General features: G+C 64.1%; 202 protein-coding genes, 1 tRNA gene, 2 pseudogenes and 1 riboswitch (1 of these 206 cut by a window edge). Of the genes and pseudogenes, 85 read left to right on the plus strand and 120 right to left on the minus strand.

Translation table 11 applies throughout. The features are described 5' to 3' along the window. Positions 1–116: pseudogene (locus VSR82_RS12030) on the plus strand (urease accessory protein UreG); the annotation flags it as partial. Between the two features lie 55 nt (positions 117–171). Here the strand turns inward: VSR82_RS12030 and waaA are convergent. From waaA to VSR82_RS12050, 4 genes are all read right to left on the minus strand, one after another. Beyond that, the gene (gene waaA / locus VSR82_RS12035; protein ID WP_429460689.1) at positions 172–1,485 is read right to left on the minus strand and encodes a lipid IV(A) 3-deoxy-D-manno-octulosonic acid transferase; all 1,314 of its coding nucleotides are present in this window, start codon (positions 1,483–1,485) and stop codon (positions 172–174) included. Between the two features lie 97 nt (positions 1,486–1,582). Continuing rightward, positions 1,583–2,467, minus strand: a complete 885-nt coding sequence (kdoO, locus tag VSR82_RS12040; RefSeq protein ID WP_410849647.1) for a Kdo hydroxylase KdoO — start codon at positions 2,465–2,467, stop codon at positions 1,583–1,585. Positions 2,468–2,546: 79 nt separating this feature from the next. Beyond that, the gene (gene waaC / locus VSR82_RS12045) at positions 2,547–3,488 is read right to left on the minus strand and encodes a lipopolysaccharide heptosyltransferase I (RefSeq protein WP_410849741.1); all 942 of its coding nucleotides are present in this window, start codon (positions 3,486–3,488) and stop codon (positions 2,547–2,549) included. 235 nt (positions 3,489–3,723) lie between these two features. Further along, a complete protein-coding gene (locus VSR82_RS12050) occupies positions 3,724–5,118 on the minus strand; it encodes a phosphomannomutase/phosphoglucomutase (protein WP_410849646.1) in 1,395 nt (464 codons plus the stop codon). A gap of 328 nt (positions 5,119–5,446) precedes the next feature. Between VSR82_RS12050 and VSR82_RS12055 the strand changes: the two genes are divergently transcribed. The 4 genes from VSR82_RS12055 (at position 5,447) to galE (ending at position 9,840) form a co-directional block, all read left to right on the plus strand. Next, positions 5,447–6,709, plus strand: a complete 1,263-nt coding sequence (locus tag VSR82_RS12055; protein WP_429460692.1) for an oligosaccharide flippase family protein — start codon at positions 5,447–5,449, stop codon at positions 6,707–6,709. Beyond that, complete coding sequence (locus VSR82_RS12060) at positions 6,706–7,536, plus strand: glycosyltransferase (protein WP_429460694.1); 831 nt, start codon at positions 6,706–6,708, stop codon at positions 7,534–7,536. Before VSR82_RS12055 ends, VSR82_RS12060 begins: the two co-directional genes overlap by 4 nt. A gap of 119 nt (positions 7,537–7,655) precedes the next feature. Next, positions 7,656–8,804, plus strand: coding sequence for a glycosyltransferase family 4 protein (locus VSR82_RS12065; RefSeq protein WP_410849643.1), 1,149 nt, complete (start codon positions 7,656–7,658; stop codon positions 8,802–8,804). 13 nt (positions 8,805–8,817) lie between these two features. Next, positions 8,818–9,840, plus strand: coding sequence for a UDP-glucose 4-epimerase GalE (gene galE / locus VSR82_RS12070; RefSeq protein WP_368585897.1), 1,023 nt, complete (start codon positions 8,818–8,820; stop codon positions 9,838–9,840). A gap of 12 nt (positions 9,841–9,852) precedes the next feature. Here the strand turns inward: galE and VSR82_RS12075 are convergent, their stop codons facing one another. Then, positions 9,853–10,812, minus strand: coding sequence for a hypothetical protein (locus tag VSR82_RS12075; protein WP_429460697.1), 960 nt, complete (start codon positions 10,810–10,812; stop codon positions 9,853–9,855). A 305-nt stretch (positions 10,813–11,117) separates the two neighbouring features. Further along, positions 11,118–12,683: a methyl-accepting chemotaxis protein gene (locus VSR82_RS12080; protein WP_498857712.1), complete on the minus strand. Its 1,566-nt coding sequence runs from the start codon at positions 12,681–12,683 to the stop codon at positions 11,118–11,120. Positions 12,684–12,932: 249 nt separating this feature from the next. Between VSR82_RS12080 and VSR82_RS12085 the strand changes: the two genes are divergently transcribed. Further along, positions 12,933–14,033, plus strand: a complete 1,101-nt coding sequence (locus tag VSR82_RS12085) for an MraY family glycosyltransferase (protein ID WP_429460701.1) — start codon at positions 12,933–12,935, stop codon at positions 14,031–14,033. Positions 14,034–14,249: 216 nt separating this feature from the next. Here VSR82_RS12085 and VSR82_RS12090 read toward each other — a convergent pair whose 3' ends face one another. The 6 genes from VSR82_RS12090 to VSR82_RS12115 all read right to left on the minus strand — a co-directional run bounded on the left by VSR82_RS12090 (position 14,250) and on the right by VSR82_RS12115 (position 19,184). After that, a complete protein-coding gene (locus VSR82_RS12090; protein WP_368585893.1) occupies positions 14,250–14,504 on the minus strand; it encodes a hypothetical protein in 255 nt (84 codons plus the stop codon). Continuing rightward, complete coding sequence (locus tag VSR82_RS12095) at positions 14,485–14,979, minus strand: DUF2778 domain-containing protein (RefSeq protein WP_368585892.1); 495 nt, start codon at positions 14,977–14,979, stop codon at positions 14,485–14,487. Before VSR82_RS12095 ends, VSR82_RS12090 begins: the two co-directional genes overlap by 20 nt. Positions 14,980–15,042: 63 nt before the next feature. Continuing rightward, complete coding sequence (locus tag VSR82_RS12100; protein ID WP_429460704.1) at positions 15,043–15,300, minus strand: hypothetical protein; 258 nt, start codon at positions 15,298–15,300, stop codon at positions 15,043–15,045. Next, positions 15,281–15,799 carry a DUF2778 domain-containing protein gene (locus tag VSR82_RS12105; RefSeq protein ID WP_429460706.1) on the minus strand — a complete coding sequence of 173 codons (519 nt, stop codon included), beginning with the start codon at positions 15,797–15,799 and terminating at the stop codon, positions 15,281–15,283. The genes VSR82_RS12100 and VSR82_RS12105 overlap by 20 nt, the downstream gene beginning before the upstream one ends. A gap of 470 nt (positions 15,800–16,269) precedes the next feature. Continuing rightward, the gene (locus VSR82_RS12110) at positions 16,270–18,150 is read right to left on the minus strand and encodes a polysaccharide biosynthesis protein (protein WP_176109369.1); all 1,881 of its coding nucleotides are present in this window, start codon (positions 18,148–18,150) and stop codon (positions 16,270–16,272) included. Positions 18,151–18,161: 11 nt separating this feature from the next. Further along, the gene (locus VSR82_RS12115) at positions 18,162–19,184 is read right to left on the minus strand and encodes an MraY family glycosyltransferase (RefSeq protein ID WP_368585889.1); all 1,023 of its coding nucleotides are present in this window, start codon (positions 19,182–19,184) and stop codon (positions 18,162–18,164) included. A 256-nt stretch (positions 19,185–19,440) separates the two neighbouring features. Between VSR82_RS12115 and VSR82_RS12120 the strand changes: the two genes are divergently transcribed. Beyond that, positions 19,441–20,556: a glycosyltransferase family 4 protein gene (locus VSR82_RS12120; protein WP_368585888.1), complete on the plus strand. Its 1,116-nt coding sequence runs from the start codon at positions 19,441–19,443 to the stop codon at positions 20,554–20,556. A 207-nt stretch (positions 20,557–20,763) separates the two neighbouring features. On the opposite strand, the gene VSR82_RS12125 is transcribed toward VSR82_RS12120, so the two are convergent. The 3 genes from VSR82_RS12125 to VSR82_RS12135 all read right to left on the minus strand — a co-directional run bounded on the left by VSR82_RS12125 (position 20,764) and on the right by VSR82_RS12135 (position 24,923). Next, complete coding sequence (locus VSR82_RS12125) at positions 20,764–22,134, minus strand: class I SAM-dependent methyltransferase (RefSeq protein ID WP_429460708.1); 1,371 nt, start codon at positions 22,132–22,134, stop codon at positions 20,764–20,766. A 131-nt stretch (positions 22,135–22,265) separates the two neighbouring features. Further along, positions 22,266–23,261: an FkbM family methyltransferase gene (locus VSR82_RS12130; protein ID WP_368585886.1), complete on the minus strand. Its 996-nt coding sequence runs from the start codon at positions 23,259–23,261 to the stop codon at positions 22,266–22,268. 285 nt (positions 23,262–23,546) lie between these two features. Next, entirely contained in the window at positions 23,547–24,923 is a 1,377-nt protein-coding gene (locus tag VSR82_RS12135) for a class I SAM-dependent methyltransferase (RefSeq protein WP_498857713.1), read from the minus strand. A gap of 322 nt (positions 24,924–25,245) precedes the next feature. On the opposite strand from VSR82_RS12135, the gene VSR82_RS12140 reads away from it, so the two are divergent. Beyond that, the gene (locus VSR82_RS12140) at positions 25,246–26,706 is read left to right on the plus strand and encodes a hypothetical protein (RefSeq protein WP_429460712.1); all 1,461 of its coding nucleotides are present in this window, start codon (positions 25,246–25,248) and stop codon (positions 26,704–26,706) included. An 88-nt stretch (positions 26,707–26,794) separates the two neighbouring features. On the opposite strand, the gene VSR82_RS12145 is transcribed toward VSR82_RS12140, so the two are convergent. The 28 genes from VSR82_RS12145 to VSR82_RS12280 form a co-directional block, all read right to left on the minus strand. Further along, positions 26,795–27,754, minus strand: coding sequence for a UDP-glucose 4-epimerase family protein (locus VSR82_RS12145; RefSeq protein ID WP_152850826.1), 960 nt, complete (start codon positions 27,752–27,754; stop codon positions 26,795–26,797). A 169-nt stretch (positions 27,755–27,923) separates the two neighbouring features. Then, on the minus strand, positions 27,924–29,063 hold the full coding sequence (locus VSR82_RS12150; RefSeq protein WP_410851340.1) for a glycosyltransferase: 1,140 nt from the start codon (positions 29,061–29,063) through the stop codon (positions 27,924–27,926). Between the two features lie 210 nt (positions 29,064–29,273). Beyond that, on the minus strand, positions 29,274–33,068 hold the full coding sequence (locus tag VSR82_RS12155) for a glycosyltransferase (protein ID WP_498857714.1): 3,795 nt from the start codon (positions 33,066–33,068) through the stop codon (positions 29,274–29,276). Between the two features lie 26 nt (positions 33,069–33,094). Next, a complete protein-coding gene (locus tag VSR82_RS12160; RefSeq protein ID WP_498857715.1) occupies positions 33,095–34,036 on the minus strand; it encodes a glycosyltransferase in 942 nt (313 codons plus the stop codon). Positions 34,037–34,121: 85 nt separating this feature from the next. Next, positions 34,122–34,874 (minus strand): SDR family NAD(P)-dependent oxidoreductase, encoded by a 753-nt coding sequence (locus VSR82_RS12165; RefSeq protein WP_368585879.1) that lies wholly within the window; start codon positions 34,872–34,874, stop codon positions 34,122–34,124. Continuing rightward, complete coding sequence (locus VSR82_RS12170) at positions 34,871–36,079, minus strand: glycosyltransferase family 4 protein (protein WP_429460721.1); 1,209 nt, start codon at positions 36,077–36,079, stop codon at positions 34,871–34,873. The genes VSR82_RS12165 and VSR82_RS12170 overlap by 4 nt, the downstream gene beginning before the upstream one ends. A gap of 139 nt (positions 36,080–36,218) precedes the next feature. Then, positions 36,219–37,373: a 2-deoxy-scyllo-inosose synthase gene (locus VSR82_RS12175; RefSeq protein WP_368585877.1), complete on the minus strand. Its 1,155-nt coding sequence runs from the start codon at positions 37,371–37,373 to the stop codon at positions 36,219–36,221. 47 nt (positions 37,374–37,420) lie between these two features. Next, positions 37,421–38,392: a glycosyltransferase gene (locus tag VSR82_RS12180; RefSeq protein WP_152850832.1), complete on the minus strand. Its 972-nt coding sequence runs from the start codon at positions 38,390–38,392 to the stop codon at positions 37,421–37,423. Beyond that, positions 38,389–39,645: a glycosyltransferase gene (locus VSR82_RS12185; RefSeq protein ID WP_368585876.1), complete on the minus strand. Its 1,257-nt coding sequence runs from the start codon at positions 39,643–39,645 to the stop codon at positions 38,389–38,391. The genes VSR82_RS12180 and VSR82_RS12185 overlap by 4 nt, the downstream gene beginning before the upstream one ends. Further along, positions 39,638–40,759, minus strand: a complete 1,122-nt coding sequence (gene wecB, locus VSR82_RS12190) for a non-hydrolyzing UDP-N-acetylglucosamine 2-epimerase (RefSeq protein ID WP_368585875.1) — start codon at positions 40,757–40,759, stop codon at positions 39,638–39,640. The genes VSR82_RS12185 and wecB overlap by 8 nt, the downstream gene beginning before the upstream one ends. Then, entirely contained in the window at positions 40,756–42,330 is a 1,575-nt protein-coding gene (locus VSR82_RS12195) for a polysaccharide deacetylase family protein (protein WP_498857716.1), read from the minus strand. Before VSR82_RS12195 ends, wecB begins: the two co-directional genes overlap by 4 nt. Beyond that, complete coding sequence (locus VSR82_RS12200; protein WP_368585873.1) at positions 42,327–43,721, minus strand: phenylacetate--CoA ligase family protein; 1,395 nt, start codon at positions 43,719–43,721, stop codon at positions 42,327–42,329. The genes VSR82_RS12195 and VSR82_RS12200 overlap by 4 nt, the downstream gene beginning before the upstream one ends. Positions 43,722–43,822: 101 nt before the next feature. Further along, positions 43,823–44,590 carry an ABC transporter ATP-binding protein gene (locus VSR82_RS12205; protein WP_321576738.1) on the minus strand — a complete coding sequence of 256 codons (768 nt, stop codon included), beginning with the start codon at positions 44,588–44,590 and terminating at the stop codon, positions 43,823–43,825. 1 nt (position 44,591) lies between these two features. Continuing rightward, entirely contained in the window at positions 44,592–45,413 is an 822-nt protein-coding gene (locus VSR82_RS12210; protein WP_152850837.1) for an ABC transporter permease, read from the minus strand. 1 nt (position 45,414) lies between these two features. Next, positions 45,415–46,830: a mannose-1-phosphate guanylyltransferase/mannose-6-phosphate isomerase gene (locus tag VSR82_RS12215; protein WP_321576734.1), complete on the minus strand. Its 1,416-nt coding sequence runs from the start codon at positions 46,828–46,830 to the stop codon at positions 45,415–45,417. 13 nt (positions 46,831–46,843) lie between these two features. Continuing rightward, the gene (locus VSR82_RS12220; protein ID WP_429460728.1) at positions 46,844–47,305 is read right to left on the minus strand and encodes a hypothetical protein; all 462 of its coding nucleotides are present in this window, start codon (positions 47,303–47,305) and stop codon (positions 46,844–46,846) included. Positions 47,306–47,420: 115 nt separating this feature from the next. Beyond that, on the minus strand, positions 47,421–48,320 hold the full coding sequence (locus tag VSR82_RS12225; RefSeq protein WP_368585871.1) for a GDP-mannose 4,6-dehydratase: 900 nt from the start codon (positions 48,318–48,320) through the stop codon (positions 47,421–47,423). 1 nt (position 48,321) lies between these two features. After that, positions 48,322–49,356: a GDP-mannose 4,6-dehydratase gene (gmd, locus tag VSR82_RS12230; protein ID WP_152850929.1), complete on the minus strand. Its 1,035-nt coding sequence runs from the start codon at positions 49,354–49,356 to the stop codon at positions 48,322–48,324. Positions 49,357–49,592: 236 nt separating this feature from the next. Continuing rightward, a complete protein-coding gene (locus VSR82_RS12235; protein ID WP_429460730.1) occupies positions 49,593–51,263 on the minus strand; it encodes a DUF6311 domain-containing protein in 1,671 nt (556 codons plus the stop codon). A gap of 57 nt (positions 51,264–51,320) precedes the next feature. Next, on the minus strand, positions 51,321–51,740 hold the full coding sequence (locus VSR82_RS12240; RefSeq protein WP_368585869.1) for a GtrA family protein: 420 nt from the start codon (positions 51,738–51,740) through the stop codon (positions 51,321–51,323). A 79-nt stretch (positions 51,741–51,819) separates the two neighbouring features. Then, complete coding sequence (locus tag VSR82_RS12245) at positions 51,820–52,560, minus strand: SDR family oxidoreductase (RefSeq protein WP_152850842.1); 741 nt, start codon at positions 52,558–52,560, stop codon at positions 51,820–51,822. After that, positions 52,557–53,885 (minus strand): FAD-binding oxidoreductase, encoded by a 1,329-nt coding sequence (locus tag VSR82_RS12250; protein ID WP_498857717.1) that lies wholly within the window; start codon positions 53,883–53,885, stop codon positions 52,557–52,559. Before VSR82_RS12250 ends, VSR82_RS12245 begins: the two co-directional genes overlap by 4 nt. Positions 53,886–53,888: 3 nt before the next feature. Then, positions 53,889–55,313, minus strand: coding sequence for a UbiA family prenyltransferase (locus tag VSR82_RS12255; protein WP_152850844.1), 1,425 nt, complete (start codon positions 55,311–55,313; stop codon positions 53,889–53,891). Between the two features lie 162 nt (positions 55,314–55,475). Continuing rightward, entirely contained in the window at positions 55,476–56,387 is a 912-nt protein-coding gene (gene rfbD, locus VSR82_RS12260; RefSeq protein ID WP_498857718.1) for a dTDP-4-dehydrorhamnose reductase, read from the minus strand. Between the two features lie 9 nt (positions 56,388–56,396). Next, positions 56,397–56,948 carry a dTDP-4-dehydrorhamnose 3,5-epimerase gene (rfbC, locus tag VSR82_RS12265; protein ID WP_429460733.1) on the minus strand — a complete coding sequence of 184 codons (552 nt, stop codon included), beginning with the start codon at positions 56,946–56,948 and terminating at the stop codon, positions 56,397–56,399. Further along, positions 56,933–57,826 (minus strand): glucose-1-phosphate thymidylyltransferase RfbA, encoded by an 894-nt coding sequence (rfbA, locus tag VSR82_RS12270; protein ID WP_152850847.1) that lies wholly within the window; start codon positions 57,824–57,826, stop codon positions 56,933–56,935. The genes rfbC and rfbA overlap by 16 nt, the downstream gene beginning before the upstream one ends. Positions 57,827–57,836: 10 nt before the next feature. After that, positions 57,837–58,898 (minus strand): dTDP-glucose 4,6-dehydratase, encoded by a 1,062-nt coding sequence (gene rfbB / locus VSR82_RS12275; protein WP_368585864.1) that lies wholly within the window; start codon positions 58,896–58,898, stop codon positions 57,837–57,839. 357 nt (positions 58,899–59,255) lie between these two features. Further along, positions 59,256–59,387 (minus strand): NAD-dependent epimerase/dehydratase family protein, encoded by a 132-nt coding sequence (locus tag VSR82_RS12280; RefSeq protein WP_429460736.1) that lies wholly within the window; start codon positions 59,385–59,387, stop codon positions 59,256–59,258. Between the two features lie 198 nt (positions 59,388–59,585). On the opposite strand from VSR82_RS12280, the gene VSR82_RS12285 reads away from it, so the two are divergent. After that, entirely contained in the window at positions 59,586–60,458 is an 873-nt protein-coding gene (locus VSR82_RS12285; protein ID WP_429460738.1) for a symmetrical bis(5'-nucleosyl)-tetraphosphatase, read from the plus strand. Positions 60,459–60,494: 36 nt separating this feature from the next. On the opposite strand, the gene VSR82_RS12290 is transcribed toward VSR82_RS12285, so the two are convergent. The 8 genes from VSR82_RS12290 to VSR82_RS12325 all read right to left on the minus strand — a co-directional run bounded on the left by VSR82_RS12290 (position 60,495) and on the right by VSR82_RS12325 (position 67,572). Continuing rightward, positions 60,495–61,352, minus strand: a complete 858-nt coding sequence (locus tag VSR82_RS12290) for a lysophospholipid acyltransferase family protein (protein WP_429460740.1) — start codon at positions 61,350–61,352, stop codon at positions 60,495–60,497. A 39-nt stretch (positions 61,353–61,391) separates the two neighbouring features. Next, a complete protein-coding gene (locus VSR82_RS12295) occupies positions 61,392–62,672 on the minus strand; it encodes a dihydroorotase (protein WP_429460742.1) in 1,281 nt (426 codons plus the stop codon). A 73-nt stretch (positions 62,673–62,745) separates the two neighbouring features. Further along, the gene (locus tag VSR82_RS12300; RefSeq protein ID WP_008920711.1) at positions 62,746–63,771 is read right to left on the minus strand and encodes an aspartate carbamoyltransferase catalytic subunit; all 1,026 of its coding nucleotides are present in this window, start codon (positions 63,769–63,771) and stop codon (positions 62,746–62,748) included. Positions 63,772–63,834: 63 nt separating this feature from the next. Continuing rightward, positions 63,835–64,374 carry a bifunctional pyr operon transcriptional regulator/uracil phosphoribosyltransferase PyrR gene (pyrR, locus tag VSR82_RS12305; RefSeq protein WP_429460744.1) on the minus strand — a complete coding sequence of 180 codons (540 nt, stop codon included), beginning with the start codon at positions 64,372–64,374 and terminating at the stop codon, positions 63,835–63,837. Then, complete coding sequence (ruvX, locus tag VSR82_RS12310) at positions 64,361–64,801, minus strand: Holliday junction resolvase RuvX (protein WP_368585858.1); 441 nt, start codon at positions 64,799–64,801, stop codon at positions 64,361–64,363. Before ruvX ends, pyrR begins: the two co-directional genes overlap by 14 nt. A 10-nt stretch (positions 64,802–64,811) precedes the next feature. Next, a complete protein-coding gene (locus VSR82_RS12315; RefSeq protein WP_013088593.1) occupies positions 64,812–65,390 on the minus strand; it encodes a YqgE/AlgH family protein in 579 nt (192 codons plus the stop codon). 308 nt (positions 65,391–65,698) lie between these two features. Continuing rightward, positions 65,699–67,105 carry a FimL-related protein gene (locus VSR82_RS12320; protein ID WP_429460747.1) on the minus strand — a complete coding sequence of 469 codons (1,407 nt, stop codon included), beginning with the start codon at positions 67,103–67,105 and terminating at the stop codon, positions 65,699–65,701. Positions 67,106–67,401: 296 nt separating this feature from the next. Beyond that, a complete protein-coding gene (locus VSR82_RS12325; RefSeq protein WP_006047743.1) occupies positions 67,402–67,572 on the minus strand; it encodes a rubredoxin in 171 nt (56 codons plus the stop codon). Positions 67,573–67,870: 298 nt separating this feature from the next. Between VSR82_RS12325 and VSR82_RS12330 the strand changes: the two genes are divergently transcribed. Both VSR82_RS12330 and cysC read left to right on the plus strand, forming a co-directional pair. Continuing rightward, the gene (locus VSR82_RS12330) at positions 67,871–68,734 is read left to right on the plus strand and encodes a hydroxymethylpyrimidine/phosphomethylpyrimidine kinase (RefSeq protein ID WP_368585856.1); all 864 of its coding nucleotides are present in this window, start codon (positions 67,871–67,873) and stop codon (positions 68,732–68,734) included. A 114-nt stretch (positions 68,735–68,848) separates the two neighbouring features. Further along, a complete protein-coding gene (gene cysC / locus VSR82_RS12335; protein ID WP_429460749.1) occupies positions 68,849–69,487 on the plus strand; it encodes an adenylyl-sulfate kinase in 639 nt (212 codons plus the stop codon). A gap of 203 nt (positions 69,488–69,690) precedes the next feature. Here cysC and groL read toward each other — a convergent pair whose 3' ends face one another. From groL to VSR82_RS12350, 3 genes are all read right to left on the minus strand, one after another. Beyond that, a complete protein-coding gene (groL, locus tag VSR82_RS12340) occupies positions 69,691–71,331 on the minus strand; it encodes a chaperonin GroEL (protein ID WP_013088588.1) in 1,641 nt (546 codons plus the stop codon). Between the two features lie 53 nt (positions 71,332–71,384). Further along, on the minus strand, positions 71,385–71,675 hold the full coding sequence (gene groES, locus VSR82_RS12345; RefSeq protein ID WP_008923887.1) for a co-chaperone GroES: 291 nt from the start codon (positions 71,673–71,675) through the stop codon (positions 71,385–71,387). Between the two features lie 416 nt (positions 71,676–72,091). Next, a complete protein-coding gene (locus VSR82_RS12350) occupies positions 72,092–72,481 on the minus strand; it encodes a hypothetical protein (RefSeq protein ID WP_429460752.1) in 390 nt (129 codons plus the stop codon). A gap of 319 nt (positions 72,482–72,800) precedes the next feature. Here VSR82_RS12350 and VSR82_RS12355 point away from each other — a divergent pair, with 319 nt between their 5' ends. After that, positions 72,801–73,418, plus strand: coding sequence for a hypothetical protein (locus VSR82_RS12355; protein WP_429460754.1), 618 nt, complete (start codon positions 72,801–72,803; stop codon positions 73,416–73,418). Between the two features lie 346 nt (positions 73,419–73,764). Here the strand turns inward: VSR82_RS12355 and VSR82_RS12360 are convergent, their stop codons facing one another. Next, positions 73,765–74,940 carry a hypothetical protein gene (locus tag VSR82_RS12360; RefSeq protein WP_498857719.1) on the minus strand — a complete coding sequence of 392 codons (1,176 nt, stop codon included), beginning with the start codon at positions 74,938–74,940 and terminating at the stop codon, positions 73,765–73,767. Between the two features lies 1 nt (position 74,941). On the opposite strand from VSR82_RS12360, the gene VSR82_RS12365 reads away from it, so the two are divergent. Then, positions 74,942–75,346, plus strand: coding sequence for a hypothetical protein (locus tag VSR82_RS12365; protein WP_498857720.1), 405 nt, complete (start codon positions 74,942–74,944; stop codon positions 75,344–75,346). A gap of 102 nt (positions 75,347–75,448) precedes the next feature. Here VSR82_RS12365 and VSR82_RS12370 read toward each other — a convergent pair whose 3' ends face one another. The 5 genes from VSR82_RS12370 to VSR82_RS12390 form a co-directional block, all read right to left on the minus strand. Then, the gene (locus tag VSR82_RS12370) at positions 75,449–77,692 is read right to left on the minus strand and encodes a polysaccharide biosynthesis tyrosine autokinase (RefSeq protein ID WP_429460758.1); all 2,244 of its coding nucleotides are present in this window, start codon (positions 77,690–77,692) and stop codon (positions 75,449–75,451) included. A gap of 50 nt (positions 77,693–77,742) precedes the next feature. Continuing rightward, complete coding sequence (locus tag VSR82_RS12375; protein ID WP_368587666.1) at positions 77,743–78,885, minus strand: polysaccharide biosynthesis/export family protein; 1,143 nt, start codon at positions 78,883–78,885, stop codon at positions 77,743–77,745. A gap of 39 nt (positions 78,886–78,924) precedes the next feature. Further along, on the minus strand, positions 78,925–80,310 hold the full coding sequence (locus tag VSR82_RS12380; protein ID WP_429460761.1) for an undecaprenyl-phosphate glucose phosphotransferase: 1,386 nt from the start codon (positions 80,308–80,310) through the stop codon (positions 78,925–78,927). A 53-nt stretch (positions 80,311–80,363) separates the two neighbouring features. Continuing rightward, complete coding sequence (locus tag VSR82_RS12385) at positions 80,364–81,965, minus strand: sugar phosphate nucleotidyltransferase (protein ID WP_410851317.1); 1,602 nt, start codon at positions 81,963–81,965, stop codon at positions 80,364–80,366. Between the two features lie 90 nt (positions 81,966–82,055). Continuing rightward, the gene (locus tag VSR82_RS12390) at positions 82,056–83,051 is read right to left on the minus strand and encodes a helix-turn-helix domain-containing protein (protein WP_429460763.1); all 996 of its coding nucleotides are present in this window, start codon (positions 83,049–83,051) and stop codon (positions 82,056–82,058) included. An 879-nt stretch (positions 83,052–83,930) separates the two neighbouring features. Here VSR82_RS12390 and VSR82_RS12395 point away from each other — a divergent pair. Then, positions 83,931–84,080, plus strand: a complete 150-nt coding sequence (locus VSR82_RS12395; protein WP_176109418.1) for a hypothetical protein — start codon at positions 83,931–83,933, stop codon at positions 84,078–84,080. 17 nt (positions 84,081–84,097) lie between these two features. On the opposite strand, the gene VSR82_RS12400 is transcribed toward VSR82_RS12395, so the two are convergent. The 6 genes from VSR82_RS12400 to VSR82_RS12425 all read right to left on the minus strand — a co-directional run bounded on the left by VSR82_RS12400 (position 84,098) and on the right by VSR82_RS12425 (position 90,532). Continuing rightward, entirely contained in the window at positions 84,098–85,603 is a 1,506-nt protein-coding gene (locus VSR82_RS12400) for an MFS transporter (protein ID WP_429460765.1), read from the minus strand. A 32-nt stretch (positions 85,604–85,635) separates the two neighbouring features. Continuing rightward, positions 85,636–86,441, minus strand: a protein-coding gene (locus VSR82_RS12405; RefSeq protein ID WP_498857721.1) for an IS5 family transposase whose coding sequence is annotated in 2 segments (ribosomal slippage) — positions 85,636–86,111 and positions 86,111–86,441 — 807 coding nt in all. Because the reading frame shifts where the segments join, the coding sequence is not laid out codon by codon here. Between the two features lie 102 nt (positions 86,442–86,543). After that, positions 86,544–87,791 carry a CaiB/BaiF CoA transferase family protein gene (locus tag VSR82_RS12410; RefSeq protein ID WP_498857722.1) on the minus strand — a complete coding sequence of 416 codons (1,248 nt, stop codon included), beginning with the start codon at positions 87,789–87,791 and terminating at the stop codon, positions 86,544–86,546. After that, complete coding sequence (locus VSR82_RS12415) at positions 87,788–88,804, minus strand: hydroxymethylglutaryl-CoA lyase (RefSeq protein ID WP_498857723.1); 1,017 nt, start codon at positions 88,802–88,804, stop codon at positions 87,788–87,790. The genes VSR82_RS12410 and VSR82_RS12415 overlap by 4 nt, the downstream gene beginning before the upstream one ends. 276 nt (positions 88,805–89,080) lie before the next feature. Further along, positions 89,081–89,974, minus strand: coding sequence for a LysR family transcriptional regulator (locus VSR82_RS12420; protein ID WP_410851313.1), 894 nt, complete (start codon positions 89,972–89,974; stop codon positions 89,081–89,083). Positions 89,975–90,169: 195 nt separating this feature from the next. Then, positions 90,170–90,532 carry a lysozyme inhibitor LprI family protein gene (locus tag VSR82_RS12425; protein WP_498857724.1) on the minus strand — a complete coding sequence of 121 codons (363 nt, stop codon included), beginning with the start codon at positions 90,530–90,532 and terminating at the stop codon, positions 90,170–90,172. 452 nt (positions 90,533–90,984) lie between these two features. On the opposite strand from VSR82_RS12425, the gene VSR82_RS12430 reads away from it, so the two are divergent. Next, on the plus strand, positions 90,985–91,632 hold the full coding sequence (locus VSR82_RS12430) for a LysE family translocator (protein WP_410851311.1): 648 nt from the start codon (positions 90,985–90,987) through the stop codon (positions 91,630–91,632). 253 nt (positions 91,633–91,885) lie between these two features. Continuing rightward, positions 91,886–92,674: a sulfite exporter TauE/SafE family protein gene (locus tag VSR82_RS12435; protein ID WP_368624144.1), complete on the plus strand. Its 789-nt coding sequence runs from the start codon at positions 91,886–91,888 to the stop codon at positions 92,672–92,674. A gap of 45 nt (positions 92,675–92,719) precedes the next feature. Here the strand turns inward: VSR82_RS12435 and VSR82_RS12440 are convergent, their stop codons facing one another. Together VSR82_RS12440 and VSR82_RS12445 are read right to left on the minus strand one after the other, a co-directional pair. After that, entirely contained in the window at positions 92,720–92,968 is a 249-nt protein-coding gene (locus VSR82_RS12440; protein ID WP_176109425.1) for a hypothetical protein, read from the minus strand. A 265-nt stretch (positions 92,969–93,233) separates the two neighbouring features. Continuing rightward, entirely contained in the window at positions 93,234–93,572 is a 339-nt protein-coding gene (locus tag VSR82_RS12445) for a BON domain-containing protein (protein ID WP_176109426.1), read from the minus strand. A 548-nt stretch (positions 93,573–94,120) separates the two neighbouring features. Between VSR82_RS12445 and VSR82_RS12450 the strand changes: the two genes are divergently transcribed. From VSR82_RS12450 to VSR82_RS12460, 3 genes are all read left to right on the plus strand, one after another. Beyond that, positions 94,121–95,524 carry a TAXI family TRAP transporter solute-binding subunit gene (locus tag VSR82_RS12450; protein ID WP_429460776.1) on the plus strand — a complete coding sequence of 468 codons (1,404 nt, stop codon included), beginning with the start codon at positions 94,121–94,123 and terminating at the stop codon, positions 95,522–95,524. Positions 95,525–95,683: 159 nt separating this feature from the next. Further along, complete coding sequence (locus VSR82_RS12455; RefSeq protein ID WP_176379091.1) at positions 95,684–96,343, plus strand: 2-hydroxychromene-2-carboxylate isomerase; 660 nt, start codon at positions 95,684–95,686, stop codon at positions 96,341–96,343. Positions 96,344–96,548: 205 nt separating this feature from the next. After that, on the plus strand, positions 96,549–97,532 hold the full coding sequence (locus VSR82_RS12460; protein WP_429460778.1) for a LysR substrate-binding domain-containing protein: 984 nt from the start codon (positions 96,549–96,551) through the stop codon (positions 97,530–97,532). A gap of 67 nt (positions 97,533–97,599) precedes the next feature. On the opposite strand, the gene xdhC is transcribed toward VSR82_RS12460, so the two are convergent. Genes xdhC through xdhA form a run of 3 tightly spaced genes read right to left on the minus strand, consistent with a single transcriptional unit; the run spans position 97,600 to position 102,162 of the window. After that, entirely contained in the window at positions 97,600–98,211 is a 612-nt protein-coding gene (xdhC, locus tag VSR82_RS12465; RefSeq protein ID WP_368585376.1) for a xanthine dehydrogenase accessory protein XdhC, read from the minus strand. A gap of 29 nt (positions 98,212–98,240) precedes the next feature. After that, a complete protein-coding gene (gene xdhB, locus VSR82_RS12470; protein WP_429460781.1) occupies positions 98,241–100,610 on the minus strand; it encodes a xanthine dehydrogenase molybdopterin binding subunit in 2,370 nt (789 codons plus the stop codon). A 34-nt stretch (positions 100,611–100,644) separates the two neighbouring features. Then, entirely contained in the window at positions 100,645–102,162 is a 1,518-nt protein-coding gene (gene xdhA, locus VSR82_RS12475; protein WP_429460783.1) for a xanthine dehydrogenase small subunit, read from the minus strand. Between the two features lie 357 nt (positions 102,163–102,519). Here xdhA and VSR82_RS12480 point away from each other — a divergent pair, with 357 nt between their 5' ends. Next, positions 102,520–103,731 (plus strand): MFS transporter, encoded by a 1,212-nt coding sequence (locus tag VSR82_RS12480; RefSeq protein WP_498857725.1) that lies wholly within the window; start codon positions 102,520–102,522, stop codon positions 103,729–103,731. Between the two features lie 19 nt (positions 103,732–103,750). Here VSR82_RS12480 and VSR82_RS12485 read toward each other — a convergent pair whose 3' ends face one another. The 6 genes from VSR82_RS12485 to VSR82_RS12510 all read right to left on the minus strand — a co-directional run bounded on the left by VSR82_RS12485 (position 103,751) and on the right by VSR82_RS12510 (position 112,607). Continuing rightward, a complete protein-coding gene (locus VSR82_RS12485; RefSeq protein WP_410851305.1) occupies positions 103,751–105,040 on the minus strand; it encodes an oligosaccharide flippase family protein in 1,290 nt (429 codons plus the stop codon). Positions 105,041–105,064: 24 nt separating this feature from the next. Beyond that, positions 105,065–106,801: a hypothetical protein gene (locus tag VSR82_RS12490; RefSeq protein ID WP_429460785.1), complete on the minus strand. Its 1,737-nt coding sequence runs from the start codon at positions 106,799–106,801 to the stop codon at positions 105,065–105,067. Positions 106,802–106,858: 57 nt separating this feature from the next. Then, entirely contained in the window at positions 106,859–107,776 is a 918-nt protein-coding gene (locus VSR82_RS12495; RefSeq protein ID WP_429460787.1) for a glycosyltransferase family 2 protein, read from the minus strand. Positions 107,777–107,933: 157 nt separating this feature from the next. Next, positions 107,934–109,139, minus strand: a complete 1,206-nt coding sequence (locus VSR82_RS12500; protein ID WP_429460789.1) for a hypothetical protein — start codon at positions 109,137–109,139, stop codon at positions 107,934–107,936. A 4-nt stretch (positions 109,140–109,143) separates the two neighbouring features. Beyond that, the gene (locus VSR82_RS12505; RefSeq protein WP_429460791.1) at positions 109,144–110,244 is read right to left on the minus strand and encodes a glycosyltransferase; all 1,101 of its coding nucleotides are present in this window, start codon (positions 110,242–110,244) and stop codon (positions 109,144–109,146) included. A gap of 143 nt (positions 110,245–110,387) precedes the next feature. Beyond that, positions 110,388–112,607 carry a GNVR domain-containing protein gene (locus VSR82_RS12510; protein ID WP_368585385.1) on the minus strand — a complete coding sequence of 740 codons (2,220 nt, stop codon included), beginning with the start codon at positions 112,605–112,607 and terminating at the stop codon, positions 110,388–110,390. A 218-nt stretch (positions 112,608–112,825) separates the two neighbouring features. Between VSR82_RS12510 and VSR82_RS12515 the strand changes: the two genes are divergently transcribed. Then, positions 112,826–113,209, plus strand: a complete 384-nt coding sequence (locus VSR82_RS12515; protein ID WP_368585386.1) for a hypothetical protein — start codon at positions 112,826–112,828, stop codon at positions 113,207–113,209. Between the two features lie 450 nt (positions 113,210–113,659). Here VSR82_RS12515 and VSR82_RS12520 read toward each other — a convergent pair whose 3' ends face one another. The 5 genes from VSR82_RS12520 to VSR82_RS12540 form a co-directional block, all read right to left on the minus strand. Beyond that, positions 113,660–114,904: a glycosyltransferase gene (locus VSR82_RS12520; protein ID WP_498857726.1), complete on the minus strand. Its 1,245-nt coding sequence runs from the start codon at positions 114,902–114,904 to the stop codon at positions 113,660–113,662. A 93-nt stretch (positions 114,905–114,997) separates the two neighbouring features. Then, positions 114,998–115,882, minus strand: a complete 885-nt coding sequence (locus VSR82_RS12525) for a polysaccharide deacetylase family protein (RefSeq protein WP_429460797.1) — start codon at positions 115,880–115,882, stop codon at positions 114,998–115,000. Positions 115,883–115,943: 61 nt separating this feature from the next. Continuing rightward, on the minus strand, positions 115,944–117,197 hold the full coding sequence (locus VSR82_RS12530) for an FAD-dependent oxidoreductase (RefSeq protein WP_410851297.1): 1,254 nt from the start codon (positions 117,195–117,197) through the stop codon (positions 115,944–115,946). A 39-nt stretch (positions 117,198–117,236) separates the two neighbouring features. Beyond that, positions 117,237–118,226 carry a carboxylate--amine ligase gene (locus VSR82_RS12535; protein ID WP_368585390.1) on the minus strand — a complete coding sequence of 330 codons (990 nt, stop codon included), beginning with the start codon at positions 118,224–118,226 and terminating at the stop codon, positions 117,237–117,239. Positions 118,227–118,944: 718 nt separating this feature from the next. Further along, entirely contained in the window at positions 118,945–120,168 is a 1,224-nt protein-coding gene (locus VSR82_RS12540; RefSeq protein WP_368585391.1) for a pyridoxal-phosphate-dependent aminotransferase family protein, read from the minus strand. A gap of 335 nt (positions 120,169–120,503) precedes the next feature. Between VSR82_RS12540 and VSR82_RS12545 the strand changes: the two genes are divergently transcribed. After that, a complete protein-coding gene (locus VSR82_RS12545) occupies positions 120,504–121,499 on the plus strand; it encodes a 2-hydroxyacid dehydrogenase (RefSeq protein WP_368585392.1) in 996 nt (331 codons plus the stop codon). Positions 121,500–121,543: 44 nt separating this feature from the next. Here the strand turns inward: VSR82_RS12545 and VSR82_RS12550 are convergent, their stop codons facing one another. Beyond that, positions 121,544–122,122, minus strand: a complete 579-nt coding sequence (locus VSR82_RS12550) for a plasmid fertility inhibition factor family protein (RefSeq protein WP_429460801.1) — start codon at positions 122,120–122,122, stop codon at positions 121,544–121,546. A gap of 143 nt (positions 122,123–122,265) precedes the next feature. Here VSR82_RS12550 and VSR82_RS12555 point away from each other — a divergent pair, with 143 nt between their 5' ends. From VSR82_RS12555 to VSR82_RS12575, 5 genes are all read left to right on the plus strand, one after another. Continuing rightward, positions 122,266–123,099, plus strand: a complete 834-nt coding sequence (locus VSR82_RS12555) for a crotonase/enoyl-CoA hydratase family protein (RefSeq protein ID WP_429460803.1) — start codon at positions 122,266–122,268, stop codon at positions 123,097–123,099. Between the two features lie 35 nt (positions 123,100–123,134). Next, entirely contained in the window at positions 123,135–123,527 is a 393-nt protein-coding gene (locus tag VSR82_RS12560; RefSeq protein ID WP_429460805.1) for an SRPBCC family protein, read from the plus strand. A 170-nt stretch (positions 123,528–123,697) separates the two neighbouring features. Further along, the gene (locus VSR82_RS12565; RefSeq protein WP_368585396.1) at positions 123,698–124,855 is read left to right on the plus strand and encodes an MFS transporter; all 1,158 of its coding nucleotides are present in this window, start codon (positions 123,698–123,700) and stop codon (positions 124,853–124,855) included. 537 nt (positions 124,856–125,392) lie between these two features. After that, positions 125,393–125,578, plus strand: coding sequence for a hypothetical protein (locus tag VSR82_RS12570; protein ID WP_410848082.1), 186 nt, complete (start codon positions 125,393–125,395; stop codon positions 125,576–125,578). Between the two features lie 125 nt (positions 125,579–125,703). Then, entirely contained in the window at positions 125,704–127,491 is a 1,788-nt protein-coding gene (locus tag VSR82_RS12575) for an outer membrane protein assembly factor BamB family protein (RefSeq protein WP_498857727.1), read from the plus strand. 107 nt (positions 127,492–127,598) lie between these two features. Here the strand turns inward: VSR82_RS12575 and fahA are convergent, their stop codons facing one another. Together fahA and hmgA are read right to left on the minus strand one after the other, a co-directional pair. Then, complete coding sequence (gene fahA, locus VSR82_RS12580) at positions 127,599–128,897, minus strand: fumarylacetoacetase (RefSeq protein ID WP_498857728.1); 1,299 nt, start codon at positions 128,895–128,897, stop codon at positions 127,599–127,601. Then, a complete protein-coding gene (gene hmgA, locus VSR82_RS12585) occupies positions 128,894–130,240 on the minus strand; it encodes a homogentisate 1,2-dioxygenase (RefSeq protein ID WP_429460812.1) in 1,347 nt (448 codons plus the stop codon). Before hmgA ends, fahA begins: the two co-directional genes overlap by 4 nt. A 337-nt stretch (positions 130,241–130,577) precedes the next feature. Here hmgA and VSR82_RS12590 point away from each other — a divergent pair, with 337 nt between their 5' ends. Next, the gene (locus VSR82_RS12590; protein WP_368585401.1) at positions 130,578–131,411 is read left to right on the plus strand and encodes a diguanylate phosphodiesterase; all 834 of its coding nucleotides are present in this window, start codon (positions 130,578–130,580) and stop codon (positions 131,409–131,411) included. A 41-nt stretch (positions 131,412–131,452) separates the two neighbouring features. Here the strand turns inward: VSR82_RS12590 and VSR82_RS12595 are convergent, their stop codons facing one another. Continuing rightward, a complete protein-coding gene (locus VSR82_RS12595) occupies positions 131,453–132,238 on the minus strand; it encodes an IclR family transcriptional regulator (RefSeq protein WP_368585402.1) in 786 nt (261 codons plus the stop codon). 94 nt (positions 132,239–132,332) lie between these two features. Here VSR82_RS12595 and VSR82_RS12600 point away from each other — a divergent pair, with 94 nt between their 5' ends. Next, the gene (locus VSR82_RS12600) at positions 132,333–133,523 is read left to right on the plus strand and encodes an acyl-CoA dehydrogenase (protein ID WP_368585403.1); all 1,191 of its coding nucleotides are present in this window, start codon (positions 132,333–132,335) and stop codon (positions 133,521–133,523) included. 74 nt (positions 133,524–133,597) lie between these two features. Here the strand turns inward: VSR82_RS12600 and VSR82_RS12605 are convergent, their stop codons facing one another. Next, on the minus strand, positions 133,598–134,236 hold the full coding sequence (locus VSR82_RS12605; protein ID WP_368585404.1) for a peroxiredoxin: 639 nt from the start codon (positions 134,234–134,236) through the stop codon (positions 133,598–133,600). 340 nt (positions 134,237–134,576) lie between these two features. Here VSR82_RS12605 and VSR82_RS12610 point away from each other — a divergent pair, with 340 nt between their 5' ends. The 3 genes from VSR82_RS12610 to VSR82_RS12620 all read left to right on the plus strand — a co-directional run bounded on the left by VSR82_RS12610 (position 134,577) and on the right by VSR82_RS12620 (position 135,975). Then, a complete protein-coding gene (locus VSR82_RS12610) occupies positions 134,577–134,879 on the plus strand; it encodes an ElaB/YgaM/YqjD family protein (protein ID WP_026227987.1) in 303 nt (100 codons plus the stop codon). Positions 134,880–135,012: 133 nt separating this feature from the next. Then, positions 135,013–135,402, plus strand: a complete 390-nt coding sequence (locus tag VSR82_RS12615) for a phage holin family protein (protein ID WP_368585405.1) — start codon at positions 135,013–135,015, stop codon at positions 135,400–135,402. Between the two features lie 57 nt (positions 135,403–135,459). Further along, positions 135,460–135,975, plus strand: a complete 516-nt coding sequence (locus VSR82_RS12620; protein ID WP_429460817.1) for a DUF3318 domain-containing protein — start codon at positions 135,460–135,462, stop codon at positions 135,973–135,975. Between the two features lie 85 nt (positions 135,976–136,060). Here the strand turns inward: VSR82_RS12620 and VSR82_RS12625 are convergent, their stop codons facing one another. From VSR82_RS12625 to glyA, 7 genes are all read right to left on the minus strand, one after another. Continuing rightward, positions 136,061–136,492, minus strand: a complete 432-nt coding sequence (locus VSR82_RS12625; RefSeq protein ID WP_429460819.1) for a type IV pilin protein — start codon at positions 136,490–136,492, stop codon at positions 136,061–136,063. Positions 136,493–136,514: 22 nt separating this feature from the next. Continuing rightward, positions 136,515–136,985 (minus strand): pilus assembly PilX family protein, encoded by a 471-nt coding sequence (locus VSR82_RS12630; protein ID WP_410842336.1) that lies wholly within the window; start codon positions 136,983–136,985, stop codon positions 136,515–136,517. 128 nt (positions 136,986–137,113) lie between these two features. Further along, complete coding sequence (locus tag VSR82_RS12635; protein ID WP_498857729.1) at positions 137,114–137,920, minus strand: PilW family protein; 807 nt, start codon at positions 137,918–137,920, stop codon at positions 137,114–137,116. After that, entirely contained in the window at positions 137,917–138,366 is a 450-nt protein-coding gene (locus tag VSR82_RS12640; RefSeq protein WP_368585410.1) for a type IV pilus modification PilV family protein, read from the minus strand. The genes VSR82_RS12635 and VSR82_RS12640 overlap by 4 nt, the downstream gene beginning before the upstream one ends. Next, a complete protein-coding gene (locus VSR82_RS12645; RefSeq protein WP_429460823.1) occupies positions 138,363–138,929 on the minus strand; it encodes a GspH/FimT family pseudopilin in 567 nt (188 codons plus the stop codon). The genes VSR82_RS12640 and VSR82_RS12645 overlap by 4 nt, the downstream gene beginning before the upstream one ends. A gap of 213 nt (positions 138,930–139,142) precedes the next feature. Next, positions 139,143–139,625, minus strand: a complete 483-nt coding sequence (gene nrdR / locus VSR82_RS12650) for a transcriptional regulator NrdR (RefSeq protein WP_008919734.1) — start codon at positions 139,623–139,625, stop codon at positions 139,143–139,145. 6 nt (positions 139,626–139,631) lie between these two features. Further along, complete coding sequence (gene glyA, locus VSR82_RS12655; RefSeq protein ID WP_368585413.1) at positions 139,632–140,879, minus strand: serine hydroxymethyltransferase; 1,248 nt, start codon at positions 140,877–140,879, stop codon at positions 139,632–139,634. 178 nt (positions 140,880–141,057) lie between these two features. Then, positions 141,058–141,184, minus strand: a riboswitch (ZMP/ZTP riboswitch). A gap of 247 nt (positions 141,185–141,431) precedes the next feature. Between glyA and ydfG the strand changes: the two genes are divergently transcribed. The 9 genes from ydfG (at position 141,432) to VSR82_RS12700 (ending at position 148,179) form a co-directional block, all read left to right on the plus strand. Next, on the plus strand, positions 141,432–142,178 hold the full coding sequence (gene ydfG / locus VSR82_RS12660; RefSeq protein ID WP_429460826.1) for a bifunctional NADP-dependent 3-hydroxy acid dehydrogenase/3-hydroxypropionate dehydrogenase YdfG: 747 nt from the start codon (positions 141,432–141,434) through the stop codon (positions 142,176–142,178). Between the two features lie 200 nt (positions 142,179–142,378). Then, positions 142,379–142,843, plus strand: a complete 465-nt coding sequence (gene ybgC, locus VSR82_RS12665; protein ID WP_410848097.1) for a tol-pal system-associated acyl-CoA thioesterase — start codon at positions 142,379–142,381, stop codon at positions 142,841–142,843. 187 nt (positions 142,844–143,030) lie between these two features. Beyond that, a complete protein-coding gene (gene tolQ, locus VSR82_RS12670) occupies positions 143,031–143,708 on the plus strand; it encodes a protein TolQ (protein ID WP_498857730.1) in 678 nt (225 codons plus the stop codon). A 10-nt stretch (positions 143,709–143,718) separates the two neighbouring features. After that, positions 143,719–144,165, plus strand: coding sequence for a protein TolR (gene tolR, locus VSR82_RS12675; protein ID WP_429460828.1), 447 nt, complete (start codon positions 143,719–143,721; stop codon positions 144,163–144,165). Beyond that, complete coding sequence (gene tolA / locus VSR82_RS12680; RefSeq protein WP_498857731.1) at positions 144,162–145,178, plus strand: cell envelope integrity protein TolA; 1,017 nt, start codon at positions 144,162–144,164, stop codon at positions 145,176–145,178. The genes tolR and tolA overlap by 4 nt, the downstream gene beginning before the upstream one ends. A 138-nt stretch (positions 145,179–145,316) precedes the next feature. After that, the gene (gene tolB, locus VSR82_RS12685) at positions 145,317–146,609 is read left to right on the plus strand and encodes a Tol-Pal system beta propeller repeat protein TolB (RefSeq protein WP_410848098.1); all 1,293 of its coding nucleotides are present in this window, start codon (positions 145,317–145,319) and stop codon (positions 146,607–146,609) included. 32 nt (positions 146,610–146,641) lie between these two features. Continuing rightward, entirely contained in the window at positions 146,642–147,148 is a 507-nt protein-coding gene (gene pal / locus VSR82_RS12690) for a peptidoglycan-associated lipoprotein Pal (protein ID WP_368585417.1), read from the plus strand. A 20-nt stretch (positions 147,149–147,168) separates the two neighbouring features. Then, positions 147,169–147,918 carry a tol-pal system protein YbgF gene (gene ybgF, locus VSR82_RS12695; protein ID WP_368585418.1) on the plus strand — a complete coding sequence of 250 codons (750 nt, stop codon included), beginning with the start codon at positions 147,169–147,171 and terminating at the stop codon, positions 147,916–147,918. 185 nt (positions 147,919–148,103) lie between these two features. After that, positions 148,104–148,179: transfer RNA gene (locus tag VSR82_RS12700), tRNA-Lys, on the plus strand. A gap of 181 nt (positions 148,180–148,360) precedes the next feature. Here the strand turns inward: VSR82_RS12700 and VSR82_RS12705 are convergent. Continuing rightward, the gene (locus tag VSR82_RS12705) at positions 148,361–148,684 is read right to left on the minus strand and encodes a hypothetical protein (protein ID WP_429460833.1); all 324 of its coding nucleotides are present in this window, start codon (positions 148,682–148,684) and stop codon (positions 148,361–148,363) included. 439 nt (positions 148,685–149,123) lie between these two features. On the opposite strand from VSR82_RS12705, the gene VSR82_RS12710 reads away from it, so the two are divergent. Together VSR82_RS12710 and VSR82_RS12715 are read left to right on the plus strand one after the other, a co-directional pair. Beyond that, positions 149,124–149,498, plus strand: coding sequence for a hypothetical protein (locus tag VSR82_RS12710; RefSeq protein ID WP_429460835.1), 375 nt, complete (start codon positions 149,124–149,126; stop codon positions 149,496–149,498). A gap of 191 nt (positions 149,499–149,689) precedes the next feature. Next, entirely contained in the window at positions 149,690–150,508 is an 819-nt protein-coding gene (locus VSR82_RS12715) for a mechanosensitive ion channel family protein (RefSeq protein WP_018431865.1), read from the plus strand. A 122-nt stretch (positions 150,509–150,630) separates the two neighbouring features. On the opposite strand, the gene VSR82_RS12720 is transcribed toward VSR82_RS12715, so the two are convergent. After that, entirely contained in the window at positions 150,631–151,302 is a 672-nt protein-coding gene (locus tag VSR82_RS12720; RefSeq protein ID WP_176109485.1) for a VTT domain-containing protein, read from the minus strand. 194 nt (positions 151,303–151,496) lie between these two features. Here VSR82_RS12720 and mutL point away from each other — a divergent pair, with 194 nt between their 5' ends. Together mutL and miaA are read left to right on the plus strand one after the other, a co-directional pair. Beyond that, on the plus strand, positions 151,497–153,593 hold the full coding sequence (gene mutL, locus VSR82_RS12725) for a DNA mismatch repair endonuclease MutL (protein WP_429460838.1): 2,097 nt from the start codon (positions 151,497–151,499) through the stop codon (positions 153,591–153,593). A 46-nt stretch (positions 153,594–153,639) separates the two neighbouring features. Further along, on the plus strand, positions 153,640–154,620 hold the full coding sequence (gene miaA, locus VSR82_RS12730; RefSeq protein ID WP_429460842.1) for a tRNA (adenosine(37)-N6)-dimethylallyltransferase MiaA: 981 nt from the start codon (positions 153,640–153,642) through the stop codon (positions 154,618–154,620). 104 nt (positions 154,621–154,724) lie between these two features. Here the strand turns inward: miaA and purM are convergent, their stop codons facing one another. Further along, the gene (purM, locus tag VSR82_RS12735) at positions 154,725–155,780 is read right to left on the minus strand and encodes a phosphoribosylformylglycinamidine cyclo-ligase (protein WP_410848104.1); all 1,056 of its coding nucleotides are present in this window, start codon (positions 155,778–155,780) and stop codon (positions 154,725–154,727) included. Between the two features lie 277 nt (positions 155,781–156,057). Between purM and hda the strand changes: the two genes are divergently transcribed. From hda to panB, 6 genes are read left to right on the plus strand one after another with little or no spacing between them, the layout of a single operon-like run. After that, complete coding sequence (gene hda / locus VSR82_RS12740) at positions 156,058–156,810, plus strand: DnaA regulatory inactivator Hda (protein WP_368585424.1); 753 nt, start codon at positions 156,058–156,060, stop codon at positions 156,808–156,810. Then, positions 156,803–157,489, plus strand: coding sequence for a histidinol-phosphatase (locus VSR82_RS12745; protein ID WP_429460845.1), 687 nt, complete (start codon positions 156,803–156,805; stop codon positions 157,487–157,489). Before hda ends, VSR82_RS12745 begins: the two co-directional genes overlap by 8 nt. Next, positions 157,486–159,096 carry a polynucleotide adenylyltransferase PcnB gene (gene pcnB, locus VSR82_RS12750; protein ID WP_498857732.1) on the plus strand — a complete coding sequence of 537 codons (1,611 nt, stop codon included), beginning with the start codon at positions 157,486–157,488 and terminating at the stop codon, positions 159,094–159,096. Before VSR82_RS12745 ends, pcnB begins: the two co-directional genes overlap by 4 nt. A gap of 51 nt (positions 159,097–159,147) precedes the next feature. Next, on the plus strand, positions 159,148–159,690 hold the full coding sequence (folK, locus tag VSR82_RS12755) for a 2-amino-4-hydroxy-6-hydroxymethyldihydropteridine diphosphokinase (RefSeq protein WP_410848106.1): 543 nt from the start codon (positions 159,148–159,150) through the stop codon (positions 159,688–159,690). Continuing rightward, the gene (locus VSR82_RS12760; RefSeq protein ID WP_410848107.1) at positions 159,687–160,367 is read left to right on the plus strand and encodes a deoxynucleoside kinase; all 681 of its coding nucleotides are present in this window, start codon (positions 159,687–159,689) and stop codon (positions 160,365–160,367) included. Before folK ends, VSR82_RS12760 begins: the two co-directional genes overlap by 4 nt. Positions 160,368–160,404: 37 nt before the next feature. Continuing rightward, on the plus strand, positions 160,405–161,220 hold the full coding sequence (gene panB / locus VSR82_RS12765; RefSeq protein ID WP_368585428.1) for a 3-methyl-2-oxobutanoate hydroxymethyltransferase: 816 nt from the start codon (positions 160,405–160,407) through the stop codon (positions 161,218–161,220). A gap of 48 nt (positions 161,221–161,268) precedes the next feature. On the opposite strand, the gene pabB is transcribed toward panB, so the two are convergent. From pabB to hrcA, 7 genes are all read right to left on the minus strand, one after another. Beyond that, positions 161,269–163,155 carry an aminodeoxychorismate synthase component I gene (pabB, locus tag VSR82_RS12770; protein WP_429460850.1) on the minus strand — a complete coding sequence of 629 codons (1,887 nt, stop codon included), beginning with the start codon at positions 163,153–163,155 and terminating at the stop codon, positions 161,269–161,271. A gap of 18 nt (positions 163,156–163,173) precedes the next feature. Further along, positions 163,174–164,313: a molecular chaperone DnaJ gene (gene dnaJ, locus VSR82_RS12775; RefSeq protein WP_018431876.1), complete on the minus strand. Its 1,140-nt coding sequence runs from the start codon at positions 164,311–164,313 to the stop codon at positions 163,174–163,176. 268 nt (positions 164,314–164,581) lie between these two features. Continuing rightward, positions 164,582–166,537, minus strand: a complete 1,956-nt coding sequence (gene dnaK / locus VSR82_RS12780) for a molecular chaperone DnaK (protein ID WP_176109496.1) — start codon at positions 166,535–166,537, stop codon at positions 164,582–164,584. A gap of 330 nt (positions 166,538–166,867) precedes the next feature. Next, positions 166,868–167,455, minus strand: a complete 588-nt coding sequence (gene grpE / locus VSR82_RS12785) for a nucleotide exchange factor GrpE (RefSeq protein ID WP_368585430.1) — start codon at positions 167,453–167,455, stop codon at positions 166,868–166,870. A gap of 495 nt (positions 167,456–167,950) precedes the next feature. Next, positions 167,951–168,358, minus strand: a complete 408-nt coding sequence (locus VSR82_RS12790) for an RNA-binding S4 domain-containing protein (protein WP_368585449.1) — start codon at positions 168,356–168,358, stop codon at positions 167,951–167,953. 8 nt (positions 168,359–168,366) lie between these two features. Beyond that, the gene (gene hemH, locus VSR82_RS12795; protein WP_410848264.1) at positions 168,367–169,437 is read right to left on the minus strand and encodes a ferrochelatase; all 1,071 of its coding nucleotides are present in this window, start codon (positions 169,435–169,437) and stop codon (positions 168,367–168,369) included. 178 nt (positions 169,438–169,615) lie between these two features. Next, on the minus strand, positions 169,616–170,635 hold the full coding sequence (gene hrcA, locus VSR82_RS12800) for a heat-inducible transcriptional repressor HrcA (protein WP_026227992.1): 1,020 nt from the start codon (positions 170,633–170,635) through the stop codon (positions 169,616–169,618). 210 nt (positions 170,636–170,845) lie between these two features. Here hrcA and VSR82_RS12805 point away from each other — a divergent pair, with 210 nt between their 5' ends. Both VSR82_RS12805 and recN read left to right on the plus strand, forming a co-directional pair. Continuing rightward, complete coding sequence (locus VSR82_RS12805; RefSeq protein WP_368585431.1) at positions 170,846–171,760, plus strand: NAD kinase; 915 nt, start codon at positions 170,846–170,848, stop codon at positions 171,758–171,760. A gap of 55 nt (positions 171,761–171,815) precedes the next feature. Then, on the plus strand, positions 171,816–173,483 hold the full coding sequence (recN, locus tag VSR82_RS12810; protein WP_429460853.1) for a DNA repair protein RecN: 1,668 nt from the start codon (positions 171,816–171,818) through the stop codon (positions 173,481–173,483). Between the two features lie 112 nt (positions 173,484–173,595). Here the strand turns inward: recN and glnE are convergent, their stop codons facing one another. Continuing rightward, entirely contained in the window at positions 173,596–176,394 is a 2,799-nt protein-coding gene (gene glnE / locus VSR82_RS12815) for a bifunctional [glutamate--ammonia ligase]-adenylyl-L-tyrosine phosphorylase/[glutamate--ammonia-ligase] adenylyltransferase (protein ID WP_429460855.1), read from the minus strand. Positions 176,395–176,656: 262 nt separating this feature from the next. On the opposite strand from glnE, the gene VSR82_RS12820 reads away from it, so the two are divergent. The 6 genes and pseudogenes from VSR82_RS12820 (at position 176,657) to VSR82_RS12845 (ending at position 185,804) form a co-directional block, all read left to right on the plus strand. Then, complete coding sequence (locus VSR82_RS12820; protein ID WP_429460857.1) at positions 176,657–180,910, plus strand: YhdP family phospholipid transporter; 4,254 nt, start codon at positions 176,657–176,659, stop codon at positions 180,908–180,910. Between the two features lie 150 nt (positions 180,911–181,060). Next, positions 181,061–181,924, plus strand: coding sequence for a carbon-nitrogen hydrolase family protein (locus VSR82_RS12825; protein ID WP_429460859.1), 864 nt, complete (start codon positions 181,061–181,063; stop codon positions 181,922–181,924). 87 nt (positions 181,925–182,011) lie between these two features. Continuing rightward, on the plus strand, positions 182,012–183,478 hold the full coding sequence (gene tldD, locus VSR82_RS12830) for a metalloprotease TldD (protein ID WP_184225997.1): 1,467 nt from the start codon (positions 182,012–182,014) through the stop codon (positions 183,476–183,478). Positions 183,479–183,818: 340 nt separating this feature from the next. After that, the gene (aroG, locus tag VSR82_RS12835) at positions 183,819–184,892 is read left to right on the plus strand and encodes a 3-deoxy-7-phosphoheptulonate synthase AroG (RefSeq protein ID WP_368585436.1); all 1,074 of its coding nucleotides are present in this window, start codon (positions 183,819–183,821) and stop codon (positions 184,890–184,892) included. A 240-nt stretch (positions 184,893–185,132) separates the two neighbouring features. Then, positions 185,133–185,475: pseudogene (locus VSR82_RS12840) on the plus strand (type II toxin-antitoxin system RelE/ParE family toxin). Then, complete coding sequence (locus tag VSR82_RS12845) at positions 185,472–185,804, plus strand: helix-turn-helix domain-containing protein (protein WP_008923434.1); 333 nt, start codon at positions 185,472–185,474, stop codon at positions 185,802–185,804. The pseudogene VSR82_RS12840 and the gene VSR82_RS12845 overlap by 4 nt, the downstream one beginning before the upstream one ends. Positions 185,805–185,858: 54 nt before the next feature. Here VSR82_RS12845 and VSR82_RS12850 read toward each other — a convergent pair whose 3' ends face one another. Further along, on the minus strand, positions 185,859–186,413 hold the full coding sequence (locus VSR82_RS12850; RefSeq protein WP_368585438.1) for a cob(I)yrinic acid a,c-diamide adenosyltransferase: 555 nt from the start codon (positions 186,411–186,413) through the stop codon (positions 185,859–185,861). 222 nt (positions 186,414–186,635) lie between these two features. Between VSR82_RS12850 and VSR82_RS12855 the strand changes: the two genes are divergently transcribed. From VSR82_RS12855 to proC, 6 genes are all read left to right on the plus strand, one after another. Further along, the gene (locus VSR82_RS12855) at positions 186,636–188,054 is read left to right on the plus strand and encodes an FAD-linked oxidase C-terminal domain-containing protein (RefSeq protein ID WP_410848116.1); all 1,419 of its coding nucleotides are present in this window, start codon (positions 186,636–186,638) and stop codon (positions 188,052–188,054) included. A 129-nt stretch (positions 188,055–188,183) separates the two neighbouring features. Next, positions 188,184–189,677 (plus strand): FAD-linked oxidase C-terminal domain-containing protein, encoded by a 1,494-nt coding sequence (locus VSR82_RS12860; RefSeq protein ID WP_368594687.1) that lies wholly within the window; start codon positions 188,184–188,186, stop codon positions 189,675–189,677. 182 nt (positions 189,678–189,859) lie between these two features. Continuing rightward, positions 189,860–190,948 (plus strand): glycolate oxidase subunit GlcE, encoded by a 1,089-nt coding sequence (gene glcE / locus VSR82_RS12865; protein ID WP_410848118.1) that lies wholly within the window; start codon positions 189,860–189,862, stop codon positions 190,946–190,948. 8 nt (positions 190,949–190,956) lie between these two features. Continuing rightward, positions 190,957–192,183, plus strand: coding sequence for a glycolate oxidase subunit GlcF (gene glcF, locus VSR82_RS12870; protein WP_498857733.1), 1,227 nt, complete (start codon positions 190,957–190,959; stop codon positions 192,181–192,183). A 36-nt stretch (positions 192,184–192,219) separates the two neighbouring features. Then, positions 192,220–192,942, plus strand: coding sequence for a YggS family pyridoxal phosphate-dependent enzyme (locus VSR82_RS12875; protein WP_429460865.1), 723 nt, complete (start codon positions 192,220–192,222; stop codon positions 192,940–192,942). Between the two features lie 76 nt (positions 192,943–193,018). Then, positions 193,019–193,834 carry a pyrroline-5-carboxylate reductase gene (proC, locus tag VSR82_RS12880; protein ID WP_429460867.1) on the plus strand — a complete coding sequence of 272 codons (816 nt, stop codon included), beginning with the start codon at positions 193,019–193,021 and terminating at the stop codon, positions 193,832–193,834. 131 nt (positions 193,835–193,965) lie between these two features. On the opposite strand, the gene ubiA is transcribed toward proC, so the two are convergent. The 6 genes from ubiA to recG form a co-directional block, all read right to left on the minus strand. After that, the gene (ubiA, locus tag VSR82_RS12885; protein ID WP_176109515.1) at positions 193,966–194,829 is read right to left on the minus strand and encodes a 4-hydroxybenzoate octaprenyltransferase; all 864 of its coding nucleotides are present in this window, start codon (positions 194,827–194,829) and stop codon (positions 193,966–193,968) included. A 234-nt stretch (positions 194,830–195,063) separates the two neighbouring features. Further along, positions 195,064–195,561: a Dps family protein gene (locus VSR82_RS12890; RefSeq protein WP_018431894.1), complete on the minus strand. Its 498-nt coding sequence runs from the start codon at positions 195,559–195,561 to the stop codon at positions 195,064–195,066. Positions 195,562–195,716: 155 nt separating this feature from the next. Further along, positions 195,717–195,881 (minus strand): hypothetical protein, encoded by a 165-nt coding sequence (locus tag VSR82_RS12895; RefSeq protein ID WP_410848122.1) that lies wholly within the window; start codon positions 195,879–195,881, stop codon positions 195,717–195,719. 95 nt (positions 195,882–195,976) lie between these two features. Then, positions 195,977–197,431 (minus strand): catalase, encoded by a 1,455-nt coding sequence (locus VSR82_RS12900; protein WP_429460870.1) that lies wholly within the window; start codon positions 197,429–197,431, stop codon positions 195,977–195,979. Positions 197,432–197,805: 374 nt separating this feature from the next. Beyond that, positions 197,806–198,765, minus strand: a complete 960-nt coding sequence (locus tag VSR82_RS12905; protein WP_013088477.1) for a LysR substrate-binding domain-containing protein — start codon at positions 198,763–198,765, stop codon at positions 197,806–197,808. 104 nt (positions 198,766–198,869) lie between these two features. Beyond that, complete coding sequence (gene recG / locus VSR82_RS12910; RefSeq protein ID WP_429460872.1) at positions 198,870–201,167, minus strand: ATP-dependent DNA helicase RecG; 2,298 nt, start codon at positions 201,165–201,167, stop codon at positions 198,870–198,872. Between the two features lie 190 nt (positions 201,168–201,357). Between recG and queA the strand changes: the two genes are divergently transcribed. The 5 genes from queA to secF all read left to right on the plus strand — a co-directional run bounded on the left by queA (position 201,358) and on the right by secF (position 207,437). Then, entirely contained in the window at positions 201,358–202,416 is a 1,059-nt protein-coding gene (queA, locus tag VSR82_RS12915) for a tRNA preQ1(34) S-adenosylmethionine ribosyltransferase-isomerase QueA (RefSeq protein WP_429460874.1), read from the plus strand. Between the two features lie 114 nt (positions 202,417–202,530). After that, positions 202,531–203,721 carry a tRNA guanosine(34) transglycosylase Tgt gene (gene tgt / locus VSR82_RS12920; protein ID WP_368587619.1) on the plus strand — a complete coding sequence of 397 codons (1,191 nt, stop codon included), beginning with the start codon at positions 202,531–202,533 and terminating at the stop codon, positions 203,719–203,721. A gap of 210 nt (positions 203,722–203,931) precedes the next feature. Further along, entirely contained in the window at positions 203,932–204,261 is a 330-nt protein-coding gene (yajC, locus tag VSR82_RS12925; protein ID WP_176109522.1) for a preprotein translocase subunit YajC, read from the plus strand. Positions 204,262–204,377: 116 nt separating this feature from the next. After that, complete coding sequence (secD, locus tag VSR82_RS12930) at positions 204,378–206,468, plus strand: protein translocase subunit SecD (protein ID WP_429460876.1); 2,091 nt, start codon at positions 204,378–204,380, stop codon at positions 206,466–206,468. An 18-nt stretch (positions 206,469–206,486) separates the two neighbouring features. Continuing rightward, positions 206,487–207,437: a protein translocase subunit SecF gene (gene secF, locus VSR82_RS12935; protein ID WP_368587617.1), complete on the plus strand. Its 951-nt coding sequence runs from the start codon at positions 206,487–206,489 to the stop codon at positions 207,435–207,437. Between the two features lie 99 nt (positions 207,438–207,536). Here the strand turns inward: secF and VSR82_RS12940 are convergent, their stop codons facing one another. From VSR82_RS12940 to VSR82_RS12955, 4 genes are all read right to left on the minus strand, one after another. After that, on the minus strand, positions 207,537–208,814 hold the full coding sequence (locus VSR82_RS12940) for an MFS transporter (RefSeq protein ID WP_429460879.1): 1,278 nt from the start codon (positions 208,812–208,814) through the stop codon (positions 207,537–207,539). Between the two features lie 277 nt (positions 208,815–209,091). Further along, positions 209,092–209,661 carry a YceI family protein gene (locus tag VSR82_RS12945; RefSeq protein WP_368587615.1) on the minus strand — a complete coding sequence of 190 codons (570 nt, stop codon included), beginning with the start codon at positions 209,659–209,661 and terminating at the stop codon, positions 209,092–209,094. A gap of 111 nt (positions 209,662–209,772) precedes the next feature. Continuing rightward, positions 209,773–210,336 (minus strand): YceI family protein, encoded by a 564-nt coding sequence (locus tag VSR82_RS12950; protein WP_429460881.1) that lies wholly within the window; start codon positions 210,334–210,336, stop codon positions 209,773–209,775. A gap of 8 nt (positions 210,337–210,344) precedes the next feature. Continuing rightward, positions 210,345–210,905: a cytochrome b gene (locus VSR82_RS12955; protein WP_368587613.1), complete on the minus strand. Its 561-nt coding sequence runs from the start codon at positions 210,903–210,905 to the stop codon at positions 210,345–210,347. Between the two features lie 365 nt (positions 210,906–211,270). On the opposite strand from VSR82_RS12955, the gene VSR82_RS12960 reads away from it, so the two are divergent. The 7 genes from VSR82_RS12960 (at position 211,271) to VSR82_RS12990 (ending at position 217,973) form a co-directional block, all read left to right on the plus strand. After that, positions 211,271–212,053 carry a paraquat-inducible protein A gene (locus tag VSR82_RS12960; RefSeq protein WP_368587612.1) on the plus strand — a complete coding sequence of 261 codons (783 nt, stop codon included), beginning with the start codon at positions 211,271–211,273 and terminating at the stop codon, positions 212,051–212,053. 7 nt (positions 212,054–212,060) lie between these two features. Then, the gene (locus tag VSR82_RS12965; protein ID WP_368594701.1) at positions 212,061–212,711 is read left to right on the plus strand and encodes a paraquat-inducible protein A; all 651 of its coding nucleotides are present in this window, start codon (positions 212,061–212,063) and stop codon (positions 212,709–212,711) included. After that, the gene (locus VSR82_RS12970) at positions 212,704–214,365 is read left to right on the plus strand and encodes a PqiB family protein (protein ID WP_429460884.1); all 1,662 of its coding nucleotides are present in this window, start codon (positions 212,704–212,706) and stop codon (positions 214,363–214,365) included. The genes VSR82_RS12965 and VSR82_RS12970 overlap by 8 nt, the downstream gene beginning before the upstream one ends. Further along, on the plus strand, positions 214,362–215,111 hold the full coding sequence (locus VSR82_RS12975) for a PqiC family protein (RefSeq protein WP_368587609.1): 750 nt from the start codon (positions 214,362–214,364) through the stop codon (positions 215,109–215,111). The genes VSR82_RS12970 and VSR82_RS12975 overlap by 4 nt, the downstream gene beginning before the upstream one ends. A gap of 188 nt (positions 215,112–215,299) precedes the next feature. Further along, positions 215,300–216,586, plus strand: a complete 1,287-nt coding sequence (locus tag VSR82_RS12980) for a THUMP domain-containing class I SAM-dependent RNA methyltransferase (protein WP_429460886.1) — start codon at positions 215,300–215,302, stop codon at positions 216,584–216,586. 221 nt (positions 216,587–216,807) lie between these two features. Beyond that, positions 216,808–217,191 (plus strand): VOC family protein, encoded by a 384-nt coding sequence (locus VSR82_RS12985; protein ID WP_368587607.1) that lies wholly within the window; start codon positions 216,808–216,810, stop codon positions 217,189–217,191. Positions 217,192–217,229: 38 nt separating this feature from the next. Then, positions 217,230–217,973, plus strand: coding sequence for a helix-turn-helix transcriptional regulator (locus tag VSR82_RS12990; protein ID WP_429460889.1), 744 nt, complete (start codon positions 217,230–217,232; stop codon positions 217,971–217,973). Positions 217,974–218,025: 52 nt separating this feature from the next. Here VSR82_RS12990 and VSR82_RS12995 read toward each other — a convergent pair whose 3' ends face one another. The 3 genes from VSR82_RS12995 to VSR82_RS13005 are packed head-to-tail and all read right to left on the minus strand — an operon-like array spanning position 218,026 to position 220,958. Then, the gene (locus VSR82_RS12995; protein ID WP_429460891.1) at positions 218,026–219,477 is read right to left on the minus strand and encodes an NAD(P)(+) transhydrogenase (Re/Si-specific) subunit beta; all 1,452 of its coding nucleotides are present in this window, start codon (positions 219,475–219,477) and stop codon (positions 218,026–218,028) included. Beyond that, complete coding sequence (locus tag VSR82_RS13000; protein ID WP_176379007.1) at positions 219,478–219,804, minus strand: NAD(P) transhydrogenase subunit alpha part 2; 327 nt, start codon at positions 219,802–219,804, stop codon at positions 219,478–219,480. An 11-nt stretch (positions 219,805–219,815) separates the two neighbouring features. After that, positions 219,816–220,958 carry a Re/Si-specific NAD(P)(+) transhydrogenase subunit alpha gene (locus VSR82_RS13005; protein ID WP_429460893.1) on the minus strand — a complete coding sequence of 381 codons (1,143 nt, stop codon included), beginning with the start codon at positions 220,956–220,958 and terminating at the stop codon, positions 219,816–219,818. Positions 220,959–221,240: 282 nt separating this feature from the next. Between VSR82_RS13005 and VSR82_RS13010 the strand changes: the two genes are divergently transcribed. The 8 genes from VSR82_RS13010 to VSR82_RS13045 all read left to right on the plus strand — a co-directional run bounded on the left by VSR82_RS13010 (position 221,241) and on the right by VSR82_RS13045 (position 230,527). Then, positions 221,241–221,720, plus strand: coding sequence for an NUDIX hydrolase (locus tag VSR82_RS13010; RefSeq protein ID WP_368584510.1), 480 nt, complete (start codon positions 221,241–221,243; stop codon positions 221,718–221,720). Positions 221,721–221,780: 60 nt separating this feature from the next. Beyond that, positions 221,781–223,043 carry a tRNA 2-thiouridine(34) synthase MnmA gene (gene mnmA / locus VSR82_RS13015; RefSeq protein ID WP_429460896.1) on the plus strand — a complete coding sequence of 421 codons (1,263 nt, stop codon included), beginning with the start codon at positions 221,781–221,783 and terminating at the stop codon, positions 223,041–223,043. A gap of 263 nt (positions 223,044–223,306) precedes the next feature. Then, positions 223,307–224,917, plus strand: coding sequence for an FMN-binding glutamate synthase family protein (locus tag VSR82_RS13020; protein ID WP_368584508.1), 1,611 nt, complete (start codon positions 223,307–223,309; stop codon positions 224,915–224,917). Positions 224,918–225,099: 182 nt separating this feature from the next. Then, entirely contained in the window at positions 225,100–226,107 is a 1,008-nt protein-coding gene (gene glyQ, locus VSR82_RS13025; protein ID WP_013088411.1) for a glycine--tRNA ligase subunit alpha, read from the plus strand. 15 nt (positions 226,108–226,122) lie between these two features. After that, entirely contained in the window at positions 226,123–228,222 is a 2,100-nt protein-coding gene (gene glyS / locus VSR82_RS13030) for a glycine--tRNA ligase subunit beta (RefSeq protein WP_429460898.1), read from the plus strand. Positions 228,223–228,232: 10 nt separating this feature from the next. Beyond that, entirely contained in the window at positions 228,233–228,787 is a 555-nt protein-coding gene (gmhB, locus tag VSR82_RS13035) for a D-glycero-beta-D-manno-heptose 1,7-bisphosphate 7-phosphatase (RefSeq protein WP_368584506.1), read from the plus strand. A gap of 39 nt (positions 228,788–228,826) precedes the next feature. After that, on the plus strand, positions 228,827–229,585 hold the full coding sequence (locus VSR82_RS13040) for a lysophospholipid acyltransferase family protein (protein WP_368584505.1): 759 nt from the start codon (positions 228,827–228,829) through the stop codon (positions 229,583–229,585). Between the two features lie 48 nt (positions 229,586–229,633). Beyond that, entirely contained in the window at positions 229,634–230,527 is an 894-nt protein-coding gene (locus VSR82_RS13045; protein ID WP_429460901.1) for a M48 family metallopeptidase, read from the plus strand. A 9-nt stretch (positions 230,528–230,536) separates the two neighbouring features. Here the strand turns inward: VSR82_RS13045 and VSR82_RS13050 are convergent, their stop codons facing one another. Then, on the minus strand, positions 230,537–230,686 hold the end of the coding sequence (locus tag VSR82_RS13050) for an IclR family transcriptional regulator (RefSeq protein WP_410848138.1). The gene runs 600 nt beyond the window's last position; only the last 150 of its 750 coding nucleotides appear in the window; the start codon falls outside the window, past its right edge; its stop codon occupies positions 230,537–230,539.

The following is a 230,686-nucleotide window of genomic DNA, read 5'->3' on the forward strand; positions in this document are numbered from 1 at the left end:
CGGATGCGAAGAAGATGCGCGGCGAGCGGCCCTTCGTGATGTGCAATCTGAAGGCGCTCGAAGGGCTCGACGAGGTGGTGAAGTTTATTGAAAAGAAGGGGTTGTTGAAGGTGTGAGGGGAGGATTTGGGAATGCGCGTGGTGTCGTCTTTACACGCCACGCTGCTAATCCCTACTCCGGCAACAACGCCGCCAACACATCCACCGTCCTCGCCGTCGCCCCGCGATGCCTCGCCGCGAACGCGGCAGCCGCACCGCCCATCGCGAGCCGCCGCGACTTGTCGCCGAATAGCTCGCGCAGCGCGCGCGCCAGATCGGCGGGGTCCTGCACCTGCACGGCGGCACCGGCCGCGACCGCATCGGCGGTGGCCTGCGTGAAGTTGAAAACGTGCGGTCCGATCAGCACCGGTACGCCGACCGCGCACGCTTCGATCAGGTTCTGTCCGCCGAGCGGCAACAGACTGCCGCCGATAAACGCAAGATCCGACGCCGCGTAGTAAGCGCCCAATTCGCCCATCGAATCGCCGAGCAGCACGTTCACGTCGCGAGGCAGCGGCGGCACGCCATCGTCGACAGTACGCGCCGCCGACGCGACCTTCGCATCGGGTGCCCAGTTCGATCGGCGTTCGAGCCGCAACCCCGCCTTCTCGACGAGCGCCGCGACTTCATTGAAGCGTTGCGGGTGACGCGGCACCAGAATCAGCAGCGCATCGTCGACGCCGAGCGCCGCGAACGCGTCGAGCACCATCGCTTCTTCGCCCTCGCGCGTGCTCGCCGCGACCCACACGGGCCGCGTGCCGATCGCCGCGCGCCACGCGTGGCCGCGCGCCGCGAGTTCGGGCGGCGTGTTCATGTCGAACTTCAGATTGCCGAGCACCGCGACGTTGCGCGCGCCGAGCGAGGTCAGCCGCTCGGCATCGGACGGGCTCTGCGCGAGCACGCGCGCGAAGCCGCCGAACACGTCCTTGGTCGCGCCGCCGAACTTTGCCGCGCGCTTGAACGAACGCGCCGACATCCGCGCATTGGTCAGCACGAGCGGCACGTCGGCGCGCCGGCATTCGTCGATCAAGGTCGGCCATACCTCGGTTTCCATCACGAGACCGAGCGACGGCCGCCACGCGCGCAAAAAGCGCCGTACCGCATGCGGCATGTCATAAGGTAGATAACTGCGCAACACGCGGTCGCCGAAAATCTCGGTGCCGGTCGCGCGGCCGCTCGGCGTCATGTGCGTGAGCAGAATGCGAGCGTCGGGGCGCGCCTTCATCAGCGCATCGATCAGCGGCTGCGCGGCGCGCGTCTCGCCGACCGACACCGCATGCACCCAGATCAACGGCGCGTTGTCTTCAGGCAAGCGTCCACGCGAATAACCGAAGCGCTCGCCGATATGCTCGCGATATCCGCGCTCCTTGCGCGAACGGATCAACAGACGCAGCACGGCAAGCGGCGCGATCAGCCACCAGAGCGCGCGATAGATCGCTCTTAGCATCGGCGCTCCGCGTGGTTCGTCTTCGTCGCAAAGTCCACGACGCTGATACGCGCGATGCGGACCGGCACCTGCCCGGCCCTCGAAACGACCGCCGCGCTCAAACCAGCGCCCTGCCCTTCAGGCGCTCGAGAATGCCTAGCGGCGCGCATTCCGGCTGCGCCATCGCCTTCACCGGCAGGAAGAAAGTCTGCTCCAGCATGAACTGGCCGGACATCACCGCATGCGAGGTCTGATCGGAGAAGCACACCCACACGCTGCCCGGCGGGAACGGCATGGTCTGCTGCGGGCTCGTCTTCTGATAGTCGAGGTCGGCCTTCATGCCGTCGTGCAGATTGAGCATCAGATGGTCGTACTCGCTGCGCGGTGACTTCGTCACATGCAGCAGGTTCAGCAGCCACGCGGAGCCCGGCATCTGCGGCTTGATGCGCGGCAGGAAGCGCTGCGCCATGTCCTCGAACGGCTCGCCGACGCGCCACACCCGCGGCACGCCGTGCGGATTCACATTGGTGAACACGCGCAGGATGCGTTCGCCGTAATTCGGCCGCGACGGAAACGCGTCGACGTGCAGACGGCTATCGTCTTTGCGCCACGAGGTTTCGCGTGTCTCGACCTGATGCAGCCGCAGGCTCGTCGGCGCGACGCGCAGCTTGCCGTTGTACTCGGGAAAGAGCCCGTCGACGAGCGTGCGCGCATTCGCCTGATAACGCGCGATCAACGCGCGCACCGCCGATTGCGTGACCGCATCGCCGGCCACGCCATGCAACGCGCCGCCGTTCGGTTCGAGGCTGATGTTCTTGCGGCTCGGATCGGCGATCGCGGGATCGAGCAACGCCTGCTCGCCGCCGTCGATCGCGAAGCGCAGGTTCGGGAAGTACAGCACCTTACCGCGCTCGACGCCGGCGAGCAGCGTTTCGCGCGGCACGGACAGGTTGCAGCCGTGCCAGTCGGCGTTCGCTACTTCGATGATCTGGGTTTCGTTCATGGTCGCCCTTTGGAACGGAGGTGCGCAAGGCGAAGCGCACCGACAGGTTGCAGCAGGTGCTGATGACTGCCGGCCCGGGTTACAGCAAACCAAATGCGGCCAGCGCCGACTTGACCTGCTGCAGCGTGGGCGGCTGCCCGGCCGCGCCGAGATTGACGACGTTCGGCGACCAGTAGCCGCCGGTGCGCCACGCGGTCGAGAAATTGTACAACTCGACCGTAGGCCGCTTCAGCGCCGCCGCGATGTGGACCAGACCTGTGTCGACCCCGACCGTCGCGGCCGCGCCATCGATCAGCCCCACCACCGCCGGCAGCGACAGCTTCGGCGGCACGATCGCGGCCGCGCCGAACTCCTTCGCGAGCCGCTCGCTGGTCGCGCGCTCGGCGTCGCTGCCCCACGGCAGCACGATCGACGCGCCGCGCCGCACCAGCGTTTGCCCGAGTTCGATCCACGCGGCGTCGGGCCACTGCTTGTCGGCGCGCGAAGTCGCGTGCACGAACACCACGTACGGCACCGGCAGATTCAGATTGGCTTGCGACAGCGCGAGCGCGGCGCGGCCCGTATCGAGACCGAAGTCGATGTCGTCGGTGGGTTGCGGCGGCGGATCGTTCAGCGCCGCGGCCACCAGTTGCCGCGTGCGTTCGACCACGTGCGTGCGTGGCGCGATCGGCACGCGCCGTCCGTAGAAGAAGCGCACCGGCCATTCGTAGCCGGCGCCGTCGGTGCGGTTGCCGAGCCCGACGAGCGGTCCGCGCGCCATGCTCGCGACCCACGCGGTCTTGATCAGCCCCTGACAGTCGATCACCAGATCGTAGTGCTCGGCGGCGAGCGCGCGCCGAAACGCACCGATCTCGCGCCAATTGTCGACGGACAGGATGCGCTTGCGCCAGCGCCGCAGCGACACCGGAATCGCGCGCCGCACGCCGCTCACGAGCTCCACGAGCCCGAGGAAGCTTTCCTCGACGAGCCAGTCGATCTGCGCGTCGGGATGGCGGCGCCGGATATCGGCGATCACGGGCATGTTGTGAACGACGTCGCCCAGCGACGACACCCTCACGATCAGAATCTTTTGCGCGCTCAAGAGTGGGAAAACCGGCTATCCGGCTCGAAGATGCGTTGAAAGGACCGCAATTCTAGCGCGTCGGATATCAAAGACATGAAAAACGCGGCGCGGTAAGGCAACCCGCGCCGCGTTGGGTAGCGGCGACGCTTCGACCCGTGTTGACGAAGTTCGAAGCGCGCCGCCGCATCAGCCGTCAGAACGGCAGTTTCGCATCGGCCTTCTCCGCGAGAATCACGCGGCGGAAGTCGTCCTGGATGCGCTTGAGCGCCGTGTCGTTGTCGGCTTCGAAACGCATCACGACGACCGGCGTCGTGTTCGACGAACGCGCGAGGCCGAAGCCGTCCGGATACTCGACGCGCAGACCGTCGATCTTCACGACGTTGTCCGCGCCGGTGAACTTCGCGTTCTGCTGCAAGCGCGCGATCAGCTCGAAGTTCTCGCCTTCCTCGAGCTTCAGTTGCAGCTCGGGCGTGGAGTGCGAGTTCGGCAGCGAGTTCAGCAGCTTGCTCGGGTCGGCGACGCGCGTGAGGATCTCGAGCAGACGCGCACCGGTGTACAGGCCGTCGTCGAAACCGTACCAGCGGTCCTTGAAGAACACGTGGCCGCTCATTTCACCCGCCAGCGGCGCGCCGGTTTCCCGCAGCTTCGCCTTCACGAGCGAGTGGCCGGTCTTCCACATCAGCGGCTCGCCGCCCTTGTCCTTGACCCACTTCGCGAGATTGCGCGTGCACTTCACGTCGTAGATGATCTGCGCGCCCTTGTTGCGCGACAGCACTTCTTCGGCGAACAGCATCAGCTGACGGTCCGGGTAGATGATCTGGCCATCTTTGGTGACGACGCCCAGGCGGTCGCCGTCGCCGTCGAACGCGAAGCCGATTTCCGCATCCGTTTCCTTCAGCGCGCGAATCACGTCTTCGAGGTTCTCCGGGTGCGCCGGGTCCGGGTGGTGATTCGGGAAGTTGCCGTCGACTTCGGTGAACAGTTCGACCAGTTCGCAGCCGAGCTTTTTGAACAGCTTGGGCGCGAGCCCGCCGGCCACGCCGTTGCCGGTATCGACGACGATCTTGATCGGACGCGCGAGCTTCACGTCGCTCGCAATGCGTTCGAGATACGCGTCGGCGATGTCGTATTCGGTGTAGCTGCCGTTACCGTCGGCGAAGTTCTCGTCGACGATGCGCTGATGCAGCGCGAGGATCTGCTCGCCGTAAATGGCGGCGCCGCGCAGCACCATCTTGAAGCCGTTGTAGTCCGGCGGATTGTGGCTGCCCGTCACGACGATGCACGAGTCGACGCGGCGCTCGCCGCCCGCGAGCTTCAACGGTACGCTCGCCGCGAAGTAGCCGACCGGCGTGGGCACCATACCCACGTTCACGACGTCGACGCCGGCCGCACGCAGGCCGTCGGACAGCGCGCCGATCAGTTCGGGGCCCGACAGGCGCCCGTCGCGCGCGACCACGACCGCGTCGCCGCCCTGCGCGCGCACTTCGCTGCCGAACGCGCGGCCGATGGAACGCGCGGCGTCGGCGTCGAGCGTCTTGCCAATGACGCCACGAATGTCATACGCCTTGAAAATCGATTTGGAGATCATGTTGGCTCACTTGCGTGCAATGGAAAATTTTGACCTGCGCATAGACGATAACCGGTAAAAACGCGGAAAAAATCGCATTAAAAACCACGGTAATACGCGCGTTAAAAAACCGCGTTATCACGCCTCGTTGCGCCCTTGCCGGAAGCGGTCCGGTTCCAACTTATAATTGCGTTCTTCTGACCAGCCTGAATAACGCCATTCTAATGCTTAGACGCCCTCCTTTTGTAAAGTTGCCGCGGCTGCCGGCCGGGCGGGCGAACGCGCACAGCGCCGCATGCATGGCCGCAAGAGGTGGCTTGAGCGGCGCGCAGCGGCGAGCGGCCAACGGATGCTGATGCTCAAACGCTTCGCCAATCCCGACGTCACGCGCGCGTTTACGAACATCGTCTGGCTGGGTCTCGAGCGGCTCACGCAGATCGGCGTGGCGATCGTGATCAGCGGCATGCTCGCGCGTTACTTCGGGCCCGATACCTTCGGCAAATGGCAGTACGCGAACACGCTGCTGCTGGTGCTGTCGCCGATCACATGGGTGTGCGGCGCGGAAATCCTCGTGCCGACCATCGTCAACCGGCCGCCCGCACAACTCGGCACCGTACTCGGCAGCGCGTTCGCGTTGCGTTTCTCCGTCTCCACCGTTGCACTGCTGCTCACGTGGCTCGGCATTGCGCTGCATTTCTTCGAGCCGCTCGTCGGTGCGATGCTCGCCGGCCTCGCGCTCACGATGCTGTTTCGCGAGCCGTTCGTCGGCGTAATCAACGCGTGGCTGCAAAGCATGACCTACAGCAAGCCGCAGTTGCTGACCAGCATGAGCACCGCTGTGATCAAGGCCGGTCTCGTCTATCTGCTGGTGCGCGCGACGGCCGCGCCCGCGCGCTTCGGCTGGCTGTGGGCGCTCGAATCGGCGGCGATCGGCGCGGTGCTGTTGCTCTATTTCATGCACCGGCATGGCGGCAAGCTGGGCTGGCATGTCGAACGTTCGCTCTTCAAGCACTTCGCGAGCGCGGGCACGGTATTCTGGCTCGGGCTCATCTGTATGTATCTGTTCCTGAAACTGGACCGGCTGATGCTGGAGCGCGCGATTACTTTCGCCGACCTCGGGCGCTACTCGGCCGCCCAGCAGTTGAATGAAAACTGGATCACGCTCGCACTGATGCTCGCGCAAACCATTGCGCCCGCATTCGTCTATCGAGTCCGAGGCATCGCGCAACTGCGCCGCAACCTTTGGCGGCTCACCGCACTGACCGCCGTGCTGATGGTGTGCGGCGCATTCGTGCTCGATCTGCTCGCGGGCTTCATCATCCGCCGTGTGTTCGGGCCGGACTTCGAAGGCGCGATCGAGATCTTCCGCTGGGCCGTGTGGCTGTCGGTGCCCGCCGGTATCGAGGCGATCGGCAATCTGGTCGTGCTCAAGTATCAGGCCAAGTTCGTGTTGCTGGCGAAGTGGCTGCTCGCGCTCGCCGTCGCGTTCGCCGTCAATCTGTTGGCGATCCCGCGACTCGGTGCGTATGGCGCGCTGGTCGGCCTCGCGGCCGGCTATCTGGCGGCCGCCTCGGTTAATCTTTATTACATCCGTTTCAAATTGCGCCCATGACGAATTCATCCGCCACCGCGCAAACCACGCTCGACGACGTCGCGGTGCTGATGCCCGCCTACAACGGCCAGGCGGACGTCGATTCTACGCTCGCGTCGTTTGAAGAAAGTGCGCTGGTGCACGTTTTGATCGTCGATGACGGCAGCACGCCGCCGATCGTCGCGCCCGCGCTGCCGAACCTGAAGATCGAAGTGCTGCGCATGGCGCGCAACAGCGGCATCGAGCGCGCGCTGCAAACCGGGATCGATGCGCTCGCACAGCGCGGCTTTCGCTTTGCCGCGCGCATCGACGCGGGGGATCGCGCGGTGCCGCAGCGGCTCGCGAAGCAGCGCGCGTTCATGGGAGCGCATCCGAACGTGGCGGGTCTCGGCATGTGGACCCAGGTCGTCACGCGCGCGGGCGAGCCGCTTTTCATGCTGACGCCGCCGGCCGAGCCGAACGTGATCCGGCGCCAGCGCTTTTTCCGTTCCTGCCTCGCGCATCCGTCGATGATGCTGCGTATCGATGCCGTCCGCACAGTCGGCAACTACCGCGCCGCGTATCCTTCGGCCGAGGACCTCGATCTGTTCTTACGTCTGATGGAACGCTACGATTGCGCGAACCTGCCGGAACTCGGCCTTTTCTATGAGCTGAACGAAGGCGGCATCAGCGCGACGAAGCGGCGCCGGCAGATCGGTTCGACGCTGCGTTTGCAGTTGCGCTACTTCAACGTGGCCAATCCATATGACTGGCTGGGCCTCGCGAAGAACCTGTCGCATCTGCTGCTGCCTTATCGCACGTTGCAGCGGGTCAAGCGCGCGCTGCTCACGCCGCGCGCGAGCCGTTGAGGCGCGCCGCGTGTGAGCGCTGTCGCTGTCGCTTCGTTCGCTGAACTTCGCGCCGCTGCGTGCGGCGCCGTATTCGTATCACTGGTCCACACTTCATTCAACGCCGTGCCTTTTTCCGCATGAAGCCCTCTTTCAAGTCGACGCCCGCGCTGCGCATTACACTCGTCTGCAACACGGCCTGGGCAATCTATACGTATCGGCAAGGGCTGATCCGCACACTGATCGGGCGCGGAGTCGATGTAACGGTGCTTGCGCCGCGCGACCGCACGTTCGAGTTGCTTGCCGCGATGGGCTGCCGTTGCATCGAGTTGCCGATGGCGTCGAAGGGCACGAGTCCGGGCGAAGATCTGCGCACGCTCTTTGCGCTCTATCGGCAGTACAGGAGGATCCGTCCGCACGTCGTGTTTCACTACACGATCAAGCCGAACATCTACGGCTCGATCGCGGCGAAGCTGGCTGGCGTGCAGTCGGTGGCGGTCACCACCGGGCTCGGCTATGTGTTCATCCAGCATAGCCGCGCCGCGCAGATCGCCAAAAGGCTGTATCGTTTCGCGTTCCGCTTTCCGCGTGAAGTATGGTTCCTGAATCGCGACGATCAGGCCGCGTTCATCGACGGCAAGCTGCTCGTGCATCCGGAGCGCGCGCGGCTGTTGCACGGCGAGGGCGTCGATCTCGAGCAGTTCGCGTTCACGCCGCTGCGCGCTCGCGCGGAGTTTCGCTTCGTGCTGATCGGACGGCTGCTGTGGGACAAAGGCGTCGGCGAATACGTCGAGGCCGCGCGGCAATTGCGCGAGCGCTATCCCCATGCGCGCTTCCAGTTGCTCGGGCCGGTCGGCGTCGACAATCCGAGCGCGATCACGGGCGACGAAGTCGCCGCGTGGGAACAGGAAGGCGTGATCGAATATCTGGGCGAAGCGCACGACGTGCGGCCGTTCATCGCCGATGCCGATTGCGTGGTGCTGCCGTCATATCGCGAAGGCGTGCCGCGCACCCTGATGGAGGCGTCGGCGATGGGCCGGCCGATCGTCGCGACCGACGTGCCCGGCTGCCGCGAAGTGGTGGCCGACGGTGTCAACGGTTTGTTGTGTGAAGCGCGCAATGCGCAGAGCCTCGCCGCGAGTCTCGCGCGCATGCTCGATATGAGCGGCGCGCAGCGGCGCGCGATGGCGGAAAGCGGCCGGCAGAAAGTCGCGACCGAATTCGACGAACGCATGGTCGTCGATACGTATAAAGACCTGGTGCAGAAAATCACGGGTGTTTTACTTTAATGGGAGCAACAGCATGACCACGAAGGGCACGATTCTGGTAACCGGCGGCGCGGGTTTCATCGGCTCGCACACCTGCGTCGAACTGCTGAACGGCGGCTACGACGTTGTGGTGATCGACAACCTCGTGAATAGCAAGCGCGAATCGTTGCGGCGCGTCGAGCAGATCACCGGCCGTGCGGTGAGCTTCTATGACAACGACGCACGCGACGCAGCCGCGCTGCAGCGCATTTTCGACGCGCATCCGATCACCGGCGCGATCCATTTCGCGGCGCTAAAAGCGGTCGGCGAATCGGTCGCGAAGCCGATCGAGTACTACGCGAACAACGTGGGCAGCCTGCTGACGCTGCTCGGCGTGATGCGCGATCGCAACGTCAAGCAGTTCGTGTTCAGTTCGTCGGCAACGGTGTATGGCGTGCCTGAAAGCTCGCCGATCGACGAATCGTTCCCGCTGTCGGCGACCAATCCGTATGGTCAATCGAAGCTGATCGCCGAGCAGATCCTGCGCGATCTGGAAGTGTCGGACCCGTCGTGGCGCATTGCGACGCTGCGCTACTTCAATCCGGTCGGCGCGCATGAGAGCGGCCTGATCGGCGAAGATCCGGCCGGCATTCCGAACAACCTGATGCCGTACGTCGCACAGGTCGCGGTCGGTAAGCTCGAAAAGCTGCGCGTGTTCGGCGGCGACTACGAGACGCCCGACGGCACCGGCGTGCGCGATTACATTCATGTGGTCGATCTCGCGCGCGGGCATCTCGCCGCGCTCGATGCGCTCGTCAAGCGCGATGCGAGCTTCGTCGTCAATCTCGGCACGGGCCAGGGCTATAGCGTGCTCGACGTGGTGCGCTCGTTCGAGAAGGCGTCGGGCCGGCCGGTGCCGTACGAGATCGTCGCGCGCCGCCCGGGCGACGTCGCGCAGTGTTTCGCGGACCCGAGCGCGGCCGAGAAGATCATCGGCTGGCGCGCGCAGTTCGGCATCGAGCGCATGTGCGCGGACCACTGGCGCTGGCAGTCGACGAATCCGCAGGGGTTTGCTTAAAGCGCTTCGGCGTCATCGCGTCGGGGGTAAAAAACGGCGGCGGCATTCGCATCGCGCGGATGCCGCCGTTTGCTCGCCTACTGCGCGGATTCGCGCGGATTCGCGCGGATAAAAATACAAACCGGCAACGTTCAACGCACCGGTCATTCCTTCCTTCGGCACCGCCGACACCAGAAAACGCCCGTGGGCGATTCGCATTTCGACAGGCGTGCAGCGCGTCGCCCGGGTGAACACGAGCTGCCAGTTTTGCGCGATGCAAAACGGTACGCTGCCCTGACGCTTCGTATACGCTTCGATGCCCACGAGAATCGGCCACAGCCGTTCCCAATCCGCGGAACCATCGAGGTCGACGACTGCGACGCCGCCCCCCGCATCGAGATTGCGGATAGTCGAGTAAGCAGCGGGAATTCGCGGATCGTCGTACTGGGAAACGTTTTCAGGCGGCTGATGAATCCGGATCGCCGTCAAAGCCGCGACGATCACACAAACGATCACGGCAACGGGCACGGTCGCCGCCGTCACATTGTCGAGGAAACGCTTGACCAGCAACGTCAGCGCCAGAGCAGGAACGACGTAGTAGAAGATCCCAACATAGATCAGCGAAAGATCGTCGACGCCGAAAACGGCATAAAAGACGAAGGCGACTGTCGCACTCGCTAGCGCCAGCGACAATGCACGCTCAGGCGCAACGCGGCTTTCATGGTCGCGCGCAGGGTCGTTCGTCACCAGCACAGCACAAGCCGCCGCGCCCAGAAGAATGCCGAAGAGTCCGTTACTCCAGAAAACGCCGGCGAAGCGCGCGGCGTCCACTAAACGATTGGCTCGGTGGACATGGCTAAAAGCGGCATATTCAGCGAGCGGTCCGGGAAAGTGAAGGATCGTCTGGATCGCGAGAGGAATGAGGAAAAGCACCACGATCGCCAGTGCAACGGCAATCGTTCGAACATTGCCGGCGAGGAAATGCCGGCTCAACACCCAGCTTTTACCGGAACCCGATCGAACGGAAATTCAGGCATTGGCTATCAGCGCGCACGCCAGCATCACGGCCGTCATACCCAGAAAAGATGCATGACCGTTCAGCAGAAATCCAAGGCTCACCGCAAGGAGGAGAAGTCCGTCTGCGCGTCCCATGATCTGGCCGGAAAACGGCGACGCAACCGCGTGCGTCAGATCGAAAAATACGATCTCGCCCGCGGCCAGCGCGTAAAGAAGCGCGGGACCAGGATGATTGAACCCCCGCTATGTCATCGACAGCCACGCATTTCTTCGGCTGGACGCTAGGCTGCCGCCCCCGACTCTTCGAGCCGGAACACCGCAATGGCGTCCTTCAGAATGACGGCCTGCTCCTCCAGCGACTTCGCCGCGGCCGCCGCCTGCTCGACGAGCGCCGCGTTGTGCTGGGTGACCTCGTCGATCTGCGACACCGCCTTGTTGACCTGCTCGATGCCGTCGCTCTGTTCGAGCGCCGACGCCTCGATCTCGCTCATCACGCCGGTCACGCGCTCGACGGCCTTCATCGCTTCCTGAATCGTCTTCTGCGCATCCGACACCAGCGACGCGCCCTCCTCGACCTTCGCCGCCGACTCGCCGATCAACTCCTTGATCTCCCTGGCCGCCGCGCCCGAGCGCTGCGCGAGGCTGCGCACTTCCGAGGCCACCACCGCGAAGCCGCGGCCCTGCTCGCCCGCGCGAGCCGCTTCGACGGCCGCGTTCAGCGCGAGTATGTTGGTCTGGAACGCGATCCCCTCGATCATGCCGATGATCTCGGTGACCTTGCGCGACGAATCGCTGATGCCGTCCATCGTCTCCGTCACGCGCGACACCACCTTGCCGCCGCGCGTGACCGTATCGAGCGCGCCGTGCGCGAGGCGGTTCGCCTGCTTCGCGTTATCGGCATTCTGCTTCACGGTCGCCGACAGCTGCTCCATGCTCGCCGCGGTCTCCTGCAGCGCGGCCGCCTGCTGCTCGGTACGCGCCGACAGATCGGCATTGCCCGACGCGATCTCGTTCGCGCCCTGCGTGATCGCGCTCGTGCTGCCGCGCACCTTGCCGACCGTTTCGACGAGGCCGTCGCGCATCCGGGTCAGCGCGCCGAGCAGCTGACCCATCTCGTTGCGCGATTTGACCTTGATCGCGACGCTCAGGTCACCGGCCGCGATGCGCTCGAAGTGCTTGACCGTCGCGTTGACCGGCTTGATCAGCGCCGACGACAGCGCGACGCGCGCGCCCACGGCAATCACGAGCGCGATCACCGCGATCGCGCCGAACAGCACTGTCGCGAGCTGGAAGCGTCGCGCGCCGGTCGCGGCCTGCTGATGCTGATTGTCCATCTGCGCCTGTTCTAGCGCGTCGATCGCTTTCGAGTAAGACGCGTACAGGCTGTTCGCGGTATCCCCCTGGATGGTGCGGAAGGTGTTGAAGTCGAAGTCGGTCAATGCCTTGAATTCCGGTTCGATCGCCTTGTCGACGAGCGCCGCGCGCGCCTCGCCGACGCTGTGCGCGAGCTTGCGCTCGGCGTCGCTCGCGAACGGGCCGGCCATGTAGTTGTGGAAGTCGTTGTTCGATTCGACCAGCACCTTGTGCGCTGCCGGCAGCAGATCGTCGGTCTGCTTGCCGATACTGAACAACGTCTGATAGGTGCCCAGCGCGAGCTGCACCTGCAGGAGCTTCTCGGAACTCGCCTTCAGATGCGACAGCGCGGCCTCGCTGCGCTGCGTGTCGTCGAGGCTGTCGTTGGCGAGCTTCAGCGCGCCGTAACCGACAGCGATTACTGTCAGCAGGAAGGCGACGAATACGCTGATCACGAGCGTCAGTCCGCCGCGAATTGTGATGTTGTTTAGCATTGGGTCTCCGGAACGCCTTTGTTGCGCGCGACTGACACTTCGTCGCATCCAGGTTTACGGTTGCGGCGCGCGTGCGGCGCATAGGGGGAATCCATGAGAAGCCAGCGCTGACGGGCCTCTGCGGGCCGCTTCGATCTCGCTATCTGGGATATTTCTGCTGGCCCGCATGAAAGCTTTGCGTCCCAGCCGCGCGCCGGCCGCCGTACGTTTCGTTTGTATAATTCCGCGTCTTCGCTCAGGCCCATTTTCATGCTTAGTTTTGCGCTCGGCTTTCTCGTCTCTCTGCTGATCACGCTGTTGATCGTGCGCTATGCGCATCTGCATGAAAAATTCTCGACCGATACCGATCTGGCCGGCGTGCAGAAATTCCATGTGCGTCCGGTGCCGCGCATCGGCGGGACCGGGATTCTGCTCGGGCTGCTCGCCTCCGCGGTGCAATTGCATCGCGCGTATCCGGCCGTGTCGGGCAGCATTCTCGGGTTGATCGCGTGCGGCATGCCGGCGTTCGGCTCGGGGCTCCTCGAGGATCTGACCAAACGCGTGTCGCCGCTCGCGCGCCTCGTCTGCACGATGGCGGCCGCCGCGCTCGCCTGGTTCTTTCTCGACATCGCGGTCACGCGCATCAGCGTGCCGCCGCTCGACTTTCTGCTGTCATATGCGGCGATCTCGTTCGTGGTCACGGTGCTCGCGGTCGCGGCGCTCGCCAACGCGATCAATATCATCGACGGCTTCAACGGCCTCGCGTCGATGGTCGCGTTCATGATGTTCGCGTCGCTCGCGTATGTGGCGTTCCAGGTGCACGACCCGGTCGTGCTGTCCGCGTCGTTCATGATGATGGGCGCGGTGCTCGGCTTCTTCATCTGGAACTTCCCGGCCGGGCTGATTTTTCTCGGCGACGGCGGCGCTTACTTCATCGGCTTCATGCTCGCCGAGCTGTCGATTCTGCTCGTGATGCGCAATCGTGACGTATCCGCGTGGTATCCGGTGCTGCTTTTCATGTACCCGATCTTCGAGACCTGCTTCTCGATCTACCGCAAGAAGTTCATTCGCGGCATGTCGCCGGGCATTCCGGACGGCGTGCATCTGCATATGCTGGTCTACAAGCGGCTGATGCGCTGGGCGGTCGGCGCGCGCACCGCGCGCGAGCTGACGCGCCGCAACTCGCTGACGTCGCCGTACCTGTGGCTGCTGTGCCTGATCGCGGTCGTGCCGGCGACGCTGTTCTGGCGGCACACGCTGCATCTGTTCTGCTTCGTTGTCGTATTTGCGGCGACTTATGTGTGGCTTTACGTGAGCATCGTGCGGTTCAAGTCGCCGAGGTGGATGGTGGTGAGGAAGGGGAAGCGGTAGGCAGGAACGACAAAGGCGCCCGGTGGGCGCCTTTTTGTTGGACGAAATAGACGGAGCCGCATCCAAAGCGGCTCATGTGTGTCATGGATATCGGCCGAAAATTCGAAATCCGTTCATTCGGCTCGAGAAATGGCAATAAAACCCGCTCGTCACAGAGATTCCTCGAGATTCATCAATGCACGGGATAAAGAAGAGCCCTGTCGCCGGGGCTTTCGTCTAATTCGTGCGATACCACCGCCATAGCTTCATGATCGCCACATACGCCAACACCGCCGCGATCAGTTCGATAGTCATCCATACCCCGATATACAGGTTTTCGGGGTCGCGGACACCGAGCCTCTCCGAAGCCCCCCACCATACTCGCGCTTCACCTTCTGTCCACGGATCGGATATTCGGACATAACGGAATGAAAGAAGAAACAACCCAATAAACAGCGCGATCTTGAAGAGCCTACGGACAAGTGTTGCCATATGTGATGACCTCAATTGTTCCGTAGGCGCGAAGCCCGGAATTGCCGGCAGGAATCGTCATAGTGTGCAGCAGTGAGTTGCGGATTCTCAGGAAGTCCGTACGGCTCGGCAAGGTAATGCAGCCAAGCGAAATACCCCGACCACCTGCCGGATGCAACCGGAACTGGCCACGCTTGACGCCGTTGACCCATGTCCAGTCATCAATCACACCATCGTCACGATATAACGCGAACCATTCACTGTGATCGGTTGGACTCCCATCATAGGCACTAAACGCATCTTTCATCCACGCTAATGCCCTGGAGCCTACACCGCCAGCGGGACGCGCGACGATCCAGTATTTACCGGCGGGGATCGGCCCCTTGTCAGGTACAGCCGTGCAGCCGCCCCGATTGCCGTATTGCCGGTCGCCCGAATAAGCGTCGAAGGTGCCGATGCCGGAAATGATGAGCGGTGATAGGGGCTCGTGCTTCACGAGAGATTTGCCGGTGTCGTAAACTCTCCTGAGCAAAAAAATCCCCGTCGCCCGGGCTTTCGTCTACTTGGTGCGATACCACCGCCATAGCTTCATGATCGCCACATACGCCAGCGCCGCCGCAATCAGTTCAATCGATACCCACACCACGAAATACAAATCTTCAGGATCGCGCACGCCAAGCCAGCGCGAAGCAACAAACCATGCCCGCGACTCGCTTTCTGTCCACTCATAGGGGTATGGACGGACATAGAGCAGGGAGAGATAGAACAGGCAGATGAACAGTGCGACCTTGAACACCCTACGGGCAAGTGTTGCCATATGTGATGACCTCAATTGTTCCGTAGGCGCGAAGCCCCGAAGTGCGTGCGGGAATTTTCGCGGTGTGCAGCAGCGCGTTGCGGATTCTCATGAAATCGCTCTGGCTCGGCAGCGTGATGCAGCCTAGAGAAATCCCGCGTCCGCCTGCCGGATGCAAACGGAACTGCCCGCGTTTGACGCCATTAATCCACGTCACATCATCAATCGTCCCATCATCACGATACAGCGCGAACCATTCACCGTGATTCGATGGGTGACGCATTGCTGTATTCCACTCATCTTTTGCCCATGCAAACACCTGAGACCGGATGCCGCCCGTAGGGCGGTCGACGATCCAGTATCTACCGGCAGGGAGTGGCCCATCATTAGGCACCATCGTGCAGCCGCCCCGATTACGATATTGATTGTTGCCTGAATAAGCGTCGAAGGTGCCGATGCCAGAAATGGTGAGCGGTGATAGTGGCTCGTTATTTACGAGAAATTTGCCGGCGTAGGCCATGTGTCACGCCCCCTCATTGCGCTGACTGTAGGTCATTGCGTCCTGCATAGGTTCTCCCCGTTGGTGCGCCTAGACCGCAAGCGCGCGTGCCACTGGCGCGCTACTGGTCGATTCCGGATTTGCCGTCTCTTTCGCCTGCACAAAAAAAGCGCGCCTCAAGTGCGCGCAAAACATTTGCATCACGGATAAAAGAGCCAACAGAGCCGCCACCTCAGCGGGCCGACACACCGGGCAGCGACGGTTCAATGCTAGGTGTATGTGCCGGGCGCAGGCTTCAGACGACTCCGAAAAGCCGGGGCTTGTGCGAAGGTTGTCAACTCTGATCGGCAAAAATAAAAAAGCCCCAGCAACTCTGCTGGGGCTCTTATCGATAAACATCCAACGGCCAATTTCAACGGGTCGAACGACCCGCATTCGCGGTTACTGATTCAAGGCTTCGACTACTCCGACGACTCGCGGCAGCGGAACGCCTACGACACCCGCGTCGCCGGCGCCACACTACGCAGCGTCGTCGCCGTCGCCGGCAGATACTCCGGCACCCAGCGCCGCAGATCGCGCCGCACTTCATCGTCAGCCGGCACGCGATGCTGCATGAGCCACGGCAGCAGGTTATCGATCAGGCTGTCCGGCACTTCGCGCGCCTGCGCGATGCGCAGCTTCGGGTGCGGCGTGCGCGTGGTGGTTTCGTCGTCGGCGAGCAGTTCTTCGTAAAGCTTCTCGCCCGGGCGCAAACCCGTGAACACGACCCGAATCTGCTCTTCGGTGAAACCGTACAGGCGAATCAGATCGTGCGCGAGATCGGCGATACGCACCGGCTTGCCCATGTCGAGAATGAAAATCTCGCCGCCGCGCCCCATGCTCGACGCCTGCAACACGAGTTGCGACGCCTCCGGAATCGTCATGAAGAAGCGTGTGATTTCCGGATGCGTGACCGTCACCGGTCCGCCGCGCGCGATCTGTTCCTGGAACTTGGGAATCACGCTGCCCGCGCTGCCGAGCACGTTGCCGAAGCGCACGGTCTCGAACTGCGTGCGCCGCGCGCCCTGCTGCTGCAGCGCCGAGCACGCCATCTCCGCGAGCCGCTTGCTCGCGCCCATCACGTTGGTCGGGTTGACGGCCTTGTCGGTCGAGATCAGCACGAAATGCGCGACGTCGTGGCGGATCGCCGCGCGCGCGACGCGGTACGTGCCAAGCACGTTGTTGCGCACCGCCTGCCAGGTGTTGACCTCTTCCATCAACGGCACGTGCTTGTAGGCCGCCGCATGAAACACGATGTGCGGACAGTAGCGCGCCATCACCTGATCGAGCAGCAGCGAATCCTTCACGTCACCGACGAGCGGCACCACCGACACTTCCGGATACTTGTCGCGGAGCTCTTCGTTCAGGCGGTAGATCGAGAACTCGGAGATGTCGAACGCGACCAGTTGCACCGGACCGAAACGCAGGATCTGCCGGCACAGCTCCGAGCCGATCGAGCCACCCGCGCCCGTCACCATTACGACGCGGTTTTTCAGCAGCGCGGCGACGTGCTCGGTGTCGATCGTCACGGGGTCGCGGCCGAGCAGGTCTTCGAGATCGATCTGCCGCACCCGCGACAGGAACGCCTGGCCTTGCGTGAGCGGCGTGAGCGCGGGCAGTGTCATCGCGCGTACGCCGGCGCGCACGCACAGGGTGGCGATGCGCCGATGCGCCTCCACCGACGCCGACGGCACCGCGATGATCACGTGCTCGACCTTCAGCTCCGTGCAGATTTTCTGCAGATCGCTGATCGCGCCAACCACGCGATAGCCGTAGATTTCACGGCCCTGCTTGATCGGATCGTCGTCGAGCAGACCGACGAGGCGCCATTGGCCCGAGCGCTTCAGCTCGCGCACGAGGTTCGCGCCGGCATTGCCCGCGCCCAGCACGAGCACCGGCTTGCCCTGGCCGACCAGCCCGCCGTAGCGATAGAACTCCTTGGCCGCGCGATACAGCGCGCGTGAGCCGCCCATGGTCAGGAACAGCAGCATCGGCGACACGATCAGCACCGAGCGCGGCACCACCGGCGCCGGCTGCAACAGCGCCGAGCCGATCACGACGACGAGCGCGCCGACGCCGATCGCCTTCGCGATCCGCACCAGATCGGGCAGGCTCGCGAACACCCACATGCCGCGATAGAGGCCGTAGCTGCGAAACATCACCGCATAGATCAGCAGCACCCACACGAGTGCATGCAGCCCGCTCGACCAGAACGGCGCGGGCACCGGTCCGTTGAACCGGATCACATAGGCCAGCAGCCAGGCCATGGCCACCGCGCACAGGTCGAACGCAAACGCACTGAACGAAAGCCATCTGGCTTTGAAGCTTTTCATTGCGCAGAACCTCAGATTGGCCCGGAACGGGACACATGGCGCCGCCAGCGGCGATCAATACACAGCCCCGCTATGACCAGCACGGCAGCCCATGCGACGACAACCAGCCATTGATACAGAAGAGCGAATTGTAGCGCCCAGACAGCAAGCATTATGCCCGCCGCCATGAACAAATACCAAATCCACGCGGTCGATGCGTGCCCCAAACCCGACTGCACCAGTCTTTGATAGTAGTGTTCACGATGCGCCTGCCAAAATTTTTCACCGCGCAGCAGGCGCTTGAGCAGCGTGACCGACGCATCGCCGATGAATGGCGCGAAGCACAGCGCTGGAAACCACACCGGCCAGACGCCCTCGCGCCAGCCCCAATAGCCGAGCGCGCCGGCCAGAAAGCCGAGCGGGATCGAGCCGGCGTCACCGAGAAAGATGCGCGCTGGGTGAAAGTTGAACAGCAGAAAACCCGCGGCCGTGCCTGCGACGATCAGGCTCGCCGTGGCGAGCGCAGGGTCCGCGTGCCTCGACAGCGAGGCCGCCACTGCGTAGCCGCCGAAACCGAACAGCGCCATGCCGCCCGCCAGGCCGTCCGAGCCATCCATAAAGTTGTAGAGATTGACGAGCCACACCAGTAGCACCGCCATGCATGCGAGCGCCCACCAGGGCACGTCGGCCGGATAGACGGCGATCAGCGCCGCCACCGCCGCCGCATGGCCGCCGAAGCGCACGCGCGCTGGCAGGCCGCGTCGATCGTCGATCTGCGAGAGCGCCGCGAGCAGCGCCGCGGCAAGCGCCGCCAGCCACAGCGACGGCGCCGCGAGCACGATCAGCAGCACCGCGACCGGCACGATGCCCCAGCCGCCGACGCGCGGCGTCGGGCGCGTGTGCAGCGAGCGGTCGTTGGGGATGTCGGTGGCGAGCCGCCACGCGAGGCCGGTGCGCAAGAGCGTCCACAGGATCGCGGCGCAGGCGGCAAGTGCGGCGACGGCCCACACGAGCAGATGGAACAACGGGCAAGTGGTGAGTGCAGCGACTGGCATCGCCTTTTGTGGAAGCCAAAAGCTTAGAATTCTAAACCACCGCGTGTGTGCCGGCAGTCTGCATGGGGCAGCGCCATACGCGAGTCTTCCAACTGTGGGTCGCTCCGACGCACTTCGCGCCTGCGGTGTTACCAGACTGTACGTGCGACGCAGTCGCTTGGCCCTCCCGGCAACCAACCAAGGATGTCCTGGAACCCGGTATGATCGGAGCCCCAATTGAACCCTGCCTCAGAGGATGAATGTGAGCATAAATCAGGTGTGGATTGAAGTCTCACTTCTGGAGCACTGGGGACCAAAACCGCACGGCATCCCGCGCGTCACGCAAAACATCTTCCTGCAAAGCTTGCGTCGCGACGATGTGCGGTATTTTTACTACCACCGCACGGAAGAATCGTTCATTGCCATCCGGGACGTCGCGTACTTCAAGCGGCTTGCCGCTGGAGACGAACCGTTCAACGCGGACCGCTGCCCCGCAGGTCACCCGCTCACATCGCAGCTTGCGGAAGGCGATCGGATCTTCTTTTGCGAAGTCGGCTGGGACCACGCGCCGTACTATGGTTGTATGGCCGAATTGAGGCGTGAGCACCCGCGTACGATCTTCGAGTATCTTGTCCACGACCTGATCCCGATCAAATCGCCGATGTTTTTCGAGCAGGAATTCGGCAACCGTGCGGCTCAATTCCTCAGGTTGCTTCCGACTGTCGTCGACCGGTACGTCTGTGTATCGGATAGCACAGCCCGCGATGTGCGCAGCATCCTGGCACCGCGGGCCGAGACGGTCGTGATGAAGAGCGGCAACGATATGGGCCAGACGGGCGTCGCGCCGGACATCGACCGGCCATATGTGCTCAGCGTTGGAACGATAGAGATACGAAAAAATCATCTGCTGCTGTACTACGTCTGGCGAAAACTTGCGGCAGACCTCGCTGAACGCTGCCCAAAGCTGGTTCTGGTAGGTCGCGCGGGATGGCTGGCGAGCGATCTCGTCTATCTGCTTTCGCATGACCCGCTCGTCAAGGATCTGATCGAGATCCGTCACGGCATCACGGACGAACAGCTGGTCGGCTTGCTGAAAGGCTGCATGTTTACGGCATTCCCGTCGCATGCCGAAGGATGGGGTTTGCCTGCGAGCGAAAGCCTGTTTTACGGCAAAGTATGCGTCACCTCGAACAACACGAGCCTTCCGGAGATCAATCCGTTCCCTGCGCTGATGTTCGACTCGTACGACACGGGCCAGGCCTATAGGGTGATTCGCGGTCTGATCGACGACCCCGAACGACTGAAGGCCTATGAAGCGCAGATTCCACAGTGGTTCGAGCGACAAACGTGGGAAAAAAGCTTTGACGAACTCTTTGGCCTAATCGAAGCATAGTCGTCTAAAGCAAGTGCAACTCGGCGTCGCCTCATGGAGGACCGACGTAAATCCGTTCGGCAACGCGTTCGCCCGCGCTGGCGCATCGGGCGGCGCGCGTTCCGCGGGATCGGCTGCGCCTACTCGGTGAAAGAGGACTTGCGGTCATGCTTCTCCCTTGCGCAACCAGGACAGCCAAACGGCCTCTCGCAGCGCTCGCAGAGTGGATTATCGCGGCATGATAGTTAGCGATTCGATGCCGATTCCGATGCGGCGGGGATCTTCGATGCCGAGCCCAGGCAGATCTTTCGGCCGGCAAGGATGGGGAATGACGAACTCCAGCGCATTTGCGTCCACATCGTTGAAGCAAAATTCATAGGTCGTCGCCTCTTCGATCGGCGCGAGCTTCTTAGCGGACGTCTTTGCGCCGACGCGTACCTGCAGGTCTTTTCTCACGTTGGGACCGAAGACGCTTTTGAGTTCCAACCTGAGCGCAAAGTCGCGTGGCAGCTTGTGCGTAAATTCAAGCTTCACGATATCGCCGATAGTCCATCGTCCCCAACTTTCCGCTACCGAGAGTCCCGAAAACGAGGAGACATAGGCAGGCATTCCGTCGATGGATAGAGCTATTCCATCCTCCAGCGCAGCGGCATAGCGGCTCCCGTTATCAATCGTCCGATTGACGGTATTGAGAGGCTTTTGGCCAATGACGACTTGAGAAAGCGGGAGCGCGTCGACACAGCTGAACGTTTCGATGGAAAGCCCGAAATCGTCGAATAGCCGCTTGATATACGCACGCGTAAATCCCAATTCGAGCCAGCCCCAGCGGCGCATCGCCCGCAAGGACTCCCCGTCGAGGCGCGGCCCCCAAGGATAGGGAAGCAGCGAGTTCTCCTGTTCAAGGATAGGTTCCGCCGCCAGTATTATCTTTGCATCGAGCTCCAGGTGATTAATGAGCATTTCGCGCAGACAGTCTCGATGATCGATGACGTGATGGAACGACTCGAAAAAGATAACCGCGTCGTACTTGTAGTTTGCAGTCCTGGACGCTAACCATTGGTCCAATGTTTGCGCGATGACGTTTGGCGGCTCGGGATAGTGCTTCGTTGCATCGCGAATGATCTTGCACTGCAACTCGTTCGGATCGAGAGCGTCGACGCGATATCCCATGCGCGACAGATTCGTGGTCAGCGAACCCACACCGCAACCCACTTCAAGAATGCGCGCGCTCGGCGGAAGGTTGGCGACCTTGATAAGAAACCCATATGCAATCAGCGATATACCCACGGTCCCTGCGGATTTGGTACCCCAAGGATACGGCCAGTCCCGTTCATGCTCCGGATTGAGGTTCGCGTCCGGCAACCCTTCGAGATGGGCGTCATGCGTCCGACCAATGATTTCCTCGTGTACCGATTTCACACGGGCAATATAAGTATCGGAAACCGGGTCGAGGCGTTTCATTTCAGAAAGATCGCCACTGGGTGAGATAGAAAACGCCGCCAAGCGCCGAATGAGATCAGCATTATCCTGAGCAGCATGCTCGACATCTGCAAGCATGCGATCCAACTCTGCGAATTCGGCTTGATTAAAGAGAGTCATGGGTGCTCCTTTCTGCTCATGAGTTAAGTCGCACGGACGGCGGGTTCTATTCAGCCATTCAGAACGCCGCACGGTCTTCGCGGCGCCCCGCTCATTCGGCACTCGCGCTGGAGTTGCCGGCGCAGTCTGGTCTATTTCCGAGCGAGCTTTTCTTCAAGTGCCCAGATCAATCGCTCCTTGTCATTGACGACCTTCTCCAGCACTTCGGAACGGTACTCATAAATCCTCGCGCGTTCTTCCGCGGCTTTCGCTCGAGCGATCAATGCATCGATCTCATGCGGCAAAAGCCCCGCCCACGCTGGCAAATGGGCAGCGCGCCGCTCCTTGTATCGTTCGATGGCCGTAGCGACGCGATCCTTGTCGAACCCGGCAATGAGGTTGGTAAATTTGTTCTGCGTCAGGTGCTCATGAGCGACGTAATAGGCGACATTCTCGACGCGCATATCGCACGCTTCCAAACCGTGGATGGCGTAGATGTAAGGAAAGATGGAGAGGAGCCGTTCGCGAAAATCTGGAATAGTCATTCGTCGAAACATGGAAAGACACCAGTGATTCATCTCCATGAACACCAGAGGCTTGAAAGTTTCGAGGGTTGCGCGGGCGCCTTCGAAGACATCGAGCTCGAAACCCTCGACATCGACTTTCATCGCGTCAACACGCGCGAGGCCCATGGATTCGAATGCTTCGTCCAGACGATAGACCGGCACAGTGTCTACGAAATGGATGCCGTCGTTGATCGAGAACTTGTCGGCAACGAACGATCCAGCCAGGAAGTCAGGATTTCCCTGCATTTTCAATTCGCCAGCCTGCGCGCCCAACGCGAAATTAAGACGCGACACGTTAGTCACTCCAGCTGCGGACAGGTTTTTCTCCAATAGCTCGAAAGTTCGAGGCACAGGTTCAACGGCGGCAATCTTGCCGTTTGGGCAGAATGTAGAAAAAGCGATGGACGTAAATCCGATGTTCGCGCCTACGTCGATAACATGCGACTCGTTGGTAACCAGGGAGTGCAGCACGTCGAGCGTCGCCGGCTCGAATGTGTCGCCCATGCTGGTGAGATAGCCGCTGTCGCCAGTAATGTCGAAAATGGCATCAACAATGCGTACCTTCCTGCTTTGTAGACTCATTTGCAATCCTGAGGTGTAAGTATTTGTATACGATCCGCAGCTAGACAACGATTCTCTATAAGCAGAAGCGCAAATATGGCGTCACCCGAAGTCCCCACGCACCCGCCCGGCTTTGACATAGACGCGATCCCGTGACTCGAGCGGTACTCAACGATGAAATCGGCGAACGAGACTGCCACCATCTGTTGCCGGAGGTTTGGGCGTCGATCGCCGATACCATCTTTGCGATGATGTGCACGTCCCCTCGCCTGCAGTCAAAAGCTTTTCTCCGCACCGGACGATTCGCTACAGTTCGCGGAACGCAATTGAGCGAATTCCGACTCCGATCTGGCGGGCGTCCTCATTGCCCCACTCTGGCACTTCTTTGGGTCTGCCTGGACACGGGATCAGCAGCGTCAGCATCTTTGTCTTTACGTCACGAAACCTGAACGAATATGACTTTTTGTCTTCTACCATCCTTAGAGTCTCGACCTGAGACTTCTGGTCGATCACTACAGTGAGGTACTTGCCGACATTTGGCCCAAAGACTTGATGAAGTTCGAGCAGTATTTCCACGTTTGACGGTAACTGCTCGTTAAACACCAACTCAACGCGAGAGCCGACCGTCCATCGCCCCCAGTCCTCCCTGAACGAGAGGCCAGAGGCCCATTTGAGGAAGCTTGGGAACCCTTCTGCGGCGAGATTGAACCCCTCTTCGATCGTAGCCTTGTAACGACGAGAGTCGTCTTTCAGTAGAACTTCACAATATGGACGTTGAATGCGGCGCGATCCGACGACGATTTGCGATAACGGAAGGGCCAGGTCCGTTTCGAGACGCTTATATTGCATGCCAACCCGAGCCAATAAGTCTTGCAGATACCTTCGTGTAAACCCGAGTTCAAGCCGCCCCCATTTGCGCATCGAGCGCAGTGATGCGCCATCCAGACGAGGCCCCCAAGGATACGGGAGCAGCTCGGAAGTGCTCGGAAAAATTGACTCTGCGGCAATGATGATTTTGGCGTTATCTTCAATGTGCCCGTCTCGCGTAAGCTTCTCGAGACAAGACTTGTGATCCATGATACGGCGGAACGATTCAAAAAAAATCACTGCGTCGTATTTATAGCTTTTTTGGCGTTTATCGATCCAGTCGTTAAGCGTCGACGCGATGACATTCGGCACGAATGGCAGATCCCTGGTCGTGGCGACGACCGAATCGCATTGCGCGAAGCTCGGGTCCAGCGCGTCGACTCGATATCCCATACGCGCCAGATTCCAGGTCAGCGAACCCGTACCGCAACCGACTTCGAGGATGCGTCCGTGACGCGGGATGTCTGCAACCTGGATCAGGAACCCGCATGCGATAAGCATCGCAGCAACCGACTTCGGATGTCGGGCATCCCATGGATACGGCCCCGAACTTTCACCTTCATGGTTCGACTGACGCGTGGCTCGCGGCTCCAAAGTATGCATTTGACCCACGATCTCTTCGTGAACTTGGCGAATTTTCGTCAGGTACTCGTCGGAGAAGGGATCCATCTCGTTCAGCGTACGAAGTTCGCCGGCAGCTCTGATCGAAATCCTCGCCAAGCGGTCCTGCAGGTTGACGTCACGAGTGGCTCCGTTCTCGATGGAGGCCAGAATCTCGTCGATTTCTTTCAGTTCTCCCTGGTCGAAAATTGCCATAGAATCCTCGGAAAGTTAATGGACCGTTGCCTGGTCGGCATCCCGGCGCGGCCTGAAATAAGCCAGCGGAATACTCAATGGCGGAGCACGAAAGGTAGTTTTCGCGGTCAATCAAGCTGCATATGTGCTATCGAAAAGTTCGTCTCGCAACCTTACCTCAAAAGGTGTGTTCATGGTTCGCAGTCGAAACCGTTGGGGATATTTACGCTCGCCAATATATCTATCCGCATTCATTGTCCTCACGGTAACGTACTTTTCGCTGTTTCATTTTTTGGCACGAACCAGCGATGACGTGAACTCGTTGTTGGCAGCCCGAGACATAGTGCTCGGCAATCCTCTGCTTCGCGGTTGGGAATTCCCCCCCGACCCATTCTATTTCACGGATTTGCTTCCAGAGGGTGTGTTGACTCTCTTCCTGGGGTTAACCCCTCGAATCCTGTTTATTTTTCCAGCGATGGTCTGGGCAGCTGTTGTCTGCTCCTGCATCTGGATGACCGGTCAGATCACCCCGGATAGCCGATGGCAACAGGCAGCGGTGTTCGTGTGCCTGGGACTTCCAATCGTCATCGACGACCACTCGATGCGTGTTCTCGGCACCGCACCCACGCACATCACGACGATCCTTCTCGGGGCAGGTCTGTTCTGGTTCGCGTATCGTCAATGGTGCGCGCCACAGCTTTCGAAGGCAATTTTTTTTTGGCTGGCGTTGCTCGCGTTCATGGGGAGCTTCAGCGACCCCTTTATCGTATCCGCCGCGATCGGACCCGCAATCGTGGTTTGCGGATTGCACTGGCTCGCTGCAGTCAAGCGCGACAAATGTGTCTGGGTCGCCGCTTCACTGGCGCTCGGCCTCGTCATTGGAAGGTTGGCCATTGCGGTGGTGGCAAAGGTCCACGGCTTCGCGATTTCGCCTCAACCTGCGGCCTTCGCGGATTTCGAACGGCTTTCGGGTAACTTCGCACTAGTGACTCGCGGCTTGCTGATGATCTTTGGCGCGGACTTCACAGGCAGACCGCTAGCTCCCAGCGGCGGCATGAGCTTCAGAGAGGCTCTGGCCGCGACGCCGGCTACGATGTTCGCTCGCGTCGTATTTCTGGTCGCCGCGATCGCTGGTAGCCTGCTGATGGTCAGACGCATGTTCTCCGGCAGGCTCGAGCAGCTCAGAAACACAGACTTTCTATTGATGTGCTTCGCGTGGTCTAGCGTCATCGCCATGCTCGCCGCGCTTCTCAGCGACCAGATGCAGAACCTGACGTCGTATCGCTATCTTTTGCCGACGTTGGTGTATGGATCGATCGTAGGTGCAAAGCTGCTTGGCGGCAGCACTTTGGGACGATTGCTAATCGTTGCTGCCGGCATATTGTCGGCCGGATCGTTTTGGGGAACGCTCCATGTAGCGCGTGAAAACCCGACTTACTTTGGCCCTGCAATCCAGGGTCTTGCAGCGTGGCTTCAAGAGAATCGCTTGACTGACGGGTATGGGCCATATTGGTCTGCCTCGTCGACCACGCTCGCGTCAGGCAACTCCGTGCGTACGCGCGCCGTAATAAAAGGTGCGGATGGCTTGATCCGGCCATACTTGTGGCTATCGCGGCACGAGTGGTACGGATCTCCCACCGGGAAGCGATTCATCCTCGTCGACACGGTTAATCCGGACAACTACACCACAGCCGATGTTATCGCGCAGTTCGGCCAGCCCTCTGTGCTAAAGCGCGTGAACGGTTACGACATACTCATCTATGCCGACCCGGACTCGCGCCTTTCTCAGCTTGTGGCCAAGTGATGCCGGACGACGGATGGCGGAAAAAAATGTCGGCCGTTAACGGGAGCGCTGGGAAGGTGGTGGAATCGAGATTCGCCAGCAGCGATTTTCAGCGCGTCGCCCGATACCATGCTGCAGTTTGCAACAGTCCTTGTTCGACAGTGTGCGGCGGATACCAGCCGAGCGTCTTACCGATGTGCGAGCTATCGAGCCGTAACTCGCCGATCAGCCGGTCGACTTGCGCGGAACGCCCGCTAATCTTGCCCAGCATGCGCAGCACGCTTGGCGGCACAGGCACGAGACGGCACGGCGCGTGAAGTTGCGTCGCGAGCATGCGAGCCAGTTCGGCGACGCTCAAATCGTGCCGGTCCGTCACGTGAAACGTCTCCCCCGCCGCGCGCGGATCGGTCACGGATTGGACGATCGCATCGGCGAGATTATCGACGAACACGAGGCTGCGCCGCGCGGTAATCGCGCCAAGCGGCAGTGGAAGACCTCGGGATATTGCATCCATCAGCTGCAGGAAATTCGCCCGCACGCCCGGCCCATAAACCAGCGGCGGGCGCACCACGACCACTTCCAGTCCGCTTTCACGCGACAAGGCGAAAAGCGCCCGTTCAGCTTCGAGCTTGGATACACCATAAGGATCGCATGGGGCCGGCTCGTCGCTCTCGCGCAGCGGACGGCCCTCATCGCGTTCGCCAATCGCCTTGATACTGCTAACGAATACGAACCGGCGCGCACCGGCGTGGAGCGCTGCCTTGGCAACACGCAACGTCCCTGCAACATTGGTCTCGCGGTAGGCGGCCAGTGGATCGGTACTGGTGTCGCGCATCATGTGCACTCGCGCTGCCAGATGCACCACCGTATCGGGAACGAGCGCCGCAGGCCAGCGACTGCCGACCTCCAGGAAGTCACTCGTTTCGAGAACCCACTCGCGCACTCCGTCGCAAGTAGTGCCCGGCTGGCGCACGACGCCTGTGACGGCGTCTCCGCGCTGCAGGAGAGCACGCGAAACGGCATGACCGACGAAACCGTTCGCGCCAGTGATGAGTACGGTGTGAGTCATGGTGGAATGCGCAAAATAAGGTGGTCCGGCACGAACCTCTGCACGCCGTAAGGTATGCGCGGGCTATGATCCGCGCATCGGCGTCGTTTCGGCCGGCAGAACAGTTCCGGGTTCGGTGCGGATGCACCCGATCGAACAGCAACCCATACGCGGTCTCTCCCGATCCGGTTCACATTCGCTCAGCGGTCGCTACCTGGTCGTACAGCCGTCGGTACGCGCGGCCTAGGGCGGGCGCTGAACACAACCGCTCATAACGGGCCCGCGCCGCCAGTCCCATCTGTCCAGCCAATGTTTCGTCGGCGAGCAACTGGCAAGCAGCCGCGGCGAACTCACGCGGAGATTCGGGCGGAACGACGAAACCAGTCACATTGTGCTCGTTCACAAACGACGTGCCCGAACCGACCTCACAGCAAACCATGGGTTTGCCGAACATCGATGCTTCGACCAGCACCATCCCGAACGCTTCCGAGCGGAGGTGCGAAGGCAGGAGCATCGCACGGCACCCCTTCAGCAATGCGATTTTCTCTTCTTCGCTGACCTGGCCGGCAAAGATGACATTGGAAGCACCGACATCCGCCGCGAGTTTCTTCAGGTTTTGCATCTCTGGCCCCGATCCCGCGATTACCAGGGTTGCCGGAATCAAGGGCGCGGCTTCGATCAGCGTGTGCAAACCCTTGTAGTAGCGCAGTACACCAAGCGAAAGAAAATACGGTTTATCGCCGAGTGCCATGCGGGCGAGCGTTTGCGGTCCGCATCGCTGGGCGAAATCGCTGTTCGCGTAGTCGCCGATCCCTAGCGGTATGACTTGCAGCCGCTGCGGCGCGACCAGCGAAGCCAGTACGGTGCTCGATTTCGCGTAAGCCGGCGAGGTCGCGACGACGGCCGACATCGAAGACAACATGCGCGCCATCAACGGCCCGTATATGGAGCCGAGGAAGCGCTGACGGACGACATCGGAGTGATACGTCATGACGGCGGGTTTGCCGCTGCCGCCCATCATGCGCAACACATCGCCGAACGGCCAGGGGAAATGGAAATGCAGAACGTCGGCCCAGTCCGCGAGCCTACGATACTGCCGGAACGCATCGAGACCGCCAAGATCGCAAGACGCGGGCGCCGCCCATGATTTGGATCGAATCACCTGCCCTTCTGCAACCGTCAGTTCGCGCGGCACAGGCTGAGGTGAAAGCGTAAATATCTTCGATTCGACGCCGCACGCCTTCGTCGCCAGGCTGATTTGCCGGATCGCCTCCTGAAGGCCGCCAGGGGGATCGGGAAAATAAGTGCGGTATATATGCAGCGCCTTCATACGGCTTCCTTCGCGCGGCAGACACGCATGGTTACGGAGCGCTCCGCGCTGGGCGTCCGATTCCGTCGTCGCGTGGTCTGGTGGATTTCGTCGCCCAGCCGGTAAAAGAGCGGGCTCGTGGATTCGCGAGAACGTGGCCGAGCCCGGGCAGCGTTCTCCACCGCACGGTCACGACCGGACATCCTGTCGCGCAAGACTGCCGACATGCGGCTACGCGCGTTGCTGCAATTGCGCCGCGGCCAGACGAGCAAAGCGTTGTGCGCTCAGCGCCCACGTGTCGAATGTGAGACGACGCGGGTCCGGCACCTTGCCTTGCGCGTGCAATTCGAGCCAGCGGTGAATGGCCTGCTCGAGATCCGCCGCCTGCGTGCCGGTGAAATAGAAAGCCGCGTCGCCCGCGACTTCGCGAAAAACCTCGATGTCACGCGCGATCATGGGAAGACCGTGCTTGGCAGCTTCGATCAGCGGCAAACCGTACCCCTCACCTTCCGACGGCGATAGCAGGCAGGATGAAACGGCATAGACCCGTTCGAGATATTCGTCGCTGATGCCTTCCAGCCAGAAAAGGCGCTTGCCGAGTTCCGGGGCGTTGCGGATCGCCTCGACCGTCGCGGGAATGGTGCGCCGGTCGCTGGCAGGCAACGACTTCCACCCCTCGTAACCGACGATCACGAGATTGACGTCCACCCCCGCCTTCCACAGCTGCTCGAAAGCCTGAACCGCCTGCAAGTGCCCTTTGCGCGGTTCGATCGTGCCGACCATCAGAAACGTTGGACGCAGCTTCATCTGCTCCAGGGTCGCCTCCGCGTCGTCGGGCAGACCCGAGCTCGGGAACGATGCGTTGACATCAGCACCGTGATGCGACACCAGCAGGACCGGCTTGCGCGCCTGCGACGCATGGTGATCGGCCAGCCATTGAGCGACGTCTTTGCGCACATGTTCGGAGATGCAGAAAAGCATGTCGGAGTTAGCGCAGATCGTCGCAGCCCACGTCTTATGCGTGTCATGCGCCCACGGCGGGAAAAACTCGGGACGGGTAACTGGCAACAGGTCGTGTACAACGAACCCGATCTGGGCTCCCGCTGAGCGCCAATAGTTATACAGACCGTTCCCAGCCGCGGCAGCGACACCGTCCGAGTACAGGTCGAGCGCGATCAACGCATCGCCTCGTGCGGGGATGACGAGCTCGTCGATCGGATCGACAAGCTCGTAACCGGGCTGCTTCGACAGGTACGTCTGCGCCTTCCGCACGCGCCAGCGGCCGTTTTCCTGATTCAGATACACGGGAACGATGTTGTAGCCGTTCGGCGGGGTCACGAGCAACTCGCGCAGCAGCGAGCGGGCCACGCGCTCGATGCCGGTCTTCAGATCGTTGCGAGCGGTCGCCGAAATATCCAGGTAGATGCTCGGCTTGACGGGCGACGCAAGCAGATTGGTGGCGACCTGCACGCTATGGCGGTCCAGCGCCGCGGAAGGCGGGAACTGACGCCAGAACCGGGTCGCGGTCTGCTTCGTCTGCTGAAGCGCCCGCGTCTCGTACACATGCTCGATCACCGCCGCATAGCCAGCAGTGGTCTTGTGCGGCTCATGATTGTCGTAGATGTACTCTTTCGCTCGTGCGCCGAGCCGCTCGCGCAGCGACGCGTCGCGCCACAGGCGTTCTAGCGCGGCGACGAGATCGCCGGTCTTGAACTCGTCGTCGAGCTTGATCAGCGTGTCATCGGGATACTCGGCCATTGGACCGTTCGCGTTCACGATCAGCGAAACACCATGCACGAGACAGTCGAGCACGGTGCGGGACGTTTCTCCACGCGAACACGTGCGCAACTGTACCGCCACGTCGACAACCGACAGATAGTCGACGAACGACTCGTGGTCGACGAACCCCGTGATGGTGATGCGCGATGCACCTTCACTGCGGCTGATCGTCTCGTCGATGCTGAGGCCGTAGTCCGACTCTTCGCGGCCACCGACGAAAATCAGTTTGCAATGCTTGTCCTTGACGAGCGCCGAACGATCCCACGCTTCGAGCAACGTGTGATTCAGCTTCGTGAAGTCCATGAAGCCGAACGCGCAGACGACGAAATCGTCACTGGCAAGGCCGAGCTTGCGTCGTGCCTCGTTTCGCCGCGTGGTGTCGACAGCCGCTCGATGCTGACGGACGACGCGCATCTTGCCCATGAACGCTTTGCCATAGAAACTGCCGGCGAGTTCACGACTATAGTTCGAGTGAACGATCACCCCGAGCGCGTTCGACATCACGTCCACGCTGCAGGGCCACTGACGCTTCGCGGCCTGGCCGCCTTCGCGCGCATACTGCTCGAGCGCGCCGTAGCCATGCGAACGGACCAGCGCGTGCTTCATCGCGTCCGGCTCGCGACCGGTCATATCCATCCAGAGCACCAGCGAACTCAGATAGAAGTCGTGCGCCACGACAACGCCGGGATAGCGACGCATCAGATCGAACATGTGTTCGTGGAATGGCGAATTGCCCATCTGATACACGACACGATCGAACAGGTCCGCGTTTTGTTCGAACCACGCGATAGGCTTGACGTCGAAGATCTCGCCCGCTGGGCCGGGCAAAACTTCATCTCCCTGCTGATCCGAAATCACAGTGATTTCATACGTCTCGCCGAGCGTCGGCAATAATTCCGACACGTAATCGGCAATGCCCGTGCGTTCGGGCGGCAGCGGCGACACCATCGCAAGGCGTGGCCGACCCACCGGCGTCGCGGCACCGGGCTGCCCGGCACCGCGCCGCGCATCGTGTGCACGACGTTCGAGTTGCGCGGCCACGCCCGACTCGATCGCGCGCAAGGCGCGCTGCGCCGTCTTGTCCCACGAAAATTCCTGTGCCTGCTGAAGCGCGCTTGCGCGCAGAGACTGGCGGAACGAGTCGTCAGTAAGCGCTTTGGTCATCAACTCGCGAAGCTGCGAAAGCGACGCCGGATCGAACATCGCGTCTTCGCGCCCGATGACCTCGGGTACGCTCGTCGCATTCGAGCCGAGTACCACCGCACCGCACGCCATCGCCTCGAGCGGCGGCAGCCCGAAGCCTTCATGAAACGACGGAAAGACGAACAGTTCGCATGCCCGATACAGCGAAAGCAGGTCCTGGTCCGTTACATGCCCCAGTACGCGCAGCTGATCCGGTTCGAGCCCGACTTCCGCGGCGAGAGTCTCGATCTGTCTGATCCGCTCTTCGTCGGCGCCCCCGACGAGGACGACCTGACGCCCGTTGCGCAGCTCGGCCGGCATCGATGCGAAGGCCCGGACGAGTTGCGCAAAATTCTTGCGCGGTTCGAGATTACCGGCGCTCATGACGAACCGTTCGGCAAGACCGAACTTGTCGCGTAGCGCAGCAAGTTCGCCTGGCGCAAACCCTCCCGGTGTGAACATACTGTCGCAAGCTGTCGACATGTTCACAATTCGGCCTTCCATCTCCGGCAGTGCGCCAAGGCACTCCAACCGCGCGTAATCCGAGATCGACAGAAGCAGATCTGCGCGTCTTAGCGATTCGATCTTGAGATCGTAGTAATTCTTGTAGTGAGCGGGCCAGTGAGGATCCGGATTCAAATAGGGAATCAGATCGTACAAGGTCACGGCCGTGAATGGACCATCCCCGAGCAAGCCCACGGAAGTTACCGCGTCGTCGACGAAACCTTCGAACAGACTGGTGAGGAACACCGCGTCCGGATTGATCGACTGGATCAGACGCTCGCGGGCCAACTCCGCCAGACGCGCGCGGGCCTCGTTAGCCGTATCGAATGCGGCAACAGGACCTTCAGCATCGAAAACGATGATGTCTTCGGCAGGCACATCGGCCTGCAGCTGCTGGCGCAGCTCGTCGAGTCCTTCGGTGTATAGACCATTAAGCAGCAACTTGATCGAATGGTCTCCGCGGTTGCGTAGCACACCCTTGACGAGCGCGAGCGAATAGCGACCGATACCACGAAAACGGCTGGCCGATTGACAACCTTGAAGGTCTAGTACGATTTTCACAGTTATTTCTTCGCGAGCAGGATGGATTATCCGAGCAGTGACCGGTAGCAACGCACGATTTCAGGCATGACGAGCGGCCAAAGCAAACGATGGCGCGCAGCCCATATCGAGCGATCCGGCGACGATGCGATGGCCGCAGCAATCCCCGCACGCAACGAGTCTCTTGACTTCGGATCGACCCAGGTGACGGAGTCACCGAAATATTCTGTCGTGGAGCCGACTTGCGTCAGCAGCACTTTGGCGCCCAGCGCAGCGGCCTCAATCGCAGCGATGCTCGGCGTCTCGAGCAGGCTCGGCATGGCGAAGAACTCGCAACCGGCCATCGCCGAGCGCAACATCTCCGACGCGTACGGAAGCGTTCCAACGATTTTCAACTGATCGCCACCCGCCTCGATACAGGCACGTGCGTATTGCTTGTCGCGCGCGGCCCCGGCGATGACGAACTGCAGGTCAGGCCGCTCTTCGCGCAACACCCGAATAAACTCGAGCTGGTTTTTGCGCGGCTCGAGATTCGCAACATTCAGTACAAACGGGCCATCGATATCGTGAGCTTCGCGAAACACGTTGGTGTCGGCGGGCACGAGAAAATCCGCCTCGGCGGCGTTGTACACGCAATGAAATTTTTCGCGCGCGATGCCGAAAACATCGCTCAACGCGTCGCCTTCCATGTGCGAATTGACGATCACCCGATCAGCCAATTCCAGGATATTCCATATCGCCGCATAGGGATAGTCGTCTTTCGTCTCGCGCGTGATCCACAGGTTCGGATTCACGACGAGCTTGAGCCCGCGCTTCTTCGCGAAATCACACATTTCGACAACGCCGGGCATGACCGAGAACGCGTGGAAGATCTGATAGTCATCCAACGAGGGGTTCCACATGTCGTACAGATCGGCCTGCACGCCGAACCGCGGCAGGTGATGCGCATACGCCGCCATCTGCCGCTCACCGCCGCCGGGGACGTCCATCGCCCAAGGGTAGTTGTAGAAAAGCGCTTTCATTCATTGTCCCGAGTCAACGCGTCACGAGACGCAACAATTGTTATTTGCAGAATCACGACTGGTTCCACACCGTATGCATCAACCAGTCACGCCCCGTCACACCCGATGCCTCATCCGAAACAAGAAACGCCACCAGGTTGGCCACTTCGGCTGGCGTATTGAACCGCTTCAACTCGAGCGGCGCACAGGTTTCTTCATAAAACTGCTGCGCGCTGATACCTCGTTCGGAAGCCATCCGTTCGATATCCTTGAATGACATCTCCGTGCCCACCCAACCCGGACACACAGCATTCACGGTAATGCCTTCGGCGCCCAGCTCTTTCGCCCAGCATTTCGTCATGCCGATCAGGCCGAACTTCGACGCGCAATAGGCCGAATAGCCGGCCCGGCCTTCCTGCCCAAGTTGCGATGCAATGTTGACGATACGTCCCGGACGCGCCAGCCGAGCGATCAGGCCCTTCGTCAGCAGATATGGGCCGATGAGGTTGGTGCCCAATACTTCGTCCAACGGATCGTCGCCACTGTCCAGCAGGCCGAAGGTCTTGCAAATCCCGGCGTTATTGACAATGGCCCACAGTTCATCCCGCCAGCTGCTCGCGAATCGACTGACCGCCTGGGCGTCGGCAAGATCCAGCGCATGAACGCGCGCCTGCATATCGGTCACGAACGGCTCGCCGCGAAGTGCGTCTGCCGATGCTTCGCTGCTCGTCAACAGGTCCAGAGCATACCCCTTCCCTGCCAGCGTTTGCGCGATCGACAGCCCGATGCCGCGACTCGCACCTGTCACGAGAATGCGTTTCGTCATGTTCCGATACTCCAGAAAAATTCGTCGCCGCGCATCTTTCCGACTGCGCGCATCAACTGCATCGCCGACTCGGGCCACGACAGCACTTCCATGTTGTCCGGAAAGAGTATCTCGCCGTTCGCGCGCTGGCTGATCCACTGCTGAAGCAGCGCGTGCAACTCAGTGTGCGACGAACCGGTGAAATAGGTCGCCGCATCTGCGCAAATTTCGCGGAACACCGGAATGCTGCGGGCGATCAACGGAAGCCGGTAGTGCGCGGCCTCGACGAGCGGCAAGCCGAAGCCTTCGGCGCACGACAGCGCAAGCAGCGCCGACGACGCCATGTACACTTCTCTCAGATACTCGTCGCTAATGCCGTCGAGCCAGAACAACTGCCTGCCCAGGCGCGGATGGGTCTTGAGCCGCTCGATCAGCCGCTCGATCTTCCAGCCCGCCCGCCCGACGAAGACCAGATTGACGTCTTTGCCTTCGGCCCACAGTGCCTCGATCGCATCGAGCGCCAGTTCATGCCCTTTGCGCGGTTCGAGCGTGCCCACCATCAGGAAAGTCGTAGCGGACTTGAGGCGCGCCAGTACTTCGCCAGCTTCTGCTGGCAGTCCAGTCGAGGGAATGCTTTCCGCGATGTCTGAACCGAGATGGAAGTAACCTAGCTGAGGCGGCTCGGGGCGCCTCAACGGATGTTGCCTGATCCATGCCTGCACGTCGGTTCGCACCGACTCCGAGATACAGATCAGTCCATCGCCTTCCTCGCTGACGCAATCGAACCAGTAGTTGAAAAGCTGCAGGTAGTCATTGCCTTCGAACCAGGCATTCGTCCCTTCGAACCATTCTGGGTACATCAGAGGTATCAGGTCGTAGACGACGAAGTAAATGCCGACTCCGTGCGAGCGAAAACGAACCAGTTCCTCGCGCAACGACCGCGTGATGTTGTACGCGAGGTCGACGCTCAGAAAGATGTCGCCCGCAGCGGGCTCGATCGCAATTTCGTCGGGCGATTCCGGTTGCCCTGTCAATTGGTGCTCAGCCAGAGAAGTCGCCGTCACGAACCGGCCGCTCGAGCCGTCGCCACGTACGGCCACTACTTTCCAGTCTTTCGGAGGTCGCTGCCTCAACGCTTGAAGCAATGCCCGCGTGACCCGCTGGATGCCCGTGCCCTTGTCGAAGCCGGCAAGTTCGGTCACGTCAAAATATAGTCGATGGCGCATGAACCGTTCGTATCAATAGTGTGCTTGACGTTGTCCCCAAAGGAATCCATCGTCTATCTGGGTTGTCGCCCCCATCTACGCAAAGTCCGGCATCGCGTGTGACTCGATGCCGGACTCGCGCACAACCCGTCGACCGCAGTTAGCTGACGCGCCGTGCGTCGCGCTGGCCCTGCTGGCGATTCTTTTCGATGGCTTCGAAGATCACGGATTGCTCAATGTAGTGACCGAAGTTGCCATTGTTGGTCGGCGCCATGACGCCGGCCGTCCGGACGAGACCCATATAAGCCTTGCCGCTCAAAAAGTGCTTGTCATAGCGGATTTTTTCCCATAGATCCGACAGCGAGAAAGCTTCCGGTACCGTGGTGGGCAAGCCCATACGGCGGAACACGTCGTAATGTAGCTCGACCGTTTCCTCGTCGGACAAGCCGAGCAGCAATGCCACTTCCGCCGATACGCACATGCCGATCGATATCGCCTCTCCGTGGTACACGTCGCCCTCGGACAGGTGTTCGACGGCATGGCCGATCGCGTGCCCGTATTGCTTGAGCGTTTCATCGTAATCCGAATCGAGATCGCCGCTCATCACCTCGAGCTTCAGTTCAATCGACTTCTTTACAACTTCGGTCAGGAAGTCCGGATCCACCAGATGCTCGCTGTTGGACATCAGGTACGACAGGAATTTGGTGTCCTGACAGATCGCATGCTTGATCGTTTCGGCAAGGCCGTCGCGAATCAGACGAACGTCGAGTGTTCGCAGCACGAGCGGATCGACCACGATCTTCGACGCCGGGTAATAACTGCCGATCAGGTTCTTGCCGTGATCGAAGTTGATCGCCTGCTTGAAGTCGATCGCCGCGTCCACCTGCGACAGCAGGCTCGTCGGAAAATGCACGAGGCCGATACCGCGATACAGCGTCGAGGCGAGAAAGCCCGCGAGATTGTTCACCACGCCGCCGCCCAGACTGAAGATCACGGAATGCTTGTCGAATCCGTAGTCGAGCGCCTTCTCGACCAGCTGAGAGTAGATCTTGAAGCTCTTTGAGGCTTCGCTTGCCGGCACGACCAACGTACGCACCGACCGCCCCGAGCGCTCGATTCCTTCGAGCACGCGGCGCAGGTACAGCTTTTCCACATTCTTGTCCGTCACCAGCAGGTGCTTGGACTCTTTCCGGATGTGGTTGAACACGCCCATTTCGTCGAGATGACGCAGGGAATCCTTCTGAACAATGACCTCGCTAACCAGCCTCTTGTCAGCGTGGAAATTGAAGTGGCGTACGTCTGTCTGGTCGCTCATATGAATCTGATGCACGGCAGCCCGTGCCGAATGAATTGAAGACGCGGTTAAGACCGCACGCGCAAGACCCGGACCAACGGCTCCAGACATTGCGGCATCAGGTACTGGTTGTGTACATTGCGCTGCAACTGGGGCGACACCGGCGTATTAAGCGCCGCTTCGACGCCCTTCTGGATCGATTCGGTCGACATCGGATCGACCTGATGAACCAGTTCGTTGCCGAAATGCTCTTGCGTCCACGGCCCGCTCGACAGCACCATCGGTACGCGTGCCAGCGCCGCCTCGAACGCGGAGAAGCCGGCGGGCTCGAGCGACACTTCGATGAACGCCTTGCAGCCGCGCACAGCCGAGCGAAGAATTTCCGACTTCGGCGCCAGGTACGGGAGGAACTTGAAGTGCGCCGGCGCGGCTTTCACACAAGCTTCGTAATATTCGCGGTCGCGGTAGTCGCCTACGAATACGAGCGGAATTCTGGAGTCGCGCAGAGCATGGATAGCCGCAAGCTGGTTCTTACGCTCTTCGATGATACCGACCGACAGCAGATAATCGTCGACCTTATAAGCCTGTTTGAAGAGATCGCCGCTGATCAGCTCTTCGAAGCAGGAATCAGCGCCCCAACGACAAAACGCGACTTTCGACTGGTCGACGGGAACGTGCGCGTTGACATTCTCAAACTCTGATTTCGACTTGAAAACGATCATGTCGGCCAGAGCGAAGAACGCCGCGGCGGAATTCTTCTCCCCTTGCGACGGCTCCTTCGACCACCACAGGCTCGGCATCAGCACGAGCTTCTTGCCCTCCGCCTTGACTTCGCGAACGAATTCCATGCCGGTTGGGATAACGGAATAGTGCAGCACGACGTCGTATTTGTTCAGCGGTTGGGCCGTCGGGCCATACAGGTCCGCTCGCACACCAAGCTGCCGCAGGTTCACCATCAGGTCGACGAGTTCGAGCTCACCGCCGCCGCGATGCAAGAACGCAGCCGGATAAGTGGTAATAAGTACACGCGAATCGGTCATTCAACGCTCCATTTAATGTCGCCAGCCAACGGGTCGGTGCTCGACTCGACCGGCTCGGCCCATACCAGATCCAGCATTTTAGCGGTTCGGGCATCCCAGGTATTATCGCCCACGTATTGGCGCGCCTCCACGGGATCGAGCCTGCCGCGTTGCAACTGCCGCTCGATAGCGGCGATGAACGCTTCGGGCGAGCCGCCCACCTCCAGCCCCGCGAGGCGTTCCTTCGTAAAGTCGAGCGGCGTCGCGACGACCGGCAGCCCGGCCGCGAGGTACTCGAAGAACTTCATCGGAAACATCGACCGGGTGTAATTGTTCAGCAGCGTCGGCAGCAGGCCGACGTTCATGCCTCGCAAATACGAGGGCAGTTGCTGATAGCTCCGATACCCCAGGAAATGAACGTTCGGCAGCGCCCTGAGCCGCGCAACCATTTCGCTTCGCTGACCTTCCCGCTCTTCACCGATAAAAATCCACTGCCAGTCCGGTCGCCGTTTCGCCGCTTCGTGGATCAGCGGAAAGTCGACCTTAAAGTCCGACAGCACACCGTGATAAATCAGCCGGGGGGCGGGGATCGATGCGACATCGGGCGGCAGTTCGCTTCCTTCGAATGCTCGCCCGAAATGGCGCGCATCCACCACATTCGCGAAGTAATGAGTGTTGGCGTTGTAGCGCAGACAGTGATCGCGAAGCGCGACTGCCGTGGTGAAAACGGCCTTGCTCTGCGCCAACAATTGCTGCTGCGCGACATCGAAAGCCTCGACGTCGACGCCCGGGATGGCCGCCAGATCGTCCACACAGTGATAGACGAAGGCGCCATGCGGCAAGTCTTCGATCGCGCCCAGCATGAAAGGGTGATACGTCCAGACGAGCGGATCGGCAAACCGATGCTTCCGCGTGAACCGGGCAATGCTCCATTTCAGCAAGGCCTGATTGAACATCCGGAACATCGGCATGTGATGCCTGGCCGGAATCATCAGTGGCGATAGGACCCAGACGTTTTTCTCGCGCTGCGGTGGCGCAACGAAATTCGAACGCAAGCCGCTCCACAGCCGCCGCCAGATTCTTGCCCAATCCTTCCCGCTCGACACCTTCGGCGAGCGCAGCCCCGGACTTTCCACATACAGCACGCGCCAGCCATTCTGCGCGAGGATATGCGCGGTGTGCTGCTTGTTCGTCCAGTAGGGTTCGTCCCAATCGGCGGTCGAAAACAGAATGCAATCGGTCGTTCGCCGCCTGGCGTGCACGCCCTCACCCATTGAAGGCCTCGACTGCATGATCCAACAGGCTCGCCACCATACGTTCGGAGGCGCGACCATCTCCATACGGATTCGGCCGGTTGCGCAGCGCCCGGCGCCGCTCCGGATCGTCGAGCCAGTCGATCACCGCGGCTTCGATGCTTTCCGGACGCTGACCGGCAAGCGTCGAGAAGCCGGCATCGACGCCTTCCCTTCGCTCGGTATGACTGCGCATCACGACGACGGGTACGCCGAAGGTCGGCGCCTCTTCCTGGATGCCGCCCGAATCGCTGATCACCAGCGCACTGCGGCTCATCAGGTACAAGCTGGACGGGTAATCGACGGGCTCGATCAGTGCGAGATTGCGAATGTTGCCGAGTTCTTGCATGACCGGCTCACGCACGGCGGGATTCAGATGGACGGGGAAAACCCATTGGTATTGCCCGTATCGGCTGCACAACGTGCGTAGCACATGGCAAATCCCCAGCAGCGTGTCGCCGAAATTCTCTCGCCGGTGACACGTCACCAGGATCGTCTCGCGGCCTGCCTCGCCGCCCGCAGGCAGCACCAGACTCTGCGATGCGCGCTGCCACGAATCGCGCGCCATCATGATCGCATCGACGACGGTATTTCCGGTCACCATGATCTTCGAGTCGTCGATGCCTTCGCGCAGCAGATTTTGCCGCGCGAGTTGCGTAGGTGCGAAATGACGGCTGACGATGCGGCCAAGCAGACTCCGATTGGCTTCTTCGGGGAACGGGTTCTGCAGGTCACCGGTACGCAGGCCGGCTTCCACGTGGGCGACCCGAATGCCCCGGTGAAACGCCGCGAGGCCCGCGCAAAACGCCGTGGTCGTATCACCTTGCACGACGACCCAGTCAGGCCGCACGCGGGAGAATACCTCGTCCATTTCCGTGAGCAGACGCGCCGAGAGGATGTTCAGCGAACTGCCAGGGCTCATCGTTTCCACACTGACATCGGGCACGATGCCGAAGAAATCCAGTGCCTGCGCGAGCATTTCGCGATGCTGGCCGGTCGCGCACACGATCGTATCGACCTGCTTGCGCAGTGCCGCGACGACGGGCGCCAGCTTGATGACTTCGGGGCGCGTCCCCATGACGACCATGATTTTCATGTCAGGCGTGTCCCGTTCAAGGCTTGCACCGATTCGCCCTGCCATTCGAGCGTCATGCCATACGGCGTCGGCGCCGCCGCCGAAAGCTGCACGCGCCACGCTCCGTCATCGGCAATCACATTGGCCAGCGATTTCGCGCGCAGGAAATCCATTGCGTCGTCTTCGTGCATGAAGAGCGGCTTGCGAGCCCGCGCCTGCATATAAGCGATGAACTGCTGGTGCGCCTCGATTCGCGCATCCTCGTCTGGCCAGCCATATTGATACCGCTCGGAGAATGGATGATCGAGATAGCCGAATAGCGTGTGACTGTCGAAGGCCAGATCGAAAGCCTGTTTGAATACCGCGAGCGGGTCGCCCGAAGCCAGCATGCAGTCGCCATGCAGCATCGTTTGCTGGCTATGGCCGATGAACCCGGCGGGAAGGCCTGCAAGGCCACCACCACGGGCTATCAGGAACTCGGGGTCGTTGCGGATGATGCCGCCGATACAGCCGGCGTAGCCCGCATCCGATAGGGCCGCGAGCGCATAGGGCGGACTTTGGTGAAAGGGCGATACGGCATACCGCACCGGCTTGCGAATCACCTCTTCAATGAGCCGCATGGATTCGCTGCCTTCGACCAGTGCGGCCTCCAAAGAGCCGCCCCAGTTGGGCGCGTGCGTCGCTGTATGCGACAGGATTGCGGCGAGCGGATCGGCGGCCAGTTCGCGCAGGATTCTGTGATTAGCCTCGTTGCCGAGATTGCTCGTATGCACGGCCAGCGAGAACGGAACGCCGAGACGGCGGTACGCATTCCACAGCGGCCGTGCCGATTCGACGTCCTCGTCGCAATCGAGTCGTGAAGTGATTGCCGCATCGTGGCCCCAAGGAATCTCTGTGAGCACAGGCTGGCATGCGGTTCGATCGCTCCGATGCGATGACACGAAGTTTTCGACCAGGCGCCATTCGAACGAATCGATGGGTCCAACTGGCCGGTTGAACCACAACACGCTGGCGGCATCGCGTTCCCACAGCGCGGCATAGGTAAAACCGCGCTCGTCGTCGATATCCACCGAAGCGAGACGGCAATCTTGCGGCGCGTCGATCGGTGCGCTGGTCGCCCAAATCGAGCCGTCTGCGCGAATGGCCCCGAAGCCGAGGTTGTTCCACTCGTCGGTAAAGTCAAAGCGCTCGAACGGCCGGAGCCACGCGCGCCCGCCAAGTTGCGACGCGCGTTTCGTATAACGCACGACGGCGCGGCTTTGCGCGGTCTCGCGACTGGGAGCCGAAGGACTGCGCGCTGCCTGCTGGAAGCCGTCCGGCCAGGGGCGTTCCTGGCAGCCGAGCTCGCTTGCCAGCGAAAGAGGCAGCCGCCCGAATACGATGAGCTTGTTGCGCGGTTTGCCCAACCATTGCACCAGCGCATCGCCCCATGCATCGGGAACGTCGACGGCCGTAACGATCGTCGCTCCAAGATCGCGCAACATGCCCGGCGAAATGGCGCGAGCACCGGTCGAGCTGACCGAGCGGCGCAGTGCGGCCAGCACATACTCGCCGGCTTCCTTCGAGGCGCAGGAGTGGAGTACGCCGATCATGCGGTCACCACATGGCGGAATTTGGCCCGGCGTCCGACGCGAAGGAGTTCGCCGTGACCGACATACGAAATCGCGAAGGCGTCCTTCCAGTAACCCTTCAGCTTGCGCGTCGTATCCTCCTCGTTCGCCCACGGTTCGAGCACGATGCGCAGTGTCGGCGGAGAAGTGCGCAGGTCGATCTGGAACTCCTGGATGCCGCCGACGCGATGGTCGAGCATGTCCTGAATATGGTGCGTCGGATGTGCGACGCCGTTGATCGGAACCACATCGTGAATTCGCCCGACGACGTCGGTCAGGAACAGACCGGTGCTGCGTTCTTCGACGGTCGCGAGGTCGCCCGTGGCATAGCGGATCAGCGGCATCAGGCGGTTTCGGAAACCGGTGAAAACCAGTTCATTCCTGCCGTCCGCGCCGTCGCCCGCATCGCTGGGGACCGGACGGTTTTCCGGCCACCCCTCGGATTCGAGGATCTGGAAACCGTTCTGGTGTCCATCGAGCTCGTAGGCCATCACGCCCAACTCTGCCAGACCGTAGCGATTGATCACGCGGCAGCGCAGCGCTCTTTCGATCACTTCGCGCTGATGCGCCTCGAGCAGCTCCCCGCTGGATTCGAATATTTCGAAGGCTTTGCCGGTTTGGTATTTGCGCTCGATATAGCATGCGAGCGCGTACATCGTCGACGGGTGGCCATGCGCGAGATAAGGCCTGCGTCGCTTGAGCGTGCGCCACATCTCCTCGAGTCCTTCGTCATCGATCCGATCGAAAAAGATGTTGCTGCGGTTCATCGCGAAGCATTTGAAATCCTCGCGCGATGGCCATTGGGGCACGACCTCGTCGGGAAACCGGCAGGCGAAATGCAATTCGGATCGGTAACCGCGCTTGCCTGCGCGGCGTCGCGCGTAGAACGTGACGGCCGACGAATAGTCGGCGGCTTCCTGGTCGTAAAAGATCGTGCAGGACAATCCCGTCGAACCGCCGGTCTTGCAGGCGTGATGGCGCGTACCTTCAAGCGGGCGAGAGAACAGGCGTGCGCCCTGCTCGCGAATGACGTCCTTGGTCAGATACGGGAGTTCTTCCAGATAGCGCGGGTCCTTCCCTGCCTTGATGGGATCGAACTGCTTTTCGCGAAACAGATCGCGATAGTAAGGAACGTGCTCGCCAGCGAATTGCAGGATCGATGTGAGGCGCTCAAGCGCGATGCGGCGCCGCGCTTCGAATGGCAGCTGGTAGTGCCGACGGAGTTCGGCGATCTTCGGCCGCACGCTGCGCTTTTCCCGGCTTTCGGCAATCGGATAGGCGACGTATGCGCCTGCAACGCCCTTCAACAGGCGGAACGGTTGATGCAAAAACAACGATTCGCCATAGCGAACCAGAGGGTGATCTGCGCGCATGGATGCATGCCTTAGCTTTGCCCCGGTTTAGCAGGAGCCGAAATAGAATAAGCTTCGAGCCACGCGGCCCGGACGGGCCGCGGCCTTTCGCTTGACACAGGTCAAACGGACGAAGCCGGAAGGCTCAGAGCTTCCGCTTCCACCGGACGAACCACCGGTTCGTCCGCTGTCACTTTCCCATGCTCGAGGCTGATCTTGCGGGTGCAGACCCGCTCGATCAAACCCGGATCGTGCGTTGCGACGACCACGATGGATGCATTACCGACAAGCGTCTCGAGACGTTGCGCAGCCTTGACGCTGAAATCGGCGTCACCGACGCTCAGCCATTCGTCCATAATCAGAATGTCTGCTTCGATGCTGGTCGAAATAGCAAACGCAAGCCGCAGCATCATCCCGCTGGAATACGTTCGAACCGGCAGATTCAGGTATTCGCCGAGATCGCTGAATTCGGCAATTTCATCGATTTTGGCTCGGATCCTGGCCGGCTTCAAACCGTCGATCACGCCTCGCAGATAGATGTTTTCGAAGCCGGTGGCATCTGGATCGAGGCCCATCGACACATCGAGCAGCGAAGCAATCTTGCCACGCACCGTCAGCTTGCCACGCACCGGCTCATAGACGCCGGAGAGCGTTCGCAACAACGTCGTCTTGCCGGAGCCGTTGTGCCCGACGAGTCCGACGCGCTCACCGTCCTGGAAGGTGAAATTGAGGTCGTCGAGAGCCCGTACGATCGCGTGATGGCCGGCATCCTGCCCGATGCGACCGCCCGTCGTCAGATTCAGCACAGCCTTTTTCAGAGAACGATGAGAATTCTCGTAAATCGGGAACTCGACGTAAATTCCCTCGGCAACAATAGATGAACTCACGATATCAAAGCCAATAGGGAACGCGATTGCGAGCGCGACGCATCAGGAACTGCGAAAAAGCAAAGCCGACGATCAGCAAGCCGATCGACCAGACCCACGACTCCCAATGGATCGGGCGGCCGGTGATCGGCGCACGCACCGTTTCGATCAGGTGATACAGCGGATTGTATTCGGCAACCCATGCACGGTCTTTCAGGATTTCCGGCGACCACATGACAGGGGTAAAAAAGAAAACCACCTGAATGAGATTGGTCACGATCGGCGGAATATCGCGGAAACGCGCACACAGCACACCCAATGTGACACCAACCCAGATGCCATGCAGCAGCAGCATGAACAACCCGATAGGCACCAGCAGGAACTCGAAAGTTGGCCAACGACCGAAGACAATCAGCAGAACCACCACGACGGGCAGGCTGTGCAGCAGAATCACGAAATTGCGCCACACGATTCTGCACACATGAATGGTCAGCGGTATGCGTATCTGCTTGATCAGATAGGATGCGCCAATGAACGCATTGCAGCCCTCGTTCGCGACTGAAGACAGATAGCCCCAGATGACCAGCCCCACGGCCAGATAAGGCAGATAGTCCTCGACGTTCTGGTGCAGCAGCGTCGAGTACAACGCGCCCAACACCAGAACCATGATGGCCGTGCTGAGCGTGAACCAGAACGGGCCGATGACCGAGCGGCGGTAGCGCTGACGAATGTCGTGCCAGCCGAGCGTTCCCCACACGCGCACGGACCTGATTCCGACCGCCAGGTCATCGCTTCCGCTATGAGCTGCAAGGTCGGACTTGCCGCGATCGATTGCTGCTATGTCCATCTCAGGCCCTTCCGTACACGTCCTCGAAGCGGACAATGTCGTCCTCGCCGAGGTATTCGCCACTCTGCACCTCGATCATCACGAGACCGATCACGCCAGGGTTCTCGAGCCGATGCTTGTGGCCGGCAGGAATATACGTCGACTCGTTGGTCGAAACGAATAGCGTGTTCTCGCCGTTGGTCACCTTCGCCATGCCGCTGACGACGATCCAGTGCTCGCTACGATGATGATGCATCTGCAGGCTGAGACTGGCGCCCGGCTTGACCTCGATGCGCTTGATCTTGAACCGCGACGCGTCTTCGAGGACCGTATAAGTACCCCATGGCCGATGTACCGTGCGATGCAACTTGTGCGCCTCATGGCCGCGGGCCTTGAGTTTCGAATAGATGTGACGAACGTCCTGCGCACGGTCCCGGTCCGCCACGAGCAGCGCATCCGGCGTATCGATCACGATCAAGTTTTGTACACCCACCGCACCGATGACCCTTTCGCGGCTCATCAAATAACAGTTCTCGACGTCGTGCAGCATCGCATCGCCTTCTACCCGATTGCCGTTGCCATCGGGCTTGCACAGATCGCTGAGCGCGGTCCATGAACCGATGTCGCTCCAGCCGATAGAACACGGTACGACCGCCGCCTTATCACAACTCTCCATGACTGCGTAGTCGATGGAATCATCCGGTACGGCGCTGAAGGTTTTCGGTTCGAGTTGAACCTGCGTCCAGCCGTTGCCCTCGGAAATGCGGGAGACCTTCATGCAAGCGTCGACCGCCTCGACGATTTGCGGACAGTGTCGACGCATCTCGCTCAGCATGGCGGCAGCGGTGAAACAGAACATTCCCGAGTTCCACAAGAAACGCTCGCAGGCCACATATTCGCGCGCCGTTTCAAGCGGCGGCTTTTCAATAAAACGCACGACCGCGTTGCCGTCCGCCTCGATGTATCCGTAACCCGTCTCGGGCCGGTCAGGCTGGATACCAAACGTTACAATTTTACCTTCCTGCGCGAGCGCCGTTGCGCGCTCGACGGCAGCCGCAAAAGCGGCCTGGTCGGAGATGAGGTGGTCGGCGGCCAGCACGAGCATGACCGCGTCCGGGCCTTTCTTTCCGGCGATATGGAGAGCGGCTGCCGCAATCGCAGCGGCGGTGTTGCGGCCGAAAGGCTCGCAGATGAACGACGCGGCCACATTGTCGGTATTCACCTCGCGGAACTCGTCCTCGGCTTTGAAAAAGAGTTCGCGGTTCGCGACCGTCAGAACCTCATTCACATGCGGCAGAGCGACAGCCCTCAAGAAAGCCTTCTGCAGCAGACTTTGTCCATCCGAAAGACGAATGAAAGGCTTGGGGTGCAGCTCACGGGAGACCGGCCACAGTCGGGATCCCGCACCTCCGCATAGGATGATAGGTGTCAAACTCACAAATTCCTCTCTGTCAACTTTGGAAGCGGCGCTTCGCAGTCTTGATATTGGTGCGGCCAAGGGTTTGACGGGTGCGCGTTGCGCAAACCAGGTTCATACATTCGGCCGCTTTAACCTCGAACGAATTGATCATTCTATCGTACGGCGTAGGGCGCTGAACACAGCGAAGGGATTGTAGGGCCGCATTGACACTGGCGGAGCGTGGCAATGCTACAAATTGCAAGCGGCAGAAACCCGAGAAGCGGTAAATAACGGACCGAGTCGTGCCGCCGCGCCCGGTTTCGACGAACGTCGCCACGCTCAACAGTGAATGATGCGTTCCGTTGTCGGCCCGCATACCTAGGCCCATGAACTGGAGGCGTGACATGGTGGCATCCACATCCCGCAATTGAACGGTGTTTCGAATTTGTTGCGAATGACGGTTCGGCATCTGCAGCGATGCCCCCGGTGCGCTGGAATCCAGATTGCCTACCATCCGGCGTGACGGCCGCAATGGTATGAGTCCGCACTGTTTAGCGCCAGCCACCCGCCAACGGGGCAGACGCTGCTGGCTTTCCCCAGCGCGGCCGCTCGCCAGGCAGCGCTGGCGCTTACAATCGCGGGTCTTCGCCGCCAACCATCCATTTGATGGTTTCGGAAAAGTCGAATGGCTGCACGCCGGGCACGAGACGACGCAATTTCTCGGTCGAACCCACCAGGACTCTGACCTCGTTGGCCCGAACGAACGCCGGATTGACACGCACCTCGAGCTGGTGTCCGGAGACCTCGCTCACTGCCTCGAGCACTTGCTGAAGCGTATAAGGCTTGCCGCTGCACACATTCACTACCTCGGATTCGACATTCGACTCCAGCAGTCCGCGATAGACCTTCGCGACCGTGCGCACGTCGGAAAAGTCGCGCGCCACATCCAGATTGCCTAATTCGATGACAGGCAGTCGCTTGACGAAGTGCGAAACGATCTTTGGGATCAGGAAACGCTCAGCCTGGCCACGCCCGGTGTAGTTGAACGGACGCACGATCACGATCGGCAACCGGTCAAACCACGTCTTGACCAGATGCTCCATCGCAAGCTTGCTGGCCGCGTAATGATTAATGGGCGCCGGGATCACACCTTCGTCGATCACGCCGCCGGAATTGCCATAGACGTTCGCGCTGCTGACAATCAGAATCTTGTCCGGCCGGTGGCCGACGTCGGCGCAGGCCTGAAGCAGATTGAGCGTACCAAGCACGTTGACCCGGTACATGTCGAGTGTCACTTCGTGCGCGACGAAGCTGATTGCAGCCAGATGCGCGATGCAATCAGGGCGGACCGCCTCGATCACGCGACGGCAATCGTCGAGCGACGTGATGTCGAGCTGCAGCTCGCTTCCTTGCCGAAGATCGCCGACACAGGTACCCGTCACCTCATACCCGGCGCTCAGCAGTTCCTCGCGAAGATAAGCGCCCGTAAAGCCATGGGCACCTGTGATCAAGACGCGGCGCATAGGCATATCAGAACGAGAAACCAATCTGGTTGCGGCGCCGATCCGACTCGACCATCAGTGTGCACAACTCTTCGAGCGTAGTGCGTGGCGTCCAGCCAAGTTTTTCCTTCGCCTTGGTGGCGTCGCCGATCAACAGATCGACTTCCGCCGGACGATAGAACTCCGGATTCACACGCACCAGTACCTTGCCGTTGGATACGTCGAGCCCTTCTTCTTTCTCCGCCTTGCCACGCCACTCGATGTCCGTGCCGATAGCACGGAAGGCCATCGATACGAAATCGCGCACGGTCTCAGTGCGGTTGGTCGCAAGAACGAAGGTGTCCGGCTCGTCGGCTTGCAGCATGCGGTACATGCCTTCGACGTATTCCTTCGCGAAACCCCAGTCGCGCTTCGCGTCGATATTGCCGAGTTCCAGCACGTCGAGCTTGCCGAGCGAAATCTTGGCGACCGAGTCCGTAATCTTCCGTGTGACGAATTCACGGCCGCGCAGCGGCGATTCGTGATTGAACAGAATGCCGCTCGAGCCAAAAATATCGTAAGACTCGCGATAATTGACCGTGATCCAGTGTGCGTAAAGTTTCGCTACGCCGTACGGACTGCGCGGATGGAACGGGGTGTCTTCCTTTTGGGGGATCGCCTGCACCTTGCCGAACATTTCGGAGGTGGACGCCTGATAGAAGCGAATCGAGCGATCGACGATGCGGATCGCCTCGAGCACGTTCAGCGCCCCGACACCGGTGATCTCAGCCGTAGTGGCCGGCTGCTGGAACGACACGCCGACGAAGCTCTGCGCCGCCAAGTTATACACCTCGCGCGGCTTGGCCATTTCGAGCAGGCGAATCGTTGCGCCGAGATCGGTCAGGTCGTGCTCGACCAGATGAAGCTTCGGATGCTGCAATACACCCACTTCATCGAGACGCCAAAAGTTGACCGAGCTGGTACGCCGATACGTGCCATAGACGTCGTAGCCACGTTCGAGGAGCAATTGCGTCAGATACGCACCATCTTGCCCGGTAATGCCAGTCACCACAGCGCTCGTCAAGTCCTTCTCCTTCAGTAAGCCGCTCACGCAAGTCCCCGCGTTGAGCATGGGTAATAATGAACGCCGATTATAGCCGACGGGGCAACCCTGCCGGGGCGCCGAGATAGTCGCGGACGGCGCACGTGCCAGCTGCCGACCGATTCCGCTGGGTATCGATGGACGGGCTCCGGGACCGAATCCGCCGGCACGCTGACACGCGACGAGCATGCGATTCGCCCCGGCACCGAGTCCGTCACTCAGCCCGCGAACGCGCACCACGCTGGCAGAAGCTCGATCTTCCTGGCGGTAAGCGCGCGCTCGCAAGACTGGGTGATGACGAGCCCGTGCGCGTCCAGCGTGTCCTGGATGTGATCCCGGCCGGAATAGCGCAGGTTCTCGCGCACATTCGGCGCTGGAGAAATGCTTACGCGCCGCCCTGCCAGCTCGGCAGTGAGCGGCGCAAATACATCCTTGTTCGTTTCGATGTCCGGGACGTCGATAAAGATCGGCCCTCTGAAGCCGCTAGCCAACACGTACGCTGCCACCGTCCTGGCCACTGCAACCCCGGCCGGCAGCGTCGGCGGGGGCGCGCCACGCCTGAGGACCAATACCGACCTGATATCTTCGAATTGCACGACAGTGAGCAGAGCGACGACGAGCGCGAACACGGTGATGCCGGACCGCCACGATCCGCTCGATCGGGCGCGCACATGCCGGTAGAGGTTCGAGAATACGACGAGCAAAACCGGATAGACCACGAACCATCCATAGCGCCCCGAGGCGCGGAAGGGCGACACCAGCCCCAGTAACGCGCGTGGAAGCTCGATTCCGAACACCAGCGAGGAGCCCAGATAGACCTGATTCGAAAGACTCAGTATCGTCAGCGCCAGCCATAGCGACCAGACGGGTGCGTCGACGCCTGCAACGATCCGGCGCCCGAGCATGAACCCCGCCATCAGGACGAACAGCAAGAGGCCGAGACCGAGATATTGATAACCCTCGTACTGTCCGGCAGTGCCGATCGGCAGCGTCGATACATACCTCGACGTATCTTCTCCGTCTGCGCCTAGCGGATTGATGAACGCATTCAGGTTCATCGAGTAGAAGCCGAAGCCGCTGCTGTCATCACGGAAATGCTGGAAATAGCCGGCCGCGAACATTGCCGACAGCATGAGCGCGAGAATGATGCAAGCCTGACGCGCAACGAAGCGCAGCGTTGCCGTATCAGCGCGGTAGCTGCATGGACGCCACTGTGTCAGCACCGCCATCAGCACGAGAGGCGGCGTGAAATAGAAGTGCGTGAATACCGAAAAGACGATTAGCGCGAGAAAAATGCGCAACCGGTCGCTAGACGTCATCGACGCGGACAGAAGCGTGCCCCAACCGATGATGATCAGAAAATGCGGCAACAGGTTGAGATGGCCTACCCGGTAGTAAAACGTCGGCAGAAGCCCGATCAACAGCGCGCCCAGGAACGCGCACACCGATGAGACTGCGAGCTGCCTCAGCGCCCAATAAATGGACCAGAATTGCAGCAACGCGCACAGATAAACCCAGGCGCCGTAGGTCTGCGCCGCCGGGCCGAGGAACGGCGCGAGCAACTTCGTGACGATCGCCAATAGCAGGTTACCGTCCATGAACACGATGTTTGCGCCCACCGGAAAATCGCTCGTCTCGATATGTCCTAGCGGAAACTGCCACGACGAGCTACGGAACAGGTTGAGCGCGGCCAGATTCCTCCGGTAGTCGCCGAGGTACAACCATTCGAGATGCGAAGGATGCAATGCCGACAGACCCATCCAACCGTCAAAGATGAATACCGATACCGCCAACAGCAGCGCGTACGCGACGAGATCGAGCGATACGCGCGGCGCACGCTTGGGTGCGGGCGCATCGACGAGGCCATTCGGTCTTGAATCGACGGACATGGATCGAAGACGTCCAGTGACGATGATTCGGATGCGGGGCGCCGCCGCACGCTTGCATCAGGCAAAGACGAACCGCCTGTCGAGTCGGTACTTCACGACATAGCCGATCGTCAGGCCGATGGCGCCGCCGAGGAAGCGTGCCGGCTCGGAATGAAAGATGGCGTCGGCGCCAAACTCGAATCCCCAGAAGATGAACGTGGTCGCCACGCCCATCAACGAATACAGAAAGAAGCTCGCCACCCCATGCGAAAGATTATTGTGGCGGTAGCGAAAAATCCAGATCTTGTCGAGGACGAACTTCAGTACGAGACCGCCTCCGGTGCCGACCACCACCGAGAGCATGACGTCGAAAGGACCCTCGTACACAATCAGCGACAGCTTTTGCAGGCCGATGTTCACGACGATCGACAGGGCCGCGAAGACTGCATAAAGAATGACGAGGTGGGGGGTGGCGAGAGGTTTGGCCGATGAATTCACGGTATCGTTGCGTTGATCTATCGACTGTCTGAAAGCGGTCGGCCTGCGCGAGCGCGACTGGCCCGCCGGCCGGCTTCCATTACAGCGACAGCCGGTTGAAGATGCGGCGCGGAATCGAGCGAATGATCAGCATAATGCCCGCCCAGAACCACGGGGTATACAGCACGTCGCGGTGACGCGCCACGGCCTTCACGATGTCGGCGGCCACAGCCTGCGGTGTCGCCACGAGCGGCTTGGGCAACGGCAGGCCCTGCGTCATCGGTGTAGCGACGAAGCCAGGCTTGATCGTCACCACATGTCCACCGACCTTTTTCAGGCGTGCATTGAGTCCTTCGCAGAACGTGGCAAGTGCGGCTTTCGCACTGCCGTAAAGGTAGTTCGACGGACGTCCACGATCGCCGGCGACCGAGGCGATCACCGCCAATGTGCCGCTGCGCTGTTCCTCGACGATATTAGCGAAACGCGTCAGTAGCGCGATCACCGAAACGACGTTCGTCGTGAACTCGCGCACCGCGACGGCTGCGTCGCGCTCGCATTCGCGCTGATCGGGCAAGGTGCCCGGCGCAACCAGCACGATGTCGATGCTGCCGAGAGCGGCCCGGCATGCCTGCACGACCGCCTCCTGCGCGCCGAGATCGTCGATATCCAACTGGTGGCAGCTAACGAACCCGGCGCCGCGCGCCTTCAGATCGTCGGCGGTTTCCTGAAGGCGCCGCGCGTTGCGGGCGACCAGCGCGAAGCGTACACCCGGTCCATTCCATGCACGCGCGCAGGCCGAAGCGATGGCCGAAGTGGCTCCAATGATGACGATGTTCTTCATGAGCGAGTCGTTCGTTCCCAGAATCGAGAAAGCAAAGCAGGATCCCTCAGTGTCTCCAGGTCGGTCCACCGCGGGTAGGCCGCGCGGAAATCCTCCCCCGACATGTGCGCATCCTTTGCCGGATACAGACGTCCACCGCTCGCGCGGACGATCGCGTCGAGCGTATCGAACAGGCGCCGGTTGGACGCCTCGCGCTGCGGGAAGTCGAGCGCCAGCGAAGTGCCCTCCCGCGGAAAGGAAAGCCACCCCGGCGACCGAAGATCACCGCACCGCTTGAGCACGGCAAGAAACGAGCCGGTGCCGCTGCGCGAAATCGCATCGAGCACGTCGCGTATCGCCGCGCGCGCGCAATCTGGCGGGATTACGCATTGATATTGCTGGAAGCCGGAGCGTCCATAGATGCGGTTCCACTGCAGTAGCGCGTCGAGCGGATAGAAATAGCTATCGTATCCGACCTTCGCCTTGGTCTCGCCAGCGGCCTGGCGGCGATAATACGCCTCGTTGAAAAGACGCAGCGTCAGTTTGTTGAACACAGGAACGGGCGAGACGATGGGGACCGTGTGCTTTTTGCGGCGCTCGACTGCGAGCGGCCCTTCCGGCGCATGATCGCCGACCATGAAAATCCCCCGTCCCAGCGCCGCGCCACGGCTCTGGCAATCGATCCACGCGACGCTGTATTCATGATGCGGATCGAGGCGCTCGGACAGGACGAAGAATTCGTCGACATTGTCGAAGCGGATGCTCGATACATCCATCAGGCTCGTGCGGATTCGCATCAGTTGAATCTCGACCCACGTGATCAGTCCCGTGAGCCCCAGTCCGCCGATAGTCGCACCGAAAAAATCGGGCTCGGCGTCCGTCGCGTTTCTGGGCGCGCATTCGCGCTCGCTGCCATCGCTGCGCAACAGGCCGAAGCGGCGCACATGACGGCCGAAGGTGCCTCGGACGTGATGGTTCTTGCCGTGAACATCGTTGGCCACAGCGCCACCAAGCGTCACATATTTGGTTCCCGGCGTGACCGGCAGCATCCAGCCGCGCGGAATCGCGAGCTCGAGAATCGTCTCCAGCGTGACGCCCGCCTCGGCGCGCAGCACGCCACTCGACGCGTCGAAGTCGATGAGCCTATCGAGACCCCGCATGCACACGACCTGGCCCGCGGACGCGAGACAGCTGTCGCCGTAGCTGCGGCCCTGGCCGAATCCGAGCGTCGTGCCGCTAGCCGACGCCGCCGAGCGCCAGGCTGGCGCTACGCCGTCGCGCCACGCCGGTGTGTGCGGATTCTGCGGCGCATAGGGATAAAGCCCCCAGGACTGAACGTGCGCCATGTTTCAGATGGCCAGCCAGAACACGACAGCGCACAACCCGATGACGGCCCAGCTACCTCGATCCTTGGCGGCGAAAACGACAGGATCGTCGTGCATCTGGCCACGATGGGCGATGATCCAGATACGGCTGACCCAATAGAGCAGAAGCGGACAGGCCAGCCAGATGAACTGGGGATGGCGATACAGCAAAAGCGTGTTGGCGTCCTGGATATACAGCGCCAGCACCAGCACGGATAGATAGCCAGCCGCCGCTCCGAGCGATGAGACCAGCGAAAGATCACCCGCCACATATCCCCGGCCCCGCGACGTGACGAGCCCGCGCGCCTGCAGCAGGTGCAGTTCGGCAAAGCGCTTGACCAGGGCGAGACTGAGGAAAATGAACATCGAGAAAGCGAGCAGCCAGAAGCTCAGCCGTGCATCGATGGCCGCGCTCCCCGCCACGATTCGCGATGTGTAGAGGCAAGCGAGCGCCACGACGTCCACCATGACGTGCCGCTTCAGATAGAAAGAGTAGGCGAGCGTCAGCGCGTAGTAGGCGATCAGCGCCAAGGTGAATCGGTACGGCAGTAACGCGTGGGCGATTCCGAACCCGATCACCAATAGAACCGGAAACAACATCGCGCCCTGCCATAGCGGCAAGGTTCCTGCCGCGAGCGGGCGCCGACGCTTGGTCGGGTGGTGCCGATCGTCCTCGAGATCGAGCAGATCATTCAGCAGGTAGACGCTCGATGCGCACAGCCCGAACGATATGAAACCGAGGGCGGCCATGGCGAGCAGATGCATCGACGTTGCCTCGTGCGCGGCCAACAGCGGCAAGAAAATCAGCAGGTTCTTGAGCCACTGATGTAACCGCAGTGACTTCGCCCACACCCGGGTGCGAGGCGGACGCGTCTCGATGACGGTCTCGACGTTGCCCCGCCTGCGCGCGACCCGCTCGACGCCGACCGATGGGTTGACCACGTAGGCGCGGTCGGCAACCTCCCACACGGGAACGTCCGCATGCGAATTGCCGGCGTAGTCGAAGCCCTTTTCGCTGAATTCCGCGACCAGCCGATCCCGCTTGTTGCGCGAGCTCAGGTTCACGTTGCCATTGGTCGCGAAGGTTTGGTCGAACAGACTCAGGTGATCGGCAATCGCATGCGCGAAGCGCTCATGGCTCGCGGTGGCAAGCACGAGGCGGCGACCGGCGGCGCGCTCCTGCTTGAGCCAGTCCAGGACCGTCTCGTCATAGGGCAGCACCGTCACGTCGATATTGGTCGTCTGCGCGAGACGCGACTTGAGCCCAGGCTTGCCAAAGCGCAACAGCCAGAGTAGCGGCTCATAAAAACGGTGAGGCGCGGCTTTGAAAAATGCGAATGCGCTTTCGATCAGCACATCGGAGCGCATCAGCGTTCCGTCGAGATCGACTACGAGGGGCTTTTGACTCATTTGAGCGGGCCTAAACAGAGAAAAGTGTGATCACGCGAAACGCTCTTCCGCTCCCCCACTCCCCGAATGATGGCAATCGCTGGCGGCCAACAAGGATCTCGTTCGCCGAGTGATATTTACACCGCCCTTCCCGGCATAGGGTTGGCAACATGGGCGCCCGCATTATGCGAGGCGCTCGTCGCGCGACAGGCACAACTTCAACGCCTCCTTCCAATGCGGCGCGGCGAGCCCGAACACACGCGCCAGTTTGTCGTTCGACATCCTCGAATTGGCGGGGCGCTTTGCGGGCGTCGGGTAGTCCGCGGCCGGAATCGGCAGCGTGTTCGGCCTGTTCGGCAAATCCGCGAGTTCGAAGATGGCCGACGCGAAGCCGTGCCACGACGTCGAGCCGCCCGCGCACAGGTGATAGATGCCGGAACGCTCGTTCCACCACTTCACGCCGTCTTCGGCGGCGAAGCCCTGCGCGCACAGATGCCCGGTCAGCGTCGCGATCGTGTTGCACCACGTGGGCGCGCCGAACTGGTCGGCCACCACCTTCAACTCGGCACGATCGGCGCCTAGCCGCAGCATCGTCAGCAGAAAGTTCTTGCCGCGCGTGCCGTACACCCAGCTGGTGCGCAACACGAGATGATTGACGCCGCTCGCCGCGATTGCCTGCTCGCCCGCGAGCTTGCTGGCACCGTAGACGTTCTGCGGATCGGTCGGATCGTCCTCGACGTACGCGCCTTCCTTGGCGCCGTTGAACACGTAGTCCGTCGAATAGTGGATCAGCGCGGCGCCGACCTTTCTCGCTTCGTCGGCGAGCACGCCCGGCGCTTCGCCGTTGATGCGCATTGCCAGCTCGCGCTCCTCGTCGGCCTTGTCCACCGCCGTGTACGCGGCCGGATTGACGATCAGCGCGGGACGCAGCTCGCGCACCACTGCGCGAATCTGATCGAGGTTCGACAGATCAAGCCGTGTGCGATCGACCGCCACCACGTTGCCGAGCCCTTGCAGCGTGCGAGCGAGCTCATAGCCGACCTGGCCGTTTACGCCGGTGACGAGAATCGTCCGTGTCGCGTGGTGTGCGCTCATGCGATCCCCTTATGCGTAGACTTCGGCGTCGGCGAGACGCTTGCCCGCCGCATCCTTGGCCGCGAGCAGCGGCTCGAAGTCGATCGGCCATTCGATGCCGATCGCCGGATCGTTCCAGGCGATGCTGCGCTCGTGTTCCGGGAACCAGTAGTCGGTGGTCTTGTACAGGAACTGCGCGGACTCCGACAGCACGACGAAGCCGTGCGCGAAACCGGGCGGCACCCACAGCTGCCGGTGGTTCTCCACCGACAACGTCACGCCGACCCACTTGCCGAAGTTCGGCGAACTCTTGCGGATGTCGACGGCGACGTCCAACACCTCGCCCTCGACCACGCGCACGAGCTTGCCCTGTGCATGCTGGATCTGATAGTGCAGACCGCGCAGCACGCCGCGAGCCGAGCGCGAGTGATTGTCCTGCACGAACTCGACGCCCGGCTCGACTTTCTCGGCGAATTCGAGCGCATTGAAGCTTTCGAAGAAAAAGCCGCGCGCATCGCCGAACACCTTCGGCTCGATGATCTTGACTTCGGGCAGCGAGGTTGGGGTTACCTGGATGGCCATGCGACTCGATCCGTCAGAATGTTTTGCAGGTACTGGCCGTAGCCATTTTTCGCGAGCGGCCTGGCGAGCGCGAGCAGTTGCTCGCCGTCGATCCACTGGCGCCGGTACGCGATCTCTTCCGGACACGCGACCACCAGACCCTGGCGCTTCTGCAGCGTCGCGATGAAGGTCGCGGCTTCGATCAACGAGTCGTGCGTGCCGGTGTCGAGCCACGCGTAACCGCGGCCCATGATCTCGACGTTGAGCGCCGCGTTCGCGAGGTAGCGCGAGTTCACGTCGGTGATTTCGAGCTCGCCGCGCGCGGACGGCTTGATGTCCGCGGCGATGTCGCAGACCTGCTTGTCGTAGAAGTACAGGCCGGTGACCGCGTAGTTCGAACGCGGCTTGGCGGGCTTTTCCTCGATCGACAACGCGCGGAACTGCTTGTCGAATTCGACCACGCCGTAGCGCTCCGGGTCCTGCACGTGATATGCGAACACGGTGGCGCCTTCGGTCTGATCGTCCGCGCGTTCGAGCTGCTTCGCGAGATCGTGGCCGTAGAAGATGTTGTCGCCGAGAATCAGCGCCGACGGATCGTTGTTCACGAACTCGCGGCCGATGATGAACGCCTGCGCGAGCCCATCCGGCGACGGCTGCACCGCGTACTGGATGTTCATGCCCCACTGGCTGCCGTCGCCGAGCATCGCCTCGAAGCGCGGCGTGTCCTGCGGCGTGGAGATGATCAGCACGTCGCGAATACCCGCCACCATCAGCGTGGACAGCGGGTAGTAGATCATCGGCTTGTCGTACACCGGCAGCAGCTGCTTGGAGACGACGTGCGTGATCGGATACAGGCGAGTGCCCGAACCGCCCGCGAGAATAATGCCTTTGCGCGCCATTGCCGTGCCTTTACGCGCGCTGCGCGTAGTTGGTCTCTACCCACTTCCGGTATTCGCCCGAAGCGACTTCGTCGACCCATTGCTGGTTGTCGAGATACCACTGGACCGTTTTGGCGAGCCCCGTCTCGAACGTTTCCGCCGGCTTCCAGCCGAGTTCCCGCTCGAGCTTGCGGGCGTCGATCGCGTAACGGCGGTCGTGGCCCGGACGATCCGTCACATAGGTGATCTGGTCGCGATAGGAGCCCGCCGCCTTCGGACGCTGCTGGTCGAGCAGGTCGCACAGCGTGTGCACGACCTCGAGATTCTTCTTCTCGTTCCAGCCGCCGACGTTGTACGTCTCGCCCGGCGTGCCGCGCGCGAGCACTTCGCGGATCGCGCTGCAATGGTCGCCGACGTACAGCCAGTCGCGCACGTTCTGCCCGTCGCCATACACCGGCAGCGGCTTGCCGCCGAGCGCGTTGGCGATCATCAGCGGAATCAGTTTTTCGGGGAACTGGTACGGACCGTAGTTGTTCGAGCAGTTGGTGGTCAGCACCGGCAGGCCATACGTGTGATGGTAGGCACGCACGAGGTGATCCGAGCCGGCCTTGGTCGCCGAATAGGGGCTATTCGGCGCATAAGGCGTCGTTTCGGAGAACTGCGGATCGGTTGCGGACAGCGAGCCGAACACTTCGTCGGTCGACACGTGCAGGAAGCGGAATGCGGCGCGCTCCGCTTCACCCAGCGTGTTCCAGTAGCTGCGCGTCGCATCGAGCAACGTGAAGGTGCCGACCACGTTGGTCTGCACGAAATCGGCCGGACCGTGAATCGAGCGATCCACATGGCTCTCGGCCGCGAAATGCAGCACGGCGCGCGGCTTGTGTTCGGCCAATAGCGCGTCGAGCGCAGCGCGATCGCAGATGTCGACGCGCGCGAAAATGTGTTTGGAATTGCCCTGTAGCGACTTCAGCGTGCCCAGGTTGCCGGCGTAGGTCAGTTTGTCTACGTTGAGCACCGCTTCGTCCGACGCATTCAGCCAGTCGAGCACGAAATTGGCGCCGATAAATCCGGCACCGCCCGTTACGAGGATCATGTAATTCCCTTGTGGGTGTGAGCGGCGCCCGAAATCGACTCGCCGACCTTCTCACGATGCGTAATGGTTTCCGATTCTGCAGCAATCCGTTGCATTCGCTTGTGCGCAAGCATACGCTCGGACGCTATTCTTATGATGACCCGATTATACGGTTGTCCACGCCAAAAATTCGAATTCAACCATTTGAAACAGCCTCACCATTCTGGCTGCCGTTTGCTGTCCTAGTGACTGTTTATGCGGTCGCTAACACGAACCGAGCACAGAAACGCCATGACATGTCGCGCTCGACACCGTTAATGGATCGTATCCAGTCGACCGGACGCCGCCGCGGCGTGTGCTGTGCCCTGCGTGTCAGGCTCACCCGCCCCACACCGCTTCGATCACGGTGTGCCCACGCCCGCTCAACTTCTCGACCAGATAGCGGCCGGTAAAACCGTTCGCACCGGTGACGAGCGTGCGAAACAATTGCTTCGCGACGGGAGACGACATGCTGGCTTCGTTCACGAGAGAGTCATCCTGTTGTTGTATTGGAATAGCGCACGCGGTCCATGCGAGGTTGTCCGCGTCCCACAACGTGATCGCGCAATATCCGAACCCCAAACCGGCTATTATGTCACGCTAGCTTGCTGCTCTGCCGTGGCACGCGTCGTGCAACACCGCGCGTATCGAATCGACCTGATTTCCTCGATGACACCCCACAACGCTTCCAGTACGTCCGCTCCCCTCGTTCCCCTTGCTTTCGGCGATCTGCAAGGCTGCCGCGCGCCGTTTCAGCAACTGCTCGCCAAAGCCGCGCCGCCGGACGGCACACCGCTGTGGTTCGCCGGCGATCTGATCAACCGCGGTCCCGACTCGCTCGACACTTTGCGGGACGTCATCGCGTTCGGCGAGCGCGCGGTGCCGGTGCTCGGCAATCACGATCTGCATCTGCTGTCGGTGTCGGCGGGGATTCGCAAGTCGAAGAAAGGCGACACGATCGAAGACATCCTCGCCGCGCCCGATGCTGCCGATCTGCTGGAGTGGATTCGCCACCGGCCGCTCGCGCATTTCGACAACGGCATGCTGATGGTGCATGCGGGCGTGCTGCCGCAATGGGATACGACGCTGACGCTGGAACTCGCCGACGAATTGCAGCGCGCGCTGCGTGCGCCGAACTGGAAAGAAACGCTTGCCGGCCTGTACGGCAACGAGCCGAACCGCTGGAAGCCGGGCCTGAAGGGAATCGAGCGTCTGCGCGTGACGTGCAGCGCGTTGACACGCATGCGCTTTTGCAGCGCCGATGGGGTGATGGATTTCAGCAGCAGCGGCACGCTCGCATCCACGCCGAGCGGTTGCATGCCATGGTTCGACGTGCCGTCGCGCCAGACCGCCGACGTGACCGTCGTGTTCGGTCATTGGGCCGCGCTGGGCCTGATGCTGCGCGATAACCTGATCGGCCTCGATTCGGGTTGCGTGTGGGGGCAGAAGTTGTCGGCGGTACGGCTCGCACAAAATCCGTCAGAGCGTACGTTGACGCAGGTCGATTGCGATTCGTGCGGCGTGCCGCGCGGGGGCAATTGAACAGAAGGCGGCGACGCTGCCCGGCAGCACCGCCGCTCAGGCCGAGCGGCGCGGCTGATCGACGGGCTCGATCAGCGTTTCCGGCGTCTCGGCGGCGTCGCACGACGGCGCGGCAGTTGCCACGTCGCCCTCTTGCGCGACTGTCCCCGCCACTGCGTTGCCGGCCTGCATGTCCCGCAACGCGTTCGCCACCACGTTCTGAGCCTGCGCCGCGAGCACCCGCCGGTCGGCGTTCGGGGCGAGCGGTGCGCCGACATAGACGTGAGCGGTTAGCGGACCGCCACGCAACAGCATGTCGAGCGAGTCGGACAATGACACATCGTCGATATACGCGGGTGCGGTCGACTGCCGGCCCTGCGCATCCTCGTACATGATGCACAGCGGCTGCACCGGCACACCGGCCGACACCGCCGCCTGGAACATGTTCGCGTGAAAGGGCAGCAACTCGAGCCCGTTCGACGTCGTGCCTTCGGGGAACACGCACATCAGTTCACCCGCACTGAGCCGATCGGCGAGTTCGTGCATGATCCGCTTCGCGTCGCTGCGCTTCTCGCGCTGGATGAACACCGTATCGAGCTGCTGCGCGAGCCAGCCGACCACTGGCCATTGCCGGATCTCCGCCTTCGACACGAACGGCGTCGGCCGCCACGCGTTGATCACGTAGATGTCGATCCACGAGACGTGATTGGCGACGACGAGCGCGCCACGATCGAGCCGCACCGCATCGTTATGCACGACGAGGCGCATGCCGCACAGCCGCAGCATCTTCAACGACCACGCGCGATTGAGCGCGTGTCGCCGCTCGGCGCTCGCGTTCGGAAAGCGCGTCGCGACGGTCCACATGCCGTGCAGCAGATGCGTGATGAGACGGATCTTGCGTAACGCGAGCTTCATGGCCGGAGCTTTCCTTGACTGGACCGAGACGATACCCGCTCAGCGCTGTTCGTACGCGAGCTGACCGGACACGACGGTCGCGCGCACCTGCGCCGGCAGCTCGTAGCCGAGGAACGGCGTGTTGTGCCCCTGGCTCTTCAGCGCGCGCGGCTCGACGCGCCAGTGAGCATGACGGTCGAACACGCAGAGGTCGGCCACCGCGCCGACCGCGATGCGGCCAGCCGCTTCGAGGCTGAGCACCTGCGCCGGCGCCGCGGTGATGCGATTGAGCGCGCTCGCGAGCGGCACGCCCGCTTCGTCGGCCCACTTGACCGTCAGCGACAGGAACAGTTCGAGGCCGGTTGCGCCGGGCGTCGCTTCGGCGAACGGCAGCAGCTTTTCGTCGTCGTCGACCGGCGTGTGCGCCGAGCAGATCGCGTCGATCGTGCCGTCGACGAGGCCTGCGCGGATCGCTTCGCGATCGCGCTGTTGACGCAGTGGCGGATCGAGCCTGAACTGCGCGTCGAAATAGCCGATGTCGAGGTCGATCAGATGCACGTGGTTGACCGTGACGTCGCACGACACCGGCAGGCCTTCGGCCTTCGCCGCGCGCACGAGCGCGACGCCCGCCGCCGACGACACATGCGACACATGCACACGCGCGCCGGTCACGCGCACGAGTTCGAAGATCGTATGCAGCGCGATCGTTTCGGCCGACACCGGCACGCCCGACAGACCGAGCCGCGACGCCAGCGCGCCGCTCGCGGCGACGCCGCCCTTGCCGAGGTACGCATCGACGGGACGCAGCCACACGGTGAAGCCATAGGTCTTCGCGTATTGCAGCGCGCGCATCAGCACCTGGGTATCGACGATCGGCGTGTCGGCCTGCGAGAAGCCGACGCAGCCCGCCTCGGTCAGCTGGACCATCTCGGTGATGACTTGCCCCTTCAGACCGACCGTCAGCGCACCGAGCGGATACACGTGCGCCTTGTTCAGATTGCGCGCGCGGAACTTCAGCATTTCGACGAGGCCCGGCTCGTCGAGCGTCGGATCGGTGTCCGGCGGACATACGAGGCTCGTCACGCCGCCCGCGAGCGCCGCGGCCATTTCCGAGCCGAGCGTCGCCTTGTGCTCGTAGCCCGGCTCGCGCAAACGCGCGCACAGGTCGACGAGACCCGGCGCGATCGACAGACCGTGGGCGTCGATCGTGCGCTCCGCCTGGAAGCCGGCCGGCGCCTGGCCGAGAGCGGCGATCTTGCCCGCCTCGATAAAAATGTCCTGCTGCTGTTCGGTGCCCGCTGCCGGATCGATCAGCGTGCCGCCTTGAATATGAATCTTCATGCGCTGCCTTTGTTAAACCTGTGGTTCAGCCCTGTGGTTCAGCCTATCGTTCGGCTTCCCGGTCAGTCGTCGCTCAGTCGTTATTGCCCGCGACGATCCCCATCACCGCCATGCGCACCGCGATACCGAACGTCACCTGATTCAGGATCACCGATTGCGGGCCGTCCGCGACCTGCGAGTCGATCTCGACGCCGCGGTTCATCGGACCGGGATGCATCACGATCGCATCGGGGGCGGCGAGCGCGAGTCGCTCGGGCGTCAGCCCCCAGCTCTTGAAGTACTCCTGCGACGACGGCAGCAACGCGCCGCTCATGCGTTCGTTCTGCAGGCGCAGCATGATGATCACGTCGACATCCTTCAGCCCTTCGTCGAGGTTGTGGAACACGCGCACGCCCATCTGTTCGAGGCCGCCCGGCAGCAGCGTGCGCGGACCGATCGCGCGCACTTCGGGCACGCCGAGCGTGGTCAGCGCATGAATGTCCGAGCGCGCGACGCGCGAATGCAGGATGTCGCCGACGATCGCCACGCGCAGCTTCGTGAAGTCTTTCTTGTAGTGGCGGATCGTGTACATATCGAGCAGACCCTGCGTCGGGTGCGCGTGACGGCCGTCGCCGGCGTTGATCACGTGCACGTGCGGCGCGCAGTGCTGCGCGATCAGGAACGGCGCGCCGCTCGACGCATGACGCACGACGAACAGATCGGCGTGCATCGCCGACAGGTTGTTGATCGTGTCGAGCAGCGATTCGCCCTTGCTCGTCGACGACGCGTTGATGTTCAGATTCAGCACGTCGGCCGACAGCCGCGTGGCCGCGATCTCGAACGTGGTACGGGTGCGCGTGGAGTTCTCGAAGAACAGGTTGAACACCGACTTGCCGCGCAGCAGCGGTACCTTCTTCACTTCGCGATCGGTCACGCTGACGAACTGGTCGGCGGTCTCGAGAATGTGATTGACGATGGCCTTCGGCAAGCCCTCGATCGACAGCAGATGCTTGAGCTCGCCGTTCTTCGTGAGCTGCGGGTTGCCCTTCAGGAAGCCGTAGCGGAAGCGCTCGGATGCGCTAGCGGAGGAATCTTGCGGAGCCTGGGTGGCGGTGTTCATGATGTACCTGCTTCAAATACGGGCGTCAACGTGATCGAGGTCGGCGCGTCGCTCGCGCGAGTTTCAATCGACGCGTGCTTCAGTGTGAAAAGAGAACCGCTGGCCGCCCGCGCCGTCGTCTTCGTGGGCCAGCACGAGCGTCGCGTCGGCCGGCACGTCGACCACGCCGCCGACGAAGCGCGCCGCCACCGGCAACTCGCGTCCGCCGCGATCGGCGAGCACCGCGAGTTCGACTGATGCCGGCCGGCCATAGTCATACAGCTCGTTTACCGCCGCGCGAATCGTGCGGCCCGTGTACAGCACGTCGTCGACCAGCACGATGCGGCTGCCATCCACCGCGAACGGCAGCGAGGTCGGGCTCGCCTGCGAGTGCAGCCCTTTCTTCGCGTAGTCGTCGCGATGCAGCGCGACATTCACCACGCCGAAGCTCGCCAGGTGCAGGTCGCGCGCGAGCCGCTCGGCGAGCCATGCGCCGCCGCTATGGATACCCGCTAGCACCGCCGCCTGGGCGCCGTCGTGCGCTGCGGCGAGCTGGTCGCCATAGGCCGCGCGAATCTGGTCGAGCAACGCGCGATACAGCGCTTCGGCGTCAATGGAACTCATGATCGTCGGAAAGTCCGTCAAGATATTGCTGGAGGATGATGCTCGCGGCTTCGGCATCGAGCATGTCGGCGCGGGCGTTGCCGGCGCGGATTTCCGCCTCGGCCTCGACCGACGAATAGCGCTCGTCGACCCACGTGACCGGCAGATTGAAGCGGCCGTTCAGCTGGTTGCCAAAGCGCTTCGCGAGTTGGGTGCGTTCGTGCGGCGTGCCGTCGGGGTGCATCGGCAGGCCGACCACCAGCGCATCGGGCTTCCATTCGGCAATCAGCTTGCCGAGCGCCTCGAAACGGTAATCCTTGCTGCGGTTCTGCACGACGACGAGCGGCCGCGCGCGGCGCGTCAGCGAATTGCCGACCGCCACGCCGATGCGTTTCACGCCGTAGTCGAACGCAAGCAGCGTCGCCTCACGTCCGGCCGGCAGATTCATGCGCGGCCCCTCATGCGTGCCCGGCCTCGCCCGACAGCATCGACAGCGACACGCCGAGCAGCGCGAGCGCCGCTTCGAGACGATCTTCGGCCGGCACGTCGAAGACGATCTTCGGATCGGCCTCGACCGTCAGCCAGCCGTTCTTCGAGATTTCGTCTTCGAGCTGACCGGCGCCCCAGCCGGCGTGGCCGAGCGTCAGCAGAAAACGCTCGGGACCGTTGCCGCTCGCAACGGCCTCGAGCACGTCTTTCGACGTGGTCATTTCGAGCCCGCCCGGCACCGACATCGACGACGTGTACGCGCTGCCGCCTTTCGGATCGTGCAGCACGAAGCCGCGCTCGGTTTGCACCGGGCCGCCGAAATACACGGGAACATGGAGAAGAGGTTCGATCTCGAGCTTCAGATCGATGCGATTGAAGAGCGCTTCCAGGTCGATATCGGTCGGCCGGTTGATCACGAGGCCGAGCGCGCCGCGCTCACTGTGATCGCAAAGGTAGACCACCGTTCCTGAAAACGTCGGATCGGCCATGTTCGGCATGGCGATCAGGAACTGGTTGGTCAGATTGATGCGATCGGTACTCTTGGACATAGTTCGGATTTTAGCAAAGACGATGCGCGATGGCGGGCTGCTTTGAGCATGGCAACGCGTTGGGTTGCACGCTACGTGCGGCGTCATCGACGCCGGATCAAGTTCCACTCTATCACGCGCGCGACTTGCGCCATGCCGCGATCAGGCGCCGAAACACCGCGTAGAACGGCAGGTTTGACGCGCGTCGCGTAGTAGCGCAATTGTGACTTGTCACAATGGGTTTCAGCGGATTCGGCACGCGTCGGTCGAGACGTAGCCGACGCAATTCGCGCGCCACGTCGCGCGTTTGGTTCAAGTTTGCTTGCGCTTCACGCGCCGCCCTGCTCGATTGCGCGCGTGAGCGCGGCGAGCGCCGCCTGCGTGGAGCTGCCCCCGGCCGGCCCAACACCCGCGGCGACCTTGTGCAGCGACGCGCGCAACGCCTCGGCGGCCTGTTCGAGCGTGTCGGCCGCCGGCGCGCCGACGATCACGTGTACGCGCACCGCCGGCGTCGCGACCGCCGCATGCGCACGACGTCGCCATGCGAGCCCGAGCGCATCGGCGAGCAGGGCCACGTGACCAAGGCCGAGCGCGCAGGCGGCCGAGCCGAGCCGGTAGGCGGCGTCGCCCGCCTGCAGCGCTTCACTCGGGTCGGCTTTCTCCGGCTGATCGGCCGCGCGGGCATGGGCGGCGAGCGCCTCGATCGACGCTTCGGCGGTCTGCAGGAAATCTTCGTATGCGTTCGCGTTGACGCTCAGCGCGCCGAGATCACGCGTGTGCGGCAGCGACTGCGCTTCGAGCGCGCGCGCCTCCCACAGCGCTTCCGACGACTGCGTGCCGGCGACGTGCCAGTCGACGGTCAAGCCGTAATCGTGCAGCACCTCGACCTGGTCGGCGTCTTGCGCGGCCGCGCCGAACAGCGCGTAGTCGCGCCACAGCAGCGCGAGCGTGGCGCGCACCAGCGAACGCGGCGCCCGCTCGATGCCGCGCGCGTGATCGGCGAGCGCCAGGTTGCAGCGCGCGTAGAAGCGCCGTGCGTCGATATCGCGAATTGCATGGCCGCGCGCGCGCAGCGCCTTGGCGCAGGCGCGCGCGAGCCGCCAGAAGTCGTAGGGATCGGGGCCGGCGAGTTCGGCGAAGACGGCGTCGAGCTCGTCGAGCGCGGCGTTCGTGACCGCAAGCGCCACCGCGCTACCCGTGTCGGCCTGCGAGCGCAGCACCGGCAGCAGAGCGCGCTCGTAGCGTGCCCGCAGATGCGCCAGCTGGTCGGCGGATTGCGCGTGCAGCGACGCGGGCGGCACCGGCCGCGCGCACAGCGCGAGGTCTTCGAACGCGACGGCGGCGCCCGGCGTGGGTTCGACGAGTTGCGCGCACAACTCGCGGTAGTGGTTGAACAGCGTCGGCGAGCAGCTGAGCTCACGCAGATTGTGACGTTCGAGCGCCGCGCGGAAGTCCCGCAGCGCCGCGCCGAACACCGGCCGGGCGCTTTGCGCTTCGGCCGACTCGTCGCTCGCGAGCGGCGAGAGGCGCACCAGCGCGTCGGCGAAACGCTGCGCGCTGAGCCAGCCCGCCGTGCGCAATGCATGCGACGCGCGCAGCAGCGCGGCGCCGCTCTCGTGGCGCTGCTCAAACGCGAGCGACGCCTCGGCGAGCGCAAGTTCCGCGGAGCGGACAGCGCCGCCGCGCGGATTCGGCAGTGCATCGATGGAAACGGGTGCAGCGGATCGAAGAGTCATGGGCAGGCGACACGAAGCTGACGGCGCCGTCGCTTCGCGCCGCGTGCCGAGTGAGCGGCCACCGCGCGAACCGGCGACAGGACAATGACAGACTACCGTTGCGACACGACGCGTCCGGCGATGTTCCGCGCCAGCGCGCTCTGACAGGCGCCGGGCGCGCCGGACGCATCAAGCGATTGCAGCAATTGTGCGGTGGAGACACCGCTCACCTTCGGGATTGAAGCTCAGGGTTCAGGTTGGGGACCGAACCTCGGGACCCCGTTTGGAGGCCGAAGCTTGCGGCGGGTTGCCGTGCTTCAGATCTGGACCATTTCGAAGTCTTCCTTGCGCGCTCCGCACTCAGGACACGTCCAGTTGATGGGCACGTCTTCCCAGCGCGTGCCCGGCGCAATGCCTTCGTCGGGCAAGCCGGCCTCTTCGTCGTAAATCCAGCCGCAAATCAGGCACATCCAGCTTTGATATTCCATTCTTTTGTCGCGTCGTTGAGTCCGTGGAAACGGGAGCCATGATGGTACCGTGTTGCCGCCCCCATGCCTAGCAATCGAAAACGCGCAATCGTAGCGTGGACCGGCCTTCGGCGGGGCGCCCACGCGCCGTGCCGGCGCCGCTTGCGGCGTCTTGCCACGCGTTGGGCGGGTGCCAGCGGCACCGTAGAGTGGGCCCTCGGGCAAGCTGCGCGAAAAAACGCCCTGTCAACGGTTTAGGCCGCATAATTGAGCCACTTGCGCACTGTGCGCCGAAATCCTGCTTTTCTCATCCATTTTCATGCCCAGCGACACGCCTCCGATCGTCCTCACCTTCGGCCTCTCCGATCCCACTGGCGGCTCCGGCCTGCAGGCGGACCTGATGACACTTGCCAGCATGGGCTGCCACGGCGTCTCCGTGCTCACGGGCTACACCGTGCGCGACTCGGCGAGCTGCGATGAAGTGACGGGCCTTGACCCGGACATCGTCGCGACGCAGGCGCGCATGCTGCTCGAGGACATGCCGATCGCCGCCTTCAAGGTCGGCGCGTGCACGCGCGCCGAAGTGGTCAGCGCGATCGCGGAAGTGGTGGCCGACTACGACGATGTCCCGCTGATCCTCGCCCCGGACTTCACGCTCGACGACGAACACGTGCTCGCCGCCGACGAACTGCGCGAAGCCATCGCCGATCTGCTCGCACCGCAAACCACACTGCTGGTCGCCGACGCGTCGACGCTGCTCGCGCTTGCGCAGCCCGACGGCGACGCCGAGGCGCCGAGCCTCGACGCCGCGATCTCGCACCTGCTGTCGCAGGGCTGCGAATACATTCTGTCGACGGAAACCGGCACGCACCGGCTCGTCAACACGCTCTTCAGCGAGGACGGCCAGTTGCGTCAGGATATGTGGGACCGCGCGCCCCATCGGCTGACAGGCCTGACCGATACGCTCGGCGCAGCGATCGCCGCGCTGCTCGCCAACGGCCAGGAGCCCGCGGAAGCGGTGCGCGAAAGCCAGGAGTATCTGTATCAGGCGGTGCGCAATGCGTTCCGACCCGGCATGGGGGCGTACATGCCCGATCGGTTCTTCTGGGCACGCAGCAGCGACGACGACGAAACCCCGCCCGCGCAAGGCAAGGGCGCAGCGCCCGGGGAAGCGCGGCACTGACCTGGTCATTCATCGGTAATCGATCGCGGATTCCACGGAACGCCCGCACAACGCTGGCACGTGGCGACAAGGCTGGCACTGCGAGTGAGCCAGAGGAGTCAGGAGAACTTTTACATGAAAGAGCCGCCCAGCTTCGTGCAACGCTTCCCCGGCAAAATCGCGGCGCAGGACCGCCTGCGCATATTCGATCAGACGCCCGCCACGATCTGGCTGACCGGCCTGTCCGGCGCCGGTAAATCGACACTGGCGTTCGCGCTCGAGGAGCGGCTGATCGCGCTCGGTCATGCCTGCTATGTGCTCGACGGCGACAACATCCGCCAAGGTCTGGCGAGCGATCTGGGCTTCGAGCGCGACGACCGGCGCGAAAACATCCGCCGCGTCGCGCACGTCGCCCAGTTGATGAACGACGCGGGTTTGATCGTGATCACCGCGCTGATTTCACCGCTACGCGAAGACCGCGCAATGGCGCGCGAGATCATCGGAGCAGACAAGTTCGTCGAAACCTACGTCTCCGCCTCGCTCGCCACCTGCGCGAGCCGCGATCCCAAAGGTCTTTACGCGAAGGCGAGGTCAGGCGAGATCAGCTCGTTCACCGGCGTATCGGCACCCTATGAAGCACCGATCGATCCCGACCTGCACGTCGACACCGGAACGCTGAGCCCCGCGCAAAGCGTCGCGCAGATCTTCCACTACCTGCGCGAAAAGTGTCTCGGAGGATCGGCTCAGCGTACGGCTCACGCCGCGGGCGCCTGATCCGGATTCGGGGCGTCCCGAAGCGCTCACCGGCCGCCACATCAACCCGACGCCCAAACGAAAAAACCCGCCTGAGCGGGTTTTTTCGTTTGGGGAAACGCCTCGCGGCGCACTCCCCCTCATGGACTTCCAACCGGGCCTCGTCCGTGATCCAGACGCGCGGCAATTCAACCACGCGACCGGACCACGAGGCCCGAGCGGAATTACATGTCCATGCCCATGCCGCCCATGCCGCCGGGCATGCCGCCAGGCATCGGAGCATCTTCCTTCGGCAGTTCGCAGACAGCTGCGTCGGTCGTCAGCAGCAGGCCAGCAACCGAAGCTGCGTTTTGCAGCGCCGTGCGCGTCACCTTCGTCGGGTCCACGACACCTGCGTCAACCAGGTCGACGTACTCGCCGGTCGCTGCGTTGTAGCCGTAGTTGCCCTTGCCAGCAGCAACCGCTGCCACGACGACGCTCGCTTCTTCGCCACCGTTGGTGACGATCTGGCGCAGCGGCTCTTCCATTGCGCGCAGAACGATCTTGATACCTGCGTCCTGATCGGCGTTAGCGCCCTTCAGGCCAGCGATCGCCGTACGTGCACGGATCAGCGCGACGCCGCCACCAGCGACGATGCCTTCTTCCACAGCTGCGCGCGTTGCGTGCAGTGCGTCTTCGACACGTGCCTTCTTTTCCTTCATTTCGACTTCAGTCGCAGCACCGACCTTGATCACTGCAACGCCGCCTGCCAGCTTGGCAACGCGTTCTTGCAGCTTTTCACGGTCGTAGTCCGAGGTCGCTTCTTCGATCTGCTTGCGCACTTGCTTGACGCGAGCTTCGATGTTCGCTGCTTCGCCAGCGCCGTCGATGATCGTGGTGTTTTCCTTGCCCACTTCGATACGCTTCGCCTGGCCCAGTTCAGCCAGCGTTGCCTTCTCGAGCGTGAGGCCGGTTTCTTCAGCGATGACCTGACCGCCGGTCAGGATCGCGATGTCTTCCAGCATCGCCTTACGACGATCGCCGAAGCCCGGCGCCTTGACAGCAACGGTCTTCAGGATGCCGCGGATGTTGTTGACCACCAGCGTTGCGAGCGCTTCGCCTTCGACGTCTTCAGCGATGATCAGCAGCGGACGGCCAGCCTTCGCGACTTGTTCCAGAACCGGCAGCAGATCACGGATGTTCGACACCTTCTTGTCGTGCAGCAGCACGAACGGGTTGTCGAGCACGGCAACTTGCTTGTCCGGGTTGTTGATGAAGTACGGCGACAGGTAGCCGCGGTCGAATTGCATACCTTCGACGACGTCAAGTTCGTCTTGCAGCGACTTGCCGTCTTCGACGGTGATCACGCCTTCCTTGCCGACCTTGTCCATTGCCTCAGCGATGCGCTCGCCGATCGACGAATCGCTGTTCGCCGAGATCGCGCCAACCTGGGCGATTTCCTTGTTGGTCGTGCACGGCTTGCTGATCTTGCGCAGTTCTTCGATTGCGGCTGCAACAGCCTTGTCGATGCCGCGCTTCAGGTCCATCGGGTTCATGCCCGATGCGACGTACTTCATGCCTTCGCGGACGATCGATTGCGCGAGAACCGTAGCGGTCGTCGTGCCGTCGCCTGCGTTGTCGCTGGTCTTGGAAGCGACTTCCTTGACCATTTGCGCGCCCATGTTCTGGAGCTTGTCTTTCAGTTCGATCTCTTTTGCGACCGACACACCGTCCTTGGTGACCGTCGGGCCGCCGAAGCTGCGCTCGAGGACCACGTTGCGGCCCTTCGGACCCAGCGTGACCTTCACGGCGTTGGCGAGAATGTTCACGCCTTCGACCATCTTGGCACGGGCGGAATCACCGAATACGACGTCTTTAGCTGCCATCTTCTAACTCCTTGAATACTTTGGATATAACCGGGGAAGTAGCGACGTTGCGCTTACTTCTGCACCACGGCCATGATGTCTTCTTCGCGCATCACAAGCAGTTCGTTGCCGTCGACCTTGACGGTCTGGCCTGCGTACTTGCCGAACAGGACGCGGTCGCCGACCTTCACGTCGAGGGCGATCGCTGCGCCCTTGTCGTCGCGCTTGCCCGGGCCGACTGCGAGGATTTCACCTTGATCCGGCTTTTCCGCTGCGGCTTCGGGGATCACGATGCCCGACGCGGTCTTGGTTTCCTGATCCAGACGCTTGACGATCACGCGATCATGCAAAGGACGAAGGTTCATACATACTCCTCTCTGATTGAGACTGAAGAACGCTGAGAAAACCCGGCTGGACGAGCCAACCGGAGATGTTGTTAGCACTCTCGTGCAGCGAGTGCTAATTATATGGACGGGTAGTGACAAATTCAAGAAGTGCGGAGGAGCGACACCGCGGGCGGGGTTTTGCCCGACCGGCGGGGTGCGGGCGCATCGGCGCAGTCATGCGCGTGACCTGCGAACCCGAGCAAAAACAAATACTTGCAGCGAGGTTCGTGGCCTATCGCCGCAGCGAGAAGGGGCGGTATCGCAGACAAACAACAACCGCGCACCGTACTCCATCCCGTCGGATCTCCTATTTCCAGGGAAAACCCCCGTCCGGTCGAGCATAAGGTCGCAAGGCCCGTACGGCCCGCGACACCGACCGGCTCATCCGGTTCGACTCACTTCTGCGCAGGCGGGCGCAACGCATTACCTGCCATCCACTTGAGCCGTTCGCAATTGAGCTTGATGCGCGCTGCGAATTCCTTCGGATCTCGCTCGCGCAGTGCGTTCATCTGGCTATTGGTGTCGTCGCCGCGATGCCAGCCCGCGTCCCAGCGCTGATCGAAATCGGTCGCTCCGGTCAGCACCTTTCGGAGCCGCTCCTTATAGGCGCCGATCCGCTCGGGCGACGCGCCGCAAAACGCCTGCGCGAAATTCGCCCGCTCGCCCGCCGTCTCCGCGCTCATGTTGGCGTCGCTCGCGCCGCTCGCGAGCGGCGCCGCGAGCGACAGCATCGACCAACAAAGCGCAGCGCAAAGCGGTCGATAGCGATACGATAGGTTCTTCATCTTCGACTCCTGACGATCCTTCGTGGCGACCAGGGATTGTCCCGATCTGCAACGCCGCTTCGCCGATTGTGTCCTGATTGCACTGCACGATGGCGTTTTCGCGCGCTATTCGATGCATCGCGCGGCCAAGCCGCGGTGCTACGCTCGTTAAAGCGGCATTCGCGACGTGCCCTTCCGGGGAGCCGTGGCACGAGCACCGCAACGCCACGGCCTATCGGCAGGCCGCGACAGAAACACGAGCGCCAGGCATCAACAACAAGCTCGAAACGACACGAAATCAAACACAAAAAGGCGAGACATCGCTGCGGGAGTGACTGCGATGGCATTTAAAACATATACCGTACTGACGCTATTGGTGACGAGCACAGCCGCGTTCGCGTGGCGGCCAGTCACCTATCCGATCCGAAGTCAGAGCCCTTACGAGCGCAGCATCGATAACGCGATGTGCTACGCCGAGGCGAACCGCGTGACCGGGGTCAACATGGCCCACGAGTCGCAGATTCCGCCGCGTCATCCGCCGGCGGCCAAAGGTGCGTCGACCGGCGTACCGTCGAAACCCCCGCTTCCCCCCAGTTCCTTCTCGGCCACGCCGCTGCCGTGGAACGCGAGCGCGCCCGAAGCCGCGAGCGCGCCGCTCGCCGGCGCGCAAGCGCCTGGCGGCGCATCGTCGACGAAACCCGTGAACGAAGCCGCGGCCGGCGCCAGCGCGCCTGGCGCGCCGGCCACCGCGGCGGCGAATGCACCGCCGAACGCATCGGCGGCGGCACCGGGCGCAACGTCGGTAGCCGGCGCATCGGACGGAGCGGCCGCTTCGACGCAGGCCAACGCGGCGTCGAACGTGAAGCTGCCGCCGCTGCCCGCGCCCGAGCCTCCGATGACCCGCTATTGGGCCGCCTACGGCGCGTGCATGCAGGCGCGCGGTTACGTCGTCCAGTAGTTCGGCCGACGCCGCCTGCGAGCGTCGTCGCATTCATTCTTTTTGATGGCGCCGGCCTTCGGCGCCAGTGGAGCGACACGGCCATGCCGCGCGACTCGACTTCCGACCAGCCGTTTTTCCATCACTGCGCATACTGCGGCGTGCCGCTGCCGGGCCGTTTTTCGCCGTGTCCCGCATGCCATGCGCTACCGATCGATTCGTTCGATACCGACGACAAGCCCGGCGAGCGCGCCGCGCGATCCCGGGCGCTGAGCACATCGCGCGCGCAACTCGACCCGCTGCCAGCGGCCGCGAGCTTGCCCGCGGACCGTGCGTCGCGACGCTCTGCGCAAACGAAGATGAGCCCCTACGAACTGCTCGACGAGGCCACGTTCGAGCCGGGCGGGCGTCGACGGCGGCACCCGCTCGCGCTAACCGCGGCCGCGCTCGCGACGCTCGGCGCGGTGTATATCGGCTTCGCTCTTCTCGACGACGATGCGAACGTCGACACGCCGGTGACGGTCTTCGGCACGGTGCACCCGGACAACCCTAGGCAAGTCCCTGCGCAGGACGTTGCGCAGAATGCGGCGCCGCCGGTTGCCGCGGCGCCGACGCCCGTGGCGCCGCAGCCCGCGTCGATGGTCGCGCAAGCGCCGCGTCCTGTTGTCGTCGCGCGGCAGCAACCGGCGAACGTGCGGGCGCCTGTCGCGCCATCGGCGCCACAGGTCGTGGCGACCGCGCCTGCCGTGGCGCCTTCGGCATCGTCCGTCGTTTCGAACGGGCCTACCGTAACGCGCTCGTCAACGCCAGTCGTGGCGGCGGCGCCGAACGTGGCGCCATCCTCGTCGCCCATCGTTGCGACGGCGCCGACCGTCGCAGCAACCTCACCGCCCGTCATAGCGACCGCGCCAACCATGACGCGGTCGTCGCCGACCGTTGTGGCGACCACGCCGACCGCCGCGCCATCCTCACCGCCCGCCGTGACGACCGCGCCTACCGTGACGCGATCGACGCCGACCGTCGTGGCGACCACGCCGACCGTCGCGCCATCCCCACCGCCCGTCATGGCGACCCCGCCAACAGTGGCGCGCACGGCACCGACCGTCGTCGCGTCCCCGCTTACCGTGACGCGATCGGCGCCGCCCGTCGCGGCGTCCGCGCACACCGTAGCGCGATCGGCACCGCCCGTCGTCGCGTCCGCGCCTACCGTGACGCGTTCGTCACCGCCCGTCGTGGCGACCGCGCCGACCGTCGCGCCATCCTCACCACCCACCGTGACGCGCTCGTCACCGCCCGTCGAGGCGACCACGCCCACCGTAGCGCGCTCATCACCACCCGTAGTCGCGACCGCACCCGTCCCAGCGCGACCGTCAACGCCAGTCGTTGCGACCACGCCGCCCGTCGTGCCATCGTCTCCACTCGTCGTCACGACCGCACCCACCGCAGCACCAACGCCGAAATCGAGCGCGGCCGTCGCCGCGCCCACGCCGCGCGGTACGGCGGTCGCGTCGATCAACACTAACCCCAGCAGCAACACCGACACGATGGCCGCCCCGCTCACGCTAGCCGACAAACAGCGCGCCGATGCAGAGCGCAATCTGATCGCCGCGCGCGGCTACCTGCAACGAGGCAATCTGTCGGCGACCAAAGTGCGCATCGCGGCGGCCATCACCGCGCAGCCCAATAATCGCGACGCGCGCCGCATGCGCGCCCAGGTGAGCACGCTAGAGCAGCAGCGCGACGCGTTGCTGAGTCTCGCGCGCGGTTGCGGCAACGTCGGACATTGGGAGTGCGCGTCGCGCAACGCCAACGAAGCGTTGCGGATCGATTCGAGCAGCAAGGCCGCGCAGCGGCTCGCCGCGCTCGCGGCGAACGAGTCGGCGTGGCAGACCATGCAGCCGACGGCGGAAGAATCGCGCGCATTGCGCGATCTGCTGCGCCACCACTAAGCTAAGGATTGCAAGGGATCCCGCGAGATGGCGGCACAAAGATGCCGCCAATCACGCCCGCCCGCACGGCGCCCCGAGAGATGCGCCGCGCGGTCGGCCGTGTCAGCCGGCGATGCTGTCGTAGCCGTAATAGCCGCCCTGATACCCCGAGCCGAGGAACGCGGCTTCCTGCGGCACGTCGGTGAGCAGCACGCCGCGCAAGCCGACGCCACCGTTACGCAGGCGTTTGGCGGTTTCGATGATCTCGTGCAGCGGCTGACGCCCATGCCGCACGACGAGCAGCGACGTCGCCGCGTATTTGCCGATCAGTGTCGAATCGGTCACGGCGAGCACCGGCGGCGTATCGATGATCACGACGTCGTATTGCGGCTTCAGCAGCTCGAGCATCGCCTCGAAGCGTCGGCTCATCAACAGCTCGGCCGGGTGCGATGGCAGCGTGCCTTTCGCGAGCACGTCGAGGCCGGGCAGCACGTCGCGCTGGATCATCGCATTGAGATCGCCGCCGCACAGCACGTCGGACAGTCCCGGCCGATGGCTGACGCCGAAATGCGAATGCACGTCGCCGCGCCGCATGTCGCCGTCGATGATCAGCACGCGCTTGTTCGCCGACGCGACCAGCGTCGCCAGATTCACCGACAGGAACGACTTGCCCGCATCGGGCCGCGAGCCGGTGATCATCACGACGTTATTGGCCGCATGATCGAGCGACAACTGCAGCGACGTGCGCAGATTGCGCACGCCTTCCACCGCGAGGTCCTCGGGCGCCTGCTGCGCGAGCACATGCTGCCCGCGCAGGCGCAGCGACACCTTTTCCTGCAGGCGCAATTGCGTCTGGCTGCGCGGCACCACCGCGAATACCGGCACGCCGAGCATCCCCTCGAGTTCGTCCGGGCGTTCCACGCCGCCGCGCATCGCGCGCTTCAGGAACACCAGCAGCAAGCCGAGCACGAGGCCGCCGCCGAGCGACATCAAAATCACCAGCATCCGCTTCGGCCGCACCGGATCGTCGGGCGTTTCGGCGAAGTCCACCACGCGCACGCCGCCCACCTGCCCGGCCTGCGCCACCCGCAGCCGCTGCACGCTGTTGAGCAGGTTCGTGTACAGATCGGTGTTCACGTGCACGTCGCGCTGCAGACGCAACGCGGTCTGCTCGGTGTCGGGCATCGTCGAGACGCTGCGGTTCATCGTGCTCTGCGCGCCCTGCAATGCGGCGATCTGCGCATCGAGCGCGGCGACCGTCGGATGGTTCGGCGTGAACTTCTGCAATAGCTCCGCGCGCTGCTGCTGCAAATCGAGCAGCTTCGTCTTGTTGTCGACGATCTGCTGCAGCAGCAGCCTGCTTTCCTCGCCGAGATCGACGGTGCCATGGGTATTGCGGAACTTGCCGTAGCGCTCTTCCGCATCGTCGAGCGCCTTGCGCGCGGCGGGCAGTTGCTGCTCGAGATACGCGAGCGTGTGATCGGACTCGCTCGAACGGCTCGCCAGATCCTGGCGCACGAACTGGCGCGCCACGTTGTTGACGGTCGCCGCGGTCAGCGCCGGGTCGGCGCCTTCGAGGCTCACGCGGATCACGCCGGAGTCCTCGGCCGTCTCCTGCACGACCATCGTCTTCGCCAGACGCTCCACCGTGCCGAGCGTCGAAGCGCGCGTCAGTTCGAAACGCGAGCCCGGTGCGCCGACCAGTGTGTCGACGTGCAGCGTGATCGGCCCGACCGCGGTGTCGGTCCGCACGGTCTCGCCGACGCGCCCCGACAGAATCGCGCTGCCGTGAGGATCGCGCAGCATGAAGGTGTTGCCGGCGCCCGCAATCAGCGTGAAGGTCTCGCCATACAGGTCCTTCGACACGTCGAAGCGCGACACCGCGATGCTCTCGTTGCCCCACGCGAAGCCGCGCAGGTTGATGAACGACGGCAGCCGGAACCACCAGTGCCCGTTCACGAGTCCCGCGATCTTGCTGCCGATCACCGGCAGATAACGCGGCTTCGCCGTGATGTCGAGGTGCAGCGCGCGGACCGCTTCCTCGGTGACGAGACGCGACTTCAAAAGCTCGATCTGCGCCGCGGTCGACGGCTTCGAGTCGTACGCGCCGGGAAGCGGCGATGCCGCATCCCGGCCGTTCGCATTGACGTTCGCCGCGTTCGCCGTCCTGTCCTGAACGTGAAACAGCACGTCCGAACGATAGACCGGCGGCGTGAGGAACGCGTACGCGCTACCGAGCGCGAGCGCGATCAGCGTCACGATGAGGATCGTGCGCCAACCGCGCACGACCGTGCGCACGTAGTCCGACAGATGCAACTGCCCCGGTTCATACACGCCGGCGTAGCGATTTTCGTAATTGATTGCCATGTTTTTCACCCAACAAGGCCTGCCGGTTCAGATATCGCGTCACACCTGCGTCACTTCGACACGACGACTCCCGTCACTGCCGCGTTGATCGCCGGCAACAGCAGGTTCAGCACGCGGTTGAAGCGAACGAGACCGCCCTGGCCGACGTACACGATGTCCTTCGGCTGCAGCTCGAACTGGTTCGCGAGCAGCATCGCCACCGGCGAGGTCGCATCGAGATGATAGATCTGCGGCGACTCGCTGGTCGAATTGCGGATCACGAACAGTTGCTGCCCCGAGGCCGTGTTCGAGTCGAAACTGCCACCGTCGGAGATCGCCTGCGACAGCGTCAGCGAACCGTTGCGCAGCGGCAGCACCGTGGCCGGCTTGTTGACTTCGCCCATCACGTAGACGCCGCTGTCTTCGCGCGCGTTCACGCGCACGGTATCGCCCGGCTGCAGATAGATTTCCGACGGATTGCGGCCGCGTTTGACGAGGTCGTCGATGTTCAGCCTATAGGTCGTGCCGTTGCGGATCAGATCGACGCGGCTGCGATCCGCGGTCGTGGTGAAGCCGCCGCCCAGGCCGATCGCGTTCGTCAGCGACATCGGGACGTCGTTGATCGATTGCGTGCCCGGCGTGCGCACTTCGCCATCGACATAGACCGTCGCGTTACGGAACGACGCGACGCGCACCGTTATCTCAGGCTTCTGGTACACCTTGCTCAAACGCTGATTCAATTCGCGCTGGATCTGCGAGACGGTCTTGCCCACGACGTGCAGTGTGCCCGCATACGGAAACTGGATGTCGCCGGTTTCATCGATCAGGAAGCCCGGCATCGCATCGCTAGGGCGTGAATTGCTCGGCGGCTGGCCCAGAGCGGCCGCGAGTTCCGGGTGATCCCACACGACGATCTGCAGCACGTCGCCGGGGCCCAGCTTGTACGGCGCCGGCTTGCCGAACAGCCCCGCCGTCTCCGGCGGAAGTTGGGAAGCCTTCTGATCGGCACCAATCTTCCTCAGCAGTTCCAGATTGATATCGGTGATCGGAATCTGCTTCTGCTGCGAAGCTTCGGTACTGAATTCGCCACCCGTGTCCTGAATCCCGGCCGGCGTGATCATCCGTTGTCCCGGCACGATTTGGCATCCGGAAAGCAATACTGCTGCACTAGCGAAAACCACAAGACTTCCTGTGCGAAAACCAAGTGAGCTCATGATCTTTACTCCTTCGCCCCGAGGCGTTGTTATGACTTTCTAATAAGCGTTTCGATGCACCAGTCCGGCGACAATCGTCGCGCCGATGATCCGCATATCGAGTGCGAACGACCAGTGACCCAGGTAGTACAGGTCATGTTCGACGCGACGCTCCATCTTCTCGATGCGGTCGGTTTCGCCACGGAAGCCGTTGATCTGCGCCCAGCCCGTGATTCCCGGTTTGATCCGGTAGCGATTGATATAGCCCGCGACCACCTTCTGATAGAGGTCGTCGTGCTCGAGTGCATGGGGACGCGGTCCTACGACCGACATGTCGCCACGCAACACGTTGAAAAATTGCGGCAGCTCGTCGAGGCTCGTGCGGCGCAAAAACGCGCCCACTTTCGTCACGCGCTTGTCGTTGCGCGTCGCCTGGCTCAAGGTGCCCTTCGCTTCGGTATGCACGCGCATCGAGCGGAACTTGTAGATCGTAAACACGCGGCCGTCCGCGCCCTTGCGCTTCTGTTTGAACAGCACCGGTCCGCGCGACGAGAGCTTCACCGCGATCGCGATGCAAACGAGCAGCGGCGCGAGGGCCACGATCGCGGTCGCCGCGAACAGCCGGTCGAAAATTTCCTTCTTCAGCATCGCGTTGGCCGACAGCGGCGAGGCGACCAGATTGATCGCCGGCACGCCGAGCAGATCGACCACGCCGCTGCCTTCGAACAGCGAATGGCTGCGCACGTCCGGCATGAAGCGGATATTCACGAGGTCGTCGCGGAACTCGTCGATCAGCGCGCAGATCAGCGGCTCCTCGGACAGCGACAGCATCAGCCATAGCTCGTGCACGTCGTTGGTGCGGATGTAGTCGGCCAGCAGATCGACGCGATCGAACACCGGCACGCGCGGGTTCGTCACGCCGGAGTCGTCCGGGCGCGTGTTGTAGACGGCGGTCGCGCGAAAGCCCGCGCTCGGCGCCGACTCGATGCGGCGCAGGATCGCATCGCACTGCGAGCCGCTGCCGACGATCGCGACCTGATGCAGGTTCATGCCCGCGCCGCGCGCCCGCGCGAGCACCGCGTGCGCGATCACCCGATTCGCGATCAGCAGGCCGCCCGTCGTCGCGGTCCAGTACGAGAACCACAGCCGCGACACGATATCGATGCGATGCAGCGAGTACATCAGCACGAGCGCGCAGGCCTGCACGATCAGCCACGCGAGCGACACCTGCCCGGCGAGCCCGAGCTTCGAGCGACCGCGCCATGATTCATACACCCCGAACGCGGGGAAGATCGCGAGCGCGAACGCAGCCGAAAACATCACCAGCGCCCAGTAGAAACCCGACTGGCCGAGATAGTCGAAACGGATCCGCGACGCCACGGTCGCACCCGCCAATACCAAAGCGACATCGAAAATCCGCGCGAGCAGATCCTGAAACTTGCGCATTTTCCTTACCTCGTTCTGCCTTCCTGTACGCAAAAAGGGTGTACATGGGCTGCCTACGGGCAGCGGCCGTAGTTGTCGTCAAACCTCACGATGTCGTCTTCGCCGAGATAGGTACCCGACTGAATTTCGATGATTTCGAGCGGCACCCTGCCCGGGTTTTCGAGCCGGTGACGCGTGCCGAGCGGAATGTAGGTCGATTCGTTTTCGCTGAGCAGGAACTGCTCTTCGCCGCGCGTGACGAGCGCAGTGCCTCGCACGACCACCCAATGCTCGGCGCGGTGATGATGCAGTTGCAATGACAGCTTCGCGCCGGGCGTCACGACGATGCGCTTGACCTGGAAGCGCTCGCCGCGATCGATCGAGTCGTAGAAGCCCCACGGGCGCCGCACCTTGCGGTGCGCGTCGGCCTCCGGCGCGTGCTGCGCCTTGATGCGCGACACGAGCCCCTTGACGTCCTGCACATGCGAACGATCCACCACGAGCACCGCGTCGGCGGTCTCGACCACGACGACGTTGGCCGTGCCGACGCACGCGACGAGCCGCCCTTCCGAATGGGCATAGCAGGACACCGCGCCTTCGAACGTCACGCGGCCGCGCCCGGCATTGCCGTTCGGGTCCTTCTCCATCGCGGCCCATACCGCGTCCCACGAACCGAGGTCGGACCAGCCGGCTTCGAGCGGGATCACGACGCCGGGCGGCATGTCTGCAGCCGGGCTTCGCGCTTGCGTCTCGCTCTGCGCCGCGCCTTGCGTTTCAGCGTTGCTCGCGCTGTCGCCTTCTGCCGGCGGCGGTTCGGTCAGGCGCTCCATCACCGCGTAGTCGATCGAATCGGCGGGCACGTCGAGGAACGCGTCGTGCGACGGCCGGAACACGTCGCCGTCCTGCTTGCCGCTCGCGAACGCGCTCGTGCACGGCGCATGCATGTCGGGCCGCAGCGACGCGAGCGTGTCGAGCCACACGCGCGCGCGCACGATGAAGATGCCGCTATTCCACCAGTAGGTGCCTGCCGTCAGGTATTGCCGCGCGATTTCCTCGGCGGGCTTCTCGACGAAGCCGTCGATCGCGTGGCCGCCAGCGGCCAATGCCGCGCCGATGCGGATATAGCCGAAGCCGGTGTCGGGACGCGTCGGCGGCACGCCGAGCGTCGCGATCGCGCCCTCGCTCGCGTGGTGCGCCGCGCACGCCAGTGCGCGCTGCAGCGCGGGCACGTCGGCAATCGCGTGATCGGCGGGCATCACGATCAGGATCGCGTCGTCGCCGGCGGCGCACGCGAGCGAGGCCGCGAGTGTCAGCGCTGGCGCCGTGTCACGGCGCGCAGGCTCGACGATCAGACGCGCGTCGACGCCGTTTTCATGCAACTGTTCGGCGATCACGAAGCGATGCTCCTCGCCGCACACGACGATCGGCGATGCGTCGATGCTCCAGCCCGCCGGGAAGCCCTCGAGCCGCCGCGCGGTCGCCTGCAGCAGCGAGTCGGAGCCGACCACGTCGATCAGCTGCTTCGGAAAGTTTTCGCGCGACACCGGCCAAAGCCGCGTGCCCGAGCCGCCCGCGAGAATGACCGGGACGATGTGCGCGCAGCGCGCGCCAGCAACCCCGGCGCTTGCGCCGTTCGGCTCGACGGATCGGGCGCTCACACCTGCCTGCGTCAACATGTCTGGAATCCTCATCGGTCTGCAAGGTACAACGAACAACGGACCGGTCCCCGCCTGCACTGCGCGGTGACCGGGCTGGCTCCGTCGGCGCTACTCGCCCGCCATGCGGCGGCTTTGAATCCTGAACTCGGTCGGCGAAATCCTCATCCGCTTGCGAAACACTTTCGCGAGCCGGTCGCCGTTGCCCATCCCGGTGCGACGGGCGATCTTGTCGACCGGCAGTTCCGATTCGGTCAACAGGCTGCACGTCACCGCGAGGCGCTCGTGCAACAGGAAACTCGACGGCGTGATACCCATTTCCATCTTGAAGCGACGCAGGAAGTTGCGCTCGCTCATCGCCGCGAACTGCGCGGCATCCGCAATCGAAATCGCCTGCTGGCAGTTTTCCTGCAGCCAGCGCGCCGCAGCGCGAACCTTGTCGCCGGGACTCATGCCGCCGTCCTCGCCGAGCAGCGGCGCGAGGTTCGTGCACGAGTCCGACAGCAGCCGTTCGGCAGCCGAGCGCGCGGTCGCGTTGCCCAGATCGCGCTTAATCATCGCGAGCGCACTGCGCATCGATTCCAGCCGGTCGCTCAGTTCGACGGCGCCCTGCTCTGCGGGACCCGCACCATTCCTCGCCACAGTTGGCTGGCGCAGGTCGCTGCCATCCTTGTCCTCGGGCAGCGCCGCCGCGTCGAGCACCGCGCGCCCTTCGGCGATCGAGCGGATCATCGAGGTGTTGTGGCGCACCCGCCGCAGCCATCCGAGCAGCCGCTCATCGCGCGCCGCCGACGCCGCGCCCTTGCCGCCCGCCACATAGAGCGCATCGAAGCCGACGTAATGGCGCGCGTCGAGTCCGTCGGTCCATACGCGCAACCCCGACGACGAACTCACCATGCCGCCGTCGGCGGATAAAAACGAAACGTCGTACAGCCACGCGCCCGAACCGGAAGTGGAGAGCTCGTTGGCAGCCTGGAAAACCTCGGCGATAACTCCCGCTCCTTGCAGCGAGCAGTCGTTGAACAACAGAATCGCGACACGACGCACGCCCTTGTTCGGCGCATGCACCCAGCGCAGCATTGCAGACTCCAGACTCGCGCAGGTCATAGTCATCCTCTCGACAGAAAACGATCAACTACACCTTTTACGATCACGCACAATGCGAACTCCGCGCAGTGCATCATAGCGACCACCTCCGGCGCTCTGCCGCCATGTCCGAAAGTGCAGACATATTGGCACTATGACTACGTGATCGGCCAGTGCAATTCGGCTCAATACCGAAACGACCGTCTTTTCAATGGATTAATCGTCTATCCGCATATGGTTGAATATGCACTCGTGAATCTTAATGCAATTTAAAAAATGAATGCGTACGCCAGCGCACACTGCGGGGCTACTCGAAAAACGGCGTGTCTCCGCTTAATCCACCTGGCAGAGCGTATTTTAAAAGCGATTTTTTGCCGGAAGTCGCCGGCGATGAGTGGAACAAACTCCACCCTCTCATGTGAGGCCGGCTTCTCGGCAAGCTCCCGTAACCCATCGACGCAAGCACGGCGCCACCGCCCATTCCACCGTTCAATACAAGCACTCAACGCGCCAGAAAAAATTATTTAAATCATTTTTATTGACGGCCGGAATATAAAGACGGCGATTAACGTTTCAGACCTGAAACATGGATATCGGACAACTTTAGCGCCACCGCAATAGGCGCGCCAATGGCGGAATACATCGGGTGCGGCCGGGTGCATTTCCGCCAACCGATTGCGGAAATGCACTATGAGGTTCTTCGCAAGGATGGTCGCGGACAGCGAACGAAGTCCGCTTTCCCGTTACGCAACGACGGTGACACCATCGAGAACGCGCCGCGTCATGGCACGTTGCGACGATAGTTCGGCGTCGCCTGACAGGCTTACGGCGGGCAAGCGCACATAGATGTGATGTTGAACGGGTTACGATGCCCCCGACCAACGCGCTGGAACCGCACACATGAACGGCATTTCATGGATCACGCTGATACTTGCCACGATGATCGGCGGGTTCCTGTTCGCGATGATCGGCGTCGTGCTGCTTGCGCTGCTGCTCGGCAACGTGTCCGACCGGCTGTCGAGCAACGACGAGACTCGCCAGGACTCCTAAGGCCTGTCAGACCCGGGCTACTTCGAAATATCCTCGAGCGCGACATCGCGCGTCTTCGGCCCCAGCGTACCGATCGCGACCATGACGACCGCCATCGCCGCCGAGATGAACACGAACACACCGTTCACGCCGAAGCGGCCGAGGCAGGCGGCGATCACGAACGCCGAGAACATCGCCGAAATCCGGCTCCACGAATAAACGAAGCCCACCGCGCGCGCCCGGATGCCGGTCGGAAACAGCTCGGCCTGGTACGCGTGATAGCTGTACGAAATGATGTTGCCCGCGAGCACGAGGCACACGCCGAGACTCACGAGCAGCACCGTCTCGCGCGCCTGGCTGAACGCGAGTCCGCACACGACGTTGACCGCCGCCATCCAGATGATGACGCTCTTGCGCTCGAAGCGATCGGCGATCAGCAATCCCAGCAACGGCCCGAGCGGCGCCGCAATCGCGATGATGCTCGCGTACATCAGACTCGTCGTCACCGTAATGCCTTGCTTGATCAGCAGCGTCGGAATCCAGTTCGCGAAGCCGTAGTAGCCCATCGTCTGGAACACGTGAAAGAGGATCAGCATCAGCGTGCGCTTGCGATACGGCGGCACCAGCAGATCGCGAAACGCCGCCCGCGCGCGCACCGGTTCGGGCAGCGCGGGCTCGGGCAACGGCAGGCCGCATTGGCGCTGATACTCGCGCGCGACGCGTGCTTCGAGACGCGTCATCACCGCGTCGGCTTCTGCGAGGCGGCCCTTTTGCGCGAGCCAGCGCGGGCTCTCCGGCAAACCCCTGCGAATCCACCACACGACGATCGCGCCAATCGCGCCGATCAGCACGACCACACGCCAGCCATCGAGACCGAACACGCGTTGCGGCACCAGCAGATATGACAGGAACGCGACGATCGGCACCGCGCAGAAGCCGACCGCCTGCGAACACGCCGAAGCGCGCCCGCGAATGTGCTTCGGCACGAGTTCGGAGATATACGCGCCGATCGTGACGATCTCGACACCGATGCCGATCCCCGCGATGAAGCGCCAGCAGTTCAAGCCGAGCGCCGTGTGCTGGAACGCCATCACGACGTTGGCCGCCGTGTACCACAGCAGCGACCACGTGAAGATCGCACGGCGGCCGAAGCGGTCGGCGAGAAAGCCGCACGCCGCCGTGCCGATGAACAGGCCCGCGAACAGCGCGGCGATGAAACTCGCGACGCCGCTCGTGCCGAACAGACCACGCGTCGTGGCGGTGAGCAGGCCGCTGTGCACGAGGCCCGGCGCGATGTAGCCGGAGTACATCAGGTCGTAGAGTTCGAAGAACATGCCGAAGCTCAGCAGCATCACGAGCTGCCAGATCGTGCGGGTCGCGGGCAGCCGGTCGAGCCGCGCGGAAATCCGCGCGCCATCGAGCGCGATCGCGGCGGCGCGGTCCGGCGCTGACGCATCGGCGCCCGCGTCCGTGGGTGAGCCATCGAGCGCGCCGGCCGCCTCGCCGAGCGCAGTGGCGTACATCGCCTGATTCGACGATTTCATCGTCCGTCTCCAGAGTTTTTGGTTTAGAGCCGCTAACACAAGTCATCAACGAAGCGCGAGCAGATAACGGCAGCAGCCAAGGAAAGCAAAGCACTATGAATGTCGAGACGCCGTTCGAAACGAATGCGCAGTTTGCCGAAACCGGCAAACCATGCATGCGTGCGCTCGACCACCCAGCGATGCCGCCCGAGCCGCTCCTTGCTTTCCACGCCGCGACGGGCAATACGGGCCGTGATTCCGCGCTGCTTCAGGTAACGCCGACAGCGGGCAAAGTCATAGCCCTTGTCCGCATGCAACTTGCCCGGGCGTTTGCGGGGCTGGCCATTCAGACCCGAGACTGCCGGAATGGCATCGAGCGTGGGCTCGAATGCCATCGAGTCGTGTCGGTTGGCGCCCGTGACCGTGATGGCCAGTGGAATGCCGCGCGCATCTACAACGATGTGCCGTTTCGACCCGAGCTTTCCCCGGTCTGTCGGGTTGGGGCCGGTTTCCTGGCCCCCCGGGGGCTGGCAACACTGGCAGCATCGAGGCTCGCCCGTTCCCAATCAATCTGGTCGTGTTCACGCAACCGGCGAAGCATTGCCAGATGCAGCTGCTCCCACACGCCTGCGGCCTGCCAGTCTCGTAGCCGTCGCCAGCATGTCATGCCGCTGCCGAAACCCAGTTCCTGCGGCAGGTCTTCCCATGGGATGCCCGTTTGCAGGACATACAGGATGCCGTTCAGTGCTGCGCGGTCGTCAACTGTGCGCCGACGGCCGCCTTTGGGTGACGGCGTAAATGCCGGAATCAACAGTTCCAGCGCCGCCCACAGTTCGTTGCTGATTTTTCTTCTGGACATGCGCCCAGGATACGAAACCTATGGCTTGATGTCCAGGTTGTGTTAGCCGCTCTTATTGCCCGTTGCAATGGGCCAAGCGCGGCATGACGCTCACGCAGCCGCTCATGCAGCCGCGCCCGGCGCCCGCGATTGCACGCCACCGCTCAGCTCCGCGATCCGCGCGTCGTCGAAGCCGAGTTCGCGCAGCACGTCGACGGTGTGCTCGCCGATCTTCGCGATCGGCTGGCGCGGCCCGAGACGCGCACCGTCGAGCGAAATCGGCAGTAATGGCATCGCGGTTTCGCTGCCGTCGTCGAGCGTCAGCGGCACGAGGCCGCCGCTCGCATTCAGGTGCGGATCGTCGAACAGTTCTTCGGGCTTCGTGATCGACGCGAACGGAATGTGATTGCGCTCGAACAGCGGCACGAGCGTCGCGCCGTCGAAGCGGCTCAGGCTTTCGCCGAGCGTCTGCAGCAGCCAGCCGCGCGCGAGCACGCGGTCGTTGTTGGTCGCAAGGCGCGCATCGGCGAGCAGATCGTCGCGCTCGAGAATCGCGCACAGCGCGCGCCACTGCGCGTCGCCGGTCGCGGCGATGAACATCTGCTCGCCATGCGCGAGCGTGAACACGTCGTAGACGGCCCAGGCGCTGATGCGCTCGGGCATCGGCGCGGCGGCCACGCCGGTCGCCGCGAACTGCTGCATGTGCTGCGCACTCAGCAGCACGCAATTCTCGAACAGCGCGCTCTGCACCTCCTTGCCGCGGCCGCTCGCGTGCCGCTCGTGCAGCGCGGCCAGCACGCCGATCGCGCCGAACATGCCGCCCATGATGTCGTTGACCGAGCTGCCCGCGCGCAGCGGACGGCCCACCGGCCCGGTCATGTACGCGAGACCCGCCATCATCTGCACGACTTCGTCGAGCGCCAGACGATGTTCGTACGGACCATTGAGAAAGCCCTTATGCGACACGTAGATCAGCTTCGGATTGCGCTCGCGCAGCGTCGCGTAATCGAGGCCGAGACTCGCCATGCGGCCGGGTTTGAAGTTTTCGACGAAGACGTCGGCGCTATCGACGAGTTGCTTCAGCGCGGCGAGACCGGCTTCGCTGTCGAGATCGAGCGCGACGCTTTTCTTGTTGCGGTTGAAGGTGCGGAAAAAGCCCGCGCCGGTGCCGAGCAGCCGGCGTGTGCTGTCGCCGCGCGGCGGCTCGACCTTGATTACTTCGGCGCCGAGGTCGCCGAGAATCATGCCGCAGGTCGGGCCCATCACCATATGCGACAACTCGATCACGCGGATGCCCGCGAGCGGCAACGTGCCCGGCTGCGGCGAAGACGTCGAAGACGAAGCGGAGGTAGCGGAGGAAAGCGGAGTCATTGCGGCACCTGCGGAATGGAACAATGGGAATCACGTAAAGATCCGGAGGACCCGGCGGATTCGCGCGCGGCCGGTTGCGCGTGCGCGAACTGCTTCGGCAATCCCGCTCGCGCGAGATAGCCATACAGCGGTTCGCCCGGCAGCGCCTGGGCGAGCACCGCGCGCGAGGCGAGCAGCCGCGCGATGTCGATACCAGTGTCGTAGCCCATGCTGTCGAGCATGAACACGAGGTCTTCGGTATTGACGTTGCCGGTCGCGCCTGGTGCATGCGGACAGCCGCCGAGACCGGCCAGCGACGCATCGAATTCCCGAATCCCGTGCTGCAGCGCGACCAGCGTGTTGGCGAGACCGAGGCCGCGCGTGTCGTGGAAATGCAGCGAACGCAGTTTGTTGCCCGCGACGTTGCGCACCAGCTCGATCACCTCGCCGACCTGGCGCGGCGTCGCCTCGCCGGTCGTGTCACCGAGCGCGATCACGTCGGCGCCGGACTGCATCGCGGCGCGCGCGATCGCGGCGATATCCGCGTACGGCACGGCGCCTTGCAGCGTGCAGCCGAACACCGTCGACAAACCGGCGATCAACTCGACGCGGCGAGCACCAGCCGAAGACGCGCGATCGATCAGCTCACGCATCGCGGAGAACGCATCGATCATCTCGGCGGGCGTCTTGTGCACGTTCGCGACGCTATGCGCGACGCTCACCGAAATCGGCACGACGATGCGCTGTACACCGGCATCGAGCGCGTGCTGCGCGCCCTTCAGGTTCGGCACGAGCGCCGTGACGCTCAGATCGTCATAGCTACGGGCGTGCGCGACGACGGCGGCGGCGTCGGCCATTTGCGGCAGCAGCTTTGCCGGCACGAACGACGCGACTTCCATATGGCGCACGCCGGCCGCATACGCGGCGTCGATCCAGCGACGCTTGTCGTCGGTGGACATGATGCGGGCAATGCTTTGCAGACCGTCGCGCAGACCGACTTCGGTCACGACGACACGCTCGCGGGCGTCATTCATCGGTTTGAATCCTGGATGTGGACGCGGGTTTCGGAGATCCGCTGGGTACAAGTGATGCGCTAACCGGATCACAGCGTGCCCGCGTGCCGGCGCGCGGCAAAGTCTGCATTGACGACGCCCGACATCGCCGCTCGCGATGGCCGCCCAGGCCGAGGCGGCGGGCTTTCGCGCCCGCCTGGGTGAAATGCTTAGGGGTTTGTCTGGAGAGGTGAGGAAGGGCGTCGCCCGGGAGGTATCAGGGACTGTCGGTGCGAGTGACCGGGTGCGCTGTCCGTCTTACCTGGCGCCCAGTAAATGCTCGAGCAAACGCGCGGCCGCCAGCGTCAACGCCGCGCGATCGCGCATGCAAATAACAAAACGCCGCTCGGCCCACGCCTCGCGCAAGGGCACGGCGACGATGCCGTACTCGTCGGCCGCATGGCGCGGCAGAGCCTCGCGCGGCAGGATCGCGACCGCGAGTCCCGCCTGGATGAAGCGGTAGGCGGCATCGAACGTCGATACATAGGTGCGGTAATTCAACTCGCCGCCCTTCTCCAGCGCGATGCGCTGCATCAGCGCATTGACCGACGCATTCGAGGCGAGCCCCAGATGATCGAATCCGAGCGTCTGCTCAAAGCCGACCTGCGTCTCACCCGCGAGCGGATGCGCGCGCGGCACGATCAGCGCCAGATGGTCGGCGCGATACGGCAGCGTGTCGAGACTGCCGAGCGGCACCGTGTCGCGACAGATGCCCAGATCGGCGACGCCCTCTTCGAGCCCGCGCACGATGTCCGCGCTGACGCGCTCCTCGACATCGACCCGGATCGCCGGATTCGCCTGCAAAAACGCGGACAATGCCTCGGGCAGAAACTCCACCATCGACGATACGTTCGCCAGCACCCGCACATGGCCACGCGCGCCGGCCGCGTATTCGCTGAGTTCGGCCTGCAGGCGTTCGTGGCCGCGCATGATGAGCCGCGCGTGGCGCAACAGCGCTTCGCCGGCGGCGGTCGGGCGCACGCCGCGCTGGCTGCGCGACAGCAGTGCAACGTCGACGAGCGCTTCGAGATCGGCGAGCCGCTTGCTGACCGCCGACGGCGCGATGAACTCGCGCTCCGCCGCGCGCGCGATCGTGCCTTCCTCGCACACGGCGATGAACAAGCGCAGCGTGACCTGATCGATTTGCCACATCGGCGGAGCGGATTCGGGAGTTGGGAGTGGGGGAATTATGGTTCATCGCGGAAGGCCGTGGAGGGCTTCTGTCGCTTGCGGTGCGGCTATAACCACGGCTTGCCGGGCAGAAACAAGCAGTTGAACAAGCAATTGACGCTCGAATGGAAAGCCTCGCAAGGCGAGGCGACTCGTGTGAGGCGCGGTTGCCTTTCCTTAGTCTTCAGTGCTCTGAAGATCACTTATCCGCTCTTTCGTTATGCGCGCCATGCAATCCCAAAACGTCACATAACGCATCGATGCTTCGCCTAATGAATAGGTCTCAGCGTAACACTGATTGTCGCGATATTCGACCCATGCCCTTTGTCCATTCTCAAAGTAAGGCAATGCGACAGGATTGTTATCGGCCTTCAAATCAACATCGCCTTTGCTCAACTCAGCTTCCGACGTTTTGATTGTGGAATTCAATTTTGCGTAAATTTGCTCGAAATTCCTTTGGCTGCAAACAGCGATATCGGCAGTTGATGTGTGCTCACCAGTCCTGCAGAGGCGGTCGATCTCGTCGTTACTGCTGCTCAAAGCGCATCAGGCATTACACCACCTCTCTATGACCATATAACCTCTTTTGATTTCCCGAAAAATACCTGGCGAATTAACCATGCAAACAGAGGCGCGGTCACCCCCTATAATTTGAGACAAAATTTTCTTGACAGACATTAACGATTGCTCTGGCCATCTCATTTTTTGACGAATTTTTACGATATAACGACAAAAAAGGCGGCATTGAGCCGCAATACCGTTCAGTTGAACAACTCAGCGGCATTGTTGTTTTTCTCTGGCTAAAACCGTTGTAACCGACGCGGCGATATTAGCTTTCATCGCCATGCTGGCCGATCCGCTGAAGCGAATCATCGCGCGGTGAGTCTTACCCTCCACCCTTGCCCGCGATTTCCGGTCTGGCTATGCTGGCGAGTGCGCCCGCAGCCTGCAGGCGACTGCCCCAACCAGAACAACCGCTCGAGAACCTGCTCATGTCCACGACCAGTTTGTTTTTCACCGCTGCAGGCGTCGGGCTGGCGATCGCCGCGCCGGTCGGCCCGATGGGCATGCTGTGCATTCGTCGCACGCTGACCGGCGGCCCACGCGCGGGACTCGCGATCGGCTTCGGCATCGCGAGCGGCGACGCGGCCTACGGGCTGATCGCCGCGCTCGGCCTCGTCGGCATTTCGCAGTTCATGCTCGCGTACGACCGTCCGCTGCATCTGCTCGCCGGCCTGTTCCTGCTGTATCTCGGCGTGCGCGCACTGCTGCAGAAACCGCCCGCCGAAAGCGCCGACGGCAACGGCAACAGCAATGGCAAGCTCGCGCAGATCGGCCGCGCCGGCGCGCTGCGTGCGTACGCGAGCGCGCTGCTGCTGACGCTGACCAATCCGCAGACCATCATCATGTTCGCGGCGCTGTTCACGACGCTCGCACCGCGCGGCGCGTTCTCGCCAGCCATCGCGCTGACGACGGTCGGCGGCGTGTTCGCCGGTTCGATCGCGTGGTGGTGCTGTCTGGTGACGATCGTGTCGCTCGCGCGTCATGCGATCGGCAGCAGGCTGCGCCACGCGATCGATCGCGTGGTCGGCCTCATGCTCGCGGCGTTCGGCGTCGTCGAAATCCGCCGCGCGCTCTGAGCGGCGCCTCGCACCCGATGCGGCGCACCCGCGCCGTAGCCACCGAACGCGGCCCGTTGCCGGCCGCGACGCGCTCCCCTGAGTAAGTGCCGCACGCGGGCGCGGCAGTTTTGCGACAATAGCGCCTTTCGCCGCTCAGGCGTCGGCCGACGCGGCCGTGCAGCGCACCGCACACCGCCGCCGCCAGCCGCCCGGCGCGTCCGCCGGCCTTGCCGCCCAACCCTTCACCCGCGCTGCGTCAGCTGTCCGCTTAATGGCACTTCCCCACATCGATCTGCTGTACTCCGTCTCCGGCCTGTTCGTCGGCTTTCTGGTCGGGCTGACGGGCGTCGGCGGCGGCTCGCTGATGACGCCGATCCTCGTCCTGCTATTCAACGTGCACCCTGCCACCGCGGTCGGCACCGACCTGTTGTACGCGGCCGCCACCAAGGCGACCGGCACGCTGGTGCACGGCCTGAAGGGCTCGGTCGACTGGCTGGTCACGCTGCGTCTCGCCGCCGGCAGCGTGCCCGCGGCCACCATCACGCTGATCCTGCTGCATCGCTACGGAATGGACACGCCGCGCGCGGGCCGGCTGATCCAGGTCGTGCTCGGCGCGGCGCTACTGGTTACCGCGATCGCGCTGGTGTTCCGTCCGCAGCTTGCGGCGCTCGGCGCGCGCAAGCTACGCGCGCCGAGCCAAGGGCGCACGCTAGCGCTGACGATGCTGACCGGCGCGATCCTCGGTGCGCTGGTGTCGTTGACGTCGGTGGGTGCGGGCGCGATCGGCGTGACGGTGTTGCTGCTGCTGTATCCGATGCTGCCGACCACACGCATCGTCGGCTCCGACATCGCGCACGCGGTGCCGCTGACCTTGCTCGCGGGTGCCGGACATTGGCTGCTCGGCTCGATCGACTGGTCGATGCTGCTGTCGCTGCTGGTGGGATCGCTGCCCGGCATCGCGATCGGCAGCTTTCTGGCCTCGCGCGCGCCGGAAGTGCTGCTGCGCAATCTGCTCGCGGCGACGCTGACGCTGGTCGGCGTGCGGCTGGTGTTGTCGTGAGCCGCCCGCTGAAGACGCGTCAAGCGCGCACGCGGCGACCGGTGTCTATTTGAAAAACCGGCTGGTCAGATCCGCCTCGAACTGCCGGACCCACTGACCGTGGCCATCGCGATACGACCGTGACCAGTCGACACGCCGCACGGTGACGACGCGTTCGTGCGCCGGCTCACCGGGCGCCGCGCTCGCGCTGATGTCGAAATGCGCGGGCGCGAAACCGTGTCTTGCGCACACCAGTTCAAATGCCGCGCGATCGCCGATCGGCAGATCGATGTAGCGAAACTGCGTGGTTTGCATAAGCTTGGCTCCCCGTTCCCTCCTCGTCACAGTACGCCCCGCGATGCGTCGGTACTGTGCCGCAGCGCACGAAGCCGGGACAGCCGCGCCTCGATCAGCACCAGTGAGTGCGGCAAGCCGCATTGCTGCGGTCCCGCAAACGTCGCAAGTGCTGCGCCCAAAACCGGCGCACGAAAAAAAAGCTCCGGCGAAAATGCCGGAGCCTCCGAACTGATTGATAGACCTCGCGACGCGGGCCTTGCGGCGCCGCGCTCGCGCGCACCGCTTACTGTTGCTTCGCCGTCAGCTTGTTCGTCACCGACGTCACGCCCTCGACGCCCTTGGCGGCTTCGCCGGCCTTCTCGGCCTGCCCCTGGTCCGGCACCGTGCCGGTCAGCGTCACTGCGCCGCCACGCGCGCGCACGGCGATGTGCGACACGTCGAGACCCTGGGTCTTGGTCAGCGCGTGGCGCACCTTACGGCCAAGTTCATGATTCGCTGCCTTGCCGGCCTTGACGGTGGCTGCCGCCGACGCCGTATCCGGAGCGTTTTGGGCGTAGACGCTGCACGCCGCCACCATTGCCACGACCGCACCCAGTGTTTTCAGAAAACCGACCGTTTTCATAGCTCTCTTCTCCTTGGTTTCACATTGGACCGCATCAACAAGCGGCTTCGTTACGACTACGGGCGGCCGTCATCGCGCGAATGCGCGCGTGCGCGACGGCCGTCAACGGTTGACACGATGTGCAAGAGACGAGAGAGGCTGATTACCGGTAATCGGCAAACCGCGAAGTCCGCCGACGTGCCCGGTTCTTGTCCGTCTTGCCGGGATATCGCCGCAAACGTTGGATCGCGGTAACGATGCACAATTTAATCTAGCCGGCACAGAAGCGCAAAGGGTTTAGCGCGCGGCGTGGCGCACCGACAGCGGGTGCGTCATGCTTGCCGGATAAAGACGGACACGCTACGTGGTCGCGCAAAATTTGCATGGACGTCATGCTGGCGCGCACCCGCGACGCTCACCATTTGTTACGCGTTTGTCGGCGTGACGGGCGGCTACGCGATTCGCGGCCGTGCCAATCTCAGGTACCATCGGCGCGACGCGTGCTGGCGCGCCGCCCAAGCCGCCTGCGCGCATTCGCGCCCGACCGACCGCCGTTTTCAGAAGATCCGATGAAGCCTGACACCGGCCGCAGCCGCCCTACCCATCTCGTCGCCCGTTTTGTCGCGATCTCGTGGCGCGACCTGGCGGTCTCGTTCGGCCCGCTCGTGCTGCTCGTGATCGTCGGCATCTGGGCCGCCGTGCGGCTGATCCAGCCCGCTCCGCCGAATACGCTGACGATTAGCGCCGGCCCGGTCGGCAGCACGTTCTGGATCGCCGCGCAGAAGTACAAGGCGATCCTCGCGCGCAACCGCATCACGCTGAACGTGCTGGCCTCGCAGGGTTCGCAGGAAAATCTGAAGCGGCTGTTGGACCCGAAGGCCAACGTCGATGTCGGCTTCGTGCAGAGCGGCATCGCGCCCGCCGCGGTCGACAAGGACAAAAGCCTGATGTCGCTCGGCAGCGTCGCTTACGTGCCGCTCGCGATCTTCTATCGCGGCGCGCCGGTCGACTGGCTGTCCGGCTTCAAGGGCGAACGCCTCGCGATCGGCCCCGAGGGCAGCGGCACGCGCGAGCTCGCGCTCGCGCTGCTGAAGGCCAACGGCATCGTGCCGGGCGGCCCGACCCGGCTGCTGCCGCTGACGGGCGACGCAGCCGCCGACGCGCTGATCGACGGCACGATCGACGCAACCTTCCTCGCCGGCGACTCGGCGCAACCGGCCGTGATGGGCAAGCTCTACCGCACGGGGAATGTGCGCTTCTACGATTTCTCGCAGGCCGACGCGTACACGCGCCGCTTTCCGTACCTGACGCAGCTGAAGGTGCCGATGGGCGCCTTCGACCTCGGCAAGAACCTGCCGGCGAACTCGATCAGCATCGTCGCGCCGACCGCCGAGCTGATCGCGCGCGATTCGCTGCATCCGGCGCTGTCGGATCTGCTGATCGAAGCCGCGCGCGAGGTGCACGGCGGCGCGACGACGATGCAGCGCGCCGGCGAATTCCCCGCGCCGCTCGCGCACGACTTCCCGCTGTCCGACGACGCCGCGCGCTACTACAAGTCGGGCAAGAGCTTCCTGTACCGGACGCTGCCGTTCTGGATCGCGAGCCTCGCGGACCGCCTGCTGGTGATCGTCGTGCCGCTGATCGTGCTGCTGGTGCCGGCGCTGCGCGTCGTGCCGGGCTTGTACGCATGGCGCGTCAAGTCGCGCATCTATCGCTGGTACGGCGCGCTGATCGCGATCGAGCGCAGCGCGCTCAGCGAACACTCGCCGGCCGAACGCGCGTCGCTGATCGAGCGGCTCGACGCGATCGAAGACTCGGTCAACGGCATGAAGATGCCGCTCGCATACGCGGACCAGTTCTACGTGCTGCGCGAGCACATCGGCTTCGTGCGGCGGCGGCTCATGGCAAGCCGCGACACGCCGGCCGGGCTGGACGAAGCCGACGAGCAGGCGGCCGATCAAGTCAAAGGCTGAGCGCGCCGGCGACACCGCCTGAACCCGCACCCGCCGCCCGCCACCAGGGGATATCGACCGGTGCAAGCCGGGAGCGCACCGCGTAAGATCGCTACAATTTTGATGAGATAACGGACCCACCCTCCGCTCCGTCCGACACAGGCAATCCGGGAGACCTTTATGACCGTTGGCATCGACGCCCAACAGCCGCTGTGGTTTTACGATTTCGTCTCGCCGTTCACGTACCTGTTGCTCGAGCAACACGACAAATGGCCCGGCATGGACTTCGCATTCACGCCGGTCGTGCTGAACGATCTGTATCGCCACTGGGGCCAGCGCTCCGCGTACAGCGTGCCCGCCAAGCGCACCTTCATGTACCGGCATGCGCTGTTTCGCGCGGAGCAGCTCGGCATCCCGTACAAGATGCCGCCCGCCCATCCGTTCGATTCGATGAAACCGCTGCTGCTCGCAACCGCCGCGAACGGCGACGTGCAATTCGTGCGCGAGATTTTCCGCTTCATCTGGCGCGACGGGCGCGACCCGTCGAGCGACGAAGCGTTCGCCGAGCTGTGCGAGCGCGTCGGCAAGCCGGACGGCCCCGAGCTGATCCAGGACGAAGCGGTGAAGGCGCAACTGCAGCGCAATACCGCCGATGCGATCGACCTCGGCGTCTATGGCGTGCCGACGTTTCGTCTGAACGATCAGCTGTTCTGGGGCGAGGACGCGCTGCCGATGGTGCTGTACTGCGCGCGCACGCCGAACTGGCTCGAATCGCGCGAAGTGAAGCGGATCAGTTCGCTGCCGTGGGGCCTCGCGGACAAGCCGGCACCGGCGCCATAACACGGCGGCGGCGGCGGCGGGCCGCGCTGCGGCTGCCGCTTCGGCCCGCGCGAAGCGCCGCCGGCACGCGCCGCGCTGATGCCGGCCATACCGCGCCCGCTATGCCGCCGACGCGCAAACGGGCCTAAGGTTATAAGCTTTCGCACCCCACGCGCGCGCCGCGCGGCGAGCCGATCGGCGGCGCCCGCGTCACCACGCTTCGACCATGGACGACACCGCCGCCTCACTCGATATCTGGCTCGTGCGCGTGCTGCGCACGCTGCTCGTCGAGCGCAGCGTCACGCAGACCGCGATGCGGCTGAACCAGACCCAGCCCGCGATCAGCACCGCGCTGCGCAAGCTGCGCGATACGCTCGGCGATCCGATTCTGGTGCGCGGCAAGTCGGGCATGGTGCCGACCGAATACGGCGAGTCGCTGCTCGCGGCCGCGCAGCGCGTGCTGCGCGATGTCGATTTCGTCGCGACGCCGCACGGCGATTTCGACCCGGGCCGCTCGCGCCGCACGTTTCGCGTCGCCGCGCCCGACTATCTGAACGACTTCTTCATGCCGACCGTGATCGCGCGATTTCGCGAGGCGGCGCCGCATGCGCGGCTCGAAATCGAGTCGCTGGGGCCGCTGCTCGATCATTCGGCCGCGCTCGACGCCGGCGAACTCGATCTCGTGATCGGCAACTGGCCGAAGCCCGATCCGCGCTTCGAGCGCAGCGACCTGTTCGCCGATACCGTCGTGTGCATGATGCGCGCGGACCATCCGCTGACCCGCGAGCCGCTCACGCGCGACGCCTATCTGGCCGCGCCGCATCTGGCGCCGACCCCGTACAGCGGCACGCGCGGCGGGGCGATCGATATCGGCTTCGCGCGCGCGAAGGCGAGCCGGCGCATCGTCGCGACGCTGCCCTACTTCGGGCTCGTCGCGCAGACGCTGCTGCAATCCGATCTGATCTTCACGACCACGCGGCGCTTCGCGATGCATTACGCGAGCATGCTGCCGCTTGCGGTCGTCGATGTGCCGATCGCGTTTCCGCGCATCCGCTGCTATCAGTTGTGGCATCCGCAGCCGGATCGGCCGAGCGATGTCGGCTGGCTGAGGACGTTGATGTCCGAGGTGTCGAGTGAACTGGTCGCGCGCAAAGCGCCGCGCGTGAAGACGCCGCAGCGGGGCCAACAACGAGTGTCCAGCGGCAAATGAAGAAGGGGGACGGCGCATGAGCCCCGTCCCCCTCGAACACTCGCGCAAGCCCGTTGCGCCGTGTGGCCTAAGCCATGATCTGCTCCGTTGCGCGGATCTGGCTCGCGGCCCGTTGTGCCCTCAATCGCAGCAGTTGGGCGCACACCGCAATCGCGATCGCGGCGGGCGCCTTGTCGACGATGCCCTCGACGCCGATCGGGCACGTCATGTCCGCGAGCCGCTCCAGCTCCACGCCTCGTTCGAGCAGACGCCGCTCGAATTTCACGCGCTTCGTCTTCGAGCCGATCATGCCGAAATAGCTAAAATCGCGCCGTCGCATGATGCGCGCGGCCAGCGAAAAATCGAGCGCATGGTTGTGCGTCATCACCAGAAACCACGCGCCGGGCGGCGCCGCGTCGACGATCGCATCGGGCGTGTCGGTCGCTTCGACCTGCACGTTGGGCGGCGTTTCGTCGGGGAACAGCTCGTCGCGCTCGTCGACCCACTGGACCACGCACGGCAGGCTGCCGAGCAATTGCACGAGCGCATGGCCGACATGTCCCGCGCCGAACAGCACGATATGCATCGGCGCGGGCCGCGGTGCCATTTCGGATGCGACGCTACGCCGGCCGATCCGCACCGGCGCGCGGTCGTCACTGGCGCCGGTGCCGTTCAGAGAATTGTTCAGGCGTACTTCCATATCGCGCTCCCGCTCGTCCGCCATTCGCATCAAGCCTGCCGCGCGGCCGTGGTCGCGGCGCGCACCGCGCCGACCGCCTTCAGGATTTCCTCGCTGGTCGCGGGCGCATTGAGCGGCGGATTGACCCGGTGGCCGCCCACCGCCGACACTGCGTCGCGCACCGCGAAGAACACCGAGAACGGCAGCAGCAGAGGCGGCTCGCCGGTCGCCTTCGAACGATGGATGCTGTCCTCCACGTTGCGGTTCTTGAACAGCTTCACGTTGAAGACCGGCGGCACGTCGTTGACGGTCGGAATCTTGTACGTCGACGGCGCGTGCGTCATCAGCTTGCCGCCCGCGTTCCACCACAGTTCTTCCGTGGTGAGCCAGCCCATGCCCTGGATGAACGCGCCTTCCACCTGGCCGACGTCGAGCGCCGGATTCAGCGATGCGCCGACGTCGTGCAGCGCATCGGCGCGCAGCACGCGCATTTCGCCGGTCAGCGTGTCGATCACGACTTCCGATACCGCCGCGCCATACGAGTAGTAATAGAACGGCCGGCCTTGCAGCTTCGACTGATCCCAGTAGAGCTTCGGTGTCGCGTAGAAACCGTCGGACCACAGCTGGATGCGCGCGAGATACGCCTTCGCGATCACTTCCTCGAACGGCACGGCGACCTCGCCGACCACCACGCGATCATGCGCGAAGCGCACGTCGCGCGCGTTCACGCTGCCCGCGCCGTAGCGTTCGGCCGCGAAAGCGGCGAGCCGCTCGCGCAGCTGGCGCGCGGCGTCCTGCGCGGCCTTGCCGTTCAGGTCGGAGCCGGTCGACGCGGCCGTCGCCGACGTATTGGCGACCTTGCTCGTATCGGTCGCACTCACGCGAATGCGCTTGAAGCCGACCCCGAGTTCATGCGCGACGACCTGCGCGACCTTGGTGTTCAGCCCCTGGCCCATTTCGGTGCCGCCGTGATTCACGAGCACCGAGCCGTCGGTGTAGATATGCACGAGCGCGCCGGCCTGGTTGAAGTGCGTGACGTTGAACGCGATGCCGAACTTGACCGGCGTCAGCGCGAGGCCTTTCTTCAGGATCTCGTTGTTCGCGTTGAATGCGTCGATCTCCTTGCGGCGCGCGCGATAGTCGCTGGTCGCTTCGAGTTCGTCGATCAGTTCGTGAATCACGTTGTCTTCGACCACCTGGCCGTACGGCGTCTGATTGCGTTCGGTCTTGCCGTACAGATTGCGGCGGCGCACGTCGAGCGAATCCATGCCGCACGAGCGCGCGACGTTGTCGAGGATGTACTCGATCGCGAATGCGCCCTGCGGGCCGCCGAAGCCGCGAAACGCGGTGTTCGACTGCGTGTTGGTCTTGCCGCAGAAGCCGTCGATCGATACATCCGACAGCCAGTACGCGTTGTCGAAGTGGCACAGCGCGCGCGTCATCACCGGGCCCGACAGGTCCGCGGAAAAGCCGCAGCGCGAGGTCATGTCGACGGCGACGCCTTCGATTACGCCGTCGTCGGCGTAGCCGACTTCGTACGTGTAGTGGAAATCGTGGCGCTTGCCGGTCACCATCATGTCGTCGTCGCGATCGGGGCGCAGCTTCACTGGGCACAGCAGCTTCCATGCGGCGAGCGCGGCGCAGCAGGCAAATAGCGCTGACTGCGATTCCTTGCCGCCGAACCCGCCGCCCATGCGCCGGCATTCGATCAACACGTTATGTGATGCAACGCCCAACGTGTGCGCGACGAGGTGCTGCATTTCGGTCGGATGCTGGGTCGAGCAGTAGACGTGCATGCCGTCGTCATCTTTCGGCACCGCGTACGAGATCTGCCCTTCCAGATAGAACTGCTCCTGGCCGCCGAGCAGCATCGCACCGGCCTCGCGATGCGCGGCGCGCGCGATCTTCGTGCCGGCGTCGCCGCGCGCGAGCTTCATCGGCGGCAGCACGTACTGGTTCGCGGCGCGCGCCTGCTGCGCGGTCAGTACCGCCGGCAGTTCCTCGTAGACCACCTCGGCGCGCCGCGCGCCGAGCCGCGCCGCTTCGTGCGAGCTCGCGACCACGATGAACATCGGCTGGCCGACGTATTGCACGACGCCGTCGGCGAGGATCGGATCGTCGCCATGAACGATCGGGGCAACGTCGTTGACGCCGGGGATGTCGTCGGCGGTGAAGACCGCGACCACGCCGGGCGACGCGCGCACCTGGTCGAGTGCGATCGACACGATCTTCGCGTGCGCCTTCGACGACAGCCCCAGCGCCGCGTGCAGCGTGCCCGCGAGTTCGGGGATATCGTCGGTGTAGGTCGCGCGGCCGCTCACGTGCAGATGCGCGGACTCGTGCGGACGCGACACGTGCACCTGGGTGAAGTCGTCGAGATCCTGAAGCTCTTTCAGGAACGGTTCGGCTTGCTGGTTCATTGTTGGGTTCTCCGTATCCGTGGACGCGCGGCGCTCAAATGCTCGCGCCGGCCGGCGCGACCGCGCGCACATCGAGTGCGCTCTTCGGCAGCGGCTCCCGCGCGCGCGTTTCGAGCCAGAAGCGGTACAGCGTGTTCTTCGCCGCTTCGAGGCGGTAGTCGCTGGTCGCGCGCATGTCGGTGAGCGGCGCGTAGTCGTTGCCGAGCGCGAGCATCGCGGCCTGTGCGGTCGCCTCGTGCCAATCAGCATCGCGCAGCACGGCTTCGGCATTGAGCGCGCGCTTCGGCGTCGCGGCCATGCCGCCGAACGCGATACGCGGCTCGCGGATCACGTCGCCGTCGGCGACGAACGAGAACGCCGCGCACACGGCCGAGATATCCGAGTCGAAACGCTTCGACAGCTTGTAGGTGCGAAAGCGCAGGTTCTTGCGCGCGCCGCCGCGCGCGGGCACCTTCAGGCCGACGACCAACTCGTGCTCAGCCATGTCCTTCTTCTGATATGCGAGGTACAGGTCTTCGAGCGGCATGTCGCGCTCGATGTCGCCGCCGCGCACGATCACGCGCGCGCCGAGCGCGATCAGCCCGGGCATCGAATCGCCGATCGGCGAGCCGTTCGCGATGTTGCCGCCGAGCGTGCCGGCGTTGCGGATCGGCAGCGACGCGAAGCGCTGCCACATTTCGGTAAGCTCCGGATACTGCTTCGCGATCTCGGCGTACGCTCTTTCGACGCTGACGCCGGCGCCGATCTCGATCCAGTCGTCATTGGTTTCGAGCTTTTGCAGCTCGGCGATCTGCCCGACGTAGACGAGGTTGCCGAGTTCGCGCATCTGCTTGGTGACCCACAGGCCGATATCGGTGCTGCCCGCGAGGATGCGCGTGGCCGGTTCCTGCTCCTTGATCTGCGCGAGCGCCGCGACCGTGCGCGGCGCGGCGAACCGCTGGCCCATGTGCTCGTACTCGAACGTGTCGCGGCGCTCGAGCGTCGCGAGCGTGCCGGCGAGCGCCTTCACGTCGAGCGGCGCTGTCGGCGCGGGCGCGTCGAACATGCGCTCGGCCGCATCGACGATCGGCCGGTAACCGGTGCAGCGGCAAAGGTTGCCGGTCAGCGCATTGCCGATCGCCTCGCGCGACGGCACCGTGCGGTTCGCGCAGCCATGCTCGTGGCCGTGCTTCTCGTAGAGCGCCCACATCGACATGATGAAGCCCGGCGTGCAGAAGCCGCACTGCGAGCCGTGACAATCGACCATCGCTTGCTGCACCGGATGCAGCGAGCCGTCCGGCTGGCGCAGGTCTTCGACCGTGAAGAGCGCGCGGCCGTCGAGCGTCGGCACGAACTGGATGCAGGCGTTGACCGCCTTGAAGTCGACGCCGCCCGCCGCGTTGCGCTCGCCGATCACGACGGTGCAGGCGCCGCAGTCACCCTCGGCGCAGCCTTCCTTGGTGCCGGTGCAATGCGCGTCCTCGCGCAGATATTGCAGCACCGTGCGGGTGATGGGCGCGTCCTGGATTTCGCGGATCGCGTTGCGGTGATAGAAGCGAATCGGCTCAGTCATGTCTCGATGCTCTCGTCTGTTCTGTGTTCGCGCGGACCCGCCGCGTCGATGGTTTGAAAGCTATCACCGTCAATAAACGCAACCCATAGCCTGAATCGCATGGGGGACATATTCGTCGCGCGATATGGAGATGGATTTGCGCGTGGCAACGCTTATGTTGATCCGACGTTTTTGCCGTTTTTTTAGATGTTTTGCAGGTGAAATGACATGTCTTATCCCGGCAAGCCGCGCGAAACCGGACCTTTACCAAGTCGCGACCCGCCATTTATTCGTCCCATTTTTTAAGCAAGCCCTGCAAGGGAATCGGTTCCATGGGAGAATCACGGCTCTTCGCCGATTTCAAGTCTCGTTTTCCCGATGTCCACCGACTCCGCGCCCGCCCGCAGCGAATTTGCGACGACCCTGCAGATCATTCCAGTCGTCTTTTTCACCTTCCTTTGCTACCTCGCGATCGGAATTCCGCTCGCGGTGTTGCCCGGCTACGTGCACGGCGACCTCGGCTACAGCGCGGTGCTGGCCGGCGCGGCGATCAGCGTGCAGTACCTCGCGACACTCGCGTCGCGGCCGCTCGCGGGCCGTTCGGCCGACACGCTCGGGCCGAAGCGCACGGTATCGATCGGTCTGCTCGGCTGCGGCGCGAGCGGCGTGCTGCTGTTGCTCGCCGCGCTGGCCGGTCAGTGGCCGGTGCTGAGCCTCGCGCTGCTGGTGTGCAGCCGCCTCGTGCTCGGTTTCGGCGAGAGTCTGTGCGGCACCGGCGCAATCCTGTGGGGGATCGGCCGGGTCGGCACGTCGAACAACGCCCGGGTCATTTCGTGGAACGGCATCGCGACCTACGGCGCGCTCGCGATCGGCGCGCCGCTCGGCGTGATGATCTCGCGCTCGATCGGCTTCACCGCGCTCGGCATTCTGGTGATCGCGCTCGCGGGGCTCGGCTATTACCTCGCGCGTCTGATCGCGCCCGTGCCGGTCGTGCACGGCGAGCGGATGTCGTATCGCAGCGTGTTCACGCGCGTGCTGCCGCACGGCATGGGTCTCGCGCTCGGCTCGGCCGGCTTCGGCTCGATCGCGACCTTCATCACGCTGTTCTATGCGGCGAAGCACTGGCCGAACGCGGCGCTGTCGCTGACGCTGTTCGGCACGCTGTTCATCGGCGCGCGCCTGCTGTTCGCGAACACGATCAAGACCTACGGCGGCTTTCGCGTCGCGATCGCATCGTTCTCGTTCGAATGCGCGGGTCTGTTGATGCTGTGGCTCGCGCCCGAGCCGCATATCGCGCTCGCGGGCGCCGCGCTGACCGGCTTCGGCTTCGCGCTGGTGTTTCCAGCGCTCGGCGTCGAGGCGGTCGGGCTGGTGCCGCCGGCGAGCCGCGGCGCGGCACTGTCCGCGTACTCGGTGTTCCTCGATCTGTCGCTCGGCATCACCGGGCCGCTGGCGGGGTATATCGCCGGCGAGTTCGGTTACGGCTCGGTGTTCCTGTTTGCCGCGCTCGCGGCTGCCGCGGCGGTCGTGCTGTCGACGGTGCTGTATCTGCGCAACGCGAAAGTGACCAATCTGTCCACCGCGCAGTAAGCACCGTTCGCCTCGGCGGCTAATCCCGCTCCGCCGCCATTTCCTGCTTGATCGCCGTCTGCGAGCGCACCGCGATCTGGCCGTGATTGATCCGGCTCGCCACGTTGTACACGCCGATCAGCATGAACAGTTCGGTCGCGGCCACCGAGCACGCGGTGCCGACACCGCCCCAGAAGTAGATGCTGATCGGTGCCTGCACCAGATGGAACAGCGCGCCGTAGATATAGATCCGCTTCAGCAACGACTGATTGCCCGACGCGATCACCGTCAGCATCACCTGGGTCGTCGTCATGCCGACGATTGCCGGCACGAACACGAGGACGCGCAAAATGCGGAACGTCTCGCCGAACGCCTCGCCGAGAAAACGTCCGACGAACCATTCCCCGAGCACCGTGAAGCCGACCAGGATCAGCACCGCCGACGCCGCGAACGCGAGCATGAAGCCGCGGTTGACCTTGTGGATATAGCCGAAGTCGTTGCGCTCGTACGCGACGCAGATCTTCGGAAAGAACGCCTGGATGGCCGGCGCCGTGCACGCGCGCAGCGCGTTGGTGAGCCGCTCGGCCGCCACGTAATAGCCGACCGCGCCCGGGCCGCTGATCATGCGCAGCATGATCACGTTTGCGTACATGTACACGGACGTCAGCGCCGAGCCGAGGAAGATGTGATACGCCTCTTTCGCCTCGGCCATCACGTCGGCCCAGCGGACCCGCACGGTCAGCAGAATCTCGCGCTTCCAGATCAGCACGCCCATGAGGATCAACCCGCACACGAAGGTCGGCGCATATTGCAGCGCGGCCGCGAGCATCACGTCGTCGCGAGTCTTCACGAACAGGAAGAGCGGAATCAGCAGACCTACGCGCGTGGCGAGCAGCGTGCCCGCGAGCACCGGCAGGCGCTGCGTGCCTTCGTAGAAGCAGCCGGGCGTCAGCACGCCGCCCCAGATCACGAGCGAGCCGAGCAGCGTCGCAGCGCGCTCCTGCGGCGACATGTGAGCGGCGAACGCCCAGACGACCAGCACCAGCGAGCACAGCAACGCGAGAATCGCGCGGCCGATCGTGGTCGACCAGTAGATGCGGTTCACGACTTCCGGGTTGTCGATGTGCACCGCCACCTTGCGCGCGCTCGACAGGCCGAAGCCGAAGTCGACGATGACGAGAAGAATCTGCGAAATCGATTGCGCGTAACCGATCACGCCCAACCCGGCCGGCCCAAGTACGTGCGACAGATACGGCAACGTAACGAGCGGCAGCACGTAGTTCAGCGCATACACCGAATACAGCGCGATGATGACGTTTCTCGTCGACACAATCGTCCTGTTTGCAGTTAAAACTCAAGTCGAAAAAACAGAATACGACACGAAAGCAGGTTCACTTAGTGCGATATCGATCTTGTTGTAGCGATCGTCTTCACTATTTGCGTTCAACACCGCGCTCTTCACCGCATTGCCGATCAGATTGCTGACCACGGTCTTGTAATTGGCATCGCTTGCGTCGGTTGCGAACAGGATTTCGGCGAGTAGAGCATGGCCGCGTGTGGCCGCACGCAACACCACGCGGCCCGAGGTCGAGCGCAGCACGTTGATCGAGATGCGCGTCGTCTCCTGCGACACCGTCTGGTTTCCGCAATGCAGTGCCGCCGCGACGCCGCCGCGTTCGTAGCCGACGCCGAGATTCAGCGCATGCACGAGGCTCGCGTCCTTGCCGCCCGCGATCGCGCCGCCGCCCGGATACGCCTTCGCGTAACCGACGATCGAATCGCCGGCGCGATCGCCGAAATTGCCCTGAATCGTGATGCCGTCGAGCGGCGTGCTGCCCGGCGCGGTGGAACTGCCGTACACGAACTGCGGGCCGTCGCAGCCGGCGTTCTCGTCGTCCTGGCCGGGACGGTAGCGATTGCCGACGATCGTCGCGCCCTGCTGGTAGTCGATCTGGATGTGGCAGCTCTGACCGGGCGGCACATCGAGGTACGACGGATGGCCGCGCGTCGAGAACTTCCAGCGCCCGATCTTGCCGTCGCCGCCGCAACCGTTGCGCGAGAAGTAGTTGCCGTTCACCACCTTGCCCCAGTTGCCGCTCTTCATATAGACGCCGGCAAAGCCATTGCGATCGAACACCGCGCCGACGATCAGCGACTCCGCGCCGAGAATCACGCCATGCCGCGCGTTCCATTCCCAGCGTCCGCCGATCACCTGCCAGAAGTTGTCGACGATATCCGCGCCGGCCGTATGGCAGAACATGCCGATGCAGTTGATCAGCGAGCCATCGGTATGCTCGGTCGCGTAGAAGCCGCGCTCGCACATGTACGCATAGCAGCGCTCGAGCGTCGACGTGACGCCGAGCTCGTAGCCCGCGCGCGAAAAACCGATCGCCGTGCAACGACTCGCTCCGGCCGACGTGCCGAAGTGGATGCCGATCGCCGTGTTGCCGGTGTGCGCCGGATAGTTGGCGAGGTAGTAGATGACCTTGTCGTAATGCGCGGGCCGCACCTGCACATGCTCGACGAACGCCGAGTCGCCGAGCTTCAGCGCCGCCGATGTCGGGCCGCCCGCGTCCTGTCTCTCCAGCACGGTCGCGCCCATCGCGATGTCGGTGATCACTACGTATTCGCCGCCGCCGTCGCCGCGCAGTCTCGAACCGTTGGCGGTGGTCAGGTCGCCGGTGTAACGCCAGATGCCGCGCGGCAGATAGAGCCCGCGCGCGCCGCTCGCGAACGCCTCGCGGAGTTCGGCGCCGACATCGTAGCCGGACGCGCCGCGCTGGATCGCCGCCAGCCTGCGCGGATCGACGAAGCGCGCGACGCTGACCTCGAGTCCCGCGACGATGTCGCTCAGCGTCTTCAGATAGCTCGGCGCCACCGGTTCCGATGCGGCACGCTCGGGCACGGACGCGGCGACGCGCAGGATGCCGCCTGCGCCGTCGTCCGCGCCGTTACCCGGAGTCGCGAACGCGCCGGGCGCGCGCGGCGCGTGCCCCGTCGCGCGCGCGATGCCCAGATCGGCTGCACTTGCACTGGCCCCGGCCAGGCCGCCGAGCAGGAACGTCTTGAGCGCCTGTCGCCGGGTTTTCATCTACTCCTCCCCCATTGCGTTACTCCTTCTTTTTTCACGTCGATACGGCGCGAGGCGTCACTCGACCGTGATGCTTTGCGCCTGCTCGGCGGCCGCCGGACGCGCGCTCACGGCGCTCATCGGGACCGGCAGCGCACGCGCCTTCGCGCCGCGAATCAGGCCCTGCACGCCTGGCGGTCTGAACAGCGGCACACGATACTTGCGGCTGAAGCGCCACAAGCTGTTCATATGCCGGCGTCCCGCCTTGCTGAGGAAGCCCGCTGCCGACGCACGCTGATGCTCGTGCGTGAGCCGCGCGCCCGGCACGCACAGCACGCGGTAGCCCGCCTGCCAGATGCGCGCGCAAAAATCGACGTCCTCCATATAGAGGAAGAAGTGCTCGTCCATGCCGCCGAGTTCGCCGAACAACGCGCGCCGCACGATGAAGCCCGTGCCCAGCACCCACTCGGCTTCGAACGGCGTGCCCGCGGCCCATGCTTCGCGCATCATGTGGATGTCGATGCGGCGCTTGAACACGCCGAGCCGCCCGAGCGGCGAACGCCGGCCGAGTATGTCGAGCACCGAATAGAAGCGCCGCGCGGAAAACTGCCGCTCGCCATCCGGATAGACCAGATCGAGACCGACGAGGCCGACGTCCTTCTCCGTGTTGAACAACTGCACCGCCTTTTCGAGCGATGTATCGACGAAATAGGTGTCCGGGTTCAGCACCAGCACGAGTTCGCGCAGACAACCGACCATGCCGAAATTGACGCCGGCTCCGAAGCCGCGATTGATCGAAGTTTTGACGAGTCTCACTCCTGTCGGAAGCGTCTCCCGCAGATAGGAAAAGGAATTGTCCGGTGAAGCGTTGTCCACTACGACGATGTCCTCCTTATCCGCAATCGAAAGTTCCAGCACGGAGCGCACGCAATTTCCGACCAGTTTCGGCGTGTTGTAATTGACGATCACCACGCTAAACATTCCCTTCAGGTTCATCCCCACCTCCTGCTTTGCATCAGGTGTTCGTGGAATTACCCCCAAACACGGCTTTCCAGTTCGTTCACCATGCTTCGCGCTCGTCGCGCGCACTATCGACTACCCACTGCTCGTCCGCGCGATGCGGACGATCTGGCATGCACTGCCTTGCGGTTCGCTACGCGTTGTTTCGACGCGGTCCGTCCACGTAATCGAACACTGGCAATGTCATCAGGATGAAGACAAACGGAATCACTTCGATCGATTGATAGAAGAGCGTTTGAAATAAAGCGGCCCAGACACACAGCGCAATGCGGCTTGCGCTGCTCACGAGTTTCGTCACCGATATCAGCACGCCGTAATAGAAGATCGCGCCCATCAGGCCGATATTCAGGATCTGCTGCAGCACGCTCGATTCGACGATGCCGAACTCCTGTTTCACCGGCTCGGGCGCCGAGTTCGTGACGAGCCCGAAGTAGGTGCCGGCGATCGCGTTGACCGGCAATACGAGCGACTTGGCCTTTTCCCATGCTTCGGCGCGGCCGTCGTTGCCGTCCGATTGCAGGTCGGTCGCGCCGATCATCCGTTCGGTGCCGACGTTGACGACACTATCGTTCTGACTGCTCAGCGCGACGCCGAAGATCATGATCGCCATCGTCGCAAGCACCGTGGCGACGATCAGCTTCGCGTTTCTGGTGATGAACTGGATCGGTCCCTGCACGAACGCGAGCCCGAACGTGCCGAGAATGATCAGCATGCCGCTGCGCGACAGCGCGGAGAAAATCGCGAAGCTGAGCACCGCGCATGCGAGGCCCGACAGCACGTTCTTGCGCACCAGATAATCGACGCCGCACAGCGACGCGGCAATCGCGACGAACAGCGGGTAATGCAGATAGCTGCCGGTCAGCGACGGCGCGCGCAGGTTGTCGAAGCCGTAAGTCGCGCCGGGCAGATCGATAGGGAAGACGTTCTGCTGCTGCGCGAGCGCGACGCCCGCCTCGATCAGCGCGATCAGCACGAGCCCGACATAGGCGACGCGGGGCCGCACGAAGCGTCTTTGATAGTTCGAGATCGCGTAGAAATAGATGAACAGCGTGAAGATGAAGACGAACAGATAGGACTGCCCGAGCTGATCGGTGACTGCGAGCGTCGCGACGATCGACAGCCCGATCGAGAACAGCATGCCCACGAGCAAGCCGAACGACAGGCGTCCTTCGTCGCGGAAGTAAGCGGCGATCGCCGTCGGCGAGATGTACCACACGAGCAGTCCGACGATGCCGCCGACCTGGATCAGATAGGCGGCGTCCTTGCCGATCAGATACTCGAGCACGCCGCGCGATGCGCACAGCACGACGGCCAGCAGATAGGCGATGGTCGCGATCATGGCGTCACGCCTGATACGCCACGGAGGCGTTGACGTTGACCGGTTCCCCGCGGTAGATGCGCTCGATCACGTGCTGGAACTCATCGATCTCGCACACGTTGAGCAAGGTGCCGTCGTGCTCGACGCCTTCCGCGCCGAGCGGCGTCGACACGACCGGCAGTTTCGCCGCGAGCATTTCGAGCGTCTTCAGCTTGACGCCTGCGCCGGACAGCAGCGGCACCACGCCGATATCGGCGGACTCGAAGTACTTGCCCGGATTTTCGACGAAACCGGTCACGCAGATATCGTCGCTATTCAGCCGCTTCACGCGCTCGCTCGGATCGGAGCCGACCACGAACAGCTTGAGTTGCAGACCGCGCTGGCGCAGCGGCAAAAAGATCGCGTCGATGAAATTGAGCAGCGCTTCTTCGTTTTCGCGGCGCTGCATCGCCCCCCAGAACAGGATGTTGCCTTTCTCGATCGTGTCTTTGGAGCGCCGCACTTCCTTCAGAAACGCCGGCAGCGAGATCGGCACGACCTGCACCGTGCCGACCCCGGGATACAGGCCGTTGATCAGCTGCGCGTCCTTGCTCGACAGCACGAGCACCTTGTCGGCCAGCTTCAGCAGACGCTGTTCGAGCATGAAGGTCTGCCGGGTAAACAGCCATCCTTCGATGGACTTGATGCGCAGCATGACCTGGATCTGCACGTCATGCGCGCACATCACGATCTTCACGCCGTCGTGGAAACGCTCGCGCAGGTTCTGTGCATACGTGAAGCATTGTGAGAACTCGAGCCGCACCGTGTCGTAACGGTGCCTGTCGACGAGCTCGCAAAGGAACTTGCCGATCGCGGGTTTATAGCGCGAGTACAGGCGCGGTGAAAACGTCATCGGATTCGCGAGGAACGACGGAATCAGGTCGAACCGGCTCACGTACTGGATATAGACGTTGCGTACGTTCGCGCGGAACTCGATGTCCTTTTCGTCGACCGGCACGCGCGACACGATCAGCACGTCCAGCTCCGATTCCGCGCTCAGTTTGATCAGGTAGTCGTAGGCCAACCGGTGGCCAGCTTGCGGCGCGTTTTTCTGAGGCAGAAAAGGCGTGACAAATAGCTGTTTCATCCGAGTAGTCCCTTGCCTGTACGGTGTGCGCTCGGCAAGCGCGGCCGTAAGATCCCTTCGCATTGCTATGTTGGTTTTTCTGATCGGTCCATTCGGGCGCTACGCCCCGCACCGCGGGAGCGTCGCGAACCACGCGCCCGGGTTCATCGGTCGTACGGTTTGTAGATGTAGGCCGCGTAGCGATAGCGTCCGTAGCCGTAGCTGTAGCGTCCCGGCCGCATCTTCAGTCCGTTCATGATCACGCCGCGCACCGGCAGGCCGACCTTCTGCATCTGGCGGACCGACTCACGCAGCTCGCCGATGCCCGTCACACCCTGACGCGCGACGAAGAACGTCGTGCCTGCCACGCACGCGAGCCGCACCGCATCCGCGGCGAGCAGCACCGGCGGGCCGTCGAGCAGCACGACGTCGTAGCCGGTCGCGACCTGGCGCAGCACCGACTCGAGCCGCGCGTTCGACAGCACGTCGCTCGGGCTCGCCACCTGGCGGCCGCTCGCGATGAAATCGACACCCTGGAAACGGGTCGCGCGAATCAGCTCTTCGGGGCGGTACGCGCCCTGGATCAAATCGGACAGGCCGGGACCGCGATCGCCGCCGAGATGCCGATGCAGGAAGCCGCGGCGCAGGTCACCGTCGACCAGCAGCACGCGCTTGCCGGTCGCACCGATGACTGCGGCGAGATTCAGCGACACGAACGACTTGCCGATGCCCGGCGTCGGGCCCGTGATCAGCACGATATGGTTGCGCGCCTTGGTCATCGTGAATTCGAGCGCGGTGCGAAAGCCACGCAGACTTTCGATCGCCGGATCGATCACCGCTTCGCCCGCGAGCACGAGCGCCTTCGATTCCGGACGGCGACGGCTGTGCGCGAAGCGCTCTTCCTGACGGCTGAACGGCACGCTCGCGTAGACCGGCAGACCGGTGCGCAGCTCGACTTCGTACGGATCGTCGATCGCATCGAACAGACGCTGACGCACCAGCGCGATCACCGCGCCGACGAACACGCCGAGCATCATCGCGCCGATGATGATCAGGAGCGGCTTGGGCCGCACCGGCGTATCGGGCGCGACGGCGCCGTCGACGATGCGCACATTGCCGGCCTTGCCCGCCTTGATCAGCTTCAGCTGTTCGAGCGTATTGCGCAGCGACGTGTCGAGTTCGGTGCCGACCTGCACGTCGCGCTGCAGGCGCAGCACGTTCTGTTCGAGCGGCGGCAGCGACTGCGTCCGGCTCGCGAGATCTTTCGCTTCCTGTTGCGCCGCACGCAACTGCGCGTTGACCGACTGCACCGCCGGATGCTGGTCGGTGAAGCGCGACAGCAGTTCATTGCGCTTCTGCTGGAGTTCCGCGAGCCGCGTCTGCGCCTGAACCGACAGTTGAAGCAGGTTGGTCGCTTCCTCGCCGAGATCGACGGTGCCATGCTTCGCGCGGAAGTCGTTGAAGCGCGTTTCCGAATCCGAAAGCTGCTGGCGCATTTCCGGAAGCTGCATTTCGAGGAAACGGATCGAACGCTCCGCTTCCTCGGATTTGCGCTTCAGGTTCTGGCTCACGTATTCGCCCGCGATGGTCCCGAGAATCGCGCTGATCTTATTCGGATCGCTGCCCTCGAGCGACACGCCGAGGATGTCGGACTCCTTGCCTTTTTCGGAGATCGTCAATTCCTTGCGCAGCTTTTCGGTCGTCGTCAGCGCGGACTGGCGCCGCAATTCGAAGGTCGCGCCGGGCTTCGCGTCGATCCGGTCGACGACGAGCGTGAGCGGCCCGTAGTTGGTCGTCGCGGTAAGCGCCTGGCCGACCGTGCCGTCGAGCTTCAGCTTGCCGTATTGCAGCTCGTAGCTCGAACCCTCGCCCATCCTCAGCACGAACGGACGGTCGAACAGCTCTTCCGGCACGTCGAATTTCGACACCGTGATGCGCTCGTTGCCGTACACGTAGCCGTGCGGTCCCGGCGTCGACAGATGATCGGAATGGCGGGCGAGCCAGCGGCCGAACAGCGGGAAGTAGCGCGGCGCCGCTTCGATGTCGAGATTGAGCTTGTCGACCGCGCGGCCCACCACCATGCGCGAGCCGATCACCTGGGCCTCGCCGGACGTCGCGGTCTTTACGTCGAACATCGCGGACACGTCGCCGATCACGCTCTTGGACGAGGTTCCCGCGTTCTCCTCGACCTGCACCAGGATGTCCGCGCGATAGACGGGTTGGGAGAACACCGAATAACCGATGCCGAGCGCGACCGCGATGGCCGTCGTGATGGCAATCAGCTTGCGGTTGTCATACAGCGCATCCAGATAGTTCGCGAAGCCTGCCGGCGGATGTTCGCTGTTGTTGTTCCGGCTATCGAATGGTGCACTGCTTTGGTTCATGCGAGTTCTCCCAAAGTCCCGACGGTTTCCCACTACTTCGCGGCGCCCGGACCGGCACGTCGCCGCATCCAGTCACGCCCGTGTCCGTCGAGCCGACCGCCTCGATCGGACGGGGTAGCTGATTTACGCCACATCGGCTACCTTGTGTGTAACAGCACCTATGCGAGCTCGGCTCTTTTCCCTAACATCGCACCACTCGCTTTTTTACGGAGACCGAAATGAAAAAACTTCTTGCCGCCGTATTACCGGTATTACTGACTGCCCAGGTGGGACACGCCCAGAGCATCGTGTCCGCCTCCTCTTCCGCTTATGCGCCGCGTTATGTCGCCAAGCACTCGCAACTCGACGCGATGACGCCTCATGCGGCCAGTTCCACGACGCTTTACGGCTCCCCGTCGGATTTCGCGTACGCAAAAAAGAACCGCTATGTCGCGCCCAACGTGTACACCCAAACTAAAAACAGCCTTCCGAAGCAGAAACGTACAAGCGTTGCGCAGCCTGTCCGCGGCAAGAACTCAGCGGACCCCTACGGCAGCGATTTGTGGAATTCAGACCAGACCTACGCCTCTCCCGAGACCTCTGATCCGTACGGCGTGCGCTGAGCTTTAGCGCACCACCGTTTGGATCCCCCGTATCGCTGATGTGGCCGCATGCGGCCACATTCTGTTTGGGTTGAGCTGACTGCCGGGCCCGGTAGCGAATATTTCCCCGATTAGCCGCGTCTCGTCCGCCGTTTTTCCACGCAAACGCTCACGACCTGCACATGCTCTTGTTCTGATGAGTCTGCGGTTTGGTCGGCCATCGAGCCGATCATCGCCAGCTACGCGCCCTCGCTTACCCTGTCGAGCCGCGCGCTTCAATGCTCGAAAAAAAGCCTTTCCTTGGCGATCATAATATTCAGAGAGCCCGTCCTTACAACGTTCGGCAGCGCACACAAAAGCTGATTGCTACAGGATTGCTTCAGACAAATCACGCAATAAAAAACGCATGTTTAAAGCGACGATAACCGTGCGGATATACACGCCGTTTGCCACAATCAGCACCGACTATTTTCAGGGCGCCGGACGCGGATTATCTGCATAGCGCGCGCGCCGGCGCGACGGTGCGATGGGCGCCGAGCTTTCGCCGATGTGCATGATTTCTGCCAGACGCCGCGCGTAATGCTCGGGCAGATATTCGCCGACGTCGTACTTTCTGTGCTCATCGGCCAGATGAACGGCCAATTCGCCGAGCGCCTGTTTCAGACTGCCCGGATCGAACTTGAACTTGATCTTGTTGCCGACCGATTCCGCTGTCACCGCCATGCTGCCGCCATCGCGAATCAGCACCGGCAGGCCGAGCATCGCCGCCTCGACGACGACGAGGGGCGCGTTCTCCGCGCCCACCGACGGCACGACCACCGCATCGGCGAACTCGCGCATCGCGGGAAACAGCTGCTGCTGCGGCATCGTGCCGAACAGGATCAGCTTGCGCTCGGCGATCAGCGACGCGTAGCGCTGTTCGATCGCCGAGCGATCCGGCCCGTCGCCATACACGCCGATGCTATTGATGCGTTCGAAGCCCGCCGCCTCACAAAGCGTCAGAAATTGCAGCAGGCCTTTCTCCGGCGAGATCCGTCCGACGAACGCGATGTTGAAGCGCTCCTTGTCGCGCACCGTGACGATCGGCATCGCACTCGGCACCGCCGACGGATTGTGCACGATCACCGTGTTCTCGATGCCCACGCGATGCAGCGCCTGCTGCATGAACAGGCTCGGGCACAGGATCTTGTCGAACACGCGCGCGGGCTGATAAGCCGCGCGGACCGCGTGCCACCACGCCTTGGTCATCAGATCGTGCACGAGGCCCTTCGGCGTCGGCCGCAACGTGAAGACCGCGCGTGTGCGCAACACGTCGAGCGGCAGAATGATCGGCCGCTTGTCCTTGTCGAAGTACTGCAGCGACGGGTTGTAGTAGACGAGGTGATAGTCGTGGCAGGTGTGATACGCGCGGTAGCCGAACTGACGCTGGTTGCGCGCGATCACGCTGAGAATCGAAGGCGATAGCACGTTGTGGTAGTTGTGCACCATCAGCCGATGCGGCCGGAAACGGTGCAGCGCCTTTTCGAGCGCGCGCGCGGCGGTCGTGTTCCAGGAGCGCGTCAGCATCGTCGAGCGGCCGGAGAACTGGCTATCGTCGAAACGCTCGACCTCGACGCCGCGCAGCGTGCCCAACAGCTCGGCCGATTGTTGATAGACCACTTCCGCGCCGCCCATGTGCGCGTAATCGTTGATCACCAGTACCCTGCAGCGCTGCATGTTCCCCTCCTGTTGTCTGCCTCTCGAGCCGTCTCGCGAAGAACCCGGACGGCTTTGCCCGGTCCATTCGCGTGGTCCGGGCGCTCCCTCTGTTCAAAACTGCGGAAACTTGCCGCGCCAGCCGCCGCCCTCGCGCAGATAGCGCAGGAACAGTGCAATGCCGCTCAATTGCGCCGCGAAGCGCAGCGTCGACGCCGCATCGTCGATGATGATCGTGCGCAGCCGGTACGGATCGGTGTGCTGATCGTTCCAGCCGATGTCGCAGGTACGCGCGGTTTTGAAGCCCGCCGCGCGCACGAACTCCACTTCGCGCTCGCCGTAATTGCCGTTCGGATACGCGAAGTGCTCGCACGGCTGTTGCAGCAGCGCCGCGATTTCATGGCGGCTGTCGCTGATTTCGGCCTGGCTTTCAGCGTCGCTGCAATGCGTGAGGATCGGATGGAAGCGCGTATGCGCCTGGAAGTCGATGTGCTCGCGCATCGCCTGCATCTGTTCGATCGACAGGCCGGTCGGCCGGTCGTCGCCGTCCTGCTGGTAGCCTTCAGCCGCCAGCGCGGCGAGGCGCTCTTCGTTCGTCATGCGCTTCAGACGTTCATGGCCGACGCGCAGCGAACCCGGATGCAGCCACCAGTGACTGCGCGGCCGTCCGACGATGCGGCTGCACAGGAAGATCGTCGGGCGCACCTTGTGCTTGATGAACACCGGCAACAGCTTCGCGTTGCCCGCGTGGCCGTCGTCGAGCGTGATCGCCACGCGCGGGCGGCCGCGGCCGGGCGCGCTGACGTCGGTCAACGGCACGAACTCGCACAGCTTGCTCAGATAAGTCAGATGACGGTCGAGCGTGTCCGGATCAGGATCGTGATAAAGCAGCACGGCCACGCGATCGCGCCACAGTAGCTTGCGCGTGCACCACGCAAGACCCGACCACAACACGAAGCCCGCGAGCATCTCTTTCACGAGCGCCTTGTAGCGCTTCATGCGGGGTCCGCGGTAGCTATCGGAGAGGCGCGAGCGGAAAGACGCGCCCGTTGTTTGGGTCTTATTCACCTGAGCGCTCCGGCATGGGTGCATGGACGACGGGCCACGCGCGTTGCCGCGAGCCCGCTTTCAACGAGCCGATCAGGTGCCGCGCCACGGTCGGCGACGCGTGCTTGGTTCCATAGACGAAGCGCATCACGGGCCCGAAGCTGTGGGCGGACGCCGGACCGATCACATAGAGGCCGCGCACGCGCGTTTCGTAGTGCGAGTTCAGGTCGGGCATGCCGCCCTGATTCGAAATCGCGTCGGCCAGATCTTTCGACAGGAACGCGTGCTGCCGCATGTCGGTTTTGAAACCGGTCGCGGCGATCACGTGATCGGCGCTCACGCGCGCTTCCTTGCCGTCGGTCAGCACGTTCAGGACGACGCGGTCGTTTTCGATCGCGGCGGAGCGCACCACGGTGCGATGCGAGATCTGTACCTTGCCGACCACGCGATCGTGCAGCCACCATGCGCCGGACGCGCCATAAGTGTGCTCCATGATCAGCTTGCGGCGTCGCGGGTCGAGCATGTGGAACACGCCGGGAAACTCGGACAGGAACAGGGAGCGCCAGCCGCGCCCGAGCCCCGCGTCGGGTCTCTTGATGCGCGACAGGATGTTGCGCCCGCCGTGCGGCCGCTCATGCCACACCACGCTGCTCTCGCGCATCAGCACGTGCGCGCGTGCGCCGAGCTCGTTGAGCAACGCGGACAGCCCGAGCGCCGACTGCCCGCCGCCGACGATCGCAATGTCCTTGCCGCGCGCCCATTCGAGGTTCCCGTACAGCTCCGAATGCGACGCATACTGCGGCGGCAAGTCCTGCAGCGCCGGCGGAGTTTGCGCGAAGCCCTTCAGGCCGAGCGCGATCACGACCCGGCGCGCGGCGAGCGAGCGGCCGTCGCTCAGCGATAGCTGGAACTGATCGCCGACGCGGCGCAATGCGAGTACATCGACTGGCTGGATTTCGCCGACCAGATTCGACTGGAACCACAGCCCGTACTCGACGAAGGTCTCGAGCGGCAGCGCCATGCCGAGCGGCCGGTAAGGCAGCCCTTTGAGGCGGCAGTAGTCTTCGACGGTAAAGCCGCTGCGCGGCGCGTGCATGCTCGACGCAAAAGCTTCGGAGCGCAGCAGCATGCCGGGCGGCATGTAGTTTCGCCACGCTCCCATCGGTTCGCCGAGGATCTGGTGATCCACGCCGGCGGCCTTCAGATGCGCGGCAAGAGATGACCCGTACGGCCCCGCGCCAATGATGATGGTATCGGTCAAAGACATTGCTGGTCTCCAGGGGGAACGGCTTTTTTGTCGTTAGCGTCAGGCTTTGGCCTGACGCGACTCGGGCGCCCTGATCGCTTTTTTCCAGCTGCGCTTCATGCGTCGCAGCGGATTCATCACGACATAGTGCTGCAACGCTGGCAACGGATCATTCCAGCGAAAATAGCCATCGAAAATTTTGGTGCGCTCGCTCAGCAGTTCGGGCGGCGGCCGGTCGGAAAACGTCGCGCGCCACGCGACCGGTACCCGGCTCAGGCGCTCGACAGGTAACGGCAGGCCGAGTTCATGGCGGTACGCGGCAAGCGGAATGTTGACGCCGCACAGCGTCGCGATCTCCTCCTGCCAGTCCGTGCGGCCGACCGTCGGCTCGACCATCACGAACTCGTTGTAGTTGTCGTCCCATTTGTACTCGATGCTGCCCATGCCGTCGAAACCGGCCGCCTCGGCGAAGCGCCGCGTCAGCGGTTCGAGCGTCCCGCGCGCTTCGGGCGCGGCCACGCAGATGGCGGTGTTGCCGACGCCCGGGGGCGAGCTCAACACCTTGCGGCCGGTGAACATGCTGACCATCTTGCCGTCGGCGCCGCGATAGAACAGCGTGAAGTGGATGTTGCTGTCGGGCCCCTCGATCCACTCCTGCGCGATGATGCCGCCTGGCGTCGCCAGCATCGCGATCGCGCGATCGCGTGCATGCTGCAGCGTGTCGACGCGCACCGCGCGTTCTTTCTCGCCGCGCAGCACGTTGCGCTTGTCATCTGGTTTCAGCACGCACGGGTAGCGCAGTTCGGCCAGCCGTTCGATGTCGGCAAGCTTTTCGAGCACGACCGAGCGCGGCACCCGAAAGCCATGGCTCTGTGCGAATTCGTGAAAGCGCGCCTTGCTCGACAACATCTTGACGGTGTCGTCGGCGGGCAAACGGAATCGATACCAGTGCGACAAAGCCAGCCGATTTTCCGATACCGCATGCACCGCGTCTTCGTCCGTCAGAATCAGAACCGGCAGACGATCGAACCGCTTGCCGAGTTCGATCATTTCGTCGACGAATATTTTTCCAACGAAACTTTTTACCTGATGCGCGTGAACGTGTCGGCACCACGTCGCCGCGCGGCTCCTCGTATCAACTGCGACAACCGGAACGCGGGCCTGCGCGAGCGATCGCGCTACCCCCAGTCCGTTCAACTCTGCTCCAACAATAACCGCTGCCGATTGACCTGAGTCGTATGCGCTCGCCATAGTGTCGATTTCCTTGCTTCGTACGTGCATGGGCCCTCGAAGACATGCTTCGAGACTCCACGCGATCGAACTATCGAATTGGATAGAAATCCTTTTTATCGCCTCGCGGGGGCGCTTGGGCGTTAAAGCTATGTTTCGGCGGAAAGCATGCATGAGCGCGGCAGGCGCGTCCTGGCACGCGCCGTGTGTCGAATCATGGTCTTGCGATTTACCGCAGCGAGCGCATTGCGCTGCTCTCGCCGTGACCTACTTTACGTTTCCGCCTGATCTGGATACGTGCGCCGCCGCACAGAGGACAATAGAAAGTAAGAAGAGAAAAAAACCCTTTAGAAAGGCGCAGAGCCTTATTCCGTAAGGGTTTCAGCGATGCCGCAATTGTTATGTAAAAACCTTGCGAAGCATTAATTTATTGCGACGCGATAATGGCGGAAAAAAACTTTCTAATGGGACTATAAAGTGCTGGATCGCACAAAAAATATGCGCTACGAATGCTATTCGTAGCGCGTCGTCAAATGCCTTATTTACCTTCGCTCAATCCGCGCTCGAGCGCCGCGACACCCGCCGGCAAATCGACCTTGACGCCGAGATCGACCATCGTGCGGCCGAGCGCGTGCACGGTGCGAAACAGGTTGTGCTCGCGGCACTGCTCGCCCATCTGGCCGATCCGCACGATCGGCAAACCGAACGAGCCGGCGATTTCCACCTGATGCTGTCGCGAGATATGCGCGCAGACGTCGGCGGGACTCAGGCCGTCCGGCACCTCGATGCCGATCACCGAGTTGAGCCGGCAATTCTCCGGCGCATACAGTTGCAGGCCCATCGCGGTGACGCCCTGCTGCAACGCGAGCGAGCATTTCAGATGGCGCGCGAAACGCTTCTCCAGTGTTTCCGCGCAGACGAGCCGCAGCGCCTCGTGCAAAGCGAGTACGCCCGACACCGGCGCCGTGTAGTGATAACCAGCGTTGTGCCAGAAGTTTTCCGCCAGCGACGCATCGAGGCACCAGTGCGTGTTGGGCACCGTGCGGCCTTTGACGCGCGCCCACGCCGCGTCTGAGAACGCGATCAGCGACACACCCGGAATCGACGACAAGCCCTTCTGCCCGCCGGTAATCACCGCGTCGATGCCCCAGTTGTCCATTTCGAGCGGCATCGTGCTCAGCGTGCAGACGGCGTCGACGATCACGAGCGCGCCGGCTTCCTTCGCGAGCGCGACGATGTCTTTCAGATGATGGTTCCACACGGTGTTCGAGGTCTCGCCCTGCACGACCGTGACGACCTCGGGACGCTCGCGGCGCAGCGCTTCGGCGACCTGATCGAGACTCGCGACCGTGCGGTCCGCGACTTCGAGCGTGGTCACCCTCGCGCCGACGCGCCGGCCCATTTCGCCCATGCGGTCGCTGAAGAAGCCGTTCTTGATGCACAGCATGCGCGTGCCTTCCCACGCGAGATTGCAGATCGCCATCTCCATCGCGCCCGATCCCGGTCCCGCTACGCCGAGCACCCACTTCGACTGCGTCTGGAACACGTAGCGCGCCATCGTCTTCACCTGGTTCACCACCTTCGCCATCGTGCCGCCCAGATGGTTGATCACGATCGCATTGGCCTTCGCGACCGCGGCGGGAATCGGCACGGGGCCGGCGCCCATCATCAGCAGCGGTTCTTCGGGAAGGATGGCGTCGAGCGATTCGACAACCGGACAGGGGACGGACGCAGCAACGGTAGTAGGAGTGGAAGTCGGCATGATCGGTGTGTGAATGTGAAGCGCAAAGGAGCGAACGGCCTCGCCGCAGATACGCCGCTCGAGGCCGTTCGTCCGATCATTCACCGAACCGCGCGATTGCGCAAGTTTTTTGGCCAGGGTAGCCGGCGCGCTAAGCGCGCGTCCGAATGCCCGACAGTTACTCTTTCCTCGCGAAGTCGCCTAACATCGTGAGAAAGATAATCTGCTGTTTGACCCGTTTCTTGCCGCATGTTTGTGCATTCGATATTGCAGTTCGGCACCTCTGTCACTGTTATTCATTTACGAAAAACCGACTTCGCAAATCACGTCTAAAGCACGCTTCTTCGGAGCCTCATATGCGCACGATCCTGTTCAGCAGCCGTCAATACGACGTCGATACATTCACCGAAGCCAATGCCGCGCATGGCTATGAACTGCATTTCCATGAATCCCCTCTCGACAGCGAGACCGCGATCCTCGCGCATGGCTACGACGTGGTCTGCCCGTTCGTCAACGACAAGGTCGACGCCGCCACGCTCGAACGGCTTCATGCGGGCGGCACGCGCATGATCGCGCTGCGCTCGGCGGGCTTCAATCACGTCGACCTCGCGGCGGCCGAGCGGCTCGGCCTGCCGGTCGCGCGCGTGCCGGCCTATTCGCCGTATGCGGTCGCCGAACATGCGGTCGGGCTGATTCTCGCGTTGAACCGGCGCCTGCCGCGCGCGGTCGCGCGCACGCGCGAAGGCGACTTCTCGCTGCATGGGCTGCTCGGCTTCGACCTGCACGGCAAGACGGTCGGCGTAATCGGCACCGGCATCATCGGCCGGGTATTCGGGCGCATCATGGCGGGCTTCGGCATGCAGGTGCTCGCCTACGACCCGGGGCCGCACGCCGACGAACTGATCGCGCTCGGCGCGCGCTACGTGCCGCTCGATACCTTGCTCGCCGAATCGGACATCGTCAGTCTGCATTGCCCGCTGCTGCCCGACACCTATCATCTGATCAACCGCGCCGCGCTCGCGAAGATGAAGCGCGGCGCGATGCTGATCAACACCGGGCGCGGCGGGCTCGTCGAGGCGAACGCGCTGATCGGCGCGTTGAAGGACGGCCAGCTAGGCCATCTCGGGCTCGATGTGTACGAGGAAGAAGGCGGCATCTTCTTCGAGGATCATTCGAATCTGCCGCTGCAGGACGACGTGCTCGCGCGTCTGTTGATGTTCCCGAACGTGATCGTCACCGCGCACCAGGCGTTCTTCACGCGCGAGGCGATGACCGAGATCGCGCAAACCACGCTCGCGAACATCGCGGCGTGGCAGGCGGGCACGCCGCGCAACGTCGTGCAGGCGGGGTAGCGGTGATAACCGAGGTCTATGCGAGTTGCCGCGGACCGCGAAACTCAGACGTCGCTGTCGCTCAGTGGGGTCGCGCGAATCTCGGTGCGGGCATCATCGGCCGCGCCGCACAGCTCACGCAGCAATGCTGCCTCGCGCTCGTGCACTTCGACCGGACACCAGCGCGCGCCCGCGTCGGCCAGGTAGCGCGCGCGATGCTGGCCGTTGCGAAACGCCACCACCCCCTCGCGCTCGATGCCGATCCAGCCGAGCAATCCCGGCGCGCGACGCGTGGAGATCGTCACGTAGGGCATCTGCGGAATGCGCGCGCTGTCGGGATCGAGAAACTCGCGAATGCCGCGGATCTTGCCCGCGTGCCATTCGGCGACCGGCTTCAGCACGTAATCGGTGTTGTCGCGATTCGCGCACACGAGCAGCTTGCGCAGATCGACGAGCACCACCTGGTGACGGGTGCCGTCGGTAACGAATACGCGCTTCAGACGCACGTGGTCGTACCATGAATGCTCGCGCAACGGCACGATCCAGACCGTTTCGGCGCTGGTCGGTGCGGAGGCCGGCGATGAATTGGGCAAAGGCAGGGACAAAGGCACACTCGGCAAGCTGGCGGCGGGACACCAGCGCATTAATAGAGCGCTAACGCTACGAGCCGGATGTGACGAAAACATGACGGCCTACCGGATTAATCGCGCTGCATGAGCGGTTGGCAACACTTCCTGATCATCACGCGAACTCGGCGTTTCAGATACCCGTTCAAGTATACCTAACGATGATAGCCACCGAACATTTCAATCATCATGTGCGAATCGAGTCGCATGACGTCAACGGCGTCGCGACGATCGTGCTGGACAGGCCCGCGCGGCGCAACGCGGTCGACCGGCAGGTGGCCGACGCGTTGAGCGCCGCGTTCAGCCGTTTCGAGACCGAGCCCGCATGGCGCGCGGCCGTGCTGTTCGGAGCGGGCGGCACGTTTTGCGCGGGCGCAGACCTGAGCGCGCTCGCCGACGACACGCGTCGCAACGAACTGCACGCCGACGGCAGCGGCCCGGGTCCGATGGGACCGACCCGCACACGCTTGAGCAAGCCGGTGATCGCCGCGATCGCCGGCTACGCGGTCGCGGGTGGACTCGAGCTTGCCGCGATGTGCGATCTGCGCGTCGTCGAGGAAGACGCGGTGCTCGGTGTGTTCTGCCGGCGCGTCGGCATTCCGCTGATCGACGGTGGCACGATCCGGCTGCCGCGGCTGATCGGTTTGTCGCGCGCGCTCGATCTGATCCTGACCGGCCGCGCGGTCGATGCGCACGAGGCCCTAGGGTTCGGGCTCGCCAATCGCGTAGTGCCGAAGGGCGAAGCGCGCGCGGCCGCCGAGCAACTGGCCGCGGAGCTCGCCGCGTTTCCGCAGGCGGCGCTGCTCGCCGATCGCCGTTCCGTGCTCGAGAACAGCACGCTTGACGATCTCGCCGAGGCGTTGCGGCGCGAAGGCGCGGGCGGCTACGCGGCGGTCTTCGCCGAGGGCGCGGCGGGCGCGGCGCGCTTTGCATCGGGCGCGGGCCGTCATGGCGACAGGTTCGACGCAGATCAGCCGGCGCCGCCGAATCGTTGAGACATGCTTACCTGACACGTATAAGAGGAACTGCGATGGCTACGATCTACCGGGAAATTGCCGTGGAAACCGCCGCGGCCGATGCATGGGCGGCGCTGCGCGACCCCGCCGACGTCGCCCGCGCGTTCGCGGGCGTGCTGACCGAGGCGCGCATGGAAGGAGAACTGCGCTGGGTCACGTTCGCCGACGGCACCGTGGTCGAGGAACGGGTGATCGCCGTCGACGATGCGCACCTGCGGCTCGCCTACTCGGTGGGCGGCGGACGCTTCGAGCATCATCACTCGACGTTGCAGGTCGTCGCCGACACGCCCACGCGTTGCCGCGTGATCTGGATCAGCGACTTCAAGCCCGACGAGCGCGCCAACGTGGTCGAAATGCTGGTGGATGCGGGCTGCGCGGCGCTGCAACGCAACCTCGCGCGACGCTGAGCGCCGCTTTCCACAAAAACAACAGCTTTCCTGACGGCCTGCAAGGCAGAATTGACTTAGGTAGAATCCCCTACTGTTTTCCCCTATCCGGCGACAGCGTTTCCGCCTTCGGAACGCCCGCCCGGCGCCCGTTTTTCGCGCCGCTTCACGCGTCACACCCCATCATCGCCATGCCTTTGCCTCTGCTTGCCCTTGCCGTTGCCGCGTTTGGAATCGGTACCACAGAGTTCGTCATCATGGGGCTGTTGCCCGACGTCGCGCGCGATCTGTCCGTGTCGATTCCGGCGGCTGGCATGCTGGTGTCCGCTTATGCGCTCGGTGTGACGATCGGCGCGCCGATCGTCGCGATCGCGGTCGCCAACATGCCGCGCAAGAAGGCGCTGATGAGCCTGATCGGCGTGTTCATCGTCGGCAATCTGCTGTGCGCGATCGCGCCGGGTTACGCGGTGCTGATGGCCGCGCGCATTGTCACCGCGTTCTGCCACGGCGCGTTTTTCGGCATCGGCTCGGTGGTCGCGGCAGGCCTCGTCGCGCCCAATCGCCGCGCGCAGGCAATCGCGCTGATGTTCACCGGCCTCACGCTCGCCAACGTGTTGGGCGTGCCGCTCGGCACCGCGCTCGGCCAGGCGGTCGGCTGGCGCGCCACCTTTTGGGCCGTGACCGGCATCGGCGTGCTGGCGGCGGCCGCGCTCGCGGTGTGCCTGCCCGCGAAGATCGAGATGCAAAAGGCGAGCCTCGTGCGCGAATTCAGCGTGCTGAAGAACCCGCAGGTGCTGATGGTGCTCGGCATCAGCGTGCTCGCGTCGGCGAGCCTGTTCTCGACCTTCACCTACATCACGCCGATTCTCGAAGACGTGACCGGCTTCACGCCGCACGCGGTCACGCTGGTGCTGCTGTTGTTCGGCCTCGGGCTGACGGTCGGCAGCACGCTCGGCGGCAAGCTCGCGGACTGGCGGCTGATGCCGTCGCTAGTCGCGTTCCTGATGGCGATCGTCGTGATTCTGTGCGTGTTCGCGGGCACCATGCACGCGCGCATTCCGGCGATGCTGACCGTGTTCGTGTGGGGTGTGCTTGCATTCGCAATCGTGCCGCCGCTGCAGATGCTGATCGTCGATCGCGCAAGCCACGCGCCGAATCTTGCGTCGACGCTCAATCAGGGCGCTTTCAACCTCGGCAACGCAACCGGCGCATGGCTCGGCGGCATGGCGATCGGCGCGGGCGCGCCGCTGACGACGCTGCCGTGGGTCGGCGTCGCGACCGCGCTGGGTGCGCTGCTGCTGACGTTGTGGTCGGTGTCGATCGAGCGGCGGGTGGTGGTGGCGGGGTGAGCTTGCCGACCGAAGTCGTGGTTCGCGAGAGCGATCACACCGTTCTGCACTTTGCCTATAAACCTCTTGGATGAAGCATCCCACCGTCTACACGACTACCCCTGCCACCGGCGTTTCCGCCGTCGTGCGGTGGGATGAACAAAGCTCTACGCTGACCTGTGAGGTCACATATCCGCCTTGGGCTTCGCCGCAGGCACAGCAAAACAATCTCAGCGACTTGCTGGATGCACGCTTCGGCATTGGCGCCCCGCTATGTCCTCACGGCGGGCACCTTATCGATGCTTGTCGACCGGCATCACCGGTTAACCGGATTGGACTTTTACACGAATCCTGAGCGATGGGCCGTCCGCACGTCCGAACTGGCGGACCCAAGCGACGAAACTCCGCACATCGAGTGAGAATTCGACGCGCACGGACATGCAGAAGACATGGGCGCGCCGGAGGTCTTTTACGAGCCTCGCGACGGCACCCTTTATCTGTCGTGGGGTAACGTCTCTCACCGGTACGGTATTGCGCCAACGCTCGCGATCGGCGTCGATGACGACGAGCGGCCGTCAGGTGATCGTCGGCGCGGTGCTGGTGGTGGCCTGCGCGACTGCGTTGATGCAAATGAAATCGGTCGGCCACGATGCGGTGGTCGGCGTGCTGTTGTGCGCGGCGCTCGCGTTTCTGGTGGCGGTGTGGTGGGAGCGTCGGCGGATCACGCTGCGGACGGCGAGTTGACGATTAGACGCTAGTTGCTGGCTTTTACGATCTATACGCCGGGTGATAATCTTCAACCCACGTTGCGCGGGCACTCGACACGGCCCATATTTTGTGGTGCCACCGCAAGCAACGGGGAGTCCGCCATGGTCGCGATGCGCTTGTTGCTCCGTGCCAGCCTGTTGGGCACGGCGATCGCGGTAGCCGCGATCGTCGCCGCAAACTGTGGTGGCGGCGGAGGCGGAAACAGCAGTGCCCCGACGGGCACGAGCGCCGGCGGCAGCGCCTCATCGGGCGCATCGACCCCAGCCGCGGCAAGCGGCGGCGGCACCACCACTGGTGGCACCACGAGCGGCGGCACCGGTAGCACCGGCACCGCGGGCAGCGGCTCGGCCACGTCGATGGGTGGCACGTCGACGGCAGCCGTGCAGGACGTGCTCACCTATCACAACGACATCGCGCGCACCGGCCAGAACCTCGGCGAAACCACGCTGACGCCCGCCAACGTGACGGCCGCGACATTCGGCAAGGTCGGCTTCTTTAGCGTCGACGGCAAGGTCGACGCGCAGCCGCTATTCGTCGCTTCGCTGGCGATCGCGGGTGGCACGCACAACGTGCTGTACGTCGCGACCGAGAACGACACCGTGTACGCATTCGATGCCGACACCGGCGCGACCCTGTGGCAGGTGCGCACACTCGGCAGCGGCGAAACCCCGAGCGACGACCGCGGCTGCAGCCAGATCGTGAACACGATCGGCATCACCTCGACACCGGTGATCGACCGTTCGCGCGGCACGCACGGCACGATCTATGTCGTCGCGATGTCGAAGGACCCGGCCGGCGGCTACCATCATCGCGTTCACGCGCTCGACCTCGCGACCGGCGCCGAACTGCTGAACGGTCCCACCGAAGTCGCCGTCGCCTCTTACCCGGGCACCGGCGCGGGCAATACGAACGGCGTCCTGCCGTTCACCCCGTCGTTGTACGCGGAGCGCGCGGGGCTGCTATTGCTCGGCAACACGGTCTACACGACATGGACCTCGCACTGCGACGACGGCGGCTATACGGGATGGATCATGGGCTACGCCGCCGACACGTTGCAGCAGACCACGGTGCTCAACGTGACGCCTAACGGCATCGGCGGCGCGATCTGGATGAGCGGCGCGGGGCCGGCGTCGGACGGCTCGTCGATCTATCTGCTCGATGCCAACGGCACTTTCGAAACGACGATGAGCCCGAGCGGCTTTCCGGCCAACAGCGATTTCGGCAATTCGTTCCTGAAGCTCGGCACGTCGGGCGGCCTGTCGGTCACGGACTACTTCGCGATGACGAACGTCGTGCAGGAGGCCAACGACGACATCGACCTCGGCTCCGGCGGCGCACTGGTGCTGCCGGACCTGACCGACGCGAACGGCGTCGTGCAGCATCTGACGCTCGGCGCGGGCAAGGACAGCACCATCTACGTGCTGAATCGCGATTCGATGGGCAAGTTCAACCCGACGACCGACAACATCTATCAGGAGATTACCGCGCAGCTGGCGGGCGGCGAGTTCGGCATGCCCGCCTATTTCAACGGGCGCGTGTATTTCGGCTCGGTCGGCGATCATCTGAAGGCATTCACCGTGACCAATGCGAAGCTGTCCATCACACCCACCGCGCAAAGCGCGATGACGTTCGCCTATCCCGGCACGACGCCGAGCGTCTCGGCGAATGGCACGTCGAATGGCATCGTATGGGCCGCCGAAAACGGCAACGTCGCGGCACTCCATGCGTTCGACCCGGTCACGCTCAACGAGCTGTACAACAGCAACCAGATGGGCACGCGCGATCAGTTCGGCACCGGCAACAAGTTCATTACACCGATGATCGCGAACGGCAAGGTGTATGTCGGCACGACGAATGGCGTGGCGGTGTTCGGGTTGCTCGGTAGATGAAGCGGACGACGCGCCGAGTCATTGCGACACGGCACGGCCAAGGTCTCGCACAAACGACGAGGGCCGGCATTCGCTGCCGGCCCTCGTTCATCGTGACTGCCGCGCGCTCACTCTCGCGCCGGCAGAATCTCTCCGGCACACGCGCCGAACCCGACGCGATACCCGTCGCCCTGGCACCAGCCCACCAGCGTCAGCACATCGCCGTCCTCGATGAACGTGCGCGTACCGCCCTCGTGCAGCTCCAGCGGCTTCTTGCCGTTCCACGTCAGTTCGAGCAGGCTGCCGTACGAATCCTCGGTCGGCCCGCTGATCGTCCCCGAGCCCATCAGGTCGCCCACCCGCGTATTGCAACCCGACACCGTGTGATGCGCGAGCTGCTGCGCCATCGTCCAGTACATGTATTTGAAGTTGGTCCGCGCGATCGTGCTCGCTTGCCGCGCGTGTGGCGCGCGCAAGCTCACTTCGAGATGAATGTCGAACGCATGCTTTCCTCGATGCCGCAGATACGCGAGCGGCTCCGGCTCCTGCACCGGCTGCGCGACGCGGAATGGTTCGAGCGCATCGAGCGTGACGACCCACGGCGAGATCGTCGTCGCGAAGGTCTTCGCGTTGAACGGACCGAGCGGCACGTATTCCCATTGCTGGATGTCGCGCGCGCTCCAGTCATTCAGCAGCACCATGCCGAAGATGTGCGCCTCCGCGTCCTCGCATGCGATCGGCTCGCCCAGCGCATTGCCGCCGCCGATAATGAAACCCGTCTCCAGTTCGATATCGAGCTTGCGGCACGCGCCGAACACCGGGCGCTCCTGATCGGGCAACTTGAGTTGACCATTGGGGCGACGCACCGGCGTGCCGCTCACGACCACCGACGACGCCCGTCCGTTGTAGCCGATCGGCATCTCCGACCAGTTCGGCAGCAGCGCATTCTTCGGATCGCGGAACATCGAGCCGACATTGGTCGCGTGCTCCTTCGACGAATAGAAATCCGTGTAGCCCGGAATCTGCACCGGCAGATGCAGACGCGCATCGGCCTGATTCACCAGCACCTTCGCGCGCAACACGGCATCGTCGCGTAGCGTCGCGGTGTCGCGCGCGAACAGTTGGCTCAGCTGGATTCGAACGCTGCGCCATGCGTCGCGGCCAAGCGCGATGAAATCGTTCAGCGCATCGCGCGCGAACACGTTCTGCGCCGGCACGTTCAGCAGACCCGCTGCCTGCAACGCGCCGAGATCGACGATCTGATCGCCGATCGCGACGCCGACGCGCCGCGCGTCGTTGCCACGATCGCTGAAAATGCCGAACGGCAGGTTCTGGATCGGGAAGTCGCTCGCCGGCTCGTTGGCCGACTCGATCCAGCTCTTGCGCGACGCATCGAGCGTCGCCTGGAGATCGTTCACCGCGTTCATCGTTGCTCCGGATTGAAGTGTTTCTTGAGGCCTTGCCAGCACTCGTAGTAATGCGCCTGCAGTTGCGCGGTTTCGAGCGCGAAGCGCGTCGGCTTGATCAGCGTGCGCGTCTCGAACATGAAGGCCATGGTGTCGTCGACCTTCTTCGGCATCGAGGTATCGACATGCGACGCTTTCTCGAACGTGTCCGCGTCCGGACCGTGGCCCGTCATGCAGTTGTGCAGGCTCGCGCCGCCGGGCACGAAGCCCTCGGCCTTCGCGTCGTAGACGCCATGCACGAGACCCATGAACTCGCTCGCGACGTTGCGATGGAACCATGGCGGGCGGAATGTATCTTCAGCCGCGAGCCAGCGCGGCGGGAAGATCACGAAGTCGATCGTATCGACGCCCGGCGTGTCGCTTTGCGATTGCAGCACGAGGAAGATCGACGGGTCCGGATGGTCGAAGCTGATCGAGCCGATCGTGTTGAAGCGGCGCAGGTCGTACTTGTACGGCGCGTAGTTGCCGTGCCATGCCACGACGTCGAGCGGCGAATGGCCGATGTCCGCGCGCCACAGATTGCCGTTCATCTTCGCGACGAGTTCGAACGCGCCCTCGCGGTCTTCGTACGCGGCGTGCGGCGTCAGGAAATCGCGCGGATTCGCGAGACCGTTGGAGCCGATAGGCCCCAGTTCCGGCAGACGCAGCAACGCACCGAAGTTCTCGCAGATATAGCCGCGCGCGCTGCCGTCCGGCAGGCTCACCGCGAAGCGCACGCCGCGCGGAATCACCGCGATCTCGAACGGCTCGATATCGATGCGGCCCATTTCGGTCGCGATATACAGGCGGCCCTGTTGCGGCACGATCAGCAGTTCGCCGTCGGCGTTGTAGAAGAAGCGGTCCTGCATCGAACGGTTCGCTGCGTACAGATGGATCGCGCAACCGTTCATCGCTTCGGCCGAGCCGTTGCCTGCCATGGTCACCCAGCCGTCGATGAAATCGGTCGGTTCGGACGGCATTGGCAGCGGGTCCCAGCGCAGCTGGTTCGGCGGCGTCGGCGGCACCTCGGCGAAGTTCGCGACGAGCCGCTCCGACGGCATCATCGTGAACGGCTTGTGCATCGCCGCGGGACGAATCCGGTACAGCCACGAGCGACGGTTGTGACCGCGTGGCGCCGTAAACGCGGTACCCGAAATCTGCTCGGCATACAAACCATAGGCCGCGCGCTGCGGCGAGTTGCGGCCGGTCGGCAGCGCGCCAGGCAACGCCTCGGTTGCGAATTCGTTCGCGAAACCCGACTGATAGCCGGGCTCGATTTCAGGTCGCAGGCGTTGGTCGGCCGGCGTACGTGTTGAGGTATCCATACAAGGTTCTCCGCGAGTTGCTCGATTCTTTCCCGATTACGTGATCTTTGCAGTCACGCTCAGGCCGGCTCGGCTTCGGACGCGCGAACTGGTGAAATCACGTTTTACGCATAGTAAAACTAATTACGAATAGTGAAACTAACGTATACCCTTGGAAGCGGGCATGCCAACCTCGTGATTGCACGCTGAGCCCCGGCCCATAAGCGTCAGGCCAATAACGTTATGAGCATTTTGTTAATCCGCGCAGGGCGCGTACTGCTACCATCAATGGATGCGGCCATCGCGTCGCGCAGCCACGCGCCCGGTGCGCGTTCATCGTCGCCTTTCACTCGCCTTCATGATTTCGCCGACCATCCCCGATCTGATCGCCCGCGCCGCTCATCACCCGTTTCTCGGCGAGCATCTGGCCATGGGACAAGGCGCGCACGCAGGCATCGCGCTCGCGCATTTCGACGGCATCGAGCTCACGAGCGCCTACGAGCCGATCTTCGACATCAGCGTGCATGGGCTCGCGCAGTCGCTATCATGCGGCGCGGAAGGAGTCGACCGTTTCGGCGATGAGCTCGGCTTTCAGGCGGTCACGCACCGGCTCGGCGCACCGCCGTTCGACGTGTTCGATCCGTTCGACAACATCGCCGACGATCAGCAGCTGGTCGCGCTTGATCGCATGTCGCGCGCGCTGCACGCAATCAACTTCTTTGGCCCGCAGCGGCATGGGCTGCTGTTTCTACGCGTGCACGAGAGGCTGCTGAAGAGTGTGAAGTACGATCACGGCCGGCATTTTTCGAGCGTGCTGACGTCGTTCAATCTGAATCCGACGCGCATCGTCATCGAACTGCCGGCGGCGGCGGTCGCGCACAAGACGTTTCTGGGTTATCTGACGCGCAGCTATCAGCACTACGGCTTCAAGGTGGCGGGCAATCTGTCGAACGCGGGGCAGATCCTGTCGGTATCGGAAACCGCGCGGCTCGATTTCATCAAGATGGATGCGACGGCCGCATTGCGCGACGCGACCGTGAAGCCGCTCGTCGGCTACGCGGGCCGGCTGCGGGTGCCGCTGATTTTCAATCGCGTGATGGACGAGACGCAGTTCTCCGCGCTACAGCAGTACGACGTGCGGTTCGTGCAAGGTCCATTGTTCAACGCGCATTATCACGACCGGGCGGCGTGACACGGCGTGGGCCCGGTTGGCCCGGGCGCCCCGGCCTTCGCTCAGCCCGGCTCCCCCAGCCGCGCCGCGAGCGCCTTCAGACGCGGCGCGACGTTCTCGCGAAACACCTCCTCCCCCATCGACGACGCCGGCCCGCTACAGCTGAGCACGAGCCAGCGGTTTTCGCGCGGCTCGCGAAACGGCACCGCGACCGCGTTCACGTCGTCATGCCACGCACGAAACGAGTAGCAGCAGCGTTCGGTCGCGAACGCGGCGATCTCCTGTTCGGCTTCGGCGACCAGCATCGCGCCCGCCCTGCCTGCCGCTTTTTTCAGTTCCGCGAGTAACGCAGTACGCGCGTCGAGCGGCTGCACGGCGAGATATGCGCGGCCCATCGAGCTCGTCAGCATCGACAGTTTCGAGCCGGATGCGAGGCCGAGCGTCAACGCGGTTTCGCTGCGGATCGTCTCCAGATACACCATGTCGAGCCCATCCCGGCAGCCGAGCGAAACCGCCGCGCCGACCTCGCGCGCGAGGCTGCGAAGGTGCGGGCGCGCGAGTTCGAGTATGTCGCTGCCCGATAGCAGCGCGAAGCCGAGCGACAGCACGCCCGCATCGAGCGCATATTTGCCGTGTCTTTCGTCGAGCCGCAGATAGCCGAGCACGGTCAGCGTGTAGGCGAGCCGGTTCACGGTTGCCTTCGGCAAACCCGTGCGTTCGACGAAATCGCGATTGCCGAGCATCGTGTCGCCCGGCTGGAACGCGCGCAACAGGTCCAGCCCGCGGGCAAGGGCGACGACGAATTTGCGTTCGTCGAGCGGAGCGGAGAAAGTGGATGGCAGCGTCATAGGGTGCTACACTCGGGCGTCGTTTGCAAAACATTGTTTCGCAAGGCGGAACTCAAGTCAAGCTTGTTCTGAGCGTGAAATCAGGAGATACGTCATGGCCGTAGCCGCGCAGTTTCACTGGGAAGACCCGTTGCTGCTGGATCAGCAGTTGACCGAAGACGAACGCATGGTGCGCGATGCCGCCGCGGCTTACTCGCAGGACAAGCTGCTGCCGCGCGTGCTAGAAGCGTTCCGCCATGAAAAGACCGATGTCGGGATTTTTCGCGAAATGGGCGAACTCGGCCTGCTCGGCCCGACGATTCCCGAACAGTACGGCGGCCCCGGTCTTAACTATGTCGCGTACGGGCTGATCGCGCGTGAAGTCGAACGTGTCGACTCCGGCTATCGCTCGATGATGTCGGTGCAGTCGTCACTGGTAATGGTGCCGATCTACGAATTCGGCTCGGACGCGCAGAAGGAAAAATATCTGCCGAAGCTCGCGCGCGGCGAGTGGATCGGCTGCTTCGGTCTGACTGAGCCGAACCACGGCTCCGATCCGGGCAGCATGGTCACGCGCGCGAAGAAGGTCGATGGCGGCTATTCGCTGTCGGGCTCGAAGATGTGGATCACCAATTCGCCGATCGCCGACGTGTTCGTCGTGTGGGCGAAGCTCGAGGAAAACGGCAAGGACAACATCCGCGGCTTCATTCTCGAGAAGGGCTGGAAGGGTCTGTCCGCGCCGGCGATCCACGGCAAGATCGGGCTGCGCGCGTCGATCACCGGTGAAATCGTGCTCGACGATGTGTTCGTGCCGGAAGAGAACATCATGCCTGGCGTCAGCGGCCTGCGCGGTCCGTTCACTTGCCTGAACTCGGCGCGCTACGGCATCGCCTGGGGCGCGCTCGGCGCGGCGGAAGCATGCTGGCACATCGCGCGTCAGTACGTGCTCGATCGCAAGCAGTTCGGCCGGCCGCTCGCCGCGAACCAGCTGATCCAGAAGAAGCTCGCCGACATGCAAACTGAAATCACGCTCGGGCTGCAAGGCGTACTGCGCCTCGGCCGCATGAAGGACGAAGGCACGGCCGCCACCGAAATCACGTCGATCATGAAGCGCAATTCGTGCGGCAAAGCGCTCGACATCGCCCGCCTCGCGCGGGACATGCTCGGCGGCAACGGCATTTCGGACGAGTTCGGAGTTGCCCGCCATCTGGTGAACCTCGAGGTCGTCAACACCTACGAAGGCACCCACGATGTTCATGCGCTGATCCTCGGCCGTGCGCAGACCGGTATTCAGGCGTTCTTCTGATGCCGCTGGCGTTCCGCTAAGTGCAAAAAAAGCCGGTTCATTCGAACCGGCTTTTCTGTTTGATGCCGCGCAGCTTACTGGTTCGGCTGCGGCGTCATGCGCAGGTACGGGCGCAGCGCCTTGTAGCCTTTCGGGAATTTCTGCCTGATCACTTCCTCGTCCTTCAGCGACGGCACGATCACCACGTCATCGCCCTGCTTCCAGTTGCCCGGCGTCGCGACCGAGTGACTGTCGGTCAGCTGCAGCGAATCGATCACGCGCAGCACTTCGTCGAAGTTGCGGCCGGTGCTCGCCGGATAGGTGATGATCAGACGCACCTTCTTGTTTGGATCGATGATGAACAGCGAACGCACGGTGAACGTTTCGTTCGCGTTCGGATGAATCATGTCGTAAAGCTGGGAAACCTTGCGATCGCCGTCCGCGAGAATCGGAAAACCGACGCTGGCGGCCTGCGTCTCGTTGATGTCCTTGATCCACTCCTTGTGCGACTCCGCGCTGTCGACCGACAACGCGATCGTCTTCACGTTGCGCTTTTCGAACTCGCTTGCAAGCTTCGCGGTCAGGCCCAGCTCGGTCGTGCAGACCGGCGTGAAGTCGGCGGGATGCGAGAACAGCACGCCCCAGCTATTGCCGAGCCAGTCGTGAAAACTGATGCGGCCAATGCTCGACTCCTGTTCGAAATCCGGCGCAATGTCGCCAAGACGTAGACTCATAGTGCATCTCCTGTAGGTATTCGGAACGTATCCAGATAAGGTCGCGGGCGTGTGCCCGCGACGGCCAGACGATAAAGCATAAGGCCGTGGTGGTACATGGCGAACCAACATCGCGTCAGTACTTTATGCGTTTTTGTAATTTTCTCCCGTTTGATGGAAACTTTGCGGGACAGATCAACTCAATCCGATACCGGTCTGGAGCAAAGTGCCCTCAAACGGGTGTTGCCACGCGCTGCCGGGAACGGATCGTGCGTCGGCGCCATGCAACCGGCACTAGGCTCGCCAGCGACCGTTTCTTTGGTTACGATTTACGCGTAGCGTGAGACAAAGGGAGCTGTCAATGTCGGAAGTCAACAAGGAGAGATTGATGTCGGATATCAAAACCGTCCTCGCGGACGCTGAAGACCTGCTGAAACAGGCCGCGAGCGCTACCGGCGAACGCGCGTCCGAACTGCGTGAGACCGCGCTGACGCGCCTGAAGCAGGCGAAAGAAAAAGCAGCCGACGTTCAGGTCGTGGTCGTCGAAAAAGGCAAGAAGGCTGCCCGCGCTACCGACGACTACGTGCACGAACATCCGTGGGCGTCCATCGGCATCGCCGCCGGCATCGGCATGGTGGTCGGTCTGCTGATCAATCGCAAGTAAAGGTCGGTGAGTCCGCCGGAGCAGGCATGTCCGGCGCACCGGCGATACAGGCGGACCGGCGCGAGCCACGCCGGTCCCCTTCTGCTGGCGCGCGTGCGCGCTGGCCAGGCCCTCACGCGCAACGCCCACAGCCATGACGACCGAAACACACTCGCAGCGCGCAGAACACAGCCCGTTGCGCCGTATTCTCAGTTCCGTGTTTGCGATTCTGCAGACGCGGCTCGAACTGGTGGGCATCGAACTCGCCGAGGAAAAAGACCGCCTGCTCGGCGTGCTGTTTCTCGGTCTTGCCGCAATGATGCTCGCCACGATGGCCTTGATCGCGTTGACCGCACTCGTCGCCATTGCCTTCTGGGACACCTACCGATGGCAGGCGCTTGCCGGCATCACCGCGGTCTACGCGATTGCCGGGCTCGCCTGTGCGCTGAAGGCGCGCAGCGGTCTGCGCAACGCGCCGCTGGTGTTCGAAGCGACCATCGCCGAGTTCGAAAAAGATCGCGAAGCGTTTCGCAGCCGCGACTGATGGGCAAGTTTGTCTGCATCCGATCCATCGCCTCATCTCCACTCCCGCCGACACGCCATGAGCCCATCCCGTCCCGATACAGCCTTTCGTAACAAGCGCCATCCGTCGAAGGATCTGAGCGCCCCGCATCTGCGGGCGCTACGCAAGGAATTGCTGCTCGTGCGCGCGGACGTGGAGCGCGTCGAGCTCGCGCAGGCCGTCTTCGAACTGCGCCAGGCCGTCACACATTTCAGCTGGCTCAAGTTCGTGATCCCCGGCTTCGGCGGCGTGCGCGTCGGCAAAGGGGCCAAGGCAAGCGTGCTCAACGCGGGCACGATCGGCGCATTGCTCAAGCAGTACCCGTTCATCAGTTCGGTCGTTTCGCTGTTGCTCGCCAAACCGCTGCGCGCGACTGTCGTCAGGAGCGCAAGACCCGCGCTCAAGTGGGGCAGCCTTGCGCTCGGCGCGTGGGAAGCGTTCCGGATCTGGCAACAGATGAAGAACGAGTCGGCGGCGGCGCGGGCGGCGGCGGCGGTTTCCGCTACCGCGCAGGCGGCGGCTGAGCAGGTCGATTCGACGAGAAGCGGCTATTGAGGTCGTGGCCGCTACGAGGGGCTGCGATCTGCGCTATATCGGATGTCCGCTCGCACGGCCGCGCGCGTCGGCTTTCAATCACCTGCTAACCCGTATTCCAGCATTCGCTGCTCGTGGGCGTCGCGCCGCTCGTGTCGTTTCTATTGCCTCGCTGACCTGTCGCATCTAGCGTGAACGTGCCACACGGGTCATCGCGCATCGGGCCCGCTTCCGCTGGCACCGCTTCGATCGAATAGCCGCCGTTCGTGTCGTCCGCGGGCAGCACGCGCACGCGATACACCGGCGCGCCGAACTGCGGCGCCTGATCGATGCCCGGTGGCAAGGCCGGCGCGCCATCGCTCGCCGCGGCCTCGACGAATTGCGCGGCCCGATATAACGCCGACGCCGCGTCGATATGATGGGTGCGCGCGATGTGGCTGCGATACGAAGGGATCGCAAAGGCGGCGAGCGTGGCGGCAATCGCGAGCGCGATCACGAGTTCGAGCAGCGTGAATGCGGATGTGTTCGGGCTTTTCATACGTGTCCAGTCGGTGCGTTCTTCAGAATGGTCTCGCGGCAACGCGCCGCCAATGACGCTCGATCGCGCCATCCTCGGTCACCAGTTCCATCTGCAACCAGACCTGTGACTCGCTGCTCTGCCCGAAGCCGCGCGCGGTCAGCAGATAAGCGCTGGCGTTGGGTCGACTCGCGAGACGCCAAGGCTCGATCAGGCATTGCGGCGCACGCGATGATCCCGGCCATTGCGACACAGGCGTGATGGCGCCTGCGTCGAACGCGGTTTCAAGCCTCCATTGAACCGGCTCGCCGGATGTGAGCGGCGCATTGGGCGCGTCGCCAGGTGCCGATCGCACGTTGCGCTCGCACAAGCTCAGCGCCGAATCCGCCGCGTGGAAAGCCTGCAGAAAGTCGCGCGTATTGGTCGCCGCGCGTGCGGCCGCGAGCGATGTTTCGAACCAGATCGCGGACGTGGCGAGCATCATGGCCGAGATCAACAGCACGATAGCAAGCACGACCCCGCGTTGATGTGCGCGTCGGGCACCGTCCCGACAACTTCGCCTGCCTAAGTGTTTCGCTTTTCCACCTGCCCCGCCGCATATGTCGTACGCGCGGCAGCGTTGCGTTGCTGCGTCACGGTCCATCACGACGATACCTCCGCGCGATTGCGCAGCGCCACCCTGCGCGAAAACGCCTGCCGAGGCCGCAAGTCGGTGCCGAGCGTACTCACGCCATCGCAATCGATGTACTTCGAGCGCCGTCCTTGCGGCGCGCCGCGCACCAGCACGCAGACATCTACCGCGACGATGTTCGTCCATTGATCCGCCGCGACGGCCGACGCGTTCACAGCATTGGCCGCACCGCTCAGCCAGTAGCGCAACCGCACGCGCTCGACGCCTTCGACCAGCGGCTGCGCGGACCCCGCATTGCCGCTGCCGACGCAGTAAAGCTCCGGCTCGCCGGTCGAGCTGCTGAGGTTGGCGAAGTACCGATTGACCACCGGCGCGCCGTGATCGCCAAGAACTGCGTCGCTGCTCTTGACGGCCTGGCCGACACAGTCGGTGACCTGCCCGCTCGACGATGGCCACGTCGATACGACGTCTGCGACGTAGCGGATCGCGACGCCATCGGAGCCGGTACTCAACGCGGTGCAAGTGAGGTTGTCGTCGGCGCCGGTCGGGCGACCGCCCGAGCAGCCGAACAGCGCAGGCGCCGCGTTATAACCAACGACATCGGCAGGAACGAAGCCGGCCATCTGCAATTGCTGGCCGATCAGCATCAGCGCGGTCAAGCCGGCTTCGCGAATCCGGGCCGCGTTGCTCGCCTGCACGAACGCGTTGCGCTGCGTCGTGTAAAGGGACACGGCCCCCGCGGTCACGATCAGCCCGAGCGCCATCGCGATCAGGAATTCGACCAGCGTGTGACCGCGTGGGCAATGCAGCCGCTTCATTGCGCGAACGCCAACGCGACACACGACGATCCGGCCGGTGCATCGACGCCGCCGCAAGGCTCCGCCGACGGGCCGATCCCATCGCCCGCAGTGGGCCGGTCCCGCACGGAAGCCCACGTCACGCGCGCCGCAGCGACTGCGCCGCTCTCGCCGACCGATGCGTCGCCGTGCGGCAGCAGAACACTCGCCCAAGCGCTCCATTGATTGAGTGCGGCATTGCCCACGGAAGGCGTGCGCGTCGCTTCGGCGATCGACTCGGCTATCCACGTGGCGCTCTCGCGCAGCGACATCGCGCGCGCTTCACGTGCGGTCCACACCTGAGCCGCGATCAACCCCAGCGCGCTCACCGCGACCAACGCGACCGCCAGCATCACCTCGATCAACGAACTGCCGCCACATGCCGACGCATGCGCACGCAACCGGGTGTGGAATGCGGGCCGTCTCATGACGTCGCTCCACACGCGCCTTCCGAGATCCGCGCGCGACCTCCTGCCGCGACACTGATGCAGCGCCGCCACGGGTTGCCCTGCATCGACTTCGATGGGCTCCGCGGCGCGATATCGAAACTTCGAAACGCGCCGATCAGTTGGCCGGCGGGCGGCGTGAACGTCATATCCGTCTGCACGCCGGCGATGCTCACCGCCGCAAGCGCCGGCTGCGCGCGCAACAACGACGGCTTGCCGCCGCGTTCGGCGAATACGGCCCATCCGCAGGCCCAGTCGGCGACGCCATCGGCGCAAGGTTGGCCCGACGCGAGACAGACGCGCGCCGCATCGACGCGACACACCGTGATACGCGCGCCGCGCCGCAGCGCCTCGCTGCGCGCGTAGGCGAAGGTGGACAGCAGCGCCTTCGAGCGCGCGTCGACCTGATCTCGCATCTGCCATGCGGCGAACGACGGCATCGCCATCACCGCCATCAGCATCACGAGCGCTATCACCGCCAGCGTCTCGACGAGCGTGAAACCGGCGCGGGACGGCCGGCGAGTTCCATTGATTTTCATCTGCATCCCTGAGCGTTTCGAACAGATGCAGCCAATCTAGCGATTTGCGAGTGCGCCGACCATCGTCCGAATGGCCAGGTGGCATTCAGACGTTAGCGCACGCAACAATGCACGTGACGATCGATCACGGAGGCGGGAGAAGCGATGCGTGAAGAAAAGCGCGAAATGCGCGAGGCAATGGATGCGAATGACCGCGGCTCAGCTGCGGCACGCGTGCGCTCAGCGCTTGCGGGAAGGCTTGGGCGGGGAAGAGGCGCGGCGAAATTCCTCGATCACGTCCTCGAATTCGGAAACGTCTTCGAAGCGCCTGTACACGGAAGCGAAACGGACATAGGCGATCGTGTCGAGCGCGCGCAACTCGTTCATCACGAGTTCGCCGAGGCGCTCGCTGCGCACCTCGCGCTCGCCGCTGCCGAGCAGCTGATACTCGATGCGGGCGACCGCCGCTTCGATCGCGTCCACCGCAACCGGGCGCTTGCGCAGCGCCAGTTGCATGCTCGCGACGATCTTGCGGCGATCGAATTCCGTGCGCGTGCCGTCCTTCTTGACGACCGACGGCAACGCCAGCTCGACCCGCTCATACGTCGTGAAACGTTTGTCGCAGGCCGGGCAGCGGCGGCGCCGGCGAATCGTCGCGCCGTCTTCGGATACGCGCGAGTCGACGACCTGCGTATCGGCGTGGCGGCAGAAGGGGCAATGCATGACGGCTTAGCCGTAAACCGGGAAGCGCTGGGTCAGCTCGGCGACTTGCGCGCGCACGCGCTCGATCGTCGCGGCGTCTTCCGGGTTGTCCAGCACGTCGGCGATCAGGTTGCCGACCTGCTCGGCTTCCTTCACGCCGAAGCCGCGCGTGGTCATGGCCGGCGAACCCAGGCGGATGCCCGAGGTCACGAACGGCTTTTCCGGATCGTTCGGGATCGCGTTCTTGTTGACCGTGATGTGCGCCGCGCCGAGTGCCGCCTCCGCAGCCTTGCCGGTGATCTTCTTCGCACGCAGGTCGACCAGCATCACGTGGCTCTCCGTGCGGCCCGACACGATGCGCAGCCCGCGCTTGACCAGCGTTTCAGCGAGCACCCGCGCGTTCTCGACGACCTGCTGCTGATACGCCTTGAATTCCGGCGACAGCGCTTCCTTGAACGCGACGGCCTTAGCGGCGATCACGTGCATCAGCGGACCGCCCTGGATGCCCGGGAAAATCGCCGAATTGATCGGCTTCTCATACTCGGCCTTCATCAGGATCACGCCGCCGCGCGGGCCGCGCAGGCTCTTGTGCGTGGTGGTGGTGACGAAGTCGGCGTGCGGCACCGGGTTCGGATAAACGCCCGCTGCGACGAGACCGGCGTAGTGCGCCATGTCGACCATGAAGTAGGCTCCCACCGACTTCGCGATTTTCGACATGCGTTCGAAATCGATGCGCAGCGCAAACGCGGATGCGCCCGCCACGATCATCTTCGGCTTGTGTTCCTGCGCGAGCTTTTCAGCAGCGTCGTAGTCGATGTCTTCGGCTTCGTTCAGACCGTAGCTGACCACGTTGAACCACTTGCCCGACATATTGACCGGCGAGCCGTGCGTGAGGTGGCCGCCGTGCGCGAGGCTCATGCCCATGATCGTGTCGCCCGGCTTGAGCATTGCGAAGAACACGCCCTGGTTGGCCTGCGAGCCCGAGTTCGGCTGCACGTTCGCGGCTTCCGCGCCAAACAGCTGCTTCACGCGGTCGATCGCCAGCTGCTCAGCGACGTCGACATACTCGCAGCCGCCGTAGTAGCGCTTGCCGGGATAGCCTTCGGCGTACTTATTCGTGAGTTGCGAGCCTTGCGCGGCCATCACGGCCGGGCTCGTGTAGTTTTCCGACGCGATCAGTTCGATGTGCTCTTCCTGACGGCGGTTTTCCTGCTCGATGACCTTCCAGAGTTCAGGATCGACGTTGGCGATGGTGCTTTGGGCTCTGTCAAACATACGGGTTCCGTTGAGTGTTTTCAGGTTGACCGGATCGTGCGCCGAATCCTGCGTAGAGGGTACACAGCGGGGTACGCAGCGCTGTGGGCGGCGAGGCTTGCCCTGACGTGGCGAGTGGAGAGTCGCCGCACACGCGAGGCAGGCCAGCCACCGTCAGCGCAGATTAATGCGCGCGGTTCACGGCTGCCCAGGCGAACGGCAAAACGGCACCCTGCGCTTCACGGTGGGTTGTTCCACCTTGAACCCGATTGGTTGAATCGGCTGAGTCAGACGACTCGGTTCTATCGCCAGTCACGCAGGGTCGAGCGCGTTAGTGTATTGGAAGAGGCCCGAATAGGCAACCGACTTGCGGGTGCTCCGGCGGCTGCTGGCGGGGCCTGCGGACTTTCTGGCGGCCCCGCTGGGCAACCATCTGACGAAAGCACGCCGACCGCGCCGCGCACCCGTTGCGCGCCGCCGCGGCAGCCGCCGATCCGGCTCGTCCATCCTTGCCGCAGCGCGGCATTGGAAGTAGGCTTGGGGCCTTTGTCTCTTACCGACCAGGGAACTGCAATGATCGTGTTTGTCACAGGAGCGTCGGCCGGCTTCGGCGCCGCCATCGCCCGCTCGTTCGTCAAGGGCGGCCATCGTGTCGTCGCCACTGCTCGCCGCAAGGACCGCCTCCAGGCACTCGCCGACGAACTCGGCGACGCGCTGCTGCCGTACGAACTCGACGTGCGCGACCGCGCCGCCGTCGAAGCCGTGCCCGCCTCGTTGCCCGCCGACTTCGCCGCGATCGACGTGCTCGTCAACAACGCCGGCCTCGCGCTCGGCACCGAGCCGGCACACAAGGCGAGCCTCGACGAATGGAACACCATGATCGAGACCAATTGCACGGGCCTCGTGCAGGTCACGCATGCGCTGCTGCCCGGCATGATCGAGCGCAATCGCGGACATATCTTCAATCTGGGTTCAGTGGCGGGCCGCTGGCCGTACGCGGGCGGCAACGTGTATGGTGCGACCAAGGCGTTCGTGCGCCAGTTCAGCCTGAACCTGCGCGCCGACCTCGCCGGCAGCGCGCTGCGCGTGACGGATATCGAGCCGGGCCTGTGCGGCGGCACCGAATTCTCGAACGTGCGCTATCGCGGCGACGACGACAAGGCCGCCAAGGTCTACGAAAACGTGCAGCCGCTGACGGCCGAAGACATCGCCGATTCCATCTACTGGATCGCCACGCGCCCGGCCCACGTCAACATCAACACGATCGAGCTGATGCCGGTCGCACAGTCGTTCGCGGGTCTGTCCGTACATCGCGGCTGAGTTTGAAGGCGGGCTGAGGCGGCGGCCGCTACCATTGGTCGCGCCGCCGCCTATCACCCGTGCTGACTTTTTTCGCCCGGCGCGCCGATATCGCGCTTCCAGTCCCGGCGCGGCCGGCAGAGCCGGCAACCATCGCCGCAGGCACCCACCGAGCGCAACACACACTTCGAAACAGACCCCCGAGTTTGCGTTCCGGTAGAATGCGCCGCATGAATATGTCGACCAGCCAGCCAGGCACGGAAATCGGCTATACGTGGTCCATCCGCGTGTACTACGAAGATACCGACGCCGGCGGCATCGTGTTTTACGCCAATTACCTGAAGTTTTTCGAACGGGCTCGCACCGAATGGCTGCGCGCGTGTGGCGTCGACCAGCATCGGCTTGCGGAAGAAAACGACGCGATTTTCATCGTGCGCAGTACCGCGGTCGATTACCGGGCTCCGGCCCGCCTCGACGATCTCGTGAAAATTATCAGCCGGATCGAGCGTCTTGGCCGAGCTTCGGTAGATTTCGCGCAGGAAGCCTGGCGTGAAGGCACGTTGCTTGCTAGCGGGTCGGTCCGGGTTGGCTGTGTGGACCGCGCGACCCTACGGCCAGTTGCGATCCCGCCTTCGGTTCTCGCCGCGCTGCGGCATGGACCGGGCGTCGGCGAGAGAGCGGACTGAACCACGGCGGCATGTCAACGGACGATACCTGAGCCTCGTTGTTACGGGGCCAGTGAACTCATACCGGTCAGGTAGCACAAAGCATGGTTCGGCTTCGATATCGCCGAAGCTTCCGTTTTGCCCACGGCAAGCTTGAAGCGGCTTTGCAGCCGGACGCCCCCTTCCCGGGACGTTAAAACGAACCTTTATGAACACTACACAAGATCTGTCGATCGTTTCACTCGTACTCAACGCGAGCCTGCTGGCCCAGGCCGTCATGGCTCTGCTGCTGTTGCTGTCGCTACTCTCATGGACTTTCATCTTCCGCAAGTGGTTTGCGATTCGCTGGGCGCGCGCGCAAACTGAACGCTTCGAGCGCGATTTCTGGTCGGGCGGCGACCTGCAGGCGCTGTATCAGAGCGCCGCGAACAACCGCCACACGATCGGCGCGCTCGAGCGGATTTTCGAGTCCGGCATGCGTGAATTCCTGAAAGGCAAAGAGAAACGCCTGAACGATCCCGGCGCGATTCTCGACGGCGCCCGGCGCGCGATGCGCGCGGCATTCCAGCGTGAAATGGACGTGCTCGAGGCGAACCTCGCGTTTCTCGCATCGGTCGGTTCGGTCAGCCCGTATATCGGTCTGTTCGGCACGGTGTGGGGGATCATGAACGCGTTCCGCGGCCTCGCAAACGTGCAGCAGGCCACGCTCGCGAACGTCGCGCCGGGCATCGCCGAGGCGCTGACCGCCACCGCGATCGGCCTGTTCGCCGCGATTCCGGCCGTGGTCGCCTACAACCGCTACGCGCACGACATCGACCGTCTGGCGATCCGTTTCGAAACCTTCATCGAAGAGTTCTCGAACATCCTGCAGCGCCAGGCACACTAAGGAGGCCCCGATGGCAGGCTCCCGCTCCTCCAGCATGCGCGGCTCGCGCTCGCGTCGCGCGATGGCCGACATCAACGTCGTGCCGTACATCGACGTGATGCTCGTGCTGCTCGTGATCTTCATGGTCACGGCGCCGCTCGTCGCACCGTCGATCGTCAATCTGCCGACCGTCGGCGGCGCCGCGCCGCAGCAGCAGACGCCGCCCGTGATCGTCAACATCCGCGCGGACGGCAACATGAGCGTCAAGTACAAGGACGACTCCGGCACGCAGCAGCAGGAAGACGTGACGAAAGCTGGCCTCAAAGGTTTCATCGCCGATCGGGCACAATCGCACCCGGATCAGCCCGTCGTGATCGCCGCCGACAAAACCGTGAAGTACGAAGTCGTGATGAATGTGATGTCCGAGTTGAAGGCTCAGGGCGTCAAGCGCGTTGGATTGCTGGTCAAATCGCAATGATCCGCAAGAACACCGAATATCCGCTTCAGCCACCGCGTGAACGCGGCACCGGGCGAGCTTTTCTGTTCGCGCTGGTGATGCATGCGCTGCTCGGATTCTTTCTTTATCACGGCATCCAGTGGCAAAACAGCACGCCCGAGGGCGAGCAGGCGGAACTGTGGACCGAGGTACCGGATTCCGCGATCCCGCATCCCGTCGTCACGCCGCCGCCCGCGCCGGTCGCCCCTGCCCCGCCCGTGCGCGACGAGCAGGCCGACATCGCGCTGCAGGAAAAGAAGCGCCACCAGCAGGAAGCGGCTCGCGCGGCGCAACTGGCCGAAGAGCAGCGACAGCAGAAACTGAAACAGCAGCAGGAAGCGGAAGCGAAGCGTCAGCAGCAGCTGGCGGCCGATCAGGCGGCGCAGAGAGCCGCGAAGCTCAAGCAGCAACAGGAACAGCAGCAACAGCAGCAGGCCGAGAGGCTCAAGCAACAGCAGCTCGCCGAGCAACAGAAGCAGCAGCAACTGAAAGAGCAGCAGGAGCAAAAGCAGGCTCAGGCGGAAGCACAGAAGAAGGCTGATGCCGAGAAAGCGGCGAAGGCGAAGGCGCAAGCCGATGCGGCCGCACAGGCGAAGAAGAAGCTCGACGCCGAGCGCAATGCACGCCTCGCGCAGATGCAGGGCATGGTCGGCGGCGTGGGCGGCGGCAACTCCACGAGCAACGGGCTTGGGAAGACCGGAACTGGTAATGGCTCGGGCGGCACTGCAGCGACGCCGGCGTTCAATGACCGGGTGCAGCGGCGCGTTCGTCCGAACATCGTCTGGTCAGAGTCACCCGAGGGTCTCGAAACCGTGATCGCCGTCCGTTGCTCGCCTAGCGGCACAGTGTTGAATGCGTCCGTCTATCGCAGCAGCGGTAATCCCGCCTGGGATGCCGCAGCATTGCGGGCCGTGCAGCGTTCCGATCCGATGCCGCAGGACATCAATGGAAAGACGCCGGAAAGCTTCACTATCACGCTGCGTCCGGCAGGTTGAGGTGCTGACTGACAAGCGGCTGACGGCCCACGCAACGCCCGATCCGGCGCGGCGTTGCGCGGGAACGAAATAACCGTTTACCGGTCTGTCTGCTGTCTTCGAGTATTAAGTAAAACCGTTTTGAGGAACCCATACAGCATGAGTTTGATGACCAAGCTAGGCCTGCGAACACTCGTGGCAACGTGCCTGATCGCCGTCGGCGGCGCCGCCAACGCACAACTCAACGTCCTCGTGACGGGCGTCGGATCCACCCAGTTTCCGATCGCAACGGCGAATTTCGCCAATGAAGCGAACTCCCCGCAGCAGGTCAGCACGATCGTGCGTCAGGATCTGCAACGCAGCGGCAAATTCACGAATATCGACGCAGGCTCGGCGCCAGTGTCCGAGACCGATTCCGTCGACCTCGGCGCATGGAAGGCGAAGGGCGCCAATGCGTTCGTCGCGGGCAGCGTGAACCGCCTGCCGAACGGCCAATACGAAGTGCGCTTCAAGCTGTACGACACGGTCAAGGGCGAAAGCCTCGGCGGCCTCGTGCTAGTGAGCCCGGAAAGCGGTCTGCGCATGAGCGCGCACAAGGTCGCGGACTACATTTACGCCAAGCTGATGGGCAATCGCGGCGTGTTCGCGACGCGCCTGTCGTATGTGATCAAGTCGGGCAACCGCTACCAGCTGCAGATCTCGGATTCGGACGGCCAGGACGCGCATATCGCGCTGTCGAGCCCCGAGCCGATCATCTCGCCGGCCTGGTCGCCGGACGGCACCAAGGTCGCGTACGTGTCGTTCGAGAAGAAGAAGCCGATCGTCTATATCCACGACCTGCCTACGGGCCGGCGCATCGTCGTATCGGACCAGAAGGGCAACAACAGCGCGCCGGCGTGGTCGCCGGATGGCCGCACGCTCGCCGTCGCGCTGTCGCGTACCGGCAATACGCAGATTTTCGCGGTCAACGCGGACGGCAGCGGTCTGCGTCGTCTCACGCAGGGCAGCTCGATCGACACCGAGCCGACCTACTCTCCTGACGGTCAGTGGATCTATTTCACGAGCGACCGCGGCGGCGCTCCGCAGATCTACAAGATGCCGGCGCAAGGCGAAAGCGCGGGCAACGCGCAACGCGTCACGTTTACGGGCAGCTACAACACCAGCCCGCGTGTGAGTCCTGACGGCAAGGAGCTTGCCTACATCTCGCGCGTCGGCGGTGCATTCAAGCTGTACATCCAGGACCTGCAAGGCGGAACCGCTACGGGCCTGACGGACACTTCACATGACGAATCGCCGAGCTTCGCGGCGAACGGTCAGTACATTCTTTACGCCACTCAGGTGAACGGCCGTGGCGTGTTGGCCGCAGTATCGACCGATGGTCGCACTCGGCAGGTCCTGTCCGTTCAGGGGGGCAGCGTACGCGAGCCATCCTGGGGCCCGTTTATGCAATAACGTTGATGCAATAACACAAGGAGAGTAATCAAATGATGTCCAAACTTCGTTTCGCATTCGCCGTCGTGATGGTCGGTGCATTGGCCGCATGTCACTCTGGCGTCAAGCTCGACGAAAACGCCGGCAAGGGCGCAGGCTCGGGTCAACCGAATCCGAACGACGTCGCGACGGTCAACGTCGACCCGCTGAACGATCCGAACAGCCCGCTCGCAAAGCGCAGCATCTACTTCGACTTCGACAGCTACTCGGTGAAGGACGACTATCAAGCGCTGCTGCAACAACACGCGCAATATCTGAAGGGTCACCCGCAGCGTCACGTGCTGATCCAGGGCAACACCGACGAGCGCGGCACCAGCGAATACAACCTGGCACTCGGCCAGAAGCGTGCTGAAGCCGTGCGTCGTTCGCTGTCGCTGATGGGCGTGTCGGATTCGCAAATGGAAGCCGTGAGCCTCGGCAAGGAAAAGCCGCTGGCAACGGGTCATGACGAAGCGTCGTGGGCACAGAACCGCCGCGCCGACCTCGTGTATCAACAGTAAGTCAACGGGTGATAAGCCGAATGACGCATCGTTTCTCCTGGCTGCGGGTTGCCGCAGCGGCCTGCGTAGCAGGCTCGGCCCTCGTGGCCGTGCCCGCCCACGCGGGCATGTTCGACGACGATCAGGCCCGCCAGGCCATTCTCGATCTGCGCTCGAAGACCGATAGTCTGTCGAGCCAGCTGTCGGCGGCGCAGCGCACGATCCTCGATCAGTCCAACCGTCTCGACCAGCTGAACCAGCAGGTCGCGACGCTGCGCGGACAGAACGAGGACATGGCGAACCAGCTCACGACGCTGCAAAAGCAGCAGAAGGACTACTACACCGATCTCGACACGCGCCTGAAGAAATTCGAGCCGCAGCAGCAGACGGTGGATGGCGTCCAGGGCGAGGTGCAGCCGGGTGAAACCGATGCGTTCAACGCGGCTTCACAGCAGTTCCGCAGCGGGGACTTCAAGAGCGCGGCGGCATCGTTCCGCAGCTTCATCTCCAAATATCCGAGCAGCCCCTATCAGCCGACCGCGCAATACTGGCTCGGCAACGCGCTGTATGCACTGCGCGACTACAAGGGTTCGACGGCGGTCTGGCAAGGTATCGTGGCCAAGTACCCGCAGCATCCGCGTGCGCCGGAAGCGCTGCTCGCGATCGCGAACAATCAGCTCGAACAAGGCCAGAAGGCCGCGGCGAAAAAGACGCTCGAGCAGATCGTCGCGCAATACGCCGGCTCGGACGTCGCGCAGTCGGCGCAGAGCAAGCTGTCGCAGATCAAGTAGTTCGCGGTGGCGGATTGATCACGTTTTGATGTAGTTGTCGGCAGTGACGCGCAGTGTCCGAAGTGATAGCCACGCGCGCCTCTCGCTGGGAAGCCCGGGTAGTGATGCCCGGGCTTTTCATTGGCCTGACGGCCTTGTACTGTTGACAGGCCATCGGTTCGCCGATATAATTTCGCTTCTCTTTTGGGTCGTTAGCTCAGCTGGTAGAGCAGCGGACTTTTAATCCGTTGGTCACAGGTTCGAATCCCGTACGGCCTACCAAAAGATTCGAGGGCCGACATGCGAATGCATGTCGGCCCTTTTCTTTTTCCGTTGCCCGCACCCGCAAACGTCGAAAACGATGGCGCGCGACGCGCGGCTGCATCGGGTCTGGCAGCATCGGGTCTATCCGGTGACATCGAGTTCGGCGCGGACGAAAGCAGTCACCGCCGCCAATTCTCGCCTAGACGAGGCCGTGCGCGATGCCGCTCGGCCTCGCCCAGCGCTCGCTGTCGTTCGACACGCCGAAATCGGCGGCCTGTAATGAAACGGTGGTCGAGCTGGCCGTCGCGCGCTTTGCGCTGGCGCGCGCGAGAATGCGCTGCTCGTGCACGTAGAAGAATTCGAGTTGGCGTGCGTCGGACGCTTTCCGTTCGAGCTCGAACACATCCTCGAGCACGCGCCGCGACACGTGAAAACGCTGAAGCCCGCGGCCAAGTTGGATCTGAAAGACAACACCGTCGCTGTTATGCGGCACCGCTGCCCAGATAAGCGGAATGCTACTCATGGAGCCCCCGTAACTGGATCTTCATGTCAGGAACATCGACATTTGATCCTCGCACGGATAGACGCTCGGAGCGACTTGTCAAAATTTAAACAATGTCGATTTGGTGTTTTCACCACAGTGCAATCTGTTGCACAACTTCGAAGTCGGCGGCAATCGCTACGAAGATGACATACGGCTACGACAGGGCGGTGTCAACGGCGATTTCTTCCCTTGGGCCGACAGCGGTTCTCGCGTGACCGGAGGCCTGCGACTCTTCACATTCCAATTGCACATAAAAGCGCTCGAAAGAAAGAGTGACACGGTTATCGCTTCTTCTGGTTATTTATCGAGATGAAAAGATATGCAATGATCGCCGCCGAATCAGCGGAGCATGTCTGAACCTTGCGTGAGCATACGTTCCGGCAAACCCACGGCGCATTGCTTTTTCATTGAACCGATAATGACCAACTTTCTGTTCGATCTGCTATCGAACCTCGCCTTGCTCGCCATCGTGTCGATGGCCTGTCGACTGTATAACCGGTTTGGGTTGGGTGCTACCTTGAGTGGCCCGGTGATTTTCATCGTGCTCGCGCTGGTCGCGTGCGTGCTCGACGGCTTGTTGACCTTTGTCGTGTTCGCCGACGCGCAGAGCCGCTACGGACAATTCGTCCGGCCGACTTTATTTCTTCAGCGTGCTGGCGCATATGCGCTCGCAATCGTGATCGCTTTCTCGTGGCATCGCATGTCGACGCGCAGGCGAGCCGTGAAAAGCGACCAGGACAACCCAGTTGTCATCCACACGTCACCGTATTCCGAATCGCGGCTGCGCATGTAGGCGCGGCGCGCTCGACCGGCTTCTCACATACTCCCGCCATTTTTCGTCTCTCAATTGCCGCCCGCGAGCAGCGCAGGAACGGTCCTTGCGCAGGCGGGCGCCGTCGGCTATAACTCCCGAAGACCGCGCGTTGTGGGTCATGGCACCACCGTCGTTCAATCCGTTGACGACAACTTATAACGAGGAACATCTTGGATATCGAAACCGCACGTGCATTCATCATGACCCGGGGCATCGACATCGGCACCAAGGTTATCGGCGCCATCGTGCTGTGGATCGTCGGCCGCTGGGTCATCGGGCTGATCTCCAACCTGTTGCGCAAGGTGCTCGCGCGCAATGGCAAGGTCGATCCGACGCTCGCTCACTACCTCGCGTCGATTCTCGGCGCGTTGCTGAACCTGCTGCTCGTCCTCGCAATCCTGCAAATCTTCGGTGTGCAGACGACGTCGTTCGCCGCATTGCTCGCCGGTCTCGGCCTCGCGATCGGTACTGCATGGGGCGGCCTGCTCGCGCACTTCGCGGCCGGCGTGTTCATGCAGGTGCTGCGACCGTTCAAGGTCGGCGATTTCGTCACGGCCGCGGGGGTCACCGGCACCGTCACCGAGTTGGGCCTGTTCGGCACGACGATCGTCACGCCGGACAACGTAATGACCATCGTCGGCAACAACAAGATCTTTTCCGACACCATCTCGAACTACAGCGTGCTGCCGTTCCGGCGCGTCGAGCTGACCGCGAAGATCGCAAACGGCGTCGATCCGACCGACGCGATCGCGCGTCTGAAAGCCGCCGTCGCGAAGATTCCGAACGTGTCCGAAAACCCCGCGCCGGACATCGAAGTCTTGAGCTTCACGCCAGAAGGACCGCTGCTGTGCGTGCGTCCTTATTCGTCCAACCAGAACTACTGGCAGGTCTACTTCGACACCAATCGCGCGATCGTGCAGACCTTCAAGGAAGCCGGCTATCCGACGCCGGAAACGCCGCTCGCGCCGCGCGCGATCACGCGCGATTGATGTGATCTAACATGCGCGCGAAGCCGGCACGCGTCGCCGGCACCGCGGCATGAAAAAAGGCGTCGCGAGATTCGCGACGCCTTCCGGTTTTCAAGGCCTGAAATAAACCTGGCAACAGCTCGTCAACGCGTACTCGCGTTCGCGCCATTCTTGCGCAGCATCTTCCACAACGCGGCGAGCACGACCGGCACGATTGCCGCGCCGATACCGACCAGCACGATCACGTTCAGATACTGACGGATGAACGGAATGTTGCCGAAGAAATAGCCGAGCAGCACGAGCAGCAGCACCCACGACAGCGCGCCGACGACATTGAACATCTGGAAGCGGCTCCACGTCATCGACGACGCACCCGCGACGAACGGCGCAAAGGTCCGCACGACCGGGATGAAACGCGCGAGCACGATCGTCTTGCCGCCGTGTTTCTCATAGAAATCGTGAGTCTTTTGCAGCGCGGCACGATCGAGAAAACGCTCGAGCACCGGAATATGCGAATTGAACACGCGCGGTCCGATCGCACGGCCGATCAGATAGTTGGTCGTATTGCCGCCGATTGCCGCCACCAGCAGCAGCAGGATCAGCAGCCCGAGATGCATCTGCCCGGCCGCGCAGAACGCGCCGCCGATGAACAGTAGCGAGTCGCCTGGCAGAAATGGCAGAACCACGAGTCCGGTTTCTGCGAACACGATTGCGAATAGCACCGCGTAGACCCAAGTGCCATACACCTGGATGAAGTCCCCGAGGAACTTGTCGATGTGTAGGACAAGGTTGGCGAAATGGAGCAACGTATCCAAGGAATGTCCTTATAAACCAGTGTTTGCGTAGAGGAGAAACGGCCGTCGCGCGACCCAATAACAGGGGCAGCAAGCGGCGGGCCGACCGCTGCGAATTGACCGCGACATGATACAGAAAGTGCCTCGGTTCGATTAAAAAACTGCGGGTCGGGCGCCGGCACGGGCGGCGTGCGCCGAGTCGCTATAATTTCGCCATGTCCGAATTCTCCGAAACGCCTGCGGGCACCGCGGCCGCGGCCGCACCCTCCGACGGCTCCCGCGCGGCGCCCGCGCCGCGTCCGCTGCGCGCGATCCAGCCGCTCCCCGATCAGCTGATCAGCCAGATCGCCGCCGGCGAAGTGGTCGAGCGGCCGGCGTCGGTGGTCAAGGAGTTGCTCGAGAATGCGCTCGACGCGGGCGCGCAGACGCTGCGCATCCTGCTGGACGAAGGCGGCGTCAAACGCATCTCGATCACCGACGACGGCTGCGGCATCCCCGAGAACGAACTCGTACTCGCACTGACGCGCCATGCGACCAGCAAGATCCGCTCGCTTGCCGAGCTCGAAGCGGTCGCGACGCTCGGGTTTCGCGGTGAAGCGCTGGCGTCGATTGCGTCGGTCGCGCAGATGAGCATCACGAGCCGCACGGCCGACGTGCCGCACGCGGTACGCATCGATGCGGAGACCGGCGTGCTGAGCCCCGCTGCCGGCACGCAAGGCACGACGATCGAAGTCCGCGAGCTGTACTTCAACACGCCCGCGCGCCGCAAATTCCTGAAGAGCGAACAGACCGAACTCGGCCACTGTCTCGAACAGATCCGCCGCGCCGCTCTCGCGCGGCCGGACGTCGCGATCTCCGTGCTGCACAACGGCAAGGCCGTCGAACACTGGAACGCGAGCGAGCCGCCCGCGCGCGTCGCGAAGATTCTCGGCGACACGTTCGCGACCGCCCATTTACCGCTCGACGAATCCGCCGGCCCGCTCGCAATCTACGGCTGCGCCGGTCTGCCGACCGCAAGCCGCGGCCGCGCCGATCAACAGTATTTCTTCGTCAACGGCCGCTTCGTGCGGGATAAGCTGCTTACGCACGCGGTACGCGCCGCGTATGAAGACGTGCTGCACGGTGAGCGTTATCCGTCGTACGTGCTGTTCCTCGATTTGCCGCCAGAGGGCGTCGACGTGAACGTGCATCCGTCGAAAATCGAGGTGCGTTTCCGCGATTCGCGCTCGATCCACCAGTTCGTGTTCCATGCGGTGCAGCGCGCGCTCGCGCGGCACGCGGGCGCGTCGCCGGAAACGACGGCTGGCGGGCATGCGGCGCACCTGGAGCCGTCGGCCGGTGGACCGGCTTCGTTTGGCTCGACGCCGCTGGGTGGCAGCAGCGGCGCAGGCGACGGCATTGGCGCGGGCGCCGGTGTTTCGAGCGGCGCGGGCTTCGACGCCGGAAGCCGTGGCAGCTTTGGCGGCGGCAACGGGTTCAGCAGCTTCGGCGCCTCGCGGCCCGGCAACACGTGGATGCGCCAGGCGCGCATGACGCAGGGCACACTGCCGGTCGCGCAACCGCTCGCCGGTTACGACGCGCTGTTCGGCCGCAAGGATCCGCTCGCGGGCCGGGTCGAGGGCGCGTCGCTGCTCGAAGCACGTGACTCGGCGAGCGAAACGACGTCGCCGTACGACGCACCACCGTTCGCGTCGCGCTCGGCTTCCCCCGCATTCGATGCCACCGACGATCAGCCGCTCGGCTTCGCGCTCGGCCAGATCCACGGCATCTACGTGCTCGCGCAGAACCGCCACGGGCTCGTGATCGTCGACATGCATGCCGCGCACGAGCGCATCCTGTACGAGCAGTTCAAGAACGCGCTTGCCGACCGCGCGATCGCCGTGCAGCCGCTGTTGATTCCGCAGACGATGCAGGCCGATCCGGTCGAAATCGGCACGGTCGAGGAAGAGCGCGATACGCTCGATGCGCTCGGCTTCGACCTCGCGGTGCTGTCGCCGACCACGCTCGCGATCCGCGCAGTCCCCGCGTTGCTGAAGGACGCGGATCTGCAAGCGCTCGCGCGCGCGGTGCTGTCCGACCTGCACGCGTTCGGCGGCTCGCGGGTGCTGACCGAGCGTCAGCACGAACTGCTCGGCACGCTCGCGTGCCATCACGCGGTGCGCGCGAACCGGCGTCTGACGCTCGACGAAATGAATGCGCTGTTGCGCCAGATGGAAGCGACCGAGCGCGCCGACCAGTGCAACCACGGGCGTCCGACCTGGTATCAGCTGACGCTGGCCGATCTCGATCGGCTGTTCATGCGCGGCCAGTAACGCGCCGCGTTCGATCACACCGCCCGCGCTGCGCGCCCGCTTGCCCATGACGTCACGCCCTACCCTGATCCCGTGCCTGCTCGGCCCGACCGCGTCCGGCAAGACCGCCGCCGCGCTCGCGCTCGCCGCGCGGCGGCCAGTCGAAATCATCAGCGTCGACTCTGCGCTCGTCTATCGCGAGATGGACATCGGCACCGCGAAGCCGACCGCGGAAGAACGCGCGGTCGCGCCGCATCATCTGATCGATATCGTCGATCCGGCCGACTCGTACTCGGCCGCACAGTTTCGCGCCGATACGCTGCGGCTCGTCGATGAAATTCATGCGCGCGGGCGGCTGCCGCTGCTGGTCGGCGGGACGATGCTGTACTACAAGGCGCTCACGCAGGGACTCAACGATCTGCCCGGCGCCGATGCCGAACTACGCGCGACGCTCGACGCCGATGCCGCCCGCGACGGCTGGCCGGCGCTTCACGCACGACTCGCCGCGCTCGATCCGGTCACGGCCGCGCGTCTCGCGCCGAACGATTCGCAGCGCATCCAGCGCGCGCTGGAAGTGTTCATGCTGACCGGCCAGCCGATGTCGGCGCTGCTCGCCGCGCCCGCGCGCACCGACGACGCCGCGTCGGCATGGCGCTTCGTGCCGGTCGCGCTGGAGCCGTCCGAGCGTGGCGTGCTGCACTCGCGCATCGAGCAGCGCTTCGATGCGATGCTCGCACATGGGTTCATCGATGAAGTGGTGAAGCTGCGCGCGCGCGGCGACCTGCTGCCAGAGATGTCGTCGATGCGCTGCGTCGGCTATCGGCAGGTGTGGGAATACCTCGATGGCGCGGTCGATTATCGGACCATGCGCGACAAGGGCATCTTCGCGACGCGGCAACTCTGCAAGCGGCAGCTCACGTGGCTGCGCAGCATGCCGGAGAGACAGGTGGTGGATTGCTGCGATCCGCACGCGACGGCGCGGGTGGTGGAGCTGATCGAGACGCTGGTTCGAGACGACGATCGAAGTGAGGGAATCGGAGGGATCTGAAGCGGGGATTTGAAGCGGGGATTTGAAGCGGGAAATGTAAAGCACAGGATTCGAAGCCCTCGTGGCGCGCCGTTGCTGCACGCCACGCGAACCCTCGTCAATCGTTAGACCACGACCGTCTGCGCTTCACCCGCCGCGCTCTCACGGACCGTGCCGATCTTCCAGACCTGCTCGCCCGCCGCGGACAGCTGACCGATTGCCGCCTGGGCATCCGCGGCCGACACGATCACCGCCATACCGATACCGCAGTTGAACACGCGGTGCATTTCCGCATCGGCGACGCCGCCGTGCTTCTGCAGCCACGAGAACAGCGGCGGCAGCGGCCACGCGCGATGATCGAGCTCGGCCGTCAGACCCTCGCGCAGCACGCGCGGAATGTTCTCGACCAGGCCGCCGCCGGTGATGTGCGCCATACCCTTCACCTCGAGCTGCTGCATCAGCGCGAGCAACGGCTTCACGTAGATGCGCGTCGGCGCCATCAGCGCGTCGGCGAGCGGGCGGCCGTCGAAGTCCGCGTTCAGATCGGGATTGGCGCGCTCGATGATCTTGCGCACCAGCGAAAAGCCGTTCGAATGGATGCCGCTCGACGCGAGCCCGAGCACCACGTCGCCGGGAGCGATCTTGCTGCCGTCGATGATCTTGCTCTTTTCCACCGCGCCGACCGCGAAACCGGCCAGATCGTATTCGCCGTCCGGATACATGCCCGGCATTTCCGCGGTTTCGCCGCCGATCAGCGCGCAGCCCGACAGCTCGCAGCCTTGCGCAATGCCCTTCACGACGGTCGCCGCCGTGCCGACATCGAGCTTGCCGCAGGCGAAATAGTCGAGGAAGAACAGCGGCTCGGCGCCCTGCACGAGGATGTCGTTGACGCTCATCGCGACGAGATCCTGGCCGACCGTGTCGTGCTTGTTCAGCTGGAACGCGAGACGCAGCTTGGTGCCGACGCCGTCGGTGCCGGACACGAGCACCGGCTCCTTGTACTTCTTCGGCACTTCGAACAGCGCGCCGAATCCGCCGATGCCGCCCAGCACGCCGTCGCGCAGGGTCTTCTTGGCAAAGGGCTTGATGGCATCGACGAGGGCGTCGCCCGCATCGATGTCCACGCCGGCGTCGCGATACGACAAACCTTGGGCGTCAGGAGCGGATTTCGGTTGATTCATGGGGAAAAGCTCGAAGGTCGGTAAAATGCGATTTTACCCGATGCTGGCCGCCTGGCTGGAATTCGCGCGTTCCGACGAAATCCTGGAAACGACTTTGCTACACGACACTCCGATTCCGGCGCCGCCGACCCGCGCAATTCCGTCCGCCGCCCATCGCGACGCTCGGCCTCACGACCCAGCGAGCACGCTTCACGACAACTAAGCGCCTGGCAACGTTCCAGGCCCCGAGGTCCGGGCCACTCGCGGCGCGAGCCTCATTTTCGGCATTAACCCTACTGTGCTTCGTCAACTGACGCTCGATCTCGGCACCCCGCCGCCATCGACATTCGACAATTTCTTCGCCGGCGCGAACGCCGAGCTGGTCACGCGCCTGCGTGAGCTCGACGACGCGCTCGCCTCCGGACCGGTCGCCGATCGCACCTTCTACATCTGGGGCGAAGCCGGCAGCGGCCGCACGCATCTGCTGCAGGCGCTCGTGCACGAAGCGCCGCCGGGACATGCGCGTTTCGCCGGTCCGCAAAGCAGCCTCGCCGCCTTCGGCTTCGATCCGCGCGTCGCGCTCTATGCGATCGACGACTGCGACGCGCTGTCGGCCGCGCAGCAGATCGCCGTGTTCAACCTGTTCAACGAGGTGCGCGCGCATCCGACCAGCGCGCTCGTCGCCGCAGGCAACGCGGCGCCGATCGCCATGACGGTGCGCGAGGATTTGCGCACCCGCCTCGGCTGGGGTCTGGTGTTTCATCTCGCGCCGCTGCCCGACGACGCGAAGGCCGCGGTGCTGAAACGCGCGGCGCGCGAGCGCGGCATCATGCTCGCCGACGACGTGCCGGCCTACCTGCTCACGCATTTTCGCCGCGACATGCCGAGCCTGATGGCGCTGCTCGACGCGCTCGACCGCTTCTCGCTCGAACAGAAACGCGCGGTCACGCTGCCGCTGTTGCGCACGATGCTCGCCTCGCCCGATCCCGCCACCACGCCGGGTTCACACGCCGCTCTTCCGGCTTCAAGTAAAATAGGCCCCCATGGCTAATCTTGCACTCTTCGATCTCGACCACACGCTCATTCCCACGGACAGCGACCACGAATGGGGCCGCTTCATGGTGAAAAAAGGTATGGTCGACGCCGAAAATTTCGCCCGTGAAAACGACCGCTTCTACGCCGACTACAAGGCCGGCAAGCTCGACATTCACGCTTATCTGATCGCCATGCTGACGCCGCTCGCGAAGTACACGCGCGCGCAGCTCGCGGACTTTCACGCGCAGTACATGCACGAGGTCATTACGCCCGCCATCCAGCCGGTGGCGATCGAGCTCGTCAAACAGCATCGCGAAGCGGGCGACCTGTGCTGCGTCGTCACGGCGACCAACGAATTCATCACGCGGCCGATCGCCCAGGCATTCGGCGTCGACACGCTGATCGCGTGCGAGGCGGAGACCGTCGGCGGCGATCTGCACGGCGCTTATACCGGCCGCCCGACCGGCACGCCGAGCTACAAGGAAGGCAAGATCGTGCGCACCGAAATGTGGCTCGCGTCGCTCGGAAAGACGTGGAGCGACTTCGAGCACAGCTATTTCTATAGCGATTCGCACAACGACATCCCGCTGCTCGAAAAAGTCACCGATCCCATCGCGACCAATCCGGACGACACGTTGCGCGCCCATGCGCAGGCCAAAGGCTGGCGCATCCTCGAACTCTTCCAACCCTCGTGATCAAGAAACTCATCCGCAAGCTATTCGGCCAGGACACGGCGAGCGCTGACGACACGCTCTCCGCCGCCAGCGTCGACGACAACGCCAACGACAAGCCGCCGGCGCGCGGCAAGTCCGCTTCCGGCGCGACCGTATCCGGCACGGCCGCGCGGCCGCGTCGCAAATCGACCGCCGCTGCCGCCGCACAGGCGCCGCGCGAACCGGACGTCCCCGTCATCATTCCGCACGACGTGCACGGCATCGACCCCACGCTGATCTCGCGCAATGCGATCCGCGTGACCGAGGGCCTGCAACAGGCGGGCTTCCGCGCGTTCATCGTCGGCGGCGCGGTGCGCGACCTGCTGCTCGGCGTGAAGCCGAAAGACTTCGACGTCGCGACCGACGCGACGCCCGAACAGGTGCAGAAGCTGTTCCGCAGAGCACGCATCATCGGCCGGCGCTTCCAGATCGTGCACGTGCAGTTCGGCCAGGAAATCATCGAGACCTCGACGTTCCGCGCGCTGGTCGATCCGCCCGCGGCCGACGCGCCGCCGCCGAAGCGTCTGAAGCGCGACGAGCTCGACCGCCGCACTCACGCGGTCGACGCGAGCGGCCGCGTGCTGCGCGACAACGTGTGGGGTGAACAGCACGAGGACGCCACGCGCCGCGACTTCACGATCAACGCGATGTACTACGATCCGGCAACGCAGACCGTGCTGGACTACCACAACGGCATGGCCGACATGCGCACGCGCCTGCTGCGCATGATCGGCGACCCGGCCACGCGTTATCGTGAGGACCCGGTGCGCATGCTGCGCGTCGTGCGCTTCGCCGCCAAGCTCGACTTCGAGATCGACGACGCCACGCGCGCGCCGATCGAGAAGATGGCCGATCTGATCAACAACGTGCCCGCCGCGCGTCTGTTCGACGAAATGCTGAAGCTGATGCTGTCGGGTCACGCGCTCGCGTGCCTGAAGCGGCTGCGCCAAGAAGGCCTGCATCACGGGCTGCTGCCGCTGCTCGACGTGGTGCTCGAGCAGCCGACCGGCGAGAAATTCATTTCTCTGGCACTCTCTAATACAGATACACGCGTGCTGGCCGGCAAGCCGGTGTCGCCGGGCTTCCTGTTCGCGACGCTGTTGTGGCACGACGTGCAGCAGCGCTGGCAGAAGTTCGAGGCGGAAGGCGAGTATCCGGTGCCGGCGCTGCATCGCGCGATGGACGAAGTGCTCGACATGCAGACCGAAAAGCTCGCGATCCACAAGCGCTTCTCGGCCGACATGCGCGAGATCTGGGGTCTGCAGTTGCGCCTCGAAAAGCGCTCGGGCCGCAGCGCGCTGAAGCTGCTGGAACACCAAAGATTTAGAGCGGGGTATGATTTCCTCCTGTTGCGCTGCGCATCGGGCGAACTCGACGAGTCGGTCGGTGCGTGGTGGACGGAGTTCATCGAAGGAGACGCTGCCGCGCGCGAGGCATTGCTCACGCAAGGCGGGAAAGACCGGAGCCCCAGAAAACGACGGCGGCGCGGTGGCGCCAGAAACCGCAAATCAGGTGACGGGGTGGAGGGCGGCTCGTCCGCCGAACGCACGGACAACGACGCGGGCCGCGAAGGCTCGCACGCAGACTGACGCGGCGTTCGCGGAAGAGCCGTCGAAACGATAGTTGCAGGAAGTTATGCCATGACGGTTGCTTATCTTGGCCTCGGCGCGAATCTCGGGGACGCGCGCCAGACCCTGAAAGACGCGGTGGTGTGCCTCGCACAACAGCACACCATCACCGTGCTCGCCAAATCGAGCCTATATCGCACCGCCCCGATCGACGCGGGCGGCGACGACTATTTCAATTGCGTCGTGAAGCTGGAAACGACGCTCCCCGTGCGGCATCTGCTCGCGCTGTGTCACAAGATCGAGCATCATTTTGGCCGTGAGCGGCCGTTCCGCAATGCGCCGCGCACGCTCGATCTCGACATCCTGCTGTATGGCGATCAATCGATCGACGAAGCCGATCTGATCGTGCCGCATCCACGCCTCGTCGAGCGCGCGTTTGCGCTGGTGCCGCTGGTCGAGATCGACGCGGCGATCGTGATTCCGCAACATGGCAGGGCCGCCGCGCTGCTCGATAGCGTCAGCGATCAGCGCATCGAGAAGGTGAAGGGGCCCTGCCAGTGTCCGATGCTCAATGCACTCGCCGGTAATTCCGCCGAGAAAGGCCGCTGCGAATGAGTTCGCCGCCGCTCACGGTCACCGCGCCGCAGCTGCGCCCGCCGTTCGGCTATATCGCGATCGAGGGGCCGATCGGCGTCGGCAAGACCTCACTCGCGCGGCGCCTCGCGCAACGCTGGTCGATGCACGAACTGTTCGAGCGCTCGCAGGACAATCCGTTTCTTGAACGCTTCTACCGCGACACCGCGCGCTATGCGCTGCCGGTGCAGTTGCACTTCGCGCTGCAACGCGCGCAGCAGGCGCAGGAAGTGAGCGCCGCGCAGGCGAGTGGCACGCCGCTGATCGCCGACTTCATCACGCAGCGAAACGACATCTTCGCGCGTCTGACCTTGCAGGAAGACGAGTGGCAACTGTACCGCGCGCTTGCCGCGCGGCTCGACGTCAAGGCGCCGGAGCCGGACTTCGTCGTTTATCTGCAGGCGAGTCCCGAGGTGCTGTTCGCGCGCATCCAGAAGCGCGCGGTGCCGATGGAGCTGCAGATTTCCGATGCGTATCTGCGCGCACTCTGCGACGCATACAACGAATTCTTCTACCACTACGACCGCACTCCCGTGCTGACGGTCAACGCCGAACACCTGAATCCGCTCGACTCCGACGCGGACCTTGCGCTGCTCGCCGAACGCATCGAGACGATGCGCGGCCGCAAGGAATTCTTTGTCAAAGCCACGTCGCTGTAAGCGGCGCGGCTAGTTCATTTTTCTCACTGGATTGACCATGACTTATTTGCAGGAAGCGAGCCGGAGCGCGATCACCGTGCCGAAACTGCAGGCAATGCGCGACGCCGGCGAAAAGATCGCGATGCTCACCTGCTACGACGCAAGCTTCGCCGCGCTGCTCGATCGCGCCGGCGTCGACGTACTTCTGATCGGCGACTCGCTCGGCAACGTGCTGCAAGGTCAGGCGACTACGCTGCCCGTGACGCTGGCGGACATCGCGTATCACACGGCGAGCGTGTCGCGCGCGCGGCCGTCGGCGCTGATCATGGCGGACCTGCCGTTCGGCACGTACGGCACGCGCGAAGACGCGTTCAGGAGTTCGGTCGAACTGATGCGCGCGGGCGCGCAGATGGTCAAGCTCGAAGGCGGCGAATGGCTCGCGGATACGGTGCGGTTCCTGGTCGAGCGCTCGGTTCCGGTGTGCGCGCACGTAGGTCTGACGCCGCAGTCGGTGCATGCGTTCGGCGGCTTCAAGGTGCAGGGCAAGACTGAAGCGGGTGCGAGCCAGCTGCTGCGCGATTCGCTCGCGATGCAGGCCGCCGGCGCGCAAACATTGTTGATGGAAGCAATCCCCGCTCAACTCGCGGGCGAGGTCACGAGGCAATTGCGCATTCCGACGATCGGGATCGGCGCGGGCCTCGACTGCTCGGGTCAGGTGCTCGTGCTGCACGACATGCTCGGGATTTTCCCCGGCAAGCGTCCGCGCTTCGTCAAAGATTTCATGCAGGGACAGCCGAACATTCAGGCGGCCGTCGAGGCCTATGTGCGGGCAGTGAAGGACGGCTCGTTCCCGGGCGCCGAGCACACGTTCTGATGTATGTTTGCCGCGCGGGCGCGCGGCATTCCCGTTTGTCTCAGCGCTCTAAGCAACAACCCGTGCGGGGATCGCGCCGCGCAACGCGTTGCACACCAGCAGTGCTTCGGCGTTCAGCACATCCTCCTGCGTCAGCACTTTTTCACCCGCCTGCAAGTCCGACGCCCCGTCGAGCAATACGCTTCGCATCACGCCAGGCAGCACGCCCGACGCGAGCGGCGGGGTCCACCATCGTCCCGCGAGCTTCACGAACACGTTCGACCTGCCGCCCTCGGTCAGTTCGCCCCGTTCGTTGAAGAACAGCATATCGAAGGCGCCCTTCGCCTCGGCTTCGCGCCAGCCGCGGTCGTAGTCGGCGCGGCGGGTGGTCTTGTGGCGCAGCAGCGGATCGGCGGCCTGGGTCGGCGCGAACTGCGCTTCTGGGCCCAGCAGAACCCCAACGATTGCGTCCGCCAACGGCGTAAGTATCGCGGCGGTGATCTGCGTCGCGCCGGTCTTGCTCAACGCAAGCCGCATACGATGCGGCGTCTGCGCCGGCAGCGCGGCGCATCGCGCGGAAATCTCCTCGCGAATGCGCGCTTCGTCGAACCCGAAGCCAAGTGTCGCGGCGCTCGACGACAAGCGCCGCACATGCCGCTCCAGATGCCGCACGCCGTCTTCCCGCGTCGCGTACATCGTTTCAAACAGTTCGAAGCCGGGCTCGGCGCCGGTCAGAAAACGTGCTTTCAATCGACACTCCTCATGCTCGTCGGCGGCCACGCTGTCGAGCACGATGCCCGCGCCGATGCCCATGCTGCCGCGCAGACCGTCGGTGCCGCCCGCTTGCGCCGCCGACCCAGTCAATGTCAGCGTGCGGATCGCGACCGACATGCAGAAGTCGCCGCAATCGTGATCATCGCCCGGCGCATCGAGCCAGCCGATCGCGCCGGTATAAAGTCCGCGCGGCGTGCTTTCCAGTTCGTCGATCAGCTGCATCGTGCGATGCTTCGGCGCACCGGTAATCGAACCGCAGGGAAAGAGCGCGCGCAGGATCGTCGCGAACGAGGTGCCGTCGAGCAACGTCGCCTCCACGGTCGACGTCATCTGCCACACCGACGCATACGGTTCGACCGTAAAAAGCGCCGGCACGTTGACCGAGCCGATCCGCGCGACCCGCGACAGATCGTTGCGCAACAGATCGACGATCATCACGTTCTCGGCGCGGTTCTTCAGATCGGTGGCGAGGAACTCGGCGTTGCCCCGGTCGATGGCGGGATCTTGCGAGCGCGGCGCCGTGCCCTTCATCGGCCGCGCGCGCAACGTCGGGCCGTGCTTCTCGACGAACAGTTCGGGCGAACACGACAGCACCCACGCATCGTCGGGCAATGCGATCAGCGCGCCGAACGACACCGGCTGGCGCGCGCGTAAACGCCGATAGAACGCGAGCGGCGAGCCGAACACGTCGAAACCGAGGCGGTACGTGTAGTTGACCTGATAGGAATCGCCCGCGCGCAGCGCAGCGTGAATCGCGTCGATCGACGCATCGAACTCGGCGCGATCGACGCTTTCGCGCACGTTCGCCGTGCCCGCGACCGACGGCTCCGGCGCACCGTTGTCCCGCGTCATCAGCCACGTGTCGACCTCGTCGCGCGAAAGCTTCGCACAGCGTTCGAACAATAAAAAACGCAGCGTGGCATTGCCACGCTGCGTTTCAGTGGACCGAAGCTTGTCGATGCCGACGAGCGCACGGCCAAATTCATAGTCGGCCAGCACGACGGCGTGCAGGCCGTTGCGGGTATCGGCCGCGACGCTGTCGCACACCGCTTCGAGCTGCGCCGCCTCCGTGCAGAGCCGCTCGCGCACGAAACCCGTGTACAAGCGGCTCGACGGACGCGCCGCCGTTGCACCGCAATCGTCAAGCAGCGCGAACACCGCGCCGCGACTGTCCACCGTCATACTGACCGCCAAATCAGATCAATCGAAAAAGCTCTTCACCCGATCGAACCAGCTCTTGCTCTGCGGACTATGCCGCGCCCCGCCTTCCACGAGCGCCTTTTCGAACTGCTTGAGCAGATCGCGCTGCGCCTCGGTGAGCTTGACCGGCGTTTCGACCTGCACATGCACGTACAGATCGCCGGCGATGCTCGAACGCAGGCCCTTGATGCCCTTGCCGCGCAAACGGAACGTCTTGCCCGACTGCGTGCCTTCCGGCACCGTGAAGGTCGCGCGGCCGGCGAGCGTCGGCACTTCGATATCGCCGCCAAGCGCCGCAGTGGTGAACGGGATCGGCATCTGGCAATGCAGATCGTCGCCGTCACGCTCGAACACCGAGTGCTGCTTGATGTGAATCTCGACGTACAGATCGCCCGACGGTCCGCCGTTGATGCCCGGCTCGCCGTTGCCGGCCGAGCGGATGCGCATGCCGTCGTCGATACCGGCCGGAATCTTCACTTCGAGCGTCTTGGTTTCCTTCACCTTGCCCGCGCCGTGGCAGTGGTTGCACGGATCGGGGATGTAGGTGCCGCTGCCGTGGCACTTCGGGCAAGTCTGCTGGATGCTGAAGAAGCCCTGCGACATGCGCACCGAACCCGAACCGCTACAGGTCGGGCAGGTTTCCGGCTTGGTGCCCGGCTTCGCGCCCGAGCCATGACAGACTTCGCACGAAACCCAGCTCGGCACGCGGATCTGCGTGTCGTAGCCGTGCGCGGCCTGCTCGAGCGTGATTTCCATGCTGTAGCGCAGATCGGCGCCGCGATAGACCTGCGGGCCCGCGCGGCCGCCTCCGCGTGCGCCGGCGCCGGCCGCCTGGCCGAAGATGTCGCCGAAGATGTCGCCGAATGCGTCGGCAAAGCCGCCGAAACCTTGCGCACCGGCCCCACCCATGTTCGGATCGACGCCCGCGTGACCGTACTGATCGTACGCGGCGCGCTTTTGCGAATCCGACAGCATTTCATAGGCTTCCTTCACCTCCTTGAAATGCTCTTCCGCATCCTTGTTGCCCGGATTGCGGTCGGGGTGGTGCTTCATCGCAAGCTTGCGATAAGCCTTCTTGATTTCGTCGTCGCTCGCGTTCTTTGCGACGCCCAGAACCTCGTAGTAATCCCGTTTCGCCATATCGGTTCAACGCCGCCGCGCAAAGCGACGCGGTAGCTCCTTGTGAATGCTGTGGAGTCTTGCGACTCGTCCGGCCGCTGTCTGCGCCGCGTCTCGACACGGTTCAAAACAACGCCCTCCATAAAACGAACGTGCCCGGAGAGCCCAAAAGGCTCGCCAGGCGCGAAAAACCGCTCTTGCACTCAAGGCGCCCCAAGGGCGCCGATCTCGTGCAGCCGGGCCGTGCACATTGCTGTGCACGGCTTTACGGTCGGATGCCGACCTGGCTTTAGTCCTTCTTCACTTCCTTGAACTCAGCGTCGACCACGTCGTCGGCCTGCTGGCTCGCGCCCGCCGATGCACCGGCACCCGCACCGCCCGCCGCGCCCGCTGCCGCTTCGGCACCTTGCGCAGCCTGCATGTCGGCGTACATCTTCTCGCCCATCTTCTGCGAGGCCGTGGCCACCGCTTCGATCTTCGCTTCGATCGCGGCCTTGTCGCTCGAGCTGCTCTTCAGCGTGTCTTCGAGTTCCTTCAACGCGGCCTCGATCTTCTCCTTCTCACCCGCTTCGAGCTTGTCGCCGTACTCGGTCAGCGCCTTCTTCGTGCTGTGGACGAGTGCGTCACCCTGGTTGCGGGCGTCGGCCAGCTCACGCAGCTTGTGATCTTCTTCCGCGTTCGCTTCCGCATCCTTCACCATCTTCTCGATTTCGGCTTCGGACAGACCCGAGTTCGCCTTGATCGTGATGCGGTTTTCCTTGCCGGTCGCCTTATCTTTCGCGCCGACGTGCAGAATGCCGTTCGCGTCGATGTCGAAGCTCACTTCGATCTGCGGCACGCCGCGCGGTGCCGGCGGAATGCCTTCGAGGTTGAACTCGCCGAGCAGCTTGTTGCCCGCTGCCATTTCGCGTTCGCCCTGGAACACCTTGATCGTCACGGCGCTCTGGTTGTCGTCAGCCGTCGAGTAGACCTGTGCGTGCTTGGTCGGGATCGTGGTGTTCTTGTTGATCATCTTCGTCATCACGCCGCCGAGCGTTTCGATGCCGAGCGACAACGGGGTCACGTCGAGCAGCAACACGTCCTTGCGGTCGCCCGACAGAACCTGGCCCTGGATCGCGGCACCAACGGCCACGGCTTCGTCCGGGTTCACGTCACGGCGCGGGTCCTTGCCGAAGAACTCCTTCACCTTTTCCTGCACCTTCGGCATACGGGTCATACCGCCGACCAGGATCACGTCGTCGATTTCGCCGACCTTCACGCCTGCGTCCTTGATGGCCACGCGGCACGGCTCGATCGTGCGTTCGATCAGTTCTTCAACCAGCGCTTCCAGCTTCGCACGCGTGATCTTCAGGTTCAGGTGCTTCGGACCCGACGCGTCGGCCGTGATGTACGGCAGGTTGATTTCAGTCTGCTGGCTCGACGACAGCTCGATCTTCGCCTTTTCAGCCGATTCCTTCAGGCGCTGCAGCGCGAGCACGTCTTTCGACAGATCGACGCCCTGTTCCTTCTTGAACTCGCCGATGATGTAGTCGATGATGCGCTGATCGAAGTCTTCACCGCCGAGGAACGTGTCGCCGTTCGTGGACAGCACTTCGAACTGCATTTCACCGTCGACGTCCGCGATTTCGATGATCGAGATGTCGAACGTGCCGCCGCCGAGGTCGAACACCGCGATCTTGCGGTCGCCCTTTTCAGCCTTGTCCAGGCCGAATGCCAATGCGGCTGCGGTCGGTTCGTTGATGATCCGCTTCACTTCCAGACCGGCGATGCGGCCTGCATCTTTGGTCGCCTGACGCTGGCTGTCGTTGAAGTACGCCGGCACCGTGATCACGGCTTCCGTGACGGTCTCGCCGAGGTAGTCCTCAGCGGTCTTCTTCATCTTGCGCAGCACTTCGGCGGAAATTTGCGGCGGCGCGAGCTTCTGGTCGCGCACTTCGATCCATGCGTCGCCGTTGTCGGCCTTGATGATCTTGTAGGGCATCAGGCCGATGTCCTTCTGCACTTCCTTCTCTTCGAAGCGGCGGCCGATCAGACGCTTGACCGCGAACAGCGTGTTCTTCGGGTTCGTGACCGACTGACGCTTGGCCGGCGCGCCGACCAGGATCTCGCTGTCTTCCATGTAAGCGATGATCGACGGCGTGGTGCGCGCGCCTTCCGAGTTCTCGATGACCTTGACCGAGTTGCCTTCCATGATCGCCACGCACGAGTTGGTCGTGCCGAGGTCGATGCCGATGATTTTGCCCATTTTTACAAATCTCCTGACTTTGATCGCTGCGGAAAGCGCCCGGTTGGCCCATCTGGCGGCGGGACGATCCGCTCTCAATTCCTACCTGCACTCAAAATAAGTGCGGCCACATCGTTTTCAAGACCTCTATTGCGATGCGGTCTTTAATTTTTTTCAATCACGGGGCGGGCTCGTGAATCCTTGCTGCGAGCCCGCTCCGTCAGCTTGCACGGCGCCCCGGCGCGGTCGGCCGGAAGTGCCTGAATCGACTGGATGTTTCGCGGCGCGCGCCGATGCGAAGCGACGAGGCAGACGCCGCCGGCGCTGACGCCGAGATGCCCGTCGACGTGCTTACTTCGGCGCCGCGACGGTCACGAGCGCGGGACGCAGCACCCGATCCGCGATCACGAAGCCCTTTTGCAGCACCGCGACGACGGTGTTCGGCTCCTGGTCGGCCGGCACCATCGAAATGGCCTGATGGCGATGCGGGTCGAACTTCTCGCCGACCGGATTGATGGCCACGACGCGGCCCTTCTCCAGCGCGCCGCTCAACTGGCGCAGCGTGAGTTCGACGCCTTCGCGGACCTTCTGCAGGTCGTCGGACGAATGGGCGACGGCCGCCTCAAGACTGTCGACCACCGGCAGCAGATGCTCGGCGAAGTTCTCGATCGCAAACTTGTGCGCCTTGGCGACGTCTTCCTGAGCGCGACGGCGCACGTTTTCGGTTTCGGCCTTCGCGCGCAGGAAGTCTTCCTGCAACTCGGCGATCTTCGCCTGAGCGTCGGCCAGCGCCTGCTCGGCGGCTGCCTGGGCGGATTCAGTGGTGGCGCCGGTGTTCTGCTGTTGAGTAGCGGCCTCAGCCGTCTCGGCGGCCTGGCGCGCGGCTTCGTCGGCGGGCGTGGGATTCTGGCTCGTCGGGTTCTCTTGCGTGTTTTCCATGTCGCTGAAAGTCGTTAAAAGTAAAAGCAAAGGCGGAAAAAGCCGTTCCGACACCGTACGATTCGTGCTTTGCAAAATCGCGGCACGTGTCTTCGCGCCGATCCGCCAGACCGGACCCCAGATGGGGTCTGAAATAGCCGTTTCAAGCGGCTCGGAGGTTTTTTCGCACCACCGTCGTGCAGGCGAAATGCGCCGTAACAAGCATTCACGTGGCGCAATCAGATAGGGATTGAGTGCAGCCCGCAACTGACCTATTCTCCAGTCATGGAGCGGCAACGCACGTTAACCCTAATTTGACGTAAGCCTTACCGACACCTGACAGTCGTTCCGATAGCCCGTTTCAGCCCATCGAGGGGAGTACCGTGAAACTGACCGTTGCAATCGGGGTGGTCGCACTGGTACTGATCGCGGGCACCACGACAATCTGCATGTCCGGCGCGGTTAACGACCACACCACCGAGTACGGTGGCGCACATGCGACGGTCGAGCAGTTTTTTAGTTCCCACCCGAAAATCTGTCGATAGTGCGCCGGTCGCGCTTGGTCGGTCGCCCGTGCAGCGCGGCGGCCGGCTCGTGATACACCTTGCGCCGTTCCTGCTCGACCTGCCGCTTCTCCTTGCTCTGCGAGGTTTCCGCGTAAAGCGTCTGCGCCACGCTCGCCGGGCCGCGTACGTCGCATACGCCCAGCACCTCGACCTGCCACACGTAGCGCTCGATCTCGATTTCGACCAGATCGCCGACACGCACGTCCTTGGCCGGCTTCACGGCCGCGCCGCCGATGCGCACCCGCCCCTTGTCGACCGCATCCGCGGCCAACGAACGCGTCTTGAAGAAGCGCGCGGCCCACAGCCATTTGTCGATGCGCAGTTTCGCGCCCGGTTCGGTTGAAATACGGTAGTTCATCTGCGTATTCAAGCTCCTGTCGTGTGCGGCACCGGCACCGCTTGCACCGGCCAGCCCTGCAGGTGTTGCGCGACAATTTCGCCGAGCGCGGCAACCCACGGCTGAGACGCGTTCAGACAGGCGATCCGGTGAAACTCCTTGCCACCCGCCTGTAGAAATTCGTCGCGCACTTCCATGCCGATTTCCTCGATCGTTTCGAGGCAGTCGGCGGTGAAACCCGGACAAAACACATCAGCACGCCGCACGCCTGCCGCGCCGAGTTCCTTCAACGTCGGCGCCGTATAGGGCTGCAGCCATTCGGCCTTGCCAAAGCGCGACTGGAACGTGATGCGGCATTCGACCGGCGTCAACTCGAGCGCCTGCATCAGCAGTGCGCCGGTCTGCTGGCATTGCTCGTGATACGGGTCGCCGAGGTCGAGCGTGCGCTTGGGTACGCCGTGGAAACTCAGCACGAGCTTGTCGCCCGCCGCGAAATCGGGGCGGCCGTGCAGATGCCAGTGGTGACGCACCTGCGCGGCAAGCGCCGCGATATACGCCGGGTGATCGGCGTACTGGCGAACCGTGCGGACTTCCGGCTGGTTACGCATCCGCTTGAGCGCGGAAAAGGCTTCGTCGAACGCGGTCGCGGTGGTCGACGCCGAATACTGCGGATACATCGGCATCAGCAGCACGCGCTCGGCGCCAGCGAGCTTCAGCTGGTTCAGCATTGCGGGAATGCCGGGCGTGCCGTAGCGCATCGCGTAGTCGACCAGCACCGTGTAGTCGTTGACTTGCAGCAGATGGCGCAAGCCCTCGACCTGCTTTTCGGTGTGCACGCGCAGCGGCGAGCCCTCGGGCATCCACACCGCCGCGTACTTCCTGGCGGAGCTGCGGCCGCGAAACGGCAGGATCAGCAGACGCAGAATCAGCTGCCACAGCAGCGCGGGAATTTCGACCACGCGAGGATCGGACAGGAACTGCGCGAGATAGCGGCGCACCGCGCGCGGCGTCGGCGCATCGGGCGTGCCGAGGTTGATCAGCAACACGGCGACGCGATGCGATGTGGCGTTCTGTGATGGCCGCTCGAGGTCGAAGCGCATAGGCAGCAGAAATCGCCGCGTCACGCGGCGAGTCGATTCAATGGAGATTCATTATAGCGGCGCGGGTTCGGCCGGGCGCCGCCGGACCCTGGCCATTCGGACGATTGGCAGACGCCGCCCGTTCGCGCATCATGGCCGGCACGGGCTGCGATGACGGCAGCGCCGCAAAGCGCGAGGACTACTGCTGGCTGAGCGTCATGGACAACAGCCGCGCGGTGATGTCCACGATCGGAATCACGCGGTTGTAGGCCATGCGGGTCGGTCCGATCACACCGAGCGTGCCGACGATCTTGCCGTTCACCTCGTACGGCGCGGTGACGACGCTCATTTCCTCGATCGGCACCAGCGTCGATTCGCCGCCAATGAATATTTGCACGCCCGCCGCATGACTCGACACATCGAGCAACTGAAGGAGGCTGGTCTTCTGGTCGAACACATCGAACAGCTTGCGCAGGCGCGCCATGTCCGACGAAAGATCCGCGACTTCGAGCAGATTGCGCTCGCCCGAGATGAGCACGGTCTCGCCGGTATCGGATTCGTCGGTGCTCGCGGTGACGGCCGCGTGCATCAGCGAAGTCATGTCGCCACGCAGCTCGTCGATTTCCTCGCGCAGGCGGCGGCGCACTTCGTCGAACGAGAGGCCCGCGAAGTGCGCGTTGATGTAATTGGAGGCTTCCACCAGCTGCGAAGGCGAAAAGTCGCGCTGGGTGGCGAGAATGCGGTTTTGCACGTCGCCTTCGGGCGTCACGATGATCAGCAGGATGCGCTTGTCGGACAGGCGCATGAATTCGATCTGCTTGAATACGTGGCTGCGGCGCGGTGTGAGCACCACGCCGGCGAACTGCGACAGGTTGGACAGCACGCTCGCCGCCGCGGCGACGATCTTCTGCGGCTCGCCCACCTGCAGCGTGGTTTTGACCGCGCGCATCACCGCTTCTTCGTCGGCGGCGGACTCGACCGTCAGCATCGTGTCCACGAACAGACGGTAGCCGCGTGGCGTCGGAATGCGCCCCGCCGACGTATGCGGACTGATCACGAGCCCCAGATCCTCGAGGTCCGACATCACGTTGCGGATCGTGGCCGGGCTCAGCTCGAGGCCCGAGTAACGTGACAGCGTGCGCGAGCCGACCGGCTGACCTTCGGCGATGTAGCGCTCGATCAGCGTTTTGAGGAGGGTTTGTGCGCGAGGATCTAGCATGACGAAAAATTTTAGCTCAATGGCATCGCAGCCGCGAGCGCCCGCGGCGCCCGCTCCCGGCAAATGCGCCGCCGTCGGCGAGCGCGCATGTCATCGGGTCTTCACCATTCTAACGATAATCGCGACATGCGCAGACGCCCCGCGTGCGCCGACCCGCTACCGGGTTGGCCTGCGGTTCTTTTCAGGCCCTACCTATGGTGTAATGCCGGCATGCAAGTGACCAGCCAGTTCAAGACCGTCGCGCTCGTCGGGCGCAGCAATACGCCAGGCATCGGCGAGCCGCTGACCGCGCTCGCCGCGTGCCTCGCCAGGCTCGGCCTCGAAGTCGTGTTCGAAGCCGACACCGCCGCCGAAATCGGCGTAACCGACTACCCGGCGCTGCGTCCCGCTGAGATCGGCGCGCGCGCCGACGTTGCCGTGGTGCTCGGCGGCGACGGCACGATGCTCGGCATCGGCCGCCAGCTCGCGCCATATCGCACACCCTTGATCGGGATCAACCACGGGCGGCTCGGCTTCATCACCGACATCCCGATCTCCGACATGCTCGAGACCGTGCCGCAAATGCTGTCCGGCAATTTCGAGCGCGAGGAGCGCGTGCTGCTCGAAGCGCGCATCGTGCGCGACGGCACGCCGATCTACCACGCGCTCGCGTTCAACGACGTGGTGGTCAACCGTAGCGGTTTTTCGGGCATGGCGGAGCTGCGCGTGTCGGTCGACGGCCGCTTCATGTACAACCAGCGCTCGGACGGCCTGATCGTTGCAACGCCGACCGGCTCGACCGCGTACGCGCTGTCGTCGCAGGGGCCGATCCTGCACCCCCAATTGCAGGGCTTCGTGCTCGTGCCGATCGCGCCGCACGCGCTGTCGAACCGGCCGATCGTGCTGCCAGACGACTCGAAGGTCAGCATCCAGATCGTTTCCGGGCGCGAAGTGAACGTGAATTTCGACATGCAGTCGTTCACGTCGCTGGAGCTCGGCGACACGATCGAGGTGCGCCGTTCGCGTCATACGGTGCCGATGCTGCATCCGGTCGGCTACAGCTATTACGCGACGCTGCGCAAGAAGCTGCACTGGCACGAGTACCCGTCGCACGAAGAAGACCAGAGGCCGCAAGCGGCGCCTTGAAGCGCAAACGCCGCAGCGGCCGCCACCCGAATCCCACGCTCACCCGACGACCTCCATGCTTCGCCACCTCTCGATACGCGACTTCGTCATCGTCGCCGCGCTCGACCTCGAATTCGACAGCGGCTTTACCGTTTTCTCGGGCGAAACCGGCGCCGGCAAATCGATTCTGATCGACGCGCTCGCGCTCGCGCTAGGTGCGCGCGCCGATGCGAGCGTCGTGCGCACCGGCGAGAGCCGCGCCGACATCACCGCGGAGTTCGAAACGCACGCACAGGTCGATCAATGGCTCGATGCGCAGGCGCTCGGCGCGGCCGACGACGGCCAACACGGCGGCACCGTGATGCTACGGCGGGTGGTCGACGCGAACGGCCGCTCGCGCGCGTTCATCAACGGCACGGCGGCCACGCTCGCGCAGCTGCGCGAGGTCGGCGAAATGCTCGTCGATATTCACGGCCAGCACGCGCACCAGTTGCTGATGCGCCCGGACGCGCAACGCGAGCTGTTCGACACGCACGCGGGCCTGTCCGACCTGGCCGCCGCCGTGACACGCGCGTGGCGCACGTGGCGCGACAAGGCGCAGGCGGTCGAGCACGCGCAAACGCGCGATCGCGAGCTGCAACTCGAACGCGAGCGACTCGCGTGGCAACTCACCGAACTCGATAAGCTCGCGCCGCAGCCGGGCGAATGGGAAGAGGTCAACACCGAGCATCGGCGGCTGTCGCATTCCGCGAATCTGATCGACGGCGTGCAGGGTGCGCTCGGCGCGCTGTCCGAATCGGACGACGCGATGATCACGCATCTCGGCTCGATCGTGTCGAAGGTGCGCGACCTCGCGGAAATCGACCCGGCGCTGAACGACGTGCTCGCCGCGCTCGAACCCGCCGAAATCCAGTTGCAGGAAGCCGCGTATTCGCTGAGCCACTACGCGCAGAAGCTCGAGCTCGATCCCGAGCGGCTCGCGCAGGTTGAAAATCGCCTCGACGCGCTGCACTCGGCCGCGCGCAAATTCCGCCTGCAGCCCGAGACGCTGCCGGAAGAACACGAAGCGCGCCGCAAGCAATTGGCCGCGCTCGACGCCGCCGCGAACCTCGACGGCCTGCGCGCCGCCGAGGCGCAAGCGAAGGAAGTGTTCATCGGCGAGGCGAAGAAGCTGTCGAAGGCACGCGCGAAAGCAGGCAAGGCGCTCGGCGAGGCGGTCACGACCGGCATGCAGGAATTGTCGATGAAAGGCGGCAGCTTCGAAGTCGCGCTGGTGCCGTTGCCCGAAGGCGGCGCGCATGGGCTCGAGCAGATCGAGTTCCGCGTTGCCGGTCACGCCGGCGTGCCGCTGCGGCCGCTCGCGAAGGTCGCGTCGGGCGGCGAACTCGCGCGTATCAGTCTCGCGCTCGCAGTGATCGCGAGCGCGGCCAGCCCGACACCGACGCTGATCTTCGACGAAGTGGATACCGGCATCGGCGGCGGCGTGGCCGAAGTGGTCGGGCGGCTATTGCATCAGCTCGGCGAGGCGCGTCAGGTGTTGTGCGTGACCCATCTGCCGCAGGTCGCCGCGCGCGGCGATCATCACTTCCAGGTCGCAAAGATGAGCAACGGCAGCGGCGGCACGCTCAGCAGCGTGACCTCGCTCGACAAGGCGAGCCGCATCGAGGAAGTCGCGCGCATGCTCGGCGGCCTCGAAATCACCGCGACCACGCGCAAGCACGCGAAGGAAATGCTGGCCGCCTGAGATTGCGCCGTGCGCAGCTCACCGCACACGGCGTGAGTCGGATTGGCCGGGACGTCACACCGATCCCGGCCGCGCATGATGCGCCAGCGCTACGCGAAATGCGTAAGCGCCATTACCCAAACACCCTTTTCCACAACGCCAGCACCGCCTCGCGCTCGGCTGCGACCAGCGCCGGATCGACCCGCGCCTTCTCCATACCATCGAGCCGCAGCGTGTGCTGCAGCTTGCGATAGCGCCGATAGGCGGCGCCGACCGTCTCCGCTTCCGCTTCGCTCATCAGCCCGAAACGCGACACTTCACGCAGCAGCGCGATGTTGCCGGTATTGCGGATCAGCTCGGGATCGCGCGCCGCATGCAGCAGTACCCAGTACTGCACGGTGAACTCGATATCGACCATGCCGCCGCGGTCGTGCTTCAGGTCGAACAGAGTCGGCGTCTGATTCGGGTGACCCGCTTCGACACGCGCGCGCATCTCGGCGATCTCCTTCGCGAGCGGCGCCGCTTCGCGCGGCGTCGTCAGCACCTGTTCGCGGATCGCCTCGAATTTCGCGCCGATCTCCGGATCGCCCGCGCAGTAGCGTGCCCGCGTCAGCGCCTGATGCTCCCACACCCACGCGGTGTTCGCCGCGTCGCCCTCGCGCAGCTGGTAGCGGCGGAACGCGTCGAGATCGGTGACGAGCAGGCCCGATTCGCCGTTGGGCCGCAGCCGCAGATCGATGTCGAACAAGGTGCCGGCGCCGGTCGCGGTGGTCAGCCACGTGATCAGGCGCCGCGTGAAGGTGGCGTAGACGTCGGCCGCGGCATCGTCGGGATCGTCATACAGGAAGATCAGGTCGAGGTCCGACGCGTAGCCGAGCTCCTTGCCGCCGAGCTTGCCGTAGGCGATCACCGCGAAGCGCGGCGTGTCGCGGTGGCGTTTGGCCAACTGATTCCACACGGCGTCGATCGTCACGTCCAGCACCGCGTCGGCGAGCTCGGACAGCCGGTCGCTGACGTGCTCGACGGACAGCTTGCCGGCAAGATCGATCAGCAGAATGCGGAACACCTCGGCCTGATGCGCGTGCCGCAGCAGATCCATCTGCTGCTCGACGCCATCGGCGGCGGCGAGCCGCAAACGCAACGTACGCTTGAATTCGGGCCAGTCGAACGGGCTGTTGATCGCCTCGCCGTCGAGCAGTTCGTCGAGCAGCTGCGGATGGCGGATCAGATAGCCGGCCGCCCAGCGTGAGCCGCCCAGCACCGACAGCACCTGGTGCAGCGCCTGCGGATACTCGGTCAAGAGCGCCAGATAAGCGCCGCGCCGGCTCACCGCTTCGAGCAGATCGAACAGGCGCGCGACCGTGTCGCCGCGCCGCTCGGCCGGCTCCAGCGTGCGCGCGGCTTCGAGCGCGCGCTGCGCGACGATGTCGAAACGCTGCCGGCTGCGCTCGTTCAGCCCAGTGTAGCGCGACGAGCGCCACACCGCCTGCAGCCGTGCCAGCAACTCGCCGGGTTCGGCCACTCCCAGTTCGATCAGGCGGGCGCGCAGCGCCTCGTCCGCGCTATCGTCGGCGAGCGCACTGCTCCACACCCACGCGGCGGCACCGTCTTCCGGCGCGCCGCAGCCGTCGCGACCGCCCACCTTGTCGGCGAAAATCTGATCGAATTGCTGTTCGACGAACTCGCGATGCGCGTCGAGCTTCGTCATCAACTCCTGGTAGTCGTCGCAGCCCATCGCGCGCGCGAGCGCCGCGCGGTCTTCGGGATCGACGGGCATCGCGTGAGTCTGCGCGTCGTTGCGGTATTGCAAACGATGCTCGAGCTCGCGCAAAAAACGATACGCCTGCGACAGCTTCACGCACACCGACGGGTCCATCAACCCATGCGTAGCCGCGTGGCGCAGCACGGCGAGCGTCGGCCGCACGCGAAAGCCGGCGTCCTGCCCGCCGCGGATCAGCTGGAACACCTGCGCGCTGAATTCGATTTCGCGGATGCCGCCACGGCCGAGCTTGATGTCGTCGGCCTTGTCGGGGCGCATCGACGCGCGGCGCTGCGCCTCCTGGCGGATCTGCAGATGCAGCGCGCGGATCGCGCTGATCACGCCGAAATCCAGATAGCGTCGATAGACGAACGGCGTGACGATCGCGTCGAGCTGCTTCTGCAGCCGCCGTGCCGAGGCGCTCGCGCCCTCGGATACGAGTCGGCCCTTGATCCACGCGTAGCGCTCCCACTCGCGGCCCTGCACGTAGAAATACTCTTCGAGCATGCCGAGGCTGCACACGAGCGGCCCCGAATCGCCGTTCGGCCGCAGACGCATATCGACGCGAAATACGTAGCCGTCGGCGGTGACTTCGGCGAGCGCGCCGATCAGCCGCTTGCCGAGCCGGGTGAAGAACTCCTGGGTCGCGAGCGGCGAGCGCTGGCCGCCGGTAGTCTCACCGTCGTCCTCGTAGACGAAGATCAGATCGATATCAGACGACACGTTCAGCTCACGCCCGCCGAGCTTGCCCATGCCGACCACACCCAGCGTGAGCCGTTCGCCCTGCTGGTCGCGCGGCTCGCCATACAGCGCTTCGAGCTCGGCGCTCAGCACCGTCAGCGCACGCTGGATCGTCGTTTCCGCGAGATCGGTCATCGCGCCGGTGACTTCGGCGATATCGGCCTCGCCGGCCAGGTCGCGCTCCATCACCGCGCAGAACACTTCGGTACGCAACTGGCGCAGCGCGCGCTTCAGCGCATCTTCGTTGAGCGGCGCACCGGCGGGGCCCGCCGCCTCGGCGCACAGCGCGTCGAGACGCGCGTCGATGCGCTCGCGCGTCAACGGTTCGTCGGCCAGCGCGCTGACATGCGCGGCCAGTTGCGGGCGGGCCGCGGCGGCGCGCGCGGCATAGTGCGAATAGCTGGAACTCAGGAGGGTTGCGTCAGTCATCAAAAATCTGGCTCGCTCGTTGCTTGATCGAATTTGTCCGGCGGTGTTCTGACGATGTCGGGGTGTCGTTTCGGGGTCGCTGTCATATCGTTCTATTGTGCGATCGGCACGCGGCGGCAAGCATGCCGAACCCCGTGCCGGACGGCCTCGCAAATCCCCGTCACGGGCTTTCGGACAGGGGTTGCAGGAACTCCGCCCGACGCTTTCCCGTGTGTTACATTTCGTCGTTAACACGCAAAACTACCATACGCCCAGCCGCCGCAGCATGTCCGAGCGAAACGAATCCGCCGACCCGCAAGCCCCATCGCAGGTCCGGCATGTGAGCGGAAGCGACCACATCGTGCTGCGTCGGACTTTGCGGGTGCTCGCCACGCTCGCACTCGTCCTCTATTTCATCGCGGGCGGAGTGTTTCTGGGCTTGCGCTATGTGGTGCTGCCGCGTATCGACACGTTCCGGCCGCGCATCGAAGCCGCGGTCTCCGACAAGCTGCGCACCCAATTCACGATCGGCCGGCTCGCACCGCACTGGAGCGGCTTCCAGCCTGGGCTCGACGTCACCAACCTCGTCATCCGCGATCACGACGGCCAACCCGCGCTAACGATACCGCATGCCACCGCGACGGTGTCCTGGCGCTCGCTGTGGGAATTTCATCCGGCGCTGTCGAGCCTGATCGTCGATCAGCCGGACGTGCTGGTGTCGCGCAGCGACGACGGCGTGCTGTCGGTCGCAGGCGTGCCGGTGCCGACGCGCCACAGCGGCAACGACGCGCTGTCCACCTGGTTGTTGCGTCAGCAGGCGATCGTCGTGCGCGGCGGCGTGCTGCGCTGGCGCGACGCGACGCGCCACGAACCCGAACTGGCGCTGCGCGATATCCGCATCGCGATCCTCAATGACGGCCACGACCACCGCATGGCGCTGCAGGCGCCGCCCGACGGCCGCGTGCTGAAAGGACCGCTCGACTTCCGCACGCACTTCCGCCACGCGCCGCTCTCTGCGATAGGCAAGCCGATCAACTGGACCGGCCAGGTGTATATGTCGACGGGCCCGGTCGATCTGCCGACGCTCGCGCGCTACATTGAATTCCCGATCGAGACGTTCGCCGGCCGCATCGACAATGCGATCTGGATCGACTTCAGCGAAGGCCGCATGAACCAGGCGACCGGCCAGTTGAGCGGCAACGACGTCGCGATGCGCGTGCGTCCGACCCAGCCAAAGCTGCTGGTGCCGATCGCCCACTTCCTGTGGCGCGTCGAGTCAGACGACGGCGAATACCGGCTGCAGTTGTCGGATCTGCGCGCCGAGCTCGGCCAGCCGCCGCTCGAAGACGGCACGCCGCTCACGCGCATCCTGCGCTTCCGGACCCTCGACAGCCGCTACCGGACAGCGTCCCAGCAGCACGGGCAGCTTTTGAGCATCAGCGGCGATCGCGTCGATCTCGGCATCCTCGCCGAATTCAGCCGCGCGCTGCCGCTGCCGCGGCACTTTCTGAACGAACTCGTGCGCATCGATCCGCGCGGGCTGGTCGCGAACTACGTGATCGAGGTCGAGCGCGGCAAACCGGAATCCGGAGAAGTGGGCAGCGACCATCGGCCGACGGGTGCGGAGCCGATCGAGCGTTATCGCTTCAAGGGCGATCTGCAGGGCATCAGCTTCGCCGCCCAGGAGCCAGGGCCTGGCCTGACCCCGCGCGGCCACCCGCGCGCCGGCATTCCCGGCATCGAGAACCTGTGGGGCACCGTCGACGCCGACGAAAAAGGCGGCCGCGCGAACCTCGATACGTCCAGCTTGGCGATCACGCTGCCGGGCGTGTTCGACGATCCGCGTCTCACGCTCGCGCGTCTGCGCGGCCGCGCCGAGTGGACGATGGGCAAGAAGGCTCCGGGCGACACGCGTCCCGCGTTCGCGGTCAAGCTCAACGATTTCAGCGTATCGAACCCGGACGTCGAGGCGAGCGCGACCGCGAGCTACAGCAATCCCGGCCACGGCCGCGGCTCGCTCGACCTGAAAGCCGACTTCCAGCGGGCTCAGGTGACCCGCATCGCCCGCTATCTGCCGACCGCAGTCAGCGAAAAGCTGCGCATTTACCTGGGCCACGGCTTGCAGGCTGGCGTGTCGCGCGGTGGCACGATCGAAGTGCACGGCGACCTGACCAAGTTCCCCTACGCGCGCGACCCCGACGCCGGCCTCTTCCACATCGTCGCGCCGTTCACCGGCGGCAAGTTCGATCCGACGCCGTTCCCGCCGCGCAACATGCGCAACGGCACGCCGAACGTTTGGCCGCCGCTCGACGGCATCGACGGCGTGTTCGAGCTCAAGCAGAACGTGCTGCGCTTCGACATCGACCGCGGCCGTTACAAGCGCGTCGCGCTGACCGGCGTGAACGGCCGCATCGACGACCTCGGCACCAAAGGCTCGAACCTCACCATCCAGGGCAATGGCCGCGGCCCGCTCGCCGACATGCTCGACTACGTGAACCGCAGCTCGCTCGGCATCATGGCGCGGCATCAGACCGAAAAGATTCGCGCCGAAGGGCCCGCGTCGCTCGCGCTGAAGCTGACGATCCCGCGCACGCCGAAGCCGCATGTGGGCGTCGAAGGCGCGCTCGGCTTCCTGAACAATCGCCTGAGCGTGAGCAATGCGCCGCCGCTGTCGCGGCTGAACGGCCGGGTGCGCTTCACCGAACGCACCGCCGAGGTCGAGCGGCTCTCCGGACAGTTCCTCGGCGGCGACGTGCATGCGAACGGCGGCTTGCGGCAAGACGGCACATACGCGCTCGCGCTCGACGGCCACATCGCCGTCGATGCCGCGCGCGAGCTGCATCCGCCTGGCGCGGCCGCGCAGGTGCTCACGCATATGAGCGGCAGCGCGCCTTATGCGTTGCGCGTCGCCGGCGCGAGGGGCCGCCTGCCGCAGGTCAGCGCCAACTCGGACCTGAGCGGCCTCGCGCTCGATTTTCCAGCGCCGTTCAAGAAGCAGGCCGGCACGCCGATGCCGCTGCACTTCTCGGTCAATCCGTCGACGGTGCCGGGCGAAGCCGGCCTCGAACGCGCCGACCTGACGTTGGGGCCGGTCGCCGCTGCGTATCTGCTGCGTTATCGGCCGAACGCGCAGCCGCGAACGCCACCGACCGTCGTGCGCGGCGCGATCGGCGTGAACCGGCCGGTCGAGCTGCCATCCGAGGGCGTGGTGGCCGCGGTGGACATCAAGGAGTTCAATGCGGACGCCTGGCGCGCGCTCGCCGCGCAGTTGCGCGCGGGCGCGGCTGGCGCGAATGGCGCGAACGGCGGTGCGAACGGCGGCAATAGCGCCACCAACGCCAGCAGCGCGGCCACCCCCGCCGCCGCGCCGAATCCGATGCTCACGCAATTCCTGCCGAACCGCTTCGCGCTGCACATCGACACGCTGACGCTGCTCAAGCGTCACTGGGACAACGTGATCGTCGGCGCGTCGCACATGGATCGCACGTGGCAGGCGAACATCGCGTCGAACCAGGTGTCCGGCCACGTGTCGTGGCTGCCGGGCGTGACTCGCGAATCGCCGGGCGAACTGCAGGCGCGCTTCGCGCGCGTCGTGATTCCATCGGTCGCGGACAAGGACCTGCTCGGCCCGGCGATGTCGGCGCCCGCGCTGAACATGCCGTCGATCGATCTGGTCGTCAACGAGCTGATCGTGCACGACCGCAACGTCGGCCGGCTCGAGGTCGACGCGCACAACTACGACGAGAACGGCGTGCCGGTGTGGCAGCTCGACAAGCTCGACGTGACGAACCCCACCGCGACGCTCACCGCGACCGCGAACTGGCGCACCTCGACCGAATTGCCCATCTCGGCCGACGAAGCCACGCCGCGCCGCACCGTGTTCGATTTCAAGCTCGACATCAAGGACGCTGGCGCGATGCTCGAGCGCTTCGGTCTGCCGAGGACGCTCAAGGGCGGCGTCGGATCGATCCAGGGCAAGGCCGTGTGGCAGGGCGGCCCGACCACGATCGACTATTCGACGCTGAACGGCAACCTCGCGCTCGATCTGCGCCACGGCCAGATCCTGAAGGTCGACCCAGGCGTCGCGACGCTGCTCGGCGTGCTGAGCCTGCAAAGCCTCGCGCGCATCGCCACGCTCAATTTCCGCGACGTGATCGGCGAGGGCCTGCCGTTCTCGAGCGTGACGGGTACCGCGCAGATTCATGACGGCATTGCCCGCACCGAAAACTTCAGGATGGTGACCGCGCCGGCCCGCGCCGAGATGGTGGGCTCGGTCGACATCGCGCAGAGAACCCAGGACCTGCACCTGCACGTGATACCGACCGTCAGCGCCGGCTCCGCGGTGATCGCCGCGACAATCATCAATCCGCTGATCGGCCTCGGCGCGCTGATCGCCGATGTCGCGTTCTCGCAGGGGATACAGCACGTGTTCGCGCGCGACTACGCGATCACCGGTTCGTGGTCGAAACCGCAGGTTCAGCGGGTGACGGGCGAACGGGGTAAGATTGACGCTCCGGCTTCGACCGTGGAAGCGCAATGAGCTTCGGTTTTCCCTGGCGCCGCTGTCTCGTTCCACGCGGCCGCTCGTGCCGCTCCGCCGACTCGATGCGCCAACGGGGCCGAGCCAGCCCAGAACCATGCGGTGCCCGCGCCTCATACCGCCGCCCGCCGGGAGTCTTTCGACACGCTCATGAGCGAAACACACGTCACATCGTCCGCATCCGCCGCAACGTCCAGCGGCCCTGTCGCCAGCCCCTTCCGGGTCGCCGCGCTGCAGATGGTCAGCACGCCGGATCGCGATCGCAATCTCGCCGACGCAGAGCGCCTGATCGCCGAAGCCGCCGCCGACGGCGCGCAGCTCGTGCTGCTCCCCGAGTATTTCTGTTTCATGGGCTTCAAGGACACCGACAAGCTCGCCGTGCGCGAGCCGCATCGGGATGGCCCGATCCAGCGCTTTCTCGCCGACGCCGCGCGCCGCCACCAGCTTTGGGTGATCGGCGGCACCCTGCCGCTGAACGCGCCGGAGGCGTCGCGCGTGCTGAACACGACGCTGGTGTTCGACCCGCTCGGCAATGAGGCCGCGCGCTACGACAAGATCCATCTGTTCAACTTCGAAAAAGGCGATGAATCGTTCGACGAAGCTCGCACCATCCGCCCCGGCAGCTCGGTGCAAAGCTTCGAGGCGCCCTTCGGCCGGGTCGGCCTGTCGGTCTGCTACGATCTGCGCTTTCCCGAGCTGTACCGGCGCATGGGAGACTGCGCGCTGATCGTGGTGCCGTCCGCGTTCACCTACACGACCGGCCGCGCGCATTGGGAGCTGCTGCTGCGCACCCGCGCGATCGAAAACCAGTGCTACGTGCTCGCCGCGGCGCAAGGCGGCAAACATGAAAACGGCCGCCGCACCTGGGGCCACAGCATGCTGATCGACCCGTGGGGCGAGATCGTCGCGGTGCGCGACGAGGGCGCCGGCGTGGTCGCGGGCAACCTCGAACGCGCGCGCATCGACGAAGTGCGGCAGAGCCTGCCGGCATGGCGTCATCGCGTGCTGACCTGAAACCGACATTGAAACTGCCGCGCCTGCCACGCATATACCGACGCAGGCGCTCCCCGACCCCTTCGTATCGAGCAGAACATACTTCGCATGAACATCATCGAACCCGGTATCCGTAATCTCGCCGCCGCCAAGGACATCCTCCTCACGCCCTATGGTCTCGACGAGTCGCTGCTCACGCGCACGCTCGCCGAAATCTTCACGCACCGCGTCGACTACGCGGACCTGTACTTCCAGACCACCCGCAGCGAAGCGTGGAGCCTCGAAGAAGGCATCGTGAAATCGGGCAGCTTCAGCATCGACCAGGGCGTCGGCGTGCGCGCCGTGTCGGGCGACCGTACCGCGTTCGCCTATTCGGACGACCTGTCACCCGAAGCGATCCGCCAGGCGGCCATCGCCACGCGCGCAATCGCCAAGGCGGGCGGCGGCAAGCAGAAGATCAAGGTGGCGTCGTCGCTGACCGGCATCGCCGGACGCGATCTGTACCTGCCGTCCGACCCGCTGCATTCGCTCGACGCCACCGCGAAGGTCAAGCTGCTCGAGCGCATCGAGCAAATGGCGCGCGGCCGCGATCCGCGCATCCAGCAGGTGATGGCGGGCTTGGCCGGCGAGTACGACGTGGTGCTGGTCGCGCGCAGCGACGGCGGCTTCGCGGCCGACATCCGGCCGCTCGTGCGCGTGTCGGTCACCGTAATCGCCGAGCAGAACGGCCGCCGCGAAATCGGCAGCGGCGGCGGCGGCGGGCGTTTCGACTACGGCTATTTCACCGATGAAGTGCTGTCGCGCTATGTCGACGATGCGGTGCACGCGGCCCTCGTCAATCTGGATGCGCGTCCGGCGCCGGCCGGCGCAATGACCGTCGTGCTCGGCCCGGGCTGGCCCGGCGTGCTGCTGCACGAAGCGATCGGTCACGGGCTCGAGGGCGACTTCAACCGCAAAGGCTCGTCGGCATTCGCGGGACGCATCGGCGAGCAGGTCGCCGCGAAGGGCGTCACCGTGGTCGACGACGGCACGCTGCCGAACCGCCGCGGCTCGCTCAATATCGACGACGAAGGCAATCCGACCCAGTGCACGACGCTGATCGAGGACGGCATCCTGAAGGGCTACATCCAGGACACGCTGAACGCGCGTCTGATGAAGATGCCGGTCACCGGCAACGCGCGGCGCGAATCGTACGCGGCGCTGCCGATGCCGCGCATGACCAACACGTACATGCTTAACGGCGACAAGGACCCGCAGGAAATCCTCGCGTCCGTGAAAAACGGCCTGTATGCGGTGAACTTCGGCGGCGGTCAGGTCGACATCACGAACGGCAAGTTCGTGTTCTCGGCCTCCGAGGCGTACATGATCGAGAACGGCAAGATCACGTATCCGGTCAAGGGGGCGACGCTGATCGGCAGCGGCCCGGAATCGCTGAAGTACATCACGATGATCGGCAACGACATGAAGCTCGATTCGGGCGTCGGCGTTTGCGGCAAGGAAGGCCAGAGCGTGCCAGTGGGCGTTGGTCAGCCGACGCTGCGCATCGAGAAGATGACGGTCGGCGGCACGGCCTGATTGCTGCGCGGATGCACGCTTCGCGCACACAAAGCGCGAAGCGTGCGGTGTTTCCGCATTTTTCGACGTCCCGGCTTGTCAGCCGAGCCTGTACCGGGTTATAAAGTCACTCACCCTTTTTTGACCAGCGACGCATTCACTTCGCCATGTCCGCCAAGTTTTATTTTTACTTTTTTTGGTATCTCAGACCGCTGGCGGATCGAGAGGGGTGTTAGTGCACGCAGGACACCGAGAATTCCCGAAAAACCGCCAGCTAGCCTGGCGGTTTTTTTTCGCCTCACGCTTTTCGATACCTATTTGACTCACGCGAACACGCTACGAACCGATTCAGGAGAACCACATGCCCCCGCACAACACCGATGATGTCCGCATCCGCGAATTGAAGGAACTCACGCCGCCCGCTCACCTGATCCGCGAGTTTGCTTGCGACGAGACGGTGTCCAACGTGATCTACGAATCGCGCACCGCGATGCATCGCATTCTGCACGGCATGGACGACCGTCTGATCGTCGTGATCGGCCCGTGCTCGATTCACGATCCGAAGGCCGCGATCGAATATGCGGGGCGTCTGATCGAGCAGCGCAAGCGCTTTGCCGGCGAGCTCGAAGTCGTGATGCGCGTGTACTTCGAAAAGCCGCGCACGACGGTGGGCTGGAAGGGTCTTATCAACGACCCGCATATGGACAACAGCTTCAAGATCAACGAAGGCCTGCGCACCGCGCGCGAGCTGCTGCTGCGTATCAACGAACTGGGCCTGCCGGCCGGCACCGAGTACCTCGACATGATCAGCCCGCAGTACATCGCGGATCTGATCTCGTGGGGGGCGATCGGCGCGCGCACGACCGAATCGCAGGTGCACCGCGAGCTGGCTTCGGGACTGTCGTGCCCGGTCGGCTTCAAGAACGGCACGGACGGCAACGTGAAAATCGCCGTCGACGCAATCAAGGCCGCCTCGCAGCCGCACCACTTCCTGTCGGTCACCAAGGGCGGGCACTCGGCGATCGTATCGACCGCGGGTAATGAGGACTGCCACGTCATTCTGCGCGGCGGCAAAACGCCGAACTACGACGCCGACAGCGTCAACGCAGCCTGTGCGGACATCGGCAAGGCCGGTCTCGCCGCGCGTCTGATGATCGACGCGAGCCATGCGAACAGCTCGAAGAAGCACGAAAACCAGATTCCGGTGTGCGCGGACGTGGGCCGTCAGATCGCCGCGGGCGACGAGCGGATCGTTGGCGTGATGGTGGAGTCGCACCTCGTCGCGGGTCGCCAGGATCTGCAGGAAGGCTGCCAGCTCACGTACGGCCAGAGCATTACCGATGCATGCATCGGCTGGGACGAAAGCGTCGCTGTGCTCGAAGGCCTTGCCGAAGCGGTCAAGCAACGCCGCGTCGCGCGCGGCAGCGGCAACTGAACGCCTGCCCCGCCGCCACCGCGGGGGCTTGTCGGTAGTCCGTACAAATCCCGGTTCGATTTCGAACCGGGTTTTTTATTGGCCATTCGGACGAATGGTGCGAAGCCGGACGCCTCGCTATCGTCATAGCTCGTTGCCTTGTCGCTTGCACGACTTGACCGGGTTGAAGAAGGCGTATAAGATTTTATACATGAGGTGGCGATGGAGCAGGAAAAAAAAATTCGCTGACATGAGGTGGCGATGGAGCAGGAAAAAGAAATTCGCTGGTTAGGCTCCAGCTACCGTGATTTGCTTGCTTTTCCCAATGAAGCGCGTCGTCTCGCCGGGTTTCAGCTTCACAAGATTCAGTCAGGACTCGACCCTGACGACTGGAAACCGTTCGAGTCTATCGGCGCGGGAACGCGCGAAATTCGTATCAGGACGAGGACGGCATTTTTCGCGTGATGTCGTGACCAAATACGCCGAAGCGCTGTACGTGCTGCATTGCTTTCAGAAGAAAACGCAGAAGCTCGGGCCGCGCGACAGAAAAATTGCCGAAACGCGCTATCGCGCCATCACTCATTACAGGACCACCCAGCCATGACGATCGACACCAACATTCGTCACGTAACGCGAGCCGGCGCGAACGTGTTCCTCGAACTCGGTTTTTCCGCCGAGGAAGCGAAGCGCCTTCACGCGGCGTCGCAAAAGCAGATCAACGACACGCGGCTGCTCAAGGAACAATTGATGACCGAGCTGTCCACGTGGATCGAACAGCATCATCTGAAGCAGGCCGAAGCGGCCGAAATTCTGATGGTGTCGCGCCCGCGCGTGTCAGACGTGGTCAACAAGAAAACCACCAAGTTCACGATCGACACGCTCGTTGAAATGCTGAGCCGCATCGGCAAGCCGGTCACGCTCGCGGTCGGTTGAGCGTCGGCTCGTGCAAAGCTCAGTGACTATCTATACGCGCATGCGCGTCGCCGCTCAAGGCGCGCCGCGATCGTGCTGCCACAGCACGTCGGTGCCGCCGTCCGCGCGATTGAGCACGCGCGCCAGCACGAACAGCAGATCGGACAGCCGGTTCACGTACTGACGCGGCGCCGCGTTCAGCGTCTCGTGTTCGCCAAGCGCGACGATCGCACGCTCCGCTCGACGGCAAACGGTACGGCACACATGCGCGAGCGCAGCCGCGCGCGAACCGCCCGGCAGAATGAATTCCTTCAACGGCGGCAGCGTGGCGTTGTAGTCGGCGAGCCAGCCGTCGAGCTGAGCGAGATGCCGCTCGGTGATCATCGTATGACCGGGAATACACAGCTCGCCACCCAGATCGAACAGATCGTGCTGGATTGCGACCAGCGCCGCGCGTACGTTCTCGGGCAGGTTCTCGCACAACAGCACGCCGAGGTTCGAATTGAGTTCGTCGACGTCACCGATCGCGGCAATTCGGGCGCTGTCCTTGCGCACACGGCGGCCGTCGCCGAGACCGGTGGTGCCGTCGTCGCCGGTGCGAGTGGCGATCTTGCTCAGGCGATTGCCCATGATGTCTCCTTGCTTTCAGTGACGATGCGGCCACCACGTTTGTCCATATTGCACGCATCGCGAAGTCGCCGCCATTATATGAGCGCAAGCCGGCCCAGCGCCTCCTGGCGGAGCGAACGGCGTAAAATGAAACAGCTGCTGCAAACAGGCTGTTACCTACAGAAACTTTCATCGGACCGGAGTAAGCGTTGAAGCGCCAACTCCGCTCGATAGGAGACATGCGTGAACCATCCCGTACCGCCGGCACCGCTACGCCGGCCGTTTCCCGCCGAATTGCTGAACCAGCTCAAAGCCGCTTTCGGCGATCGGGTCTCCGTTGCCGAAGCCGTGCGTGCGCACCACGGCCGCGACGAATCGCCGTTCGATCCGCAACTGCCTGACGCCGTCGTCTTCGCGCGTACGACCGAAGACGTGCAAACCGCCGTCAAGCTGTGCGGCGAGTTCGACGTGCCGATCATTCCGTACGGCAATGGCTCGTCGCTCGAAGGACATCTGCTTGCCGTGCAAGGCGGCGTGTCGATCGATCTGTCGGAGATGAACCGGGTGTTGTCGATCAACGCCGAAGACCTGACCGTCACCGTCGAGCCCGGCATCTCGCGCAAGCAACTGAACGAAGCGCTGCGCGACACCGGCCTGTTCTTCCCGATCGACCCGGGCGCGGACGCGAGCATCGGCGGCATGTCGGCGACCCGCGCGTCGGGTACCAACGCCGTGCGCTACGGCACGATGCGCGAGAACGTGCTCGGCTTGACGGTCGTGCTCGCCGATGGCCGCGTGATCAAGACCGGCTCGCGCGCGCGCAAATCGTCGGCAGGGTACGACCTCACGCGACTGTTCGTCGGCTCGGAAGGCACGCTCGGCGTGATCACCGAAATCACGCTGCGCCTCTATCCGCAGCCGGAGGCGGTGTCGGCCGCTGTGTGCACGTTCCCGTCGATGGGCGATGCGGTGCGCGCGGTCATCGAGACGATCCAGATCGGTGTGCCGATCGCGCGCGTCGAGTTCGTCGATTCGCTGGCGATCCGCTCGATCAATCGCCATTCGAATCTGACGCTGCGCGAAGCGCCCACATTGTTCTTTGAATTTCACGGCACCGAGGCCGGCGTCAAGGAACAGGCCGAACTCGTGCAGGAAATCGCCGCGCAGAATGCCGGCGAAGGCTTCGAGTGGGCAACGCGCCCCGAAGACCGCAGCCGCCTGTGGAACGCGCGTCACAACGCCTATTTCGCGATGCTGCAACTGAAGCCCGGCTCGCGCGCGGTGACCACCGACGTCTGCGTGCCGATCTCGCGTCTGGCGGAGTGCGTGGTTGAAACGGAGCAGGATCTGTTGGCGTCGCCGCTGCCGTGCCCGATCGTCGGCCATGTCGGCGACGGCAATTTCCACGTCGCGATCCTGATCGATCCGGACAAGCCCGAAGAGCTCGAAGAAGCCGAACGCCTGAACCATCGCATCGTGCAGCGCGCGCTGCGCATGGACGGCACCTGCACCGGCGAGCATGGCGTCGGCCTGCACAAGATGGGCTTTCTGCTCGAGGAGCACGGCGACGTCGCGGTCGACACGATGCGCTCCATCAAGCACGCGCTCGACCCGCGCAATCTGATGAACCCGGGCAAGATTTTCGCCTGGGCGGCGGCCTGATCGACATCGCGAAGGCCGGCAGCGACAAGCCGCCGGCCCGAACACGCAAGTGACGCGAAGCAGGCCGCACGAAACAGCCGGCTCGAACCTGGAAGCCGGACCGGCGCAAGCCACGAGGAGACAACTCACATGAACGCACCCGCTGAACTGTCCGCCGAAGTCCTCGCGCAGCGTCAGCGCGAAGTCGTGCAGGCGCTGATGGCCGTGTTGCCGAGCCACTGTCTGCTCTATCGCGAGGAAGATACCGTCGCGTACGACTGCGACGGCCTCGCCGCGTACCGGCGTCTGCCGCTCGCAGTCGCGTTGCCGGAAACCGAATCGCAAGTGCAGCGCATCGTGCAGATCTGCCATCGCCTCGATGTGCCCATCGTGCCGCGCGGCGCGGGCACCGGGCTGTCCGGCGGCGCAATGCCGATTCGGCACGGCGTCGTGGTGTCGCTCGCGCGCTTTCGCAAGATCGTCGAGGTCGACCCGTATGCGCGCATTGCGACCGTGCAGCCGGGCGTGCGCAACCTCGCGATCTCCGAGGCCGCGGCGCCGTATGGCCTCTACTACGCGCCGGATCCGTCGTCGCAGATTGCCTGCACGATCGGCGGCAACGTGTCCGAGAATTCGGGCGGCGTGCATTGCCTGAAGTACGGCCTCACCGTGCACAACGTGCTGCGCGTGCGCGCGGTGACGATGGACGGCGAGATCGTCGAATTCGGCTCGCTCGCGCCTGACGCGCCGGGGCTCGATCTGCTCGCGGTGCTGATCGGCAGCGAGGGCATGTTCGCGATCGTCACCGAGGTCACCGTCAAGCTGATCCCGAAGCCGCAAACGGCGCAGGTCATCATGGCCAGCTTCGACGATGTGGTCAAAGGCGGCGACGCCGTTGCCGGCATCATCGCGGCGGGCATCATCCCGGCCGGCCTCGAGATGATGGACAAGCCCGCCACGCGCGCGGTCGAGGAGTTCGTCAACGCGGGCTACGATCTCGACGCGGCGGCGATCCTGCTGTGCGAATCGGACGGCACGCCCGAGGAAGTCGCGGCCGAGATCGTGCGCATGACCGCGGTGCTGCGCGAGCATGGTGCGACGCGTATCCAGATTTCGCGCACGGAAGCCGAGCGCCTGCGCTTCTGGTCCGGGCGCAAGAACGCGTTTCCGGCCGCAGGCCGCATCTCGCCGGACTACTACTGCATGGACGGCACCGTGCCGCGCCGCAGTATCGGTCCGCTGCTCGCGCGCATCGAGGAGATGGAGAAAACCTACCAGCTACGCTGCATCAACGTGTTCCATGCCGGCGACGGCAATATGCATCCGCTGATCCTGTTCAACGGCAACGACCAGGACGAGTGGCATCGCGCCGAGTTGTTCGGTAGCGACATCCTCGAAGCTTGCGTCGAGCTCGGCGGCACCGTGACGGGCGAGCATGGCGTCGGCATCGAGAAGATCAATTCGATGTGCGTGCAGTTCTCGCCCGAGGAGCGCGACACGTTCCACGCGGTCAAGCGAGCATTCGACGCGCCCGGTCTGTTGAATCCCGACAAGGGCATTCCGACCCGGGCGCGCTGTGCCGAATACGGCAAGATGCACGTGCGCGGCGGGCTGCTGCCGCATCCCGAGCTGCCGCGCTTCTAGCGGCTCGCGTTTGCATCGCGCAGCCACTGTTCGCCGCGCCCGCGCCGGTGCGGGCGCGGCGTGCGCGGCGCTTTGCGCCGTCCCCTTCAGACCGATGCCGCACCCCGTCATGCGGGTGTGCTCCGGCTTGCCAGCGAGCCGCCGCCCGGTACAATCAAACGAAACACAACGAGCAGGACACCATGGAAGAGGACGACATCGTCGCCGTATGGTCCGAACGCGTGCGCTCGGCCAGCGCCGAGGGACGCGGGGTGCGCATCCGTGGCGGAGGCACCAAGGACTGGTATGGCCAGACGCTGGAAGGTGAGATCCTCGACACGCGCGCCTATCGCGGCATCATCGCGTACGATCCGGCCGAGCTCGTGATCACCGCGCGCGCGGGAACCCCGCTGCTGGAAATCGAAGCCGCGCTCGCCGAGCACGACCAGATGCTGGCGTTCGAGCCGCCGCACTTCGGACCGCAGGCCACCTTCGGCGGCTGCATCGCCGCGGGCATTTCGGGGCCGCGCCGGCCAGCCGTCGGCGCCGCGCGCGACTTCGTGCTCGGCGCCGTCGTGATGAACGGCCAGGGCCAGGTGCTGCATTTCGGCGGCCAGGTCGTCAAGAACGTCGCCGGTTACGACGTGTCGCGGCTGCTCGCGGGCTCGCTCGGCACGCTCGGGCTGATCCTCGAGCTGTCGGTCAAAGTGCTGCCGCGCGCGCAGGCCGAAGCCACGCTGAAGTTCGACATGAATGGCACCGACGCGGTACGCAAGCTCAACGAATGGGGCGGCCGGCCGCTGCCGATCACCGCGAGCGCATGGCGCAACGGCACGCTCGCGGTGCGCCTGGGCGGCGCGGAGGCCGCGGTCAAGGCCGCGCGCACCGGGCTCGGCGGCGAAGTCGTCGATGCGGTCGAAGCCGAGCGCTTCTGGGGCGGCCTGCGCGAACAGACCGACTCGTTCTTTGCGAGCATTCCGCCGAAGGCCGCGCTGTGGCGTCTCGCGTTGCCGTCGATCACCGAGCCGCTGCAACTGCCCGGCGCGCAACTGATGGAATGGGGCGGCGGCCAGCGCTGGTGGATCACCGACACCGACGCGCAAACCGTGCGCATCAGCGCGAAGCAGGCCGGCGGCCACGCAACCATTTTCCGCAGCGGCCACGGCTACGACCGCAGCGCCGGCGTATTCACACCGCTGCCCGCGCCGTTAATGAAAATCCATCGCGGCCTCAAACATGCATTCGACCCGGCCCGCATCTTCAACCGCGGCCGTCTCTACCCCGACTTCTGAGTGACGCGATGCAAACCAACCTCGCGGACTTCATTCGCAATACCCCCGATGGCAACGAAGCCGACGCCATCCTGCGCAAATGCGTGCATTGCGGTTTCTGCACGGCCACCTGCCCGACCTATCAACTGCTCGGCGACGAGCTCGACGGTCCGCGCGGGCGCATCTATCTGATCAAGCAGATGGTCGAAGGCGCGCCGGTCACGCGCAGCACCCAGGTTCACCTGGACCGCTGCCTCACCTGCCGCAACTGCGAAACGACCTGCCCGTCCGGCGTGCAATACGGGCGGCTCGTCGAGATCGGCCGCAAGCTTACCGAAGAGAAGGTCACGCGTCCGCTCAATCAGCGGCTGATGCGGCGGCTGCTCGCGAGCGTGCTGCCGAACAGCGCGATCTTCACGCCCGCGATGCGGCTGGGCCAGCACGTGCGCGGCCTGCTGCCGAAGAAGCTGCGCGACAAGGTGCCCGCGCGTCAACGCCCGCTCGAATGGCCGAGCGCGACACACGAACGCAAGGTGCTGATGCTCGCGGGCTGCGTGCAACCGTCGACGATGCCGAACGTCAACATCGCGACCGCGCGCGTGTTCGACGCGCTCGGTATCGAAACGCTGATCGCGCCCGAAGCCGGCTGCTGCGGCGCGATCCGCCTGCACCTCGGCTACAACGACGAAGCACTCGACGACGTGCGCGCGAACATCGACGCATGGTGGCCCTACGTCGAACAGGGCGTTGAAGCGATCGTGATGAACGCGTCGGGCTGCGGTGCGACGGTCAAGGAATACGCGCACCTGCTGCGCCTCGATCCAGAGTATGCGGAGAAGGCGCGCCGCATCGTCGAGTTGACGCGCGATGTCTCCGAAATCCTGCCCGAGTTCGAAGAGCAGCTCGTCGCGATCACGCGCCGCCGCTCGGTGCACACGGTCGCGTTCCATCCGCCCTGCACGCTGCAGCATGGCCAGCAGATCCACGGCAAGGTCGAGCAACTGCTCGGCGCGCTCGGCCTCGAAGTGCGCCTGCCCGCCGACAGCCATCTGTGCTGCGGCTCGGCCGGCACCTACTCGCTGCTGCAGCCGCGCCTGTCGTACGCGCTGCGCGACCAGAAGCTCGAGCGTTTGCAGGCGCAGGAACCGCAGGTGATCGTATCGGCGAACGTCGGTTGCATCGCGCATCTGCAAAGCGGCACGTCGACGCCGGTCGCGCACTGGATCGAATTGGTCGAGCACATGCTGTCCGTATAATCGGGGCATCGTCTTCGCTGAACACCGGTTCGCTCCATGTCCGATCTGCCTCACCGTTTCGCCGATCACTTCGCTCACAATCTCGCCGACGTGCACGAGCGCATCGCCTGGGCCGCGCAAGCGGCCGGCCGCGATGCGCAGTCCGTGATGCTGCTCGCGGTCTCGAAGACGTTTCCCGCCGATGCCGTGCGCGCCGCGCATGCGGCCGGTCAGCGCGCATTCGGCGAGAACTACGTGCAGGAAGCGCTCGACAAGATGCAGACGCTCGCCGATCTGCGCGCGTCGCTCGAATGGCATTTCATCGGGCCGCTGCAATCGAACAAGACGCGCCCCGTTGCCGAGCATTTCGACTGGGTGCATTCGGTCGATCGGCTGAAGATCGCGCAGCGTCTGTCGGAGCAGCGCCCCGACAACCTGCCGCCGCTCAACGTCTGCCTGCAGGTCAACGTCAGCGGCGAGGCGTCGAAGAGCGGCGTTGCGCCCGATGAGGCGGCCGCCATCGCGCACCAGATCGCCGCACTGCCGAAGCTGAACCTGCGCGGACTGATGTCGATTCCGGAACCGGCCGGCGATCTCGACGCGCAACGCGCGCCGCATCGCCAATTGCGCGAGTTGTTCGAGCGCTTGCGTAACGACGGGCTCGAGCTCGATACGCTGTCGATGGGCATGTCGGCCGATCTCGAAGCAGCCGTGCTCGAAGGCGCGACGATCGTGCGCGTCGGCACCGCGATCTTCGGCGCGCGCGACTATTCGCGCTGAGCTTTTCCATGGGCCTTGCGCGAACCTGGCTGCGCGAAGTCCTCACCGCATCTCATCTGAACCTATCCGGACCATCATGAAAATTGCGTTTATCGGCGGCGGCAACATGGCCGCGGCGTTGATCGGCGGCCTCATCAAGCGGGGCACCGCGCCCGCGGACCTGTACGCGATCGATCCGAACGAAGACGCGCGCAGGCGCAACGAGCAGCAATTCGGCATCCGCACCGGCGCGGCCGCCGACGGCACGCTCGCCGACTACGACGCGGTCGTGCTCGCGGTGAAGCCGCAGATCCTGAAGAGCGTCGCCGAGACGCTGGCGCCGCATCTGCGCGCGTCGCAACTGATCGTCAGCATCGTCGCGGGCATCCGCATCGGCGACATGTCGCGCTGGCTGAATGGCCACAGCCGCATCGTGCGCGTGATGCCGAATACGCCGGCGCTGATCGGCATGGGCGTGACGGGTCTCGTCGCCAGCGGCAGCGTCGACGAAGCGGGCCGCGCGCTCGCGTCGCAGGTGCTCGGCGCGGTCGGCGAAAACGTCTGGTTCGACGATGAAGCGAAGATCGACGCTGTGACCGCGATCTCGGGCAGCGGGCCGGCCTACGTGTTCTATTTCATCGAAGCGCTGCAGGAAGCCGCGCGCCAGCTCGGTATGGACGAAGCGCAGGGCCGCGCGCTTGCGGTCGCGACCTTCACGGGCGCCGCGCAACTCGCGGCCAATTCCGACGAGCCGCCGAGCGTGCTGCGCGAACGCGTGACCTCGAAAGGCGGCACGACCGCGGCAGCGCTCGCCTCGTTCGACGCGAGCGGCATCAAGGATGCGATCGTGCGCGGCGCGCTGGCCGCGGACGCGCGGGCGCGCGAGATGGGCGACGAGTTCGGCAAGCAGTAATGCGAATCGGCGTCGACAGCAAATAGCGGAAACAAAAACGCCGTAGCGCGTCTGCCCTTTTCCATTCAGGGCAGGCGCCTACGGCGTGCAGATGCAGCAGCGGCGTGAAGCCAGAAACTCGCTGGCGCGAATTAAAACGAAGTCACCGCGTAATGCGCGGCGATCCCCGCGAACAACGCGCCGCCGAGCCAGTTGTTGTGACGGAACGCGGCAAAGCACGGCATCCGCTCGCGATTGCGGATCAGCGTGTAGTGATAGATCGCGCAACCCACCGCGACCGCCCAGCCAAGCCAGTACAGCAGACCAAACCCGAGCGTCAGGCCGATGCCGACGTAAATCCCCAGCGTCACCGCATAACACAGCATGACCGCGGCCACGTCGAAGCGACCGAAGGTCAGCGCCGACGTGCGGATGCCGATCTTGATGTCGTCGTCGCGATCGACCATCGCGTATTCGGTGTCGTATGCAACGGCCCAGAAGATGTTCGCGACCAGCATCACCCATGCGAGCAGCGGCACGTGATCCAGCACCGCGGCGAACGCCATCGGAATGCCGAAGCCGAACGCGATGCCCAGATACGCCTGCGGAATCGCGAAGAAGCGCTTCATGAACGGATACGTGCCGGCGACGAACAGCGCGACCACCGACAACTCCTTGGTCAACGCATTGAGCGGCTGGATCAGCAGAAACGCGATCAGCGACAGCACGGTGGCCAGCACGACCGCTTCCCACGCATTGATCTTGCCCGACGTGATCGGCCGGTTTTCGGTGCGCTTCACGTGGCGATCGAAATCGCGGTCCGCGTAGTCGTTGATCGCGCAGCCGGCTGAGCGCATCAGCACCGTGCCGAGCGTGAAGATCACCAGCAATTGCCACGACGGATGACCGCCGGAAGCGATCCATAGCGCGTTGAGCGTCGGCCACAGCAGCAGCAGGCTGCCGATCGGCTTGTCCATGCGCACGAGGCGCAGATACAGGGGAAGTCGGGCGAACATGGGACGAATTCGGTGAAGTGCGAACACGGTGCGCCTATTTTACGGGAAGCGCACGGCGGCTCTGAATTCATCTGGCCGGGTATCGAAGTGGCTGGCGCTCGCACTCCTGCATCACGCGGCGGCGGCGCAAAAAACAAAGCCTCCCGTACAGGGAGGCTTGTGCGTTTCTATCACGGCGCGGCTGTTGCCCGCACCTGCATTCGAACGTGACTCGGCCGGCTTAGCCGCGCCAAATCACGCGAGCAGCGAGCGCAGCATCCACGCGGTCTTTTCGTGCGTCTGCATGCGTTGCGTGAGCAGGTCGGCGGTCGGCTCGTCGTTGGCGGCTTCCGTCGCCGGGAAGATCGCGCGCGCGGTGCGCACCACCGCTTCCTGGCCTTCGACCAGCTGGCGGATCATGTCTTCCGCGGCCGGCACGCCGTCCGCTTCAGGAATCGACGACAGCTTCGCGAAATCCTTGTAGGTGCCCGGCGCATGCACGCCCAATGCGCGGATACGTTCGGCGATCGAGTCGACTGCGAGCGCGAGTTCGTTGTACTGCGTTTCGAACATCAGATGCAGCGTGTTGAACATCGGACCCGTGACGTTCCAGTGGAAGTTGTGGGTCTTCAGGTACAGCGTGTAGGTATCGGCGAGCAAACGCGACAACCCTTCGGCGATCTTCTTGCGATCCTTGTCGCTGATCCCGATGTTGACGTGCTGTACGGCTGCTGCGGCTTCTTTCTTGGCCATGATGACTCCTTCGAAGAGTGATACGAACCGGTCGGCAGATGACGGTCTGCGGAAACACGAATAAAACCGTTCGACAGTGTAGCGTGAATTGCCGCAAGCTTCGCTCAAGGCGTGCTCGGGAGCCTTGCCGCGCCGCCATCCTGGCGGTACTGCGCTCAGCCGCGCAGCGCGTGTTGCAACGCCTGCGCGGCGATTACCGCAAAGCCGCTCGCGACGATCGCAACGCCCATCGCCTTGCGCAACATCAACACCTGCCGTTGCGCCTGCATGCTCGGCGTGGCGGTCGGACCGCCGATGCTTGCCATCATCATCTGAATCATGATCGTACTCCCGGTTCGTCTCGTGACGGCCGCAGCAACGCGCTGCGCCGTCGATTACTGTGCTACTGCGTTGCCATGGGCCGCGTACTGGACGCCTAGCGGTTTCTGCCTTCCTGCAACGCGGCGAGCGCCGCGATCACACCTTCCGCGTAAGCCGGATCGGCGCGGCGGAAATGCTCGATCTGGCGCGCGATGATCTCCCGCGGCACACCGTTGATATGTCGCGCGATATTGCCGAACAGACGCTGACGCTGCGCGTCGTCGAACAGCGCGAACAGCATGCGCGGCTGCGTGTAGTAGTCGTCGTCCTCGCGATGCTCGTAACGCGCGACCGCGCCCGCCGCGAGCGGTGGCTCCGATGCGTTCGCGTCCTGCGCGAAGTCGCCGAAGCGATTCGGCTCGTAATTCACGTTGCCGCCGAGATTGCCGTCGGTGCGCATCGCGCCGTCGCGATGGAACGAATGCGGGTTCGGCACGCGCGGCGCATTCACCGGAATCTGGTGATGATTGATGCCGAGCCGGTAACGCTGCGTATCGCCGTACGAGAACAGACGCCCCTGCAACAGACGGTCAGGCGAAAAGCCGATGCCCGGCACCACGTTCGCCGGCGTGAACGCCGCCTGCTCGACGTCCGCGAAATAGTTCGCCGCGTTGCGGTTCAACTCGATCGTGCCGACGTCGATCAAAGGATAGTCCTTCTGCGACCACACCTTCGTGATGTCGAACGGGTTGAAGCGGTAGTTCGCCGCATCCGCTTCGGGCATCACCTGAATCGCGAAGCGCCACTTCGGGAAGTTGCCCGCGTCGATGCTGTTCACCAGATCGCGCTGCGCGCTTTCGCGGTCATTGGCGACCACCTGCGCGGCTTCGGCGTCGGTGAAGTTCTCGATGCCCTGCTGCGACTTGAAGTGGAACTTGACCCAGAAACGCTCATTGTTCGCGTTGATGAACGAGTACGTGTGCGAGCCGAAGCCGTGCATCTGCCGGTAGTTCTTCGGAATCCCTCGATCGCTCATCAGAATCGTCACCTGATGCAGCGACTCCGGATGACGCGACCAGAAATCCCACGCGGCGACGTTGCTGCGCAGGTTCGTGTACGGATCACGCTTCTGCGTATGAATGAAGTCCGGAAACTTCAGCGGATCGCGGATGAAGAACACCGGCGTGTTGTTGCCGACCACGTCCCAGTTGCCTTCCTCGGTGTAGAACTTGATCGAGAAGCCGCGCACGTCGCGCTCGGCGTCGGCCGCGCCACGCTCGCCGGCCACCGTCGAAAAGCGCATGAAAAGCTGCGTTTCCTTGCCGACCTGCGCGAATACCTTCGCCTTCGTGTAGCGCGAGATGTCGTGCGTGACCGTCAGTGTGCCGAACGCGCCCGAACCCTTCGCGTGAACGCGACGCTCGGGAATCACTTCGCGATCGAAGTGCGCGAGCTTTTCGAGCAGCCAGACATCTTGAAGCACGACCGGGCCGCGCGGGCCGGCGGTCATCGAGTTCTGGTTATCGGCGACGGGCGCGCCGGCGGCATTGGTGAGCTTACGTTCGGACATTGGCACTCCTGCGTGGTTTTATTGGATCAGAGGAAATCGCGCGGCATCCGTGCGGGACGGACGCCGTCATGGGTAGGCACGTCAGGCGGCCAGCACCCGGTCGACCAGCAACGACATCGCGACCGTGCGGATACTCGGCGCGACGGCCGTGATGATCGGTTGGGCGGGAAAAGCGTGGATGGGCTGAGAAACCGCTTGCATGATGTTTTCCTCCTGAGCCTTATCGAATAAGGGGATCGGGCGATCCATGGAGGAAACTATAGCAATAACTATTGAATATTCGTATTTGATTAATTTAATCTATTCGATAGAGTTCGCGCCCTTTTTCGCGGCAGGCCGCGCCGTTGTGCGGCGCGGCTGCGCGGGATGGCACGTCAGTTGACGGCAGCGGGCAGATCGAGTTTTTTGACGCCCGGCAGTTCGCACGCGGCGATTGCCTCGCAGATCGCATCGATCGCGGGCATCCGCGTGAAGCTCTTGCGCCATGCCAGCACGACGCGGCGATCGGGTACCGGCTCGTCGAACGCGACATAGCTGAGCAGGCCCGCGTCGATACCGCCCGCATGCGGCTTGACCTCGTGCACCGACATGCGCGGCAGCACGGTAATGCCGACGCCGCTCGCGACCATATGACGAATCGTCTCGAGCGACGAGCCCTCGAAGGTCTTCTGGATACCGTCCGCATTCTGCGAAAAGCGCATCAGCTCGGGGCACACGCCTAGCACATGATCGCGGAAGCAGTGGCCGCTGCCGAGCAGCAGCATGGTTTCCTGCTTCAGATCATCGGGGTCGATCTTCGAGCGGCCTTCCCACGCGTGACCGGACGGCAATGCGACGACGAACGGCTCGTCGTACAGCGGACGCAGCATCAAACCGGTTTCGGGAAACGGCAACGCCATGATCGCGACGTCGATTTCGCCCTGCTTGAGCAGTTCGATCAGCTTCAGCGTGTAATTTTCCTGCAGCATCAGCGGCATCTGCGGCACGCGCTGGATCATCTGCTTGACGAGCGTGGGCAGCAGGTAGGGTCCGATCGTGTAGATCACGCCGAGGCGCAGCGGACCGACCAGCGGGTCCTTGCCCTGCTTGGCGATTTCCTTGATCGCGAGCGTCTGCTCCAGCACGCGTTGCGCCTGCGTGACGATCTGTTCGCCGATCGGCGTGACGCTGACCTCGCTGGTGCCGCGCTCGAAAATCTGCACGTTCAGCTCGTCTTCGAGCTTCTTGATGGCGACGGACAGCGTGGGCTGGCTGACGAAACACGCTTCGGCGGCCCGGCCGAAGTGCCGCTCGCGCGCAACCGCCACGATGTATTTCAATTCGGTGAGCGTCATTCGGGGATCAATCAGTGCGATAGATTCGATAGGTTCTAGTTATACACCTATAGGGTCGGTTCGCCAACCTTTTAGCCGTTCCGTTCGTGGCGGAGGGCTCGCACTCAGGCTTTCAGAAATTGCTCGCGCGCGCCGAGCCAGCGCGCCAGATGCTGGATGACCACGTCCGGATACTGGTCCAGCAGTATCGCGGCGGCTTCGCGCGCGGGCTCGATCAGGTGCTGATCGTTTTGCAGGTCGGCGAAACGCAGCATCGCCGCGCCCGACTGCCGCGCGCCGAGGAACTCGCCGGGCCCGCGGATTTCGAGGTCGCGGCGGGCGATCTCGAAGCCGTCGGTGGTTTCGCGCATCGTTTGCAGGCGCGCGCGCGCGGTCATCGACAGCGGTCCGGTGTACAGCAGCACGCAGACCGACGCGGCGCTGCCGCGCCCCACCCGCCCGCGCAACTGGTGCAGCTGCGCGAGACCGAAGCGCTCCGCGTGCTCGATCACCATCAGCGACGCGTTCGGCACGTCGACGCCCACCTCGATCACCGTGGTCGCCACCAGCAGCTGGATCTCGTTGCGCGAGAACGCGTCCATCACCGTGGCCTTTTCGGCGGGCGCGAGGCGCCCGTGCACGAGCCCGACTTTGAGCTCGGGCAGCGCGGCCACGAGCGTCTCGTAGGTCTCGACCGCGGTTTGCAGCTGCAACGTCTCGCTTTCCTCGATCAGGGGACACACCCAATACACCTGGCGCCCCGTCAGCGCCGCCTCGCGCACGCGGCCGATCACCTCTTCGCGGCGCGCGTCGGACACGAGCTTCGTGAGAATCGGCGTGCGGCCCGGCGGCAGTTCGTCGATCGTGGAGACGTCGAGGTCTGCGTAGTAGGTCATCGCGAGCGTGCGCGGAATCGGCGTCGCGGACATCATCAGCTGATGCGGCTGGAAGTCGGACGCGCCGTCGGCGGCGCCCTGAGCCTTCGCGCGCAGCGCGAGCCGTTGCGCGACGCCGAAACGATGCTGTTCGTCGACGATCACGAGCCCGAGGCGCGCGAACTCGACCGCGTCCTGAATGATCGCGTGCGTGCCGATCACCAGCTGCGCGGTGCCGAGCGCGGCCGCTTCGATCGCGGCGCGCTTCTCCTTCGTCTTCAGACTGCCCGCGAGCCACGCGACGTTCACGCCGAGCGGCTCGAGCCAGCCGCGCAACTTGCGCGCGTGCTGCTCGGCGAGGATTTCGGTCGGCGCCATCAGCGCGGCCTGGTAGCCGGCGTCGATCGCCTGCGCGGCCGCGAGCGCCGCGACGATCGTCTTGCCGCTGCCGACGTCGCCCTGCAACAGCCGCTGCATCGGATGCGGCTGTGTCAGATCGAGCGCGATCTCGCCGCCGACGCGCTGCTGCGCGGCCGTCAGCGAAAACGGCAGCGCCTTCAACAGACGCGCGACCAGCGCCGAGTCGTCACCGAGCTTGCGGCGCGGCATCGCCGGCGCGGCGCGGTTGCGCCGCTCGTCGTGCGCGCGCTTCAGCGACATCTGCTGCGCGAGCAGCTCCTCGAACTTGATGCGCACCCAGGCCGGATGCGTGCCGTCGATCAACGCTGTTTCGTCAGACTGCACGCCCGGATGATGGAGCGTGCGCACCGCGTCCATCAGCGCCGGCACGCCGAGCGGTTCGAGAAACGCGCGTGCGACCGGCGCGGGCAGCAGCTCCGGCAGTGACGTGCGCGCGAGCGCGTTGTCGATCGCCTTGCGCAGGTACGCCTGCGACACGCCTGCGGTGCTCGGATAGACCGGTGTCAGCGCCTGCGGCAGCGGCGTGTCTTCATCGACGACGCGCACGGCCGGATGCACCATCTCCATGCCGAAAAAGCCGCCGCGCACGTCGCCGCGCACGCGCAGGCGCGCGCCGACCGCCATCTGCTTGACCTGCGAGCCGTAGAAATTCAGAAAACGGAGCACCAGTTCGTCGCCGTCGGCGTCGCGCAGCTTCACGAGCAGCTGCCGGCGTGGGCGATAGGCGATCTCGTTGTCGAACACCACGCCTTCGGTTTGCGCGATACCGCCGGGCAGCAGATGACCGATCGGCGTCAGCGAGGTTTCGTCTTCGTAGCGCATCGGCAGATGCAGCACGAGGTCGATGTCGCGTGTGAGGCCGAGTTTGGCGAGCTTGTCGGCGGTTTTGACGGGGGCTTTGGCTGCGGGTTTGGCGGCGGCCTTCGCCGCGGCTTTGGTTTTGGCGGCGGGTTTGTCGTCGCTCGCGGGGTCGCCGTCGCGCCCGGCATCCTGGCCCGCGGCGATCATGCCGCCTTGCGCGCCGCCTTCTGCGTCTCGGTCGCCCGCCTCCGCTCGCGCACCACGGCGCCGCGGTTCGGCGCCCGCTTCGAGGGTGGCAACGGACGATCGGCGGTCGGACAAAGGCATGAGCTGCTTCGCAAGTACAATATCGGCTGCTGTCGAAAAAAAACGTGCCGCTCTGCGCGCATCCAGCGTGGGCAAGATGCGGCTCAACGCGCACGCGGGCCGCTTCGGCGTCCCGCCATCATAGCCGCCCGGCTCCGGCTTCGGCTCAATTCAGTCCCAAATCAGTACCAATCCGCTTCCAGTCGTTCGCATGTTTACGCTTTCCGATTTCGATTTCGATCTGCCGCCCGAGCTGATCGCGCAAGTCGCGCTGCCCGAGCGCAGCGCAAGCCGTCTGCTCGACGTGGACGCCGCGGGCGCCGCCGACGGCGCCGCGCGCCTGATCGACCGCCGCTTTACCGACTTGCCGGAGTGCCTCGCGCCGGGCGATCTGCTGGTCTTCAATGACACCAAAGTGCTGAAGGCGCGCTTCTTCGGCCAGAAAGCGAGCGGCGGCAAGGTCGAAGTGCTGGTCGAGCGGCTGACCGGCGAGCGCAGCGTGCTTGCGCAGATCCGCGCGAGCAAGAGCCCGCAGGCGGGCACGACGATCCGTCTCGCGGATGCGTTCGACGTCACCGTCGGCGAGCGCGTCGACCAGTTCTACACGCTGCACTTCCCCGACGACTGCCTGACGCTGATCGAGCAATACGGCCGTCTGCCGCTGCCGCCGTACATCGAGCACGATCCCGACGCGACCGACGAAACCCGCTATCAGACCGTGTACGCGCAGAACCCGGGCGCGGTCGCCGCGCCGACCGCCGGCCTGCACTTCGACGACGCGCTGCTCGCGAGGCTCGACGCCCTCGGCATCGAACGCGCGACGCTGACGCTGCACGTTGGCGCGGGCACGTTCCAGCCGGTGCGGGTCGAGAACATCGCCGAGCACAAGATGCACAGCGAGTGGTATCACCTGCCGCAAGCGCTGGCGGACAAGATTGCTGCGACCAAAGCGCGCGGCAACCGCGTGATCGCGGTCGGCACGACCTCGATGCGCGCGCTCGAAGCCGCCGCGCGCGACGCCGAAGCGGCCGGCCATCCGCTCGCCGCGGCGAGCGCCGAAACCGACATCTTCATCACGCCGGGCTACCGCTTCCGCGTGGTCGACCGGCTGGTCACGAACTTCCATTTGCCGAAGTCGACGCTGCTGATGCTGGTGTCGGCGTTCGCCGGTGTCGAGACGGTTCGCGCCGCGTATCGTCACGCGATCGACGAGCGTTATCGCTTTTTCAGCTACGGTGACGCGATGCTGCTGACGCGGCGAGATGCCTAAGCCGGTTCGAGCACTGCATCAGCGTATTGGCTGTTTTCCCAACCGCCGCGATCCCTCGTGGCGGTTTTCATTGATTGCGCCGGACTGTTTTCCGGTAGCACAGGAGTAATCCCCATGACCCTTGGTCATCTCTCGCAGCATCCTGCCCACGAGCGCCCGGAGAATGGCCTCAAATTCGAACTGCTCGGCACCGACGGCCTCGCGCGCCGCGGCCGCGTCACGCTCAATCACGGCGTGGTGGAGACGCCGATCTTCATGCCGGTCGGCACCTATGGCACCGTGAAGGCGGTCCAGCCGCGCGAGCTCGACGAAATGCACGCGCAGATCATCCTCGGCAATACGTTTCACCTGTGGCTGCGGCCCGGCCTCGAAACGATCGAAGCGCACGGCGGCCTGCACGGCTTCATGGGCTGGAAGAAGCCGATCCTGACCGACTCGGGCGGTTTCCAGGTGTTCTCGCTTGGCGATCTGCGCAAGATCACCGAGGACGGCGTCACGTTCGCGTCGCCGATCAACGGCGACCGGCTGTTCCTGTCGCCGGAAGTGTCGATGCAGATCCAGAAGGTGCTGAACTCCGACATCGTGATGCAGTTCGACGAATGCACGCCGTACGCGACCAACAACATCCCGACCTCGCACAAGGACGCGGCCGAATCGATGCGCATGTCGATGCGCTGGGCCCAGCGCTCGATCGACGAATTCCAGCGCCTCGGCAATCCGAATGCCCTCTTCGGCATCGTGCAGGGCGGCATGTTCGAGGACTTGCGCGACGAGTCGCTCGCCGGCCTCGCCGAGAAGAACTTCCACGGCCTCGCGATCGGCGGTCTGTCGGTCGGCGAGCCGAAGGAAGACATGATGCGGATCCTGAACCACATCGGCCCGAAGCTGCCGGCCAACAAGCCGCACTACCTGATGGGCGTCGGCACGCCGGAAGACCTGGTGGCCGGCGTCGCGGCCGGCGTCGACATGTTCGACTGCGTGATGCCGACGCGCAACGCGCGCAACGGCTGGCTGTTCACGCGCTTCGGCGACATCAAGATCCGCAACGCGACGCACAAGAACTCGCTGCGCCCGCTCGACGAGCAATGCGGCTGCTACACCTGCCGCAACTTCACGCGCGGCTATCTGCACCACCTGCATCGCGTCGGCGAAATCCTCGGCGCGCAGCTGAACACGATCCACAACCTGCACTACTACCTCGAACTGATGCAGGAAATGCGCGATGCGATCGAGGCGAAGCTGTTCGACGCGTTCCGCAAGCGCTTTCACGAAGATCGGTCGCGCGGCGTCGAACCGTCGTCCTGACGGCCCGGTACGCGAATGCCGCTGAAGACTGCCCATGCCGCACGCGGACAACTTACAATTTGCTTTCGCTGGCCGCTGGATTTGCCCCGCATCGGACCTTTAAACGGTTGATCGCAAAGCCGATTCGCCGTGCCGGCGTGCGTGTGGCCGGTGGTAGAATAATCGGCTGATTTTTTGTTCGTTTGTTTGACCAATAACGGAGAGACCAACGTGTCGTTCATTTCCAATGCCTTCGCCCAAGGCGCTGCAGCAGGTGGTGTCGAATCGAACCTGATGAGCTTCCTGCCGCTGATCCTGATGTTCGGCGTGCTGTACTTCATCATGATTCGCCCGCAAATGAAGCGTCAGAAGGAACATCGCAACATGCTCGCAGCGATGGCCAAGGGCGATGAAGTCGTGACGAACGGCGGTATCGTCGGCAAGGTGACGAAGGTGGGCGAAGCCTACGTCGGCATCGAAATCTCGGAAGGCACGGAAATTACCGTGCAGAAGGCGTCGGTCACGACAATTCTCCCGAAGGGCACGATCAAGTCGCTGTAAGGCCTGCACTCCTCGCGTCCGGCGCGGCCTCGCCGGCGGTTCAGGCACTTCGCTGAACGGCCCGCGCTAATCGCCGGACGCATCGCATCCAAGCCAACCTTCCCGTTGGACCACTCATGAATCGCTACCCCCTCTGGAAATACGCCGTGATGCTGGTGGCTCTGGTCATCGGCCTCGTGTACACGCTGCCCAATCTGTACGGCGAAGCGCCGGCGGTGCAGGTGTCGAGCGGCAAGGCCACGGTCAGGCTCGACGCCACCACGCTGGCGTCGGTCGAAGCCGCGCTCGCGGGCAATCAGATCAAGCCGACCGCGGTCACGTTCGACAACTCGCAGAACAACGCGAACATCCGCGTGCGCCTGACGGACACGGACACGCAGCTGCGCGTGAAAGACCTGCTGCAAAAGACGCTCAATAGCGATCCGAACGATCCGCAATACATCGTCGCACTGAACCTGCAAAGCGCGTCGCCCACCTGGATGACCGCGCTGCGCGCACTGCCGATGTACCTCGGTCTGGACCTGCGCGGCGGCGTGCACTTCCTGCTGCAGGTCGACATGGCCGGCGCACTGAACAAGAAGCTCGATTCGGACGCCTCGGACGTGCGCACGCTGCTGCGCGACAACAACGTCCGCGACGGCGGCGTGAATCGCGTGAACCAGTCGGTGGTGGTGAATCTGGCCGATCAGGCCACGGCGGACGCGGCCCTCAAGCTGCTGGGCCGCGGCGTCAGCGAACTCCAATGGACCTCGCAGCCGAACACCGGCGCGGACGGCGGCGTGCAGCTGGTCGGCACTTTCACGCCGGCCGTGCAGCGCGCGGTGCAGGACGCCGCGCTCAAGCAGAACATCACGACGCTGCATAACCGCGTGAACGAACTCGGCGTGGCCGAGCCGGTGATCCAGCAACAGGGCGCGGACCGCATCGTGGTCGAGCTGCCGGGCGTGCAGGACACCGCGAAGGCGAAGGACATCATCGGCCGCACGGCGACGCTCGAAGCGCGCCTCGCCGACCCGGTCAACACGCATCCGAACCCGAACGACCCGGTGCCGCCGGGCGACGAACTCTTCACGCAAGGCAACCAGGCGCCGGTGCTGCTGCGCAAGCAGGTGATCTTCACCGGCGACCGCATCATCGACGCATCGGCGGGCTTCGACGAACATCAGCGTCCGTCGGTCAACATCCGTCTCGACTCGGCCGGCGGCCGCGCGGTGCGCGCGGTGTCGCGCGACAACATCGGCAAGCCGATGGCGATGGTGCTGTTCGAGCGCGGCAAGGGCGAAGTGCTGACGGTCGCGACCATCCAGTCGGAACTGGGCGACCGCTTCCAGATCACCGGCCAGCCGACCCCGCAAGCGGCCGCCGACCTCGCGCTGCTGCTGCGCGCCGGTTCGCTCGCCGCGCCGATGGAAATCATCGAGGAACGCACGATCGGCCCGAGCCTCGGCGCCGACAACATCAAGAAGGGCTTCCACTCGGTCGTATGGGGCTTCGCGGCGATCGCCGTGTTCATGATTGCGTACTACATGCTGTTCGGCGTGATCTCGATGATCGGCCTGTCCGTGAACCTGCTGCTGCTGGTCGCGGTGCTGTCGATGCTGCAGGCCACGCTCACGCTGCCGGGTATCGCCGCTATCGCGCTGGCGCTCGGTATGGCGATCGACGCGAACGTGCTGATCAACGAGCGCGTACGCGAAGAGCTGCGCAACGGCGCGCCGCCGCAACTGGCCATCCAGAACGGCTACGCGCACGCATGGGCGACGATTCTCGACTCGAACGTGACCACGCTGATCGCCGGCCTCGCTCTGCTCGCGTTCGGCTCGGGTCCGGTGCGCGGTTTCGCGATCGTCCACTGTATCGGCATTCTGACGTCGATGTTCTCGGCGGTGTTCTTCTCGCGCGGCCTCGTCAACTTCTGGTACGGCGGCAAGAAGAAGCTGAAGTCGCTGTCGATCGGCCAGGTTTGGCGTCCGCAAGCGGCAGCCGCCGGCTCCGCTGCTTATGCCGGCGGCCTCGGCAGCAGCGACGCCGCGACCGACACCGCGCAGGCCATCGCTACGGCGAAGGCGAGCGCGAAGGCAAGCTCGAAGGCACCGGCTGCAGCCGGCGCGCAGGGTCGCACGAAGCCGACCGTGCGCCGCCGCAATGCGCCGGGCACGCCGACGTCGAATAGCTCGACGCCGCAGAAACCGGGTTCATCCCGCTGAGTCCCGGAGAACAAGACCATGGAATTTTTCCGTTTCCGCAAAGACATTCCGTTCATGCAGCGCGCGTTGATTTTCAACGCGGTCTCGCTGATCACTTTTCTCGCCGCCGTGTTCTTCCTCGTGCATCGCGGGCTGCATCTGTCGGTGGAATTCACCGGCGGTACGGTGATCGAGGTTCAGTATCCGGGCGCGGTGCCGCTCGACCCGGTGCGTGCCACGCTCGGCAAGCTCGGCTATGCCGACGCGCAGGTGCAGAACTTCGGCACCGCGCGCGACGTGCTGATCCGTCTGCCGCTGAAGCCGGGCCTCACGTCCGCACAGCAGAGCGAGCAGGTGATGAGCGCGCTGAAGGCCGATACGCCCGAGGTGCAGTTGCAGCGCGTCGAGTTCGTCGGTCCCCAGGTCGGCAAGGAACTCGCCACCGACGGTCTGCTCGCGCTCGCGTGTGTGGTGATCGGTATCGTCATCTATCTGTCGTTCCGCTTCGAATGGAAGTACGCGGTCGCCGGCGTGATCGCGAACTTGCACGACGTCGTGATCATTCTCGGCTTCTTCGCGTTCTTCCAGTGGGAGTTCTCGCTGTCGGTGCTGGCCGCGGTTCTCGCGGTGCTCGGCTATTCGGTCAACGAGTCGGTGGTCATCTTCGACCGGATTCGCGAAACCTTCCGCCGCGAACGCAAGATGAGCGTGATGGAAGTGATCAACCACGCAATCACCAGCACGATGTCGCGTACCATCATCACGCACGGCTGTACGCAGATGATGGTGCTGTCGATGTTCCTGTTCGGCGGGCCGACGCTGCACTACTTCGCGCTCGCGCTGACGGTCGGTATTCTGTTCGGTATCTACTCGTCGGTGTTCGTCGCCGCGGCGCTCGCGATGTGGTTCGGCGTCAAGCGCGAAGACCTGATCAAGGAAAAGAAAGAAAGCCACAATCCGGAGGATCCGAACGCGGGCGCGCAGGTTTGATGCGTGCGTAGTCGCTGAGGATTGCGCGAATAAAAAAGGCCGGTTCTGTCGAACCGGCCTTTTGCGTTTACGCCGTGCGCGGCCGCTACCGACTCGAACCTAGCGGAACCCCAGCTTGCGTCGCGCGCCAATCAGCGCCGCGATGCTCAGCAGCGCGGCGAACATCATGTAGTAGCTCGGCGCTGCCTTCGATCCGGTCACGCTGATCAACCACGCGATGATGAACGGCCCGAAGCCGCCGAAAATCGTCACCGCGATGTTATACGCGAGCGACATGCCGGTCGTGCGCGTCTGCACCGGGAAGATCTCCGACAGCAGGCCCGGCGTCGCGCCGAAGTAGCCGCTGACGAGAAGGCCGAACACGATCTGCCACACGATCAGCGTGCCGAAGCTCGGATGCGCGATCAGGAACGCGAACGCCGGATAGACGAGCACGAACAGCAGCACGGCCGCGCCCAGCATGATGCGCGTGCGTCCATGCAGATCCGACCAATGCCCGGCCACCGGCGAGAACACCATCTGGATCAGACCCGTCACCGCGATCGCCGCGAACGCGACCGACGGCGCGAGCCCCAGTTGCCGCACGCCATAAGTCGGCATGAACAGCATCAGATAGGAGGACACCGTTCCGAGGATCACCACGCCCATGGCGATCACCAGTCGCAGTTTCTGCGTTGCGAACGTGTCGCGCAGCGGCGTCTGCGTCGTTTCGGCGGCGAGGAATTCGGGCGTCTCGTCGAGCCTCGCGCGGATGTAGAACGCGACCGGTCCGATCAGCAGACCGAAAAAGAACGGCACGCGCCAGCCCCACGACGTCATCTGCTCGGGCGACAACCCGCCGGTCAGCAACGCGCCGAAACCGGCCGCGAGCAGCGTCGTCAGGCCCTGGCTCGCCATCTGCCAACTCGCGTAGAAGCCGCGCCGTCCCGGCACGTGCTCGGCGAGAAACGCGGTTGCGCTGCCGAACTCGCCGCCGGCCGAGAAACCTTGCATCAGCCGCGCGAGCACGAGGATCAGCGGCGCGGCGAGACCGATGCTCTGATAGGTCGGCAGAATCGCGATGATCAGCGTGCCGCTCATCATCAGCAGAATCGAAAGCGTGAGCGCCGCCTTGCGCCCGGCGCGGTCCGAGTACGCGCCGATCACGATTGCGCCGAGCGGCCGCATGAAAAACGACACGCCGAAGGTGCCGAGCGTCAGCAGCAGCGACACGGTGTCGTTGCCGGCCGGAAAAAACAGTTTGGAGATGGTCACGGCGAAAAAGCCGTAGACCACGAGGTCGAACCATTCGAGCGCGTTGCCGATCGAGGCGGCCGCCACCGCGCGCCACGAATTCTGCCGGCTTCCCGCGACGCTTGCTGCTGTCGTTGCATTCATCCAGATCTCCTGTGCTGCGCGAAATATTTATTCGAAACAACGCGTGACGTCCGCGTTGGCCATCCCGGCAACGCGCACCCCCGGCATGACTCGTGCGCTCTATTTAACTGAAAAAATAAAAGTGAAGCGAGCGACAAATGCCCGATGCGGGTCAATGCGCGCCATGCATGGCCGTGTGGTTCGCTACCGGCGATAAAAAACCGCTTCGTCGGAGAACGACCGAAGCGGTTTTCGTGTTGCGATGCAGCGCGAATCGAATCGCGACAGCGGCTCGCGCTTACTGCTGCTTGATGCCTTCCGACTGGATATGCAAGCGCGTCTGCATGCTGAAGCCGTACTTCGCGCCGAAGTCCATGCCGTAATCGGCGCGATTGAATTCGGTGCTCGCCTCGACGCCGCACACTTCGCGTTTGAGCACCGGATGCTGCATGCACTTGAATGAATCGACCTTCAGATTCACCGGCTTCGTGATGCCGCGAATCGTCAGATTGCCGATCACCTCGACCGGCTTGTCGCCGTCGAACTTGATCTCGGTGCCCTTGTAGGTCACGGTCGGATACTTCGCGACGTCGAAGAACTCGCCAGATTTCAGATGATCGTCGAGCTTGGGGTTGCCGGTCTGCACCGAAGCGGGATCGACGCTGACCTCGAGAGTGCCGGTCTTCGCCGCGCGATCGAGCGTGACCGTGCCCGTAGTCTTCGTGAATTTGCCGCGCCAGATCGACAGACCGCCGAAGTGGTCGGCCTCGAAGCTCGGAAACGTATGCATCGGATCAAGCATATAGGTATCGGCGGCGAAGGCGCCGAGCGACAGCGACGAAGCCAGCGCGCCAACAGCGATCAACATGGACGTTTTCAATTCGTGCTCCTGTTTTGCGTTGAAAATCGCGGTGCAACCTGCGGTGGGAAAACGGCCGCGCCCCACGTGGCGCGGCGCACATCGCGAACGCCGCGCGCGTTACTTGTGCGCGGCGACGATATGAAACCTGATCACGACCTCGTCGGCGACGACCGACGTGTCCTTCCATTCGCCGGTGCCGACGTCGAACTGCGAACGCTTGATCGGCAGCGCGCCGTCGAAGGTCTGCGTCGCGCCCTGCTGGCTCACCGTGACCGGCACGACGACCGTCTCAGACTTGCCCTTGATGGTCAGCTTGCCGGTCACCTTGAACTGATTGCCGCCGGCCGGCGCGATCGCGCTCGACACGAACGTCGCGCGCGGAAAAGTCTTCGCGTCGAACCATTCCTTGCCGCGCACCTGCTCGTTGTAGCTCTCGTCGCCGAGATCGTAACTGGCGACGTCGATATCGATCTGCGCGCTGCCGGCCGTCGGCTTGGCCGGATCGAAGCTGACCTGCGCGGTGAACTTGTTGAACTTGCCTTCGACCGGCACGTTCATCTGCTTCGAGGTGGCCGTTACCGAGCTCTTCGCGACGTCGACCTGCGCGAGCGCCGCGCCCGCGGCGCTCAGCGACGCCGCCGCGAATGCGGCGAGCATGTAGCGATAAAACGAAACCTTCATGGTTGTCCTTATTTGAGGAAGGGGATCATGCGCGACAGCAGGCCGTCGCGATCGAGCCATTGATGCTTGAGCGCCGCCGCGACGTGCAGCGCGACCAGCACGAGCAGCGTGTAATTCAACGCGATATGCAGGGTCTTCAGCAGTTCTTTCAGGTGCGGGTCGGGCGCGATGATTCGCGGCAGAGGAATCAGCCCGAGATAGACGACCGGCACGTTCGCGGCCGAGCTATACAGATAGCCGGACACGGGAATCACGATCATCAGCGCGTACAGCAACAGATGCGTCAGATGCGCGGCGGCGCGCTGCCAGGTCGGCATGCGGCGCGGCATCGGCGGTCCGGCATGGGTCGCGCGCCACAGGATGCGCACGATCGCGAGCGCGAACACGGTCACGCCGATCCATTTGTGCCACGAGAAATAGCGCAGCTTGGTGGGCGTGAAACCGGGAATGTCGGTCATCACCCAGCCGAGTGCAAAGCCGCAGACGATCAGCAATGCGATCAGCCAGTGAAACGCGATGGCGGTCCGCGTGTACGACTCCCGGGTACCGAACGATGGATTGAGTGTCATGACAGATCAACGCAGGCTGTTAGAAGTTAACGGCGCGCCGCGGCCGGCTATTCCGCGATCACTGCTGCGGACCAGCACGGCGCGCGCGCCCGCGGCGGCCGATTCGGCCGATGCGGCCGGCATCATCACCAGAAAAGGCGGCCGGGGGGTACCACGGGCGCCATGCTACCCCAAGCGCGCAAAGCTGGCTGCAGCGCGTCGGCGAAACGGGCCCGAATTTTGCAGCGCAGCACGCCGGAGCGCGCCGCGCGCGCTTCGCGTCGGTCGCAAGGCCGCGTTTGGTACTATTGCTGCTCGCTGCCGCCCCTTCCCTCGTAAAGAGCAGGCCTTGCACGCCGCCACTACGCCGTTAGCCCATCTGCCGCATGGAACATGACAACCTGATCGCATGCCATGAATGCGATACGCTGTTCCGCAAGCCACGGCTTGTCGGGCGCGTCGCCGCGCGTTGTCCGCGCTGCCGCGCGACGCTCTTTCGCGGCGTATCGCGCAAGCTCGACGCGATCTGCGCACTGACGCTCGCCGCGCTGATCACGTTCGTGATCGCGCAGGGCTTTCCGATCGTCGAACTGGAAACCAACGGCATCACCTCACAGACCACGCTGTTCGGCGCGCTCGTCGCGCTGTGGGGCGAGGACATGGAGATCGTCGCCGTGATGGTGTTCTGCTCGACGATCCTCTTTCCGCTCACCGAACTCGTCGCCCTGCTGTACGTGCTGGTGCCGCTGCGCTCCGGCTATGTGCCTCCGCATTTCCATCGCGTGCTGCGCGCGATCCAGTTCGTGCGGCCGTGGGGCATGATCGAAGTGTTCATGCTTGGCGTGCTGATCACGATCGTGAAGATGGTGAGTCTCGCGCGCGTGATCCCCGAGGCGGCGCTGTTCGCGTTCGGCGCGCTGACGCTGATGTTCGCGGTCGTCGTGACGTTCGATCCGCGGGTGCTGTGGGATGTCGCCGACGAGATCGACGCGAGCGGCGATCGGCCGTTGCCGCGCACGTCGGCCGACAGCGCGGCGCTCGCGCTCGGCTCGCTCGCCGGTCCGCCGGCGCCGTCCGCGCACGTCGCGGGCTCGACGGGTGGCAGCGCTGACGGTGCCGCCGGCAGCGCTCCTCCGCCCGGCTTGCCGCCCGCGCCGCGCGAAGGATGAGCCCGCGATGAAATACGTCACCGCGAAACGCGCGGGCCTCGTGTCCTGTCACGCGTGCGGGCGCGTCGAACCGCGCATCCGCTCGATCACGCCGCAGCACTGCAGCCGCTGCGGCGCGCATCTGCACTCGCGCAACCCCGACAGCCTGATGCGCACGTGGGCGCTGCTGATCGCCGCGGCGCTGCTGTATATTCCGGCGAATCTGCTGCCGGTGATGCATACGTCATCGCTGCTCGGCTCCGAGGACGACACCATCATGAGCGGCGTCGTCTATTTCTGGACCTCGGGCGACTGGCCGCTCGCGGTGATCGTGTTCATCGCCAGCATCATGGTGCCGATGCTGAAGCTCTCGGTGCTCGTGCTGCTGACCATCACCGCGCAGCGCCGCTCGCGCTGGCGTCCGCAACAGCGCACGACGCTGTACCGGATGGTCGAGCGCATCGGCCGCTGGTCGATGCTCGACGTGTTCGTCGTCACGCTCACCGTGGCGCTCGTGCGTTTCAAATCGCTGGCCGTGATCACGGCCGGGCCCGGCGCGATCGCGTTCGGCTCGGTTGTGATCCTGACGATGCTGGCCTCCATGCAATTCGATCCACGCCTCATCTGGGACCCCGTGGAAAGCAGTACCCCAACACCTCAGGATCTCGACCATGACTAGCCCGCAAGGACCGACGCCCGCTTCAGGTGACGCGCCGCGCAACGATTCGAACGGACCAAAACTGCCGCCCCAACTGCCCGACCCCGACATCGAACCACGCAGCCGCTGGCTGCCGTCGCTCGTCTGGGTGATTCCGCTGATTGCCGCGCTGATCGGCATCGCGCTCGTGGTCAGGTCGGTGACCGAGCGCGGGCCCGTGATCACGATCAGCTTCATCAGCGCGGAAGGGCTCGAGCCGGGCAAGACCCAGGTCAAGTACAAGGACGTCGCCATCGGTTCAGTGAAGACCATCACGCTGTCGCCGGATCTGTCGCACGTGCTCGTGCAGGTGCAGCTCACCAAGGAAGGCGGCAAGTTCGCGGTCAAGGACTCGCGTTTCTGGGTGGTGCGTCCGCGCGTCGGCGCGAGCGGCGTATCGGGCCTGACCACGCTGCTGTCGGGCGCGTACATCGGCGCCGACGCGGGCCGCTCGAGCGACAGCGAGAGCAACTTCGTCGGCCTCGAAACGCCGCCGCCCATCACCGGCGACCAGAAAGGCCGCCAGTACACGCTGCACGGCGAGTCGCTCGGCTCGATCGACATCGGCTCGCCGATCTTCTACCGGCGCGTGCAGGTCGGCCAGGTGGTCGGCTTCTCGCTCGACAAGAGCGGCACCGGCGTGACGATGCAGGTGTTCGTGTCGGCGCCGTTCGACCAGTACGTCGGCACCAACACGCGCTGGTGGCATGCGAGCGGCGTCGATCTGCGGCTCGATTCGAGCGGCTTCAAGCTGAACACGCAGTCGCTCGCGACGGTGATCGTCGGCGGTCTGTCGTTCCAGTCGCCGCCCGGCCAGAACATGGGCCCGCAGGCGCCGAACAACCAGACATTCCGCCTCGCTTCGGACGAAGCGGACGCGATGCGGGAACCGGACGGCGTCCCGTTGCGTGTAGTGATGAACTTCAACCAGTCGCTGCGCGGGCTGTCGATCGGCGCGCCGGTCGACTTCCGCGGCATCGTGCTCGGCCAGGTGACCAATATCGGTATCGACTACGATCCGACGACGCGGAGCTTCACGATGCCGGTCACGCTGAACGTGTACCCCGATCGCCTCGGCAAGCGCTTCCGCGAGAGCGCGCCGCAGCCGGGCTCGCTCGCCGGCGAGAACCTGCTGCAGGAGCTCGTCAAGCATGGTCTGCGCGGCCAGTTGCGCACCGGCAACCTGATCACGAGCCAGCTGTACGTGGCGCTCGATATCTTCCCGAAAGCGGCGCCGGCGAAGGTCGACGTCACGAAGGATCCGCTCGAGCTGCCGACCATTCCGAACACGCTCGACGAATTGCAGCTGCAGGTCGCCGACATCGCGAAGAAGCTCGACAAGGTGCCGTTCGACCAGATCGGCGCGAACCTGAACACCGCGCTGAAGAACGCCGATCAGCTGTTCTCGCGTCTCGACAAGGAAGTCGTGCCGCAGGCGCGCGACACGCTGAGCGCCGCGAAGCAGACCTTCAATTCGGCCCAGGCAACCTTGCAGCAGGATTCGCCGATGCAGTCCGACGTTCATCAGGCGTTGCAGGAACTGACGCGCACGTTGCAGTCGCTGAATGCGCTGTCGGATTACCTCGAGCGTCATCCCGAATCGTTGTTGCGCGGTAAATCAGGAGATAAACCATGATGTTTGCCCGGCTCCCTCGTCCGCGGCGCGCGCTCGTGCGCGGTGCCGTGCGCGGCGTCGTGTATGGCGCCGCACTGGCCGCGGCGCTCGCGATCGCGGCGTGCTCGTCGCCGTCGAGCCGTTTCTATACGCTGGGTGGCGCGGACAGCGCAGCCGCCGCCGCGCGCACGGCCGCCGCGCCCGCGTGGCTGATCGAAGTCGCGCCGGTCAACGTGCCGCCGCAGGTGGCGAGAAACCAGCTGGTCGTGCAGACCGGGCCGACTCAGGTGCAACTGCTCGAACAGGAGCGCTGGGCGTCGCTGCCCGGTGATGAAATCCGCCGCGCGCTGTCGACCAACCTGACGCAGCAGCTCGGCACCATCGATACGTACGGCACCGCGCACCCCGACGACGCGGCCGTCTACCGGATCGCGATGAACGTGCAGCGCTTCGAGTCGTGGCCCGGCTCGCATGCGTTGATCGATGCGGTGTGGAGCGTGCGGGCCGTGCGCAGCAATGCGGTGATGACGTGTCGCAGCGTGGTCAGCGAGACGGTCGGAGGCGGCTACGACTCGCTCGTCGACGGACATCGGCGTGCGCTCGCGGAAGTGTCGACGCAGATCGCGACGGGCGTGCGCGCGATGGCGGCAGCAGCCGTCGCTACCACGAACACGACCGGCCGGAGTTCGGCTTCGTCCAGGCCGGCTGCGGCGCCGGCCGTGCCGCCCTGCCCTTCGGCGGGAACCGCCGCGGGAGCCGGCGCCTGATAGGCCCAGCGGCGCGGCGAGCTTAACGGCGTCCGCATGCCTGCTGGCGTCGCCGGCCCCGGCGGTACACGAGGCGCGATCAAGCAACGACAAACGACGCAAACGACGTCCCGGCGCGCCAATCGCGCCGGCCCGCCGACCCCGACCGCGTACAATAGCGCCTTATCCAACGCCTTGCGGCAACCTCAATGTCCTTCGATTTCTTCCTTCCTTGCCCGCGCGGGCTCGAAGCTCCGCTCGCGGCCGAACTCGCCGAAATTGCCGCCAAACATCTGAACGGCGCCCCGTTCACGGCCGGTGCGCAGGTGCCGGGCGGCGTGCATTTCCGCGGCGGCTGGGCCGCCGGCATGGCGGCCAATCTGCACTCGCGTCTGGCGAGCCGCGTGCTGCTGAAAATCGCCCAGCGGCCCTATCGCAGCGAGCAGGACATCTACGCGCTCGCGCTCGAGCAGCGCTGGGAGCAGTGGTTCTCCGCGCACGAGACGCTGCGCGTCGACGTCACCGCGATCAAGTCGCCGCTGCGCAGTCTCGAGTTCACGACGCTGCGCGTGAAGGACGCGATCTGCGATCGTCTGCGCGAAAAAAGCGGCGCGCGGCCGAGCATCGATACCGCGATGCCCGACGTGCGCGTGTTCGCGTTCCTGACCGCGACCGACTGCACGCTGTACCTCGACACGTCCGGCGATCCGCTGTTCAAGCGCGGCTGGCGTCTCGACAAGGGCGCTGCGCCGCTGCGCGAGAACCTTGCGGCGGGCATTCTGCGTCTGTCCGGTTGGCAGGCGGGCACGCCGCTCTACGATCCGATGTGCGGCAGCGGCACGTTTCTCGCGGAAGCGGCGCAGGTCGCGCTGGACATCGCGCCGGGCGTGCAGCGACGCTTCGGCTTCGAAAAGTTCATCCAGTTCGATACGCGGACCTGGCAAACGCTGCGGGGCGCCGCGCTCGAAGCGAAGAACGCGGCGCGCGGCTCGCGCGGCGCCGATCTGCAGATCTTCGGCAGCGACATCTCCGGCGACATGCTCGAAAAAGCACGCGCGAACTTTGAGCGCGCGGGGCTGCCGGCCATTGCGCTCAAGCAGCTCGACGCGCGCGACATGACGCCGCCTACCTCGGCGCCGGGCATCCTTGTCGCGAATCCGCCGTATGGCGAGCGGATCGAAGTGCGCGGCCGCAATGCGCGCGGCGAGCTTCGCGAAGGCCGCGGCAATCGCGACGACGACGGCTTCCGCCGCATTCAGGAAGAAGCGCCGGACAGCGAGTTTTTCCAGTTGCTCGGCAATGCGTTGAAGCAGCGCTTTGCCGGATGGCACGCGTTCATCCTGACGTCGGATCGCAAGCTGCCGGGGCAGCTGCGGCTGCGCGAATCGACGAAGACGCCGCTCTTCAACGGCGCGCTCGAATGCCGGCTGTTCCGCTTCGATCTGATCGCGGGCAGCGTGCGGCAGCGTCCGCAGGGCGATACGCAGGCCGATTGACGCTACGCCGGTCGGGCAAGTCGACATCAAAACCGCGGATCTCGTGCCGCGGTTTTTTATTGCGCCACGTCGCGCTGTTTCCCTTCCTTCGAAAGCGCGCTCGAAGAGCAGGCTACCCGTTCCCCACCCTACTGCCACCACGCTGTCAGCAGCACCCCCGCACACTCCTTCTCACGCCATCCGGCGCTTGAACGGCCTACTGCCAACCGAAGGAGAGTGTCATGTCCGCATTGCCCAAAGTGGTTGCCTGGTTCGAAATCCCGTCCGTCGATTTCGATCGCGCGGTGCGCTTCTACGAAGCCGCTCTCGACGCCCCGCTGAATCGCCAGGAGATCGGCGGCCAGCCGATCGCCGTGTTCAGCTACGAGGAGCCCGCGACCGGCGGCGCGATCGTCCATAGTCCGTCGATGACGCCCGCCGCCGACGGCGTCACCGTCTACCTGAACGCGCAGCCCACCGTCGACGCCGCGCTCGAGCGCATCGAACGGGCAGGCGGCAAGACCGACGGCCCGGTGATCAAGCTGCCGCAGGACATCGGCTATATCGCGTTCTTCACCGACACCGAAGGCAACCGCGTCGGGCTGCATTCGCGCACCAACGGCTAGGCGCATCCGCAGCCACCGCGCCCCAACCGAAGGCCGCCATGCGGCGCTATCATCGCGGGACCGTCCCCCTCCTCCTCTACCCGACGCCCACGATGACGCGCCGCGCCGACCGCCTGTTCCAGATCGCCGAGCTGCTGCGCGGCCGCCGCTTGACCACCGCGAAGCAACTGGCCGACTGGCTGAACATCTCGCTGCGCACGGTCTATCGCGACGTGCACGATCTGCAGTTGTCGGGGGTGCCGATCGAAGGCGAAGCGGGCATCGGCTATCGGCTGTCGCGCTCGGCGAGTCTGCCGCCGCTGACCTTCACCGCCGACGAACTCGCCGCGCTCGCCGCCGGCGCGCGCATGCTCGAATCGTGGGGCGGCGCGGGCTTCGCGAGCGGCGCGCGCGGCGCGCTAGCCAAAATCGCATCGGCGATGCCCGCCGACAAGCGCGCGGCGCTCGAACGGCTCGCGATCTTCGCGCCGTCGTTTCACATCAAGAGTGATTTTTCCGCGCAGCTCGACACGCTGCATCGCGCGATCGATACGCGCCAGGTGGTGCGCTTCGCGTACACGGACGCGAACGGCGCCGACACCGAGCGCCGCGTCTGGCCGCTTGCGCTCGCGTACTGGGGCGCGCGCTGGACGCTCGGTGCATGGTGCGAGCTGCGCAGCGATTTCCGCAACTTCGGGCTCGAGAAGATGCGCGATCTCACGGTGCTCGAGACGTATCCGGATCAGGACGGCAGGCGGCTCGCGGATTTACTGCGGTATCTGAACGCGAGGCCGAAAAGATAAAAGGGATCGCGGTGATGCACCGCGATCCCAACACCGGTTCACAGCGACCGCATCAGTCGACCGCCTTCACCATGTCCTCGATCACCTTCTTCGCGTCGCCGAACACCATCATCGTCTTGTCCATGTAGAAGAGATCGTTGTCGAGCCCGGCGTAGCCCGCCGCCATCGAGCGCTTGTTGACGATCACGGTGCGCGCCTTGTACGCCTCGATGATCGGCATGCCCGCGATCGGCGACTTCGGATCGTTCTTCGCGGCCGGATTCACCACGTCGTTCGCGCCGAGCACCAGCACCACGTCGACCTGGCCGAACTCGCCGTTGATGTCCTCCATCTCGTAGACCATGTCGTACGGCACTTCGGCCTCGGCGAGCAGCACGTTCATGTGCCCCGGCATGCGGCCGGCCACCGGGTGGATCGCGTACTTCACCTCGATGCCCTTCTCGACCAGCTTGTCGGTCAACTCTTTTAACGCATGCTGCGCGCGCGCCACGGCCAGCCCATAGCCCGGCACGATCACGACGGTTTCGGCGTTGCCCATCATGAACGACGCGTCATCGGCCGAACCCGATTTCACCGGACGCTGCTCCGCCGCGCCGCCCGCGGCCGCGCCCGGCTCGTTGCCGAAGCCGCCGAGGATCACGTTGAAGAACGAGCGGTTCATCGCGCGGCACATGATGTACGACAGGATCGCACCCGACGACCCGACCAGCGAGCCGGCGATGATCAGCATCGGATTGTTCAGCGAGAAGCCGATGCCCGCCGCCGCCCAGCCCGAGTACGAGTTCAGCATCGACACGACCACCGGCATGTCTGCGCCGCCGATCGGAATGATGATCAACACGCCGAGCACAAACGCGATGATCGTCATGATGATGAACGGCAGCCACGACTGCGTGAGGAAGAACAGCACGCCGAAGCCGAGCATCGCGAGCGCCAGCATCAGGTTGATCAGATGCTGGCCGCCGTAGACGACCGGCGCGCCCTGAAACAGCCGGAACTTGTACTTGCCCGACAGCTTGCCGAACGCGATCACCGAGCCGCTAAAAGTGATCGCGCCGACGAAGGTGCCGATGAACAGCTCGATGCGGTTGCCGTACGGCAGGAAGCCCTCGATCGGCACCTCGGGATCGACGAGCCCGAACGCGGCCGGCTCCGACACGACCCCGTACGCAATGCACACGGCCGCGAGACCGATCAGCGAGTGCATCGCCGCGACCAGCTCGGGCATCTTGGTCATCTCGACGCGCGCGGCGACGAACGCGCCGATCGCGCCGCCGATCACGAGCCCGAACAGCAGCAGGCCGAGCCCGAGACCGAGATTGGAGCCGAGTACCTCGGCCTGCCGCGAGATCAGCGCGATGGTGGTCAGAATCGCGATCGCCATGCCGACCATGCCGAAGGTATTGCCAGCCCGCGCGCTCTTCGGATTCGACAGCCCCTTGAGCGCCTGGATGAAGCAGACCGACGCGACCAGATACAGCAACGTGACGACGTTCAGGCTCATTTACGCACCCTCCTTGCCGCCAGCCGGAAGCTTCTTCGGCTCTTTTTTCTTGAACATCTCCAGCATTCGCCGCGTGACGAGAAAGCCGCCGAACACGTTGACGGCCGCGAGCGCCACCGCGATCGTGCCGAAGAACTTGCCCGCACTGCCCACCGTGAGACCCGCCGCGAGCATCGCGCCGACGATCACGATCGCCGAAATTGCATTGGTCACCGCCATCAGCGGCGTATGCAGCGCGGGCGTGACGTTCCAGACCACGTGATAGCCGACGTAGATCGCCAGCACGAAGATGATCAGGTTGATCACCGTGTGATTGAGGACTTCCATCTTCGGTCTCCCTATGCTTTGCGTGTGACCTGGCCATCGCGGGCCAGCAGCGTGGCCGCGACGATGTCGTCCGCGAGATCGATATTCAGCACGCCTTCCTTCGTGACGATCAGCTTCAGGAAGTCGAGCAGGTTGCGCGCGTATAGCGACGATGCGTCGGCGGGCACCATCGCGGCGAGATTCGTATAGCCGACGATCTGCACGCCATAGCGCACCACCACCTGGTCCGTTTCGGTCAGCGGACAATTGCCGCCGCGCCGGCCGTCGACTTCGGGGCCGCGGCCGGCCGCGAGGTCGACGAGCACCGAGCCCGGTTTCATCGCCTGCACGGTTTCGACCGACAGCAGCGTCGGCGCGGGGCGGCCCGGAATCAGCGCGGTGGAGATGATCACGTCCGCCTGCTTCGCGCGCTCGTGCACGAGCGCCGACTGGCGCGCGAGCCACGACGGCGGCATCGGCCGCGCATAGCCGCCGACGCCTTGCGCAGCGTCGCGCTCCTCGTCGGTTTCGTAGGGCACGTCGAGAAATTTTGCGCCGAGCGATTCGATCTGCTCCTTGACGGCCGGGCGCACGTCGGACGCCTCCAGCACCGCGCCGAGGCGCTTCGCGGTGGCGATCGCCTGCAGACCGGCCACGCCCGCGCCGAGAATCAGCACGCGCGCGGCCTTCACGGTGCCGGCCGCGGTCATCAGCATCGGCATGAAGCGCGGATACAGCGTCGCCGCGAGCAGCACCGCCTTGTAGCCGGCGATATTCGCCTGCGATGACAGCACGTCGAGGCTCTGCGCGCGCGTGGTGCGCGGCGCGGCTTCGAGCGCGAATGCGGTGACGCCCGCCGCGGCGAGTTTGCCCGCATTCTCGGCGTTGAACGGGTCGAGCATGCCGACGAGCGTCGCGCCGCGTTTGAGCAGCGGCAGTTCGGAGTCGGTGGGGGATTGGACTTTGAGGACGAGATCTGCGCCGAACGCGGTGGCGGCGTCGACGATCTCCGCGCCCACGGCCGTATAGGCGTCATCGGGAAAGCTCGCGCCGGCGCCGGCGCCGCTTTGAAGCGTGACCCGGTGGCCTTGCGCCACGTATTTCTTGACCGTTTCGGGCGTCGCGGCAACGCGGGTTTCATGCGCGCGCGTTTCGGCTGGCACTCCGATGTGCATCGTTGTTCCTCCTCGACTTCCTGTTTGACGACAGATCTGCCGACGAGGCTCGCCGGCTTGCACATGCAACGGCTAACGCAGGCCCCACTTTAACCGAAACCGTCACGCCGCCAATATCGGGGTCGATGCGAATGCGCGGCAGACCGCCAAACTGTTGCGATTCGGTCGCGAACGTGCTGCGAACCCGCCGCGAACCGGCCGGGAGCTTGCGCCGGCCATTGCCCGGCAGGGGTCGGTGCGGCACCCGGCAGCCGGCGCGCATAACCGGTAAAATGCGCACCCATGAAACCGGAAACTTGGCTGCCGCACGTGACCGTCGCGGCGATCGTCGAGCGTGACGGGCGCTTCCTGCTGGTTGAGGAACACACGGCCGCCGGCCTGCGCCTGAACCAGCCCGCCGGCCATCTCGAGGCGGGCGAATCGCTGCTGGAAGCGGTGGTCCGCGAAACGTTCGAGGAAACCGCCCATCCGTTCGCGCCCGAAGCGCTCGTCGGCATGTACATGACCCACTTCGAGCGGCCGGACCGCGCGGGCACCACGTACCTGCGCTTCACCTATTGCGGCGCGGGCGGCGAGCCGGACCCGGCGAGTTCGCTCGATCCCGACATCGTCCGCACGCTGTGGATGAGCGCCGATGAATTGCGCGAGTGCCCCGAGCGGCATCGCACGCCGCTCGTGATGCAGTGCATCGACGATTACCTGGCCGGCCGGCGTTTCCCGCTCGACTTCGTCCATACCCATTCGGTCGGGCCGAAGCGATAAGGCCGTCACGAGCGGCCCCCACAAGATCCATGCAGTCATGCAGCACCCAGTGAGTACCTTATGAGCAAGCGTAAAGTCGTAGTAGGCATGTCGGGCGGCGTCGATTCGTCGGTTACCGCGTGGCTGCTGAAGGAACAGGGCTACGACGTGGTCGGCCTGTTCATGAAGAACTGGGAAGACGACGACGACAGCGAATACTGTTCGACGCGCCAGGACTGGATCGACGTGGTGTCGGTCGCGGACCTGATCGGCATCGACGTCGAGGCGGTCAACTTCGCGGCCGAATATAAAGACCGCGTGTTCGCCGAGTTCCTGCGCGAATATTCGGCCGGCCGCACGCCGAACCCGGACGTGCTGTGCAACGCCGAAATCAAGTTCAAGGCCTTTCTCGATCACGCGATGTCGCTCGGCGCGCAAACCATCGCGACCGGCCACTATGCGCGCGTGCGCCAGAACCACGAGCGCGACGGCCGCTTCGAGCTGCTGAAGGCGCTCGATCATACGAAAGACCAGTCGTACTTCCTGCATCGGCTGAACCAGGCGCAGTTGTCGAAGACGCTGTTCCCGCTCGGCGAAATTCCCAAGACCAAAGTGCGCGAGATCGCTGCGCAGATCGGCTTGCCGAACGCGAAGAAGAAGGATTCGACCGGCATCTGCTTTATCGGCGAGCGGCCGTTCCGCGACTTCCTGAACCGCTACCTGCCGACCAAGCCAGGTCCGATGAAGACGACCGACGGCAAGATCGTCGGCGAGCACATCGGCCTCGCGTTCTACACGTTCGGCCAGCGCAAGGGCATCGGTCTCGGCGGCAGCAAGGACGGCAGCGGCGAGCCGTGGTTCGCCGCGGGCAAGGATATTCCGACCAATACGCTGTACGTCGCGCAGGGGCACGATCATCCGTGGCTGCTGTGCCATACGCTGTCGGCGGGCAACACGAGCTGGGTCGCGGGCGAGCCGCCGGCCGACGGCTTCGCGTGCGGCGCGAAGACGCGCTACCGGCAGGCCGATGCGGCGTGCACGTTCAACGCCGCGGCGGCAGGCGGTTCGGGCGATGGCCTGTTCGAGCTGACCTTCGACGCCGCGCAATGGGCCGTCACGCCGGGACAATCGGCGGTGCTGTACGACGGCGACGTGTGCCTCGGCGGCGGCATCATCGAACACGCGATGACCGGACAACCGGCCGAGCTGCCGCTGGATCAGGCGCCGAAGCAAACTCGCGCGCAGCGTCGCAAGCAGGCGCATAAGCCGAAGCAGCCGCACCGCGCATCGCAGGACGAGCCGCAAGCCCCGCGGCAAAAAGCGGCGCTGCTCGGCGCGCGTTGAGCGATGCGTAGCGGCGCGCGCGGCGGGTCACGCCACTCCGACACGCGCGCGCCGTTCATCCTGTTTTCCCCACCTGGCGCGGTCACACCCGCTTCACCTTCGCGTACGACGCTCGGCTTCCATTCGCAGGACTCATCTTCGGGCTTCGCCGGTCCACGCCGCGCCGTGACCCGCAGCCGCCAGTTTTCCTTCGCGGCGGATACCGCACGCGCCCCTCGCGCGGACGATCCCGCCGCAATGATCTTCACCGCACTGGAGTCCCCATGTTTTCTCGACGCTATCTGGCCATGTGGTGCGCAATCGCGCTCGCCGCGGTATGTGCCGCGCTCGCCACGACGCATCGCCTGTCGTGGTTCTGGATCATCGTGCCGGCCGCGCTCGTCGCGCTCGGCGTGTTCGACCTGACGCAACAGCGCCACGCGATCCTGCGCAACTACCCGCTGTGGGGCCACCTGCGTTTCATTTTCGAATTCATCCGGCCGGAGATCCGCCAGTATTTCGTCGAAGACGACACCGACGAAAAGCCGTTCTCGCGCGCGCAACGCAGCATCGTCTACCAGCGCGCGAAGAACGATGTGGATAGCCGCCCGTACGGCACCGAGCTCGACGTGAAGGCGGTCGCGCACGAATGGATCAGCCACTCGCTCGCGCCGACCAGGCTCGACGGTCACGACTTTCGCATCGTCGTCGGTCCCGATCGCGCGCAGCCGTATTCGATGTCGATCTTCAACGTATCGGCGATGAGCTTCGGCTCGTTGTCGGCCAACGCGATCATGGCGCTGAACCTCGGCGCGAAGAAAGGCAACTTCGCTCACGACACCGGCGAAGGCTCGATGTCCAAATATCATCGCGAACATGGTGGCGACATCATCTGGGAAATCGCGTCCGGTTATTTTGGATGTCGTAACGACGACGGCACCTTCAACGCCGAGAAGTTCGCGAAGCAGGCCGCCGAGCCGCAGGTGAAGATGATCGAGGTGAAGCTGTCGCAAGGCGCGAAGCCGGGTCACGGCGGCGTGCTGCCGGCCGCGAAGATCACGCCCGAAATCGCCGAGACGCGCGGCGTACCGATGGGCCGCGACTGCATCTCGCCCGCGACGCACTCCGAGTTCTCGACGCCGCGCGAGCTGCTCGAATTCGTCGAACGGCTGCGCACGCTGTCGGGCGGCAAGCCGACCGGCTTCAAGCTGTGCATCGGGCATCCGTGGGAATTCTTCGGGATCGCGAAGGCGATGCTGGAAACCGGCATCCTGCCGGACTTCATCGTCGTGGACGGCGCGGAAGGCGGCACCGGCGCGGCGCCGCTCGAATTCACCGATCACGTCGGCGTGCCGTTGCAGGAAGGTCTGCTGCTCGTGCACAACACGCTGGTCGGCATCGGTTTGCGGCAGCGCATCCGCATCGGCGCGAGCGGCAAGATGATCACCGCGTTCGATATCGCCAAGACGCTCGCAATCGGCGCCGACTGGGTCAACGCGGCGCGCGGCTTCATGTTCGCGGTCGGCTGCATCCAGGCGCAGACCTGCCATACCGGCCGTTGCCCAACCGGCGTCGCGACTCAGGACCCGGTGCGCCAGCGCGCGCTGGTAGTGCCGGACAAGGCCGATCGCGTGTTCAACTTCCACCACAACACGCTTCACGCGTTGCAGGAGATCATCCAGGCCGCCGGGCTTCGGCATCCGGCGGAACTGCGCGCGCATCACATCGTGCGGCGCGTGTCGTCGCATGAGGTGCGGCTGATGTCGGAGCTGCTCAAGTATCTCGAACCGAACGACCTGCTGAACGGCAACTTTCGCTATACGCTGTTCGAGAAGTACTGGCCGATCGCGCAAAGCGATTCGTTCTCGCCGAAGGCGGAGCTGGCGGCGAGCTGAGTGCGCGCGGAGCCTCGCCGCGCCGCCTGTCGCCCAAAAGCCGCATCGCGGTCCGTCCGCCCCCGCAAAACGGGCCGCCCCCCTTCCTTTCCGTTAAAATCTCGGGTTTAGCACTTCGCTCCACGGCCCGCTCGCGCGCTTAGGCGCGCGCCGCACGGCCCCCCATGCCCGAAAGGCACTTCATGCTCACGTTTCAGCAAATCATCCTGACCTTGCAGTCCTACTGGGACAAGCAGGGCTGCGCGTTGCTCCAGCCGATCGACATGGAAGTCGGCGCGGGCACGTCCCACGTCCATACGTTTCTGCGGGCAATCGGCCCCGAGCCGTGGCGCGCCGCCTACGTGCAGCCGTCGCGCCGCCCGAAAGACGGCCGCTACGGCGAGAACCCGAACCGTCTGCAGCACTACTACCAGTACCAGGTGGTGCTCAAGCCCGCGCCGGAAAACATTCTCGACCTGTACCTCGGCTCGCTCGAAGCGCTCGGCTTCGACCTGAAGCAGAACGACGTGCGTTTCGTCGAAGACGACTGGGAAAATCCGACGCTCGGCGCGTGGGGTCTCGGCTGGGAAGTGTGGCTCAACGGCATGGAAGTGACGCAGTTCACGTACTTCCAACAGGTCGGCGGTCTCGACTGCAAGCCGGTGCTCGGCGAAATCACCTACGGGCTCGAGCGCCTCGCGATGTATCTGCAGAAGGTCGAGAACGTCTACGACCTCGTCTGGACCGAGTGGGAAGAGCAAGGCCCGAACGGCCCCGAACTGCGCCGCCTGACCTATGGCGACGTGTATCACCAGAACGAGGTCGAGCAGTCCACCTACAACTTCGAGCACGCGAACGTCGATCTGCTGTTCACGTTCTTCAACAGCTACGAAGCGGAAGCGAAGCGCATGATCGATGCGCAGATCGCGCTGCCCGCCTATGAACTCGTGCTGAAGGCCGGCCACACGTTCAACCTGCTCGACGCGCGCGGCGCGATTTCGGTCACGGAACGCGCGGCGTACATCGGCCGGATTCGCGCGCTGTCGCGTCTGGTCGCGCAGGCCTACTACGACTCGCGCGAAAAGCTGGGCTTCCCGATGCTCGGCAATCCGGTGCATGGCGTGCCCGGCCTCACCACCGACGAGCAGGACGCCGCGATGCCCGCGTGGGCGCCGCCGCTGAAAGTCGAACGCAAGATCGACCAGGACTGACGAGAACTTCAACCAATGACTCAATCTCAACACGCTACCCTGCTCGTCGAGCTGCTGACCGAAGAACTGCCGCCGAAGGCGCTCGCGCGTCTCGGCGACGCCTTCGCCGAAGGCATTGCGCAGCGCCTCGCGGCGCGCGACCTGATCGAAGGCGAACCGTCGTTCGAACGCTTTGCCACGCCGCGCCGTCTCGCGGTGACGATTCACAACGTGCGCGCGGTCGCGCCGGAAAAACACGTGCGCGAAAAAGTGCTGCCGGTTTCCGTCGCGCTCGATAAAGACGGCCAGCCCACCGCGCCGCTCGCGAAGAAACTCGCCGCGCTCGGCTTCCCCGACTTCACGGTAAACGACCTCGAACGCGCGCAGGACGGTAAAGCCGAAGCGTTCTTCCTGCGCTACGCGGCGCCGGGCGCGACGCTCGCCGACGGCCTGCAAGCCGCGCTCGACGAAACGCTCGGGAAACTGCCGATTCCGAAGGTGATGACGTATCAGCGCCCGGACGGCTCGAGCGTGCAGTTCGTGCGCCCGGTGCATCGTCTAACTGCGTTGCACGGCGAACAGATCGTGCCGGTGAGCGCGCTCGGCATCGACGCCGACGACACCACGCTCGGCCACCGTTTCCTGTCCGAAGGCTTCGTGCAGATCCAGCACGCGCAGTCGTATGCCGAAACGCTCGAACACCGCGGCCGCGTGATCGCGAGCTTCGCCAGGCGCAAGGAAGCGATCCGCTCGCAACTGCTCGCGCATGCCGGCGAGGACAAGGTCGTGATGCCCGAAGCGCTGCTCGACGAAGTGACGTCGCTGGTCGAATGGCCGGTCGTCTATGAGTGCCGCTTCGAGGACGAATTCCTGCAGGTGCCGCAGGAATGCCTGATCCTGACGATGCAGACCAACCAGAAGTACTTCGCGCTGACCGATGCGAATGGCAAGCTGCGCTCGCGCTTTCTGATCGTGTCGAACATCGAGACGGCGACGCCGGTCGAAATCGTCGAAGGCAATGAGCGCGTGGTGCGTCCGCGTCTCGCCGACGCGAAGTTCTTCTTCACGCAGGACATGAAGAAGCCGCTCGCGGATCGCGTGCCGCTGCTCGCGAACGTCGTGTATCACAACAAGCTCGGCTCGGCGCTGCAACGCGTGGAGCGGCTCGAAGGACTGGCCGGCGCGATTGCCGCAATGACCGGCGCCGACGTCGCGCGCGCCACGCGCGCCGCGCGTCTCGCGAAGGCCGACCTGATCACCGACATGGTCGGCGAATTCCCCGAGCTGCAAGGCACGATGGGCACGTACTACGCGCGCCACGACGGCGAGCCGGAAGAAGTTGCGCTCGCGTGCTCGGAACACTATCAGCCGCGCTTCTCGGGCGACGCGTTGCCCACCACCGAGACCGGCACCGTCGTCGCGCTCGCCGACAAGCTCGAAACGCTGGTCGGCATCTGGGGCATCGGCCTGCAGCCCACCGGCGAAAAAGACCCGTTCGCGCTGCGCCGTCATGCGCTCGGCGTGCTGCGCATCCTGATCGAGAAGCAGTTGAACGTCGACTTCGTCGATCTGCTGCGCATCGCTTATGCGCAATTCGCCGGCATGCCGAACGTCGCCGATTCCACCGAAGCGATCTACGAGTTCAGCATGGACCGCCTGCGCGGCCTGCTGCGCGAACGCGGCTACGCGGCCGGCGAAATCGACGCGGTGCTCGCGCTGAACCCGACGCGGCTCGACGACATCGTCGCGCGCCTCGACGCGGTGCGCGAATTCGCGTCGCTCGCCGAAGCGGCGTCGCTGGCGGCGGCCAACAAGCGGATCTCGAACATCCTGAAGAAGTCGGAAGGCGTGACGAACGGCGGCGTGCAGCCCGGCTTGCTCACCGAAGCAGCGGAGAAGGCGCTCAACGAGCAGCTCGAACAGGTGACGCCGCGCGTGCAATCGCAACTGGCCGTGCGCGACTACACCGGCGCGCTGACGGCACTGGCCGCGCTGCGCGAGCCGGTCGACACGTTCTTCAACGACGTGATGGTCAACGCGGAAGACCCGGCGTTGCGCGCGAACCGTCTGGCTCTGCTTGGCGCGCTGCATCAGCAGATGAACTGCGTCGCCGATATTTCCCGACTCGCCGCCTGAGCACCGCGCCATGCCGATCAAGAAAGTGGTGATCCTCGACCGCGACGGCGTGATCAACGTCGACTCCGAAGCGTTCATCAAGTCGCCGGACGAATGGGTTGCGCTGCCCGGCTCGCTGGAAGCGATCGCACGCCTGAACCAGGCGGGCTATCGCGTCGCGATCGCGACGAATCAGTCGGGCATTGGCCGCGGCCTGTTCGACATGGATGCGTTGAACGCGATGCATCTGAAGATGCACCGGATGGCGGCAGCGGTCGGCGCGCGCATCGAAGCGGTGTTCTTCTGCCCGCATACGGCGGAAGATCACTGCGAATGCCGCAAGCCGAAGCCCGGCATGCTGAAGATGATCGCCGAGCGTTTCGAGGTCGATCCGGCGCATACGCCGACCGTCGGCGATTCGCTGCGTGATCTGCAAGCGGGCGCGGCGCTCGGTCATCCGACGCACCTCGTGCTGACCGGCAAGGGCCGCAAGACCCTCGCCGCGGGCGGCCTGCCCGAAGGCACGATCGTGCACGACGACCTGCGCGCGTTCGCGCTCGACTTTCTCGCCGACGCGCAGGAATAAACGCGCACCACGCGCTCCCAACCCTCACCGACCACGCCGATGCGCTTTATCCGTTCCCTGCTGCTGCTGATTTATTTCGTTGTGGTCACGGTGCCGTACGCGACCGCGTGCATCATCGCCTTTCCGTTCCTGCGCGCGGAAAACCGCTACTGGATGGCGGCCGGCTGGTGTCGCTTGACGCTGTGGGCGGTGCGCTTCCTGAACGGCATCCGCTACCGCATCGAAGGTTTCGAGAACCTGCCCAACGGCCCGGCCGTGCTGCTGTCGAAGCATCAGTCGGCGTGGGAAACGATCGCGTTTCCGGCGATCATGCCGCGCCCGCTGTGCTACGTGTTCAAGCGCGAGCTGTTGTATGTGCCGTTCTTCGGCTGGGCGCTCGGCATGCTGAAGATGGTCCACATCAACCGCAAGGAAGGCAAGTACGCGTTCGAATCGGTCACGAACCAGGGCAAGGCGCGCATGGCCGAAGGCGCATGGGTCATCATGTTTCCGGAAGGCACGCGCACGCCGACCGGCAAGCAGGGCAAGTACAAGACCGGCGGCGCGCGCTTTGCGATCGCAACCGGCGCTCCGGTCGTACCGATCGCGCACAATGCGGGTCGTGTGTGGCCGCGCAACTCGTTTACGAAATATCCGGGTATAGTCACGGTGTCGATTGGCAAGCCGATCGAAACGACGGGGCTCACGCCCGACGAAGTGAACACGCGCGTCGAACAGTGGATCGAAGCCGAAATGCGCCGCATCGATCCAACTGCCTACAGCGCGGCGGCTAACGACTCCGCCGCCGCTCCCATCTGACGCGCCACGCCCTCGAAGCCCGAGGGCGTCTTGCGCGAAGCGAAGCCGATGCAGAAGTCTCCCACGCCGCAGCCCGCCGCGGCGCTCGAAAACCGGCAGCTCGATCTCCCGCTCTTCGCCGAGCCGGGGTCGACGTCGTCGACTCCTTCACCTTCCACGCCGGGCTCGTCCGGCACCGCGCCGGCCCGGCCGCCCGTCGCGCCGCTCGCGCCGGACGGCAGCAAGCTGCGCAGCCTCACCATCGGTTCACGCACGCTGCATTACGCGCTCAAGCGTTCCGCGCGCCGCTCGATCGGCTTTGCGATCGATAGCACCGGCCTCACCATCACCGCGCCGCGTTGGGTCACGCTCGCCGATATCGAAACCGCGATCACCGAAAAACAGCGCTGGATTTTTACGAAGCTGATCGAATGGCAAACGCGCGTCGAACAGCGAGCGTTGCCGAAGATCGATTGGAAAGATGGCGCCCAAGTGCCTTACCTCGGTCAGCCGGTGCGCGTGACGCTCGGCGCGCCGCAAGGCATGCTCGCGTTCAGCGCCGAGCACGGCGCGCTGCAATTGCCGCTGCCGTTGCAAGCCGATCCGCAGCAGATCAAGGATCGCGTGCAGGGCTGGCTGCAAGGCGAAGCGAAGCGGCTGTTCGGCGAACGTCTCGCGATCTACGCGCAGAAGCTCGGCGTCAACTATCGCTCGTATGCGCTGTCTTCGGCGGCGACACGTTGGGGCAGTTGTTCGAGCGACGGCAAGATCCGCCTGAACTGGCGGCTCATTCACTTTCCGCTATCGATCATCGATTACGTCGTCGCGCACGAGTTGGCGCATCTGCGCGAGATGAATCACAGTCCGCGCTTCTGGCAGACGGTCGAATCGATTTTTCCCGAATTCCGCGAGGCGCGTCAGACACTGAAGTCGCATCCGCCGGAGTTGTTGCCGACGCTTTGAGGCCGGGCGCTATCTCTGCGAGAGCGCTTTCGCGGACTGCAACAGATCGTCGAGCATCACGCCGCGCCTGTCCGGGCTCGTGTCGCGGCCAGTCATGAAACATAGCGCTGCGATCGGCAGTCCCGCACGGTCGCGAATCGGCGCTGCCATACAAAGCCT

It is taken from the genome of Burkholderia sp. JPY481 (assembly GCF_038900515.1).
Classification (GTDB): Bacteria; Pseudomonadota; Gammaproteobacteria; order Burkholderiales; family Burkholderiaceae; genus Paraburkholderia; species Paraburkholderia youngii.

What these genes read in the sequence shown, in the direction of transcription:
- VSR82_RS12710 (WP_429460835.1), top strand. Translation starts at nt 149,124, where the DNA reads ATGACCAACTTTCTGTTCGATCTGCTATCGAACCTCGCCTTGCTCGCC.
- recG (WP_429460872.1), bottom strand. Translation starts at nt 201,167, where the DNA reads ATGCCTTTGTCCGACCGCCGATCGTCCGTTGCCACCCTCGAAGCGGGC.
- VSR82_RS12480 (WP_498857725.1), top strand. Translation starts at nt 102,520, where the DNA reads ATGTCCACCGACTCCGCGCCCGCCCGCAGCGAATTTGCGACGACCCTG.
- VSR82_RS12625 (WP_429460819.1), bottom strand. Translation starts at nt 136,492, where the DNA reads ATGAAAAGCCCGAACACATCCGCATTCACGCTGCTCGAACTCGTGATC.
- glyS (WP_429460898.1), top strand. Translation starts at nt 226,123, where the DNA reads ATGACTCAATCTCAACACGCTACCCTGCTCGTCGAGCTGCTGACCGAA.
- VSR82_RS12445 (WP_176109426.1), bottom strand. Translation starts at nt 93,572, where the DNA reads ATGAAAACGGTCGGTTTTCTGAAAACACTGGGTGCGGTCGTGGCAATG.
- VSR82_RS12905 (WP_013088477.1), bottom strand. Translation starts at nt 198,765, where the DNA reads ATGACGCTCACCGAATTGAAATACATCGTGGCGGTTGCGCGCGAGCGG.
- VSR82_RS12050 (WP_410849646.1), bottom strand. Translation starts at nt 5,118, where the DNA reads ATGATCTCCAAATCGATTTTCAAGGCGTATGACATTCGTGGCGTCATT.
- VSR82_RS12615 (WP_368585405.1), top strand. Translation starts at nt 135,013, where the DNA reads ATGACGACCGAAACACACTCGCAGCGCGCAGAACACAGCCCGTTGCGC.
- VSR82_RS12325 (WP_006047743.1), bottom strand. Translation starts at nt 67,572, where the DNA reads ATGGAATATCAAAGCTGGATGTGCCTGATTTGCGGCTGGATTTACGAC.
- VSR82_RS12280 (WP_429460736.1), bottom strand. Translation starts at nt 59,387, where the DNA reads ATGTCGTCTCCCGTCGCGAAGCAATTGTTTCGCACGCTCGTCACCGGT.
- VSR82_RS12500 (WP_429460789.1), bottom strand. Translation starts at nt 109,139, where the DNA reads ATGATCGCGACCATCGCCTATCTGCTGGCCGTCGTGCTGTGCGCATCG.
- VSR82_RS12180 (WP_152850832.1), bottom strand. Translation starts at nt 38,392, where the DNA reads ATGACCGATTCGCGTGTACTTATTACCACTTATCCGGCTGCGTTCTTG.
- galE (WP_368585897.1), top strand. Translation starts at nt 8,818, where the DNA reads ATGACCACGAAGGGCACGATTCTGGTAACCGGCGGCGCGGGTTTCATC.
- hmgA (WP_429460812.1), bottom strand. Translation starts at nt 130,240, where the DNA reads ATGGATACCTCAACACGTACGCCGGCCGACCAACGCCTGCGACCTGAA.
- VSR82_RS12560 (WP_429460805.1), top strand. Translation starts at nt 123,135, where the DNA reads ATGGCTACGATCTACCGGGAAATTGCCGTGGAAACCGCCGCGGCCGAT.
- VSR82_RS12945 (WP_368587615.1), bottom strand. Translation starts at nt 209,661, where the DNA reads ATGTTGATCGCTGTTGGCGCGCTGGCTTCGTCGCTGTCGCTCGGCGCC.
- VSR82_RS12545 (WP_368585392.1), top strand. Translation starts at nt 120,504, where the DNA reads ATGCGCACGATCCTGTTCAGCAGCCGTCAATACGACGTCGATACATTC.
- VSR82_RS12100 (WP_429460704.1), bottom strand. Translation starts at nt 15,300, where the DNA reads ATGGCAACACTTGCCCGTAGGGTGTTCAAGGTCGCACTGTTCATCTGC.
- VSR82_RS12505 (WP_429460791.1), bottom strand. Translation starts at nt 110,244, where the DNA reads ATGAAACAGCTATTTGTCACGCCTTTTCTGCCTCAGAAAAACGCGCCG.
- VSR82_RS12110 (WP_176109369.1), bottom strand. Translation starts at nt 18,150, where the DNA reads ATGAAAAGCTTCAAAGCCAGATGGCTTTCGTTCAGTGCGTTTGCGTTC.
- VSR82_RS12320 (WP_429460747.1), bottom strand. Translation starts at nt 67,105, where the DNA reads ATGACTCTTCGATCCGCTGCACCCGTTTCCATCGATGCACTGCCGAAT.
- VSR82_RS12175 (WP_368585877.1), bottom strand. Translation starts at nt 37,373, where the DNA reads ATGAGCGACCAGACAGACGTACGCCACTTCAATTTCCACGCTGACAAG.
- VSR82_RS12460 (WP_429460778.1), top strand. Translation starts at nt 96,549, where the DNA reads ATGGACGACACCGCCGCCTCACTCGATATCTGGCTCGTGCGCGTGCTG.
- secF (WP_368587617.1), top strand. Translation starts at nt 206,487, where the DNA reads ATGGAATTTTTCCGTTTCCGCAAAGACATTCCGTTCATGCAGCGCGCG.
- VSR82_RS12090 (WP_368585893.1), bottom strand. Translation starts at nt 14,504, where the DNA reads ATGGCAACACTTGTCCGTAGGCTCTTCAAGATCGCGCTGTTTATTGGG.
- VSR82_RS12455 (WP_176379091.1), top strand. Translation starts at nt 95,684, where the DNA reads ATGACCGTTGGCATCGACGCCCAACAGCCGCTGTGGTTTTACGATTTC.
- rfbC (WP_429460733.1), bottom strand. Translation starts at nt 56,948, where the DNA reads ATGGCCATCCAGGTAACCCCAACCTCGCTGCCCGAAGTCAAGATCATC.
- VSR82_RS12290 (WP_429460740.1), bottom strand. Translation starts at nt 61,352, where the DNA reads ATGAAGCTCGCGTTACGCAAGATCCGTCTCATCACGCATCTGCTGCAC.
- VSR82_RS12195 (WP_498857716.1), bottom strand. Translation starts at nt 42,330, where the DNA reads ATGATCGGCGTACTCCACTCCTGCGCCTCGAAGGAAGCCGGCGAGTAT.
- VSR82_RS12825 (WP_429460859.1), top strand. Translation starts at nt 181,061, where the DNA reads ATGAGCGAAACACACGTCACATCGTCCGCATCCGCCGCAACGTCCAGC.
- VSR82_RS12510 (WP_368585385.1), bottom strand. Translation starts at nt 112,607, where the DNA reads ATGAACCAAAGCAGTGCACCATTCGATAGCCGGAACAACAACAGCGAA.
- VSR82_RS12955 (WP_368587613.1), bottom strand. Translation starts at nt 210,905, where the DNA reads ATGACACTCAATCCATCGTTCGGTACCCGGGAGTCGTACACGCGGACC.
- VSR82_RS12170 (WP_429460721.1), bottom strand. Translation starts at nt 36,079, where the DNA reads ATGCGCCATCGACTATATTTTGACGTGACCGAACTTGCCGGCTTCGAC.
- VSR82_RS13005 (WP_429460893.1), bottom strand. Translation starts at nt 220,958, where the DNA reads ATGCACATCGGAGTGCCAGCCGAAACGCGCGCGCATGAAACCCGCGTT.
- hemH (WP_410848264.1), bottom strand. Translation starts at nt 169,437, where the DNA reads ATGCGCTTCGACCTCGAGCGGCCATCACAGAACGCCACATCGCATCGC.
- VSR82_RS12165 (WP_368585879.1), bottom strand. Translation starts at nt 34,874, where the DNA reads ATGACGAAACGCATTCTCGTGACAGGTGCGAGTCGCGGCATCGGGCTG.
- VSR82_RS12610 (WP_026227987.1), top strand. Translation starts at nt 134,577, where the DNA reads ATGTCGGAAGTCAACAAGGAGAGATTGATGTCGGATATCAAAACCGTC.
- VSR82_RS12430 (WP_410851311.1), top strand. Translation starts at nt 90,985, where the DNA reads ATGTCCACGACCAGTTTGTTTTTCACCGCTGCAGGCGTCGGGCTGGCG.
- waaC (WP_410849741.1), bottom strand. Translation starts at nt 3,488, where the DNA reads ATGCCCGTGATCGCCGATATCCGGCGCCGCCATCCCGACGCGCAGATC.
- groL (WP_013088588.1), bottom strand. Translation starts at nt 71,331, where the DNA reads ATGGCAGCTAAAGACGTCGTATTCGGTGATTCCGCCCGTGCCAAGATG.
- VSR82_RS12525 (WP_429460797.1), bottom strand. Translation starts at nt 115,882, where the DNA reads ATGAAGCGCTACAAGGCGCTCGTGAAAGAGATGCTCGCGGGCTTCGTG.
- VSR82_RS12990 (WP_429460889.1), top strand. Translation starts at nt 217,230, where the DNA reads ATGCGGCGCTATCATCGCGGGACCGTCCCCCTCCTCCTCTACCCGACG.
- VSR82_RS12355 (WP_429460754.1), top strand. Translation starts at nt 72,801, where the DNA reads ATGGCATTTAAAACATATACCGTACTGACGCTATTGGTGACGAGCACA.
- recN (WP_429460853.1), top strand. Translation starts at nt 171,816, where the DNA reads ATGCTTCGCCACCTCTCGATACGCGACTTCGTCATCGTCGCCGCGCTC.
- VSR82_RS12985 (WP_368587607.1), top strand. Translation starts at nt 216,808, where the DNA reads ATGTCCGCATTGCCCAAAGTGGTTGCCTGGTTCGAAATCCCGTCCGTC.
- wecB (WP_368585875.1), bottom strand. Translation starts at nt 40,759, where the DNA reads ATGAAAATCATGGTCGTCATGGGGACGCGCCCCGAAGTCATCAAGCTG.
- cysC (WP_429460749.1), top strand. Translation starts at nt 68,849, where the DNA reads ATGAAAGAGCCGCCCAGCTTCGTGCAACGCTTCCCCGGCAAAATCGCG.
- VSR82_RS12555 (WP_429460803.1), top strand. Translation starts at nt 122,266, where the DNA reads ATGATAGCCACCGAACATTTCAATCATCATGTGCGAATCGAGTCGCAT.
- VSR82_RS12535 (WP_368585390.1), bottom strand. Translation starts at nt 118,226, where the DNA reads ATGATCGAACTCGGCAAGCGGTTCGATCGTCTGCCGGTTCTGATTCTG.
- VSR82_RS12530 (WP_410851297.1), bottom strand. Translation starts at nt 117,197, where the DNA reads ATGTCTTTGACCGATACCATCATCATTGGCGCGGGGCCGTACGGGTCA.
- VSR82_RS12390 (WP_429460763.1), bottom strand. Translation starts at nt 83,051, where the DNA reads ATGACCTGCGCGAGTCTGGAGTCTGCAATGCTGCGCTGGGTGCATGCG.
- groES (WP_008923887.1), bottom strand. Translation starts at nt 71,675, where the DNA reads ATGAACCTTCGTCCTTTGCATGATCGCGTGATCGTCAAGCGTCTGGAT.
- xdhA (WP_429460783.1), bottom strand. Translation starts at nt 102,162, where the DNA reads ATGACTGAGCCGATTCGCTTCTATCACCGCAACGCGATCCGCGAAATC.
- VSR82_RS12125 (WP_429460708.1), bottom strand. Translation starts at nt 22,134, where the DNA reads ATGACTCTCTTTAATCAAGCCGAATTCGCAGAGTTGGATCGCATGCTT.
- VSR82_RS12185 (WP_368585876.1), bottom strand. Translation starts at nt 39,645, where the DNA reads ATGGGTGAGGGCGTGCACGCCAGGCGGCGAACGACCGATTGCATTCTG.
- VSR82_RS13010 (WP_368584510.1), top strand. Translation starts at nt 221,241, where the DNA reads ATGAAACCGGAAACTTGGCTGCCGCACGTGACCGTCGCGGCGATCGTC.
- VSR82_RS12995 (WP_429460891.1), bottom strand. Translation starts at nt 219,477, where the DNA reads ATGAGCCTGAACGTCGTCACGTTGCTGTATCTGGTCGCGTCGGTCTGC.
- gmhB (WP_368584506.1), top strand. Translation starts at nt 228,233, where the DNA reads ATGCCGATCAAGAAAGTGGTGATCCTCGACCGCGACGGCGTGATCAAC.
- tolA (WP_498857731.1), top strand. Translation starts at nt 144,162, where the DNA reads ATGATCCGCAAGAACACCGAATATCCGCTTCAGCCACCGCGTGAACGC.
- VSR82_RS12620 (WP_429460817.1), top strand. Translation starts at nt 135,460, where the DNA reads ATGAGCCCATCCCGTCCCGATACAGCCTTTCGTAACAAGCGCCATCCG.
- VSR82_RS12960 (WP_368587612.1), top strand. Translation starts at nt 211,271, where the DNA reads ATGGAACATGACAACCTGATCGCATGCCATGAATGCGATACGCTGTTC.
- queA (WP_429460874.1), top strand. Translation starts at nt 201,358, where the DNA reads ATGTTTACGCTTTCCGATTTCGATTTCGATCTGCCGCCCGAGCTGATC.
- VSR82_RS12635 (WP_498857729.1), bottom strand. Translation starts at nt 137,920, where the DNA reads ATGAAGCGGCTGCATTGCCCACGCGGTCACACGCTGGTCGAATTCCTG.
- VSR82_RS12595 (WP_368585402.1), bottom strand. Translation starts at nt 132,238, where the DNA reads ATGACGCTGCCATCCACTTTCTCCGCTCCGCTCGACGAACGCAAATTC.
- glyQ (WP_013088411.1), top strand. Translation starts at nt 225,100, where the DNA reads ATGCTCACGTTTCAGCAAATCATCCTGACCTTGCAGTCCTACTGGGAC.
- VSR82_RS12380 (WP_429460761.1), bottom strand. Translation starts at nt 80,310, where the DNA reads ATGCGCAAGTTTCAGGATCTGCTCGCGCGGATTTTCGATGTCGCTTTG.
- panB (WP_368585428.1), top strand. Translation starts at nt 160,405, where the DNA reads ATGACTTATTTGCAGGAAGCGAGCCGGAGCGCGATCACCGTGCCGAAA.
- aroG (WP_368585436.1), top strand. Translation starts at nt 183,819, where the DNA reads ATGCCCCCGCACAACACCGATGATGTCCGCATCCGCGAATTGAAGGAA.
- ybgF (WP_368585418.1), top strand. Translation starts at nt 147,169, where the DNA reads ATGACGCATCGTTTCTCCTGGCTGCGGGTTGCCGCAGCGGCCTGCGTA.
- glyA (WP_368585413.1), bottom strand. Translation starts at nt 140,879, where the DNA reads ATGTTTGACAGAGCCCAAAGCACCATCGCCAACGTCGATCCTGAACTC.
- VSR82_RS12285 (WP_429460738.1), top strand. Translation starts at nt 59,586, where the DNA reads ATGACACCCCACAACGCTTCCAGTACGTCCGCTCCCCTCGTTCCCCTT.
- VSR82_RS12745 (WP_429460845.1), top strand. Translation starts at nt 156,803, where the DNA reads ATGGCTAATCTTGCACTCTTCGATCTCGACCACACGCTCATTCCCACG.
- VSR82_RS12600 (WP_368585403.1), top strand. Translation starts at nt 132,333, where the DNA reads ATGGCCGTAGCCGCGCAGTTTCACTGGGAAGACCCGTTGCTGCTGGAT.
- VSR82_RS12435 (WP_368624144.1), top strand. Translation starts at nt 91,886, where the DNA reads ATGGCACTTCCCCACATCGATCTGCTGTACTCCGTCTCCGGCCTGTTC.
- VSR82_RS12570 (WP_410848082.1), top strand. Translation starts at nt 125,393, where the DNA reads ATGACGACGAGCGGCCGTCAGGTGATCGTCGGCGCGGTGCTGGTGGTG.
- VSR82_RS12350 (WP_429460752.1), bottom strand. Translation starts at nt 72,481, where the DNA reads ATGAAGAACCTATCGTATCGCTATCGACCGCTTTGCGCTGCGCTTTGT.
- pal (WP_368585417.1), top strand. Translation starts at nt 146,642, where the DNA reads ATGATGTCCAAACTTCGTTTCGCATTCGCCGTCGTGATGGTCGGTGCA.
- VSR82_RS12160 (WP_498857715.1), bottom strand. Translation starts at nt 34,036, where the DNA reads ATGGACGTCCCCGGCGGCGGTGAGCGGCAGATGGCGGCGTATGCGCAT.
- VSR82_RS12245 (WP_152850842.1), bottom strand. Translation starts at nt 52,560, where the DNA reads ATGAAGAACATCGTCATCATTGGAGCCACTTCGGCCATCGCTTCGGCC.
- fahA (WP_498857728.1), bottom strand. Translation starts at nt 128,897, where the DNA reads ATGAACGCGGTGAACGATCTCCAGGCGACGCTCGATGCGTCGCGCAAG.
- VSR82_RS12850 (WP_368585438.1), bottom strand. Translation starts at nt 186,413, where the DNA reads ATGGGCAATCGCCTGAGCAAGATCGCCACTCGCACCGGCGACGACGGC.
- VSR82_RS12900 (WP_429460870.1), bottom strand. Translation starts at nt 197,431, where the DNA reads ATGTCCGAACGTAAGCTCACCAATGCCGCCGGCGCGCCCGTCGCCGAT.
- VSR82_RS12450 (WP_429460776.1), top strand. Translation starts at nt 94,121, where the DNA reads ATGAAGCCTGACACCGGCCGCAGCCGCCCTACCCATCTCGTCGCCCGT.
- nrdR (WP_008919734.1), bottom strand. Translation starts at nt 139,625, where the DNA reads ATGCATTGCCCCTTCTGCCGCCACGCCGATACGCAGGTCGTCGACTCG.
- VSR82_RS12970 (WP_429460884.1), top strand. Translation starts at nt 212,704, where the DNA reads ATGACTAGCCCGCAAGGACCGACGCCCGCTTCAGGTGACGCGCCGCGC.
- glcE (WP_410848118.1), top strand. Translation starts at nt 189,860, where the DNA reads ATGGAAGAGGACGACATCGTCGCCGTATGGTCCGAACGCGTGCGCTCG.
- VSR82_RS12415 (WP_498857723.1), bottom strand. Translation starts at nt 88,804, where the DNA reads ATGAATGACGCCCGCGAGCGTGTCGTCGTGACCGAAGTCGGTCTGCGC.
- VSR82_RS12890 (WP_018431894.1), bottom strand. Translation starts at nt 195,561, where the DNA reads ATGGCCAAGAAAGAAGCCGCAGCAGCCGTACAGCACGTCAACATCGGG.
- VSR82_RS12520 (WP_498857726.1), bottom strand. Translation starts at nt 114,904, where the DNA reads ATGCAGCGCTGCAGGGTACTGGTGATCAACGATTACGCGCACATGGGC.
- VSR82_RS12105 (WP_429460706.1), bottom strand. Translation starts at nt 15,799, where the DNA reads ATGGCCTACGCCGGCAAATTTCTCGTAAATAACGAGCCACTATCACCG.
- VSR82_RS13040 (WP_368584505.1), top strand. Translation starts at nt 228,827, where the DNA reads ATGCGCTTTATCCGTTCCCTGCTGCTGCTGATTTATTTCGTTGTGGTC.
- rfbB (WP_368585864.1), bottom strand. Translation starts at nt 58,898, where the DNA reads ATGATCCTCGTAACGGGCGGTGCCGGATTTATCGGCGCCAATTTCGTG.
- VSR82_RS12235 (WP_429460730.1), bottom strand. Translation starts at nt 51,263, where the DNA reads ATGTCCGTCGATTCAAGACCGAATGGCCTCGTCGATGCGCCCGCACCC.
- VSR82_RS12760 (WP_410848107.1), top strand. Translation starts at nt 159,687, where the DNA reads ATGAGTTCGCCGCCGCTCACGGTCACCGCGCCGCAGCTGCGCCCGCCG.
- VSR82_RS12150 (WP_410851340.1), bottom strand. Translation starts at nt 29,063, where the DNA reads ATGAAGGCGCTGCATATATACCGCACTTATTTTCCCGATCCCCCTGGC.
- purM (WP_410848104.1), bottom strand. Translation starts at nt 155,780, where the DNA reads ATGAATCAACCGAAATCCGCTCCTGACGCCCAAGGTTTGTCGTATCGC.
- VSR82_RS12540 (WP_368585391.1), bottom strand. Translation starts at nt 120,168, where the DNA reads ATGCCGACTTCCACTCCTACTACCGTTGCTGCGTCCGTCCCCTGTCCG.
- dnaJ (WP_018431876.1), bottom strand. Translation starts at nt 164,313, where the DNA reads ATGGCGAAACGGGATTACTACGAGGTTCTGGGCGTCGCAAAGAACGCG.
- ruvX (WP_368585858.1), bottom strand. Translation starts at nt 64,801, where the DNA reads ATGAATCTGCCGGCCGGACGTGAGGCGACGCTGCTTGCGTTCGACTAC.
- kdoO (WP_410849647.1), bottom strand. Translation starts at nt 2,467, where the DNA reads ATGAACGAAACCCAGATCATCGAAGTAGCGAACGCCGACTGGCACGGC.
- VSR82_RS12965 (WP_368594701.1), top strand. Translation starts at nt 212,061, where the DNA reads ATGAAATACGTCACCGCGAAACGCGCGGGCCTCGTGTCCTGTCACGCG.
- waaA (WP_429460689.1), bottom strand. Translation starts at nt 1,485, where the DNA reads ATGCTAAGAGCGATCTATCGCGCGCTCTGGTGGCTGATCGCGCCGCTT.
- VSR82_RS12980 (WP_429460886.1), top strand. Translation starts at nt 215,300, where the DNA reads ATGTCCTTCGATTTCTTCCTTCCTTGCCCGCGCGGGCTCGAAGCTCCG.
- VSR82_RS12420 (WP_410851313.1), bottom strand. Translation starts at nt 89,974, where the DNA reads ATGTGGCAAATCGATCAGGTCACGCTGCGCTTGTTCATCGCCGTGTGC.
- pabB (WP_429460850.1), bottom strand. Translation starts at nt 163,155, where the DNA reads ATGACGGTGGACAGTCGCGGCGCGGTGTTCGCGCTGCTTGACGATTGC.
- VSR82_RS12950 (WP_429460881.1), bottom strand. Translation starts at nt 210,336, where the DNA reads ATGAAGGTTTCGTTTTATCGCTACATGCTCGCCGCATTCGCGGCGGCG.
- miaA (WP_429460842.1), top strand. Translation starts at nt 153,640, where the DNA reads ATGACGTCACGCCCTACCCTGATCCCGTGCCTGCTCGGCCCGACCGCG.
- VSR82_RS12640 (WP_368585410.1), bottom strand. Translation starts at nt 138,366, where the DNA reads ATGAGACGGCCCGCATTCCACACCCGGTTGCGTGCGCATGCGTCGGCA.
- tolR (WP_429460828.1), top strand. Translation starts at nt 143,719, where the DNA reads ATGGCAGGCTCCCGCTCCTCCAGCATGCGCGGCTCGCGCTCGCGTCGC.
- VSR82_RS12385 (WP_410851317.1), bottom strand. Translation starts at nt 81,965, where the DNA reads ATGTTGACGCAGGCAGGTGTGAGCGCCCGATCCGTCGAGCCGAACGGC.
- VSR82_RS12255 (WP_152850844.1), bottom strand. Translation starts at nt 55,313, where the DNA reads ATGAGTCAAAAGCCCCTCGTAGTCGATCTCGACGGAACGCTGATGCGC.
- VSR82_RS12515 (WP_368585386.1), top strand. Translation starts at nt 112,826, where the DNA reads ATGAAAAAACTTCTTGCCGCCGTATTACCGGTATTACTGACTGCCCAG.
- dnaK (WP_176109496.1), bottom strand. Translation starts at nt 166,537, where the DNA reads ATGGGCAAAATCATCGGCATCGACCTCGGCACGACCAACTCGTGCGTG.
- VSR82_RS13020 (WP_368584508.1), top strand. Translation starts at nt 223,307, where the DNA reads ATGTTTTCTCGACGCTATCTGGCCATGTGGTGCGCAATCGCGCTCGCC.
- VSR82_RS12300 (WP_008920711.1), bottom strand. Translation starts at nt 63,771, where the DNA reads ATGAACACCGCCACCCAGGCTCCGCAAGATTCCTCCGCTAGCGCATCC.
- VSR82_RS12250 (WP_498857717.1), bottom strand. Translation starts at nt 53,885, where the DNA reads ATGGCGCACGTTCAGTCCTGGGGGCTTTATCCCTATGCGCCGCAGAAT.
- VSR82_RS12330 (WP_368585856.1), top strand. Translation starts at nt 67,871, where the DNA reads ATGCCCAGCGACACGCCTCCGATCGTCCTCACCTTCGGCCTCTCCGAT.
- VSR82_RS12375 (WP_368587666.1), bottom strand. Translation starts at nt 78,885, where the DNA reads ATGAGCTCACTTGGTTTTCGCACAGGAAGTCTTGTGGTTTTCGCTAGT.
- VSR82_RS13000 (WP_176379007.1), bottom strand. Translation starts at nt 219,804, where the DNA reads ATGGAAGTCCTCAATCACACGGTGATCAACCTGATCATCTTCGTGCTG.
- folK (WP_410848106.1), top strand. Translation starts at nt 159,148, where the DNA reads ATGACGGTTGCTTATCTTGGCCTCGGCGCGAATCTCGGGGACGCGCGC.
- VSR82_RS12145 (WP_152850826.1), bottom strand. Translation starts at nt 27,754, where the DNA reads ATGACTCACACCGTACTCATCACTGGCGCGAACGGTTTCGTCGGTCAT.
- VSR82_RS12495 (WP_429460787.1), bottom strand. Translation starts at nt 107,776, where the DNA reads ATGAACCTGAAGGGAATGTTTAGCGTGGTGATCGTCAATTACAACACG.
- proC (WP_429460867.1), top strand. Translation starts at nt 193,019, where the DNA reads ATGAAAATTGCGTTTATCGGCGGCGGCAACATGGCCGCGGCGTTGATC.
- secD (WP_429460876.1), top strand. Translation starts at nt 204,378, where the DNA reads ATGAATCGCTACCCCCTCTGGAAATACGCCGTGATGCTGGTGGCTCTG.
- VSR82_RS12645 (WP_429460823.1), bottom strand. Translation starts at nt 138,929, where the DNA reads ATGCAGATGAAAATCAATGGAACTCGCCGGCCGTCCCGCGCCGGTTTC.
- VSR82_RS12575 (WP_498857727.1), top strand. Translation starts at nt 125,704, where the DNA reads ATGGTCGCGATGCGCTTGTTGCTCCGTGCCAGCCTGTTGGGCACGGCG.
- xdhB (WP_429460781.1), bottom strand. Translation starts at nt 100,610, where the DNA reads ATGAACCAGCAAGCCGAACCGTTCCTGAAAGAGCTTCAGGATCTCGAC.
- VSR82_RS12200 (WP_368585873.1), bottom strand. Translation starts at nt 43,721, where the DNA reads ATGCGCGCAGATCACCCTCTGGTTCGCTATGGCGAATCGTTGTTTTTG.
- VSR82_RS12400 (WP_429460765.1), bottom strand. Translation starts at nt 85,603, where the DNA reads ATGAAATCGTCGAATCAGGCGATGTACGCCACTGCGCTCGGCGAGGCG.
- ydfG (WP_429460826.1), top strand. Translation starts at nt 141,432, where the DNA reads ATGATCGTGTTTGTCACAGGAGCGTCGGCCGGCTTCGGCGCCGCCATC.
- ybgC (WP_410848097.1), top strand. Translation starts at nt 142,379, where the DNA reads ATGCGCCGCATGAATATGTCGACCAGCCAGCCAGGCACGGAAATCGGC.
- VSR82_RS12135 (WP_498857713.1), bottom strand. Translation starts at nt 24,923, where the DNA reads ATGGCAATTTTCGACCAGGGAGAACTGAAAGAAATCGACGAGATTCTG.
- hrcA (WP_026227992.1), bottom strand. Translation starts at nt 170,635, where the DNA reads ATGCTAGATCCTCGCGCACAAACCCTCCTCAAAACGCTGATCGAGCGC.
- rfbD (WP_498857718.1), bottom strand. Translation starts at nt 56,387, where the DNA reads ATGAGCGCACACCACGCGACACGGACGATTCTCGTCACCGGCGTAAAC.
- VSR82_RS12210 (WP_152850837.1), bottom strand. Translation starts at nt 45,413, where the DNA reads ATGGACATAGCAGCAATCGATCGCGGCAAGTCCGACCTTGCAGCTCAT.
- VSR82_RS12065 (WP_410849643.1), top strand. Translation starts at nt 7,656, where the DNA reads ATGAAGCCCTCTTTCAAGTCGACGCCCGCGCTGCGCATTACACTCGTC.
- VSR82_RS12115 (WP_368585889.1), bottom strand. Translation starts at nt 19,184, where the DNA reads ATGCCAGTCGCTGCACTCACCACTTGCCCGTTGTTCCATCTGCTCGTG.
- VSR82_RS13045 (WP_429460901.1), top strand. Translation starts at nt 229,634, where the DNA reads ATGCAGAAGTCTCCCACGCCGCAGCCCGCCGCGGCGCTCGAAAACCGG.
- VSR82_RS12315 (WP_013088593.1), bottom strand. Translation starts at nt 65,390, where the DNA reads ATGTCCAAGAGTACCGATCGCATCAATCTGACCAACCAGTTCCTGATC.
- grpE (WP_368585430.1), bottom strand. Translation starts at nt 167,455, where the DNA reads ATGGAAAACACGCAAGAGAACCCGACGAGCCAGAATCCCACGCCCGCC.
- VSR82_RS12705 (WP_429460833.1), bottom strand. Translation starts at nt 148,684, where the DNA reads ATGAGTAGCATTCCGCTTATCTGGGCAGCGGTGCCGCATAACAGCGAC.
- tgt (WP_368587619.1), top strand. Translation starts at nt 202,531, where the DNA reads ATGACCCTTGGTCATCTCTCGCAGCATCCTGCCCACGAGCGCCCGGAG.
- VSR82_RS12490 (WP_429460785.1), bottom strand. Translation starts at nt 106,801, where the DNA reads ATGAAAACCCGGCGACAGGCGCTCAAGACGTTCCTGCTCGGCGGCCTG.
- VSR82_RS12590 (WP_368585401.1), top strand. Translation starts at nt 130,578, where the DNA reads ATGATTTCGCCGACCATCCCCGATCTGATCGCCCGCGCCGCTCATCAC.
- glcF (WP_498857733.1), top strand. Translation starts at nt 190,957, where the DNA reads ATGCAAACCAACCTCGCGGACTTCATTCGCAATACCCCCGATGGCAAC.
- mnmA (WP_429460896.1), top strand. Translation starts at nt 221,781, where the DNA reads ATGAGCAAGCGTAAAGTCGTAGTAGGCATGTCGGGCGGCGTCGATTCG.
- VSR82_RS12410 (WP_498857722.1), bottom strand. Translation starts at nt 87,791, where the DNA reads ATGACTCCGCTTTCCTCCGCTACCTCCGCTTCGTCTTCGACGTCTTCG.
- VSR82_RS12565 (WP_368585396.1), top strand. Translation starts at nt 123,698, where the DNA reads ATGCCTTTGCCTCTGCTTGCCCTTGCCGTTGCCGCGTTTGGAATCGGT.
- VSR82_RS12225 (WP_368585871.1), bottom strand. Translation starts at nt 48,320, where the DNA reads ATGCCTATGCGCCGCGTCTTGATCACAGGTGCCCATGGCTTTACGGGC.
- VSR82_RS12845 (WP_008923434.1), top strand. Translation starts at nt 185,472, where the DNA reads ATGACGATCGACACCAACATTCGTCACGTAACGCGAGCCGGCGCGAAC.
- VSR82_RS12605 (WP_368585404.1), bottom strand. Translation starts at nt 134,236, where the DNA reads ATGAGTCTACGTCTTGGCGACATTGCGCCGGATTTCGAACAGGAGTCG.
- tolQ (WP_498857730.1), top strand. Translation starts at nt 143,031, where the DNA reads ATGAACACTACACAAGATCTGTCGATCGTTTCACTCGTACTCAACGCG.
- ubiA (WP_176109515.1), bottom strand. Translation starts at nt 194,829, where the DNA reads ATGTTCGCCCGACTTCCCCTGTATCTGCGCCTCGTGCGCATGGACAAG.
- VSR82_RS12790 (WP_368585449.1), bottom strand. Translation starts at nt 168,358, where the DNA reads ATGAACTACCGTATTTCAACCGAACCGGGCGCGAAACTGCGCATCGAC.
- VSR82_RS12395 (WP_176109418.1), top strand. Translation starts at nt 83,931, where the DNA reads ATGAACGGCATTTCATGGATCACGCTGATACTTGCCACGATGATCGGC.
- VSR82_RS12080 (WP_498857712.1), bottom strand. Translation starts at nt 12,683, where the DNA reads ATGCTAAACAACATCACAATTCGCGGCGGACTGACGCTCGTGATCAGC.
- VSR82_RS12055 (WP_429460692.1), top strand. Translation starts at nt 5,447, where the DNA reads ATGCTGATGCTCAAACGCTTCGCCAATCCCGACGTCACGCGCGCGTTT.
- VSR82_RS12820 (WP_429460857.1), top strand. Translation starts at nt 176,657, where the DNA reads ATGTCCGAGCGAAACGAATCCGCCGACCCGCAAGCCCCATCGCAGGTC.
- VSR82_RS12060 (WP_429460694.1), top strand. Translation starts at nt 6,706, where the DNA reads ATGACGAATTCATCCGCCACCGCGCAAACCACGCTCGACGACGTCGCG.
- VSR82_RS12975 (WP_368587609.1), top strand. Translation starts at nt 214,362, where the DNA reads ATGATGTTTGCCCGGCTCCCTCGTCCGCGGCGCGCGCTCGTGCGCGGT.
- VSR82_RS12085 (WP_429460701.1), top strand. Translation starts at nt 12,933, where the DNA reads ATGCTTAGTTTTGCGCTCGGCTTTCTCGTCTCTCTGCTGATCACGCTG.
- pyrR (WP_429460744.1), bottom strand. Translation starts at nt 64,374, where the DNA reads ATGAGTTCCATTGACGCCGAAGCGCTGTATCGCGCGTTGCTCGACCAG.
- mutL (WP_429460838.1), top strand. Translation starts at nt 151,497, where the DNA reads ATGTCCGAATTCTCCGAAACGCCTGCGGGCACCGCGGCCGCGGCCGCA.
- VSR82_RS12370 (WP_429460758.1), bottom strand. Translation starts at nt 77,692, where the DNA reads ATGGCAATCAATTACGAAAATCGCTACGCCGGCGTGTATGAACCGGGG.
- VSR82_RS12220 (WP_429460728.1), bottom strand. Translation starts at nt 47,305, where the DNA reads ATGGTAGGCAATCTGGATTCCAGCGCACCGGGGGCATCGCTGCAGATG.
- rfbA (WP_152850847.1), bottom strand. Translation starts at nt 57,826, where the DNA reads ATGGCGCGCAAAGGCATTATTCTCGCGGGCGGTTCGGGCACTCGCCTG.
- VSR82_RS12440 (WP_176109425.1), bottom strand. Translation starts at nt 92,968, where the DNA reads ATGCAAACCACGCAGTTTCGCTACATCGATCTGCCGATCGGCGATCGC.
- tldD (WP_184225997.1), top strand. Translation starts at nt 182,012, where the DNA reads ATGAACATCATCGAACCCGGTATCCGTAATCTCGCCGCCGCCAAGGAC.
- VSR82_RS12805 (WP_368585431.1), top strand. Translation starts at nt 170,846, where the DNA reads ATGCAAGTGACCAGCCAGTTCAAGACCGTCGCGCTCGTCGGGCGCAGC.
- VSR82_RS12875 (WP_429460865.1), top strand. Translation starts at nt 192,220, where the DNA reads ATGTCCGATCTGCCTCACCGTTTCGCCGATCACTTCGCTCACAATCTC.
- tolB (WP_410848098.1), top strand. Translation starts at nt 145,317, where the DNA reads ATGAGTTTGATGACCAAGCTAGGCCTGCGAACACTCGTGGCAACGTGC.
- VSR82_RS12860 (WP_368594687.1), top strand. Translation starts at nt 188,184, where the DNA reads ATGAACGCACCCGCTGAACTGTCCGCCGAAGTCCTCGCGCAGCGTCAG.
- VSR82_RS12295 (WP_429460742.1), bottom strand. Translation starts at nt 62,672, where the DNA reads ATGAAGATTCATATTCAAGGCGGCACGCTGATCGATCCGGCAGCGGGC.
- VSR82_RS12365 (WP_498857720.1), top strand. Translation starts at nt 74,942, where the DNA reads ATGGCCGCCCCGCTCACGCTAGCCGACAAACAGCGCGCCGATGCAGAG.
- xdhC (WP_368585376.1), bottom strand. Translation starts at nt 98,211, where the DNA reads ATGGAAGTACGCCTGAACAATTCTCTGAACGGCACCGGCGCCAGTGAC.
- VSR82_RS12940 (WP_429460879.1), bottom strand. Translation starts at nt 208,814, where the DNA reads ATGAATGCAACGACAGCAGCAAGCGTCGCGGGAAGCCGGCAGAATTCG.
- VSR82_RS12895 (WP_410848122.1), bottom strand. Translation starts at nt 195,881, where the DNA reads ATGATTCAGATGATGATGGCAAGCATCGGCGGTCCGACCGCCACGCCG.
- VSR82_RS12550 (WP_429460801.1), bottom strand. Translation starts at nt 122,122, where the DNA reads ATGCGCTGGTGTCCCGCCGCCAGCTTGCCGAGTGTGCCTTTGTCCCTG.
- VSR82_RS12130 (WP_368585886.1), bottom strand. Translation starts at nt 23,261, where the DNA reads ATGAGTCTACAAAGCAGGAAGGTACGCATTGTTGATGCCATTTTCGAC.